The 191,182-nt window shown below is 69.8% G+C and carries 165 protein-coding genes, 1 tRNA gene and 11 pseudogenes (1 of these 177 cut by a window edge); 92 read left to right on the top strand and 85 right to left on the bottom strand.

Translation table 11 applies throughout. From position 1 onward, the window contains the following. Positions 1 to 661 precede the first annotated feature (661 nt). Together CG747_RS14765 and CG747_RS14760 are read right to left on the bottom strand one after the other, a co-directional pair. Positions 662 to 1,315, bottom strand: a complete 654-nt coding sequence (locus tag CG747_RS14765; protein ID WP_219621454.1) for a hypothetical protein — start codon at positions 1,313 to 1,315, stop codon at positions 662 to 664. Between the two features lie 261 nt (positions 1,316 to 1,576). Then, positions 1,577 to 1,804 (bottom strand): annotated as a pseudogene (locus CG747_RS14760) (transposase family protein); the annotation flags it as partial. 548 nt (positions 1,805 to 2,352) lie between these two features. On the opposite strand from CG747_RS14760, the gene CG747_RS14755 reads away from it, so the two are divergent. After that, positions 2,353 to 3,357 carry an NADP-dependent oxidoreductase gene (locus CG747_RS14755; protein WP_100602150.1) on the top strand — a complete coding sequence of 335 codons (1,005 nt, stop codon included), beginning with the start codon at positions 2,353 to 2,355 and terminating at the stop codon, positions 3,355 to 3,357. A 53-nt stretch (positions 3,358 to 3,410) separates the two neighbouring features. On the opposite strand, the gene CG747_RS14750 is transcribed toward CG747_RS14755, so the two are convergent. The 3 genes from CG747_RS14750 to CG747_RS47995 form a co-directional block, all read right to left on the bottom strand. Next, positions 3,411 to 3,836, bottom strand: a complete 426-nt coding sequence (locus CG747_RS14750) for a VOC family protein (protein WP_100602149.1) — start codon at positions 3,834 to 3,836, stop codon at positions 3,411 to 3,413. Between the two features lie 335 nt (positions 3,837 to 4,171). Further along, positions 4,172 to 4,765 carry a YbhB/YbcL family Raf kinase inhibitor-like protein gene (locus CG747_RS14745; protein ID WP_100602148.1) on the bottom strand — a complete coding sequence of 198 codons (594 nt, stop codon included), beginning with the start codon at positions 4,763 to 4,765 and terminating at the stop codon, positions 4,172 to 4,174. Positions 4,766 to 4,850: 85 nt separating this feature from the next. Further along, positions 4,851 to 5,168, bottom strand: coding sequence for a glycoside hydrolase family 15 protein (locus CG747_RS47995; protein ID WP_180985542.1), 318 nt, complete (start codon positions 5,166 to 5,168; stop codon positions 4,851 to 4,853). On the opposite strand from CG747_RS47995, the gene CG747_RS50960 reads away from it, so the two are divergent. Further along, the gene (locus CG747_RS50960) at positions 5,087 to 5,905 is read left to right on the top strand and encodes an FAD-binding oxidoreductase (protein ID WP_146022085.1); all 819 of its coding nucleotides are present in this window, start codon (positions 5,087 to 5,089) and stop codon (positions 5,903 to 5,905) included. The genes CG747_RS47995 and CG747_RS50960 overlap by 82 nt on opposite strands. Here CG747_RS50960 and CG747_RS14730 read toward each other — a convergent pair. After that, positions 5,853 to 6,794: a LysR family transcriptional regulator gene (locus CG747_RS14730; protein ID WP_257980428.1), complete on the bottom strand. Its 942-nt coding sequence runs from the start codon at positions 6,792 to 6,794 to the stop codon at positions 5,853 to 5,855. The genes CG747_RS50960 and CG747_RS14730 overlap by 53 nt on opposite strands. Positions 6,795 to 6,850: 56 nt before the next feature. Here CG747_RS14730 and CG747_RS14725 point away from each other — a divergent pair, with 56 nt between their 5' ends. Both CG747_RS14725 and CG747_RS14720 read left to right on the top strand, forming a co-directional pair. After that, positions 6,851 to 7,849, top strand: coding sequence for an NADP-dependent oxidoreductase (locus tag CG747_RS14725; protein WP_100602147.1), 999 nt, complete (start codon positions 6,851 to 6,853; stop codon positions 7,847 to 7,849). After that, positions 7,846 to 8,247 carry a nuclear transport factor 2 family protein gene (locus CG747_RS14720; RefSeq protein WP_100602146.1) on the top strand — a complete coding sequence of 134 codons (402 nt, stop codon included), beginning with the start codon at positions 7,846 to 7,848 and terminating at the stop codon, positions 8,245 to 8,247. The genes CG747_RS14725 and CG747_RS14720 overlap by 4 nt, the downstream gene beginning before the upstream one ends. A 172-nt stretch (positions 8,248 to 8,419) precedes the next feature. Here the strand turns inward: CG747_RS14720 and CG747_RS14715 are convergent, their stop codons facing one another. Next, on the bottom strand, positions 8,420 to 9,031 hold the full coding sequence (locus tag CG747_RS14715) for an NAD(P)H-dependent oxidoreductase (protein ID WP_100602145.1): 612 nt from the start codon (positions 9,029 to 9,031) through the stop codon (positions 8,420 to 8,422). A gap of 97 nt (positions 9,032 to 9,128) precedes the next feature. Further along, the gene (locus CG747_RS14710; protein WP_180985540.1) at positions 9,129 to 10,253 is read right to left on the bottom strand and encodes a homogentisate 1,2-dioxygenase; all 1,125 of its coding nucleotides are present in this window, start codon (positions 10,251 to 10,253) and stop codon (positions 9,129 to 9,131) included. Positions 10,254 to 10,601: 348 nt separating this feature from the next. Between CG747_RS14710 and CG747_RS14705 the strand changes: the two genes are divergently transcribed. Next, positions 10,602 to 11,573: a LysR family transcriptional regulator gene (locus tag CG747_RS14705; protein WP_100602143.1), complete on the top strand. Its 972-nt coding sequence runs from the start codon at positions 10,602 to 10,604 to the stop codon at positions 11,571 to 11,573. A gap of 5 nt (positions 11,574 to 11,578) precedes the next feature. Here the strand turns inward: CG747_RS14705 and CG747_RS47985 are convergent, their stop codons facing one another. Beyond that, positions 11,579 to 11,725, bottom strand: a complete 147-nt coding sequence (locus CG747_RS47985; protein ID WP_180985539.1) for a hypothetical protein — start codon at positions 11,723 to 11,725, stop codon at positions 11,579 to 11,581. A 31-nt stretch (positions 11,726 to 11,756) separates the two neighbouring features. Here CG747_RS47985 and CG747_RS47190 point away from each other — a divergent pair, with 31 nt between their 5' ends. From CG747_RS47190 to CG747_RS14695, 3 genes and pseudogenes are all read left to right on the top strand, one after another. After that, positions 11,757 to 12,011, top strand: coding sequence for a hypothetical protein (locus tag CG747_RS47190; RefSeq protein ID WP_146022084.1), 255 nt, complete (start codon positions 11,757 to 11,759; stop codon positions 12,009 to 12,011). 80 nt (positions 12,012 to 12,091) lie between these two features. Next, positions 12,092 to 15,688, top strand: coding sequence for a beta-galactosidase (locus CG747_RS14700; protein WP_257980427.1), 3,597 nt, complete (start codon positions 12,092 to 12,094; stop codon positions 15,686 to 15,688). Between the two features lie 106 nt (positions 15,689 to 15,794). Beyond that, a pseudogene (locus tag CG747_RS14695) lies at positions 15,795 to 15,965 on the top strand (IS630 family transposase); the annotation flags it as partial. A gap of 51 nt (positions 15,966 to 16,016) precedes the next feature. Here the strand turns inward: CG747_RS14695 and CG747_RS50695 are convergent. The 3 genes and pseudogenes from CG747_RS50695 to CG747_RS14680 form a co-directional block, all read right to left on the bottom strand. Next, positions 16,017 to 17,149 (bottom strand): annotated as a pseudogene (locus CG747_RS50695) (IS630 family transposase). A gap of 282 nt (positions 17,150 to 17,431) precedes the next feature. Continuing rightward, positions 17,432 to 17,539: pseudogene (locus CG747_RS14685) on the bottom strand (3-oxoadipate enol-lactone hydrolase); the annotation flags it as partial. Between the two features lie 32 nt (positions 17,540 to 17,571). Next, positions 17,572 to 18,582, bottom strand: coding sequence for an IS110 family transposase (locus CG747_RS14680; RefSeq protein ID WP_257980434.1), 1,011 nt, complete (start codon positions 18,580 to 18,582; stop codon positions 17,572 to 17,574). A 385-nt stretch (positions 18,583 to 18,967) separates the two neighbouring features. Here CG747_RS14680 and CG747_RS49425 point away from each other — a divergent pair, with 385 nt between their 5' ends. Further along, on the top strand, positions 18,968 to 19,159 hold the full coding sequence (locus tag CG747_RS49425; RefSeq protein ID WP_257980424.1) for a hypothetical protein: 192 nt from the start codon (positions 18,968 to 18,970) through the stop codon (positions 19,157 to 19,159). A 698-nt stretch (positions 19,160 to 19,857) separates the two neighbouring features. Here CG747_RS49425 and CG747_RS49420 read toward each other — a convergent pair. Together CG747_RS49420 and CG747_RS49415 are read right to left on the bottom strand one after the other, a co-directional pair. Continuing rightward, entirely contained in the window at positions 19,858 to 20,550 is a 693-nt protein-coding gene (locus CG747_RS49420; RefSeq protein ID WP_257980423.1) for a hypothetical protein, read from the bottom strand. 45 nt (positions 20,551 to 20,595) lie between these two features. Next, entirely contained in the window at positions 20,596 to 20,922 is a 327-nt protein-coding gene (locus CG747_RS49415; protein ID WP_257980422.1) for a hypothetical protein, read from the bottom strand. 515 nt (positions 20,923 to 21,437) lie between these two features. Here CG747_RS49415 and CG747_RS49410 point away from each other — a divergent pair. Then, the gene (locus CG747_RS49410) at positions 21,438 to 21,638 is read left to right on the top strand and encodes a hypothetical protein (RefSeq protein WP_257980421.1); all 201 of its coding nucleotides are present in this window, start codon (positions 21,438 to 21,440) and stop codon (positions 21,636 to 21,638) included. A 95-nt stretch (positions 21,639 to 21,733) separates the two neighbouring features. Here the strand turns inward: CG747_RS49410 and CG747_RS50955 are convergent. After that, a pseudogene (locus tag CG747_RS50955) lies at positions 21,734 to 22,555 on the bottom strand (M56 family metallopeptidase); the annotation flags it as partial. Between CG747_RS50955 and CG747_RS49405 the strand changes: the two are divergent. After that, positions 22,554 to 22,748, top strand: a complete 195-nt coding sequence (locus CG747_RS49405; RefSeq protein WP_257980420.1) for a hypothetical protein — start codon at positions 22,554 to 22,556, stop codon at positions 22,746 to 22,748. The pseudogene CG747_RS50955 and the gene CG747_RS49405 sit on opposite strands and share 2 nt — an antisense overlap. Here CG747_RS49405 and CG747_RS49400 read toward each other — a convergent pair. Together CG747_RS49400 and CG747_RS49395 are read right to left on the bottom strand one after the other, a co-directional pair. Beyond that, on the bottom strand, positions 22,745 to 22,945 hold the full coding sequence (locus tag CG747_RS49400; protein WP_257980419.1) for a hypothetical protein: 201 nt from the start codon (positions 22,943 to 22,945) through the stop codon (positions 22,745 to 22,747). The two genes, CG747_RS49405 and CG747_RS49400, sit on opposite strands and share 4 nt — an antisense overlap. An 18-nt stretch (positions 22,946 to 22,963) precedes the next feature. Further along, entirely contained in the window at positions 22,964 to 23,341 is a 378-nt protein-coding gene (locus CG747_RS49395) for a hypothetical protein (RefSeq protein ID WP_257980418.1), read from the bottom strand. A 374-nt stretch (positions 23,342 to 23,715) separates the two neighbouring features. Between CG747_RS49395 and CG747_RS47980 the strand changes: the two genes are divergently transcribed. Both CG747_RS47980 and CG747_RS14655 read left to right on the top strand, forming a co-directional pair. Then, positions 23,716 to 23,874, top strand: coding sequence for a hypothetical protein (locus tag CG747_RS47980; RefSeq protein WP_180985537.1), 159 nt, complete (start codon positions 23,716 to 23,718; stop codon positions 23,872 to 23,874). A 221-nt stretch (positions 23,875 to 24,095) separates the two neighbouring features. Beyond that, positions 24,096 to 25,439 (top strand): endonuclease domain-containing protein, encoded by a 1,344-nt coding sequence (locus CG747_RS14655; protein WP_100602138.1) that lies wholly within the window; start codon positions 24,096 to 24,098, stop codon positions 25,437 to 25,439. A gap of 641 nt (positions 25,440 to 26,080) precedes the next feature. Here the strand turns inward: CG747_RS14655 and CG747_RS14640 are convergent. Together CG747_RS14640 and CG747_RS14635 are read right to left on the bottom strand one after the other, a co-directional pair. Further along, on the bottom strand, positions 26,081 to 26,398 hold the full coding sequence (locus CG747_RS14640; RefSeq protein WP_146022083.1) for a hypothetical protein: 318 nt from the start codon (positions 26,396 to 26,398) through the stop codon (positions 26,081 to 26,083). 392 nt (positions 26,399 to 26,790) lie between these two features. Beyond that, complete coding sequence (locus CG747_RS14635) at positions 26,791 to 28,215, bottom strand: hypothetical protein (protein WP_257980417.1); 1,425 nt, start codon at positions 28,213 to 28,215, stop codon at positions 26,791 to 26,793. A 252-nt stretch (positions 28,216 to 28,467) separates the two neighbouring features. Between CG747_RS14635 and CG747_RS14630 the strand changes: the two genes are divergently transcribed. The 3 genes from CG747_RS14630 to CG747_RS14620 all read left to right on the top strand — a co-directional run bounded on the left by CG747_RS14630 (position 28,468) and on the right by CG747_RS14620 (position 31,223). Continuing rightward, the gene (locus CG747_RS14630; protein WP_100602135.1) at positions 28,468 to 29,604 is read left to right on the top strand and encodes a molybdopterin-dependent oxidoreductase; all 1,137 of its coding nucleotides are present in this window, start codon (positions 28,468 to 28,470) and stop codon (positions 29,602 to 29,604) included. Further along, positions 29,601 to 30,011 carry a hypothetical protein gene (locus CG747_RS14625; protein ID WP_100602134.1) on the top strand — a complete coding sequence of 137 codons (411 nt, stop codon included), beginning with the start codon at positions 29,601 to 29,603 and terminating at the stop codon, positions 30,009 to 30,011. The genes CG747_RS14630 and CG747_RS14625 overlap by 4 nt, the downstream gene beginning before the upstream one ends. 159 nt (positions 30,012 to 30,170) lie before the next feature. Next, positions 30,171 to 31,223 (top strand): NAD-dependent epimerase/dehydratase family protein, encoded by a 1,053-nt coding sequence (locus tag CG747_RS14620; RefSeq protein WP_100602133.1) that lies wholly within the window; start codon positions 30,171 to 30,173, stop codon positions 31,221 to 31,223. Positions 31,224 to 31,314: 91 nt separating this feature from the next. Here the strand turns inward: CG747_RS14620 and CG747_RS14615 are convergent, their stop codons facing one another. Continuing rightward, a complete protein-coding gene (locus CG747_RS14615) occupies positions 31,315 to 32,427 on the bottom strand; it encodes a sensor histidine kinase KdpD (RefSeq protein ID WP_180985536.1) in 1,113 nt (370 codons plus the stop codon). Then, positions 32,417 to 33,139: a response regulator transcription factor gene (locus CG747_RS14610; protein WP_257980416.1), complete on the bottom strand. Its 723-nt coding sequence runs from the start codon at positions 33,137 to 33,139 to the stop codon at positions 32,417 to 32,419. The genes CG747_RS14615 and CG747_RS14610 overlap by 11 nt, the downstream gene beginning before the upstream one ends. A 113-nt stretch (positions 33,140 to 33,252) precedes the next feature. Here CG747_RS14610 and CG747_RS14605 point away from each other — a divergent pair, with 113 nt between their 5' ends. From CG747_RS14605 to CG747_RS49385, 6 genes and pseudogenes are all read left to right on the top strand, one after another. Beyond that, positions 33,253 to 33,981 carry a glycosyltransferase family 2 protein gene (locus CG747_RS14605; protein WP_100602132.1) on the top strand — a complete coding sequence of 243 codons (729 nt, stop codon included), beginning with the start codon at positions 33,253 to 33,255 and terminating at the stop codon, positions 33,979 to 33,981. Then, positions 33,978 to 34,634 carry a DUF2064 domain-containing protein gene (locus CG747_RS14600; protein WP_100602131.1) on the top strand — a complete coding sequence of 219 codons (657 nt, stop codon included), beginning with the start codon at positions 33,978 to 33,980 and terminating at the stop codon, positions 34,632 to 34,634. The genes CG747_RS14605 and CG747_RS14600 overlap by 4 nt, the downstream gene beginning before the upstream one ends. Further along, positions 34,631 to 35,413 (top strand): bifunctional 2-polyprenyl-6-hydroxyphenol methylase/3-demethylubiquinol 3-O-methyltransferase UbiG, encoded by a 783-nt coding sequence (locus CG747_RS14595; RefSeq protein ID WP_100602130.1) that lies wholly within the window; start codon positions 34,631 to 34,633, stop codon positions 35,411 to 35,413. Before CG747_RS14600 ends, CG747_RS14595 begins: the two co-directional genes overlap by 4 nt. Then, positions 35,410 to 36,873, top strand: coding sequence for a glycosyltransferase family 87 protein (locus CG747_RS14590; RefSeq protein WP_100602129.1), 1,464 nt, complete (start codon positions 35,410 to 35,412; stop codon positions 36,871 to 36,873). Before CG747_RS14595 ends, CG747_RS14590 begins: the two co-directional genes overlap by 4 nt. A gap of 43 nt (positions 36,874 to 36,916) precedes the next feature. Beyond that, on the top strand, positions 36,917 to 37,729 hold the full coding sequence (locus CG747_RS14585) for an S-methyl-5'-thioadenosine phosphorylase (protein ID WP_100602128.1): 813 nt from the start codon (positions 36,917 to 36,919) through the stop codon (positions 37,727 to 37,729). A 339-nt stretch (positions 37,730 to 38,068) separates the two neighbouring features. Next, a pseudogene (locus CG747_RS49385) lies at positions 38,069 to 38,224 on the top strand (GNAT family N-acetyltransferase); the annotation flags it as partial. 474 nt (positions 38,225 to 38,698) lie between these two features. Here CG747_RS49385 and CG747_RS14570 read toward each other — a convergent pair. Further along, positions 38,699 to 39,601: a transposase gene (locus tag CG747_RS14570; RefSeq protein WP_308303776.1), complete on the bottom strand. Its 903-nt coding sequence runs from the start codon at positions 39,599 to 39,601 to the stop codon at positions 38,699 to 38,701. A gap of 662 nt (positions 39,602 to 40,263) precedes the next feature. Here CG747_RS14570 and CG747_RS14565 point away from each other — a divergent pair. Further along, entirely contained in the window at positions 40,264 to 41,625 is a 1,362-nt protein-coding gene (locus CG747_RS14565) for a hypothetical protein (protein ID WP_100602127.1), read from the top strand. Here CG747_RS14565 and CG747_RS14560 read toward each other — a convergent pair. The 7 genes from CG747_RS14560 to CG747_RS14530 form a co-directional block, all read right to left on the bottom strand. Then, positions 41,622 to 42,731: a three-Cys-motif partner protein TcmP gene (locus CG747_RS14560; RefSeq protein WP_100602126.1), complete on the bottom strand. Its 1,110-nt coding sequence runs from the start codon at positions 42,729 to 42,731 to the stop codon at positions 41,622 to 41,624. The genes CG747_RS14565 and CG747_RS14560 overlap by 4 nt on opposite strands. Positions 42,732 to 42,831: 100 nt before the next feature. Then, on the bottom strand, positions 42,832 to 43,587 hold the full coding sequence (locus CG747_RS14555) for a DUF5131 family protein (protein WP_100602125.1): 756 nt from the start codon (positions 43,585 to 43,587) through the stop codon (positions 42,832 to 42,834). Between the two features lie 379 nt (positions 43,588 to 43,966). After that, positions 43,967 to 45,163: a Wadjet anti-phage system protein JetD domain-containing protein gene (locus CG747_RS14550; RefSeq protein ID WP_100602124.1), complete on the bottom strand. Its 1,197-nt coding sequence runs from the start codon at positions 45,161 to 45,163 to the stop codon at positions 43,967 to 43,969. A 1-nt stretch (position 45,164) separates the two neighbouring features. Then, positions 45,165 to 48,581: an ATP-binding protein gene (locus tag CG747_RS14545; protein WP_219621451.1), complete on the bottom strand. Its 3,417-nt coding sequence runs from the start codon at positions 48,579 to 48,581 to the stop codon at positions 45,165 to 45,167. After that, positions 48,578 to 49,204, bottom strand: coding sequence for a DUF4194 domain-containing protein (locus tag CG747_RS14540; RefSeq protein WP_100602123.1), 627 nt, complete (start codon positions 49,202 to 49,204; stop codon positions 48,578 to 48,580). Before CG747_RS14540 ends, CG747_RS14545 begins: the two co-directional genes overlap by 4 nt. Further along, positions 49,201 to 50,682 carry a DUF3375 domain-containing protein gene (locus CG747_RS14535; RefSeq protein ID WP_219621450.1) on the bottom strand — a complete coding sequence of 494 codons (1,482 nt, stop codon included), beginning with the start codon at positions 50,680 to 50,682 and terminating at the stop codon, positions 49,201 to 49,203. The genes CG747_RS14540 and CG747_RS14535 overlap by 4 nt, the downstream gene beginning before the upstream one ends. Positions 50,683 to 51,394: 712 nt before the next feature. Then, positions 51,395 to 51,802, bottom strand: coding sequence for a hypothetical protein (locus CG747_RS14530; RefSeq protein WP_146022082.1), 408 nt, complete (start codon positions 51,800 to 51,802; stop codon positions 51,395 to 51,397). Between the two features lie 296 nt (positions 51,803 to 52,098). Here CG747_RS14530 and CG747_RS14525 point away from each other — a divergent pair, with 296 nt between their 5' ends. Continuing rightward, the gene (locus CG747_RS14525; protein WP_374701775.1) at positions 52,099 to 53,439 is read left to right on the top strand and encodes an NAD-dependent succinate-semialdehyde dehydrogenase; all 1,341 of its coding nucleotides are present in this window, start codon (positions 52,099 to 52,101) and stop codon (positions 53,437 to 53,439) included. 238 nt (positions 53,440 to 53,677) lie between these two features. Here CG747_RS14525 and CG747_RS14520 read toward each other — a convergent pair whose 3' ends face one another. After that, complete coding sequence (locus CG747_RS14520; RefSeq protein ID WP_257980415.1) at positions 53,678 to 54,757, bottom strand: AAA family ATPase; 1,080 nt, start codon at positions 54,755 to 54,757, stop codon at positions 53,678 to 53,680. 152 nt (positions 54,758 to 54,909) lie between these two features. Between CG747_RS14520 and CG747_RS14515 the strand changes: the two genes are divergently transcribed. The 3 genes from CG747_RS14515 to CG747_RS14505 are packed head-to-tail and all read left to right on the top strand — an operon-like array spanning position 54,910 to position 57,631. Next, positions 54,910 to 55,563 carry a transcriptional regulator gene (locus CG747_RS14515; protein ID WP_100602182.1) on the top strand — a complete coding sequence of 218 codons (654 nt, stop codon included), beginning with the start codon at positions 54,910 to 54,912 and terminating at the stop codon, positions 55,561 to 55,563. Then, positions 55,560 to 56,693, top strand: a complete 1,134-nt coding sequence (locus CG747_RS14510) for an aminotransferase class I/II-fold pyridoxal phosphate-dependent enzyme (protein ID WP_100602119.1) — start codon at positions 55,560 to 55,562, stop codon at positions 56,691 to 56,693. Before CG747_RS14515 ends, CG747_RS14510 begins: the two co-directional genes overlap by 4 nt. Beyond that, a complete protein-coding gene (locus CG747_RS14505) occupies positions 56,690 to 57,631 on the top strand; it encodes an ornithine cyclodeaminase family protein (protein WP_100602118.1) in 942 nt (313 codons plus the stop codon). The genes CG747_RS14510 and CG747_RS14505 overlap by 4 nt, the downstream gene beginning before the upstream one ends. A gap of 278 nt (positions 57,632 to 57,909) precedes the next feature. Here CG747_RS14505 and CG747_RS14500 read toward each other — a convergent pair whose 3' ends face one another. Then, positions 57,910 to 59,706: an alpha/beta hydrolase gene (locus CG747_RS14500; protein ID WP_257980414.1), complete on the bottom strand. Its 1,797-nt coding sequence runs from the start codon at positions 59,704 to 59,706 to the stop codon at positions 57,910 to 57,912. A gap of 98 nt (positions 59,707 to 59,804) precedes the next feature. Between CG747_RS14500 and CG747_RS14495 the strand changes: the two genes are divergently transcribed. The 7 genes from CG747_RS14495 to CG747_RS14470 all read left to right on the top strand — a co-directional run bounded on the left by CG747_RS14495 (position 59,805) and on the right by CG747_RS14470 (position 66,613). After that, entirely contained in the window at positions 59,805 to 60,479 is a 675-nt protein-coding gene (locus CG747_RS14495; protein ID WP_100602180.1) for a response regulator transcription factor, read from the top strand. Further along, on the top strand, positions 60,476 to 61,783 hold the full coding sequence (locus CG747_RS14490) for a sensor histidine kinase KdpD (protein ID WP_100602117.1): 1,308 nt from the start codon (positions 60,476 to 60,478) through the stop codon (positions 61,781 to 61,783). The genes CG747_RS14495 and CG747_RS14490 overlap by 4 nt, the downstream gene beginning before the upstream one ends. Positions 61,784 to 62,142: 359 nt before the next feature. Beyond that, positions 62,143 to 63,495, top strand: coding sequence for a M60 family metallopeptidase (locus CG747_RS14485; protein ID WP_180985534.1), 1,353 nt, complete (start codon positions 62,143 to 62,145; stop codon positions 63,493 to 63,495). Positions 63,496 to 63,554: 59 nt separating this feature from the next. After that, positions 63,555 to 63,683, top strand: coding sequence for a hypothetical protein (locus CG747_RS49380; RefSeq protein ID WP_257980413.1), 129 nt, complete (start codon positions 63,555 to 63,557; stop codon positions 63,681 to 63,683). A gap of 144 nt (positions 63,684 to 63,827) precedes the next feature. Further along, positions 63,828 to 64,040, top strand: a complete 213-nt coding sequence (locus tag CG747_RS14480) for a ferredoxin (protein ID WP_100602115.1) — start codon at positions 63,828 to 63,830, stop codon at positions 64,038 to 64,040. After that, positions 64,027 to 65,397 carry an NAD(P)/FAD-dependent oxidoreductase gene (locus CG747_RS14475; protein WP_100602114.1) on the top strand — a complete coding sequence of 457 codons (1,371 nt, stop codon included), beginning with the start codon at positions 64,027 to 64,029 and terminating at the stop codon, positions 65,395 to 65,397. The genes CG747_RS14480 and CG747_RS14475 overlap by 14 nt, the downstream gene beginning before the upstream one ends. A gap of 31 nt (positions 65,398 to 65,428) precedes the next feature. Beyond that, positions 65,429 to 66,613: a cytochrome P450 gene (locus tag CG747_RS14470; protein WP_100602113.1), complete on the top strand. Its 1,185-nt coding sequence runs from the start codon at positions 65,429 to 65,431 to the stop codon at positions 66,611 to 66,613. Between the two features lie 219 nt (positions 66,614 to 66,832). Here the strand turns inward: CG747_RS14470 and CG747_RS14465 are convergent, their stop codons facing one another. Both CG747_RS14465 and CG747_RS14460 read right to left on the bottom strand, forming a co-directional pair. Beyond that, positions 66,833 to 68,359 (bottom strand): alpha/beta hydrolase, encoded by a 1,527-nt coding sequence (locus CG747_RS14465; protein WP_180985533.1) that lies wholly within the window; start codon positions 68,357 to 68,359, stop codon positions 66,833 to 66,835. 336 nt (positions 68,360 to 68,695) lie between these two features. After that, positions 68,696 to 69,244: a cell wall metabolism sensor histidine kinase WalK gene (locus tag CG747_RS14460; protein WP_100602111.1), complete on the bottom strand. Its 549-nt coding sequence runs from the start codon at positions 69,242 to 69,244 to the stop codon at positions 68,696 to 68,698. A 472-nt stretch (positions 69,245 to 69,716) separates the two neighbouring features. Between CG747_RS14460 and CG747_RS14455 the strand changes: the two genes are divergently transcribed. Then, on the top strand, positions 69,717 to 70,127 hold the full coding sequence (locus tag CG747_RS14455; protein ID WP_100602110.1) for a YncE family protein: 411 nt from the start codon (positions 69,717 to 69,719) through the stop codon (positions 70,125 to 70,127). Between the two features lie 648 nt (positions 70,128 to 70,775). Here CG747_RS14455 and CG747_RS14445 read toward each other — a convergent pair. From CG747_RS14445 to CG747_RS14435, 3 genes are all read right to left on the bottom strand, one after another. Then, positions 70,776 to 71,201: a DUF4267 domain-containing protein gene (locus tag CG747_RS14445; protein ID WP_100602109.1), complete on the bottom strand. Its 426-nt coding sequence runs from the start codon at positions 71,199 to 71,201 to the stop codon at positions 70,776 to 70,778. Positions 71,202 to 71,578: 377 nt separating this feature from the next. Further along, positions 71,579 to 71,929 carry an antibiotic biosynthesis monooxygenase gene (locus CG747_RS14440; protein ID WP_100602108.1) on the bottom strand — a complete coding sequence of 117 codons (351 nt, stop codon included), beginning with the start codon at positions 71,927 to 71,929 and terminating at the stop codon, positions 71,579 to 71,581. 181 nt (positions 71,930 to 72,110) lie between these two features. Continuing rightward, positions 72,111 to 72,557, bottom strand: coding sequence for a DUF1772 domain-containing protein (locus tag CG747_RS14435; RefSeq protein WP_100602107.1), 447 nt, complete (start codon positions 72,555 to 72,557; stop codon positions 72,111 to 72,113). A gap of 91 nt (positions 72,558 to 72,648) precedes the next feature. Here CG747_RS14435 and CG747_RS14430 point away from each other — a divergent pair, with 91 nt between their 5' ends. Continuing rightward, on the top strand, positions 72,649 to 73,227 hold the full coding sequence (locus CG747_RS14430) for a TetR/AcrR family transcriptional regulator (protein ID WP_100602106.1): 579 nt from the start codon (positions 72,649 to 72,651) through the stop codon (positions 73,225 to 73,227). A gap of 72 nt (positions 73,228 to 73,299) precedes the next feature. On the opposite strand, the gene CG747_RS49375 is transcribed toward CG747_RS14430, so the two are convergent. The 5 genes and pseudogenes from CG747_RS49375 to CG747_RS14405 all read right to left on the bottom strand — a co-directional run bounded on the left by CG747_RS49375 (position 73,300) and on the right by CG747_RS14405 (position 76,730). Continuing rightward, entirely contained in the window at positions 73,300 to 73,473 is a 174-nt protein-coding gene (locus CG747_RS49375) for a hypothetical protein (RefSeq protein ID WP_257980412.1), read from the bottom strand. A 709-nt stretch (positions 73,474 to 74,182) separates the two neighbouring features. Continuing rightward, positions 74,183 to 74,341: pseudogene (locus tag CG747_RS49370) on the bottom strand (transporter); the annotation flags it as partial. Between the two features lie 194 nt (positions 74,342 to 74,535). Beyond that, positions 74,536 to 75,093: a DUF3291 domain-containing protein gene (locus tag CG747_RS14415; protein WP_100602105.1), complete on the bottom strand. Its 558-nt coding sequence runs from the start codon at positions 75,091 to 75,093 to the stop codon at positions 74,536 to 74,538. Positions 75,094 to 75,584: 491 nt separating this feature from the next. Then, a complete protein-coding gene (locus CG747_RS47975) occupies positions 75,585 to 75,737 on the bottom strand; it encodes a hypothetical protein (RefSeq protein ID WP_180985544.1) in 153 nt (50 codons plus the stop codon). A 612-nt stretch (positions 75,738 to 76,349) separates the two neighbouring features. Beyond that, on the bottom strand, positions 76,350 to 76,730 hold the full coding sequence (locus CG747_RS14405; RefSeq protein ID WP_100602104.1) for a helix-turn-helix domain-containing protein: 381 nt from the start codon (positions 76,728 to 76,730) through the stop codon (positions 76,350 to 76,352). A gap of 89 nt (positions 76,731 to 76,819) precedes the next feature. On the opposite strand from CG747_RS14405, the gene CG747_RS14400 reads away from it, so the two are divergent. Together CG747_RS14400 and CG747_RS14395 are read left to right on the top strand one after the other, a co-directional pair. Then, complete coding sequence (locus tag CG747_RS14400; RefSeq protein ID WP_100602103.1) at positions 76,820 to 77,644, top strand: polysaccharide deacetylase family protein; 825 nt, start codon at positions 76,820 to 76,822, stop codon at positions 77,642 to 77,644. Then, positions 77,641 to 78,567, top strand: a complete 927-nt coding sequence (locus CG747_RS14395; protein WP_100602102.1) for an NmrA family NAD(P)-binding protein — start codon at positions 77,641 to 77,643, stop codon at positions 78,565 to 78,567. The genes CG747_RS14400 and CG747_RS14395 overlap by 4 nt, the downstream gene beginning before the upstream one ends. A gap of 281 nt (positions 78,568 to 78,848) precedes the next feature. On the opposite strand, the pseudogene CG747_RS14390 reads toward CG747_RS14395, so the two are convergent. Then, positions 78,849 to 79,247: pseudogene (locus CG747_RS14390) on the bottom strand (VOC family protein). A 275-nt stretch (positions 79,248 to 79,522) separates the two neighbouring features. Next, on the bottom strand, positions 79,523 to 80,029 hold the full coding sequence (locus CG747_RS14385; protein ID WP_100602101.1) for a nuclear transport factor 2 family protein: 507 nt from the start codon (positions 80,027 to 80,029) through the stop codon (positions 79,523 to 79,525). 138 nt (positions 80,030 to 80,167) lie between these two features. Between CG747_RS14385 and CG747_RS14380 the strand changes: the two genes are divergently transcribed. After that, complete coding sequence (locus CG747_RS14380; RefSeq protein ID WP_100602100.1) at positions 80,168 to 80,665, top strand: LysR substrate-binding domain-containing protein; 498 nt, start codon at positions 80,168 to 80,170, stop codon at positions 80,663 to 80,665. Between the two features lie 185 nt (positions 80,666 to 80,850). On the opposite strand, the pseudogene CG747_RS50950 reads toward CG747_RS14380, so the two are convergent. From CG747_RS50950 to CG747_RS14360, 4 genes and pseudogenes are all read right to left on the bottom strand, one after another. Continuing rightward, positions 80,851 to 81,102: pseudogene (locus CG747_RS50950) on the bottom strand (transposase); the annotation flags it as partial. Between the two features lie 334 nt (positions 81,103 to 81,436). Beyond that, complete coding sequence (locus CG747_RS14370; RefSeq protein ID WP_100602099.1) at positions 81,437 to 81,835, bottom strand: nuclear transport factor 2 family protein; 399 nt, start codon at positions 81,833 to 81,835, stop codon at positions 81,437 to 81,439. 325 nt (positions 81,836 to 82,160) lie between these two features. Then, positions 82,161 to 82,334, bottom strand: coding sequence for a hypothetical protein (locus tag CG747_RS47970; protein ID WP_180985532.1), 174 nt, complete (start codon positions 82,332 to 82,334; stop codon positions 82,161 to 82,163). A gap of 228 nt (positions 82,335 to 82,562) precedes the next feature. Then, positions 82,563 to 82,748 carry a hypothetical protein gene (locus CG747_RS14360; RefSeq protein ID WP_100602097.1) on the bottom strand — a complete coding sequence of 62 codons (186 nt, stop codon included), beginning with the start codon at positions 82,746 to 82,748 and terminating at the stop codon, positions 82,563 to 82,565. A 312-nt stretch (positions 82,749 to 83,060) separates the two neighbouring features. Here CG747_RS14360 and CG747_RS14355 point away from each other — a divergent pair, with 312 nt between their 5' ends. From CG747_RS14355 to CG747_RS14340, 3 genes and pseudogenes are all read left to right on the top strand, one after another. Beyond that, a complete protein-coding gene (locus CG747_RS14355; RefSeq protein WP_100602096.1) occupies positions 83,061 to 84,173 on the top strand; it encodes an oxygenase MpaB family protein in 1,113 nt (370 codons plus the stop codon). 783 nt (positions 84,174 to 84,956) lie between these two features. Then, positions 84,957 to 85,790 carry a PIG-L family deacetylase gene (locus tag CG747_RS14350; RefSeq protein WP_100602095.1) on the top strand — a complete coding sequence of 278 codons (834 nt, stop codon included), beginning with the start codon at positions 84,957 to 84,959 and terminating at the stop codon, positions 85,788 to 85,790. A 633-nt stretch (positions 85,791 to 86,423) separates the two neighbouring features. Continuing rightward, a pseudogene (locus CG747_RS14340) lies at positions 86,424 to 86,780 on the top strand (MarR family winged helix-turn-helix transcriptional regulator); the annotation flags it as partial. Positions 86,781 to 86,847: 67 nt separating this feature from the next. Here CG747_RS14340 and CG747_RS14335 read toward each other — a convergent pair. Then, a complete protein-coding gene (locus CG747_RS14335) occupies positions 86,848 to 87,345 on the bottom strand; it encodes a tautomerase family protein (protein ID WP_100602093.1) in 498 nt (165 codons plus the stop codon). A gap of 363 nt (positions 87,346 to 87,708) precedes the next feature. Beyond that, the gene (locus CG747_RS14330) at positions 87,709 to 89,235 is read right to left on the bottom strand and encodes a PucR family transcriptional regulator (RefSeq protein WP_180985531.1); all 1,527 of its coding nucleotides are present in this window, start codon (positions 89,233 to 89,235) and stop codon (positions 87,709 to 87,711) included. A gap of 166 nt (positions 89,236 to 89,401) precedes the next feature. On the opposite strand from CG747_RS14330, the gene CG747_RS14325 reads away from it, so the two are divergent. Continuing rightward, the gene (locus CG747_RS14325; protein WP_180985530.1) at positions 89,402 to 90,808 is read left to right on the top strand and encodes a cytosine permease; all 1,407 of its coding nucleotides are present in this window, start codon (positions 89,402 to 89,404) and stop codon (positions 90,806 to 90,808) included. Then, positions 90,805 to 91,308, top strand: coding sequence for a nucleoside deaminase (locus CG747_RS14320; RefSeq protein ID WP_100602091.1), 504 nt, complete (start codon positions 90,805 to 90,807; stop codon positions 91,306 to 91,308). The genes CG747_RS14325 and CG747_RS14320 overlap by 4 nt, the downstream gene beginning before the upstream one ends. 200 nt (positions 91,309 to 91,508) lie before the next feature. On the opposite strand, the gene CG747_RS14315 is transcribed toward CG747_RS14320, so the two are convergent. After that, positions 91,509 to 91,582, bottom strand: a tRNA-Met gene (locus CG747_RS14315). Between the two features lie 706 nt (positions 91,583 to 92,288). Between CG747_RS14315 and CG747_RS14310 the strand changes: the two genes are divergently transcribed. The 7 genes from CG747_RS14310 to CG747_RS47180 all read left to right on the top strand — a co-directional run bounded on the left by CG747_RS14310 (position 92,289) and on the right by CG747_RS47180 (position 96,918). Continuing rightward, entirely contained in the window at positions 92,289 to 92,654 is a 366-nt protein-coding gene (locus CG747_RS14310; RefSeq protein WP_100602090.1) for a hypothetical protein, read from the top strand. Between the two features lie 539 nt (positions 92,655 to 93,193). Further along, positions 93,194 to 94,210, top strand: coding sequence for a DNA-directed RNA polymerase subunit alpha (locus tag CG747_RS14305; RefSeq protein ID WP_100602089.1), 1,017 nt, complete (start codon positions 93,194 to 93,196; stop codon positions 94,208 to 94,210). 482 nt (positions 94,211 to 94,692) lie between these two features. Beyond that, a complete protein-coding gene (locus CG747_RS14300) occupies positions 94,693 to 95,220 on the top strand; it encodes a transposase (RefSeq protein WP_100602088.1) in 528 nt (175 codons plus the stop codon). Positions 95,221 to 95,290: 70 nt separating this feature from the next. Then, positions 95,291 to 95,470 carry a CopG family transcriptional regulator gene (locus tag CG747_RS14295; RefSeq protein WP_100602087.1) on the top strand — a complete coding sequence of 60 codons (180 nt, stop codon included), beginning with the start codon at positions 95,291 to 95,293 and terminating at the stop codon, positions 95,468 to 95,470. Position 95,471: 1 nt separating this feature from the next. Beyond that, positions 95,472 to 95,816 (top strand): glyoxalase/bleomycin resistance/extradiol dioxygenase family protein, encoded by a 345-nt coding sequence (locus CG747_RS14290; protein ID WP_100602086.1) that lies wholly within the window; start codon positions 95,472 to 95,474, stop codon positions 95,814 to 95,816. 21 nt (positions 95,817 to 95,837) lie between these two features. After that, a complete protein-coding gene (locus CG747_RS14285) occupies positions 95,838 to 96,695 on the top strand; it encodes a class I SAM-dependent methyltransferase (RefSeq protein WP_100602085.1) in 858 nt (285 codons plus the stop codon). Between the two features lie 10 nt (positions 96,696 to 96,705). Continuing rightward, complete coding sequence (locus tag CG747_RS47180) at positions 96,706 to 96,918, top strand: hypothetical protein (protein WP_146022081.1); 213 nt, start codon at positions 96,706 to 96,708, stop codon at positions 96,916 to 96,918. Between the two features lie 29 nt (positions 96,919 to 96,947). Here the strand turns inward: CG747_RS47180 and CG747_RS14280 are convergent, their stop codons facing one another. Further along, entirely contained in the window at positions 96,948 to 97,679 is a 732-nt protein-coding gene (locus tag CG747_RS14280; RefSeq protein ID WP_257980410.1) for a flavodoxin family protein, read from the bottom strand. Between the two features lie 415 nt (positions 97,680 to 98,094). Further along, entirely contained in the window at positions 98,095 to 98,790 is a 696-nt protein-coding gene (locus tag CG747_RS49365) for a hypothetical protein (protein WP_257980409.1), read from the bottom strand. A 76-nt stretch (positions 98,791 to 98,866) separates the two neighbouring features. On the opposite strand from CG747_RS49365, the gene CG747_RS49360 reads away from it, so the two are divergent. Together CG747_RS49360 and CG747_RS14265 are read left to right on the top strand one after the other, a co-directional pair. After that, positions 98,867 to 99,622: a hypothetical protein gene (locus CG747_RS49360; protein WP_100602084.1), complete on the top strand. Its 756-nt coding sequence runs from the start codon at positions 98,867 to 98,869 to the stop codon at positions 99,620 to 99,622. Continuing rightward, positions 99,619 to 100,581 carry a hypothetical protein gene (locus tag CG747_RS14265; protein ID WP_100602083.1) on the top strand — a complete coding sequence of 321 codons (963 nt, stop codon included), beginning with the start codon at positions 99,619 to 99,621 and terminating at the stop codon, positions 100,579 to 100,581. The genes CG747_RS49360 and CG747_RS14265 overlap by 4 nt, the downstream gene beginning before the upstream one ends. 163 nt (positions 100,582 to 100,744) lie before the next feature. Here CG747_RS14265 and CG747_RS14260 read toward each other — a convergent pair whose 3' ends face one another. The 4 genes from CG747_RS14260 to CG747_RS14245 form a co-directional block, all read right to left on the bottom strand. Then, a complete protein-coding gene (locus CG747_RS14260) occupies positions 100,745 to 101,524 on the bottom strand; it encodes an SDR family NAD(P)-dependent oxidoreductase (RefSeq protein WP_100602082.1) in 780 nt (259 codons plus the stop codon). A 623-nt stretch (positions 101,525 to 102,147) separates the two neighbouring features. Continuing rightward, complete coding sequence (locus tag CG747_RS14255) at positions 102,148 to 102,981, bottom strand: SDR family oxidoreductase (protein ID WP_100602176.1); 834 nt, start codon at positions 102,979 to 102,981, stop codon at positions 102,148 to 102,150. A gap of 2 nt (positions 102,982 to 102,983) precedes the next feature. Further along, positions 102,984 to 104,390 carry a hypothetical protein gene (locus CG747_RS14250; RefSeq protein WP_100602081.1) on the bottom strand — a complete coding sequence of 469 codons (1,407 nt, stop codon included), beginning with the start codon at positions 104,388 to 104,390 and terminating at the stop codon, positions 102,984 to 102,986. After that, on the bottom strand, positions 104,387 to 111,790 hold the full coding sequence (locus tag CG747_RS14245; RefSeq protein WP_100602080.1) for a type I polyketide synthase: 7,404 nt from the start codon (positions 111,788 to 111,790) through the stop codon (positions 104,387 to 104,389). The genes CG747_RS14250 and CG747_RS14245 overlap by 4 nt, the downstream gene beginning before the upstream one ends. Positions 111,791 to 112,039: 249 nt before the next feature. Between CG747_RS14245 and CG747_RS14240 the strand changes: the two genes are divergently transcribed. The 4 genes from CG747_RS14240 (at position 112,040) to CG747_RS14230 (ending at position 116,915) form a co-directional block, all read left to right on the top strand. Further along, a complete protein-coding gene (locus CG747_RS14240; protein ID WP_180985529.1) occupies positions 112,040 to 114,232 on the top strand; it encodes an MMPL family transporter in 2,193 nt (730 codons plus the stop codon). 477 nt (positions 114,233 to 114,709) lie between these two features. After that, positions 114,710 to 115,213, top strand: coding sequence for a hypothetical protein (locus CG747_RS14235; protein WP_180985528.1), 504 nt, complete (start codon positions 114,710 to 114,712; stop codon positions 115,211 to 115,213). Between the two features lie 167 nt (positions 115,214 to 115,380). After that, positions 115,381 to 115,518, top strand: coding sequence for a hypothetical protein (locus CG747_RS47965; protein ID WP_180985527.1), 138 nt, complete (start codon positions 115,381 to 115,383; stop codon positions 115,516 to 115,518). 95 nt (positions 115,519 to 115,613) lie between these two features. Further along, positions 115,614 to 116,915: a cytochrome P450 gene (locus tag CG747_RS14230; RefSeq protein ID WP_257980408.1), complete on the top strand. Its 1,302-nt coding sequence runs from the start codon at positions 115,614 to 115,616 to the stop codon at positions 116,913 to 116,915. Positions 116,916 to 117,018: 103 nt separating this feature from the next. Here the strand turns inward: CG747_RS14230 and CG747_RS14225 are convergent, their stop codons facing one another. Both CG747_RS14225 and CG747_RS14220 read right to left on the bottom strand, forming a co-directional pair. Continuing rightward, positions 117,019 to 117,576, bottom strand: a complete 558-nt coding sequence (locus tag CG747_RS14225; protein ID WP_100602174.1) for a GNAT family N-acetyltransferase — start codon at positions 117,574 to 117,576, stop codon at positions 117,019 to 117,021. Between the two features lie 367 nt (positions 117,577 to 117,943). Then, positions 117,944 to 118,126 carry a hypothetical protein gene (locus CG747_RS14220; RefSeq protein ID WP_219621447.1) on the bottom strand — a complete coding sequence of 61 codons (183 nt, stop codon included), beginning with the start codon at positions 118,124 to 118,126 and terminating at the stop codon, positions 117,944 to 117,946. Between the two features lie 154 nt (positions 118,127 to 118,280). On the opposite strand from CG747_RS14220, the pseudogene CG747_RS14215 reads away from it, so the two are divergent. Next, positions 118,281 to 119,630, top strand: a pseudogene (locus CG747_RS14215) (NAD(P)/FAD-dependent oxidoreductase); the annotation flags it as partial. 243 nt (positions 119,631 to 119,873) lie between these two features. Beyond that, on the top strand, positions 119,874 to 120,887 hold the full coding sequence (locus CG747_RS49355; RefSeq protein WP_308303779.1) for a cytochrome P450: 1,014 nt from the start codon (positions 119,874 to 119,876) through the stop codon (positions 120,885 to 120,887). A gap of 100 nt (positions 120,888 to 120,987) precedes the next feature. Here CG747_RS49355 and CG747_RS14205 read toward each other — a convergent pair whose 3' ends face one another. The 9 genes from CG747_RS14205 to CG747_RS14170 all read right to left on the bottom strand — a co-directional run bounded on the left by CG747_RS14205 (position 120,988) and on the right by CG747_RS14170 (position 129,506). Further along, a complete protein-coding gene (locus CG747_RS14205; protein WP_100602078.1) occupies positions 120,988 to 121,416 on the bottom strand; it encodes a VOC family protein in 429 nt (142 codons plus the stop codon). 81 nt (positions 121,417 to 121,497) lie between these two features. Then, a complete protein-coding gene (locus CG747_RS14200; RefSeq protein WP_100602077.1) occupies positions 121,498 to 121,851 on the bottom strand; it encodes a hypothetical protein in 354 nt (117 codons plus the stop codon). 139 nt (positions 121,852 to 121,990) lie between these two features. Beyond that, on the bottom strand, positions 121,991 to 123,055 hold the full coding sequence (locus tag CG747_RS14195; protein ID WP_100602076.1) for an NAD(+)/NADH kinase: 1,065 nt from the start codon (positions 123,053 to 123,055) through the stop codon (positions 121,991 to 121,993). Between the two features lie 250 nt (positions 123,056 to 123,305). Beyond that, a complete protein-coding gene (locus CG747_RS14190; protein ID WP_374701774.1) occupies positions 123,306 to 124,130 on the bottom strand; it encodes a cytochrome P450 in 825 nt (274 codons plus the stop codon). Positions 124,131 to 124,515: 385 nt separating this feature from the next. Continuing rightward, on the bottom strand, positions 124,516 to 125,418 hold the full coding sequence (locus tag CG747_RS14185) for an RNA repair domain-containing protein (RefSeq protein ID WP_100602075.1): 903 nt from the start codon (positions 125,416 to 125,418) through the stop codon (positions 124,516 to 124,518). A gap of 157 nt (positions 125,419 to 125,575) precedes the next feature. Then, complete coding sequence (locus tag CG747_RS14180; RefSeq protein WP_100602074.1) at positions 125,576 to 126,262, bottom strand: hypothetical protein; 687 nt, start codon at positions 126,260 to 126,262, stop codon at positions 125,576 to 125,578. After that, complete coding sequence (locus CG747_RS47960) at positions 126,259 to 126,426, bottom strand: hypothetical protein (RefSeq protein WP_180985526.1); 168 nt, start codon at positions 126,424 to 126,426, stop codon at positions 126,259 to 126,261. Before CG747_RS47960 ends, CG747_RS14180 begins: the two co-directional genes overlap by 4 nt. 124 nt (positions 126,427 to 126,550) lie before the next feature. Next, on the bottom strand, positions 126,551 to 127,969 hold the full coding sequence (gene pntB, locus CG747_RS14175; RefSeq protein ID WP_100602073.1) for a Re/Si-specific NAD(P)(+) transhydrogenase subunit beta: 1,419 nt from the start codon (positions 127,967 to 127,969) through the stop codon (positions 126,551 to 126,553). Between the two features lies 1 nt (position 127,970). Next, positions 127,971 to 129,506: a Re/Si-specific NAD(P)(+) transhydrogenase subunit alpha gene (locus CG747_RS14170; protein WP_100602072.1), complete on the bottom strand. Its 1,536-nt coding sequence runs from the start codon at positions 129,504 to 129,506 to the stop codon at positions 127,971 to 127,973. Between the two features lie 561 nt (positions 129,507 to 130,067). On the opposite strand from CG747_RS14170, the gene CG747_RS14160 reads away from it, so the two are divergent. The 4 genes from CG747_RS14160 to CG747_RS14145 all read left to right on the top strand — a co-directional run bounded on the left by CG747_RS14160 (position 130,068) and on the right by CG747_RS14145 (position 136,792). Further along, positions 130,068 to 131,948: a glycoside hydrolase family 5 protein gene (locus CG747_RS14160; protein ID WP_100602070.1), complete on the top strand. Its 1,881-nt coding sequence runs from the start codon at positions 130,068 to 130,070 to the stop codon at positions 131,946 to 131,948. A gap of 589 nt (positions 131,949 to 132,537) precedes the next feature. Further along, the gene (locus tag CG747_RS14155) at positions 132,538 to 133,962 is read left to right on the top strand and encodes a glycoside hydrolase family 27 protein (RefSeq protein ID WP_100602069.1); all 1,425 of its coding nucleotides are present in this window, start codon (positions 132,538 to 132,540) and stop codon (positions 133,960 to 133,962) included. Between the two features lie 560 nt (positions 133,963 to 134,522). Then, positions 134,523 to 136,208 carry a PHP domain-containing protein gene (locus CG747_RS14150; protein ID WP_219621445.1) on the top strand — a complete coding sequence of 562 codons (1,686 nt, stop codon included), beginning with the start codon at positions 134,523 to 134,525 and terminating at the stop codon, positions 136,206 to 136,208. Further along, positions 136,205 to 136,792 carry a hypothetical protein gene (locus tag CG747_RS14145; RefSeq protein WP_100602068.1) on the top strand — a complete coding sequence of 196 codons (588 nt, stop codon included), beginning with the start codon at positions 136,205 to 136,207 and terminating at the stop codon, positions 136,790 to 136,792. Before CG747_RS14150 ends, CG747_RS14145 begins: the two co-directional genes overlap by 4 nt. Positions 136,793 to 137,117: 325 nt before the next feature. Here CG747_RS14145 and CG747_RS14140 read toward each other — a convergent pair whose 3' ends face one another. The 9 genes from CG747_RS14140 to CG747_RS14100 all read right to left on the bottom strand — a co-directional run bounded on the left by CG747_RS14140 (position 137,118) and on the right by CG747_RS14100 (position 146,221). Beyond that, on the bottom strand, positions 137,118 to 137,960 hold the full coding sequence (locus tag CG747_RS14140) for an amidohydrolase (RefSeq protein WP_100602171.1): 843 nt from the start codon (positions 137,958 to 137,960) through the stop codon (positions 137,118 to 137,120). Positions 137,961 to 137,965: 5 nt separating this feature from the next. Then, a complete protein-coding gene (locus tag CG747_RS14135; protein WP_100602067.1) occupies positions 137,966 to 138,277 on the bottom strand; it encodes an L-rhamnose mutarotase in 312 nt (103 codons plus the stop codon). A 154-nt stretch (positions 138,278 to 138,431) separates the two neighbouring features. Next, entirely contained in the window at positions 138,432 to 139,475 is a 1,044-nt protein-coding gene (locus CG747_RS14130; RefSeq protein ID WP_100602066.1) for an aldo/keto reductase, read from the bottom strand. Continuing rightward, a complete protein-coding gene (locus CG747_RS14125) occupies positions 139,475 to 140,257 on the bottom strand; it encodes an SDR family NAD(P)-dependent oxidoreductase (protein WP_100602065.1) in 783 nt (260 codons plus the stop codon). The genes CG747_RS14130 and CG747_RS14125 overlap by 1 nt, the downstream gene beginning before the upstream one ends. Then, complete coding sequence (locus tag CG747_RS14120) at positions 140,254 to 141,654, bottom strand: enolase C-terminal domain-like protein (RefSeq protein WP_100602064.1); 1,401 nt, start codon at positions 141,652 to 141,654, stop codon at positions 140,254 to 140,256. The genes CG747_RS14125 and CG747_RS14120 overlap by 4 nt, the downstream gene beginning before the upstream one ends. Positions 141,655 to 141,668: 14 nt before the next feature. Further along, positions 141,669 to 142,520, bottom strand: a complete 852-nt coding sequence (locus CG747_RS14115) for a fumarylacetoacetate hydrolase family protein (RefSeq protein WP_100602063.1) — start codon at positions 142,518 to 142,520, stop codon at positions 141,669 to 141,671. A gap of 89 nt (positions 142,521 to 142,609) precedes the next feature. Beyond that, positions 142,610 to 143,647 (bottom strand): ABC transporter permease, encoded by a 1,038-nt coding sequence (locus CG747_RS14110; protein ID WP_100602062.1) that lies wholly within the window; start codon positions 143,645 to 143,647, stop codon positions 142,610 to 142,612. After that, positions 143,640 to 145,142, bottom strand: coding sequence for a sugar ABC transporter ATP-binding protein (locus tag CG747_RS14105; RefSeq protein WP_100602061.1), 1,503 nt, complete (start codon positions 145,140 to 145,142; stop codon positions 143,640 to 143,642). Before CG747_RS14105 ends, CG747_RS14110 begins: the two co-directional genes overlap by 8 nt. Before the next feature lie 14 nt (positions 145,143 to 145,156). Continuing rightward, positions 145,157 to 146,221, bottom strand: coding sequence for a sugar ABC transporter substrate-binding protein (locus tag CG747_RS14100; RefSeq protein ID WP_100602060.1), 1,065 nt, complete (start codon positions 146,219 to 146,221; stop codon positions 145,157 to 145,159). Between the two features lie 259 nt (positions 146,222 to 146,480). On the opposite strand from CG747_RS14100, the gene CG747_RS14095 reads away from it, so the two are divergent. Then, positions 146,481 to 147,155 carry a FadR/GntR family transcriptional regulator gene (locus tag CG747_RS14095; RefSeq protein ID WP_308303775.1) on the top strand — a complete coding sequence of 225 codons (675 nt, stop codon included), beginning with the start codon at positions 146,481 to 146,483 and terminating at the stop codon, positions 147,153 to 147,155. A 45-nt stretch (positions 147,156 to 147,200) separates the two neighbouring features. Here CG747_RS14095 and CG747_RS14090 read toward each other — a convergent pair whose 3' ends face one another. Then, positions 147,201 to 148,247, bottom strand: coding sequence for a sugar ABC transporter substrate-binding protein (locus tag CG747_RS14090; RefSeq protein ID WP_100602059.1), 1,047 nt, complete (start codon positions 148,245 to 148,247; stop codon positions 147,201 to 147,203). A 419-nt stretch (positions 148,248 to 148,666) separates the two neighbouring features. Then, positions 148,667 to 149,386, bottom strand: coding sequence for a FadR/GntR family transcriptional regulator (locus CG747_RS14085; protein ID WP_100602058.1), 720 nt, complete (start codon positions 149,384 to 149,386; stop codon positions 148,667 to 148,669). 217 nt (positions 149,387 to 149,603) lie between these two features. On the opposite strand from CG747_RS14085, the gene CG747_RS14080 reads away from it, so the two are divergent. Beyond that, positions 149,604 to 150,842, top strand: coding sequence for an aminotransferase class V-fold PLP-dependent enzyme (locus tag CG747_RS14080; protein WP_100602057.1), 1,239 nt, complete (start codon positions 149,604 to 149,606; stop codon positions 150,840 to 150,842). Positions 150,843 to 150,917: 75 nt separating this feature from the next. Here the strand turns inward: CG747_RS14080 and CG747_RS14075 are convergent, their stop codons facing one another. The 3 genes from CG747_RS14075 to CG747_RS14065 are packed head-to-tail and all read right to left on the bottom strand — an operon-like array spanning position 150,918 to position 153,560. Then, positions 150,918 to 151,400, bottom strand: a complete 483-nt coding sequence (locus tag CG747_RS14075; RefSeq protein WP_100602056.1) for a GerMN domain-containing protein — start codon at positions 151,398 to 151,400, stop codon at positions 150,918 to 150,920. Positions 151,401 to 151,432: 32 nt separating this feature from the next. Next, positions 151,433 to 152,863: an ATP-binding protein gene (locus tag CG747_RS14070; RefSeq protein ID WP_100602055.1), complete on the bottom strand. Its 1,431-nt coding sequence runs from the start codon at positions 152,861 to 152,863 to the stop codon at positions 151,433 to 151,435. Between the two features lie 7 nt (positions 152,864 to 152,870). After that, positions 152,871 to 153,560: a response regulator transcription factor gene (locus CG747_RS14065; RefSeq protein ID WP_100602054.1), complete on the bottom strand. Its 690-nt coding sequence runs from the start codon at positions 153,558 to 153,560 to the stop codon at positions 152,871 to 152,873. A 134-nt stretch (positions 153,561 to 153,694) separates the two neighbouring features. On the opposite strand from CG747_RS14065, the gene CG747_RS14060 reads away from it, so the two are divergent. The 5 genes from CG747_RS14060 (at position 153,695) to CG747_RS14040 (ending at position 158,379) form a co-directional block, all read left to right on the top strand. Next, positions 153,695 to 154,339 (top strand): hypothetical protein, encoded by a 645-nt coding sequence (locus tag CG747_RS14060; protein ID WP_100602053.1) that lies wholly within the window; start codon positions 153,695 to 153,697, stop codon positions 154,337 to 154,339. Continuing rightward, positions 154,336 to 155,415: a peptidoglycan-binding protein gene (locus CG747_RS14055; RefSeq protein ID WP_100602052.1), complete on the top strand. Its 1,080-nt coding sequence runs from the start codon at positions 154,336 to 154,338 to the stop codon at positions 155,413 to 155,415. Before CG747_RS14060 ends, CG747_RS14055 begins: the two co-directional genes overlap by 4 nt. Next, positions 155,412 to 156,098: an ABC transporter ATP-binding protein gene (locus CG747_RS14050; RefSeq protein ID WP_100602051.1), complete on the top strand. Its 687-nt coding sequence runs from the start codon at positions 155,412 to 155,414 to the stop codon at positions 156,096 to 156,098. The genes CG747_RS14055 and CG747_RS14050 overlap by 4 nt, the downstream gene beginning before the upstream one ends. Beyond that, positions 156,095 to 157,291: an ABC transporter permease gene (locus CG747_RS14045; protein WP_100602050.1), complete on the top strand. Its 1,197-nt coding sequence runs from the start codon at positions 156,095 to 156,097 to the stop codon at positions 157,289 to 157,291. The genes CG747_RS14050 and CG747_RS14045 overlap by 4 nt, the downstream gene beginning before the upstream one ends. Before the next feature lie 335 nt (positions 157,292 to 157,626). Continuing rightward, positions 157,627 to 158,379, top strand: a complete 753-nt coding sequence (locus CG747_RS14040) for an SDR family NAD(P)-dependent oxidoreductase (RefSeq protein WP_100602049.1) — start codon at positions 157,627 to 157,629, stop codon at positions 158,377 to 158,379. Positions 158,380 to 158,576: 197 nt separating this feature from the next. On the opposite strand, the gene CG747_RS14035 is transcribed toward CG747_RS14040, so the two are convergent. Continuing rightward, entirely contained in the window at positions 158,577 to 159,332 is a 756-nt protein-coding gene (locus CG747_RS14035; protein ID WP_100602048.1) for a class I SAM-dependent methyltransferase, read from the bottom strand. 85 nt (positions 159,333 to 159,417) lie between these two features. On the opposite strand from CG747_RS14035, the gene CG747_RS14030 reads away from it, so the two are divergent. Continuing rightward, positions 159,418 to 160,002, top strand: a complete 585-nt coding sequence (locus CG747_RS14030; protein WP_100602047.1) for a TetR/AcrR family transcriptional regulator — start codon at positions 159,418 to 159,420, stop codon at positions 160,000 to 160,002. Between the two features lie 322 nt (positions 160,003 to 160,324). On the opposite strand, the gene CG747_RS14025 is transcribed toward CG747_RS14030, so the two are convergent. After that, the gene (locus tag CG747_RS14025; RefSeq protein ID WP_257980406.1) at positions 160,325 to 160,552 is read right to left on the bottom strand and encodes an isochorismatase family protein; all 228 of its coding nucleotides are present in this window, start codon (positions 160,550 to 160,552) and stop codon (positions 160,325 to 160,327) included. A 1,342-nt stretch (positions 160,553 to 161,894) separates the two neighbouring features. Between CG747_RS14025 and CG747_RS14015 the strand changes: the two genes are divergently transcribed. From CG747_RS14015 to CG747_RS13915, 21 genes are all read left to right on the top strand, one after another. Then, entirely contained in the window at positions 161,895 to 163,373 is a 1,479-nt protein-coding gene (locus CG747_RS14015; RefSeq protein ID WP_100602046.1) for a sugar transferase, read from the top strand. A gap of 79 nt (positions 163,374 to 163,452) precedes the next feature. Continuing rightward, positions 163,453 to 164,787, top strand: coding sequence for a nucleotide sugar dehydrogenase (locus CG747_RS14010; protein WP_100602045.1), 1,335 nt, complete (start codon positions 163,453 to 163,455; stop codon positions 164,785 to 164,787). Positions 164,788 to 164,818: 31 nt separating this feature from the next. Next, entirely contained in the window at positions 164,819 to 166,072 is a 1,254-nt protein-coding gene (locus CG747_RS14005; protein ID WP_100602044.1) for a glycosyltransferase family 4 protein, read from the top strand. Next, positions 166,069 to 167,466: a Wzz/FepE/Etk N-terminal domain-containing protein gene (locus CG747_RS14000; protein WP_100602043.1), complete on the top strand. Its 1,398-nt coding sequence runs from the start codon at positions 166,069 to 166,071 to the stop codon at positions 167,464 to 167,466. Before CG747_RS14005 ends, CG747_RS14000 begins: the two co-directional genes overlap by 4 nt. Further along, the gene (locus CG747_RS13995) at positions 167,463 to 169,082 is read left to right on the top strand and encodes a Wzz/FepE/Etk N-terminal domain-containing protein (protein WP_100602042.1); all 1,620 of its coding nucleotides are present in this window, start codon (positions 167,463 to 167,465) and stop codon (positions 169,080 to 169,082) included. Before CG747_RS14000 ends, CG747_RS13995 begins: the two co-directional genes overlap by 4 nt. A 3-nt stretch (positions 169,083 to 169,085) precedes the next feature. After that, complete coding sequence (asnB, locus tag CG747_RS13990) at positions 169,086 to 171,020, top strand: asparagine synthase (glutamine-hydrolyzing) (RefSeq protein ID WP_100602041.1); 1,935 nt, start codon at positions 169,086 to 169,088, stop codon at positions 171,018 to 171,020. 29 nt (positions 171,021 to 171,049) lie between these two features. After that, positions 171,050 to 173,227, top strand: coding sequence for a bi-domain-containing oxidoreductase (locus CG747_RS13985; RefSeq protein ID WP_100602040.1), 2,178 nt, complete (start codon positions 171,050 to 171,052; stop codon positions 173,225 to 173,227). Further along, complete coding sequence (locus CG747_RS13980) at positions 173,224 to 175,176, top strand: alginate lyase family protein (protein ID WP_100602039.1); 1,953 nt, start codon at positions 173,224 to 173,226, stop codon at positions 175,174 to 175,176. The genes CG747_RS13985 and CG747_RS13980 overlap by 4 nt, the downstream gene beginning before the upstream one ends. Positions 175,177 to 175,184: 8 nt before the next feature. Further along, positions 175,185 to 176,723: a right-handed parallel beta-helix repeat-containing protein gene (locus CG747_RS13975; RefSeq protein ID WP_100602038.1), complete on the top strand. Its 1,539-nt coding sequence runs from the start codon at positions 175,185 to 175,187 to the stop codon at positions 176,721 to 176,723. A gap of 1 nt (position 176,724) precedes the next feature. After that, complete coding sequence (locus CG747_RS13970) at positions 176,725 to 178,029, top strand: hypothetical protein (RefSeq protein WP_100602037.1); 1,305 nt, start codon at positions 176,725 to 176,727, stop codon at positions 178,027 to 178,029. Between the two features lie 2 nt (positions 178,030 to 178,031). Next, on the top strand, positions 178,032 to 179,240 hold the full coding sequence (locus CG747_RS13965) for a glycosyltransferase (protein WP_100602169.1): 1,209 nt from the start codon (positions 178,032 to 178,034) through the stop codon (positions 179,238 to 179,240). Beyond that, entirely contained in the window at positions 179,237 to 180,490 is a 1,254-nt protein-coding gene (locus tag CG747_RS13960; protein WP_100602036.1) for a class I SAM-dependent methyltransferase, read from the top strand. The genes CG747_RS13965 and CG747_RS13960 overlap by 4 nt, the downstream gene beginning before the upstream one ends. Further along, entirely contained in the window at positions 180,487 to 181,314 is an 828-nt protein-coding gene (locus tag CG747_RS13955; RefSeq protein ID WP_100602035.1) for a glucose-1-phosphate cytidylyltransferase, read from the top strand. Before CG747_RS13960 ends, CG747_RS13955 begins: the two co-directional genes overlap by 4 nt. Then, a complete protein-coding gene (locus tag CG747_RS13950) occupies positions 181,311 to 181,958 on the top strand; it encodes a PIG-L deacetylase family protein (RefSeq protein ID WP_100602034.1) in 648 nt (215 codons plus the stop codon). Before CG747_RS13955 ends, CG747_RS13950 begins: the two co-directional genes overlap by 4 nt. Before the next feature lie 3 nt (positions 181,959 to 181,961). Next, positions 181,962 to 182,996: an NAD(P)-dependent oxidoreductase gene (locus tag CG747_RS13945; protein ID WP_100602033.1), complete on the top strand. Its 1,035-nt coding sequence runs from the start codon at positions 181,962 to 181,964 to the stop codon at positions 182,994 to 182,996. After that, positions 182,993 to 184,267: a DUF4910 domain-containing protein gene (locus CG747_RS13940; RefSeq protein WP_100602032.1), complete on the top strand. Its 1,275-nt coding sequence runs from the start codon at positions 182,993 to 182,995 to the stop codon at positions 184,265 to 184,267. Before CG747_RS13945 ends, CG747_RS13940 begins: the two co-directional genes overlap by 4 nt. Beyond that, the gene (locus CG747_RS13935) at positions 184,264 to 185,571 is read left to right on the top strand and encodes a hypothetical protein (RefSeq protein ID WP_374701773.1); all 1,308 of its coding nucleotides are present in this window, start codon (positions 184,264 to 184,266) and stop codon (positions 185,569 to 185,571) included. The genes CG747_RS13940 and CG747_RS13935 overlap by 4 nt, the downstream gene beginning before the upstream one ends. Further along, positions 185,568 to 186,515: a glycosyltransferase family 2 protein gene (locus CG747_RS13930; protein ID WP_100602031.1), complete on the top strand. Its 948-nt coding sequence runs from the start codon at positions 185,568 to 185,570 to the stop codon at positions 186,513 to 186,515. Before CG747_RS13935 ends, CG747_RS13930 begins: the two co-directional genes overlap by 4 nt. Continuing rightward, positions 186,512 to 187,744, top strand: coding sequence for a polysaccharide pyruvyl transferase family protein (locus CG747_RS13925; protein WP_100602030.1), 1,233 nt, complete (start codon positions 186,512 to 186,514; stop codon positions 187,742 to 187,744). Before CG747_RS13930 ends, CG747_RS13925 begins: the two co-directional genes overlap by 4 nt. An 11-nt stretch (positions 187,745 to 187,755) precedes the next feature. Further along, entirely contained in the window at positions 187,756 to 188,307 is a 552-nt protein-coding gene (gene rfbC / locus CG747_RS13920) for a dTDP-4-dehydrorhamnose 3,5-epimerase (RefSeq protein WP_100602029.1), read from the top strand. A gap of 7 nt (positions 188,308 to 188,314) precedes the next feature. After that, positions 188,315 to 189,667 carry a glutamate-1-semialdehyde 2,1-aminomutase gene (locus tag CG747_RS13915; protein ID WP_257980405.1) on the top strand — a complete coding sequence of 451 codons (1,353 nt, stop codon included), beginning with the start codon at positions 188,315 to 188,317 and terminating at the stop codon, positions 189,665 to 189,667. A 21-nt stretch (positions 189,668 to 189,688) separates the two neighbouring features. On the opposite strand, the gene CG747_RS13910 is transcribed toward CG747_RS13915, so the two are convergent. Together CG747_RS13910 and CG747_RS13905 are read right to left on the bottom strand one after the other, a co-directional pair. Continuing rightward, positions 189,689 to 190,369 carry a phosphatase PAP2 family protein gene (locus tag CG747_RS13910; protein WP_100602028.1) on the bottom strand — a complete coding sequence of 227 codons (681 nt, stop codon included), beginning with the start codon at positions 190,367 to 190,369 and terminating at the stop codon, positions 189,689 to 189,691. 307 nt (positions 190,370 to 190,676) lie between these two features. Then, on the bottom strand, positions 190,677 to 191,182 hold the end of the coding sequence (locus CG747_RS13905; RefSeq protein WP_100602027.1) for an alpha/beta hydrolase. It continues 643 nt past the right edge of the window; only the last 506 of its 1,149 coding nucleotides appear in the window; its start codon lies beyond the right edge, outside the window; it ends in the stop codon at positions 190,677 to 190,679.

Below are 191,182 nucleotides of genomic sequence, written 5' to 3'. Positions count from 1 at the left end.
GTTGCAGCTCAGGGGCACTTTCTGCTTTCTCGATCACCTGCCGGACACCACCCCTCGTGAAAGCCCGAGGCTAGGGGTGATGATCTCCATGTCGCACCCCAGCGCGCAGGGAACGGGGCCGGTGTGGTCACGCTGCGGGATCGCATGACCGTCCCGATCCTGAACGCGGCGTGCCGCACCATCCGCCGCGGGCGTGCTTCGTGAAGCGGGGCTGCGCGTGCATCCTGTTCATCCCGGCTGACGAGTGGTGCAAACCGCAGGTCCCAGACCGCCGCCCAGAACGGTTACGCGCTCACCATGGCCGACGCCTTGTGTGCAGCCGCGTCCCGACGCCTGGAGGCCGTGCTGATCGCCGCCGACCTCCTCACCCCCGCTGCCAGACCACGCCCCGAGTGCCGATCGGCCGGACACCAGAGTCGGCCCCCGGCACGCGGCCGTCCTTGTCGCCCTCGCCGCGCCGACTTCATAAGCGAGATGCGGCTGATGGACAAGGAGGCGTACTGGCTCGACACCCGCATCACGCCGGGCAACACCTGCCTGCACGGCAGCGTCACCCCGGTCGTCTGCAAGCTGACCGCCCAGTAGCAGGACTCCGTGGCACAAGACGACTGGCCCCCGGAACGATCGGGGGTGGGGGCCGGCTTCGTCTTGTGCCGGTGTCTCAGACCATGGGGATCAAGACCGCTGGGAGGTCGCCGGCCTCCACTGCGGCCTGGTCGATCGTCAGCCCGCAGTAGGCGCCGACCGCGGTGAACACCGCCGTAGGAAGCAGCTCCCTACGCTCCTCGTACTCCGCCTCCGCCGCGGCGCTGTCCGGCCTGGGCCCGATCAACGCGCCCGCTTCACGCAGCGCCGCATCCAGGGCGGACCCCTCGCCGGTGTCCGCTCCGAACTCGGCACGCAGGACGCGTTCGTCGCCCGGCACGTGGAGGGTCATGCACGGAGGGCTCCACCAGTTCATCGTCACGCAGATGATCTCCTCCCCCGGCCCCGGCCACATCGACTCGACCTCGTGGAAGCCGGTCGACCACGTCGACATCCCCCAGTCCTCCAGCACATACACCCACTCCCCACACGTTCCGTACATCGCGTAGTTGGTGCGGGCCGGACGTCCGCCCATCGGCGCGGCGAGATCCCTGTACGGGGTCCGTTCGGCGAGCTCGTCCAGGTCGGCGCCCAGGTTGATCAGGAATTCGTCCTGATCGATGCCACGGGCGCAGGTCAGCGAGATCCCACCGCGCATCCCCGGCAGGCTGCTGTCCCTGTCCATGGTGCTGTGTGCACCTATCCAGGCGATCCCGGTCTGATCACTCACGAGGGTGTGTCCTTCGGCAGCGGTTACCAGTGTGCTGGATGAACGTACAGCGCCGATGGGGCCCGGCTCCTGCGAAAACGAGGACACCGGCATCCGGAAGAGGGCCAAGACGGGCGGGCCCGGCGGCAGTACTCCGCTACCGCACTGGCGCCAGGCCCATGGCGAATCCCAACCGAATCACCAGTTCGCCCCGCCACCGCCGACACACTGGCCGAACCTGCGCACGGCTGACACCGGTTGGTGGAGTGCTGCGAACGGCGAGTCCGCCGAGAACCGGTAGTTGCGTGAGGACACCCCGGCCTTCCCGTCGCGGACCGGGATCAGGGTGCCGTCCACGATCCACAGTCGCTCGACCGCGTCGGCCGGACGAGCGGCCGGCTCGATCGCAAGCAGCGATCGCAGCCGCTGAATGACTCGGCAGACCGTCGCCGGCGAGCAGCCGAACAACGGCGCGAGCTGCCGCATAGTGAGGTTCGTGCGGATCACCACCTTCTGCAACACGCTTCAGGTTCATCCCGTGACCTCATCCATCCACCCTGAAGACCCAGTTGGCGCGACGCGGCCGCCTCTGGCTACCCGTCCTCTGGTGTTGCGCTTTGTGACGGTCGTCGGCTCGTCAGCGAGCCTCTTGGAACCACCAGCGAGGGCCACCTGCGCCGTTTCCCCGTCGGTGTGAACGGTGCGGTGCCAGTGACGTGGCGCGGGTAGGCGAGGGTGCCCTGCTGGATGAGGACGGCGCGGTGCCCGGACATGTCGGAGAACGGTCCGCTCCCGATGCCCCTTGGCACCGCAGCCCAACCGAGCGTTGACAGGCAACTGTGACAGCGTGGTCCGCCTGCACGCGGGCACTGCCAATGTGGCAAGGCGACGGGGTGGTTGGGGTTCGCGCTCGGGCCGGGCCCACGCCACGACCGTGTCGACGGGCACGGTGAAGCACCAACTGGTCCGTTCCCCTATGCGGCGCGCTGCGACGGGCCGCATGTTGCTCCATGAAGAAGACAGCACCATTTCCCGCACGTACGGAAGGAAGACGGTTGATGACAGGCACTGCGCAGGAATGGCATCTGGTTGCTCGCCCCGTGGGACGGCCTGCCGAACAGGACTTCCGCCTGGTGGAACGGGCGTTGCCGTCGCCCGGCGACAACCAAGCACTGGTCCGCAACACATTCCTCTCGATGGACCCGTATATGCGGGCTCTGATGGGCGCGGGGTCCGGCATCCCGTCCTACCAGCTGGGCCGGCCGATGACGGGTGGGGCCGTCGGCGAAGTTGTCGAGTCGCGGGTGCCCGGCCTGGCCCCGGGTGACCTGGTGCTCAGCGACCTCGGCTGGCGCACCGCCGCGGTCGCCGACGCCAGGTGCTTCACCAGGCTGCAGCGAGTCGAGGGGGTACCGGACTCCGCGTTTCTCGGCGTGCTGGGTATGCCCGGACTGAGCGCCTACGTCGGGCTGGTGGAGATTGCCGGGCTGCGCGAGGGCGAGACCGTGTTCGTCTCCGGAGCAGCCGGCGCAGTGGGCAGCCTGGCCGGGCAGATCGCCCGGCTACGCGGGGCGAAGGCGGTGATCGGCAGCGCCGGCTCCGAAGCGAAGGTGAAGTATCTGACCGGCGAACTCGGCTTCACCACCGCCTTCAACTACAAGAACGGCCGTCTGCACGAGCAACTCGCGCAGGCCGCCCCGGCCGGCATAGAGGTGTACTTCGACAATGTGGGAGGCGACCATCTGGAAGCCGCCATCGACGCACTCAACTCGCACGGCCGGGCTGCACTGTGCGGTGCCATCTCCGGCTACAACCTCACCGACCCGCCGTCCGGTCCACGCAACTTGATCGAACTGGTGAAGAAGCGGCTCACCCTGCGCGGCTTCGAGGTGGGCGATCACGCGGCCCTCCAGTCCCACTTCGTCCACGAGATGAGCAACTGGCTGGTTGATGGCCGGATCATCTTCCGGGAGACCGTCGAGGACGGCATCGGCAGCGCGGTGAACGCCTTCCTCGGCCTGATGGACGGCCGGAACACCGGAAAGATGGTCGTCCGCATCTGACGGGATACCCCCTCACCCTGGCACCCGTCACCAATCAACCCATGAGACCGAACCTAGCCGATCCGTTCAGCCAGAGCGACGATGATCCCCGCGGGGCCGCGGAGGTTGCAGAGTCGGTAGATGTTCTCGTACTGCGCCACCTCGCCGAGGAGTTCGGCACCATGGCGGCGCAGGCGGGTGATCGTGTCGTCGATGTCGTCGACGGCGAACATGACACGGTGCAGGCCCAGAGTGTTGGGTGGCGGGTTGAGCGATCCGGCAGTGATCGCCGCGGGGGCATGGAACTTCGTCAGCTCCAGCTTGCCGTGGCCGTCCGGGGTGCGCATCATCGCGATGGCGCTGCGGACCCCGTCGAGGCCGACCGTCTGGTCTGCCCAGATTCCCTCGATCTGCGCTTCGCCTTCCAGCTCCATGCCGAGCTCGGTGAAGAAGGCGATGGCAGCCTCCAGGTCGTCGACGACGACGCCTACGTTGTCCATCCGTTGAATCGCCACGGGGTGCCCCTGCTTCGTCGCGCAGTCCGTTCCGGCTACTGGTACCCCTGGGACGGAGCCGGTGCCGCATTCTCGACACCCGGAAGCGTCGATGGTCTGGGTTCTGCATCTTGCCGACGACCTACGGATCGCGATCGCCTACCAGGCCGCACTCCGCCTCGCGACCATCCTCGTGCCACACCTCTGGGGCGACCGCCCCGTCGAACAGTGGAATCCAAAGCAAAGGCTGAGGTCCTGAGGTCGCGGAGGCCAGTGTCGTCACCCGCGTCTTCCAGGGCTTCCTACTGCAACGGTTCGGTCGACGGCGATCGGGGCTTGCGTCAGTGGCGTGTGTACGGGGCCACGAGCACCGCCGAGGCGAATGCGCGCCGTTTGATCTCCTGCAGGGTCCGGGCAGGCGGCGTGCTGCCGCCGAAGGCTGTCGGCATCGGCTCGCGGAGCGCGTAAAGCGTCAGCTGGTACCTGTGGGTGCTGCCGCGGGGTGGGCACGGGCCGTCATAGGTGGCTTCTCCGAAGTCGTTGAGTGCCTCACGAGCACCGGGAAGGAGGTGGTGGGCGCTGATGCCGTGGGCACGTGCGGGGATGCCGAGCTGGAGCCAGTGAATCTTGTGGATATCGAGGTCGACCATGGTCAGGGCGAGTTCGGCCGTTCCGGTCGGCACGTTCGCGAAGTTCAGGCCCGGCGAGTAGTCCCTTGGATCGTCGCAGGTCATGAGTGAGGTGAACGCTCCGGAGCGGTCGAAGCCCTGCCCCCGGGTGAGGGCGAACGGGCCGGCAGCCGCAGTGGTGGTGCGCGTGGTGGCCTTGGCGGACGTGTGTGCACCGGAGGCAGGCCCTGAGGTGCCGGAGCAGGCAGCGCACGTCAGCAGTGCCGCCGTGGCCACTGCGATCGCCAGAGGTGGCAGTCCTCGCATGCCGCTCACTGTAGGGAGAGGGGCGCGCAGGATGAGTCATCCACGCTGGTCTCTCCCTGACGGCGTACATGCGGAAGTCGCCGATTCATGCCGGGGACTGGTGCTCGGCTCCTTGCGGTGGGGGCTGCTGCCCGGCATCGCGGATGGCATGGGCGGCGTTGATGAGATCGATGTGGCTGAAGGCTTGCGGGAAGTTGTCGAGAGCCTCTCCCGTGACGGGGTCGGTCTCGTCGGCGAACAGAGCGGCGTCGTTGGCGTGTGAGAGGGCGGCGTCCTCCGCGATACCAACAACATGCCGCCTGAACTGCTGGGCGGCGCGCAGTGCGTCGGGCGGGGCCAATCCGCCGGCGATGGGGTGGTGGTGGAAGACCGCCATCATCACCGAGGTCGGACCGTCGCGCACCGACCAGCGGGAGCCCACGACGTCGGCGGCGCCGCAGGTGTGCCTCGTCAGGCGATGAAGGGAAGCCCACCTGCATTACGAGACAGCCTTTTGTCTCGCGATTCGTCCATCTCCGCCCGACGTCACATCGAAGGATCGAAATCCAGCGCGGGAGCAGGGCTTGGGGCTGTCCGTGCGCTGCGACGGTCGGCACCCGGCCGGTTTCGCCGCCCGCGCACGGCCTCGGCGCCGTCACCGGCATCCTGTCGGGAACCGGGCTGGGCGGCGCCCTGTTGCACGAGGGAATGGGATACCTCTCACCGCTGATGGGCTATGCCTGCGACAGCCTTCTCGCGGCTGAGCTGGTCCTCGCCGACGGAACCATCGTGCGGGCCGACGACCAGACCCATCCAGAGCCCATGTGGGCGTTGCGGGGAGCCGGGTCCAACTTCGGAGTGGTCACCTGGATGAAGCTCCAGCCGGCCCCGGTGCCGAAGGCGATTCCCTCGGTGGAGATCTTCCACCACGGTGACGATGCGGTGGAAGCGGTCAAGGGCTGTCCCATCTGCTTCGGACATCAACCGCCCCTCGGTGTCGCTGACATCCTGAGACACCGCGGTCTGCCCGCCCGCGCAGCTAGGAACACCGCCATCATGGACGCCCCGTTAGACCTACCGCCCATGGCCATCGCCGTCCTGATCCCGGTCAGGATGGCGGGGCGGTCAGGACGGCCTTGGCAGCCAGCCGGAGATTCCTGACCATCGGATTCGGGTCGCCCTTGCGGCTGACCAGGACGACCTGGCTGGGGGGAGCGCCCTCGATCGGGACGGTGACGAGGTCGGGACGCAGTGAGCTACGCCGATCGCCGACCGGTAGCACTGCGATCGCCTCGCCACTCGCGACGAGTTCGAGCTTGTCCTCGTAGCTCTCGATCGGCGGCACGCCGGCCCCGAGGATTCGGTAGGAAGTCCAGTCTGCGGTCTCGAACGCGCACGGCGCCGCCTCTTCGCCGGCCAGTTCTTCCGCGGTCACCGACGCGCGGTCGGCCAAGGGATGGCCGCGCGGGACCACGAGCATCCGGGGCTCCTCGTACAGCGGGGTGGTGAACACGTCGTCGGCGGCGAGCGGCAGTGGGGCTCGCGCGATGAGGGCGTCGACGCGCTTGTCGGACAGCGCCCCGACGTCGCGGCAGCTCAGGTACCGGGTGGCGATCTCGGCGTCCGGGTAACGGCGGCGCAGTTCCCGTACGGCGGGAGTGATCACCAGGTCTTCGACGTAGCCGATGGCGATTCGTTCGGTCTGGGCTTGTTCACGCACGGCCAGCTCGGCCTGGTGGGCGGCCTGCAGCAGGGCTTGGGCCCGGGGAAGGAACGTCTGGCCGGCCGGAGTGAGCCGGGTGCCCTGGGGAATGCGGTCCAGCAGTCGTGTGCCGAGATATTTCTCGAGCCGTTGGATCTGGCGGCTCAGCGCCGGCTGGGCCACGTGCAATTCGGCGGCGGCCCGGCCGAAGTGCTGGTGCGCCGCCACCACGGTGAAGTAGCGCACCAGCCGCAGTTCCAGGTCCTGTCCGGGATCGTTCACCCTTGCAGCGTACGCGTCATGCCGTTTCGGAATGACCAGGTTGCCGAACCGGTCTTGGACGGCCATGCCGTCCTGGGCCTTGACTGAAGGAGCAACGTTTCCCCGAGAAAGCGACAGGCGTGATGAAGGCGATCCAGTTCCACGAAGCGGGCGGGCCGGAAGTTCTGCAGTACGACGAGGTGCCGGTTCCCGAGATCGGCCCGGACGAGGTGCTCGTCCGGGTGCACGCGGTGGGCATCAACCCGCCGGACCGGTACCTGCGTGAGGGGATGAAGGTCATGCCGGCCGAGATGAGGCCGGCCCTGGAGTTCCCCCTGATCCCTGGAACGGACATGCCGGGCGTGGTCCAGGCGGTCGCTCCGGACGTGCTGGGGTTCACCGTTGGTGACGAGGTCTTCGGCATGCTGCGGTTCCCCGGATTCGACGGCCGGACGTACGCCGAGTACGTGGCCGCGCCGGCTTCGGACCTGGCTCACAAGCCGGCCGGTATCGACCACGTACAGGCGGCTGGTGCGCCGATGGCCGTGCTGACGGCCTGGCAGTACCTGGTTGATCTCGGCCACGACGTGCCGTCTCCTTTCACCGGCCAGGTGCACCAGCCGGTGCCGATCACGCCAGGAATGACCGTGCTGGTCAACGGGGCAGCCGGTGGAGTGGGCCACTTCGCGGTGCAGCTGGCGAAATGGAAGGGGGCACACGTCATCGCGGTGGCCTCGGGCCGGCACGAGCAGTTCCTGCGCAAGCTCGGCGCCGATGAATTCATCGACTACACCACGACGCAGGCTGCGGACGTGGTCAGCGGCGTCGACCTGGTGATCGACACCGTCGGTGGCTCGGACAGCTCACGCTTCCTGACTGTGCTCAAACGCGGCGGCACCATGCTTCCGGTGTTCTTCGCCCAGTACGACCCGGAAGAGACGGCGCGTCTGGGCATCACAGTCTCGAACATTCAGGTGCGTTCCAACGGCCCCCAGCTCGCCGAGATCGGGCGCCTGTTCGACGAGGGTCGGCTCCAGGTCGGGGTGGACAGCACCTACTCGCTGCCCGAGGCGGGAAGCGCACACACGCGGGCCGCGCAGGGCCACATCCACGGCAAGATCGTGCTGACGGTGGTCTCGTGATCGCCGAACTCCAGCAGGCGGTGGCGAGCTACGCCCACGCCCTGGACGAGCTGAATGTGCCTGAGCTGGAAGCGGTCCTGACCGAAGACACCACCTGGACCTTCACGATGCCCAGGCAGGGAGTGCTCGGCCCGGTCGCCGGACGCACGGCGGTGCTCGACTTCATCCGTGACGGGCACACGGCCCAGACCGGAAGGGTGCGGCACCACCTGGGCAATGTCGTGGTCACGACGGCGGACGCCGCCACCGCTGAGGTGCGGGCCTATCTGGTGCAGACGAGGAACACCGGCGAGAGCATCCAGACGATCTCGACCGGGGTCTACACGTTCGGCCTGCGCCGGTCCGACGGCGGGTGGCGGATCGCCGAGCTCACCCTGACGCTGGACAACGCCTTGTAGGGCGAGGCCAGGCAGTGCGTCCGGCGATCATGGGATGCCTGCCGGTGGCGCCCGGGTGTCGATTGGGTCGACGACGAACAGCACGGCCCTCTGTAGGGAGATGATCAGCCGGTCGACGCGTTGTTGAACGCCGGCAGCTGCGGCACCAGAGGGCGGCCCGCATCGCGAAGGGTCAGGTGGCTTGCTGGCTCTGCAGGTGGTGCAGGGGCTTGACCAGACGGCGTCCGGCCTGGTGGTCGATGGCTTCTTCCAGGCCGAGCAGTAGTGAGGTGAGCATGGCGCGGGTGATCGGATCGGTCAGGCGCTGCTCAGGCTCGGCGGTGGGGTTGAGGCGGGTGTGGACGGCAGGGATGGCAACCTGGGGGCCGCCGACGACGTAGACGTTGAGCAGAGCGAACATTTCGCGCAGTTGCGCCTGAGCGCGGATACCGCCGAAGAGGCCGGGAGAGGCCGAGAGGACCATGGCGGCATGTCCGGGCAGGACGCTTGTGCCCCTGGGCCTGGAGGCCCAGTCAAGTGCGTTCTTCAGGACGCCGGGGATCGCGCCGTTGTACTCGGGAGTGGCGATGATCAGCCCGTCGGCCTCCGCGATGGCCTGCCACAACTCCCGCACGGGGAGGGGCGGATCCTTCTCCAGGTCCTCGCTGAAGTGCGGCAGATCCCCCAGGCCCGGAAACAGTGCGATGTGCATGCCTTCGGGGGCCAGCGGCTGCAGGCAGCTGAGGAGCTGGGTGTGGTGGGAGGCGGCTCGCAGGGAACCGGAGATGGCCAGAACACGGCTCATGAAGGATGGCGCTCCAAAACTCGGTGGTGGCCGGCCCCCTGCCTGGGCGGAAGGAGCGATGCGGGCGGGGGGCCGGCGGTGGGGGGTACAGCCGGCGTCAGCCGCGGTAGCTCTCTTGGCGGGCGAAGTCAGGGATCTCGACCGCTTCGAAGGCCTCGGTGTAACGCAGGGGGCGGACGGTGTCGACGTTCCACACGTAGAACGGCAGCCGCTCGCGCGGGTTGGCCTGGCGGACCTGGTCGGGGCCGTGATTCATACCGGCCGGGGTGACGCTTGCCAGCCCCGCGGGCGGACCGACCTGGCCGCCGTCGCCGGTTCCGAGGAAGACGAACAGTTCGTCGTAGTCGACGTTGCGATGGGCCGGCTGCGCCTTGTCCGCGTCGTCCGCGCTCTGCATGGGCCGGGGGGCCATGGTGACGAACCAGTTCTGCCCGGCCTGGAAGGTGGCGTGCGCCACCGGCGGCATTTCGAGACGTTCGCAGGTGAGCGGGCGGATGTCCGCCAGGCGCAGCCGGAAGGGGGCCAAGGTCCCGGTCCAGCCTTCCACATCGGCGGGGTCGAAGGCGTAGAAGATCGACGACAGCTCGCCGGCTCGCTTGACGAGCACCTCCCACTCGCCAGCCGCGTTCTGCGCGGACGGGACGCTGATGCCGGCGTCGAGCCTGGGAACGTCGAGGACGCCCTGGTCGAAGGGCAGGAAGTGTCCCAGCAGGCCCCGCTCGGGGAGCGTGACCGGCTCCCGCGTCTCCACTACGTAGGTGATGTGCTGTTCGGTGCCGGGGTCGGGGACGGTGCGGTAGTTGGTGCCCTTGGGGATCACCAGGTACTCCAGCGGCCCGTAGGCAAGGGTGCCGTAGTCGGTGACGAGAGCGCCACTGCCCGACTGGACCAGCAACAGGGTGTCGCCGTCGGTGTTGCGGAAGTAGTACGGCATCGGCGCCATCCGCTTCGACACCGAGACCGTGATGTCCTCGTTGAACATCAGCAACGTCGGGAGGGCCCGCTCGTCGCGCTCGTCGTCGGCGGGAACGTCGGTGAGCCGGATGCCCCGCGGCCGGATCGGGCCCTCCACCCGCAGCCAGTCCGTGGCCGGGTGGGCGTGGTAGAGCTGAGAGACCTCGCCTTCGAATCCCTGACGGCCGTGGTGCTCCTCGAAGGTGCCTTCCGGTACATGGGCGTGGGCCTGGCGGGAGATCCGGCCCTGAGCGTGCTTCGCAAACATGCAGCGACTTTCTCCACAGGCGCCGGCACACAGGCCAAGCGCCCCATCGGGTAAGTGAGTTGGGAATACTCGTGGCGTGGTGGTGCGGCCTGCCAGAGACCTCGCCGCACCCATGCCAGGAGCAGCGGGGCGGCCCGTCCGCTCACAGCACCCCGCGGAACGCCGTAGGTGTCTGCGGCCAACGCCTCGCCACGTCACTGGCCTTCGATGCCGCGATCAAATGCCAGAGCATTCCTTCGGTTCGCGCCTACCTGGCGCCTTCACTCCACTAGTCAACGACCGCAGCGTGCCACCGGTCCAACACTCTTCATCGGACACGAGACAGTCTCAGGCTGTTACGGTCTAGGGGTGGACCTCGACCTGCGTCAGGTGCGCTACGTCGTCACCCTCGCCGACGAACTCCACTTCGGCCGGGCCGCGAGCAGGCTCACCATCGCCCAGCAGACTCTCTCCTCCCAGATCAGGGCCCTGGAGAGGCGTCTCGGCGTCCCGCTGTTCACCCGCGACCGCCGCCACGTCGCCCTCACGCCTGCTGGCGAGACCTTCGCCGAACGCGGCCGACGCCTCCTCATCGACGCCGAGCGCCTGGTCGACGAAGTCACCCAGACACGCGCACCCCTGCGCATCGACGTCGTCACCGAGGGCCTGCCCTCCACACTCCTGATCCACCACCTGCGCACCCAGGCCCCCGACCTGCAGGTCGAGGTGGTCCAGAGCCACGGCCTGGCCGCGGCACTGCCCCGCCTGCTCACCGGCGACCTCGACCTCGCCTTCGGCCGCCCTCACGGCTTCGGCCGCCCCCTCGCGGCAGCCCTCGCCACCATGCCCGTGGGGCTGGAACCCATCGGCATCATCGTCCCCGCCGACCACCCCCTCGCCGACCAGGACGAGGTCCCCCTCACCGCCCTCGCCGATCACCCGCTCCTGGTCCACGCCGCGGACGAGTCCGCCGAATGGCGCGACTGGGTCGACCATGCCGTTGCCACCTTCGGCCTGGACGTGGCGACCCGCCTACGCGGGCACGGCCGCACCTCCGCCCTGACCGCCGTCCAGGCCCTCCGCCACCCGGCCTTCAGCCTCACGACCCCACAACTCCCCGACGGCCTCACCGCCCGGCCCCTGACCAACCCCGTCCCGCTCTACGCCTGGCACGCCGTCTGGAACACCACCACCACCGCGCACCCCGCCCTCAACCGAGCCCTGGAACTCATCCACACCTACGCCCGAACCCACCACTGGCACCAACCCCCGAACGCCGACTGGTGGCTCCCGAACCCCGATCGCGACACACTGCGGACTGAACCTCCCCAGGTTCGGTAGAGAACTCAGTTGATGGCTGTGGCCTGGGGTTTCTTGGTTGCCAGGTAGTAGTTGATCTCGTATTCGACGGGTGGGACGTGGCCCGGAAAGCCGAGACCACCGACAACGGCACCGGCACCGGCACCGGCACCGGCACCGGCACCACGTTCCATCCGGCGATAGTCCCCCCAAGAGCAGATGCGAGTGGCCGAGGTCGACAGCGAGGAGACCGGCGGAGAGGACGGCCGCGCAGCGTATGTCCTGGACGGTGACCCGGCCACCTTCTGGCACACCCGCTGGTACGGAGGAACCGGCCCGCTGCCGCACCACATCGTGCCCCGTGAATCCCGGGGCCCGCCGGACGAAGTCACCAAGACCGGACTGTTTCCAACAGGCTTCAACAGATTTAGGCTGTGCGGCGCAACACTTTCACCCAGCACCTCACTTTTCAGGACGTGATCACTACGTCGATTTCGTTATGTCGACACAAGGGAAGGATTGGCATGCGCACGCCATTACGTGCACGAACGGCGAGACGGGTGGCCCGCGGGGTCACCGTCGCGCTCACCGCGCTCGCGCTGGGCTCCTTCGGACTCACCGCCGCGGAGTCCGCGCAGACCCGACCACACGCGGCGGAGCCCACCCACGCGGTCGGCCACGACAACACGGCCCTGACCATCGACGGCAAGCCCCTCTCCATCTGGTCGGGCGAGTTCCACTACTGGCGGCTGCCCAGCCCTGACGCCTGGCGCGATGTCCTGCAGAAGATGAAGGCGGGCGGCTACAACGCGACATCGATCTACTTCGACTGGGACTTCCACTCCCCCAAGCCGGGCGTGTACGACTTCAAGGGCATCCGCGACGTCGACAAGCTGCTCGACATCGCGAAGGAAGTCGGGATCTACGTCATCGCACGGCCCGGCCCCTACATCAACGCGGAGACCGACGGCGGCGGCTTCCCGGGCTGGCTGGTGACCCAGAAGGGCAAGGCCCGTTCGACCGCGCCCGACTACCTCGCCGCCGCCGACGAGTGGCTGTCGCAGATCAACCCGATCCTGGCCCGGCACCAGCTCACCAACGGCACGGGCACGATCATCGCCTATCAGGTCGAGAACGAGTACTACCAGAACACGGGCGACGGGCACGCGTACATCCAGCACCTGGTCGACAAGGCACGCGCCGACGGCATCACCGTGCCGCTGACGGGCAATCACAACGGCCTGTTCACCAAGGAACTCGACATCGAGGGGTACGACGCGTACCCACAGGGCTTCAACTGCTCCAGCCCGGACAAGTGGCAGGGCCTGCCCGACCTCTCGGGCGAGAAGAAGCCCGGCGAGCCGCTGTTCCTGGCGGAGTTCCAGGGCGGCGCCTTCGACCCGTGGGGCGGCCCCGGCTACGACAAGTGCCGGCAGCTCACCAACGGTGACTTCGAGAAGGCCGCGTACGAGAACAACATCGCGTCCGGTGCCACCATGCAGAACTTCTACATGGCCTACGGCGGTACGTCCTGGGGATGGCTGGCGTCGCCGGAGTCGGTCTACAGCTCGTACGACTACGGCGCGTCGATCCGTGAGGACCGCCAGCTGACCGAGAAGTACCTGGTGAACAAGCGGCTCGGCTACATGGTGCAGTCGGTGGCACCGCTGACGAAGACGGAGCAGGTCAGCGTGGCCGCGCCGCAGAACAGCGCGCTGCAGCGCCGCGATCGGCACAATCCGGACAACGGCACCGGGATCACCGTCGTCCGCCACAAGGACGTCAACAACAAGGCCAAGGACACCACCCACCTCGCCCTCGGCGGCTACCCGTCCGTGCCGCAGGAGCCGGGCACCGCGCTGACGATCGACGGCCGCGACTCGAAGCTGCTCCTGTCCGACTACGCCATGGACCACCAGCAGCTGCGCTACTCGACCTCCGAGCTGATGACCCACGGCACCTTCGGCCCGCGCGACGTGGCCCTGCTGTACGGGCGGCACGGGCAGGACGGCGAGACCGTGCTGCGGTACGCGGACCGGCCCGAGGTCCAGGTCATCAGCGGGCATGTGCAGCAGACCTGGGACCCGGCGAGCGGCGACCTGCGCCTCAACTACAAGCACGACGGCCTGGCCCAGGTCCTCATCACCCCACCCGGCTCCACTCCCCTGCTGCTCCTGCTCGCCGACGACGCGACCGCCGACACCTACTGGCGTCTCGACACCCCGCAGGGGCCGGTGCTGGCAAGCGGCCCCGAGCTGCTGCGCACCAGCGCGTACGACAACGGCGTCCTGAAGCTCTCCGGCGACACCGGCAAGGCGGCGAACCTCCACGTCGTCACGGGAACGCCGGCCACCTCCGTCACCTGGAACGGCCGCCCTGCGAACGGCGCCCTGGACACCGCCGGGACACCCCTCGCCGGGCCGGGGCCCGTCACGCTGCCGACCCTGGGCGGCTGGAAGTACCACGCCGAGACCCCGGAGGCACAGCCCGGTTTCGACGACGCTGCCTGGCGCGCCGCCGACAAGCAGGCCTTGTCGGCGGACAACTACGGCTTCCACGCCGGCTCGATCTGGTACCGGGGGCACTTCACGGCGGCCGGTACGGAGACCGCGGTGAAGGTCGACGCGACCACGGGGCGCGGCGGCAGGTATCTGGCATGGCTGAACGGCACGTATCTGGGCAGCAGCGATGACGCCACGCACCGCTTCGACATCCCCGCCGGGACGCTGAAGCCGGGCAAGGACAACGTGCTGGCCGTCCTCTCCGCCAACACGGCGCACAAGCAGGACTGGTCCGCGGACGACTCCCACAAGGAACCGCGCGGGCTGACGGGCGCAAGCCTGGTGGGCTCGGCCAAGCAGATCGGCTGGCGGCTGCAGGGCGCACTCGGGGGCGAGGACCTCGTCGACCCCGTGCGCGGCCCGCTGAACACCGGCGGTCTGTACGGCGAGCGGCACGGCATGCACCTGCCGGGCTACCCGGACGACGCGTGGCCGTCCGTGTCCCTGCCGGACTCGCGCAAGGGAGCGCCCGGAGTGTCCTGGTACCGGACCACCTTCGACCTGAACCTGCCGAAGGGGCAGGACGTGCCTCTCGGCCTGACGTTCAAGGACGACAAGGCGAAGAACTACCGCGCGCTCGTGTATGTCAACGGCTGGATGGTCGGTCTGTACGTCAACGACCTGGGTCCGCAGACGACGTTCCCCGTACAGCCCGGCATGCTGCGCACCCATGGCCACAACACCGTCGCGATCGCGGTGATCGGCGAGGACGCGAACGTTGACGGCCTCGGCAACGTGAGCCTGGAGGCATACGGGAACCACACGACGCCGCTGCACTACCGGGACATCGCATCGCCCGGCTGGTCGGCCGCCGTGTACCGCGACCCGCAGGCGACAGCCGACGTGCGGATCGACGCGCCGGACACCATCGCGCGGGGCAAGAGCGGCGAGGTGACCGCCTCCTACACGCCCCGTCGGAGCACGGCGCACGACGCGTCGCTCACCCTGCGGCTGCCGGACGGCTGGACGGCGGAACCCGAGGCCGCACAGCGGCTCGGGAACGTACCGGCGGGAAGCACCGTCACCCGCTCCTGGAAGGTGACCTCATCGGGCGGGAGCGGCCCGTGGTCGGCAGTGCTGTCGGCGACCGGGCGCTCCCGGGACGGATCGGCGGACGCCGCGACGAGCGTCGCCTCGCCGCCCGCGGCGCCCGGCGCGGGCACGCACGACCTGGCCGGTCTGGACTTCCTCTCGACCAACGGATGGGGTCCGGTGGAGCGGAACACCTCCAACGGCGAGGACGCGGCCGGGGACGGGCGCCCGATGTCCATCGCCGGCACGGCGTACGCCAAGGGACTCGGGGCGCACGCCGACAGTGACATCACCGTCCACCTGGGCGGGAAGTGCAGTCGCTTCACGGCGTCCGTCGGCGTGGACGACGAGACGGACAGCGCTGGCTCGGTGACCTTCACGGTGCTCGCCGACGGCAAGCAGGTCGCCGCCACTCCGGTGCTGAGGGGCCACCAGGCCGCTGTCACGCTGAATGCCGACGTGTCCGGCGCCCAGGTGCTCGACCTGGTCGTCGGCAACGGCGGCGACGGAAATGCACAGGACCACGCCGACTGGGCGAACGCCACCGTGAGCTGCGCGTCCTAAAAGGCTGATCAAGATCTCGGGTTCTGGCTCTGCCGCGTGAGCGGCGGGGCCGGACTCGTCTTATGGCGATAGGGTCCGGCGGTTGTCGGCCGGGGAGGGGCAGAAACTGCACCGGACCGTGCGCCGCGGCAGCACGAACACGGCCCGCTATCGGCGGGCGATGATCGTGCCGGCTTCGGCCTGCCGAAACGGCGTCCCGGTCATCGCCCGGCTCGTGCAGGCCGCCGAGGACACCGTCCGCGATGTGGTCCACAAGTTCAACAAGACAGGCCTGGCCTGACGTGAAGAAGGCCGCGCGCCACCGAGTGGACGACTAACCAGTGCCGCATCAGGCAACGTTCACCCTGTCGACGACCTCGCGTAGCCGTTCGTCGGTGGCATGCTTGTTCCGCCAGATGATGTAGCGGCGGATCATGCTGCCCTGCTCTTTGTGGCTGGCGTGGTCGGTGCCGTCCAGAGCGAAGTAGCGCAGGGCGGTGAACTGGGCTTCGATGCGGTTCAGCCAGGAGCTGTTGGGCGGCGTGTAGGCGAACTCGACGTTGTTGGCTGTGGCCCAGTCGCCGACGCGGGTGTCCTTCTTCGTGGTCAGGTGCGGGGAGAAGTTGTCGAGCACGATCGCGATACGGGCCTCCAGCGGGTAGAGGCTGCGGAGGTAGCGGCAGAACTGCAGGAACCTCGTACGGTTCTTTTTCGGCTTGATGTGGTCGTAGGGCTTGTCCCGGGCCAGGTCGTAGGCGGCGAACAGGTGCCGGACGCCGTGCGGGCGGGTGTAGGTCACCCGGCGGCGGGGCCTGGGTCGCGGTCGGGATCCTTGTGCTTCCCGCCGCGCTCGGCCCACTGCCGTCCCGGGTGGGGCTGGAGATTTAAGGGCCCGAACTCGTCCAGGCAGAAGACGACTTCGGGCTCACCCTCCTCGGGTATGACCTCGCCGTCGGCGATCGCGTAGAGGTGCTCGATGCGAGCCTTCTTGGCGGCGTAGTCGGGGTCTCGGCAGGTCTTCCAGTTCTTCATGCGTTGAAATGACACGCCCTCCTCGCGGAGCAGGCCCCGAAGGCCCTCGTGGCTGATGTCGTCGACCACCCCCTCAGCGACCAGGAAATCGGCCAGCTTGGCCGGGCTCCAGGTCGAGAACGGCAGGCGGTGTTCGGCCGGCTTGGACTTCGCGATCTTCTTGATCTCCCGCCGCTCGGGCAGGGTGAACGTTCTCGGCCGACCGCCCTTGCACTTCGGACAGAGCGAATCGAAGCTGTCGGCGTTGAAGTTGTGGATCACGTCCCGGACCCGGTCGGAGCTGGTGAATGTCACCTCCGCGATGCTCACCACGGGCATGCCCTGCGCGGACAGCAGCACCATCTGGGCTCGTCGCCAGGTCACCACCGACCCGGTGCCTCTGCGGATGATCCACAGCAGGCGCCGCCCCTCGTCGTCACCGATCTCACGGACGCGTACTCGTTCTGCCACCAGGCAGCCTGAGACCACACCACCTGCGCGGCGGATGCCGCACTATCGGCGTGTCGCGTGCATCTCCTGGAACAACTCGAACTCGCCATCAGGGGCGGCGCTGAAACCCTGCCAGTGAAAAGAGGTCGGCGTGACGTCGGTGAACGTCCACCGCGAGCGCCTGCCCTGGGAGTCGGTGCCCTCCTGAATCATCCCGCCGGCACCGTCGGGCCGACCGACCTGGGAGAAGTACGAGGGGAGCTTCGGTGAGATCCACGTGATCTGCCACAGCCCGGTCGTGACGTCGTACATGTGCCATGTTGTACCCAGGGCGGCGCCCAGAACCAGGACCGGGGCGTCTTCTGGCCCGTCAGAGCGGTGCTGGAGGGTGCGCGTCGGTGTCTCACTCACGCCCTGAACGGTCTCACATCTCACAACAGCCCCTATGACCAGGGCCGAGACTCTACGGGTCTGACCAGGTGGAAGACCTCCCGGGCGGCGTAGCGTTTGAGGCATCGGACGATTTCGCGGCGAGTCTTGCCCTCCTTGATGCGACGTTCGCAGTACTCCTGAGTCCGCGGGTCGCAACGCAGACGGGTCTGCACGATCCGGTGCAGAGCAGCGTTGGCCTGACGGTCGCCGCCGCGGTTGAGGCGACGGTACTGCCGCGCGCCCGAGGAGCGCTCGACGGGGCTGACCACGCACAGCGCGGCAAACGATGCCTCGCTACCCAGCCGCTCCGGGTTGTCCCCCATCGTGATCAACAGAGTCACGGCCGTGTCCGGGCCGATACCCACCACAGCCAGCAGCTGAGGGATGTGGCGTTCCGCGAGCAGGGCCAAGCGGCGCTCCAAGTCCTTGATCTGCTCGGTGAGCTGTACGATCCGGTGGGCCAGCAGGCACAGGGTGGCGCGGGTGGCCTGCAGCACCGTCTCCTCCTCACCCTCGTCGTCCTTGCTGTCGTCGGCGAACCGCGCACAGGTACGCAAGAGGTCCGGGGTGTTCAGCTGGGCCAACTCCTCACGCAGGTCCGGGTGGGCGGTAATGAGAACGGCCTTGACCTGGTTGATCGCCTGGGTACGGGCTTTGACCGCCGACCCCTTGGCGAGCTTGTACATCCGGGCGATCTGTACGGGTCCGTCGCCCGTTTTGGCCCGGGCGCGGGCCCGCCCGCTCAGCACCGCCCGGGCGGCGTTCTGGGCATCGAGGGGGTCCGACTTGCCACGTAAGCGGCGGTCGGTCCGGTCGGGCCGGTTCACCTCGAACACTTCCACGCCCTGGGACAGCAGGTAGCGGGAGAGGGCTGCTCCGAAGGAGCCGGTCCCCTCCACTCCAGCCCGCCGCACCGTGCCCAAGTCGCCGGCCCACCTGAGTAGTCCGTGGTATCCGGCCGCGGTGGCCGGGAACTCTTCGGTGCCCAACACTGCCCCGAGCGGGGAGAGGACGGCAGCCACATGAGCGTCCCGGTGCGTGTCCACCCCGAGAACCACCTCTCCCGTGGGCCGACGTCGGCGGGCACACGGGGCAGGGGGCGTGCTGGAGGTGCTCTTTCTGGGCATACCCTTTCGCCTTCCGGTCCGATGACACATCGCGTTGCCGACACCGGGCCGCGGCGGGCGGTCAGAATTGTGATGACGCCTGATTGATCGGCAAGCCCCTATCGAGACACACCCCGTCAGCCCGGTACCGACAACGCACCATCCCCGACCAAGGGCCGACGCTGTGTGAGAAAGACACCACGGTCAAACATCTCATGAGTCAGACCCCGGGACCCGGGACAGCACCCACCAAGTCTCCCGCCCAACACGAGGCACCAAGCGCTGTGTTCGAACCCGACTGGTGACGGCGACCATTCGCCAACTGACGCCCGCTGACGACAGCAAATGCACGCAACAGCGATTAAATGCTGCCCATCAGTGCTCAGGGGACCTCGTCACCGCACGCGGCATGGAGATATACGCCCACATGCACAGCGCCATCGGCCTCGCCCTCGGCCTGGGCAACCACTTCGGCGTCAAGGTCATCCGGTAGCCCGTCGCAGGGCAGTAGGGCAGCTCATCCGAGCGCGCAGCGGCGGACCCAATCGGCAGGTCCTCGACCTGTTCCCCGCCATCGGCCGGCACGGTGGTGCTGATGGCTGGTGCCGGCATGCTCGGCTCCGGCCTCGCCCTGCCCTATCCGTGGATCATGCGCAACAGCATCACCCTCCGCGGCCAGTAGATGTACCCGCGAGGCGGGCGCCCGGCTCATCCGACTGATCCGCTCCGCCGACGCCCAGTAGCCCGCCGCACGCAGAAGCCCCGCCGGAAGCATGGGGCATTCCGGCGGGGCTTCTCGTCGTACGCGCTCTCACACAGATATCACCAACTGGGTGAACGCCCCCGGACACAGGGCCCTGACCTGGCCTTAAGCACCCGCCCTGGACCTGCTGGACGCTCCTGGACGGGGGTTACAACCTGCAGCGGCTCCACAGCAGCCTCGGCTACCGCACACCCGCCGACTACGAGACCGCCCTCGCGGCCTGACCACCACACCAACGGTGTCTGTCAAAGCGGAACAAGCTCAACACAGGCCCCTATAACGGGAGCCAGGACTATACGGGCCTGACCAGATGGAAGACCTCCCGGGCAGCGTAGCGTTCGAGGCATCGGACGGTACATCGTGGAGCAGGAGGTGCCACCGCCGAGACAGCCGGGAGGTACCACCCATCTCGCTGATCGGAGCGGGTGTCACCGGTCCTTGTTCGCTGCGGACTTGCCGCTGGCGCGCCGCACCTCGGAGATACGGCCTTGCGCCGATCTGAGGGCGATGTCAGCGTTGTGGAACTCCTTGAGCGACGTCATGAAACGGTTGCTGTCACCCTGGTCGAAAGAGAGTGCGCAGTCCCGGCTACCTGCCCGCACCTGACTGCTGAACGTCTGCCACAGTGACGCGGCCTGCGGGTCGGGGATCGGGAAGTAGTTAACGGCATCCTGCACGACCCGACCGAGCTTCGCGCACACCGGCTTGAAGACGGACGACTCGATGTGGCCGTGCGCGTCCGCGGCCTGGTTCAGGGCCACGCCAAGAGCCGCGTCGGCAGCGGCATAGCGCAGGATCAGCTCCCGCCCACCGAACTGGAGCCAGGCGACCACTTGCAGTGCCTTGATCTGTGCGGGTGCGGACACGAGCGCCGGAAGCGCTGGGCGATACCTCCCGGACGCCTGCGAAACCCCTTTCTGTGACTGCGACACAGCCACGGTCGTGGCCCCCACCGCCACGGCGCACAAGGCACTGACAACGACTCGACGGGCGATCCGCCTCCGCGCGGTCCCGAGCGGTGGCACCGGGACCGCGCATGGCACCCCGGCCCCCCGCATCCGCTGAATCGCCGACACCGCGGTGATGACAAGGACGGTGACGATCGCGGTGGACACGAGCACGGGCCCCAGCAGATCCCGGTCCAGCGGCCATGCCCCGGAGGGAAGCTAGTAACAGCGCGACGCGAGAGTCCGCAGTGGCGGAACGCAGCCGTCGGTGGAGAGGAGTACGAAGTGCCCGGCCAGACCGACCAGGGCCATGGTTTCGGCGGTGATCAGCGCGAGGAGCAGCTGGTAGCAGCGGGCCCAGGCGCTGGCGACCGTGGCGGTCACCGTCGACACCACCACCAAGGCGATGATCGTCCATGCCTGGGAGAGGAAGGTGTAGAGACCGCCCCGCTGTCCGAGGGGTGGTTGCTGGGTGTGCAGGTAGACCTTGGTGGCCGCGACCGCAAGCCAGCAGACCACCCCGCCCAGCGCCGCGAAGAGCAGCACGCGTCGTAGCGGGCGGCATCGGCGTCAACGGTGGCCCCGGCTCGACGGCATCGCCCGAAGCACCGCTCGGCCGCCGGCGTACCGCGGTCACCGAGCCGGCCGTCCAGGCCAGCAGCGGCACGACCCACATGGCCCCGACCGCCGTCAGGACGAGCGGGCGCTGGAGGCCGGCCAGCACGGGGAACACCACGGCGCTCACGGAGAGCACGGTGGGATGGGCGGCGATCGGCCCGGGGAACGTCCGCTCCAGTGCTTGGCGTTCCGCTTCCGGGCTGAGCCATCCGCTCGCCAGGTCCGTGCCACCACTCTGCCACCAGGCGAACCAGGCAGTGAGCAGGAGGCATGCGGCGGCCATGACCAGCAGCATGGCCGGGCGCTGGGAACGCCCTGTCCACGCCTGGAACCAGAGGAGCGCGCACTGTGTAGTCCACCAGGCGAACACCATTCCCGCCAACACGACCAGCACCAGGACCTCCGGCTGATCGGGCAGCCACTGCGCGACCGCGAGTTGGTGCATGTCCAGCACCCCGGCCACCATCCCGGCTCCCAGCCACAGTCCCGCCCGTATGCCGGAAGGCACCCGCCGCTCGGTCAGTACGGCGTGGGCCACGGCCCTCCAGAGCGCGACCCCGGCGCCCCCGGTCGCCACCACCGCAGCGACCAGTGAGGTCACCGGCTGCGTCCAGGGGCTGACCCGGGATCCCGACGCCAGGTAGTGGGCCGCCTGAGCACTGATCATCGCCGCGGCCGCCCCGGTCAGGAACATCGGTAGCGCCCGCACACCGAAGAGTGCCGCCGGGTCAGTCAGCGCGTCCCGGCGCAGATCCCACCGCGGATGGGTACGCCACAGTTCGCTGAAGGAGGCGAACATCCGCCTGGCCCTGCCCCCGGGCGGCTCCGGTGCGACGACAGCCCAGCCGCGCGGATCGGCACCCCAGCGCACCGCGGCGAGGTCGGCATAGACCTCGCGGCTGCACAGGACATCCGACCGCGCGAGATAGACCAGCACGATCATGAAAAACGGGAGCACGACCGCCCTCACCGCGTATGGCTCTTCGGTCGACCAGAAGGTCGCGCCGAGCGAGCCGGAAATCGCGACCGCGTACCACACCAGGTAGGGCAGGAGCACGCAGACCACGAAGACCCGCCAGACGGCGACTGTGGCATAAGTCAACGTGACGTCGCCGTTGCCGATGTGGGCGAACTCGTGCAGCAGCACCGCCCGGAAGCCCCCCGGATCACGGGACCTCCGGGCCAGCAGACCGGCGTGCAGGCAGACGGTCGGACGGCGAGTGCGGCCGAACACCACCGCGCCGGTCGACGCCGCGGTCGGGTCGATGACGATACGGGGTACCTGGGCCAGCCCGGCAGCCGCTGCCACGTCCGCCACCACGCGCCGGATCTCACCGTCGTGATCGACCGCTTCCAGGGCGACGACCCGACCGCGCCGCGCCTTCCACACCGGCAGCACCCAGAACAGTACGCCGGCCGCGATCACCACGAGGCTCGGCCATACCAGGTTCGACCACCAGGGCGGCGTCGGGTCGTAGCGATCGATGCACGCCTGAAGGGCGTCGCTGTGGGCGATGGGGCCGACATAGCCGGCCGGGCCGTCGCCCTGGGTGGGGTCCATGCCGGCGGCGAGCTGGCAGCCGAAGCCGCCGGAACCGTTCGGGTCGCCGGCCACACCTCCGACGGCCGACATCATCGAGCCGCTGCTCACCAGCAGCAGGACCACCAGCAGTACGAAGCGCATCGTCGTGCCCGCACTGATCGCCCGTTCGTCGATACGCGGCCGCGGCTCCGTCATGGCCATCGCACCCTAGCCCTGGGTCGGGGTGTCGTCGGCGGCAGGCGGGACCTCATCGGCCGGGGCGTCGCCGTCGGCCAGGTCGTCCGAGCCAGCGGGGTGCTGTGTGTCCGGATCTGGTGCGGCGAGCGCCAACCGGGCCACCACCGCGTCGGCGATCGCCGTCGCCCGTTGGGCGCTCAGGCCGCGCTGAGCGGCCGTCTCCAGCACCAACTGCCATACCTCACCGAGCTATTGTCGTGTCAGGGCGGGTATGACGGTCGGCGCGGAGCGCCTGCGGAGGATCCTGCGCGCCACACTGCGCACGCCCTTGGCGGCACCCTCCCCGGCGGCGTCGCCGAGCCGGCGTACCGCCCCATCCAGAGCCACCCACACAACCGGCGCCACCAGCGCCGCGACCTCGCCCAGACCGAAGCCCAGCGGATCCTCCCGGCGGCCGCCGCGCCACAGTCGTCGCAAGGCCACGTCCTCGTCGAGTCCGGCCAGTGCCGCCACGATCGGCAATTCCTCCGGCGCGAGCTGAGCCACCACGTCACGCACCACGTCGCGGATCCTGATCCCGTCGGCGCCGACCGCATGTCCGCCCGGTGGTACCGCTCCAGTGCTCATACCACCCCCGTACATCGCAGCCAGAGTCAAGCACCGTACCGTGAATTCCCGCACATCGTAGGCGGGTTCAGGACGATGTGACCGGTGTGGCGGGTGCGAACGAAAGCGTCTGTCAACGGCCTTGGGCGGTGTGTCGGCCGCCGTCAAGCGTCTGCGAGAAAGTGCGCCCCCAGACGTCGTTGTCGATCGCGAGGCCCTTCACAGGAGGTTGAGGCGCCCTGCGCAGCGAGAGGCACGGGCGGGAGTCATGGAGGCAGTCCTGACCCACGTCGGCCAAGGAAGTTCGGCCTGCCGGTCCGCCGGTTCCAGATCACCCCGCACATCGCCCGGCGCGGCACCGGGCACGGCTCCGGCCCGGGCGGGTACCGCTGGTCGTGGAAGGAGCGATCGCACTGCCGCACTGGTTCCGCCGCGTGCGCTCCCGCTGGGAGATCCGCGACGATATCCACCACGCGTTCGTCACCCTCGGCTGCGCCGTCATCTGCTGGCGACAACTCCGCACCGCGTTGTGTTGGGAGTTGTGTTGGGAGTAAGGACTCTGTTGCTCAATTCGTCTGGGCTCGGGGACCACTGATGCGCGAGGGCGCCTTTCTTCGATTTTGACGTTCTTGAGGTGAGGCTGCGGGCACGGGACTGACGAACCAGATGCTCAGGAACAAGGAGTTGCGGGCGGCGGATGCCGGGTGAGCGGCGGCCCAGCTGGTCGAGGCGCTTGGAGGCCCGTTGACGCGTTGCGGGCCGTTAGCCTGTCGGTATGTCAGAGCGTGTCATGCCCGGTCGCGCGGACGGCCTGATCACCCTGGATGCCGCGGACGCTCTGTGGGTCGATTTGACGGCCGACGGTGCTGTGCCGACGGCTTCTGGGGCACTCACCTGCTCTCCTGCCCATGCCCGGGTGGGGTACGTCCTGCTCGGCGGCCATGTGGTGGCGACGGTGAGAGCGAGCGGCGGTCAGTGGAGTGTTCCGGAGGCTGAGGTGCGCCGGGCGGCCGCGGAACTGAACGCGGTGGGGATGGATCGGCGGGACCTGGTCCGCATCGGTCCGTTTCGTGGGGCGCCGAGGCAGGAGTGCAACGAGGAATCGCCGCTGCGTTGGCGCCAGCGCATCACGGGGGAACTGCAGGAGCTGGGCGGCCCCGAGCGGGCAGCACGACGTGAAGTCGGCCGGCCGTACCACCTGGCGGGGATCGACTGGCGGCGGATACTCGTGGCGCAGACCCGCGACGGGACGCAGCGGACGTGGTGGCTGCCGCGCGCCGTGGTCAGGCTGCTGGACGCGGCCGAGCACGCCGAAACGCAGTGGGTGCAAGCCGCGCGGACCCACCGGGCAAGCGCAGCCGTCACCGAGCCGCCCTCCCGCCCCCGGCAGGCCCGAGACGCCGACGATCGGCAGACGACGAGCCCGCAGGGCCCCACCGCCCCACCGCGCCCGTACAACGGAGAGCTGCAAGGCCAGCTGTACTCGGTGCTCAGCAGGAAGCCCAGTACCTCCCGCAGGGTGGCCGGGTGGGCGTGCGCCGTCTGCCGCACTGCGCCCGCCACCGTCCTCGACCACTGCCACGAACACGACTACGCCCGCGCCCCCCTCTGCCAGTCCTGCAACACACGGGAACGCCCCGACCACCTGTACAGCAACGACATCCGCGTGGCGAACCGCTACACACGCCTCTTCCACACCGACACCGACGACTGGCTCCACCACTGGCACCGCTGCCCCGGCTGCCGCACACGCACCACCCTGCCCCTGCCCCACCTCGCCGCATGGACCGCCCACACAGCCTGCCGATCGCTGCGCCCCACCCACCGCGCCCCCCGCGGGCGCCAGCCCTGCGGTGTCCTGCGCGTGTCCTGGACGGGCAGTCAGCAGGCGCCCCGTTCCTGCCTGCTCACTGTCGCCGTCGACTTCTGCCCCTCCGGCGAGCACCGTGTCCTGGCCCGAGTCCCCTACCGCGAAGCCGCCGAGCGGTTTCGCGTCTGGTTGGCCGAGACGGCCCCTGCCGTGGCCGCCGCGGCCGGCCCTGACCGCTTGGACGGCCTCCCTGCCCAGTCCCGGCCAGTCATCGCGGACACCAACGGCGAGGGCCTGGCACTGTTCTGAGCGAGCACCGGGAGACCCGACACCCCGACGTCACCTCGCAGCAGCCGGCCCCCGACACGGTCACCCCGCACGCTCCAGCGAAATGCGCCGGCGCGCAGGGCGTACTTGGCCTGCGCGCCGGCGTTGGGGGGACCATCAACCAGGCTCTCGACATCACCGGCCTGTGCCGGGCCCGCTACCGAGGACTACCGAAGGTCACCCTCCAGCACACCTTCTCCGCCGCCGCGATCAACATCATCCGGCTCGACGCCCACTGGGCCGGCCAGCAGTCCCAACGACCGGGACGGACCCGCACAAGCCGCCTGTCAGAACCCGCCTACCGACTCGCCGCATAACCCCGACCGAAATGCGCAACGGAGTCATCGTGATCAGCAAAGTGACGGCCGTGTCCGGACCGATGCCCACCACAGTGAGCAGTTGCGGGGCGTGGCGTTCCACGAGCCGTGCCAGGCGGCCTTCCAAGTCCTGAATCTGGTCGGTGAGCTGCTGGATTCGGTGGGCCAGCAGGCGCAGGGTGATGCGGGTGGCAGTACCGCCTCTTCGTTGCCGGGCCGGACGGGGCCCGCTGACGACCTCCGTCAGCGGGCCGAGCGCTCTGCCGGGCTCACGTGCCCGCCTGGTCGGCGGGCGAAGCACAGCTGTCAGCAGTTCTGCCGGAGGACGTGGATTCCGGAGACCAGGGTGCCTTCGAGCCGGTAACAGTGGTTCTCGTCAGGCTCGTTGATGTACAGGGGCTGGGAGCCTCCCGTCCAGTAGACGGTGGCGGTGACCCCGGTGGCTCCCGCGGGGAAGTACGCCTTCCAGCTGGTCCCGATCGGGCGGTCATGCTGGCAGTGGTTCTTCTTCTCTATGCCCTCCGGTCCCTGCCACTGGTAGCACGTGTCGATGAGCGACCCTGCCTTGTGCTCGAACTGGATGTAGTTGTCCGTGGCGGCGGTCGCCGAAGGTGCCGTCAGCACCACTGGGGATCCCCGGCCGCCCTTATCTGGCCGTGGCAATGGCCGATGCGAGCGGTGTGAGCACGGAGCGTGGATCGGCCACCTCCTCCTGAACTCGGCGACGTTCGCCTGAATTACGGCGCTGCCGCCGGGCCGGGAACGGAACCCGCCGCCGCTCGGTCCATGCCGCCCGGTCGACCCCGGAAGCCGCTCATCCACCTTGGACGAGGGGCTTCCGGCACGCCTGCGGGCTTGTCGACCTGGTCCCGTGGTTCGTGGTGCTGTGGGCGCGGTGGTCGCGTTCCCGGGCCGTGGATTCTCCCGGATCTCCTCGTGGTTACCCCGAGAGCTGTTCGTTCCCTCGCGGGGCCGTACGGCCGCAGACTGATGCGGTGCACGGGGCCGTACGCGCGTCACCAGTCGGTCAGCAGCAGGTGGTTGACCAGCAGGGCGGTGGCCGCCTGAGCGGCCAGCCAGCCGCGGCGGTCGCGGGCCGGCAGGCACGCGGCGGTCGCCGGCAGCCACAACGTGAAGGGCAGCCAGATGCGTTCGGTCTCCGCCTTGCTCATGCCAGACAAGTCGGCGGCCAGCATGGCGAGCAGGAAGGCGCAGGGCAGCACGACGGCCGCCACCGCCTGCGGGTCGGCGTGCCGCCGCCACCGCCGGACGGCGGCGGGTGCGGCCGCCAGCACCCGGCGCAGCCCCGCCGCGGAGGCCACGCCCGCGGCCGCCACCACCGCGCCCAGGTTCCCCCACACCCAGTACGCGTACGGGCGCACGCCGCCGTACCCCTGGTAGTAGCGGGTCCTGAGCAGGCCGTACGCCTGCCACCAGTTGAAGCCCAGGAGGGTGAAGACGAGGACGACGGCGGCGCAGGCGGGCAGGACGTAGAGCAGCGGCCGGGCTCTGCGGGTGCAGAGCAGTACGGCGAGGACCGGGATCGCCAGCAGGGTCAGCCCGTACGACAGGTAGACCGCCGCGCCGAGCAGCAGGCCGCTTGCCCAGGCGGCAACTGCCGTCTGCCACCCGCGAGTCCGGGTGGCCGCGAGGGCGAGCAGGGCCAGAGCCCAGGCGGCGACCGCCGCGAAGTAGCCGTCGGCGGACACCCCGACCCAGACCGCCCCCGGGGCAAGTGCGAGGAAGGGCGCGGCCGCCCGCGCGCGGTCCTCACCGGCCAGCAGGCGCAGGGTCACCAGCGCGGCGGCCGCTGCCGAACTGCCCGCGGTGATACAGAAGGCCGCGGCCCAGGCGCCGCCGCCCAGGCCGATCCGGTCGAGCCCCACGAAGGTCAGCACGGCCCCGACCGGGTGACCTGCGATGTGAGTCCCCCAGTTCGAGGGCGAGTTGATGAGGATGTGGCCGGTGAAGTCGTGCACGGTGCTGCTGAAGTGCTGGAACCGGTCGATCCCGCGGAGGTACTCACCGTGCCGGGTCAACCGGCCCGCGACGCCGCGCTGCCAGCCGTCGACCAGGGCCAGCGACCACGTCCACGCCATGGCGACCGCCCAGGCGGCCCACGGCAGCGCCCGCCACGGCAGCCGGTCGGCGAGCCGGGGGCCGTAGCCGACGGCCAGGGCGGCCACGGCCACCGCGGCCGGGGTGCCGGGGCCCAGGTGCGGACCCCAGTCGGCCATCAGCGGCGGCCAGCCCACGTGCAGGGACGGGCTGCGGCTCAGCAGGTACGCGCCGACGCTCGCGACCACCGCCAAGAGCGCGAGGGCGGCGCCGCCGGCGGCGAGGTCGAGGCGGCGGCCGCTGCCGGACTCCGGAGGGCCGGTGTCCGGGGCGGCGGGCTCGTACGGGGAGGGCCGGGGGTGCGTGGGCGGCGTGAAGGGCACGCCCTTCACCGTAGGCTCCACACGGGCCGCGGTCCCGGATCGGCCCGCGACGTCAGACTCTCGTCATGAGTCGGTGCCGCTGAAAGCACTTTCGGAACCGGCAGGTGTCGGCGGCGCGCCCGTGATCTCGGGCAGGTAGCGGTGGCCAGGCGTCGGCGGCCGCCACAGCAGGTCGCCCGGGACTCGGATGTCCTTGTTCCGTAAGGGGTTCGGGTGTTCCGCAGCGGTGTTGCGGCGGCTGTGATGGGAGGCATGAGATCGCGATTGTTTCCGCCGGTGTTCAAGGGCAGGTTGCATGATGCCCGCACGGCGACCTCGATCGGGCGGTGGCTCGGCCTCGCCTTCGTGGTGTGCTTCGTCACCGGTCTGATCAGCCATGTGTTGCAGCATCCGCCCGGGTGGCTGGCCGATGACCTGCCGAGCCGCCCGGTGTGGGGCTATCGGTTGACGCAGGGGCTGCACGTCGCCTCGGGTATCGCGGCGATTCCGCTGCTGCTGGCGAAGTTGTGGACGGTGTACCCGCGGCTGTTCGCCTGGCCGCCGGTGCGATCGGTGCGGCACGTCCTGGAGCGGTTGTCGGTGGCCGTGCTGGTGGCGGCGGCCGTCTTCGAAGTGGCCACGGGCCTGCTGAACACCGCGCAGTGGTATCCGTGGCCGTTCTCCTTCGTGCCGGTGCACTACGCCGTGGCCTGGCTGGTGGCCGGATCGCTCGTGCTGCACATCGCGGTCAAGGCCCCCGAAATCCGGGCCCACTGGAGTCGGCGGTCGCCGGGCACCCTGGCCCTGCCCGAGGAGGACGGACCCGACCGGCGCTCGCTGCTGGCCGCGATGGCAGCGGCGGTCGGTGCGGTCACCGTGACCACCGTGGGCCAGTCCTTCACCCCCCTGAAGGACCTCACCCTGCTCGCACCCCGCCATCCGGACCACGGCCCGCAGGATCTGCCGGTCAACCGCACCGCTTCCGCGGCCGGAGTCGGGCTGGTTCCGGCCGAGGGCTACCGCCTGACGGTCGCCGGGCCGCGGCGCTACACGCTGACGCTGGATGAGCTGCGGGGCCTGCCGCAGCACGAGGTGGAGCTGCCGATCGCCTGCGTGGAGGGGTGGAGCAAGTCGGCGCACTGGACGGGCGTGCGGGTCATGGACCTCCTGGAACGTGCGGGCGCTCCGCCGCACGCCCGCGTGCGGGTGGTCTCGCTGCAGACGCGGGGCGGCTATCGGGTCTCCGAGATGGGGCATGAGCACACCCACGATCCGCTGACCCTGCTCGCTCTGCGCCTCAACGGCGAGGAGCTTTCCCCCGACCACGGCTACCCGGTGCGTCTGATCGCCCCGAACCGGCCCGGCGTGCTGCAGACCAAGTGGGTCGGCCGACTGGAGGTGCTGTCATGAGGGTGGGCGTGACGCGGATGCTCACGGGGGTGGCCGGTCTGGCGTTGATGGGCGTCGGTGCCTCCCTGCTGCTGGACGTGCGCGACCTGACGGATGTCCTGGTCTGGCTCGGCGGGGCGGTGGTGCTGCACGACGCGCTGATCGCGCCGCTGGTGCTGCTCGTCGGGCTGGTGCTGGTCCGCGGCCGTGCGCGCGGGCCGGTCCGGGGGGCACTGCTGGTGGCGGGCGCCCTGACGGCGGTCGCCCTGCCGGTGCTGCTGCGCCCGGGGAAGCCGGCCAACTCCTCGGTTCTGCCGCTGGACTACCCGCGCAACTGGCTGCTCACGCTGGTGGCGGTGGCGACGGTCACGGCCCTCGTGTCGGCCGCGCGGGGGATCCGCCGCAGCCGTCGGCGGCCACCTTCGTAGGTGCGTTCGCGCTCCTGCCTGTCCGGCCGTCATACGGGGTCCCACGGTGGCGGCCACACAGCCCGGCGGCGCTCGGCATGCGGCGGGGAGGCTTACGAACCCCTGACGCTCCGGCGTCGTACGGTCGCCGGGCGGGCCCATGGCCGTACGGTCGGTGGCATGTTGATCCTGGTCACCGGAGGTGCGGGCTTCATCGGCTCGCACGTCGTCACCGCCCTCACCGGCGCCGGGCACGGTGTGCGCGTGCTCGACGCGCTGTTGCCCGCCGCGCACCGTACGACCCCGCCGATCCCCGACGGGGCGGACTTCAGGCATGCGGACGTCCGCGACGCGGAGGCCATGGCCGAGGCCCTGCGGGGTGTGGACGCCGTCTGCCATCAGGCGGCGATGGTCGGGCTCGGCAAGGACTTCGCCGACGCCCCCGCCTACGTGGGCTGCAACGACCTGGGCACCGCGGTACTGCTGGCCGGCATGGCCGAGGCGGGGGTGCGGCGTCTGGTGCTGGCGAGTTCGATGGTGGTCTACGGAGAAGGACGCTACGAGTGCCCGTCGCACGGTGCCGTACGGCCGGGGCCGCGCAGGGTGGCCGACTTGGAGGCGGGACGCTTCGAACCGCCCTGCCCGAGGTGCGGTGAGCCGCTCGCCCCCGGCCTGGTGGCCGAGGACGCCCCGCTCGATCCGCGCAACGTCTACGCCGCCACCAAGCTCGCGCAGGAGCACCTGGCCTTCGCGTGGGCGCGCGCCGTCGGCGGGCGGGTGGCCTCGTTGCGCTACCACAACGTGTACGGGCCCGGGATGCCGCGTGACACCCCGTACGCCGGTGTCGCCTCGCTGTTCCGGTCCGCGCTGGAGCGCGGAGAGGCACCGCGGGTGTTCGAGGACGGTGGCCAGCGGCGGGACTTCGTCCATGTACGGGACGTGTCCGGGGCCAATCTCGCGGCTCTGGACGGTCTGCCCGGTCTGCCGGAGGGGACCACGCGGGCGTACAACGTCGGCAGCGGCGAGCCGCACACGGTGGGCGAGATGGCCGCCGCCCTGGCCGAGGCGCACGGCGGGCGGACGCCGGTCGTCACGGGGGAGTACCGGCTCGGCGACGTCCGCCACATCACCGCCTCCTCGCGCAGGCTGCACGACGAACTGGGCTGGAAGCCGCAGGTCGCGTTCGGGGAGGGAATGGCGGAGTTCGCGACGGCCTCGCTGCGAGCCGGCTGACGTTTCCCCTGCGGCCGGAATGCCGGCCTCGACGAACGCGAAGGGCCGGCCCTGTCTTCCCCGCCGGGCCGGCCCTTCTCCGGTGGGCCTCTCAGACAGCGGCGGGCAGGCGGACCTCGAAACGGCAGCCGCCGGGGACGTTGCACACCGCCGCGCGCCCCTGGTGGGCCTCCACGATTCCGCGCACGATCGCCAGGCCCAGCCCTGCCCCGGCCGGTGGGGTCCGTGCGTCGGTGCCGCGCCAGCCGGTGTCGAAGACGCGGGGCAGGTCCTCCGGGGGAATGCCACCGCAGCCGTCGGTCACCGACACGACGACGCTGTCCGCCTCCCGGCGGGCGGAGACCGCGACCGTGCCGTCGCTGGGCGTCCGGTGGATCGCGTTGACGAGCAGGTTGGCCAGGACGCGGGACATCTCGCGGCCGTCGACCTCGACCGGGACGGGCTCGACCCCGTCGCCGATGATCCGTACGCCGTGCTCCCTGGCCAGGGCGTCGGCGCCCACGAGCGCGTCGCCGACCAGGTCGTAGACCGACATCCGGGAGGTGTTCAGGGCAAGGACGCCGGCCTGGATGCGGGACAGTTCGAAGAGGTCGCCGACCATACCGCTCAGGCGCTCGACCTCCGCGCGCATACGGGCGTGGTAGACGTTCGGGTCGTCGACCACGCCGTCCTCCAGGGCCTCTGCCATGGCCTGCAGTCCGGCGAGCGGGGTGCGCAGGTCGTGGGAGATCCAGGCGACCAATTCGCGTCGGGAGTCCTCCAGGGCCCTCTCCCGCTCCCGGGATGCGGCGAGCTTCGCGCTGGTGGCGGCGAATTCGCGGCCCAGTTCGGCGAGTTCGGCGGTGGGTGCGGCAGCGGGCGGGGTGAAACTACCCTCGTCGCCGAGGGCGCGGGTGGCCTCGGCCAGGGCTCGGCTGCCGCGGACGACGCCGCGGCCGAGCGCGAGCGCCACCCCGAGCGAGACGACCGCCGCGAGGGAGCAGACCATCGTCACGACCCACAGGTCGTGGTCGGACAGGAGCATGGCCCAGGACACCAGCATGGTTCCGGCGAGCATCGCTGCGACCGCGACGGCGGCGACCACGGTCAGCGACAGCGCCACCGAACGGTTGCGCAGCAGTCGCAGGACGCCCATGCCGAGCAGGCCGGCTCCGGCCGCGCCGAGGGCTGCGTAGGCCGCGATGAGGAGAGTGTCACTCAGCATGATCGGCTCCGTCCTCTGCCGGGGGAGGATCGAAGCGGTAGCCCACGCCCCACACGGTGCTGATCAGGCGGGGGCGTGCCGGGTCGCCCTCGATCTTCTCGCGCAGCCGCCGCACGTGGACGGTGACGGTGGACAGGTCGCCGAACTCCCAGCCCCACACCCGGCGCATCAGCTCCTCGCGGCTCGTCGCCTGGCCCGGGTGTCGCAGAAAGTACTCCAGAAGGTCGAACTCCCGGATGGTCAGGGCGATTTCGGTGCCGTGACGGATGGCGCGGCGAGCCTGGGGCTCCAGGGCGAGGGGTCCGGCGCGCAGCCGGGACTCGGCCGGTGCGTTCCGGGCGGCGGTCAGTGCTCCGGCGCGGCGCAGCACCGACTGCACCCTGAGCACGAGTTCGCGGGGGCTGAAGGGTTTGGTGACGTAGTCGTCCGCCCCGACCTCCAGGCCCAGGATGCGGTCCTCCTCGTCGCCGCGCGCCGTCAGCATGATCACCGGGATCGGGCCGTTCTCGCGGATGCGGCGACAGACCTCCAGCCCGTCCATGCCGGGCAGCATCAGGTCCAGCACCACCAGGTCGGGCGGCTGGGCGGCGGCGCGGGCCGCGGCGGCGGGGCCGTCGGCGGCAACGTCGACGGCGAAGCCCGCCCGGTCCAGGTAGCCGGTGACGACCTCGGAGACGGTGGGGTCGTCGTCCACGACGAGTATGCGTTTCACGCCACCGAGTCTCACACCGGCGTGCGGCCGTCGGCGGGAGCGGCGACGGACGTCAGCGATCCGTAAGGCCATCAAGTACCTTTCGTCCGATTTGCGCCCGTAGGGTGAGTGGAGTGATCGAAACTTCCCCCTCTTCGCCTGCTTCTGTGGACGTGGTGCTGCCCTGCCTCGACGAGGCCGAGGCTCTGCCGTGGGTGCTGGACCGCATCCCCTCGGGCTGGCGCGCGATCGTCGTCGACAACGGCTCCACCGACGGCTCCGCGGACATCGCTCGCGCCCTCGGGGCGCATGTCGTCCACGAGCCGCGGCGCGGCTTCGGCGCCGCCTGCCACGCGGGCCTGACCGCCGCCACGGCCGACGTCGTCTGCTTCTGCGACTGCGACGCCTCCCTCGACCCCGCGCTCTTGCCCGCTGTCGCCGGGCCCGTCCTCGACGGCTCCGCCGACCTCGTACTGGGCCGCCGCAGGCCCGTCACACGCCGCGCCTGGCCACTGCACGCCCGCCTGGCCAACCTGGAGCTGGCCCGTCTGATCCGCCGACGCACCGGCCTGCGGTTGCACGACCTCGGCCCGATGCGCGCCGCCCGCCGCGAGTCCCTGCGCGCCCTGGACCTGACCGACCGGCGCTCCGGCTACCCGCTGCAGATGGTGGTCCGCGCCGCCGACGCAGGCTGGCGGGTGGCGGAGACAGAGGTGCCCTACCGCCCGCGCACGGGCCGCTCGAAGGTCACCGGCACCTGGCGCGGCACCTGGCACGCAGTACGGGACATGCGCGCCGTCCTCGCCGAGCGGCCCGCCGCCGACCTGGTGTCCGCGGCGACCGCCCCGGGAACCGGACGATGAGCGCCCGGCCCCCGGCCACCGGGCCAGCCACGCTGCTGGTCATCGCCAAGGAACCCGTCCCGGGGCGGGTCAAGACGCGACTCACCCCGCCCTACACCCCCCAGGAGGCGGCCGCTCTGGCCGAGGCCGCCCTCGCCGACACCCTGCACACGGCGCTCAAGGCCCCCGCCCGTCGCCGAGTCCTCGTTCTCGACGGTGCTCCCGGCCCCTGGCTGCCGCCCGGCTTCGACATCGTGTCCCAGGGCGCCGGCGGCCTGGACGAGCGGATCGCGGCCGCCTTCGACCACTGCGACCGCGGACCGGCCCTCCTGGTCGGCATGGACACCCCCCAACTGACCACGGACCTTCTTGCGGGTGTCGGACACGACGGCCACGACGCCTGGTTCGGGCCGGCCGCGGACGGCGGATTCTGGGCACTGGGTCTCGCCGACCCGACGCGCGCCGCGGCCCTCGTGAAGGGCGTGCCGATGTCCACCGACCGCACCGGGGCGTTGCAGCGGTGCCGACTCGTCGAGGCGGGGCTGAGCGTGAGCGACCTGCCGGTGCTGCGCGATGTGGACACCGCCGCCGACGCCGCCGCGGTCGCCGCCTGCTGCCCGCCCGGCTCGCGCTTCGCCGCCACCCTGAACTCGCTCGCGGAGGAAGGGCGGTGAGCGGCACGGCAAACGGTACGGACCTTGCCCTCGCCGAGTGGACGACGGCCGATCCGGGCGAGCCGTGGACGGACGACCCCTACGCCCACGCCCTGCGCACCGGCCGCGGCCCGCTCTTCTTGCGCCGCCTGTCACGACCGGCCCATCCGGACGGAGTCGGAGGCGAAGGGGACCTGCTGCCGCTGGACGTCGAGCGCTGGTGCGCCGCTCCCGACGCCGCCGACACCAGCGTTCTGCACCGCTGCACCGGCCCCGTTCTCGACGTCGGCTGCGGCCCGGGACGTCTGGTGGCGTGCCTGGCCGCCCGGGGCATACGGGCGCTCGGCGTGGACGTCAGCCCGGCCGCAGTGACCCGGACCCGACGGCACGGGGGTGCTGCCGTACGCCGGTCCGTCTTCGACCGCCTGCCGGGGGAAGGCCGCTGGGGCACCGCCTTGTTGATGGACGGCAACGTCGGCATCGGTGGCGACCCGGTCGCTCTCCTCGTCCGCCTCCACGCCGTGGTCGCACCCGGCGGGCGCCTGCTGGCGGAGGCCGCCCCGCACGACGTGGACGAACAGCTCACCGTCCGCGTCGAGGACGCCCACGGCCGGCACGGTCGCCCCTTCCCCTGGGCCCGCCTCGGCACCACCGCCCTGCTGTATGCCGCCGAGGCCGCGGGGTGGATCCTGACCGGCCGGTGGACGGCCGAGGGCCGCCCGTTCGTGGAACTGCACCGCCCGCAGACCGGGCATCACGACGAGCACCCCACGGCCCCCGGAAGGCCCGAACACCCATGAGCGACACCGCCGTCCCACACCAACAATCCCCCCAGCGGCTGTCCAGTCCGGCCGCCGCACCCATGAACCGCACCACGGCCCGTATCAGCACCCTCGTCACCGCGATCCTCCTTGCCGCACTCACCGCCGTCGTCTTCGACACCGTTCGCGCCGGCGACAACCAGAGCAACCCCGGGCGCCTGCTGGCCGGCTACGCCGTCGCCTGGACGCTGTTCGCCGCCGCGACATGGGCCGTACGCAAGGTCCCGGCACGCGCCGCGACCGCACTGGTCCTGGCCGGAGCGGCCGCCATGGCACTGGCCGCGCTCGCCGCACCACCCCGCACCAGCAACGACATGTACCGCTACGCCTGGGACGGCCGCGTCCAGGCAGCCGGGATCTCCCCGTACGCCCATCCGCCCGCCGCACCCGAACTCGCCAAGCTGCGCGACGACTGGCTCTTCCCCACCAAAGGGTCCTGCCAGGGCTGGGGACTGACCCACACGGACAGCGGCCGGTGCGTCCGCATCAACCGCCCCACCGTCCCCACCATCTACCCGCCCGTCGCCGAAAGCTGGTTCTTCACCGTCCACCTCCTCTCCCCACCGGACAGCCGCCACAAGCCGCTCCAAGTCGGCGGCGCCGTCCTGGCGTTCGGCACCACCCTCGCCCTGCTCACCGTGCTGCGCCGACGCGGCGACCCACGCCGGGCCCCGGCCCGCGCCGCCCTGTGGGGGTGGTGCCCGGCCGTCGCCTTCGAAGCGGTCAACAACGCCCACGTCGACACCCTCGGCGTCCTGCTCACCGTGCTCGCCCTCGGCACCGCCACCGCTGGGGCCCGTCGCGGCGCACTCCTCGGCGCCGCGATCGCCGTGAAACTGCTGCCCGTTCTGGCACTACCGGGCGCCCTGTCCGGGCAGCGGAGCCCGGCCCGCGTCCTGCGCACGGTATCGGCGGCGGTCGCCATGGTCGCGCTCGCCTACCTGCCGTACCTCGCCGCGTCCGGCACGGACGTCCTGGGCTACCTGCCCGGCTACCTCCAGGAGGAGGGCTACGAACCCGGTGACGTGCGCCGCTTCGCCCTGCTCCGGCTGCTGCTGCCGGACGCCGCCGCAGAAGTGACCGCCGTCGTACTGCTCGCGCTGACCGCCCTCTACGTGTGGTGGCGCGGCGACCCGGCCCGCCCCTGGCGCGGTGCCCTCCTGCTGACCGGCACCGCCCTGCTGCTGGTCTCACCGAGCTACCCCTGGTACTCGCTGCTCGTCGTCGGCCTCGTCGCGCTCGACGGCCGCTGGGAGTGGCTGACCGTCAGCCTCGCCGGCACCGTCCTCTACCTCGGCGGCCGACTGCTGCCCGGCTTCCCCCTTCAGGCGTGGGCGTACGGCACGGCCGCCGTGTGCGTGGCACTTGGGGCCTGCCTGCGCGCCGCCCCGGCACGGCGACTTCTGGACCGGCGCCCAGGCGGGAGCCGGCCCGCGTGACGCAACAGCAACTGAGCAATCTGATGAAGGGAACAGAAGAAGCGTGACCCAAGCAGAGAACCGCGCGGAGATCGGCGTCATCGGAGGGAGCGGCTTCTACGAGCTGCTCAGCGGTGCGGAGCAGCTGACGGTCGAGACGCCCTATGGGCATCCCTCCGACACCATCTCCGTCGGAACCGTCGGGAGCAGGCGCGTGGCCTTCCTGCCTCGCCACGGCCGTCATCACACGTACGCGCCGCACACGATCAACCATCGGGCGAATCTGTGGGCGCTGCGCTCGCTGGGCGTGCGCCGGATACTGGCGCCCTGCGCGGTGGGATCCCTGCGCCGGGACCTGGGTCCGGGCACCCTGGTGATACCCGACCAGTTGGTCGACCGGACCAGCGGCCGGGTTCAGACCTTCTACGACGAGGGCGCTGTCCATGTGTCCTTCGCGGACCCCTACTGCGGCCATGGGCGCACCGCCGTCCTGAAGGCCGCGGCGGACGCGGGCAGCGAGGCCCACGACGGCGGCACGATGGTGGTGGTCGAAGGACCTCGCTTCTCCACTCGCGCCGAATCCCAATGGTTCGCCGCAGCAGGCTGGACCCTGGTGAACATGACCGGCCACCCGGAAGCCCTGCTTGCCCGGGAACTGGAGCTCTGCTACACCTCCATCGCCCTGGTCACAGACCTCGATGCGGGAATCGACGCGGACGACAGCGTCTCCCAGGAGGATGTCTTCAAGGTCTTCGCCGAGAACACCGAGCGCCTGCGCGGGGTGATTCTCGAAGCGGTGAAGCTCCTTCCCAAGGAGCGGGAGTGCCCCTGTGCACACGCACTGGACGGACTCCGCCTTCCGATCGACCTGCCCTGACGCCGACGTGCGTGTCCGGCACTCATTGAGGACGTCACACATGGAGCGTCGCCGCCGCTCAACGGTCTTCGTCTGTCCGAATTCGGCACGACGATCTTCGCCGAGATGTCCGCCCTGGCCGTGTGGTCCGGCCCGATCAACCTCGACCAGGGGTTTCCCGACACCGACAGCCCGGAGGAGGTCAAGGGGGTACCGCTCGATCGCTCCATAGACAAAGGCCCAGCTCAGGGATTCAATTCCCAAGCTGGGCCGCTGTGCTGTCCGGACCGATTCAGGCGCTGCGCACCATCTCCGCACCACCTCCCCCGCATTCGACTGGAGGGAGAGCGGCCGCAACGTGACGCCGTCTTCACGGCCCTGGCCCGGTTCGTACTCGGACACGACCTGGTCACTCAGGTCGTGTCCGAGCACCTCCCGCCCGAGCACCCGCTGCGCTGGCAGTTCGCGGACTTCCGCGCCGGCCAGGTGAGCAGCGAGACCGACTGGCTACAAGTGGTCTTCAGCGGTGCTTGCTTCCTGCGCGGTGGATGCCCAGCCATAGTCACCCGTCGGGGCGGATGCTCCCGACGTGCGAAGGGGCGGGTGGGCGTGGCCAGGAACGGCGGGCAGCGACGGCGGCCGGGCCCCCTCCGCGCCGACGCATTGCCGAACACGCGCTCGCGCGCCGCCTGGCATACGCCTGCAGGCTCACGGCCCCTTGCCCCCGGGGCACCGCGACCGCGCAAGGAATTGAGGTCCAAGAACGCACAACCAGAACAATGCGACGGAGCACGCTCCCTGGCCTCGGGTACTTCCACGCCCGTGAAGGCCACGGCCCTCGTCTGCCGCGTAACGCCCCCGCCCTCCACTGCACTTCGGTCACCGCACCCGCATCGTCACCGCTGCCCAGGGCCGTCCCCGAACGCAGAAGCCCCGCCGGAGCCCACTCCGGCAGGGTTTCGTCGTCCCACCGCTCTCACAAAACAGCCCCTATGACGGGGGCGGTGAGGACATGGGCTGGATCAGGTGAAAGACCTCTCGAGCGACATAGCGTTTAAGGCTTCGCACGATTTCGCGTCGGGTCTTGCCGTCCTTGATGCGGCGTTCGTAGTAGTCCTGGGTGCGTGGGTCCACACGCAGGCGGGTGAACACGATGCGGTGGAGCGCGGCGTTGGCCTGCCGGTCGCCTCCACGGTTGAGGCGACGGTAGTTCCGGCGGCCCGAGGACCGCTCGACGGGGCTGACCCCGCACAGCGCGGCGAAGGACGCCTCACTGCCCATCCGTTCCGGGTTGTCCCCGACCGTGACCAGCAAAGTGACTGCCGTATCCGGACCGATCCCCACCACCGCGAGCAGCTGCGGGGCATGGCATTCCACGAGCCGGGCCAGGCGATTGTCCAAGTCCCGGATCTGCTCGGTGAGCTGCCCGATCCGGCGGGCCAGCAGACTCAGCGTGATGCGGGTGGCCTGTAGCACCGTCTCTGTGTCGTCCTCGTCATTCTTGCTGTCGTCGGCAAGCCGGGCGCAGGTACGGAAGAGATCCGCATTGTTCAGCCTGGCCAGCTCATCCCGCAGGCCGGGGTCGGCAGTAATGAGGACGGCCTTGAGCTGGTTGATGGCCTGCGTGCGGGCCTTGACTGCCGAGCCCTTGGTCAGTTTGTACATCCGGGCGATCTGCACTGGTCCGTCGCCCGACTTGGCTCGAGCACGCGCCCGCCCGCTCAACACCGCCCGCGCCGCGTTCTCGGCATCGAGCGGATCCGATTTGCCGCGTCGACGGCGATCGGTCCGGTCGGGCCGGTTTACGTCGAACACCTCCACGCCCTGGGCCAGCAGAAAGCGGGACAGGGCCGCACCGAAGGAACCGGTTCCCTCAACCCCGGCTCTTCCCACCGCGCCCAGCTTCCTGGCCCACGCAGGGCACGGTATCCAGCCGCGGTGGCCGGGAACTCATCGGTTCCGATCACCGCCCCCACCGGCGAAAGCACCGCAGCCACATGAGCATCCCGGTGTGTGTCCACTCCCAGCACCACCTCCCCCGCAAGGCGGCGACGGCGGGGCTGCGGGGAAGGCAACGTACTGGACATGTTCGTTGTGGACATGCCCCTTCTCCTTCCAGTCCGATCGGCGTATCGCGTTGCCGGCACCGGGCCGCGTCGGGCGGTCAGAATTGTGATGACGCCTCATTGATCGGCAAGCCCCTATCGAGACACACCCCGTCAGCCCGGTACCGACAGCGCACCATCCCCGACCAACGGTCGACACTGTGTGATCAAGACACTCCGGTCAAACGTCTCATGAGTCAGACCCCGGACCCGGGACAGCACCCCCTCATCCTCCTACCCCTAAAGATCCGTGGACCTCCTGTGTTCGAACCTGACCGACAGTCGGGACTCTTCGACAGTTGACGCCCACTGACGACAGCAAGTGCACGGAACAAGGGGACAAGGCGATGCGAGCTGCGGCGGGCCTGCTCACCGATGCAGCCACCGTCATCGACCAGCCCCGATACATCAGCCAACTCCATTGTCAGAGGCAGGACTTACTCTGAAAACATGACCCACAACGTGCTGCATCGCGGTTACGGGATCACTATCGACTTGAGTGCATCAGACCTGGGCCACCCGGACCGCCCTGGACTCCTTCAGGAAATTCACCGCAACTACAAGCCCGACCTTCTCTACTGCCTCGGAGCCCACGAATACGGCACCGTCTGCCCGGGGTTCATGACGATCGTCGAGAAGAACGGCCGCTACCACGCCCGGCACGTGACCAGGGGCGAGGTCGCCGAAACAGCGGGCGAGAGCGAGCTGCACAAGGCGCTCAAGAACCACACCGCCGAGACAGCAGGCCGTGAGGGCTTCGGTGTCACCGTCGAAGACCGAGCCGTACATGGTCGGCGGCGTACGGATGTGACGGTCGCCGGGGCCAGCGGAAAGAAGATCGGCTACGAGATCCAGATCTCACCGATCGCGAGCGGTTCCGTGGACACGAGGAAGCGCACTGCGGTGGACGACGGCCTGACACCGCTGTGGCTTGTGACGAACGAGAACTCCCTTGCCATTGATCGGGCGCCCTGGGCCAGGCTGAACGTCCAGCGATGGCAGGACGTCGGCGGCCGGGACGCCTTGCGCGTCCGAGGAGGGGTGAAGGCGTTGCGCATGGTCCGCTGCGACTGGGCCACGCAACGCGCATGCCCCAAGACGGGTACGCGCTGCGGTGGCTGGCATGCCACCTGGGAATCGACGCAGGCGCACTACGACGACATGGTGCGCATGACGGCCGCGGGCGAGCTCGTGACGCTGTTCATGCGAGCACGCACCGGACGGCGGCGTGGCTGGCACATGTGGGTGAAGCCGTCGGACAAGGAGGAGTTCCTGCAGGGCCGCCCGGAACCGGATCCCTATCTGCCGGCGTCGGCTACCGACTCGGCCGCCACGATTCTCCCCGCCGAGCCGCTCCCGCCCGACCCGCACTGCCACTATGGCGAGGACACCGGGATTCGCGCGGAGCTCGGGCGCCCCCGTGATAACGGTGACCCCATCGACGCCTCCGACTGGCTGTCGAAAGAACCGCCGCCGGAGTACAGGTCCGTGTGGACGGTGCACGGCTGGGAGGTTCCCGGCGATGTGGTGGCGGCGAGACTGGCGTTGGACTCCGCACTTCAGCGCCTTGCGGTACTCGCCGACGCTCTCCCGACGGGAGCGGACATCGCGGCGGGACGGGCCGATTTCACGCCTGCAGAACGGGAGAGGTGGCTCGCAGCCCAGGAAGAGTGCAGGCGACTGGCCGCTGCTCTGGCCACCCACCCATGGCTGCGCTCAGCCCACGACTCGTTCAGTGCCCGCAGGGCTGTTTTCGCCGCCGCGCGCAAGGCTCAGGCTGTGGACCGCACCAACGCGGCGTATCAGCCCTAAAAGAGCTCGCATTGTCCAGGTTTCTTGGCGTACGGGAACACCTGGGTCTTCTTGGTGATACGACGCGGCTCTGTGGCGACGGCCTCGTCGTCTCGCATCTTCTCGATGAGCGAGACGACCTGGGCGGGACGGTAGACGGTCTCAAGTAGCGTGTACTGCTGGAGGTCCTCAACCGCCCGCCCAGCGGGACTCTCGGCGATGAACTCCAAGAGCATGCGGCGCAGTGGGTCCGTGTTGGGTTCGAACTGCAGGTCCAGGGCTTGCTGTTGCACGTCCTTGGGATCCCGGTACTGGATGCCGTAGGCGGGATCGACACTCCACATGGCGTCCTTCATCTTCTCTACGCCCAACTCGTGTCGGGTCCCGTAGAGGAGGTAGAGCGGGTGCCCGCCTTCATCCACCATCTCGAAGTGGAGGGTGTAGGTGAATCCGGCACGTTTGATCGACTCGCGATACCGATCACGCAGGTATGCGAACTTGCGTCCCGCGGGTTGCGTGAACACGCCATGCCATTCGGTGCCGCCGAACGCGGCGTCGCCGGCGCCCCGGTGGCCGTCGTTCTTCGCGGCGAAGCGGGTGAGGAAGTTGGGGACGAAGGTCAGCATGACCTCGGTTCGCTTGTACTGAGCCAGCTGCTGCAACAGAGAGAATGGGATGTCTGGGCCGCCGTAGCTGTCCAGCAGCACGAAGAGCGGCTTGCCGAGGTGCCCACCCGCGCGAAGCCTGTCGAGCAATATGGGGTGGCAGGTTCCGGTGTGGAGCTCACTCTGCATGCGGGCGCTGATCTCATCGGGAGTGTGCTGGCGCGCGAGTGTCAACTGACGCTGCAGCTTCTCCACCCGACGGGCGTCCTCTTCGACGAGGACCAGGCGGACCCTCTTGGGGCGTTGCTGCAGGGCCTCCGCGAAGACCTGGTGGGCGACGACAGGCGACCCAGGTTCGCCACCTTCGTAGACGCCGGGGCCGGCGAAGCCCTCCGCGTAGGTGACGCTGTCGTGGTGGGTCAACAGAATGGGCGCCCAGGGCTGCAGGTACTTCTTGAGCAGGTCGTGCTTGGCTGCCGTATGCGGGTCTCGTGGCCACACGACAGCTTTCGGTACAGCCATGTTCCCTCCCCGTTGCGGAGACTGCTCTCCGCCACCGAGGGTCACACAGCGTTTTCAACCGGCACCAGACCGCGTACAGCCATTGGCTGGGACCTTTCGCTCACACCATCGAGGGCTGAAGCCCGACAGGCATCTCCGACCAGGTCTCGCCAGCTAGCTCTCGACCGCCGGCCTTCGGCGTACGGCCTCCCCACTGCTTGAAGAAGAACGGCACATCGGCTTCGCGGCAGATGTCGCGGACCTCTGTAACCCATTCCTCCTTCAGCGGCCGATGGTTGGGGCCGGATTCGCCGCCGGCAATCACCCAGCCGATGCCCTGGAGGTCGAGGTCAGAGAGGGGCCCCAGGAGCGGCTCGCAGGAGAGGAAGCGAACAGCGGCGGGGACTTGACGGAGATCGTCGATGCGGTCGAGCTGGTCTTCCGATTCGACGGATACCCCCATCCAGAGATTGGGCGGCCAATCGAGACGCCCAGCAAGGCGACGCAGGCGCCTGGCACGCTTGGTGAGGAGCTGGTACGTGTGCTGTGGTGTCTCCGCGATGACCTGAAATACCTGTTCCACAAAGGCCATGGGAACCTTCGCGTGGAAGAGATCGCTCATCGAGTTCACGAAGACCATGCGGGGCGCCTTCCAGCTGAAGGGAACCCCGAGCACTCCCGGGTGCAGCGTGAGTCCGAAGCCAGGGCCTGAGGTTCGAGTGTCACCATCGTTCTGATACTTGGCCGTCCCCATCGCCTTGAGGCGTCTAGCCAGGACTAAGGCGTAGCAGTTGTCGCACCCTGGTGTGATGCGATCGCAGCCTGTCGTGGGGTTCCAGGTGGCTTCGGTCCACTCGATCGCGCTTCGATCGCCCATCGCTGTCTCTCCTGCCGTGAGCCCCGAAGCGCCTTGCGTGCCAGGCGCTTCTGGTGCGCTGCCTAACGAGCGGCGTACCGAACTGGCACGCGACCAGCCCATCATTCACTTCGAACGCCTGCCCCGAAAAGAGGGGACACCTCAACTCCTCTAGCAGCAAGGCTGGTTGCCGCGTAGCCCTTGAGACGTCAGCCGATCGAACCGTGCGGCGCCGGCGCCGTGTCTGCGCCGCAGGAAGTGGCCTGATCTGGAGACAGCGCTCGCCGCGACCGCGAACGCCTCCACCACAAGACAGTCCGGTCAGCGTCAGTGGGCGCGACAGAACGGTGGCGACGCCCCAGTTACTGGGCTCCGGCTACTGGCCAGGTACGGGGGTTGGTCACTTCGGCTCTTGGCGTAGGTCTTTGAGGGCCTTCTCGAGCAGGTGGTAGCGCACGCGTTCCTGTTCCAGTCGCGCATTATGGCCGAACTCGCCCTCCACGAGGCTTTCGTGGAGATCGGCTTCTTCTGGTGTGAGCGTGGTGAGGTGCTCGTGGGTGGGGGTTTCTTCCTTCACCCATTGGCTGCGGTGCTCCAGCAGCACGTTCCTGTCCATCAGGATGGACCGGGCGTGCGGGAAGGCTCGGCGTAGCCGGTCGAGGATGGTGAGGCCGTGAGTGTCTAGGTCACCCCAGTAGATCAGGCGGACATCCTGCAGCCAGGGCAGGGCGGAGAGTTGAGTGACGGCATAGCCGCCACCGTGGATGACGATGCTGTGGGGCTGGCTAGGGAAGGCCAGATAGGTGGTTTCGTTCTCGACGACATACACGGTCGTGACGCCGGGTGGCCTTGCGGTGAATTCGTCAACACGGACCGTGAGCTCGTTGAAGCCCGCCAGGGACGCGCCGCCGAGCAGGCGGAAACGCAGGTAGGCGGGTTTACGCAGGAAGTGAAAGCGAGCGGCGAAGTCGGTACGGGCAGCCTCGGTATCGATGCGGTCGTCAGGGAGGCAGTGCTCGAGCAGGGTGGTGAGGATGGCGCGGTGGTGCTCGATGAACTTGGTGTCCACGCCGGGTACGTCGAGCTGGCGCAGGTAGACGGCAGGGCCGCGGTAGTCGGTGATCCACCCGATGGTGGCTTGGAGCCGTGGCCAGTCGGCTTCCCGTTGGACGACCTTCATCGGGTGCACGGCCATCCATGCGGCCAGCGGGGGCAGCATTTCGCGGGCAGCGGCCAGGAGGGATGCGTAGCGGTTGACCGTGCTGGTAACGCCCAGGAGGGTCCACAGGTCTTCGCGGCGTTCGATCCAGACCCGGGCGGGGACCCTGTTCACGCCGGCTAGGCGTCCGCCGAGCTGCCGGTACTCAATGCGCATGCGCCGGTTGGCTCCGGGAGCCCACGACGTGGCCCAGGCAAGGACTTGGTCGTAGTGCTGGGTGATGTCGCCGGCCTTCGGGCCCCGCAGGGGGACGTCGAGTGGTTCCCATGCGGCGCCGTCGGCGAGCTGGGTGAGGTAGTCGCCGCGGTCCCAGCGTTTGCGCAGGCGGGCGACGACGTCACGGGGTGTGGGCCAGTTCTGGGTGTGAGTGGCGGCCATGTCAGCTGTCCTGTCCGGTTGCGGGCTGTAGGGCGGCCAGGGTGTGGGCGAGGCGTTCTTGGCGGTACTGGGCGATGGTCAGGGTGCGCAGGCGGGAGTGGTGTCCGGTCGGGTTGTCGACGAAGCCGACGGCGGACACATAAGGCTCGATGACGTGGATCTTTTGCAGCGGGGTGACGATGAGGAGTTGCAGGCCCAGGCGCTTGAAGAGGTCCAGGGCGAAGCGGGCCGATTCCTCCGAGCCGCGGCCGAAGGCTTCGTCGATGACAACGAAGCGGAAGGTACGGCTCCTGCTGCTGGTCGCGTCCAGCTTGAACTGGTAAGCGAGGGAGGCGGCCAGGATGGTGTACGCGAGCTTCTCCTTCTGGCCGCCGGACTTGCCGCCGGAGTCGGAGTACACCTCGTACTCGGAGTCGTCCTCGCGGCGTCGTTCACTGGCGCTGAAGACGAACCAGTACCGCACGTCGGTGACACGCTTGGTCCAGCCGCGGTCGCTTTCCGTGGAGCCTTCGCGGCCCTTGAAGCGTTCGATCAGGCGCTGGACCTGGTGGAACTTCTGCTCGGAGTACAGGTCGGAGTCGTCGCCGGACAGGACGTCGTCGGTGCAGGCGCGCAGTTCCGCAGTGAACTCGCGGATCTCGGTGTTGGGGGTCTGCTCGGGCTTGAGCATGATGTAGCGGCCCGGGTTGTAGTCGATGTCGGCCAGCGACTCGTTGATGGTGTTGATGCGGTCGCCGATCTCGTCGGCCCAGATGTTCAACTGCGCGTGAAATCCGGCGATTTCGCGGATCACGTTGGTCTTCAGGTAGGTGCGGAACTGGTCCTGGAAGCGCGGCAGGTCGTCGGCAACGAGCTGCTGGTGCACAGCGCGGTATCCGGGGGCGGAGGCGACAGAGGCGTCGAGCTCGCTGGTCTCAACCTGATAGGTGTTGCGGAAGGCGCTCATCTGGGCGGCGATCGTCTGGGCGAGGCGAGTCTGCTCCTTGGCCCAGCGGTGCTTGTGCGCCGTCATCTCCTCGCGCAGCCGGGTTTCGGTCTGCGCGCACTCCTGCGCGGTCCGGCACGCCAACCGGGCTGTGGCCAGGCGCTGCTCGAGGGCCGGGAAGTGGGCCTGTGCATCGCCAGCGTGCGGTTCGTCGAGTACGGCGCGGGCCTCGTCGCGAGCGCGTTCAGCGGCGTCGCGTTCGCCACAGACCCGGCCCCAGCTCTGGCTGGCCTTCTCGTGGGCGGCTTCCTGTTCGGTGATTTCGCCGGCGATCTCCGTAAGGCGCCGGGTGAGTTCGTCCAGATCCTTGGAGTCGGCCTGCAGACGCTGCTTCTCGCCGGTCAGCTCGGTGATGCGCCGTACCGCGGACGGCCAGTCGATCTCGCTGTAGTCCTGCATCGCCGCCAGCCGGTCGAGGACCTTGTCACGGCTGATGGCGTCCTCGTAGGCGGCTCCCAGCCCGCGCCTCTCCTTCTCCATCTCGCGCTGGTCGCCATGGACCCGCCCCGCCTGGTCCAGGAGGGCATCGATCTTCGCCTGGTTCGTCCAGCCAAGCACATAAGTGCTGCGGTCGTCGATGCGGGTGGTGTCGTTCTTCTCGTGGCGGCCCCTCGCACCTTTGATCAATCCCTGTGCGGTGATGGCCAGTTCGGCGTGCCGGAAGTCCCCCATGGTGGACACGCAGGCGTGGGAGGCGCGGCGTTCGAGCTCGCCGGCCAGCCACGGGGCGAACGGCGAGTCGTCTCGCACTTCGAGCTTGGTGAACAGCGCCATGGACGCGCCTGTGGGCAGGCGTCGCGGCGGGAGCTTGTCCGGGACGCGGAAGTAGACCAGCTTCGTCCCCAGGTGGTGGTCATTGATCCAGTCGGAGACACGGGCGTACTGGTCGCCGGGGACCAGGAGGGACACGGCGAAGCCACGCAGCAGCCGCTCGGCGGCTCCGGCCCACTCCTGTTCCTCGTCGCGGACCTGAATGAGTTCGCCAGCGAACGGCAGGACACTCTCCTCGATGCCGAGTTCGCGGCTCAGGCGGGTGCGTACCTCCAACTGCTTTCGGGGGATGTTGCTGCGGCGCGAGCGCAGACTGATCAGATCTTCGTTGAGGTCCTCGGCCTGCTGCTTCAGCCGTGCGGCTTCGACCGCGAGCGTCTCCAGCGCCGTGCGTGTCTCCTGTGTCATCGCGGCGACGTCATGCTGGGCCCGGGCGATCTCCTCAATCCGGTCGGTGAACTGGGCCTGATCGGTGACCGGAGCCAGCTCGGCCTGCTCCAGCAGAGCGGCGTGCTGGCGAGCGCGCTTCTCCTGTGCGGCGCGCCGCCGCTCCGTCTCCTCGATCTGGCGCTCCAGTTCACCCAGGCGCCCGCCACCCAGGCCCTCACGCTGCAGTTCCCACAGGCGCTCCTGGCCCCGCAGCCGCTCCAGCTCGTCCTTAGCGGTCTTCTTCTCGCTGTCCAGGCGGGTGAGCATCCTTTCCAGCTCGGCGCTCTGGGCTTCGTGCAGAACCGACGTGCGCTCGGCGATGAAGTACCGTAGGGCGGCCTGCTGGGCGTCGGCCTCGTCGATGCGTGCGGCCAGGCCCTCGTAGGCGTCGCAGTCCTCAAGCAGCGGGGTGAGGGCCTCGATCTGGGCGCGGGCCCGCTGAACCGAGTTGTAGGTGGTGGTCAGCGCGTCGAAGTGACTCACGATGTTGTCGGTCATGGCCGCCGCATCGAACGGTTCGAGCATGTGACTGCGCACGAAGTCGTCCAGGCTGCCCACCGACTTCATCGACACCGTCTGGTGGAAGAGTTCCAGCGCCTGCTCGGACTCGATGCCCATACGGCGCCGGAAGTCCTTGCTGTAGGGCGGGAACGTCTTGTGGACGCGGACATCGCCAGCTTCGAGGCGCTTCTTCAGCGTCCGCACCTCGGTGCCGAAGTCGGCGAAGTCTCCGGCGACGGACAGCGCCCTGTCGGCGACGAGGAACAGCCGCTCGGGGCTGGTGGCGTTCGGATCGGCCAGCCAGAACACCTGCCCCAGCGTGACGGTCGCCGCCAGCGCCGGGTTATGGAACACGCCCAGGATGACGGAGTAGCTGCCCGGCTTGCGCAGCGCCACCGGCTTGGTCGTCCCGGTGGTCTCGTTGCGTTCGGACTTGTAGTGGCCCAGGACGTAGGAGCGCAGGCTGCGCTCGCGGTTCTCCGCGCCGGCAGCCTTGTTGTAGGCAATCTTGTGGGCGGGCATGAACAGGGTCGTGATCGCATCCACCAGGGTGGACTTGCCGGAGCCGATGTCCCCGGTCAACAGCGCGTTGGCGCCGCCGAGGCCGAAGGACCACACGTGCTTGTCGAACGTGCCCCAGTTGTAGACCTCCAGACGCTCCAGCCGGAATCCGGCCGCGGCAACGTCGGTGGAGGGGGCCGTGTCGGCGGGGCCGGGCTGGGCGGGGATCACCGCTGCTTCTCCTGGGGGGTGTGGGTGGCCGCGTACTGGGCCAGGTTCGTTTCAAAGTCGGCGAGCCACTGCCCGTCGACGAAGGCTTTGATGATCCGTTGCACCTCGAACAGCTGCTCCTGACCGCGGGCCCGGCGCAGGAACTGCAGGTCCACCACCTTGTTGATGTGACCGTCGATCTGGTCGACCAGACGTGCCTCATTGCTGCCAGCCGGCAGGTACGTTCGGATCAGCTCGACGATCTCGTCCCGGGTGATCATCAGGCGGGTGCCGTCCGCGCCTGCGTCGAATTCCGCGAGCCGCTTGCGCAGCAGCACGATCAGCAGACTGACGGGGTAGGACAGCGACCGGCGGGGCATCAGCCGCGGCGGCGCCATGCGGGGGTCTCGGACGTCGTCTTCGTCATCCGGCTTCGACTGGAGGAAGGCGTAGCCCTCCATCTCGTCAATCACCACGCGCAGCCCCATGACGTCGACGTAGTCCTTCACACCGGCACTGTGGTGCAGCAGGGCGTCCCAGGCGCGCTCGTGCTGGTCGCGGAATACCGGTCCCTTGAGCAGCTGGTTGACCGGAAGCGAGAGGGTGTAAGGCTGTTGCGGGGTGGGGGTGGCAGGCTTGGTCATCGCCCCTCCTTCATGCTGGACGCCCAGGCGATGCCGGGGCTGGTGCGGGCAAAGGTGACCACAGGCACCGTGGCGACCTGCTGGACGTCGTCCTCGCCGATCCAAGCGATCTCTTCTTGACGGTGGTCGTCGAACACGGTGGTGAACCCGTCGTCCGGCAACGCGAAGTAGGCGACCAGTTCGGCAAGTCCCTGCTCCAGGGGGTGTTCGCGCAGCGTCTCGGCCAAGGACACCTGTGTGCGGGAGCCAAGGACGTGGTGCACCGCAGTCGTGAGCCGGGCCGGATCCACATACACCGCCTCGAACAAAGCGTCGGCGGCGAACTCCTCGTCCCCTGCTTGGATCCCGGTACTGTCGATCGGTGTCTTGACCACCGGCGCATACAAAGGCCGCTCCATCGGCAGCGCGATGGCCGGAGCTGCCGCATCGATCTCGGCGACCAGTCCCACGCCGGGCACATCGCGCAGGGCCAGGGCCTGAGACTCGATCCCACGGACCAGCTCCAGGACACGGCGATCCTCTGAGCGCACCTGATCGTCCAGGAACCGGCGCAGTTGATCCGACAGCTGCCTCACTGTGGTCTGGGTGCGTTCGGCGGCCTCCAGCCAGTCCCTGGGCATGCGCCGCATCCTCGGGTCGGGCTCTCCGATGGCTTCCATCGCCTCTACCTCGGCCAACAACACCTTGAGCTCGTCCTGACGGCTCGGAGCGAGCAGGAAGTCGTAGAACGCCTGGAAGGTCCGGCCCTGGTCCGACGCCGCGATGCTCTCGCGGCTGTCCAGCACCTCATCCAGGAGTTCGCCCTTAGCCCCGTCCCACGCGGCGATCTTGCTCCGCAGGTCGCGGTCCAGACCCCGGAAGTTCGCCTCAACCTCGCGGAAGTCGGCCAGTAGCCCATAGGCCGTCGCAGTCACCTGCTGGTAGCGGTCCCGCAGCGCCGCACTGTCCAGGACGTCCACCTCGCCGGCCTCAACCCGCGCGATCTCCTGGTCGATCTCATGCCGACGCCGCGTGAGTTCCGCCAGCCGCGCCTCGGGGTCGGTTTCGGTCCCGAACGTCATCTGCCGCAACAGATCGAAGATCGTATTCAGGCGCGACTCCGTGCCGACGAACGTACGCTCTTCAAGCGACCGGACCCACGCGATGGCCTTCTCGACCGCAGCCGTGGCGTCATAGTGCGGCTCATCCGAATCCGGCGGGTAATACTTGCGCAGCCAGCCGTTCTCCGGCGCCGACCAGTCATCCAGATACGCCTTGGCAGACTTGGGAAACGCGCCTTGTCCCAGCCGCTCATTGAGCGCGAACAGCTCGTCATCCAAGCGTTCGACCAGCTCCGTACCGGCAATGGAGCGAGCCCCCTGCTCGACAAACACCTTGTTGAAAAAGCTCAGCATCAGCGCCGCGTTGCCGGCCGTCAGCAGCCGCCACGCGGCGCTCTGCTTGCGCAACGCGACGAGACGGTCGTAGTCCAACTCCATGCGCCCTACCCCTAACTACCCCAGCGGGTGCGACGGCCCTTATCGCCAACGGCGAAAAGGGCGTCCCACACGGCCAGCGCCCATATCCCTACGGCCACGCACAGGAATCCCATGTCAGCCACAAATGAACCGTAGAGGCCACCACTGACAACGGGGATCGATAGAGCGGGCCACCGGAGTACCGAAGGCAGCTCCGAAGAAGGAATTCAGCAGGTGAGGCCGTAGATGCATCCTGATTCTGCGACGCCGCCAACCCCTACCCGGCAGCCCTTTCCGAACAAAGTTCCGGACCCGATCCGGAGCCATGGACATGATCATTGATCTTCCACGGCTGCGACACCGCATGACTGTTATCCGGTCACGTCATTCGACGTCGGCGTTTATGCCGAGCTCGGCCATTCGCCCGAGCACCCAAGCAGTACGGCATTCCCCAGAGCCCTCGTCTGCCGCGCAACGTCCCCGCCCTCTGCTGCACCCCGGCCACCGCACCCGCATCGTCACCGCTGCCCTCCTGCGCCCGTCGAGCACAGCGAGCCGGAGCACAGCAAGACTGCGTAGAACACCACGCACAGGCCCATCCCCGAACGCAGAAACCCCCGCCGGATCCAGCCGACGGGGGGTTCCTCATCTCTCACTTGCTATCACATGCCTATCACCAACAGCGTCGACGCACCTGGACCACAAGGACCCGACCTGCGAAAACGCTCCTGATCTAGACCACGTGGACGCCAGAAGACGCTTCCGACAACCTGCGGATGGTGGTGCCGGGATACCGGTCGTGGAACTCCGGGCAGAAGAGCACATCCTGCACCACCCGCCCACCCAGGGCCCAGCCGAAACGCCACTCGCCCGCTGCTGTACGCCACTGACCGTCGCCAAACCGGTACCGGTTGCTGATGTTCCACGTTCCGACCAGCCGACCGTAGAGCATCATCGCCTCCGCGTGGTCCGGATCTGGACCGGCCGCCGACAACAGCTCCAGCATCGAGTCACGAGGCGACACGGTCATCAGGGCCTGCAACCTCCTGCTCATGGAAAACGGTTGATCGGCCCGAGGATAGCCGTCCCCACTGACAGGGCGAACGTTGCCTGATGCGGCACTACTGTCCTGGATCTCCATGGCCCGATGGCCTGTCACACGGCGCTATCGCGCAGAGTAGTTACCGGACATACACTCGCCCGAGGGACTCGGTTTTCCCCTGGGCCCGATGCCGATGTCCACCTCGGCCCAGGCCTTGGGCGCTTTCCCTCCGTGCAAGTGGCGCCGCCCGATTTGCGGCGCGCGCTGTCACGGAGCTCCCGGGGGTCAAGTCCTGCGACGCGTTGAACCGGGCGGCCACATGGCAGTCATGCCGGATCCCCCGAACCTCCGACCGAACGATGATCAGACGCACGCCCTGGAAGGAAGACAGACACGTGACCCAGTATGCCGTGACCGACCCGAGCACCGGGAAACTGGTGCAGACCTACCCGACCGCGACCGACGCCGAGATCGCCGCCGCGGTCGACGCCGCCGCGGCGGCGTACGACACCTGGGGGCGGATCTCGACCGTCGCAGACCGAACCGCGCTGCTGCGTCGGGTCGCCGAACTGCACCGCGAGCGCAGCGCCGAGCTCGCGGCGGCCATGGTCGAGGAGATGGGCAAGCCGCTGTCGGACGCTGAAGGAGAGGTCGGCTTCTCCGCCGCCATCTACGACTACTACGCCGACAACGCCGCGAAGTTCCTCGCCGACGAGCCGATCCAGCTCGGCGAGGGCCAAGGCACGGCGGTGATCCGGCGGATGCCGGTCGGCGTGCTGCTCGGGATCATGCCGTGGAACTTCCCGGCCTACCAGGTAGCCCGGTTCGCAGCCCCCAACCTCGCGACCGGCAACACGGTTGTGCTCAAGCACGCGCCGCAGTGTCCCCGCTCGGCCGCCCTGCTGCAGCAGATCTTCCTTGATGCGGGCTTTCCTGAGGGCGCCTACGTCAACGTCTATGCCACCAACGACCAGGTCGCGGCGATCATCGCCGACCCGCGCGTCCAGGGCGTCTCCCTCACCGGTTCCGAGCGCGCCGGCGCGGCCGTCGCGGAGATCGCCGGCCGGCACCTGAAGAAGGTCGTCCTCGAGCTCGGCGGCTCCGATCCGTTCGTCGTGCTCGGCTCCGACGACCTCGACGCCACCGTCCAGGCGGCGGTCGCGGCGCGGCTGGACAACACCGGCCAGGCATGCAATGCGGCGAAGCGGATCATCGTCCACCAGGACCTGTACGACGACTTCGTCTCCAGGTTCACCGACGAGATGCTGGCCGCGCGCTCGGCGCCGCTGTCGTCGGTGGCCGCCGCGGAGCGGCTGGAGCAGCAGGTCGCGCGTGCGCTCTCGGAGGGCGCGAGCCTGGCGAGCGCCGGCGAACGCGACGGCGCGCACTACCCGGCCGGCGTACTGACCGGAGTGGAGCGGAGCAGCATGGCGTACCGGGAGGAGCTGTTCGGCCCCGTCGCGATGGTGTTCAAGGTACGCGACGAGGACGAGGCGGTCGAGGTCGCCAACGACACCCCGTACGGCCTGGGCTCCTACGTTTTCAGCAACGATGCCGCGCAGGCCGCGCGTGTCGCCGACCGGCTCGACGCGGGCATGGTCTTCGTCAACGGCGTGGGGGCCGAGGGCGTCGAGCTGCCGTTCGGCGGGGTGAAGCGCTCAGGTTTCGGGCGCGAGCTCGGTCGCTTCGGTATCGAGGAGTTCGTCAACAAGAAGCTGATCCGCACGGTCCGCTGAGGCAGAACAACCGTGCGAAAGTGCGGCGTCCGCCCTGCCCGAGTCCGTCGATGACGGGGAACTCGCACGGAGCGGACGCCGTTTCGTATGCCTTCTGTCTGGCTGGTCGGGGCCGTGCCTCCCATGCGGTTTCCGGAGGCAGCAGGGACATGAAGACCAAAGCCGTGGTCGGAGCTCAAGCAAGGGCGGTCCCGGGCCTGTCGTCCCGGGACCGCTTCGGCGGGTTCGGCCGGCGTGCTTACTCCTCGGGCCCGCCGGTGATTGCGCCCGCGGTCGTCTTGCCGGTGTCGGGCAGTGCGATCGCCCGGCTTGTGTCCCAGGTGGCCAGCACCAGTACCGGGTCCCTGGCGGTCGGAAGCGTGCCTGCCGACCGTGTTCCTCCCGGATCAGGATGGACTTGTCGACCAGACACGCGATCGTGTCGAGAACCGCCGACTGCGGCAACGGCGTCGTCGGTACAGATCGCCTCGACGGCTTCGGCGGTGAACCCACCGGCGAACACCGGCGACCGCGCCCACAGCACCTGCTCGATCGGGGTGCACAGGTCGTAGCTCCAGTCGACCAGCGCCTGCAGCGTCCGATGCCGCTCGGGCAGGTTCCGACTGCCGTCGCGCAGCAGCTGGAACCGGTCGTCGAGCTCGTCGACGATCAGCGCACGCAGGCGGGCCGACGCGAGCTCGATGGCGAGCGGAATACCCTCGAGCCGGTGGCACGGCCGCACCACGGCGGCCTCGTTCTCGGGAGTGATCGTGAAGCCGGGGACGACCGCGGCCGACCGGTCGACGAACAGCGCCACCGACGGGTAGCGACTCGCCGCGCCCGGCTCCAGCAAGTCATTGGGGTCCGGCGCCAACAGGGGCGGGACGGGGTAGATGTGCTCCCCCGCGATGCGCAGTACCTCCCTGCTCGTCGCCAGGACCCGCACCTCGGGCGCCGTACGGAGCACGTGGTCGACCAGCTCCGCGGTCGCCTCGACCAGGTGATCGCAGTTGTCCAGGATCAGCAGCAGGCGTCGTTCCCGCAGGAACTCGTCAAGTACGGCCACCGCGTCCATCGAAGGCTGCTCGCGGATGCCGAGCGCGTCGATCAGCGTCTGCGTCAGCAGGTCCGGATCCCGCAGCGACGCCAGGTCGACGAAATAGACCCCGTCCGGAAACGCCCGGCGTATCTCGCCCGCGACCCTCAGTGCCAGGCGCGTCTTGCCCACGCCGCCGATGCCGGTGAGCGAACTCGCTGGTGAGGCTGGGCAGCGGAAGCGAGGGGCTGCATCGGATTGCTCGGGGGCGGTGTTCTTGCAGGAAAACGATTCCCAGGACACGGGCTCGGCGCCAACCGAGTGAGAACGGGTTCTGCGAACCGATCGACCCTCCGAACCGATCTCCGCGTCCCTTCTCGATCTTCCTCCCGGAAAGGGCCGTTCATGAGACCAGCGCTGGACACTTAGTCCAATATGGACGTATGGTCCAGAGCGTGGAGACTGGCGAAGAGAACACAGATCATCGAGTCCGGATGTGGGCGCCCGTGGGCCAGGCCGTCGCGCTGCTGCTCGGCCCGTATGCCGAGGTGGTGCTGCACGACCCGGACACCGACCGGATCCTGGCGATCTGGAATCCGATGGGTTCCCGCGGCCCGGGGGACCCTTCGCTGCTGGGTGAGCTGGATGCGTTGGACCCGTCGGCGCGGGACGTGTTCGGTCCGTACGAGAAGCTGCTCGCGGACGGTCGGCGGCTGTCGTCGGTCAGCGCCGTCCTGCGCGAGCCGGACGGGAAGGCCGCCGCGGTGCTGTGCGTCAATCTCGACCGCACGCCACTGGAGCAGGCCGCAGCCGTACTGTCCGCCTTCGGCGCCCCGACGACGCCCCGGCCGGAGCCACTGTTCGAGCAGGACTGGAACGAGCGCGTCCAGCACATCGTCGGCGCGTACGTGCGCGAATGCGGCCGCCCCGTCGAGCGGCTGACCCGCGCCGACCGCCTGGCTGTCCTCGCCCGGCTGGACGAGGCCAAGGTCTTTGCCATGCGCCGCGCCACCCCCGTCGTCGCCGCCGCCCTGCGCGTCTCCCGATCCACCCTCTACGGCCTGCTGGCCGAATTCCGAGCACCCAGCACGAAGGACCACACGCCATGACCCGGCTGCCCGACTTCCGCCTGGAAACCTACTTCTCCCGGTGGGAGTTCACCGCGCGGTATCACCTGACCGCCTCCGACGTGCAGACCATGACCCTGGGCGAGTTGCTCGCCCTGGCCGATGACCAGGACCGCGCCGCGTTCGAGAACCTGTCGCTGGGCTACACCGAGACCTACGGCGACCCGGCCCTGCGCGAGACGATCGCCGGGATGTACGAGCGGGCGGACGCGGCCGACGTGATCTGCTTCGCCGGCGCCGAGGAGGCCCTCTACCTGGCGATGAACGTCCTGCTGGGCGCGGGCGACCACGCGGTGGTGGTGACCCCCAGCTACCAGGCGGCCGAGACCGTGCCGCTCGCCCTGTGCGAGGTCACCGGCGTCGCCCTCGACCCCAACCGGGACTGGGCCCTGGACCTCGATGCGGTGAAGGCGGCGATCCGCCCGAACACCCGGGTCGTCTCGGTGAACTTCCCGAACAACCCCACCGGCAAGGTCATCAGCGCAGCCGACTTCACCGAGCTGGCGCGGCTGTGCGACGAGCGCGGCATCCACCTGTTCAGCGACGAGGTCTACCGCGGCCTGGAACGCGATGCGGCCCGCACCCTGCCGCAGGCCGCCGACCTGTCCGAGCGTGCCCTGTCGCTGAACGTCACTTCCAAGTCGCTGGGCCTGCCGGGCCTGCGGATCGGCTGGATCGCCTGCCGCGACCGCAAGTTGCTGTCCCGCCTGGAGCGGGCCAAGCACTACACCACCATCTGCAACTCCGCACCCAGCGAGGTCCTGGCCCGCATCGCGCTCAAGACCCGCGCCACGATCCTGGATCGCAACCGGGCACTCATCGCCCGCAACCTGCCACTCTTCGACGCCTTCTTCGCCGAGCACCCCGACCTCTTCGAGTGGCGGGCCCCGGACGGCGGCTGCGTCGCCTACCCCCGCTACCTCGGCCCGGACGGAGTGGAGGAGTTCTGCACCCGCCTGGTCGAGGAAGCCGGCGTCCTGCTGCTGCCCGCCGGCATCTACCGTTCCGAGCTCACCCCCACCCCCACCGACCGCTTCCGCATCGGCGTCGGTCGCGCCAACCCCGAACAGGGCCTGACCGCCTTCGCCCAGTGGCTGCGAGCAGGCCGATGACCCCACTCGTCCTCGACACCACCGCGATCAAGCGCGCCACCACCCCGGAGCTGGTCCTCACCGCCGTCCGCGACGCGATGATCGCCCACGCCCACGGCCGCACCACCGTGCCGGCACCGCTGCACCTGCAGTTCCCCGACGCCGACGGCGACTGCCACGTCAAGGCCGGCTGGGTCACCGACGCGCCCGACTTCACCGTCAAGATCGCCACCGGCTTCTACCGCAACCCCGCCGCCGGCCTGCCCACCAATCACGGCCTGGTCTGCGTCGTCAGCGCCCGCACCGGCCAGATCCGCGCCATCCTCGACGACCAGGGCCTGCTCACCTCCTGGCGCACCGCCGCCGCCGGCGCCCTGGTCACCCACGCCATGGCCCGGCCCGACGCCGCCACCCTGGCCGTGTTCGGCACCGGAGAACAGGCCCGCCTCCAGGTCCAATGGCTGGCCCGGCTCCGCCGGATCGACACGGTGCTCGTCCACGGCCGCAGCCAGGACAAGTCCAGGTCGCTGTGCGGGGAGTTCAACACCCTCGGGCTGCACGCCCGGCCCGCCTTCGCCGACGAGGCGGCCGCAGCCGACATGGTCATCACCACCACACCGGCCACGGCTCCGGTCCTGCAGGCCGGTGACGTCCGCGCGGGCACGCACGTCACCGGCATCGGCACCGACATGCCCCACAAGAACGAACTGCCGCCGGCACTCTTCGCCCGCGCGACACTGATCGCCACCGACGACCACCAGCAGTGCCTGGACCACGGCGACTTCGGCCACGCCGTGCGCGCCGGGGCCACGACCGACACGAGCGACACGCCCGTGGGCCTCCTGCTCGAAAGGCCCGTCGAGCGGCCGGACGGTGCGATCACGATCGCCGACCTCACCGGAGTCGGTGCACTCGACGCGGCACTCGCCTCTGCCGTCCTGCGCGAGCTGGCCCCGTAGGCGCCCGTGACCGCCGGGCCGGCGAGGCGGCGGACAAGCAGCGCGGCTTCTTCTCCACCCCGCACCGCTGTCCTAGCACCGCCCAGCGGTTCCCCCGGCGGCTGACGACGTTGTCTCGTCCGCCCGCTGGCTGGGGCTCGGCGGCCGACGCGGTCGGGGCGGGGCCGGGCCGGGCCGGGCCGTCGGACGTGAGCAGGACGGACGTCGCAGCGGCGAGCGGCGCGATGGTGCGCACGGACAACCGGAAGTCCCCGTTCGACGTGCGGTGGAACGTCCGGTCAGCAGGTCGCCCCTGGCCGTACCGGCTTGAGGTCGACGAGGTAGCCGTCCACCGCGTCGGTGACGCAGCTATTGCCGCGTCCGTAGGCGGTGTGGCCCAGGCCCTTGTGGGTGAGCAGCATGCCGCCCGGGAGCTGTGCGGCGAGGCTCCGGGCGTTTTCGTACGGGGTCGCAGGGTCACCGGTGGTGCCCACCACCAGGACGGGCGGTAGGTCGTCGGCCTCTACCCGGTGTGGCTTGAGCGGGCCGGATGGCCAGTTCCGGCAGGTGAGTTCGGTGAGTACGTTGGAGGCGCCGTACACGCCCGACTCCCGGTGGGCACGGTCGAGTACGTCCCAGTACGCCTGGGGGTCCTTGGGGTGTGGTGTGTCGATGCAGTTGACGGCGGCCAGGATGTCGCTGCTGTTGTCACGTGGGGAAGTGGCCGCTGGGCTGTGGTCGGCCGGGGCGTCGGAGGCGGCTGCACCACTCGGTGCGTCCGTGGCACCCGAGGTGCCCCCGTCGTCCTGGTGGTCGGCGCCGGGGTTCGCGATCGCGGCCAGTTTGGTGCCGTCGCCCTCGCGGGCCGCGCTCAGGGCCTCGGAGAGGTCCTGCCACTGGGATTCCGGTGTATACATCGATGTGGTGATGGCGGATTGCAGTGTGGTCTGGTCGACCCGGTCGGTGCTGTCCTTGATGGGCAGAGGGGTGCGGGCAGTTTTCGCGAACAGGTCGGCGATGAGCGTGCGGATCCCGTCCGGTGTGTCTGCGGGGCAGGAATCCCCCGCCACCTGGGCGCAGTTGTCGGCGTAGTCGTCGACGGCCTTGCGGAAGGCCCTGCCGCTGCTCAGGGCCTGCTGGGCCCAGTCATGCGAGGGGTCAAGGGCGCCGTCGAGGACCAGTGCGCGCACTCGCTGGGGGAACTGCTCGGCGTAGATGGTCCCCAGGTAGGTGCCGTAGGACCAGCCGAGGTAGGTGAGTTCGTCGTCGCCGAGCGCGGCGCGCAGTACGTCCATGTCGCTGGCGGCGTCGAGGGTGTTTATGTGGGGCAGGATCTCGCCGCTGCGCGCCCGGCACCGTGCTGCGGTGCGGTCGGCGTCCGCGAGCGCGGCCTGACGTTCGGCGTCGGTGCGCGGATACAGGGGTTGCGGCGCGTCGGTGCTGTTCTCGTTCTGCCCGGCCTGATCTGCTGTGTCGGCCTGGTCGGCCGTGTCGTCCCGGGCGGTGCAGTCCAGCGCGGGTTTGCTGCCGGCGACGCCGCGCGGGTCGAATCCGACGATGTCGAAGCGTGCCCTGGCCTGCTTGCCGAAGGAGGCCGCGCCGTCCGACTTCAGTGTAGCCACGCCGGAGCCGCCCGGGCCGCCCGGATTGAAGACCAGCGAGCCGATCCGTCGGTCCGGGTCGGTGGCGACGGACTTGGTCACGGGAAGGGTGAAGGTCTTTCCGTTGTGGGGGTGTGCGTAGTCCATGGGGACGGTCAGCGTGGCGCACTGCAGCTCGCCGCAGCGGGTCCAGGCGAGTTTCTGCTGGTAGAAGGTGCGCAGTGGCGTCTGGTGGGCAGGCTCGGTGGCGGTCTGTGATGCCCGCGTGCTTGACGAGTCCGGGGAGCAGCCGACGAGTTGGGCGGCGCCAAGCACGGTCAGGGCCAACGCGAGGGCACCGTGCCGCCGGGGTATTCGGCGCGGTGCCCGGGCACCTGGGGTATCGGGGGTGCGGCCGACGGACCGCGAGGCGGGGGCGGTCGTGGGGCGGTCCGCCGGTTCGGCCTCGGCCTCCTGCTTGTCCGAGTTCCTGCTGCTCCAGGGAAAACGCTGCACTTTTCCGGTCCGTTTCTCGCTGGCTACCTGGTACGTCGCAGGAGCATCGCGGAGGCAGCATGAGGATTTGATGAGGAAAGCGGATACCCTTGGCCTCCGTGCGCGTACTGGTGATCGAGGACAACGACGACCTGCGGTTCACGGTGGCCGCGGCCCTGCGCGTTGACGGTCTTGCCGTCGACGAGGTGGCGGACCTGCCCGCCGCGGACGAGGCGCTGTTCATCACCGAGTACGACTGCGCCGTCTTCGACCGGATGCTCCCCTCCGGCGATGCCCTCGACTACGTACAGAACCTGCGCCGGACCGGACGCACCGTGCCGGTGCTGTTCCTCACGGCCCGAGACCGCGTCGCCGACCGGGTCGAGGGATTTGCCGCGGGCGGCGACGACTACCTGGTCAAGCCGTTCGCCGCACCCGAGTTGGTCGCCCGGGTGCGCAGCCTGTGCCGCCGGGCCGGGAGCGCCCGACCGCCCATCCACCGCGTCGCGGACCTGGAGATCGACACCGCCCGTCGACAGGTGCGCCGGGACGGCGTGCTGCTCTGGCTGACCAGCAAGGAGTTCGCGCTGTTGGAAGTGCTGGCGACCCGCGCGGACCAGGCGGTGCCCCGCGCCGAACTCATCGAGAAGTGCTGGGACGAGATGGCCGAACCCAGCTCCAACGTCGTCGACGTCCTCGTTTCACAGCTGCGCCGCAAGCTCGGTGACCCACCGCTGCTCCACACCGTCCGCGGCGTCGGCTACCGGCTGGCCCGTGCCGAGATAGGGCGATGAAAGCCGTTCCGGGTCCGGCTCGGCCGACTTCCCGCCGGGCCGCAACCACGCCCGCGGCGCGGCGGGCCCGCAGACTGCGCTGGCGACTGACCGCGCTGTTCGCCCTCACCAGCGCGGTCGGGCTGATCGGCCTCGCGGCCTTCGCACTCCACAGCGACGACGTCGCCACCCGCCACCAGACCGACAACAACCTGAAGTTGCAGGCCACCGAGGCCATGACCGAGCTCGACTACGACGAGGACGGCCACCTCGACGTCCGCGGCCTGCTCGACTTCATGGAGACCGACTGCCCGCCGCTGACCGTGTTCTCCGCGAACGCGGGCGAGCTCAAGGCCGTCCGCACACCGCGCCGGCCCTGCGTCCGGGCCCGGTTGACCGATGTCCGCGCGATAGCCTCCACCGCGGTACGGCGAGGCGACACGACCATGTCGGACGCACACGCCGAGAACGGCCACCCGCTCCGGCTCCTGGCCACACCCTTCACCGGGCCCGACGGCGACACCATGGGCGGCGCGATCGTCACGGCCGCCGACACCGCCGACGACCAGAAGTCCCACCGCGAGCTGACGCTCCTGCTCGCGACCGGCTGCGCGGTGCTGCTCTCGCTGTCCGCCGTCGCGGGCCACCTGATCTCCGGCCGGGCCATCCGCCCCGCCCTCAATGCGCTGCAGCAGCAGGAAGCCTTCCTCGCCGACGCCGCCCACGACCTGCGCACCCCCGCCGCCTCACTGCGCCTGCTCGCCGAAACCGCCATGGGCGACAGCACCTCACGCACCGACGCGCTGGAACGCACCGTGCGTCTGGCCACCCGCATGGGCGACCTCATCGACGGCCTGCTCACCCGCGCCCGCCTCACCGCCGGCGTCGCCACCCTCGCCCGCGAACCACTGCGCCTCGACCAACTCGTCGAAGCCGTCGTCGACGAAACCCCCACCGACGGACACCGGATCACCGTCGACGCCGAGCCGGTCGTCGTCAACGCCGACCCGGACCTGCTGCGCCGAGCCGTCACCAACCTGTTCACCAACGCGCTGACGCACGGGCACGCGGCGGGCCGACCTGCCGAGATCGAACTCAGTGTCACCCCCGACGGCGTCCTCACCATCGACGACGCGGGCCCCGGAGTATCGCCCGACCTGGCCCACTCGCTCTTCGACCGCTTCCACAGCGGCTCCGGCTCCACCGGCCTCGGCCTGTCCATCGCCTCCTGGGTCGCCCAAGCCCACGGCGGCACGCTCATCGCGACCGGCAGCCCCCTCGGCGGCGCCCGCTTCACCCTCCGGCTGCCCACGCACGACAGGTAGAGCCTCCCCCGCGGCTGTCGTCGCCCGCTGTCGACATGACCTCGCAGGCACTCGCACAAGCCGGACGGGGCATGGGACACGCTGGCCATGGTGTCGTCGAAGTGCAGCGTCGTTCCAACGCTGCCCCACGCCTTCGACCTGAGGACGAGGCTCCTCATCAAATCCTCAGGTCGGGCCGACGAGACTGTTCGAGTTGGCGATGGCCCTCCCCGTTCCCCGCTCGGGAGCGCCTCGTCGACCGACCGTACGACGGTTCGCGAGGGCCGGCCGAAGAGGCGCTTCGGAACCGCTCCCATCGGCGGCCGAGCCAGGTGTGGCGCGCACGCCCCACATTGCCGAAACCAGGAGAACGCTCACCCGTGATCACACGTACTACCAGCCTCCGTACCGTTGGCGTGTTCCCCGCCGTCGGCCTGCTGGCTGCCGGACTACTGGCCTCGGGGTGCAGTGCCGAGCGGATTCCTCAGCAGGTACCGTCGCCGTCCCAGTCGTCAGCGCGCGTGATCACGCTGGCGGCTACGCCCTCGTCGGCAGCCGAGCAGAAGAGGCTGGCCACTGAGTTCCATCCGGACGACGCCCAGCCGACCGGGCTGTACCTGCCACCGCACACGCTCCTCACCGTCACATCCGACCGCCCCGGCAACGCGCCGATCCCCGAGCTGCTGGTGGGAACGTACGGGCTGGACGGCACCGACAGCGGCACCGAGGCGGAACCTCGTACCCACAAGCTGCAGGACGCCACCACGGAGGTGACCGACGGGACCGGCGGGATGCTGTACGTCCGGTACACGAAGGACGGCGGGGACCCCGCGCCCGAGATCACGCTGCACTTCGGCGCTTCGGCACACTCCGTGCCGTACCACGTCCTGGGCAGGACCCCCGCCGCGCAGTGGAAGTCGCAGCTCGACCAGGCGGCGAAGGACGTGCCGGTGGCCCAGCTCGTCGCCGACCATGTCGTGCTCACCGTCCACCTGGACTCGGCCCGCCGCAACCGAACCCAGAACCCCGACGACCTGCTACGCAGGTACGAGCACATCCTCGCAACGGAGGACGCGATCAGCGGACTGGACGGCAGGGACCCGCGCGACCGACGAAGCCCTCTGCGGTACTTCGTCTCCGAAGGCAAGGCGGGCATCAATCCCAACGCGTACTACGACCGGGTCTGCTACCCGTCCGACCTCATCGACGAGGCACTGAACGTCGATGCCCTGAACGAGAGTTGGGGTATGTGGCACGAACTCGGGCACATGCACCAGCAGTCGTCATGGATGTGGGACGCCGTGACCGAGGTGACCGTCAACGTCTACAGCCTCGCCGTGCAGCGCGACGCCGGACAGCCGACCCGGCTCGGCAAGGACGGCACACCCGATGCGGTCCGCACGTACCTCGACGGGTCGGCCACCAGGCCGGCGTACGACGCGAAGGACGGAGACCCGTTCGTCCGGCTGGCCATGTTCGAGCAGCTGCGACTCGCGTTCGGCGACGGCTTCTACCCCGAACTGCACAAGCTGACCCGGCGGGCGGAGACTGCCACCGACCCCGAGCAGTACCTCGTCCTCAACGCCTCACGCGTGTCCGGACACGACCTGATCAGCTTCTTCAGCGCCTGGGGAGTGCCGGTCACCGCCCAGACCCGGGCCGAGGTAGCCGCGCTCGGCCTCCACGCACCGGACGAGGACCCGTCCGCTCTCGACGTCGGAAAGACCTCATAGTTCCGGCGGCCGGTCGGCTTCGGCGTCAGTATCCTGACCACCTGAGTGGATCGGCACCGGTGTCAGACGACGCCCGCTCGTCCTTCGACAAGATGCTCACCTGCGCCGGCCAACTCGGCTTGCATGCAGAGGAGACCGGCCACACCACACGGCAACTGGGCATGCGTCCCGGGCGTTCACGCATCTGAGCCTCATCAGCGCCGGCTTCAGCCTCGGCCGCACCCCGGACCAGCAGCTGACCGGAATTGCCCCGCGAGCGGTCACCGTGCGAGCCCGCGATGCCCGACTCATGCTGGAAGCGAGGGGGCGCGGCGACAGAGGGAGTGGTGGGGATGCGAATCGTTGTGGATCTCACGCGCTGCCAGGGCTATGCACAATGCGTGTTCCTTGCACCCAAGATCTTCCAGCTGCACGGCGAGGAAGGATTGCTGTACTCCACGGCTGTCCCCGACGACCAGGCCGAGCGCGTGCGCCAGGCTGCGGCGGCCTGCCCGGTCCAGGCCATCCTCGTCGGCGAGGAGGTGCACCCCGATGGCCGGCGGTGATGTTCGGGACGGCCCCATCGTCATCGTAGGTGCGTCGCTGGCCGGGCTGAGGGCCGCGGAGACGCTGCGTGAGGAGGGCTTCACCGGCTCCCTCACGGTGGTCGGGGACGAGCCCCATCCGCCCTACGACCGGCCGCCGCTCTCGAAGCAGGTGCTGCTCGGCCAGGCGACGCCGGACACCACCGAGCTGCCGATGCGCCGGGACCCGGACGCCGAGTGGCGACTGGGAGTGGCCGCCACCGGTCTGGACCCTTTGGAGAAGCGGGTACTGCTGGCCGACGGGAAGGCGCTGCCGTACGACCGGCTGCTGATCGCCACCGGGACCCGGGCGCGGCCCTGGCCCGACCCGGCAGAGGGCGCACTGGACGGGGTGTTCACCCTGCGCACACGTGAGGACGCCGCAGAACTGGCCGAGCGGCTGGCCGCCGGGCCGAGGCGGGTGCTGGTGATCGGCGCCGGCTTCACCGGCTCGGAGATCGCCTCGGCCTGCCGCGAACGCGGACTGGACGTCACGGTCGCCGAACGCGGCCCCGCCCCCCTCGTAGGCGCACTCGGTGGCACCCTGTCGAAACTCGCGGCCGTCATGCAGCGCAACCACGGCGTGGACCTGCGCACCGGCGTGACGGTCACCGCCCTGCGCGGGAACGGCAGCTTCACCGGCGCGGACCTGTCCGACGGCACGCGTGTCGACGCGGATGTGTGCGTCGTGGCACTGGGGGCGATCCGCAACGTCGAGTGGTTGGCCGACTCCGGACTGGCGGCGGGTCCGCGCGGGATCGCCTGCGACGCCGGATGCCGCGCCTTCAACATGTACGGCATCGTCACCGACGACGTCTTCGTGGCCGGCGACGTCTCCCGCTTCCCCCACCCGCTCTTCGGCTACCAGATGCTCTCCCTGGAGCACTGGGGCAATGCGGTCGAGCAAGCCGAGGTGGCGGCCCACAACATGATCAACCCGGGGCCGATGCAGCGTCCGCACCTGACCATCCCGACCTTCTGGTCGACCCAGTTCGGGCTCAACATCAAGTCCGTGGGCGTGCCTACCTATTCCGACTACGTGGTCATCGCCCAAGGCTCCCTGGAGGCGCGCCGTCTGGCGATGGTCTACGGCTACCAAGGACGGGTCACGGCCGCGGTCACCGTCGACATGGCCAAGTCACTCGACTACTACCGGCACCTGATCGAGACGGCCGCTCCGTTCCCACCCCCGCCCGGTGCGGCGGATCGTGCGATCGCGGCCGATGTCCCGATCCCGTCCGACGTACCGGATCCGAAGGGGCTGTCCCACGGCCCCACCGTGGCGCTCACCGGATACCTGCCCGACCGCCGGCTGACCGTGGTGCAGCCCAAGCGCTGACCCACGTCCCGTCCAACGACGAGGAGCCACCATGGACGCCGAGACCCTGCTGGCACGGATCACCGATTACGCCAGCCGCCCCAACCCCTACCCGCTGTACACGGAACTCCGCGCGGCCGGCCCCGTGGTACGGCAGGCAGACGACAGCTACCTGATCGGCACCTATCACGAGGTCGCCGCACTGCTCCACGACCCACGGATGAGCGTCGACCCCCGCACCCGTGGCGACGTGGCCCACAATCCCCCGTTCCTCCGGCTCGACGACCCGGAACACCACAGGCTGCGCACCCTGGCCATGCGGCCCTTCGGACCGCCGCACAGCCCTGACCGGGTCGACGCCATGCGCGGCGAGATCGACCAGATCATCAAGGAACTGCTGGCATCCTTCGAGACCGGTCGCCAGATCGACATCGTCGACGATTTCGCCTACCCGCTCCCCGTCACGGTGATCTGCCGCCTGCTCGGCGTCCCCCGCGAGGGCGAGCCGTTGTTCGCGGCCTGGTCCGACGCTCTGATCACGGCCGCCGACGTCCGGCCTGATCAGGACACCACCGAGGTTGACGAAGCCGGCAACCAGGCACGGATCGAGATGGGCGGATACCTGGTCGACCTCGCCGAACAGCGTCGTGGCCGGCCGACCGACGACATGCTCTCCGCCTTCGTCAACGAGGCGGACCCGGCCCTGCGGCTCACCCAGGAGGAACTCGCGACAACCGCCGTACTGCTCTTTATCGCGGGCCACGAGACCACCGTCAACCTGATCACCAACGGGGTGCTCACCCTGCTGCGCCAGCCCGAGCACCTGGACCAGCTGCGCAGCGACCCCGACCTGCTGCCGCGAGCGGTGGAGGAACTCCTGCGCTACGAACCCCCCCTCCAGATGCGCGAGCGCTTCCCCCACGCCGACATCGACGTCGCAGGCACCACGATCCCCGAAGGTGCATCCGTCGTCCTTGCGCTGGCCTCGGGCAACCGCGACCCCATGCGCTTCCACGAACCCGACCGCTTCGACCCCACTCGCACGGACAACCAGCACCTCGGCTTCGGCAGCGGTATTCACCTGTGCTACGGCGGCCCCCTGGCCCGGCTGGAGGCCCAGGCCGCGCTCGGTGCGCTGATCCCCCACCTGGGCACGGCGCGCTTGGTCGAGGACCCGCCTCCCTACCGGCAGAGCGCCATGCTTCGCGGTCCCCGCCATCTGCCCATCCAGCTGTGAATTGGCAAGGACCGGGCCCAAGATGTGATCGAGCACGAGGCGGTCGAGCGGTGGTCGTCACGGTGCGCCGATGGGCGCAACCAGGCGGGTTGACCGTGCAGCGGCAGACAACTCGCCGGCGTCAGCGCCAAGCCGAGTGGGACTCTGTTCGCGGTGCTGGAACGGGGGGCCGGTCGCACCCCTCGATGACCAGGCGACCGAGGTGCCGGCCCCCACGGGTCAGCTCGGGCAGTTGGCGACCTTGTCGGGGAGCTTTCCCTCGACCAGATACGTGTCGACGGCACGGTCGGTGCACGTGGACGGTTTCTCCGAGGCGTATGCCCCGTGCCCCCGGCCCTTGCGTATGAGCAGCGAACTGTTGTCCAACTGCCGGTGCACCGCCTGCGCGTTCGTGAGCGGAGTTCGCGGATCGTCGGTGTACGAGACCAGCAGCACCGGTGCGGCCCCGGATCCCTTGATCGGCCCGACCACACCGGTGGGGGCGAGCGGCCACGTCGCGCAGTCGATCATCTGCCAGGCAAAGGAGCGGCCGAAGAGCGGCGATTTTTCGGCGAACGCGTCGGCGGTGCGGAGCATCTCCTTCGGGGTCTTCGGCGCCGACGGGGAGTCCAGGCACAGCACCGCCGGCATGCTCAAAGCCGTGTTCTTCGCGGCCTGTTCCTCCTGGGGTGTCGGCCTCTCGCCGCCAGTACCGGATGCAAAATGCTCGAAGGCGCTCACGTCCCCGTCCAGGGCGGCCACCAGCGCGTTGGTCAGTCGCTTCCAGCCCTCTTCGTCATTCAGGACCGTTCTCAGATACCTGGACAAGGTGGCGTCGGTGAATTCCCTACCGTCGACCGCTCGCAGCGGCTTTCGCTCCAGCTCCTTGGCGAACTGGGTGAGCCTCCGCACGACCTCCCCGGCCGTGTCTCCCAGCCGGTCATCGCCGCGTGCGACGAGGTTTCGGGCGTATCGACGCAACGCGTCTTCGGAAGTCTTGACGTCGATCAGGGTGACCTGCTGCATATCGGCGGCAGGATTGACCACGCCGTCCAGCACCATCCGGCCCACCTTCTCGGGAAACAGCTTCATGTACTGCTGGCCGAGGAAGGTGCCGTAGGAAACGCCGGTGTAGTTCAACTTGGCGTCGCCGAGGACCGTACGCAGCACGTCCAGGTCGCGCGCAACGCTCACGCTGTCCATGTGCGCGAAAACGGCGCCGCTCGCCCGTTGGCAAGCTCGGGCCTGCTGGGTCGCGTCGGCGAATGTCTTCTCGGCATCCGCTTCGGTACGCGGCGAATTCTCGGGCTCTCCCGGCGCACCGTCGGGGCACCTGACCTGCCCGGAACCGGCTATGCCTCGCGGATCGAAGCCGACCAGGTCGTAGCGGGCCCGAGCCTTTTCACCGGCATGCCAGCTTCCATCGGCCACGAAGCCCGCACCGCCCTCGCCGGGGCCACCGGGGTTGAAGATCAGCGACCCCAGCCGACGGCTGGGGTCTTTGGCCCGCACCCGCGACACCCGCAGTTTGATGGTCTTCCCGTCCGGGTCTGCGTAGTCGACCGGCACCTTCACCCAGCCGCACTCCGCACCGGGCACGGCCTTCGGGGTGACGTCCACGCCACAGGACGTCCACCGAACCTTCTGCTCCGCGAAGTGCGCGGGCAGCGCCGGGACGGAAGTGTTCCTGCCCTCGGCGTCGTCGGGCTGGGACGCTGCGGCGCCACCGACACCGCACACTGTCACCGCAAAGGTGGTGACGGCCAATGCACCGGCTGTCAAGGATTTGGACTGGCGGGGAATGAAAATCACCCTTCTCGCTCTCTCGCTGCACCTCGGGGAAGCATGCTCACAGTCGCGGCAATTGCGCTGTTTCCTCCGTCACAGTCGGATATGAGACCTACGCAGCGTCGACGGGCGAACACGCGGCGCCATCGTCTGGGAGGTGACGCAGTCGGCGAAGAGCCAGACCGCTCCGCGCCGTGACCGACTGTGGTCACGGACCGGCATGACGTGGGCGAGCAGCAACACGAGGCGACGAGCAGGCCCGCCCCCTGGCTTGGCACACCCCGTCGGGGCAATGTCGTGTGAGTGCGGTCCTGGTCAGTGTGCGGCGGGCAGGGTGATGGTGAAGGTGCTGCCGTGGCCGGGTGTGGTGTGGACGGTGATGGTGCCGCCGTGGGCTTGTGTGATGGCTTTGACGATGCTGAGGCCGAGGCCGGTGCCGCCGCTGGTGGGGGTGCGGGCTTCGTCGGCGCGGTAGAAGCGTTCGAAGATGCGGCTGGCGGTGTCGGGGGTCATGCCGGGGCCTTGGTCGTTGACGGTCAGTTCGGCTGTGTTGCCGGGTAGTGGGCGGGCCGTCACGGAGACCGGTGTTCCCGGTGGGGTGTGGTGCAGCGCGTTGTTGAGCAGGTTGCTCAGGACTTGGCGCAGGCGGTCTTCGTCGCCGAGTGCGAACACCTGGTCCTGCACGTGCACGGTGATCGGCCGGTGGGGGTCGAGGAGGCGGGCGGCGGTGGCGGCGTCTTCGGCGAGGTGGCCGAGGTCGACGGGTTCGGTGGCCAGCGGGCGGCCTTGGTCGAGGCGGGCGAGGAGGAACAGGTCCTCGACCATGGTGTGCATCCGGGCGGCTTCGCCCTCGATGCGCTGCATGGCGCGTCGGAGGAGTTCGGGGTCGTGAGTCAGGCCATGGAGGTGGAGCGATCGTGGTGGACGCCGCCAGGGCTGCGGCCGGAGCACCGGGGGCCGTACTGGGTACGCTCACTGGCACGACCGGGACCAGCGCCATCGAGGTGACCGTCTCCCCCGATGACCGCTATGCCTTCGTCAGCCAAGAGTACGGAGATGCCGACACCGGCCACCGCGGCGACATCGAGGTCTTCGACCTACGCCAGGCACTTCGCAGTGGATTCGACACCAGCGACGTCATCGGCAGTCTGACACTGGGCCAAGCCGTGGTCGGCAGTGCCCTCTCCCCCAACGGACGCTGGCTCTACGCGACCAGTGAGATCGCCCCGGGCCGGATCCGGACAGCGGGAGCCAAGCACGGTGAGCTCAGCGTCATCGACCTCGCCACCTTGGAATCCACTCCGGCAAAGGCCCTACGCGGCAGCGTTCCGGCCGGATGCGACCCGGTGCGGGTAGCCCCCCACCGGACGGGAAGACGGTATGGGTCACCGCGCGAGCGAGCAACGCCCTGCTCGCCTTCGGCGCCGCAGAACTCACCACCGACCCCCGGCCCGCCCCGCTGACCACCGTCCAGGTCGGCACCGCCCCGGTCGGCCTGATCTTCGTACGAGGCGGCAGCCGCATCATCACCGCCGACTCCAACCGATTCCACACCCCAGGCGCCACCACCGGACTGACCGTGGTGGACACCCGCACCGCCCTCGCCGGCAAACCGGCCGACCTAGGACGCATCCAAACCGGCGCCTTCCCCCGAGAGTTCACCCTCAGCCCCGACGGAAAGACCCTGCTCGTCTCGGACCACGACTCACACCAGATCCAAGCGATCGACACTGCCACGCTGCCATGAGGAGGACGGTGCAGGGAGGCGCATAACGCGCCGTCGGCAGCCGGGTTCCGGTTCGGTGAGGGTGCCGCGACCGACCAGGCGCTTGAGTGACGGAACGGGACTTGGCGCGCGGGACCGATCACGTTCAGGAACCCGGAGACCGGTGTCTCCTTGATGACAGGCGCTGGGAGGACAGCGGCAAGGCGCCCGAAGTGCGGCTCCTCAATGAGAACCGTCCAACTCGGAGAACCACGCACGCAGGCCGAAGCCAACGCAGCCACCACGCCCCCCCCGCATGGACACCCCACGCATGGACGGAGTCACCAAGATTCGGGTCGGCGCTGACGAGGACAGTCTTGAGTTGGTTGATCGCCTGGGTACGGGCCTTGGCTGCCGAGCTCTTGGCGAGCTTGAACATCCGGGCGATCTGCACCGGCCCATCGCCCGAGTTGGCCTGGGCGCGGGCCCTGCCGCTGGGCACCGCCCGGGCCGCGTTCTGCGCATCGACCGGGTCCGGCTTACCGCGGTGGCGACGATCAGTCCGCTCGGGCCGGTTCACGTCGAACACCTCCATCCCCTGGGCCAGGAGGTAGCGGGCCAAGGCCGCCCCGAAGGAGCCCATCTCCTCCACCCCGGCCCGCCGCACGATGCCCCTGCGCCAAGGCGGCGTTAGGCCGGCTGCGGAGCGGGCGTTGCCGGAGCGGCCGCGACCTTGCGGGTCTCGCGCATTATCAGCAGGCCATTGACCACCATCAGTGTCGCGGTCAGGCCGTGGACGCCGAGCGCGGTGGCCACGGAGCCGCGGTGGGCCAGTACGGTGGCCATGTCGCCGTACGCGGCGAGGGCCTCCACCAGCAGCACCCAGCCCAGCGCCCGGCGGTGGCCCGTCACCAGCAGGATGCCCAGGACCAGGGCCAAGACGACGTCGCGGATTCCCTTGATGACCAGGAAGCCGCCGCCGTCGCCGGACGGCCAGCTCGGCAGGCCGAAGCCCAGCGCCGTCGTCTCCGGGCTCAGGATGAACTCCAACCCGAACCAGACGATGAAGAGAATGAAGGCGGCGGCCAGGACGGTGTTGATCTTCTTCAGCGACATTGTTCTTCTCCTTGAGAGTCTTCGTCAGCTTGGTGAGCTTCGTGGAGCTTGCTGAGTCGTATAGGGCCTGATCAGGCCGCGCGAACGCGGCTGATCGGGGGGCGGGATTTCGGTGGCCAGCTGCCCCCGGGGAGTGGGGATTGTGCGCCACCGGCGCGGGGGCAGCCCGCGGGGTCAGAAATCCGAAGCCCTGTCGGGCTCACCCCGACGGGGCGAAAGCTGTCGACATACAGGGGTGAACCAGTGCATGTCGGGGCGGCTTTGATATCAGGCGAGGGGCGACCGGCTGGACGAAGGCGGCATGGTGCGTGGATGTGTGACTGCCCGGCGGAGGGCAGGGCTTCTCCGGCTGCCCTCCCCCGGCTACAGCTGCCGTGTCATACGTCGATCTGCTCGAAGATGTGCGGGTACGACACGACGTCGTCGGGGGACTCGGCCACCATGCGCTGGAACTCCGGGCTGCCGAACGCCGTGGCGAGCGCCTCGGTCGACTCCCAGACCGCGACGTTCATAAGAAGCTGACTGTCCGCCGTTCCCTTGTGCATCTGCAGGGAGACGAATCCCGGCTGAGCCTTCATGAACTCGGCCTGCCTCCGAAAGAGGGCCAGGAACGATTCGGTCCTCTCCTTCGGGACGATGAACGTGTTGGCCAGGACGATGGGCCCGGTCTTCTCCTTGAACTGCGCGAACATCGGCGTATTCGGGTCCAGGTTCTGCAGCTTGGCCATCTTCGGTACCTCCTCTCACTGTCGGTCAGTGGGCGTCGCTGGCGCCCGCATCCTGGGGATACCAGCGGAGTTCGAGGGTGTTGGCGTCCGGGTCCTGGAGGTAGATGGAGGTGGCGGTGCCGCACTTCGGGCGCACGGCCGAGTGGTTGCAGCTGACGACCGGGTGGGTGAGCCCGCGGGCTCAGGTGAGAGCGGCGACCAGAACGGCGAAGGCGGCGATGAGGACGGCGACGCGGACGTAGTGGAAGCGGTCCCAGCGGTTCATCTGCTCCTTCCAGTCCTCGGGCCGGTTCTCGGGGGTCCAGGTCTTGCCCCGGTTGTTGATCGGGACGAGCAGCAGGATCGACATGATCACGCTGAGGATCAGCAGTGCGCCGGCGGTGACGACGAGGCCGGTGCCGTGCTGGTGCCATCCGGCGATGGCCCAGACCGCGACGAGGACGAGCGAGCCGATGTACCAGACCGGCATCACGGCGCCGAGCATCCGGCCCCCGTGGGCGCGGCCGAGTTGACCACTGTCCTCCGGGAGTGCGTCGAGGATCCGGTTGATGACGAAGGCGACGGAGAACTCCACCCCCACCATCACGCCGACGACCACGGTGGTGAACACCTCAAGTGCGTTGAGCATGACGACCCTTCCTCGAATCTAGTGTTGCTAGCTGTTGAGGCAACGCTAGTACTGCTGCCGCTTGATTGTCTAGCGGTGCTAGGATCGAATCATGTCGGTACAGGAACGCAAGCAGCGCGAACGGGCGGAGCGCGAACGCCTCATCGTGGCGACGGCCCGCGAACTCGCCGAGCAGCAGGGCTGGGACGCGGTCACCACCCGCCGCCTCGCCGAGCGCATCGAATACAGCCAGCCCGTCCTCTACAGCCACTTCCGCGGCAAGCGCGAGATCATCGGCGCCGTCGCCCTCGAAGGCGCCACCGAGATGGCCGCGGCGGTGCGGGCCGCGACCTCCGCCGCGAACGGTCCGCGCGAGCGGGTTGCCGCCCTCGCCCACGCCTACCTCGACTTCGCCGCACGCAACCCGGCCGTCTACGACGCGATGTTCCAGCTCGACGGCGGCCTGGCGTTCGCGCAGGAGGACACCCCGGAGCCGCTGAAGGACGCCTTCGCCGCCCTGCTGGAAAGCCTCGGCGAGGTCGCCGGAGACGGCGTCCACCCGGGACTGTTCACCGAGACGTTCTGGGCAGCCCTGCACGGCCTGGCCACCCTGACCCGAGCGGGACGACTCCCGCCGGAGGACGCCGAGCCCAGGGTGGAGCTGCTGGTGAACCGGCTCGCCATCATCTGACGCACCGTCCCGACGGGCACGCAGCCGGGGCCCTCGGGCCCCGCCGCTGCCCGCCTGCGGCATCGCCTCCGGTCACTCGAACAGGTCCAGGGCGTCGTCGATCGCCGCCGCCTCCAGCGACCGGACCACCGCGGTGACCATCGCCGTGCGCTTCGGCTCCGGGGTGCGGGCCAGGTTCGGGGCCTTCGAGCCCAGCCCGTTCTTCGCCGGCGCTGCCAGCCGGTTCGTCGGCATCTGCTCGGCCATCACCTTCCCCAGGCGGAAAGCCGCGAGGACCCCGCACGACCGCCTGCAGTTTGATCGGCCCGGTCCCCCTCGCTCGGGCGGCGACCGGCTCGAGGGAAGCGGTCTTGCCGATGCCAGCCTCTCCGCGCAGCAGCGCGGCGCCACTCTCGCCGCGCTGGGGGTCGGCGAGCATCAGTTGGATTCCCCGCAGCTCCTCGTCGCGGCCCGACAGTCGTGCGCCCGGAGTCGGCAACCCGGCACTTGTCGTGACTCACTGACCGTAGCTGCACGCCGATCGGGTGTTCGCGGCATCGGTGCTCGCGCTCGCCTTGTGAGAGTGCGTCGGCGTAAGTCGGCCCCGGAGGAGCCGTCAGCAACGTCCGCCCGGCACGAGGTGACGGCGACCACGCGGGCGACTAGAGGGTGTCTGAGAAGCTGGTCAGCCGGGCGCAGGGCTCGTAGCGGGGCCGTGGCGCTTCTCAGGGGCCGAATCGCCCGCATCCCTCATGCGGGTACGTGTCAGGCGAGCGGCAGCCGTAGGGAAGCAACGTGCCCGGCGACACGTCTGCGCCTTCGAGTGCCTCGGCGAGAGCGTCGCCCGCGTGCCTGAGGTATACGGCGATCTTGCGTCAGGAGGAGAACTCCGTACTGTCGCCTCCGGACTCCGGCTGCGGGAATCCGTCGGTTCCCCGCTGGCTCTTGGCGAGTTCGACAAGCTCGTGATGGCTGCGATCAGCCGCGGCGCGCTCCAGAGGATCAGGGACGCGACCGTCGCCCCCAGTCGATCGCGGACCAGGGCGCGGAAGGCGTCCCTGTGCGCAACGAGCCAAGACATTTAGTACAAGCCCTGGTTGATCACTCCGGAGGCAGTGTCCCGCTTGTACGCGACTTCACCGACCGCAGGAGTTCGTGAACCGGCTCTGAACTGCGACGACTCGTAGGCGACAGATCCGTGATGGGGAGTCGGAGCCGTTTGGCTTTGTTCACGAGAACCGGGTTCTCGTGAACAAAGCCAGGCCGTTGCTGTTCGCCGTCATTCCATCGAGGCGTTTGACAGCGAATCCAGTCGTTCAGGCTTCCTTGTCAGCGAACCTGGTCGCTCTTCGGCCCAATGTCTTTGATCCTGGTCGGAGTTCCGTCCGGGGTGAACGAGTGGTGGAAGGTGAAGGCGTGCGGCGCGGGGTCGTGGTCGTGGAGGTGCTCCAGCCTGGAAACCCCGTCCTGCCAGGTGGGTATCACGTCGTCGGAGACCCACCAGAACACGTAATTCGGGTGTTCTGTCCTCTCGAACCAGTCGTAACGCCTGTTCAGCGCCTCACGGTGCAGGCCGGTGTAGATGGCGTCGAAGGCGGGGCGCAGGTCGGTCCAGAGTGAGAGGGTCGCGGCCAGGGCGGTGGTTTCCACCGTACGGCCCTTGCCGTACCAGGTCGGTACGACGAACTCTCCCCATGCACCCCAGTCCAAGTCGAAGTGTGAGCCCCGGTTGCCGTCTGCCGCTTCAGCATGCGCGAGGTATCCGGGGTGCTGACTGATCTTCCGGTAGACGGCCTCACCAATGTCGTAGAACTCGCGCGTGAGAGGTGCCGGATCGGCGAGAGGTGACTTCAGGACGCCGAACGTGTACAGAGCAAGATGAGGCATGCGTCTCTCCCTGGTTGGGGCTGCCTGGCGTGGACCTGGTTCGGTGGCTTACGCATAGGGGCGAGGGTTCGTGGGGCATGACCGACTCATCCCGTCGCGGGTGGCTCAGCCTGAAGGAACCCCTGTGCGACCGTGGGCGACCACCGAAGACCAGATGAAGGTAGCTGCCTCTGCGAGCCCTGTCGAAGTTGCAATTTCCCTGGCCAAGTGGCCTCTTGCACAGGTCCTTGCGGGAAATGGGGCGGTGGCGCTGCCTGCCTCCGTGGAAGTCCTCATCGGCCCATCAAATGCCGGGAAGCAGCATCGACAACGCCGCTCAAGCCGGTGTGCCGGGGCGGCGCCAGCGGCGTTGTCGGCGTCGATTGGGTTGGATGAAGGAGCGACTGGGTTCGCTGTCAAAGGACAGTTGCTGTGACTCGCCTGGGAGGTCTCATGGGAGGGCCCGTCCACCGCGACGGTGGACGGGCCGCGGAGTGGTTGCGCGGGAGGGATCAGGACTTCGGTGCCGGTTCGGCGATACGGGCTTCGAGGTCGGCGACGCGCCGGTCCTGGAAGCGCAGGTTCGAGCGGGCGGCCTTGATCAAGGGCGGCTTCGGTCTTGCGGCGGCGTGCGGCCAGGGCCGCCGCGGCGGCTGTCGCGTCATCCGGGGCGCCTTCGGCCAGCAGCCGACACTGCTCGCGCTTGCGACGCCAGTAGAGCAGGTCAGCGCCCGAGAGGACGAACCTGTCGCAGTTGTGGCAGTCGAGGTTCCAGGGGCAGGCGCCGCCGTTCACGACAGGCTGGAAGGTGCAGAACCCGCCCTCGGCGGGAGTACTGCGGCGAGAGAGGTCGATGGCCAGGGCCGGGCCTGCTCGCGGGTGAGCGGGGTGGCGGGGTGGTGTCGCTGGTGAGGATTTCTCCGGGATTCGTGGTGCCGGGTCCGGCGACCCACACGTGCTGCAGGACGTTCTCCAGGTCCGACGGGGTCAGGTGAACGTAGTGCTCGGCCATACGGTCGGAGACCTGGCCGAGGTAGCGGCGGATGTACGTCCGAGTGGCGCCGTGCCGCAGCAGCCAGGTGGCCAGCGTGTGCCGGGCCTAGAGGGCGACGTGTGTGAGGCAACGTAGGACTTCGGCAACAGCTGAGCCGTACCGCTACCCGGGCGCCCGTTCGGCTGGGGCAGGCGGGCGCAACTGCCGAGACGGTGCCGCCGCAGGTGTTGTTCGGATCGGCGCAAGCATCCCCTCAGCCTCAACGCTGAACAGGACGAACACGTCATCCACCGCTTCGCCGCCGGGGTGATACGCCGCCCGTTGCGGACTCTTGGAACTCCATCACGGCCCCGCCGTGCTCGTGGGCCCACTCGGTCAGCACGGCGATCGGCTGCACCAGCGTCCGGCCCAAGTCCGTCAGCACGTACTCGACCTTCCCGGCCTCGGCATGGCGGTCGACGAGGCCGTACCCCTGCAACCGCCGCAGCGTCTGAGTCAGCACTTTCCGGGAGATGCCGCCGATCAGGTCGACCAACTCGCCGTGCCGGCACGGTTGCCGACTCAATGCGAACAACACGACCACCGCCCACTTGTCGGCGATGATCTCGATCGCCAACCGAGCCGGGCAGTCGGCGAGGAAGACACTGCCGGAGTACTCACGCACGCCCCGATGCTAGCCCGCTGCCAGGTACCTGCAGGTACCTACCGCCTCATTAGCGTCCACGGCGGAAGCCACCGAAACAGGGGACACACATGAGTAAAGAGATCGACTGGCCGGGCGGGAAGAAGGTCGCCGCGCTGATCACAGTCGCGTTGGAGCTGTGGTCACCAGGGCACGGTCCCGCCTACGCGCCGATGGCCGCGGCGTGGCCGCTGTCCGGCGTCGACGACACGCACAGCGCCTCCTGGGTGGACTACGGCGTCACCACCGGCATCTGGCGGCTGCTCAACATCCTCGGTGACCTGCCCGCCACCGTCGGCATCAACGGCCTCGTCGCCGAGCGGTACCCCGACACGGTGGCGGCCGTGCACCAGGCAGGGCACGAGATCGCCGGGCACTCCTGGACTCAGGACGTCGTCCCCGCACTGCTCGACGTGGACACCGAGCGGGACAACATCCGCCGCTGCACCGACGTTCTCCAGACAGTCACCGGCGTTCGCCCCACCGGGTGGATGAGCCCGCGCGCCACCGGCTCGAAGCGCACCTGCGATCTCCTCACCGAGGCCGGCTACCGCTGGACCGGCGACCACAACGACCACGACCTCCCGCAGGTCCTGCCCACCGCTCACGGCCCCCTGGTCTCCCTCATGCACAGCGACCACTCCGACGTCCGCAGCGCCGCGGCAGGCCCGTACGCCTACCGCGACCTGCACCATGCGCTACTGGGCCAACTGCGCGCCGCCCCCGGCCCAGGCGTCTTCCACCTCACCGTCCACGCCCACGTCGGAGGCCGACCGCTCCTCGCGGGCATGGTCACCCAGATCCTCGACCACCTCCGTGCGTCCGACGACATCTGGGTCGCCACCCACGCCCAGGTGGCCGAACACGTCCTTACACACCAGGGAGTTACGCCATGACCCACGCCCTCGTCGTCGGCGGCACCGGAGCCATGGGCAGCCACGTGATCCAACACCTGCTCGCCACCACCGACGCCACCATCACCATCCCCACCCGCAACCCGGAGTCCACCCACGCCATCGAACTCGCCGCCACCGCACCCCACCGCCTGCAACTGGTCCGCTCCGACCCAGCGGCCCTCGACGCCCTCATGGGGCAGGCCGACCGCGTGTTCGCCAACACCGACTTCTTCGCGACGGGCAGCGCCGTGGGCGAGTACCGGCAGGGCCTGGACCTGCTGGCCGCCGCGGAGCGGGCCGGCGTGGAGCGTTTCATCTGGTCCTCGTTGGACAGCGCGGTGTCACTGACCGGCCGCCCCGTCCCGCACTTCGACAGCAAAGCCGCCGTCACCGCCCACATCGACCTGCTGCGGTCGGAGGAAATGCTCCGCAAGGAGACCGACGGCTGGTACACGAACCACGTCTCGGTACTGACCACGGCGCCGTACTTCGAGAACCTGCGCGACCGACTCACCCCGCGACCGGACGGCCGGGGCGGCTTGGTCTTCAGGCTCCCCCTCGGCGCCGCCCACTACCCGCTTGTCGCCCTCGACGACATCGCCTGGTTCGCCTGCCACATGTTCGACAACTGGCAGTCCTGGGGCGCCCGCGACCTCGCGGTGATCGGCGACAGCCTCACCGGCGACGAGATCGCCGCCACCTTCACTCACGTCACGGGCACCCCCAGCACCTACCTCCCGATGCCGCACGACGAACTGCACGCCACCGTCCCCGACTTCAGCCACGACTACGCGGCGATGTTCCGGTTCTTCGCCGACCGCGATCTCTACCACCGAGACCGGGACATCTCCCTCCTGCGCCGCCTGCACCCCGACTTGATGACCTTCGGGGACTGGCTGCACCACACCGGATGGACGGGATGACCACCCACCACGTCAAGTCCGAACGCGGGCACGCACGACAGGGCTCGTCGCTCCGGACCGGGGCCTACGCCGGCCTGAGATCTGGCAAACCCGGCGTGGCACACGCCAAGGGCCAGGCGAGGAAGATGCCACGAGTTTGAGACCGGTCATGACGGCATCGCTGTGCGACAACGAAGAAAAGCCCGGGTCGCTGGGTGGAGTGGTGGCGCCGTCACCGTCACCGTCGCCGTCACCGCGATCCGGCTCCGGCCGCGTGCAGTTCATGACTCGCCCGACGCTGCTCAGACCCAGGTGCGGGAGCACAGCACCAGGCGGTAGCCGTCCGGGTCGGCGATCGTCACACCGTGCTCGTCCCAGTACGGGTTGGGTGCCGGAACGCGGGTACCGCCGGCCGCGACCAGGCGGTCGATCAGGGACTCGTCCGCCGGCTTGCCGAGGTAGACCACGAACAGGTCGTCCACCGTCGGGGTCGGCGCCAGCGGCCGCTCCGGGTCGTGCGTCAGCTCGAAATGCCAGGCGGCGCCGGGCGGGCCGACCATCAGCAGGTCGTGCTCGCCCGGAACGCGCTCGGTCGTGCGTCACAGGACGGCCAGGCCGAGGCCGTCCACGGAGAAACGTTCGGCGGCCGCGAGGCTCCGCGAGGGCCGGGCCACCCGGACTGGGACGGTGGAGTCGATCACGCCGAGACCTCCAGGGCAGCCCGCCAGGCGGGGCTGCCGAAGGTAGCTGGTGAAGCCGTCGGCGGTGCTGTCCGAGTCGGCGAGCAGCGTCATCGAACTGCTGGGGTCGGCGCAGGTCTCGGCCTCGGCGTGACGGGTCCGTACCGGCCGTCCGCCGGTCACTGCGATCTTCATGTCGTGCCCTTTCCACGGGATCGGGGAATTGTGCAGGGAGTCGAGAGGGCCATGAGCTCTCCGGGTCAGGGAGGCCCTTGTGCGGTTCTGCGGGGCGGGCGTCAGCCGAAGATCGCGGTGGGTTCGCCGGTGTACCAGGTGTTGTCGATGCGAAGCCGACGGATGACCCAGCGGTCGCCGTCGCGGACCAGGTCGACGTCGTAGGGATTCTTCAGCAGCGCGTGTGTGGCGGAGTCGGCGATGAGCAGGTGCTGGGCTTCCACCAGGGCGGTGAGCCGGGCGGTGTCGCCATCGATCGTGATCCGCGTGTTGGTGACCTGGTGTGTGGTGTCCACCCGGCCGGTGAACATGGCCAGAATGGTGGCGACGATGGTGTCGCGCCCGGACATCAGCGGCGGCTCGGCCCCCCACTTGGAGGCGGCCGGGCGGAAGTCCAGCTCGGCGTCGGCGGCGAAGGCCGAGGCGAACAGCTCCTTGTCCTTGAGGTCCTGGCCCAGGCCGAAGCGGTAGAGCGCGTCGGCGATCTCCGCCCGGTCCCTGAGTTCCGCGACGGCCGCGGCGGTGTCGTGAGCGGGGGTGGTCAGGGCGCGGTCGCGGACGACGTACATGATGTTCTCCTGTGCAGGTGAGTCGGCCTTTGCGTCGGCTTTTCAACGCCTCTGATCCTGCTGCGGTCCGGATAGGGCATCAATGCGCACCTGCGCAACGATCGTGAAGCCTCGATTAACGATGGGAAGGGTGCGGGGATGCTGGAGCGGCACGAACTGGAAGCGTTGACCTGCCATCCGATGCACAAGGAGGGCATCGTCATGGGGCCGGTCCTGGTGCGGGAGGCACGCATGCTCGCCGTGCCGACAGGGCATCCGTTCGCCCGCCGCGCAACCGTCTCCGTCGAGGATCTGGCTCGCGTGACCGTGCTGCAGATGCCCGAGACGCTGCCGGAATCCCTGCGCGAGGACCGCGCGCCGCGCCGGACCCCCATGGGGAGGCCCATCGCACTCGGCCCCTCGGCCATGACGTTCAACGAGACGTTGACGCTCGTGGGCGCCGGGGAGGGGGTCTTCGCCGTCGGCGCCCACACCAGGCGCTACTTCGCTCGACCCGACGTCGTCTACGTCCCCTTCGAGGACGCCGCGCCAGTGGACTGGGGCTTGGTATGGCCCGCCGGCGGTGCGACAGCCCGCGTTCGCGCCTTCAGCGAGACAGCACTCAACCTGGTGCAGGAACCTGCCCCGAACCCCTGACCGTCGCCGACGGCCCGGACGTCATCCCGGCTGACGGTTCCGGTCGTGCGGTCGGTGCGGTGGCGCAGGATGCGTACAGCCTGGGCGGCGTGGGGGAAGTCGAGGCCGAGGTCGGTCACGGTGAGGGCCCTGGTCACTCGGGTCTCCCGGCGGCCGTGGCCGATCTCCCGGTCGTAGCGGCGGGCGGTGACGTCCTTCCACGGCAGTGATCGCAGCCTGCGGTGCAGTTCGGGCTGGTTGGCCTTGGCCACCAAGAGGTAGTGCGCCTTCTTCTCGTCCACCAGGAAGCGCGCATGCGCGCACTGGGTGTGCAGGGCGTCGGCCGTGACGGTGACCCCGGTCAGGTCGAAGGGCGCCAGTAGCGCGGCGAAGCAGGTGATTTCGTTGGTCTTGTCGGGGACCCGCAGCTGGGTGACGGTTCGGCCGTCGCCGGTCATCGCGGCCGGCAGCTGGGCGGCGGGCGTCTGGCCGTGTAACGAGCGTGCGCCGGAGACAACCGCGGAGGCGGCAACCAGCAGCACCGCCACGCACGGGTGACCCACCCCTCGACGTCGACGCGGATCCGGCAACAGCCGCAACCGCTCCACCAGCGACAACCCGCAGTGTCCGCCAGAGCGGGCGACTTGATCAGGCAGACGGTGGCAGACTGACGACACATCGAAGCTCCGGTGGTGCGAGGCGACTTGGGAAGGTCACCCCGTTCAACCGGAGCTTCGCTGCGTGCGTGACGGCCCAGCCCGCGCTCCTTGGACCGCCGCGACCTGCGGACTCTCAGGGCTGGTCGTACCAGGAGAACGCCGCGATCCGCCAGCCCTCCGGGGTGCGGACGAACTGGATGGTCTTGGTCCCGCCGCCCTCGAACGGCTCGCCGTCCAGGATGCCGGCCTTCCGGTACTCGCCGAAACGCGACGCGATGTCGCCCGCGATCTCGGTTCGCTCGGAGGTCTCCCACTCCGAGAACTCGACCAACCGGCCGTCGGCGAGCAGGCGTTCGCGCGGCTCGATGAACTCGTCCACGGTGTAGACCGTGTACTTCGGCCCGGTCGACACGATCACACCACCCGGAATGACCAGCCGGCGGATCCGGGCCACGTCCGCGGCCTTGCCGCCGCGGTTGTCGAAGGCTCCGAAGAACTCGGCGGCTATCGCGTCAATCTCGATCTTGGACATGGCGCGACAGTAACACCGCTAGGGGGCAACGGACATGGCGTCGAGGCAACTTCGACCCAGGGCACCCACGAGATCATGCAACTTTGCAACAGCCCTGCGCTTCATGCTCACAGAGATGAGTAGTTCTGAGAGACCACGGACCCCTGCCGAACCATGTCCGCTTTATCCCTGATCTTCTTTCTCACAACGTCTCGCAAAACGGCTTTCGCGCAAGACCCCTCGCGATAGCTGCTGCGACATGCTCGGGTGCGCGGGCGACCGATTTTTGCTGACATGAAGTAGTCCCCGCCCCAAGAAGCAGGGCGGGGACTACAGGGGAGGCCGCTCAGCGCAGTTGACGCCCCATTTTTGCGATTCGCCTGTTCCGCCCCTTGGTGTCCCACCACTCTTCCAACGAGGCGCGAACCAAGTGCACGAGTTGTTGGAGGCGATGAGGGTCGGGGTGGGAGGAGGTGAGGACGTCCACGAAGGACTTGTCGTCCCAGGGCAGAGTGAACATCCAGTGTTCCTCCTGGCGGCCTTGACGCACTACGGCGATCTCGTACGTCAAGGTCGCGCTGCGGTCAGCATGATGCCGGACCGACAGGCTGGAGACGTCGAATCTGACCTGTCCGTCACCAGTGGTGTATGAGCAGGCCAGGGCTCGCTCTGCTGGCGTCTGATCCACCATGCGAACCATCCGCCCTTCGCTTTCGTCAGTGATGGACGGCTTCCCTCCGCGCCGGAGTCAGCACGTGCCGCCGCTGGCCAGGTTTGTGAAATTGTACGCGGTGAGAACGTCATTCAGTCCGGCAGGAGTGCCGATGATAGTGCGAAACCTTTCGACCGGCGGGCACTGATTCGTGTAGATCGAGAAGCCGCCTCGGCCGATTGGGACTCCGTTGGCAATTGCTTTTTTTATCTTGCCGTCCATGCCACTGTTCCAGCCGTGGCGCAGCTTAGTGTATTTCCATCCCCACGTCGTTGTTCCGCAGCGCGGCGTGTGCCTTTGGACCCCGCGGAAGTACTGCCACACGATGTAGTTGCGGCCGTTGTGTTTGCATGTGGCGTCGACGCTGTTGATGGCGATGCTTAGGTTACGAACCCCGTTGAGGCGTGCGAATCACTTACCTATCTGGTTCGCGGTCCGCCACCGCCCTCTCCTCATACGGGTGATGTTCCCGCTGAAGAACCCTGTGGGCTGGTAGAGGTGGGCGTCGCTCGTGACTACTTCGAGGAGGCAGGAATGCCCGCCAGTGCGTGGACGGACGAGGTGTTGGACTGGATGCGGGGCACCGGTGATGTGGCCGGCGACGCCGCGATCACCGAGACCTACGAGTTGGGTCGGCAGGAAGAGGTGCGGCAGGCGCTGCGCGGGCTCGGCAAGAACAGCGAGGCGCTGCCCACCGATCTGCCGCCCCAGCTCCGGCGATACTTCGAGCTGAGCTCGGTACTGCCCGATTGGGCCGATCCGGAGCTGATCGAGCGCGGTCGCAGCCTGCTGGGCCGCTATGAGGCGTTGGTCGTCTCGACGCTGCTGTGCGGCTCCCTTCCCCTGTGCTACGGCTGCGGTAACGGGGCCGAGGTACTCGCACGTTCGCAGCGGCTGACCTCGGGGGTGTACCGGCGGCTGATGGAGACCTCGCAGTTCGTGGTCGACGTCCTCGACGACGGGGGGCTGGGGCCCCGGGGACGCGGGCTGCGCTCGGCGCAGAAGATCCGCCTGCTGCACGCCACCATGCGGTACCACGTCGGCCGTCAGGACGACTGGGACGGGGACTGGGGGCTGCCGGTCAACCAGGAGGACCTGGCCGGGACACTGATGAGTTTCTCGGTCGTCATCCCCCGGGGTCTGGGACGGCTGGGCGTCGACCTGCCGCGCGAGGACCGCGATGCCTTCTTCCATGTCTGGCGGGTCGTCGGGCACGTCCTGGGCGTCGACAACCGGCTCAACCCGGCCACCTTCGAAGACGGCGCGGAACTCTGCGACACCATCCTCCGGCGCCAGCAGAGGTCCTCGGAGGCCGGCATCACCCTGACCAAGGCGATCCTCGACTTCATCCGTGAGGTGTTGCCCGGACCGGCCTTCACCGGTGCCGGGCCGACCCTGATCCGGCACCTGATCGGAGACCCGGCCGCCGACCTGGTCAAGGTCCCGGCGGCGGACTTCACCAAGACCGCGCTCCAGGCCGGGTCTGTGATGAACTTCGGCTACGGGAAGACCGGTGACGCCGTCCCCCTCGTCGCGAAGGCGGCAAGCGAGCTGGGGCTGGCTGTGTTCAAGAACGGCCTGCGGCTGACCAACAAGGGCCGTCGCTACGAGTGGCAGGTTCCCACCGGACTGACCGGGACGACCTGACCCGAAGCGGGCTTCCTCACGTCAGTGGGGTTCGGGCTCTCTGCCGGCGGCGCCGCGCGCCTCCGTACACGGCCCGATCCAGCCCGTCGAAGCGGTGGTCCTCCTGCGGGTCTGGGGCGACGGCGGCACCCCGGCGACGCCGCCGGCGCCAGGCCTTCGAGCACCTCCCACCGTCTCAGCGGCCGGTGGGAGGATCCCTTCGTGGTTGCCGGCGATGCCTGGCCCTTGGCCCGGCTCAAGACCGCCTGCGCGCAAGGCTCGGGCGCACATCATCGCGGCGTCGTTCATGGTGACGTCGTCGACCGCGCGGGTCTGGTCGTGGGTGGTGCGCCGCAGCATCACCGCGCACACCGTCTGCTCGTGCAGCCGGCGCGGCCACGGCGTCTCGTGGGGTCGTTGTCGGATGGCGTGCCGGCGGTGGATGACCCGAGCCTGCTCAACCGCCCGCGGTCACGAGGCGCGGCCATAGCGTGCGTTCGTCCGGGCCTGCCACCGCGCCCCATCCCGTTGCCCATACCGTCGTGCTACCGACGAGCGCGGGATCGGTGAGAAGTGGCCCCGGCCCTCTCCAGGTGCTGGGAGTTGTGAGCCTGCTCGTTGCCCGCCACTGAGGCCGGCGGGGTGTGCCACGGTGCGGACCCACACGGCCAAGGTCAGGGGAGTTTCTGTGCACGGCGGGAACACCGGTCCGGCCAGCACAGTTACACCGGGTATTGAGGGGCGCCTGCCCATACGCCCACTGCGGACTCATGCCTATGCCTTTTCACCCAGGAGGACTGTTTCATGAATGACTGGCCCTTGACGCTCATGGCGGTGCACGCCCACCCCGACGATGAGGCCACTAGCACGGGAGGTGTCCTCGCGCGGTACGCGGCGGAGGGCATCCGCACCGTCCTGGTGACGTGTACCGACGGTGGTTGCGGTGACGGACCGGGCGGCGTCAAGCCGGGTGACCCCGGACACGATCCGGCGGCCGTCGCCTTGATGCGGCGTCAAGAACTCAAGGCGAGCTGCGACATCCTCAAGGTCAGTCATCTGGAGATGCTGGACTATGCCGACTCCGGGATGATGGGCTGGCCGACGAACAACGCCCCTGGATCTTTCTGGCAGACACCTGTGGAGGAGGGCGCTGACCGGCTCGCTGAACTCATGCGACGCTACCGCCCCGATGTGGTCGTCACCTACGACGAGAACGGCTTCTACGGCCACCCCGACCACATCCAGGCCAACCGCATCACGATGGCGGCGCTGGCGAAGGCCGCGCTGACACCTAAGGCGTACTGGACGACAGCGCCCCGCTCGATGATGCAGCGGTTCGGGGAGGCCATGCGCGAGTTCGGTGCGGACGGCCACGAGCCGGATCCCGCCGAGGCCGCCGCGCTGGCCGAGATCGGGCTCCCCGACGAGGAGATCACCACCTGGGTGGACACCGCCGACTTCGGCGGTCAGAAGTTCGATGCACTGGCCGCGCACGCCAGCCAAGGGGAGAACATCTTCTTCCTCGGGATGGGCCGGGAGAAGTTCACCGAGTTGATGGGCCTCGAGACCTTCGTACGCGTCCAAGACACCACCGGCGCGGCCGTGCCCGAGAACGACCTTTTCGCCGGACTGCGCTGATCCGCACGCCCACCGCCGTTCTTCCACAGCGCGGGTGTGCTCTCCCGCACCGGCAGAACCTGTAGTGCCATGTGCATTCCTTCCGGATCGGACGACGGACGAGCCTCGTTCCTCGTGTCGGCTTGCCCGGGCCGTCAGAGTGCAGGTGGTGGGCTTGCGCCTCGGGCGGGCTCGGCGGGGTGCGGGTACCTCGGCCGGGCCCGCCGTGTGCGTAGGCGCCGCTGACAGGTGAGCTGGTCGCGCTCCTGGTCGCACGTCAGGTCGCGCCTCTGGTCGCAGCCCGACCAGGAGGTCAGGGGGCGCCCGGCGAGCACGCGGAACGCCGACAACTTCCCTGGGAGCCTCGTGCCTTGCAAGGTGCGGCTCCGCCGCTTGGCGGTGTGGCGCAGGTGGAGGGCCATGGGCACCATGGATCACTCGTCGATGGCGCCCGCGCCGCTAATTTCTTGCTTTGCCGCGCTTGGGGGCGGGCTCGTGGCCTCAAGGGTGCGGTCGCGGTTGCACTCGCGCTCCGTCCCGGACGCGGCCGCGGGCACGGTGAACGCGATGCCGGACGGGTCTGCGAGCCCTTCAGGTCCCTAACGGCAGTCCGCCACGCCGTCCCCCGACCCGAAAGCAAGCTCCGCCAAACACGGCTTGGACGTTGGCGAGTTCGACATCCTCAGCACGCTGCAGCGCTCCGGGCCGCCCTACGCCCTCCCCGCCGGGACCTTCCTCAAGGCATCCATGGTGGCCTCCGGCACGATCACCAATCGCGCCGACAAGATGGAGGCCAAGGGCCTGGTGGAACGAGTGCGCGACGGAGAGGACCGGCGCACTGTCAAGATGCACCTCACCGAGCGCGGACACGAGGTCATCGGTGCCGCCTTCACCGACCATCTGGCGAACTACGCGCGACTGCTCGCCGATGTGGACCGTGAGCTGGTCGAGAAGGCCGCCGAGGGCCTCCGGCCGGTACTGGAGGCCCTCGGCGACACCACCATCAAGTGACGGCCGTCCAGCGCACCGAGAGGGCCCAGTCGCCTTCTATCGGCGGCCAGTTCGCGTTCGCCGCTCATCAGGGCAGTCGGGCGTGTTCGGCTCGGCTGGCAGCGATCCGCTCACGCGCGAGCGTACGGGCCCGCTTGGTGTCGCCGCCGCTGAGCCGGGCGAGGATCGTCGCGAGCGGCCTGATCTGGCCCCGGCCGCCCCAGTGGCCCTCGGGGATCTCGGTGGGGAACACCCAGATCCGGCGGGCGTCACGCGGCCAGGCGCCGTTCTCGGCGTCGAGGATTGCCTCGGTGACCTCGGCGATGACGCTCTCACGCTTCTGCTCGTCGAGCTGGCCCTCGGGGACGGACGGGACGACCTTGTAGCGAGGTGCGTCCGCGGGTTCTCCGCCGACGTAGACGCCGGCCGGTCGGTGCAGCCAGAGCCAGGAGACGGAACGGCTCACCGGGTCGGCGGGGTCGAATCCCTCGTTGCGGATGAGGATCTCGGTGATGCGGTTCAGCAGCGCCGCCTCGGCGTCCGGCTGGAGCGCGCCGTCGGGAATGTACACGTCAAATATGGGCATGGCCGATCCCCTTCGCCGACCCGCAGGGTCCGTCGGTCATCGTCCGGCACCGGCCCGTCGACGATGCGAGCTCCTGCGATGAGCCGGTCAAGGTCGTCCTCGAGTGCGCCGCGGGGCACAGCCACCTAGGCTCGGAAGACGTTTGCCGCACGCCCGGGCCGGGCGCGCGCTTGGTGGATGGCTCCTGAGATCCCAGGTCGCGGCCTACTCTGCGGCTGGTGTCCGAGCTCGCGGCGGGCCTTGCGCTGCGCCGGGACCCGGCGATCCCAGGCCCCGCACTATCCGTCAGGCGCCGTAGCGGGGCCGGCAGCTGGCGAGGAAGTCACAGTGGACTGGATCACGGGCGTGGCGGCCATGCACGCTTCAGTGGTCGCTGATCGTGCAGGCGAGGTAGAGGTCGACGCGGTCGCGGGCGGTGGACAGGTCGCGGCCGGTGAGTTGCTCGATGCGGCCGATGCGGTAGTGGAGCGTGCTGACGTGGATGTGGAGTTCCGTGGCCGCGGTACGCCAGGCCCCGTTGGCCTCCAGGAACACGGTGAGGGTGTGCACCAGGTCGGTGCCGTGTTCGGTGTCGTAGGCGTGGAGTGGGCCGAGGAGGCTGTGCCGGTAGGAGCCACGGATCTCGGCGGGGACGCCGGCCAGGAGCAGGAGGTGGGAGTCGAGTTCGCCGGCGGTGACGAGGGCGAGGCAGTGGGGGCGCAGGGCGGCGAGGCGGGCCGCGTGGCGGGATTCCTCCAGGGCGCGGGACAGGCCCGCAGGGTCGGGGCTGGCGCTGAGCCCGAAGGCGATGCGGCCGCCGTCGGCGGCGGGTTCGAACTGGGTCAGGCGGTCGCGCAGCAGGCGGGCCAGGTGAGTGTCGTCGAGGTGGGTGCCCAGTGAGGCGAGGATCGTCAGGCCGCTCTCACTGCCGGCGATGACGGTGCGGATGTCAGGGTCTTCGTCCAGGGCGCTTTCGGCGAGGTCGGCGGCCAGGTCCCAGGAGCGCAGGGCGCCGCGGGTCAGGGCGGTCAGGACGAGCAGGGGCCGGTCGGTGGCCAGTCCTGTGGTCCGCAGGCGGGCGGTCACGGCGGCGGCCGGTGCCTGCTGGTCGAGGAGTTCGACGAGCTGGGCGTGGAACTGCTGCTCGGTGCGGCGGCGTTCGTCGCGGCGGGCACCGCCCAGAGCGAGGAGTTCGGCGGTCTGTTCGGCGGTGGTGGTGTCATCCGGGGTGCCGTGGACGACGAGGAGTCCGCCTCCGGCGCTGCGGCGGCCGATGGGCAGCAGGGTCCGGCCGTCGATGGTGGCCGGCAGACGTTCGGCGTGCAGGGCGTGGGCGGCGAGGCGGGTGCGGGTGACGGCCGGAAGCGCGTGGGCGGGCCCGGCGAGCAGGCGGCCCGCAGGGGACAACGCCCAGCAGGGGGTGTCGAGTTCGGTGGCGAGCATGGCGACCAGGCCGCCGAGGTCGGCGCCTTCCACCAGCGCGGTGACCAGGCGGCGGTGGCGGCCGAGCACGTCGGCGAGTTCGCGGCCGCGCTCGTGGTTGATGCGGTCGATGACGGTGCGCGACAGGGTGCTGTAGCTGATGTCGGCGGGCGCGGCCAGCACGGGGATGCGGTGCCGGCTGCAGGCGGCGACCAGGGCGGGCGGGACCTCGCCGAGCAGGATGTCACCGGCGACCAGGGCGGCGGCCCCGCCCTGGGCCAGCGAGGCAGCGAAGGTCTCGCAGTCGGCTTCGGTGCGGTACCAGCCCTCGCTGGTCAGTACCAGTTCGCCGCCGGAGAGGAAGGCTGCGGGCTCCAGCAGGTCGGTGGTGTAGACCCAGCGCACCTCGCGATCCAGGCCGCCGGGGCCGCCGTCGGCAAGCAGAGCCAGCCGGAGCTCCGGCATGGCGGGCAGATCCGCTACGCGCATCCCGTCCCCTTCCTTCGTCTCCGACGATCGTACGAAGGGGCGATGGTTCCGGGCCAGAGTTTGCGCTCTACCGAGGATGCCGGCCCGTGGTGCATCAGGTGTGTACTGCGGTTGCTGCAGCGCACGGCTTTCCCTGATTCCTACGAATGACGGAAGGAGGCTCGGCATGGCTCAGCACAGCACCACACTCGCGCAGAAGATCAAAGGGTCCCTGCGCGCCGCGACAGCGGTCGAGACCTCCGGTGTCGAACCGATACCGGAAGACGGGCGCAGCGGCGGACCAGGCTCCTCGTTCACGCTCTGGTTCAGCTCCAACGTCCAGTTCTCCAGCCTCTCCAGCGGCATGCTCGCCACCGCCGCCTTCGGGCTCGGCTGGGTCCAGGCACTGCTCGCCATCGTCCTGGGCAGCGCCGTCGGCGCCACCGCGATCGGCGTCATGTCCACCTTCGGGCCGCGCGCCGGGGTCGGGCTGCTGGTGCAGACCCGCGTCCCGCTGGGCCGCTACGGCGCGGCAGTCCCCGCGGTACTGGTCTTCTTCAAGGCGTGCGCATGGTTCGCGGTCAACTCCGTGCTCGGCGCGTTCGCCGTCCAAACCCTCATGGGCGGCGGTTTCGCCCCGGCGTTCGCGCTGGTCACCTTGGCGCAGGTCGCCATCGCGCTGGTCGGCTACGGGTTCATCCACCTCGTACAGAAGGCGATGGCCGTCGTCCTGCCGCTGCTGTTCATCGGCGTCTCGGTCTACGGGTACGCCAAGAGCGACCTCGGCTCCCACTTCGCTCCCGACAAGGCGGGAGCGCTCGGCTTCACCGGCGCATTCGCGCTGACCATCGCTGTCCAGGCGGCCCGCGCGCTCAGCTTCTCCTCGTACGCAGCGGACTACACCCGCTACATGCCCGCCGGCACCCCGCCCCGTCGGCTCTTCGCCTGCGCCTTCACCGGCACCTGGCTGGGCTCGGTGTGGATTGCCAGCCTCGGCGCCGCCATCGGGACCATCGCCTTCATCGGCACCCCCACCGACCTCGTCGGCCAAGTGCTGCCCGGTGCGCTCGCCACCGTCACCATGCTGGCGCTGGGCCTGTCCACCATCACCTCCAGCTGTCTGGACTGCTACTCCGGCGCCCTGGCCTGGCTGATCGCCGGCGTGAAGATGGCCCGCTGGCAGGCCGTCCTCGTCGTCGGCGTGATCGGCGGCGCCATCGGCTGGACCACCGGGCAGGGCGACTACTGGAAGTCCTTCGAGAACTTCCTCATCCTCCTGGGCAACTGGATCGCACCCTGGCTCGCCGTGATGCTCGTCCACCGCTTCCGAGCCCGCGCGCAGTCCCCCACTCCACGCTTCGGTACCGGCTTCGCCTCCTGGCTACTCGGACTGGCCGCCGCCGTCCCCTTCATGAGCCAGCCCGGTGTCTACGTCGGACCGATCGCCAAGGACCACCCGGCCCTCGGCTCCTGCGCAGCCGCCGTCGCCTTCCTGACGGCCGGCCTCGCCCACTACGCGCTCACCCGCGTACACCGCCGCCCGACGGCACCCCACACCCACACCGCACACACCAACAAGGAGATCCCGGCATGACCGCCGTCCCCACCACCGCTCCCACCGCCACCGACGCCGACATCGAGCTGCTCCACGCCGCCGTCGCCGTCGCCCGCCGCTCCCGTTCCGCCGGCAACCACCCCTTCGGCGCCCTGCTCACCGGCCCCGACGGCGAGATCCTCCTGGAGGCCGAGAACACCGTCACCACCAACCGCGACGCCACCGGCCACGCCGAGACCAACCTCGTCCGCCTGGCCACCGCCACATACGACGCCGCGTTCCTGCGCACCTGCACCCTCTACACCAGCACCGAACCGTGCGCGATGTGCTCCGGAGCCATCTACTGGGGCAACATCGGCCGCGTCGTCTACGCCCTCGGCGAGGACGAACTCCTCGCCCTGACCGGCGCCAACGAGGAGAACCCCACCATGGCCCTGCCGTGCCGCAACGTCTTCACCGCGGGGCAGCGCGACCTCCCCGTCATCGGCCCGGTCGAGCTGGCCGACGCCCGCGAAGTCCACCACGGCTTCTGGAACTGACCAGCCCCGCCGCTCGCCCACTACAGGGCGCTCAACGACGCGGTCCCTCCCCGCCAACCTCACCGTGAGATCAGGTCTGGACCGCCAGGGCGCCATCATCACCGAGAGGGTATGGGCACCTCGTCGGCATGATCGATGACCTCGATCGAGCACGCGAACAGTGAAGGCCCGGTGGAATCCACCGGGCCTTCACTTTTGAGTAGCGGGGACAGGATTTGAACCTGCGACCTCTGGGTTATGAGCCCAGCGAGCTACCGAGCTGCTCCACCCCGCGACGGCACGCTGCATCCTACGGCACCGACCTGAATCGGCCGAATCGACGTCCGCCCCAGGGGCGTGGATGGCTCAGGACATGTATCGGGATGAGGTGAAGCTCCAGTCGAGGTGGCCACGGTTCTGGCACCATGCTGGTACGGACCGGCGTGAGCCGTATGCCAACGACCTCGACGCCGAACCCAGCCTCGGAGCCGTCAGCTCGGGTCCCCACCGCACCAAAGGCGACAAGGACCCTGCCGAGTGGATGCCACCGGCCAAGGGCGCCACCTGCACCCACACCGCTGACTGGGTCTCAACGAAGCTCCGTTGGGCCCTCACCGCCGACCGTATCGAGAAGGGTGCCCTGGCCGAGCCGGCGGCCGGGTGCGCGGACTCGACGGTCAGCCACTCCCCCGCACCGTGGCCACCCCAGCCAGTGGCGAGGTGGACGGATCGGCCTCGCTGATCCGATATGATCATGGTGCAGCTTCGCTCCGCGGACACCGGGAGGAAGTCGCGCGTCTGTGGTCCAAGGAAAGACGTCCACCAACCGGTGGGAGATGCAGGTGCAAGGCCGGCCGGGCGCTCCACAGAAGGTCCCCTCCTCGGAGGGGACCTTCGTCGTTGGCGGCCACGGCCGTACCCCTCGACGCCTGGGCGCTTTTTGACGGACCCCCGGACCTCTCCGCCCGCACCGACGACCTGTTCCGGGAGGACCTCGACCGGTGACCGCGCCCTCACCGCACTCCCCCGCCGTCGTCGACACCTGCGTGTGGCTGGCCGCCTACAACCACCGCGACATCTCTGTTCAACCTCTGGTCACCCCCAGGATCCTGGTCGTCTCCCCGCTTGGCCTCGACTGGCTCGACCACCTCCTCACCAATCGGGCCGGCGAGCACATTGCCATCGAGGCCGTCACCCGTATCGGCGCGCTCGCACGAACCGGGGCCCTGCAGATCGCGGTCGTCGACGGCAAGCTCCTCGACGAGGCCGAGGACCTGATGCGCACCTATAAGGGGCACCGGCTCGGCCTGACCGACTGCGTCAACGCAGCCCTGGCCTGGCGCCTGCGCTGCCCAGCGATTTCGTAGATCGATCACCACTACGCCAACGTTTTCGCGCCCCGAACTCGGTCCGAGCCGGGCTGGAGTTCATCCCGGGGCCCACCCGGAAACTCAACCGCCGCGCGGTCCCACACCGCGGTCCCGCTTCGGCGGTTCACCCGAGGTCCGGGCGCAGCCGCCGAACCCTGACGTGCGGGTGCCGGGTCGTGCCGACGTCAACCTCCACTGACATCCCCTGCCGCAGCACCACCTGGAGATCCTCCGCAGCAAGGAGGACGGCTGGGAAACCTGGTCGTGCGGCCTTAAGCGCGGGCACCATGCACCGCACCACAAGGTGCAGATGCGGTACCCCTGGGTGGACGACGCCGCGCCGGAGCTCCACGGGGCCTGAGCCGCGGGCGCGCCGGGTGATCCGCTCGGCGCCTGCTCCCTGCTCGCAGGCCACCCGCCGTGCGCGGGGAATACGGACGATGGCCGACATCGCCCCTACTCTTGGTCTATCGCCGTCGGACTGTCGTCCGGTGGCCGGCATCTCATCGCGGGTGCCGAAGACTGGAGGCCAGCTCATGCTGATTGCTCAGCGTCCCTCGTTGACCGAAGAGATCGTGGAGGACTGTCGTTCCCGGTTCGTGATCGAGCCGTTGGAGCCGGGCTTCGGTTACACCCTCGGCAACTCCCTGCGCCGGACCCTGCTCTCCTCGATCCCGGGTGCGGCGGTCACGTCCATCCGTATCGACGGTGTGCTGCACGAGTTCACCACCGTGCCCGGCGTCAAGGAAGACGTCACCGACCTGATCCTCAACATCAAGCAGCTGGTCGTCTCCTCGGAGCACGACGAGCCGGTCGTGATGTACCTGCGCAAGCAGGGTCCGGGTCTGGTCACCGCCGCCGACATCGCGCCGCCGGCCGGTGTCGAGGTGCACAACCCCGACCTGGTCCTGGCCACGGTCAACGGCAAGGGCAAGCTGGAGATGGAGCTGACCGTCGAGCGCGGTCGCGGCTACGTCTCCGCCGTGCAGAACAAGCAGGTCGGCCAGGAGATCGGCCGGATCCCGGTCGACTCCATCTACAGCCCCGTGCTGAAGGTCACCTACAAGGTCGAGGCGACCCGTGTCGAGCAGCGCACCGACTTCGACAAGCTGATCGTCGACATCGAGACCAAGCAGGCGATGCGTCCCCGTGACGCCATGGCCTCGGCCGGCAAGACCCTGGTGGAGCTGTTCGGTCTCGCCCGCGAGCTGAACATCGACGCCGAGGGCATCGACATGGGCCCGTCCCCGACGGACGCCGCACTCGCCGCCGACCTGGCGGTGCCCGTCGAGGAGTTGGAGCTCACGGTCCGCTCCTACAACTGCCTCAAGCGCGAGGGCATCCACTCCGTGGGTGAGCTCGTGGCGCGCTCCGAGGCCGACCTCCTCGACGTCCGCAACTTCGGTGCGAAGTCGATCGACGAGGTCAAGGCGAAGCTGGCCGGCATGGGCCTCACCCTCAGGGACAGCCCGCCCGGATTCGACCCGACCACTGCCGCCGGCGCCTTCGACACAGGCGACGACACCGGCTTCGCCCAACCCGAGCAGCACTAAGCCCGCCCCCGGTGGGCGCTGGCTCAGTAGGTGCATTTCTTCTCTGGCCGTGAGGTGCGTACGGCTGGATGATTTGGTGCGTGGGGGTTGGCGGGACGACCCGGTGGTACTGCCGGGAGTGCGGTGACCCGCTGCCGCCGAAGATGGCAGCGGCAGCGGAGTTCTGCTCGGGGCGGTGCAGGTCGCGGCGGTGGCGGAGGCGTCGGCAGACCCGGCAGCGGGTTATCGCAATGCAGCAGGCGAGCAGGCGGAGTGCCCGGTGTGCGATCGGTCGTGGACGGTGGGGGTCGACGTCAGCGGTGTACTGCTCCAACCGTTGGCAGGTGCGGGCCTGTCGGCAACGGCAGGCGTCACGGAAAGGCGTTGCTGAAACGCCGTAGCGCAACGCCTTGCGCGCATCACCGACACCCCCTGTTCTGCACGGGAGCTAGCGGCGATCCGCGGGCGCTTACGGGTCTTTCTGGAGGTGGAACCGGGCCGGGGTGATCACCTACATCCGCGACCAGCTCCGCCGCCGGATCCGTACCGGCAAGGGCCGCTGCCCCCACCCGGTGACGCTGATCGTCGACTCCCAGTCGGTCAAGGCCGCCTCCACAGTCGGCAAGGACAGCCGCGACTACGACGCCGGGAAGAAGATCAATGGCCGCAAACGGCATCTCACGGTCGACACGCTTGGCCTGCAAGTGATGATCACGGTGACGCCCACTGACCTCCAGGACCGCGATGCGGCCCGCGACGTGTTCCGGCGGCTCCGTCTCACACAGCCGCAGATCACACAGGCCTGGGCAGACCGCGGCTACGCCGGCGACCTCGTGGGCTGGGCCCGCGAACGCCTCTGGCTCAGCCTGCGCATCGTCTCCAGGCCGAAGGGCACCAAGGGCTTCGTCGTGCTGCCCCAGCACTCCGAAGCCCACCTGAACTGGGCACTCATCACCATGATGACCCGGCGCCTGCCCCGCAGGAGCCCCCGCACGGACAGTTGGGCCAAGAAGTCGACACCGATGCCCTGAAGCGGCTCGGGTTGGTTTGCCGTATCGGTGCACATTACGATCTAGCTTGCTAGGATGCTAGCATTCACTTGTGAGTGATGAGGAAGTCAAGCAGTTCAACGTGTACCTGCCGATCGGACTGATCAAGCAGGTCAAGTACCGCGCCATCGAGTCGGGCATGTCGTTGTCGGCGCTCGTTGCTGACGCGCTGCGCACTTACCTCGACGACGCCCATGGGGACAAACAGCAATCGCCCGAGAAGGAGACCTGACATGACGACCGAGGGAATCGAGGCCGTGTTCCTGACGACGCACAACTGGGGCAAGGCGGCGAAGTTCTTCCAGGAGCTGGGGTACAAGCTGGAGTTCGCGACGGATCACAACTCCGGCCAGCTCCGCAACGGCGACGGTCCCTACGTGTTCATCGCCGAGGTTCCCGAGGACCAAGAGCCCCAGACGCGGATCGCGCTGAAGGTGCCGGACGCAGACGCGTTCCGTCCCGATCCCGCCGTCGAGGTGGTCACGCCGTTCGAGGACACCCATTACGGGACCAAGGAGATGACCGTCCGCGACCCCGACGGGCGCCTGTGGAGCCTCCAGGCTCCCGCCAAAAACTGACTGCGACGAAGGGGGAACACCATGGCGCACGAGCAGATACAGGCACCGGACAACACCGCAGTGCGGACGGCCCTCTGGCGGGCGATGCACCTTCAGGTCGACCCGCCCCCGCATGTGATCGAGGACCAGATCGGCCTGCAACTGGTGGCCCCCGGCGATGACTGGCGCGCCCGCCCGGACATGGACCAGCAGGCCACCAGCGGGTTCCGGGCAGCCATCGTTGCCCGCGCCCGTTTCATCGAGGACCTGATCGCTGAGCAGGCCGACCGGGGCGTGACCCAGTACGTCATCCTGGGGGCCGGTCTGGACACCTTCGCCCAGCGCAAGCCGGAGCTCGCCTCCCGCCTGCGGATCTTTGAGGTCGACCAGCCCGGCACCCAGGCATGGAAGCGCCACCGCCTGGTCGAACTCGGCTACGGCATCCCTGACTGGCTGCACCTGGTGCCGGTCGACTTCGAGGCGAGCGAAGACTGGCTGAAGAAGCTGGCCACGGCTGGCTTCGATCCCGGTCGGCCAGCGGTCATCGTCTCCACCGGCGTCACCATGTACCTCACCAAAGACGCCACCGCGGCTACCCTGCGCCAGATTGCCGGGCTTGCACCCAGCTCAACGCTCGCCATGACCTTCCTGCTGCCGACCGAACTCGTCGACGACGCAGACCGCAGCGGCCTCCGGGCGAGCGAGGAAGGCGCGCGAGCATCTGAAACGCCGTTCATCAGCTTCTACACCCCGCAGGAGATGCTGGCACTGGCACGCGAATCCGGCTTCAAAGACGCCCGACACGTACCGGGGACTTCGCTCGCCGAGCGCTACTTCGCCGACCGGACTGACGGCCTTCGCCCGTCAAGCGGAGAGAACCTCCTGCTGGCCACCACCTGATACCTCGTCAATGCCGTCTGACCTCCGAGCCCTGTGGTTCAAAAGCACCTGCTCAGACCACACGCGGCTGCTCGCACAGGTGCCGCTGACCGTACCGCGCTCGATCATGGCCACGCGCTTGCCCCTTGGTCCGGGCGGCAATGGTGGCAATGGCAGCAATGGCGGCCGCGAACGCGGCAGAGCCGGAACCGACGGCGGCGAGATCGAGGTCGGACCGCACTGATCTCGTGATGCTCCCCTGGTGTGGAGCGGTCAGCGGTAGTCGGGGTTGGGGAAGTCGAAGCGGCAGCCCGCCTCCCACTCGGAGCGTTGGTTGCCGTGGGCCGGGATGCCGCCCGCATCCTTCAGCAACCGGGCCAGGTGGAGCAGGTTCCACGTCATGAAGGTGGTGTTGCGCTTGGTGAAGTCGTTCTCCGGGCCGCCGGAGCCGGGATCGAGGTAGGACGGCCCCGGGCCGGCTTCGCCCACCCAGCCCGCGTCCGCCTGTGGCGGGATGGTGTAGCCCAGGTGCTGGAGGGAGTAGAGGACGTTCATTGCGCAGTGTTTGGCGCCGTCCTCGTTCCCGGTGATCAGACAGCCGCCGACACGCCCGTAATACGCGTACTGGCCTTGGTCGTTGAGGATGCTGGAGCAGGCGTAGAGCCGCTCGATGACCCGCTTCATCACGGAGCTGTTGTCACCCAGCCAGATGGGCCCGGCCAGCACCAGGATGTCGGCGTCCATCACGCGCGAGTAGAGCACCGGCCACGCGTCGCTGTGCGCCCCGTAATCCGTCATGTCCGGGTAGACGCCGGGTGCGAGATCATGGTCGACACCGCGGAACTCGTCGACGCGCACGCCCTGTTGCTCCATGATACGGCGGCTGACGTCGACCAGCCCCTCGGTGTTGCTGGTCTCCGGCGTGAGTTTGAGGGTGCAGTTGATGAACAGCGCGCGCAGGTCGTCGTAGCGACGTTCGACCGAGGCGGGGTTGGGGATCGTCACAGCTGCTCCATTGGTTGTGGTTGGGCGAACTGTTCTGCGGAACGCGGACGAGCAGGGTGAGCACGTAGGTCACCGGAGCGGACATCGAGCAGTTCGCCGGGCACACGGCCGTTGTAGGCCCCGTCCCGATCACACCCCGCGCCTCTCCTCGTCTCCGACCTCTGTGTCCTCTTCATATGACGCAATGAACCCCCGCGTCCGGAGCGATCGCCCCCGAAACGCCGCGGAATCCCCCGATCGCCCGCAGCGCACGTCGGCCCGCAGCGCACATCGGTCGGTGCGCGTACCGGGCACACGCCCGGGCGGCCAGCCTGGTCCTGTGAACTGGCGCCGGTGGCAGGCCACACGCCGCCGGGAGGAACAGTCAGGGCCGGTCGACTCACCGGGACCGCCGCCAGAAGGGCGGGCCTGCGTGTCACTCCCCGGGAACAGCCCCTTGGGCCCCACCGCCATCCCGTCCGTCCGGATCGTGCAGCAGGGACTGGCTGAAGCTCCGCAACCGTGTCACTGCCGTGGCGTCCAACTTCTCCCGCCGCGCCAGGGAGTTCTTGATCTCCCGGTACGTGGCCGCCTCCAGCCCCCAGCGGCGGCAGTCCTCCAGGTGCACCGCCACCCGGCGGGCGGTGACCTCGTCGGTCTCGACGTCCAGGTAGGGCTGCAGGACACGAGCCACCTGCACGTCCGCGAGGGTGGCCCGCCGGACGCCACCCACACCCGCGGCGAGGCAGAGCCCGAGCCGCACCCTGACGACCTCAACGCGGTGGTCGTCGCGAACCGGTTCCCTGCCGTGGACGGCGGCATGCACGTCGTCCACCTGGTGGCTCTCGACGGCTTCGAGCGCTATCTCGACGGCGCCACCGCCCCGCCCGGCGAGGGACTGCGCATGGTGTCGCTGTGGTCGTGGACCTTCGAGTCCGTCTACGACACCGGTATCGGCTTCGGGGACCTGGCCCACAACCTCGCCACCGGCCCGGACTCCCGCCCCGATCTGCTCCTGCGCCGCCGCGTCACCGGCTCCGGGCAGCCGGATGCCGTGCAGCGCGAGATGCTGGCCCGGTTGAACGCGGGAGCAGCGGCTCGCCTGGGCCCCGCTACCGGGCTCCCTGATCACCGAACTCGACCAGCTCGAAGCCGTTTCCCCGCACGCACACGCCTTCCTCGACGCGATCCGAAGCCGAGGCCCGGCCGTGCTCCACGCCGTCCGCGCCACCCTGGACGACGCGCTGACCACCATCGACCCCGACGGCCCCCAGGACCCCGGCCTCGGCTTCCTCCTCGGCCGCCCGCTCGCCCTCGTCCGCACCCGCATCGACCTCGAACTGTGCGGACCGGCCCGCACCACCGTCGCCTGGAGCCAGGTCGCCGCCCCGCCACCACCGGACCTCACCGACTACCCCTGGTTCGTGCGACTCGGCGACCCCCACCGCACCGACGACGGCCTCATCGGCATGATCATCGACGACAACTACGACCACCTCGACACCGTCGTGGACCCCGTCGACGAACACGACGGCTTCCTCCGCCCCATCCCCACCGACGGCGAACCACCCTTCACCGTCTCCGTCGCCGGCGAGCCCCTCAACACCACGCTCCTGGTGGACCCACGGGTACCCGTGCACGCCACCACCGACGTCCTGCCCACCGGCACCGTCCACATCCCCCAGGAATTCACCGCCCGCGCCCTGGCCCGCATGGCCGTCGCCTTCCGCGCCGGGCCACTCCAGACCGACGAAGCCCACGGCACCGCCCTCATCCCCACCCCAGCCACCGCGGCCGGCACCTGGTCCTGGGCGGAACCCGCCACCGATGGCTGGCGCACCCTGCCCCTCACCTCGCCCGACCCCACCGCAACCCCCTTCAGCCACCCCGACCTGCGATCCGGCTACCTCCTGCTCGGCGACGCCGTCACCAGCACCGACCACACCACCGGAGAACACGCATGAGCCTGACCGTCTCCCAGACAGTCGCCGCCCCCGACGGAGCCGCACCCGCCTCCGCCGACCAATCCGGGCTGGTCTACGAACTGACCACCCAACCCGACCCGCTGCGGGTCTCCCCGGCTCAAGGCGCCCTCGAACACGGCGACATCGTCATCGTCGGCAGCGCACTGAACTTCAACACCATCGAGATCCAGCGCATCACCGTCGGATTTCCGGTCGGCGACCTCGCCCACTCACTGACCGAGCACTTTCGTGACATCGAAGCCACCGTCAACCACGACGGCGCCAGTTGGCCCCCCGCCCACAACGAGGCCGAACAGGAGATCGTCTTCAACCCTCCTGGTGGAGCGGCCACCGTCGAGCCCGGCCAGGGCGTGACCATCCAGCTCCGCAACATCCCCGTCAACCGCCAGGTCGGAACCGTCCCCCTCACCGTCATCGTCAGCTGGCGACGGGAAGGAACCGCCAGCTGGCGCGACGACATCGACACCCTCACGGTCGGCAAGTTCCCCCCGGACTTCACCCTCGCCAACCTCAAGGCCGACCCCATCGCCCTCGAACACAGCGGCAGCACCACACTGACCTGGCAAGCCTCCGACAACGCCACCTACAAACTCCTCTACGGCACTGCCGAGATCGACGTCACCAACGTCCGTACCTACACCGTCCCCAACCTCAAACAGACCACCCCCTTCTACCTGCGCGGCATCGCACAGTCCGGCAACACCTCCGTCGAACGCACCCTCACCAGCCTCGTCACCGTCAACGTCCCCGACCTCGAAGTCACCAACCTCTTCGTCCGAGGCACCCTCAGCACCCGCCTGGTCTCCAACCTCATGCGGATCAGCTTCACCACGAAGGACGGCTGGGGCGCCCCGGTCGCCGTCAACCTCCACTCCGGCGCCAACCCGCCGCCATGGCCATCTACAACAACCGCCTCTACTGCGTCCACCGCGCCCTGATCGGCGACAACCTGCAGTGGTCCGCCTCCATCGACCGCCTACCTGCTGCCGATGATGCTCGACCGCTCCTACGACAACTCCGTGGCCACCATTGCGGGTTCTGCCGCTGCTGCGCGAACCGCTGTGGTTGCCTACGCAGCGTCATCTTCTCTTGTTCGGCCGGCTATTCGGGGAACGGGCCGCGGACGGAGACTCCCCCGTCCAGGACGATCTGCTGGCCGGTGACATAGCGTGCCTCGTCCGAGGCCAGGTAGACGGTCGCAGCGGCCATCTCCTCCGACGTGCCGTAGCGGCCTGCTGGAATCTCCGGGACCCAGTCGCCGGCGGGGTTGGCGTTGTTGACTCCGGTGCTGATCGCTCCACCTGCGACAACGTTCATCCGGATGCCGTCGGCTGCGTACTCGGCCGCAACGGTGCGCGCCAGGCTGTTGAGGCCGGCCTTCGCCGCGCCGTATCCGGCCTGCTTCGGTGCGGCCATGAATCCGGTGACCGAGCCGATGCTGACGATGTTCCCGCCCGTTCCTTGTTCCAGGAACAGGCCAAGTACGCGCCGTACGGCGCGAGCCACGTAGCGCAGGTTCAGGTCGTAGACGGTCTCCCAGTCCTCGTCGCTCATCTCGTGGAGCTTGACCGCGGGCACGAACGCCACCTGCCCGCCGACCACCGTGACCAGGGTGTCCAGACCGCCGAGTCGTTCCGCCGCGCCGACGATCATGTCGTCGAGCTGTTCACGTGAGCGGACGTCGCCGCTGATCGCATGGGCGGTGTATCCGGCCGTCCGCAACTCGTCTGCCGCCTCGGTTGCCCGTGCGGCGTCCACGTCGGCCACCACCACTCCCGCCCCGGCGGCGGCGTAGGCACGGATGACGGCGCGACCGATCCCCGTCCCGCCACCACCGATCACCAGAGCCCTCTTGCCGTCGAGTCTGCCCGCCCCGGTCATGAACCCTCCATCCTCGTCGAGTTGCCCAAGGCTAGTAGGTCCTGTCCCGCCGATCGCATAACGTCCCTGCGGGATCTGTCTTGAGCCTGGTGCGTGAAGCCGTCACAGCCATGGAGCCGGCGGCCCGCCGCAGGTATGTGGAGAGTCTGCTTGCGCCGCTGGTGGGCGACCCCGCCCTACTGGCGGAGCTGATGGGGTGAGCAGGTCTCGCGTTGGGCTGCCGACGGCGCCGCGGTGAAGCTGACCATCGAGTCCGGGAACTCACTCGTCGAGGGCGCCGCACGGTCGGCCTGGACGGCTGGCGGGCCCTGGCCGACCGTGCCGGAGGTGCTTGTCCGGATCGTGAGAGCCGCATCACGCCTGTGGCGGTCGCAGGCTGTTGAGGGCGTCCTGGAGCCGCTGTGCGGCCTGGGCGTCGAGGATCCAGTGCGCTGCGGCGTCGGTCAGTTCGCTCGCCAGGGCGGTGGACATGTCCTGCGGGGATCCCCTTGGCGGCACCATCGACCATAAAGAAGTGAGGCGGAAGCTGGAACCAGACAGCTTCCGCCCCCTTCTACCGGGTGCTGGAACCCAGACGGTGGCTCACTTCCCGGCAAACGCCCAAGGCGGCGTGGGGCCGCGTGTCAGGGATGGTCCTGGGTCCGTGTGCCGTGTCGGTGGCGACGAGGGTCGCGCCAGAGCGCGCTCGGGTTGGTGAAATCCCAGGTGAAAGGCCGGATGAGGGGGTGTGGCAGGTGGCGCAGGGCCCAGCTTGCGCACTTGTAGCGGCGACTGGGGATGCTGACGTAACGGCCACGGGCAAGGTCGCTCAGGGCGGTGGCGACCACGTGTCCGGGGCTCAGCCAGGCCCAGGAAGGAAGATTGAGCGTGCCGAGCTGGTTGCGGTCGAAGAAGTCGGTGGCGGTGAAGCCGGGGAGGAGCGTCATCATGCGGACGCCGCTGGTGACGACCTCCCTGGAGCGGGCGACGGCCTCGGTGAAGGCGAGTACCCATGCCTTGCTGGCGGGATAGGTGGTGGCCAGACCGCCGATGCCCAGTGCGGTGAAGGAGGAGACGTTCACCACCTGGCCGGACCGGCGCTCGATCATGCGGGGCAGAGCGGCATGGGTCAACCGCATGACGGCGCGGATGTTGAGGTCGAGCAGAGTCGCTTCGTCGGCTACGTCGTTGGCCTGGAACGGCCGACTCAGTACGGTCCCGGCGCTGTTGACGAGGAAGTCGACGGCTTCCCCGGCAGTGAGCCGACGCTCCACAGTCGCACAACCGCCGGCGGTGGCGAGGTCGACGGCCATGGTCTCGACGTGCACTCCGGCCGAGGTGCGAACGGTCCGGGCAAGGTCGTCCAGGGCGCTGCGGGTGCGCGCCACGGCGATGAGGTCGTAGCCGCGTCGGGCCAGTTGTTCCGCGAAGGCCCGGCCGATGCCGGAGGACGCTCCGGTGATCAGTGCGGTGGGCACGGTCACACCGGCTGTTCGATGTGGTCGGTGCGGAAGCCGACCGATGTGGCGAAGACGTCGAGCAGTCCGCTCAGTGGTTCGGCGGGCAGTGCGGGCTTCCACAGCTCCACGGCCATCTCACCGTGGTAGAGCATCGGCCAGCGCACGTAGTGCCTCGGGTCGTCGGGGTCGTGGACGGCGCGCGAGCGCCGGACGGTGTCGGCGGCGACGTCGGCTGTCAGATCGCTGCCGCAGCCGAAACCGTAGGGGTAGCTCTCCCGGTTCGGCGGAACGGTCTCGATGTGCGCGTGGTCGGTGCGTTCCACGCCGACGTGGGCGTGGATTCCGGCCCGGATGAGCGGGACTTCGCGTTCGCCGTCCGGGTGCGGCGCCCAGGCACCGGACGTCGTGCGGGTGACCCGGACCTTCGGGGCGGCATGGAGGAAGGCCCGTACCTCCCATGCCTCCACCGATGGCCCGAGCGGGCGCCGGCCTTCGGGCGCGAGGACGCGCAGCGGGCTGTGCGGTGGGTCGAGCGCGACGATGGTGACGTCGTCGGGGTTGAGGTTCCGCTTGTCGACGTCCCAGCTACCGGAGGCGCTCACCACCAGGGCGTCGAGGTCGGGGTCGACGAGGAAGAGCATGCCTTCGCTCAGCCGTTTCCAGCCCATGTACTGCTCGTACAGACGGGCCAGTTCGGCCGATACGTAGCGGCTGATGTCGGTGGGCGGCGGCAGCAGTCCCAGTTCGCCCATCGTGCGGCCGGCGCGTGCGAGCTGCGCGGGGGCGGGGCTGGCGTCCCACACCCGAGCCGGTACGGCGTTGGGCACCGTCTGGTAGCTGTCGGAGATGTTGCGGGCGCAGGCGGCGGCCACCAGGCGGTCGCGCATGCGGTCCGCGGCTTGCGGCGCCGTCTCGGTGGGGTGCCCGCCTTCCATGGTGCAGAAGGTGACCTCCTCGACCTGGCCGGGGCACTCGCCTCTGGTGACGAACAGGACCTTGGGAGCCGCTGCGCGGGCCATGGCGGTGCGGGCGGTCTCCACCACCTCCGCGTGCGGCAGCGGGCTCAGCCGCTCGGGGATCTCGGCGAGGAGCACGACCTGGCGCGAGCCCACCCGCAGGCCGTGTTCCTGGCAGGCTGTGACGGCGAGTGGCGGCATCTGTTCGGGCAGCCGGTCGCGCAGTGGTTCCGGGCCGTCGGGGATGCGGGTGGCGACCAGGAGCAGGTCGATGTCGCCGTGCGAGTGCTGCACCACGGTGTGTCCCTGCTCCTCGAAGGCCGTCAGGAGCTGCCGGCCGAAGGCGGCCAGGGTGGGGTCGGCTTCCTCGTCCAGGCCCACCGCCTGGACGAGGAGGGGCCGCCACCAGGGCAGTGCGGACAGGTCGTGCAGCGGCGCCGAGGCCGCGGAGCTGGGGCTGGTGTCGGTCACTGGTCTCTCCGGATCAGCGGTAGGACGCGGCAGGCGAGGTCGTTGAGGCAACTGACCGAGGTGAGTTCGAGTACGGAGAGGTCGCAGCCGAGCCGATGGCGGACCAGGGCGGACAGCTCGACGAGCATGAGGGAGTCCATTCCCAGGTGGTCCAGTCGGCGGGTCCGGTCGACGCGCTCGGTCGAGGTCTGCAGGACCCTGGCGATCAGCTCGGCCATGATGTCGGCGAGGGCCTCCGTGGCGTCCTCGGGCGGCAGGGCCTCCAGTCGGGCCCGTACGTCCTGCGGGCTCTCGGCGGCGTCCTCGGGGCCGGTGTCGTCGATACCGTGGAGCAGCCGGGCGTGGAGCGCTGGGAAGAGCTGCCCGAGTCGGTGCCAGTCGAAGCGCCCGACGAGCGCCGTCTCCGCCTCACTGCCGACGAGTTCCCTCAGGGCGGACCACGCATCGTGCGGATCGAGTCCCTCCAGACCGCTTCGCGCGAGGGCATCCACCATGCCGGCCCGCTCTGCGTAGCCCGTGCCGCGAATGGCGCCCCACGCCACGGCCAGTCCCGGGAACCCCGCCCGGCGCCGCTCTCGTACCAGAGCCTCACCGAAGGCGTTGGCAGCGCCGTACGGGCCCTGGTGGCGGTTGCCGATCGTGGCGCTGACGGAGGAGCAGACCACGAAGAAGTCCACGTCCTGTGTGCGGGTGGCACGGTCCAGGACGAGGGTGCCCGTCACCTTCGGATGCAGGACCGCGGTGAAGCGTTCCGGCGTCAGTGCGCCGAGCGGGGCATCGTCGATGTGCATGGCCGCGTGGATGACGCCCTTCACCGGGTGGCCGCCGTCCGCCGCGTCGGCGAGGATGCGGGCGACAGCGTCGGGATCGGCGATGTCGGCCGCGTGGACGCGTACGTCGACTCCCTGTGCCGGGAGCCGGTCGAGCAGGGCGCCTCCTTCGGGTGTGCCGGCACCGCGGCGGCCCACGAGGACCAGGTGGCGGGCACCCTCCTCGGCCAGGTGCACCGCGAAGGCGGCACCCAGCCCTGAGAGGCCCCCTGTGACCAGATAACTGGCGGTGGGATCCACGGGCAGACCGTCGGCGGGGCGCTCGACGAGTGGAGCCTGGGCGAGATCGATGACGACCTTGCCGATGTGCTGGGAGTGCAGCAGGGTCTGGAACGCCTCGGTGATCCGGTCGGCTGCGTGGACCTGGTGCGGCAGTGGCCGGTATCGCTGGTCGGTGACGCGCCGGGTCAGCTCGGAGAACTGTGCGAGGGCCGTCTCGGGAGCCTGTACCGCCAGACTGCCGACGTCCACGCCGAAGTAGGAGATGTTGTTGCGGAACGGGCCGAGCAGCAGCGGTGTGTTGGCGTACAGGTCGCGCTTGCCGAGTTCGACGAAGCGGCCGCCGGGGCGCAGGCTCTCCAGGCTGCGCGCGATGGCTTCCCCGGCAAGGGAGTTGAGGACGACGTCCACGCCGCGGCCCGCGGTGGCGGTGCGCACGTCCTCCGCGAAGGACAGGTCGCGGGAGTCGAAGACGTGGCGAACGCCCAGCGCGCGCAGCAGCTCCCGTTTGGCCGGGGTGCCGGCGGTGGCGATGACATCGGCGCCGACGGCGTGGGCGTATTGGACGGCGGCCAGGCCGATGCCGCCCGCGCCGCCGTGGACAAGCACGGTTTCCCCGGAGCGCAGGCGGGCCTTCTCCTCCAGCGCGTACTGCACCGTGAGGAACACGGCGGGCAGGGTGGCCGCCTCACTGAAGCGCATGCCGTCGGGCATGCGGCCGCTCTGGTCGGCCCGCACCGTGACGTGGGAGGCCAGACAGCCGTAGCCGGACGCGTAGACCCGGTCGCCGGGAGCGAAGGCCGTGACGCCGGGCCCGGTCGCGGACACGACTCCGGCGCACTCCAGGCCGAGGCGGGGGCCGCCCTCGCCGGGCGCGTTCTCGTCCGGCACGAGGCCGGTGGCGACCATCACGTCCTTGTAGTTGAGGGCGGCGGCCTTCACGTCGATCAGGAGCTCTCCGACACCCGGCTCTCGTGTGGGCTCGGGGCACCAGCTGAGCTGGTGCCGGAGGCCGGGTTCGCGGAGCCGCAGCCGGTAGTGGTCGCCCGGGGCCGGGCGCCTGGACGGAGCGGCGGAGGTGACCAGGCGAGGCCGGAAGCGTCCGTCCGGTGTCAGAACAGTCTCCGAGGCGTCGTCCTCACCGAGCAGGTCGCCGACCAGGCGCTCGGCATCGCGCCCGGGGTCACCGCCGGACTCCAGCGAGACGCAGCGAACGTGTACCCCCGGATACTCCGTGGCCAGGACCCGGCCCAGGCCCCACATCGGCGCATCTGCCAGGCTGAGCGGGCGCTCCGGAGCGGGAAAGAGGCCCGTGGGCGGAGTAACGAGACACAAGTGGCCCCGAACGAGGGCCAGTTGCTCGGCCAGATCCCGCAGTGCGCCGGCACGGCAGGCCGTCAGGTCCTCGACATCGTCGGCTGCGGTCGCGCCCGCGTTCAGGATCACCACCACGCAGGGCGGAGCGTCGGGGGCTGCCGCGGCGAGCACAGACAGCGGGGCGGTGTCCCCCAGGCCGGTCAGCGGAACCGCCAGCCGCGTGGCCACCGCCTCGCCCAGTTCCGCTGCGGCGGGTTCGGCGACAACCGCCCAGCAACCGGCGACCGGGTACGGAGAGGGGAGAGCCGATACGGTTCTTCTTCCGGCGCGGCGGGCCAGGAACACGGTGGTGTCCTGGCGCGGGACATCGGGTGCGACGCCCGTGTGCTGCACATCGTCGAAGCCTGCGCCGGCGAAGCACCGCGTCCACGCCTCGCGTGACAGCAGGGGTGGCCCACCGCGCCGGTCGTCCATGCAGTCCCCGTACTCGTCGAGCAGGCCGAACAACGAGCCGACGAGATCGGCGTCCAGGCCCTCCAGGCCGAGGAGGAGCCCCCCATCGGCGAGCAGACCGGCGACTCGACCGGCGGCGCGGTGCACGTCGGCGGCAACGTGCACCGCGTTGGCGGCGAGGATCAGGTCGAAGCTCGCCTCGGCGAAGCCCTGGCCCGCGGGATCCTGGTCGAGATCGAGGGTGCGGTATTCGATGATGTCGTGGTCACGGAAACGGGCCTCGGCGCGGACGAAGAACGCGGCGCTGACATCGGTGAAGGTGTAGCGCGTGCGGTCGGCCGGCAGCTCGGGCAGGACGGCGGCGGTCAGACTGCCCGTGCCGGCGCCGATTTCGAGCACGCGCAGCGGTCGGCCCTCGGGCCAGTGGCGGACGATCTCGCGGATCAGGGCGCGAGCGTGGAGGTTGTGCAGCCTCTGGTGCGGCGCGTCGCTGTACAGCTGGGACATCAGGTGCCGGTCGACGTCGGCGTAGAGCATCTCGCGCGGGGCTGCCGCGCCGCGCAGCAGCTCGGACAGGTGTGGGCGGCACCGGTTGAACATGGCGCTGGTGGCCCCCCAGTCCGGCAGTTCCCGCAGTTGGGCGCGGACCTGGGCTTCCGGGTCGGGTGGGGTGTCGGCGAATCGCCAGCGGGCGGGGCCGGTCCCGGACGTCTCCCGCGTGGCGAGCAGGCCGCTGTCACAGGCAGCCCGGGCCATCAGCTGCACCAGCGGGCTGTACTGGGGGCGCACCCCGGCGTCTTCGAGGTCGCCGATCCCGAACTCCTGTGCGTTGGGGAGGAGTTCACGGAAGGCACGGCCGGCATAGTGGCCCAGCACCCGCCAGTTCAGCTCCGCGAACCTCGGGTAGCGGTCGTCCGCGGTCGCGGTGAGCCGGCGGCGTTCCTCACGGGTGGCCTCCAGCAGCTGCGCGGGGGCCGGCAACGCAGGGCATGGCGCGGGCCCGCCGGACACGGGTAGCGCGCGTAGCGCGACCTCATGGCGGGCCGGGCGCCGGGCACCCTCGTGATCGAAGCGGCGCAGCCGGCAACCGGTCAGCTCCAGGCTCACCCGGCCGTCCGGGTCCAGCACCTGCAGGTCCCACACCGCCTCCCGGTCACCGACCGCCACGGCCCGGACGTGGACGAAGCCACGGTCGGCGGGCTCACGCCACAGGCGGGCCCCTTCGATACCTACGGGCAGGAACAGCCGCACCTCACCCGGCCCGGCGAGCAGTCGGCAACCGGTCTGCAACGCCCCGTCCACCAAGGCAGGATGGGCGAGGTAGCCGGTGGTGTCTGCTCGGAGCTGGTAGGCGGACAGGACCTCGCCGTCCCCTCTGCGCAGATCGGTCAGCACCTGGAAGGCGGGGCCGTGCCGCACCCCGGCCCGGCGCAGTGCCGCGTAGTGGTCGGTCACCGCTTCCGGCAGTTCCAGCCGGGCCGTGAGCGCGGCGAGGTCGACCCGCTCCGGCGCGGCCCGGTGCAGCCGCCGCACCCGCCCCCGGGCGTGCTGCTGCCAGCTGCCTGTCCCGCCGGTGCGGCTCGCGACGCCGACCGTTCCTGTCTGCGGCTCGAAGGAGGTCTGCAGCAGCACCTCATCCGTACTGTTCTCGCCGGGCAGGACACAGGCCGCGGTGATCAGCAGGTCCGTCACTTCCAGCGCTGCCGTGTCGAGGGCTTCACGGCCTGCTTCGAACGCGGCCTCCAGATAGGCGGTGCCCGGCAGCACGCAGGCGGTGCCCACGTGGTGGTCGTCCAGCCATGGGGCACGTGCCGCCGACAGGGGGCCGTGCCAGGTGGGGTGGGCCACCGCAGCCCTCTGCCCGAGCAGCGGCCGCTCCACGGCGCCGTCGCTGGTGACCCTGCCCCACCAGTTCGGTGCGCCGTTCCAGTGCCGTTCACGCTGCCACGGATAGGCGGGCAGAGCCACGACGCGCCCCGGGCGCGGGAAGTGCGCGTGGACGTCGTAGCGTGCGCCCGCCGCCACCGCGTGCGCCACGGCCGAACGGACGGCGCCCGGGCCGTCGCCACGCCGGGTGCAGGTGCGGACCACGGCCACGGTGCGGTCGCGGCGCCGCTGGGCGAGGCGCCGGAGGTAGGGGCTGAGGACCGCGTGCGGGCCCACGTCGACCAGGACGTTGGTCCCCAGGTCCAGCATGGCGTCCACTGCGGCGCCGAACAGCACGGGGCGCCGCACGTTGTGCCACCAGTACGCCGCGTCGAGGCGCTGCTCCTCGGCCAGCAGGGCGCCGGTGACCGTGGAGACGAACGGCAGGCTCGGCCGCCGGGAGCGCAACGGGGCCAGTGATGCGCGCAACGGCTCTTCGATCGGCTCCATGGCGCTGCTGTGGAAGGCGTGGTCGAGGTCGAGGGGGCGGAAGAAGACGCCGTGGGCGGTGAGTTCCTCGCCCAATGCGGTCAGCGCGGCGGTGTCCCCGGCGACGGTGGTGTCCGTGTGGCTGTTGATCCCGGCGATTTCCAGTCGGTTTCCGTACGGGGTCAGTGCCTTGAGGGTGTCCTCCTCTGACAGACCGACCGCGGCCATGCTTCCCTCCCCCGCGGTGAGCGCCTGAGCCCGGCTGCGGCAGGCGACGACCAGCGCGGCCGCGTCGAGGTCGAGTGCTCCGGCGGTGTACGCGGCGGCGATCTCCCCGACGCTGTGCCCGGTGACCACCGCCGGGCGCAGGCCGCGGGCCGCGAGCAGTTCCACCAGCCCGACCTGGAAGGCGAACAGCAGCGGCTGGGCCACCTCGGTGGCCTGGATCCGGGAGCCTTCCGCCCCCACGTACATCTCCTCGACGACAGACCAGTCCAGGTGACGGCTGAGCGCCGCGTCCACCTCCTCGACCGCCTCACGGAACACCGGCTCAGCGGCGAGCAGGTCCGCGCCCATGCCCGCCCACTGCGAGCCGTTGCCGGCGAACGCGAAGGCCGTCGTGCCGTCCTCGACCGCCGACGCGGAGGCCAGTCCGGGCGCCGGACGCTCGCCCTGGGCCGCGCCACGCAGCGCCCGCGCCGCCTCGTCGGGGGCGGAAGCCAGGACCACGGTTCGGTGGTCGTACAGGGTGCGGCGCTGCGCGGAGGTGAAGGCAAGGTCGTAGAACTCCTCCTCGCCACACGTCTCAAGCCGCGCAGCCATGCGTCCACACGCTTCACCGAGCGCCTCCGGGGACCGGGCGGACACCACCACCGGCAGCGGGCCGCCGGTACCGGTCCGGTGGCTCCGGTCCTGCTGCGGGGCAGGGCCGACGACCACATGCGCGTTTGCGCCACCGAACCCGAAGGAGTTCACCCCGACCACGGACTCCGGCCCCACTTCCACGGGCTCGGAGCCGGTGACGGGCCGGAGCCGGAGACCGGCGAAGTCGATCTCCGGGTTCAACGGTTCGGCATGAAGGGTGGCCGGCACGGTCCGGTCGCGCAGTGTCACCACGGCCTTGAGCAGGCCCGCAACGCCGGAACCGGCTTCCATATGACCGATGTTGGACTTCACCGAACCGATCGGCAGAGGGCCCGTCGTCCGGCGTTGTGCCAGGGCCTCGCCGATCGCGGTGCACTCGATGGGGTCCCCCACCGCCGTCCCGGTTCCGTGCGCCTCCAGGTACACGAGCCGGTCCGCCTCGATCCCGGCGTCGCCGTACACGTTTCGCAGCAGGGCGCTCTGGGCCTCGCCGTTGGGTAGCGCGAGGCCCGGCGTCCAGCCGTCGTTGTTCGTGCCGCTGGCCACGATCACCGCGTGTACCCGGTCGCGGTCGGCAAGTGCCGCCGACAGCGGCTTGAGCAGTAGCAGCCCGCCGCCCTCGGCTCGCACATAGCCGTCGGCACCGGCGGAGAACGCCCGGCAGCGTCCGGACGGCGACAGCATGGAGGCGCCGGAGAAGCCGCTGTAGCCGTACGGGTCGAGCAGGATGTTGATGCCGCCGGCCAGGGCCATTCCCGACCGTCGGGTACGCAGGTGCTCGCACGCCTGGTGGACCGCGGTCAGCGCCGAGGAGCAGGCCGTGTCGACCGTGACGCTCTGACCGTGCCAGTCCAGCAGGTGCGAGATCCGGTTCGCGGTGTTGCCGCCGGCCATGCCGGAGACGGTGTAGGCGTCCCCGCTCTCGGGCCGCATCCCCTGAAGCGTCCCGTAGTCCTTGCTGGAGCACCCGATGAACACGGCGCCGTCCGTGCCGGCAAGCCGTCCGGCGTCCATGCCGCCGTCGTCCAGGGCCTCGGCCGCCAGCTCCAGAAGCAGCCGCTGCTGCGGGTCCATACGGGACGCCTCCCGCGGCGAGATCCACGAGAAGTACGCGCAGTCGAACCCCGCGATGTCGTCCAGGAACCCGCCCGCCACGGTGTAGGTCCGCCCGGGGCGCCGCCGGCCGCCGTCCAGGAACGACGCGGCGTCGAAACGGTCGGGCGGCACGTCGGTGACGGCGTCCTGGCCGGCGAGCAGGAGCGCCGCCAGGTCGTCGAGCGACTCGACGCTCCCCGGCAGCCGGCACCCCACGCCCACGACGGCGATGCACGAACCCGAGGGAGGGTTCTGGTCCGTATCCACACGAAGCTCCCTACGCCGAATCACCGACACCGACGCCGCAGCACAATCGCTGCGATTTCACGTATAGACGATGAAGAGGATTCATCATGACTTGCGCAAATATGCCCCATTAACCCCTATTGGCCACATTCGGCGTGTCGTACGGCATCTGCGGGGATAGTCATCCGGGCCACTCGCAATCGCTCTTGCCCGTCAGCTCGGCACCCCTTGACGCTGTCGGCCGATATGAGGGAGCCCATGGGACGCGGCATGAGGCAGTCCATCACGCAGGGAGCGGCTCTGGCCGTCGTCCTCCTGGCGGCGTTCGCCTGCCTACCACTGACGGCGGCCACCGGCGCCCGGACGAGCAGCACGGGCTACGCGGACGAAAGCAGCGAGTCATACCGCGCGGACCGGTCGCTGGAGGAACGCTTCGGCTGGGGCTCCCCGCAGGTACAGATGGAGCTGCGGCCATCCGTACCGGTCGACAGTGCCGAGGCAGCGGCCGCGGGCCGAAGGCTGACGGACCAGGTCGCACACTCCCCAGGAGTGGTCGGCGCCGTTTCCTGGTGGACCGTCAAGGACGAAACCCTGCGTTCCCGCGACGACCATGCCGTGCTCCTGCTGGCACGACTGACCGGCGACAACGCGCAGACGGAGGCCACCGCCGCCCGGCTGGCGGACCGGTTCGGCGGCCGGCACTCTCCCCTCGACATCACGGTCACGGGCCGCGCACCGGTCAATCGCGACCTGGCCGAACGCAGTCGGCAGGAACTCCTCCACGCCGAGCAGATCAGCGTGCCGTTGGTCGCCCTGGTACTGCTGCTCGCCTTCCGGACCCTCGTCGCCGCCGTCGTTCCGCTGGCCGTCGGGGTCGCGTGTATCGCCGGCGCGCAGATCGTGCTGTACGGCCTCACCAAGGTCATGGAGGTGTCCGTCTTCGCCCCCAACCTCGCGGTCGCCCTGGCCCTTGGGCTCTCGGTCGACTACAGCATGATGCTGGTCAGCCGGTTCCGCGAGGAACGGGCAGCCGGGCTCGGCGTACGGCCGTCCGTCAGGGCCACCATGCGTACGGCGGGCCGGACCGTACTGTGCTCCGCCGCCGTGGTAAGCCTCTCGCTGTCCGTACTGCTCCTCTTCCCGATCCCCTTCCTGCGATCCCTGGGCGCGGCCACCGTGTCCGTCGCGGTGCTGGCCGCGATCACCGCCCTCGTTCTCGTGCCTCTCATGCTGACCGCCGTGGGCGAACACCTGGAGCGTGGGCCGGTTCCGAGGCTGAAGCGGCGCACCGGGCGGGAGTCCACGCAACGTGCCCTCCCCTGGGCGGAGTTCACCCAGTGGGTACCGCGCCACCCCGCAGTGGCGCTGACCGTCGCCACCGGCGTCCTGGTGCTGCTGGCACTCCCCTTCGCCCGGGCCGAGTGGGGCTTCATCGATGAACGCTGGCTTCCTTCAGGAAGTCCCCAGCGGGTAGCGGCAGAACGCGTCCGGGCGGAGTTCCCTGTCGCGGCAGGCGTCATGCCGTTGGTGCTGCTGGACCAGGCTCCGGTCGGATCCGCCACAGCGGCACACTTCGCGACGGCGCTCTCGCAAGACCCCCGGGTAGTGTCCATCTCCGGCCCCACAGGGGTCTTCACGAACGGTCGGCGCCTGTCCGGCACCGCCCCCGGATCCTCCGGCACCCAGGCGCCCAAGAAAGCGTCTCAGCCGGTCGGCACCTGGTTCCAGGTCACCACCCGGCTGGCCGACCCCGCGAGCGGGCAGGCCAAGGACCTCATCCGCGACCTGCGCAACCGCCAGGTACCCGGTGGAGCCGTAGTGGCGGGTGAGACCGCCCTGCTCGTGGACACCGAACACCTGCTGGGCAAGGTGACCTTCCGTGCCGCGGCAACGATCGCCGCGGTGACCGGGCTCATGTTGTTCGTGTACCTGCGCAGCGTCTTCATCCCGGCCAAGGCACTGGCCACCAACCTGCTCAGCATGACCGCCGGTTTCGGCGCCATGGTCTTCCTCTTCCAGGAGGGTCACCTGGCCCAGTGGCTGGGCGGAACCGCCACCGCGTTCACCGACCCCCTGCTGCCGCCGCTGATGTTCTGCATCGTCTTCGGCCTCAGCATGGACTACGAGGTCTTCATAGTCGCCCGCATCCGCGAGGAGTACCTGCGCACCGGCGACAACCGCACCGCCGTCACCACCGGCCTGCACCGCACCGGCCGCCTGATCACCGCATCGTGCCTCGCCCTCATCGCCGCCATCGCACCGCTCGCCGTATCCACCCTGGCCGTCATGCAACTCGTCGGCACCGTACTGATCGTGAGCGTCATCGTGGACGCCACCATCGTCCGCTGCCTGCTCGTACCCGCTGCCATGACCCTCGCCGGCCGCTGGAACTGGTGGTCCCCCCTGGACCGCGACGGCTCCCCCACAGCCAGCCGTCAGGCCTCACCGAATCTCCAGGACTGAGGAGGGCCCCACAGAGTTCCCCTCCCGCCCAGGAGAGCCACCAAAGTGCGGGCGTTGGATGCTCCAACGACCTTCGAGAGACTCGTCATCGACCGACAGCGAACGGAGGCCGGTCGCGTCCTGGGTGACCACGACCCGCTTCCGCAGGGCCCGCAGCGGTCCGACCGCCTCACCCGGCGGCCGTCCGTGCCGAGGCCGCCCTGGGACGTCGCCGGGGTGGCCCGGACGGGTGATGGCCCGCACGCGGAGAGTGTCGGCGTTGGTGCGGCCGGGAACGTGGGCCAGTCTCGTCGCGGAAGGGAGGCCCCCAGACATGGCCCTGCACTGCTTCGGATCTCCGCGCCCCACCCGCGACGGAGTCAAGTTCCTGGCGTTCATCGCGCCGACCGCTGTCACGGACTGCTCCAGCGGTTCGACCCCGGCCTCGATCGGGAGCGCGAGCGCGAAGCCGGCCGCGACCGCGACCGGGCGGTAGCGATGACTACCGGCCCCGACGGCCACTCCCACCGCACCGCCATCGGTCGGCGCAAGGTCGCGCGCATCCTGCTCCAAGTGGTGACCGCAGCCGCACTGGCCGTGAACGCCTACGTGCACGCCAGCCTCGCCGCCGCCTACGACCCGGTCGGGCAGCACATCAGCCAGGGCATGCTGTTCCGCATCGAAGCCGCCGTGGCGTCCCTGGCCGCCCTGCTGATCCTGGTCCTCGGCCACCGGCGGCTGGTGTGGGCGTTCGCCTTCCTGGTGTCCGTCTCCGCCCTGGGCGCCGTGCTGCTCTATCGGTACGTGAACGTGGGCGCTCTCGGTCCGCTGCCGAACATGTACGAGCCGGCCTGGTGGCCGCAGAAGGCCTCCAGCGCGATCGCCGAGGCCGTCGGCGCCGTCACCGCGCTCGTCGGCTTTCTGATCACCGGCCCGCCGCTCGCCCTGTTCACTCGGACCGGCGCTCCTCGGGGCGACAAGGCCGACGGCGAGGGCAGCTGATCACACGCCACGCCGCGCCCCGCGCACCGAATCCCGGCGGGGGGCGGCACCGGCCGCCGGCACCGGGGCGACGTCGGCCGGTTGCGAGCCCGACCCGCAAGCACCCGCCTTATATCCACATGTGCGGCTGATGCCCCAAACGCGGCAAGTGTGAAAAACTTGTCCATATGGCACATGGTGCTGAGGACAAGCGAGAGGAGTGCATCATGATCGTCAAGCTGCTCGCCAAGTTGTCCTTCACCCGCAACTACGGTGCGTACGGGGCGCACGACTGGGGCACGCACACCGACGACGACAGGATGTGACCACACGGTCGGCGGGCGCCCCGGGCTCCCGCCGACTTCCGGTCACGCCGCCGACGACATCGACCTGACAGCCACGAGAAGTCAGGGGCGATCCCATGGGCCCAGCAAACGAGCCGCCGCGGTTGCCCGAAGGCAGCTTCGCGGCCTGGAGCCGCGACCGACTGGCACTGGCGCGCCGTGGCGCCGACGAGTGCGGGGACGTCTGGCAGTTGGAGCCCGGTGTCTACGTAGCCGCTACGGCCGGCCCGTGCGAAGCAGTCCTGCACCGCACGCAGGACTTCCCCAAGCCAGCCTCGCCTCTCTTCCCGCCGCTGAGGCGGTCCGGCGGAGCGCCGACGCCCGAGGAGCGTACGCACGCCCGCGCCGCCCGTATGCGCGGACTGCGCCCGCAGGCCGTCGCAGCCCGGATCGGTGAGATCGCGCCCGGAACCGCTCGATTTGCCGACCAGTGGCCCACAGGCCGGGACGTAGAGATTCTGCCCCTGGTCCGGCCCGTCCTGGCAGAGATCGGCGTGCGCTACCTCTTCTCCGAAGACGCTCCCATCCTGCTGCCCTTCGCCTGGCAGCTCTTCGTGGCCCGGGAGGTGCTCGTACGCCCCTCGCGCTGGGTATGGCCGCGCTGGGTCCCCACACCGGCACGACGGTTCCGCACACGGCAGCAGGTCGCCTTCACCAACGCTTTGCGGCCCATCGTCCGCCGGCGCCGTTCATCGGGCCGGCTCGGTGACGACGTGCTGGGACAGCTGCTCCGGCCCTCCCCCCGCTACGGCCCGCTGTCGGAAGAGACCGTCCTCGACACTCTCCCCGGAATCACCGTCGCCACCTTCGAGACGCCTTCCCGGGCGGCCGGATGGATCCTGCTCCACCTGGCCCGATACCCCCGGGCAGCGGACCGCATCGCGGCCGAAGCGGCCCTGCTGCCCGCGGACCCGGCCGCGACGACCAGCACCCACCTGGAGCGCCTGCAATACACCCAGGCTCTGGTACGCGAGGTACTCCGACTGCACCCACCGAGCTGGCTGCTCACCCGACGCGCCCCGCGACAGACTCAGCTCGCCGACTACACCATCGACGCCGGATCCACCGTTCTGGTCTGCCCCTACACCGCCCACCGCGACGCGCGGGAACACCCCGAGCCGGACCGGTTCCGGCCCGAACGCTGGCTCGACGATGCGGGCTCGCCGACGAAACCCGGGGTCTTCCTCGGCTTCGGTACCGGGCCGCACGGCTGCGAGGGAGCCGCTCTGGCCATGGCGATGCTCACGCTCATGACCGCGCAGACCGCCCGCCGCTACCACGTGAGCGAGCCACCCGGTCCGGAACCCGGCTATCGGGTCACCACCTTCGAAGGCCTCGCAACCGCCGGCCTGCACCTGCGCGCGACCGTGCGCGACTGAGGGCAGTCCCGTCTTCGGCGACAGACCGCCTCCACCCGCGAACGGCGAATGGCGAATGGCGATCAAGTCCGAGTGCCGTTCCGCACATGCTTGGAATACCGGCTCACGGTCCGCTGATCGCGTGTCGCCGGTCGAACTCGTCGACGAGCATGCCCATCATGACGAGGTCGTGATGCCGGCCGGCGAAGAAAACGTGTTCCCGCAAGCGCCCCTCCTCGGTGAAGCCGAGCCGACGAAAAAGTGCCAGCGATGCCTCGTTGTGGGCCAAGACCGCCGCCAGGCACTTGTGATAGCGCCGCTCGGCGAACATGAAGCGCAGCAACAGCACCAGGGCTTCCGTCGCATATCCCTTGCGCCGGTGCTCAGCGCCGATCATGACATCGAACTCGAACCAGCCCGAACAACGGCCGGTGCGATGTGAGCCGACCGTGCCGACCAGCTCTCCGGTGTCCGTCGTTTCGACCGCCAACCGGAAGCGGTCGTCATCGCACTCGGCAACGGCCTGCTCCTTCGCCCAGGCACGGTGGCTCTCGGCGGACCGCGGTAGCTCCAGCCGGCCCCCACGCCGCCCGTCACCGTCCGCGAAGCGCGCGAACGCTGTCCAGTCGTCGGGCTCGATAGCGCGTAGGCGTACCCGATTGCCGGTCCAGGACGATGCCATGCCCAATTTGATCACGCTGCAGTGCACGCGAGGCCGACAGGCACGCCGGGGCCGGCGTTGTCCGCCGTGCTCCGTCTCACCGCTGTCGTCGTCCTCGTCCGGAGCAGCGGGGTCGCGCAGCGGGCGCAAGTGGCGTCTCGCTGCCGTGCCGCGTACGCCGGTTCTCCATCAAGGTACGCCGCTGTCCAGCGTCGTTGATGTCAACGTCCGATCTCAGGCGTTCGCCTCCCGGGACATCGGACTCGCCGGTATCGGTGCCGCTGTTACGCTGATTCTGTGACGGTATTCCGACGCACCATGTCACACGGATTTCATCGAAACGGCAATCCAAAAGGGCGCCGCGTACGTAACCAAAACGCAGCCGCAATCAAGGACACATCCCCGGCGTCTCGTGATCCTCATTGCGTTGCTTCGACTTGTTATTGACGAGTCTTTTCACTCTGGTCCGGACGAGTTGGACCTTGGCGAGGATCTCGTCGGCGGTGGCGGTCCAGGTGAAGGGCTTGGCGTTGTCGTTCCAGGAGTTGATGTAATCGCGGACCTGTTTCACCAGGACGTGGACGCTGGAGAACGTGCCCCGGCGGCCACGAGGACCCGACGGGGGTGAAATGGAAGCGGACGTGCGGGATTTCGCCAGCAGACCCGACGAGCGCGGTGCCCCCCTCGCACTTCGCAGGGGCGGGCAGCGGCCGGATCCTCCCTCATTGCAAGCGTTCAAGCGCGAGGGCCGCATCGTGGTCGTCGGAGCGTCACTGGCGGGGCTGCGGGCCGCGGAGACGCTGCGCGACGAGGGTTTCACCGGATCGTTGACCATGATCGGTGACGAGTTGGGCGAGCCCTACGACCGGCCTCCGCTGTCCAAGCAAGTACTGACCGGGTGGGTTCCCGCCGGGGGCACCACTTTGCCCCGCCGTCGTGGCATCGATGCGGAGTGGCTGCTGGGCGTGCCCGCCAGCGGGCTGGACCTCGCGACGAACCACGTGCGTCTCGCCGACGGACGCGAGGTTCCCTTCGACCGGGTGCTGATCTCCACCGGGGTACGGGCCCGGCCGTGGTTCGTCGAGTCCGAGGCGGCCCTGGACGGGGTGTTCGTCCTACGTACACGCGAGCATGCCGAGAGCCTCCAGCGGGCCCTCGCCGCCGGGCCCTCCCGGGTGCTGGTCATCGGTGCGGGATTCACCGGCTCCGAGATCGCCTCCATCTGCCGCGAGCGGGACATCCCGGTGACCGTCGCCGAACTCGCGCCCGCGCCGCTGGTAGGGGCACTCGGCGCCATGATCGGCGAGGTTGCGGCCGACATCCAGCGCGCTCACGGGGTCGACCTGCGCTGCGGTGTCAAGGTCGCCCGGCTGGAGGGCGACGCGCGAGGACGGTTTCGCCGTGCTCACTTCGACGACGGCAGTACGGTCGACGCCGATGTGGCGGTGGTGGCACTCGGGAGCATCCGCAACACCGAGTGGCTGCGGGACTCGGGACTGGCAGCGGGCGTGTGGGGAATCACCTGTGACACGAGCTGCCGCGCCCTCGACATCCATGGCCGCGTCACCGACGACGTCTTCGCCGCGGGAGACGTGGCACGTTGCCCGAACCCCACCTACGAATACCGGCTCATCTCGCTGGAGCACTGGGCCAACGCCGTGGAACAGGCCGAGGTCGCTGCGCACAACATGGTCAGTGCCCAGGCGGACCGCCAGCCTCACGTGTCCATCCCGCTGTTCTGGTCGATCCAGTTCGGCGTCAACATCAAGTCCGTCGGCGTGCCGACCTTCGCCGACGAGGTGGTGGTCACCCAGGGATCGCTGGACGACCACCGCTTCGTCACCGCATACGGCTATCGGGGCCGCGTCACGGCTGCCGTGAGCTTCGACAACGGTAAGCGGCTGCACCACTACCGACGGTTGATCGAGACGGCCGCGCCCTTCCCGCCCCCCTGCCCCACGCCGGACCAGCCGGCCGACATGAAACCGGTGCCCGTCGACCTGCCCGGCCCCGAACTGCTCGCGCAGGGCGCCACGGCGGTCGTCACAGGCGATGACCCCGGTGAGCGCCTCGTCACGGCCGTGCACCGGCATCGGCAGGAGGAAGACCGGACGACCACGACCGGGACGCCCGGCACGCTGCAACGGATCTTCGACTACTCCGCTCGGGCCGACCCGTACCCGCTCTATGCCGAGTTGCGCAAGACGCCGGTGGCCCGGCAGGAGGACGGCAGCTACGTCATCAGCACCTACCGCGAGATCACGGACGTACTGAATGACCCGCATCTGAGTTCCGACGTGCGCAATCTGGCGCATCCCATGCCCCCAGCCGAGGGAGGGGCCACGTCGTCGTTCATCCACATGGACTCGCCCGAGCACGAACGCCTGCGGCGTATGGCGACGCGTCACTTCGGCCCCCCGCACACCCCTGGGCTGGTGACCGGACTTGACGGCTTCCTGACCGCCACCGTCGGCAGCCTGATCGATGATGTGGCGGGCAAGGAGCGGATCGACGTCGTCGACGATTTCGCCTTCCCGTTCCCCGTAACCGTGACCTGTCACTTGCTCGGTGTGCCACGTGAGGACGAGCCGAGGTTCCACCTCTGGGTGAACGACCTCATGAACTCGATCGACTACAACCCCGAGACCGACCCGAAGGAGAAACTGGACAAGGGCGTACAGGCACGCAAGGACTTGCGCCAGTGCCTCGGCGAGCTGGTGGAACAGTGCCACGGCCGGCCAGGAGACGGCCTGCTGTCACGGCTGGCCAACGACGACGGGCCCGACGGGCGGATGACCGACGCCGAAATCGTCGCCACCGCCAGACTGCTCCTCATCGCCGGCCATGAGACCATCGTCAACCTCATCACCAACGGCATGCTGACGCTGCTGCGCCACCCGCCGGTGCTGCAACGCCTGTGCGACGAACCGGACTTGATCGTGCCGCTGGTCGAGGAACTGCTGCGCTACGAGCCCCCCGTGCACATCATTCCCTGGCGGGTGGCATACAGCGACCTCACCGTCGCCGACACCTTGATCCCCCAGGGCTCGCAGATCATGTTGATGTTGGCCTCGGGCAGCCGCGACCCGAACCGCTTCCACGATCCCGACCGCTTCGACCCCGATCGGCATGACAATCAGCACCTGGGGTTCGGCAGCGGCATCCACCTGTGTTTCGCCGGCCCGCTGGCCCGCCGGGAAGCCCAGATCGCGCTGGGTGAGTTGGTACGCCGGCTCGACCGGCCCAGACTGGTCGCCGACCCGCCGCCGTACCGGCGCAGCCCCGTACTCCGCGGGCCGATCCATCTGGACATCCAGCAGGGTGGCGGTTGACGCGGCAGCCGAGGGCAGTTGCAAGGGCTCACCACGGCGGTTGCGCTCTCCGGGGAGGGCGACACCCTCGCCCTCACGGGATGACGCCCGCCCCGTGTGCTCAGTCGATACAGAACTCGTTGCCCTCGATGTCCAGCATCGGGATGCACGAATCATTGCCGTCGTACAGCGTTTGCACGTGTACTGCGCCGAGCGGGACCAGTCGTGCGCATTCGGCCTCAAGCGCGGCGAGGCGTTCTTCACCGACGAGTCCGGTGCCGACCCGCACATCAAGATGCACCCGGTTCTTGGCGGCCTTCCCTTCGGGGACGCGCTGGAAGTACAGTCGCGGGCCCACACCTGAGGGATCCATGCAGGCGAACCATGAGTCCCTCTGCTCAGGTGGCTGCGAACGCTGGAAGTCATCCCAAGTGCCGAATCCCTCTGGTGGCGGCGGTACGACGTACCCCAACACCTCGCACCAGAAACGAGCGAGACGCTCAGGTTCCGCGCAGTCAAAGGTGACTTGGAACTTCTTGATCGCTGACATCGGTGCACCGTACCAAGGGGACTTGGGACTCCGCCGCTCTTTTCTCCCGAGGGATGGCTTCGCCGAGAACCGTGGACCAGCTCAGGCGCACCATGGAACGCGGCAAGTGTGGGGCGCCTGTCCTTCCGGACACAACGTCTTGATCACTGCCTTGCGGATCTCTCGCCAGGTCCGCAGGGAACACGCCAGGTGGACACGCAGCTCAACCGCTTCCCGCTCGCCACGGTTCTGACCAGGATGTTCAAAGACCCACTGTTCCGCCAGGAAGTCATACATTTCAGCGGTCGTCAGGTCGCTATCGGGATAGGTGCGGGCAACATCCGCCTTGACGATCCGGGCACTCCGGGAACCCACGGTCCGGTCGACCAGCTCCCTGACCCAGGCCAGCCCCTGCTCGTCCGCATACAAGCCGAATCTCAGAATTCGCGTCCTCATGATGGCGCAACCTACTGATCATCAGCCTTCAGCGGCAACGCTTTAACCTTCGATGGCACAGGGGACCAGGCAGGCATTCCGAGAGTTCCCCTACCCGAGTGCACGATTGTGAATCGACCTTTGCCCGGCGAGGAAGGGGTCAGCGGGCTGCGGTGGGAGGGGGCAGGCGCAGGCCCGCCAGGTCCGGGGGGACGCAGGAGTCGGGGCGGAAGAACGGGGCGGACTCTCCGTCGGTCGCGGTGGCGGGCGCGTCGGTGAGCCGGAAGCGGTCCCGCAGCCGTCCGTAGAAGTCGGTGGGCTGGAGGCGGACGAGCCGCACGCGTTGCGGGGCGCGGTAGACGCCGATCCAGTCGCCCGGGTCGAGGACGCCCCGGAGTTGGCCGTCGATGCTGACCGCGGCGCGGCCGGAGTGCGGCAGGATGCGCAGCGCGATCGGTTCGTCGGGGGCTGCGACGACGGTGCGGTTGAAGGTCATGTGGGCGGCGATCGGGGTGAAGACGACGGCGTCCATATGCGGGGAGAGCACGGGGCCGCCGGCGGCGAAGCTGTAGGCGGTCGAGCCGGTGGGCGTGGCGACCACGAGGCCGTCGGCGGAGTAGGCGGCCAGCAGCCTGCCGGAGATGTAGACGCCGACGCCGACCTGGTGGTCCCGGGCGAGCTTCTCCACCACCACGTCGTTCAGGGCGTTGACGTCCAGCGGCAGACCCCAGCCGTCGCCCGCGGTGCTCTCCGGTCGCGTCTGCGGTGGCGGCAGGGCCGGGCCGCGTCCGTAGCAGAGGAAGGCCTCCATTTCGGCGGGCACCTCCGGGAGTCGGGAGGCGCGCACGGTCAGCGTCATGCGCTCCTCGACCGGGGCGTGGCCGGCATGGACGGCGTCGAGGGCGGTGGTGATGTCGCAGGACGGCACTTCGGTGAGGAAGCCGACCTTGCCCAGGTCGACGCCGAGCACGGTGGCACCGGTCTTCACGGCGATCCGGGCGCCGCGCAGGAAAGTCCCGTCCCCGCCCAGGGTGACGACCAGGTCGGGGTTGCCGGCCGCACGGGCCTCCTCGCGTGCGGAGCGGCGGTGTTGATCCGCCGACCAGACGTCGATCTCGGTGCAGGGGACCTCGTGCTCCTCGCACCAGGCATGCACGATGTTCGCCGCATCCCGGGCGGCGTCCCGGCCCTGGTGGACGACCAGTCCGACGCGGTGTACGGGCATGGCGGACCTCGTCTGGTGTGCTCGTTCCACGGCTCTGCCCGCGGGGGTGTGGGGACTGCCTGTTCTCACCTGGTCAATCCTGGGGCCTCGGCGTGCGATCGGCCCACCGACATGCCGCTCGCCCCGGCCGAGCCCGTGGGCGGTCGGTCGTTTCAATGAAATCGACCAGTTCAGGCAACGATTTCTCGCTGGAGTACCAGCTTGCCGTGCCAGCCGTTCGTAGCCCGGTCCCGCTTCTTCGTCGGCCGGGTCAAGGGGCGGTGTCGACTTCCACGATGCAGTGGCGCAGTTCGTAGCTTCCGATGCCGTCGATGAAGCCGATGGTGGGTGGCGTTGCCATCCGCAATCCCGGCAGGGCGAACAGGCCGCTGAGGAAGATGTCCGTCTCCAGGAGCGCGACGTGTGTCCCGGGGCACTTGTGCGGGCCGTCGCCGAAGGACAGACCGGGAGAACCGGCGCCCTCGCCCATGGCGCGCCCGGGGCGGATGCGTCGCGGTCGTGGTCCCACGGTCCGTTCGTCGAGGTTGGTGTGGTCGAGGAGGATGTCGACGCGTTCTCCGGCCGGCACCGTCAGGGCCTGGTCGCCGTTGCCGGACAAGTCGAGAGGCCCGGTGGTGCGGCGGCTGAGGCGGCCGATCACCGGGTCGAGACGGAGGATCTCGTTGAGGACCGCGTTCCTTCCGGGTTCGTCCGCTGCCTGGTAGTGCGTCAACAGCTCAGCATCGGAGAACAGGTGCCAGGCGGCCGCGCTGATGAACTCACGGGTGGTCACCATGCCCGCCGCGGCGAAGGTGAGGCATTCGCCGAGGATCTCGCTGGTCGAGCAGCCCTCGTCGAGCAGGTGGGAGATGAGATCGTCGCGGCGACTGCGGCGGCGGGCTCGCACGGCGGGTCGTACGTCGCCCAGGTAGATGCGCAGCCAGTTGGTGATCTGCCGCACCATCCAGTAGATGCCGTGCAGGCTCCTCAACCCAGGCGCCCCGAACTTCTCGGGGAAGAAGCGTTCCAGCCGCTGCTTGATGCCGGGCCGGCTCTCGGTCAGGCCGATCACCGCGCAGGCCACTTCGATCGACAACTTCCGTCACCCGCACGGGACACGGGGCAACCCGTTGCCGGCGTCTCCCGCTCGATCCTGCGGCGACCGTAATCCCTGTCCTCGCCCGCCACGAGCGGCACCCCCGATTCCCGAAGACGATGCTGAGCGCGCCGCTACCGCTATGCGGCTCCGTCCTTGTCCCTACCGCCTGCCCTGTCTGTCCCGCGCCTCGGCACGAGCCCGATGCGCTGGATGCCGGGGCCGTGCATACGGCTCGGTGGATCCTTCCCACCGAGGGCCCTCCCGTACCCTCATCGGCACCCAGTGGGGCGTGACCGCCCTTCGCGACCAGGTGGCCTCCGTGCAGGACGCCGTGGTGGACGCGGCGTCGACCACCCCCGCAGAAACTGCACTGGCTATCGCCTCACCTGTCGGTGATCGCGGAGAGCCATGCGGTGTCCTCCGGGCCCGGCGCTTCGGGGTCGAGCGCGGGCAGCCAGCGGACGTCGCCCGAGCGCAGGGCGACCGTGGCCCGTGGTCTCATCGGCCCGTCGCCCCTGCGTGAGAGCACGACGAGTTCCCAGACCGTCGCCGTCATGGCGTCGAGCCGGGTGGCGCAGTCGGCGGTGACCCGCCGCGGATCCCGGGTCTGCCCCAGGGACAGATGTGGGGTGAAGTCCTTGGCGTGCGCACGGCAGCGCGGGAACCGCTGCTGCAGTACGTGGTGCAGATCTGCCCACGGTGCCTTGCCGGTGGCCGCAGGGTCGAGCCACACGGTGACGTACGCCCTCTGCTGGAAGGTGCGCACCCCGTCCAGCCGGGCGGTGAAGACCGGCGTCTCGGCCGTCGCCGCGGCGAGCAACGGGGCCGCCCGCTCGAAGTCGGACTCCGGTACGAAGCCGAAGAGCACATTGACATGCGGCGGCCAGCGGTGGATCTGGGGATCGTAATCCCAGCGGATGTCCTGGATCGGCGGCCACAGCTCCGCGGGCGGGATCCAGGCCAGCGCCGTGCGGGCCGTCGGGGACACATCGAGTGCGCCGGCAGACTCGACCCTGACGAAACTCAGGTGCGCTTGCGGGGCCCGCACCCGGCCGGCCCCCGACGCGTCGATGCGGTCCACACCTGTGGTCCGGTCCCAGACCACCTCGCCGTCCGCCTCGATGAACATCACCCTGTGCCACGGGATGTCGCCCCCGGGAACAAAGGAGGGCAGCGGGATGCGTTTGACGGCATCCCTGCGCTGGCTGATCCCCAGCACGAACCGGGCCGGGTCGAGCCGCGGGTCCCAGCGGACCTGGTGATAGATCTCGTCGCTGGTTCGCATCACGCCCCCTCTCCCGCATTCCCCCTTCTCTTCTCCCAGGATGCCGCCGACCCTGTCCTTGACGGTTGTTCCGCTCCGTAGGGCGACGCGTCAGGTGCGGTGCGTGAGGGCGTCGTGATTCCGTCAGCAACCCGCGCAGGTCCGAGCCGCGGCAGCGTCACGACGGTCTGAAGAGATCCCCGGTCGGCGTCTTGCGCAGCCAGCCCCGCTCGGCGAGGAGGTTCAACTTCGAGAGCATCGCTTCCACCGCGGCCGGTGCGGTGTCGAGGCCCAGCTCCCCGCAGACCTCCTCGGCCGTGATCGCGCCGGGGACGCGCCGGACCGTCTCCATGATCTGCTGGTAGTCCCGGGGCAGCATGCCGGGGTCGAGGTCGCTGTCGTACGGGGGGATCGGCAGCGCCGCGCCGCCCGCGACCGGCTCGGCGGCCCGAGGCGGCCTTGGTTCGCGGGTCAGCGGGTACGGATCCTCCCACTGATCGAAGTAGAACATGTTATTGGCGTCGACGTAGGGGCTGCGTTGCGGTGCGCCGCGGAAGTAGGCGACGGCCATGTTGGTGAGGCGGACCTTGTCACGTCCGACGCGCGTGATGCCCTTCGGCAGGTCGAGCAAGCCCAACCATTGGGCTCGTTCCTCGTGGATCGTGGCCGTGTAGGTTTCGTATCTGCCGGTTGCGCGTTCGCGGGTTGCCAGCACGTCCCCGAACGCGGCCATGGAGAGCACGAGTTCCAGTGCTCGGTCGATCAACTCCTCGCCTGCCCACTCGGTCCCTTCGGAGTACGGGGCATCGATGAGGCCGTCCCAGTAGCCGGGCTTGTCAGCGGCCTGTCTCCAGTGCGCTGTCATACGTGGGACCGCCTGCGGTAGGGGTCGCGGTGCTGCTCCACCCACCCGATGAGGAACCCGTCGGCACTGCCGTCCGTCACGCGAATCAGCACGGCCGTGGATCCCTGGACCGGTTGGAGGAACGCGTTCCGCCGGCCCAACTTGGCCTGCACAGCCGCGCTCACGCGATTCCTGTCCATGAAGCGACATTGTCGAACCGACCGCTCGGCCGTGGCAACACCGTGGTGGGAGCGTGCTCGGGCGGACCGGCCCCCGCCCGTCTGCCCGAGCTCCGCCACCGGCTTCCCTTCAGAGCGCGCCGACGATGTCCTCGATCCGGTCCTTCGCGTCGCCGAAGAGCATGGAGGTGTTCTCGCGGAAGAAGAGCGGGTTCTGTACGCCCGCGTACCCGGAGGCCATCGAGCGCTTGAACACGATGACCTTGCCGGCTTCCCAGACGGTGAGCACCGGCATGCCGGCGATCGGGCTGCTGGGGTCCTCGGCCCCGGCCGGGTTGACCGTGTCGTTGGCGCCGATCACGAGGACGACGTCGGTCTCGGCGAAGTCGTCGTTGATCTCGTCCATCTCAAGCACTATGTCGTACGGCACCTTGGCCTCGGCCAGCAGCACGTTCATGTGGCCGGGCAGCCGGCCGGCGACCGGGTGGATGCCGAACCGGACGTCGACGCCCTTCGCGCGCAACTTCGAGGTGAGCTCCGCGACCGGGTACTGCGCCTGCGCCACGGCCATGCCGTACCCGGGCGTGATCACCACGGACCGGGCCGACGCGAGGAGTTCGGCGGCGCCCTCGGCGGTGATCTCCGTGTGCTCGCCGTAGTCGACGTCCGAGCCCGACGCCGACTCGATGCCGAAGCCGCCGGCGATGACCGAGAAGAAGGAGCGATTCATGGCCTTGCACATGATGTAGCTCAGGTAGGCACCGGACGAGCCGACCAGCGCACCGGTCACGATCAGCAGGTCGTTGCCGAGCAGGAAGCCCGATGCCGCGGCGGCCCAGCCGGAGTAGCTGTTGAGCATCGAGACCACGACCGGCATGTCACCGCCGCCGATCGAGGCCACCAGGTGCCAGCCCAGCGCCAGTGCCAGAGCCGTCACCGTGATCAGCAGCCACAGTTCCGGCGAGATCACGAACCACACGGTCAGGGCGGCGAAGAGGCCCAGCGCGCCGAGGTTCAGGGCGTTCTTGCCCGGCAGCACCAGCGGCTTGGAGTTGATCTTCGCCGCGAGCTTCAGGTTCGCCACGATCGAGCCGGTGAACGTCACCGCGCCGATGAACACGCCGATGAACACCTCGGCATGGTGGATGCCCAGCGTGCCGAGCGCCTCCAGAGCGGCGGTCTCGTGTCCCCGCGGGTGGTTCTCGACGTCCAGGAAGCCGTTCCAGCTGACCAGCACGGCCGCCAGACCGACGAAGGAGTGCAGCAGCGCGATCAGCTCGGGCATGCCGGTCATCTCGACGCCACGGGCACGCTGCAGGCCGATCAGCGCGCCGATCGACATCGCCAGGACCATCAGACCGAGGGCGGCGGCGCCGATGTCGTCGGCGGCCGCGAGCACGATCGTCGCGACGAGCGCGACGCCCATGCCGAGCATGCCGAACGCGTTGCCGAGCCGCGCCGACTCGTGCTTGGAGAGTCCTGCCAGCGCCAGAATGAACAGCAACGCGGCAACAAGGTAGGCCGCTTGCGCGGCGAGGGTCGCAGACATGTCAGCTCCTGTTGAACATGGCAAGCATGCGACGCGTCACCGCGAAGCCGCCGAAGACGTTGATACTGGCCAGCAGGATCGCCACGAACGACAGCGCCGTGACCGCCGTGCTCGAATTCCCGATCTGCAGCAGCGCGCCGACGACGACGATCCCCGAGATCGCGTTCGTCACCGACATCAGCGGCGTGTGCAGGGCGTGGTGCACGTGACCGATCACGTAGTAACCGATCACGATCGCCAGCACGAAGACCGTCACATGGGGCAGCAGAGCCGCCGGCGCGAACCCCGCGATGAGGAACAGCGCCAGCGCGCTCAGCGCCACGGCACCGAACCGCCGCGCCGCCGTCATCGGTGCCTTCTTCGGCTTCGCCGACTCCGTCGCCGCCGCCGCAGCCGCAGCCGCAGGGGAGGGGACCGCCGAGACCTGGACCGGCGGGGGCGGCCACGCCAACTCGCCCTCGCGGACGACGGTGATCGAGCGCTGCACCGGATCGTCCCAGTCCAGCACCAGCGACGCGTCCTTGCCCGGCGTCATCAGCTTCAGCAGGTTCACCAGGTTCGTGCCGTACAACTGCGAGGCCTGTGCCGGCAGCCGGCCTGCCAGATCGGTGTAGCCGATGATCGTCACGCCGTTCTCCGTGACGACCTTCTCCCCCGCCACCGTGCCCACCACGTTGCCACCGTTGGCGGCCGCCATGTCCACGATCACCGATCCCGGCTTCATACCGGCCACCGTCTCCGCGGTGATCAGCGTCGGAGCGGGGCGCCCGGGGATCAGCGCGGTGGTGATGACGATGTCGGCCTCACCGCACTGCGCGCTGTAGAGCTCGGCCTCGCGCGCCTTGTAGTCGTCGCCCATCTCCTTGGCGTAGCCCGTCTTCGAGACCTCGGCCTCCGGGGACTCGATCGAGAGGTACTCCCCGCCCAGCGACCGGACTTGGTCGGCCACCTCGGGCCGCGGGTCGGTCGCCCGCACGATCGCACCGAGCGCCCCCGACGCACCGATCGCCGCCAGACCCGCGACGCCGGCGCCCGCGACGAGCACCTTCGCCGGCGGCACCTTGCCGGCCGCCGTCACCTGGCCGGTGAAGAACCGCCCGAACTCGTGCGCCGCCTCGACCACGGCCCGGTAGCCGGCGATGTTCGCCATCGACGACAGCACGTCCATCGACTGCGCCCGGCTGATGCGCGGCACGGCGTCCATCGACAGCACCGTGAACGGCCGGCGGCCCAGATCCTCGACCATCGCGGGGTCGAACGCCGGCGCGAACAGGGCGATCACCGTCGCCTCCGGCCGTACCCGGTCCAGTTGCTGCGGACTCGGGGCGTTGACCCCCAGCACCACGTCCGCGGCCGTCGCGTCGCCGATGCGCGCGCCGGCGGCCTGGTAGGCGCTGTCGGTGAAGCCGGCTGCGACGCCCGCGCCGGAGTCGACGATCACGTCGTACCCGAGCTTGCGGATCGACTCGATCGTGGCCGGCGTGGCCGAGACTCGATTCTCACCCGCCCGCGCTTCCTTGAGGACTCCGACAGTCACGAGTGTTCTCCGTTCGCTGCTGTTGCGGTCAACGGACTACTAACTGCCTCGACATGGAATCGAGTTTTAACCCAGATCAGCATCGGGCCGTTCCCCCCTCCATCGGAAGTGCGCCAGGGGTGAATGCGATCACGTTCGTGCGCCTCGCCCGGGGCGGGCGAACCATCCTGCGGGACCACGTGGACATTCCCGGGGCCCTCGCGCTCATCGAGGGCGAGCGGGTGACGCACTTCTTCGGGGGCGGTGGCATCCACGACGACATTCACCCCGCTGAATCACTCTGTGCGGCGGCTGATCTGCGCCCCTCAACGGCCGGCGGACTTCACGCGGGGTGGTGCGGAAATCGTTGGCGGATATCTCACGTCCAGAGCTGATCCGTGCTATTCAGTCCCGGGGCCGCACCACCCCGGCGCTTTCCCGAGCCGGGGCGGCACCAACGCTCCACCACGCGCCACCCGTTCACGTACTGCCCATCGGTCCGCGGCGTTCGACGAGTCCGTGCCCGCGCTCCGGACCACGAACCTCGGAGGGACCCCTGTGAGAAGACCCCTGCTGTCGGCGATGTTCGTCGGGGCGCTGTTGCTCGGAGCGCTCGGCGCGCCCGGGGCAGCCGCTTCGACGGCCCCGCACCCCGCTCCCCCGGCGGTCGGCGAGCCGAAAGCCCTCATCGATTCGTGGCGTCCGCCGCTCAGCACCCGGGGCCGCTACATCGTCGACGCCGACGGCAATCGCTTCAAGCTCAAATCGGCCAACTGGCATGGTGCCCAAGGGTCCTGGAACGGATCCGGAGACATCGCCGACCCGGCGAACCACCACGACGGCGAGAAGTCCGACCAGATGCCGCTCGGCCTGGACCGCGCGCCGATACCGAAGATCCTCGCCGGATTTCACGAACTCGGCATCAACAGCATCCGGCTGCCGTTCTCGAACGAGATGCTGCACGACAAGCGCCCCGTCCCGGACTCGTCAGTCGCCGCCAACCCGCAACTGCGCGGCAAGACCCCGCTCCAGGTCTTCGACGCGGTGATCGCCGCCACCACCGCGGAAGGCTTCGCGGTGGTGCTCAACAACCACACCAACACGTCGCGTTTCTGCTGCGGCCTGGACGGCAACGAACGCTGGAACACCAGTCAGTCCACCGCTCAGTGGGAGGACGACTGGCTCTCGCTCGCCCGCCGCTACAAGGACAACAAACGCGTCGTCGGAGCCGACCTCTACAATGAGGTCCGCCGGACCGTCACCGACGACGCCAACTGGAACTGGGGCGACAGCCACGACTGGTGGGCCGCCTCCCAGCACCTAGGCGACCGTCTGCTCACGGAGGCCAACCCCGATCTGCTGGTGGTCGTCGAGGGCATCAACTGGCAGGGGATCCCGGCCGACGGGCTGTTCCACTGGCGGCCGACGCTCGAACCGGTGCGCACCCTGTCGCACACCCTCGTCGCCTCGAACAAGCTGGTGTACTCGGCGCATTTCTACGGCTACACCGGACCGAACCACACCGGCGCGACGGGAATGGGCGAGACCCATGACCCGCGCTACCAGGAACTCTCCCGCGAGGATCTGTTCGCGACCCTGCAACGACAGGCGTTCTACGTCACCGAAGCCGGACGCCACTACACCGCGCCTCTGTGGATCAGCGAGTTCGGCGTCGGCAGTGACGAGACGAACCCGCAGGCGCGAGCCTGGTTCGGCAATTTCGTGGACTACCTGATCGACCAGGACACCGACTTCGCCTTCTGGCCCCTGGTCGGATGGGCCGGCCACGGAACCTGGTCGTTGATCGACTTCGACACCGCCGGACGGCGTTCCGGCATCCTGGACGGCGGTGACTGGCGCGCGGCCGACTGGCGGCGTCTGGTGACCGCGCCGCAGAAGACGGGCCGGATCGCCGTCTCCGACACCTGGGACATGCTGAACCTCGACCACGCCGACGCGGTCCAGTCGGCGCGGGTACGGACGCAAGGTGACTGGGACCCGGGAGCGCGCAAGGGGGTCTGCCCCGACGGGCAGCGCCTCATCGGCCTGGCACATCGCGACGGGCGCGGCCTGTGCACCGACGCCGGAGCCGCCGGGCTCGCCGGGACCGACCCGGCGCTGAGCGTCGTGCACGACGAACACAATGTCCAGCAGGGCGACTGGGCGGGTGGCTACACCAAGTACCAGTGCGGGCTCGGCCAGTTCATGATCGGCTACAGCGTGCGCGGCCAGGCGGTCTCGGGCGTGCTGTGCGCCAAGGCGAGCAGCGCACTCGGCACGGACGGCCGTACGGTGTGGTTCGACCGCGGCGACGATCGCCCGGCCGGGGACCCGGGCGGAGAGTTCGCGCAGGGCAATTACAAGGGCCAGTGCCGAACCGACGAGTTCGCGGCCGGAATCGCCTTCACCAACGCGTGGGCCAAGGGCGGGATGCCGGACGCCCTGCTGTGCCGCAAGCTCTGACGGACGCCGCCCGGCGGTGATCCGGGCACCTCGGACCCGCTTCACCCGGAAGACGGCGGAGCGCCTGCGCTCCGGTCACCGGCGTGAGGCGGGTCGAGGACCTTGTGGGCTTCATAGGCCCGGGCGTCTCGTGGTGACGTTCGGTGCGCTCGCCTTCGGCACGGTGCGACTGAACCCGTAGCCGCAGCACAGATGTTGATATCTGTTCCATCGTGTGCGACTTGGCTGAATCAATGCCCTGAATTACCCACAAGCATTGACTGTTTATGTTGCTTTTGGTTCGCTTGCCCGCGCACCGCGTCAGATATCGGACCCGCCGCACCCACTACCCCACCGACGAACCCGCCCGGGCCGAGGTGGACACGGCCACCCCGCCGAAGGTGACGGCCACTCAGGACATGAGCGTGTTCCTCAGCCCGCACAGCACGGGCACCCATGGTGAAGCCAACCGCGTCGGCTTCCCACAGAGCCGAGGTCCGCAGCGGAGCGGTCCTCCTTGCCGTGCTGCTCCCCCCCGCTCGAACGCACCCGGGTCCCCGGCCCACCGGCCGGAATCCACCCGGACCCCGACCCCCCACTGGAGGCCCCCATGCGTGCGCTCCCCCGTCTGCTGTTCGCCGTATCGCTGATGCTGTCCCTGCTCGGCGTCCCCCTGCTCACCGCAGCCCCCGCCCAGGCCCTGGACGACCAGCTGGCGCTGACTCCACCGATGGGCTGGAACAGCTGGAACACCTTCGGCTGCAACGCGACCGAGCAGATCGTCAAGGACACGGCCGACTTCATGTCCTCCAGCGGCATGCGCGACGCCGGCTACCAGTACCTCACCATCGACGACTGCTGGATGGAACGGAACCGCGACTCCGGAGGCCACCTCGTCCCCGATACGCAGAAGTACCCCCACGGCCTGGCGGAACTCGCCGCCTACGTGCATGGCAAGGGCCTGAAGTTCGGCGTCTACGAGAGCCCGACCTACCACACGTGTCAGGGCTTCCCCGGAAGTCTTGGCCATGAGCAGCAGGACGCGGACACCTTCGCCTCGTGGGGCGTGGACTTCCTCAAGTACGACAACTGCACGGCCAGCGACCCCGCCCAGCGGCCCGGCGACGAAAGGCTGCCGCTGCAGACCCGGGACGCCACCATGCGCGACGCCCTCAAGCGAACCGGCAGGCCGATCGTCTTCAGCCTCTCACTGCAACCCGCGGCCCAGGGCGAGTCTCCCTGGGAGTGGGGCAAGGGCGTGGCCAACATGTGGCGCATCGACGGGGATCGGGACGCCTCCTTCGACGGCCTCAAACGACTCATCCACACCGATTTGGACAAGGCGAAGTGGGCCGGTCCCGGCGCATGGAACGACATCGACATGCTGGGGACCGGCAACTACGCCTATGCGTCGGGTTCCCACGACCCCAACAAGCGCCTGACGTATGACCAGGAGAAGTCCGAGCTGTCGGTCGCCGCAGTGCTCGCGGCCCCGCTGATCTCGGGCGCCGACCTGCGTACCCCCGCGGCCGCCGGCAGTTCCGGCTTCCCCATCAGCGACCAGGACCTGAGCGTCTACCTCAACAAGGACGTCATCGCCGTCAACCAGGACAGCCGCGGCGAACAAGGCACGGCGGTCACCACCGAGCACGGCCTGGACGTGCTGCGTCGCCCCCTGGCCAACGGCGACGTCGCGGTGGCCCTGTTCAACGAAACGTCCTCCCAGGCCGTCATCTCCACCACCGCGGCGGCCGCCGGTCTCCCGGCCAGCGGCGCCGGGTACAACCTCAACGATCTGTGGGCGCACACCAGCCAAGTCAGCACCGACGGCACCATCAGCGCCACCGTTCCGGCCGGCGGCACCGTGCTCTACCGGGTGAGCCCGCGGCCCCCCGCCACGGGGCCGGCGCACGAGCTCGTCTCCCTGCCGTCCGGTCGCTGCCTGGACGCCTGGAACAATCAGACCTCCCCCGGCACCAGGATCGAGATCTGGTCCTGCAACGGCAGTGCGAACCAACGCTGGACCACGCGGTGATTCCCTCGGCAGCGGCGGACCCGCGCAGTGGAGGCGACTTCGTTCTCCCGCTCGATCGCCTTGAGGCGCAGGGTCCGTGACCCCACCTCGTGCAGCGTTGAATCCCCGGTTGGCGAAACCGGGGATTCAACGCCTGGCGCGGCGTCCGACGTGTCCGTCTTGCCTGGTGTCCATCGTTGTCCTGGCCCCGGCATGCCGGGGCCGCAAGGGTTGGTGTCTCCCCCGCGGCCCCGCACGGTTGTCGGATACGACGGGGACCGTGGCCGTGCGCAGCAGTCCACCGGGGACAAGACCGCGAGCACGGCGGCCGGTGCCTGGTCCGGATCGGGACCTGAGGGCTCTTCGCCCCACGTCGCGAGGTGTTCCGAAGCGAACACCTCAGGCACGAACGCAGTCAACTCTCCGCGCAGTCCCCCCAAGTCCACCGGACCACCAAGCCCGGGCCCGGGCCCGGCAGCGCACGATCACATCAACTTCAGGAAGAAGATGTCACCTGCCGTACTCTCCGCGGTTGCCGCGGCGACCTACCGTGCTCGCCACGTACCAAACGAGGAGTCCAGGTGGGCAGAGCACATCACCACGAGCACCATCACCACGCCGCAGACCGGTCGCGCGACCTGCTGCCGTACGCCGACTCGTCGGTTGCGGACGGCGACTTGCGCCCGGTGGACCTGCGCCGCCGCCAGTTCCTGCGCCGACTGGGACTGGTGGGTGCCGCAGCCGCGGGCGCTGGTGTCTTCGGCGGCCCTCTGGCAGGTCCCGCGATGGCCGCGTCGCAGCATTCGCGGCCGGGTATCGACCCCCGGCGGTATCAGTGGCTGGCCGGCGACCACCATGTCCACACCCAGTACAGCTATGACGGGATGCACACCGTCATGCAGCAGGTGGAGGAAGGGTCGAAGCACAGGCTCGACTGGATGGTCATCACCGATCACGGCCATACCGCCCACGAGAAGTACGCGGTCGACCAGACCTACGCCGATGTGCTCGCCGCGCGCGACAAGCACCGCGACATGCTGTTGTGGCAGGGTCTGGAGTGGAACGTCCCCGGCGGCGAGCACGCCACCGTCTTCTTCGAGACGTCCAAGGACGAGCTCACCGCCCTGCGCGCCTTCGAGAAGCTCTTCGACGGCAACATCAACGGCACCAACCCCTCGTCCGACGCGCACGAGGCCCTCGCGCTGGACGGTCTGCGGTGGATGTCGGCCCAGGTCGACAAGGGAGCCATCGACTCCGCACTGATGATCGCCAACCACCCGTCGCGCAACGGCCGTTACTCCCCCCATGAGATGCGCGCCTACCGCGACACGGCCCCGCACATCGCGGTGGGCATGGAGGGTGCTCCCGGCGCACAGAACGACGGCATGCCGGTGCCGGGGAGAGACGGCGGGTCCCGCGGCGGTTACGGCAACAGCCCCGGCACGGACTCCTGGCCGGGCTTTCCGATGGAGGCGTACCGCACCTGGGGCGGCTTCGACTGGATGACCGCCAAGCTCGGCGGCATGTGGGACTCGATGCTCGCTGAAGGCAAGGGCTGGTGGATCACCACCAATTCCGACATCCACCGTGCCAACGGCTCCCCCCTGGACCGTCCTCCGGTCGCCGACGACTGGTACGCCGACCACGGCGGTTACCCCGACCCGGTGGACACCGGCGCGCCGCATTTCTACGCGGACTTCTGGCCCGGCCAGTTCAGCCGGACCGTGGTCGGCACGGCACGCCGCAACTTCCGCGGCGTCATGGACGGAATCCGCAGCGGCCGGGTGTGGGTGGGCATGGGCGGCCTGATCGACGGGCTGGACCTGCGGGTGAGTGGCGACGGCCACGACTACCCGGCAACCCTCGGCGGCCGGGTGTCGGTACGTCGCGGCAGCGACGTCAAGGTCCGCATCGCGATCCGACCGGCCACCCGGCCGGGGGGACACGGCGAGATCCCCCGGCTCGCCCGGGTGGACCTCATACGCGGCGCGGTCACCGGTGCGGTGGCCGACCGCGACACCTTCACGGCGCCCGACGTGTCCGTGGCGGAGTCCTTCGAGCCGGGCCGGCGCGCACAGGATGACCAGGTGGTCTTCACGCACACCTTCCGCAATGTGCGGGAGCCGTTCTACATCCGGCTGCGCGGCACCGACGGCAAGCGCCATGTGAGCGGCGGCATCGAACCGCTGATGGACGTGAACGGTGACGCCGATCCCTGGGCCGACCTGTGGTTCTACGCCAACCCGGTCTTCGTGGACGTCCGGTGACACCCCCCGCACGCGGCCCGGTCCTCGGCATCGACGGCGGTCACCGCGACCGGACGGCGCTGGAGCGGTTGGTGCTGGAGGCCGTGCAGGACACCGGCTGCCCTCGGGCGGTCCTGCTGTGCACGCATCCGATTCGCACCGGCCAGGCACACCATGCCGCGTCGGTCGAGCTCCCGGCGACCACCGGACCGACTGCGCTCGCCGCCCTGGCGGCGCGACTGATGGAACCGGGCGCCGCCGTGGCGGGCCCGGACGACGGTCCGGCCCGCGGAGCGCAGGAGTACCACCCCGGTGCGCTTCAGGCCCGCCAGGCACTGCTGACCAGGCAGTCGGGCCGCGCCGTCCGGTTCCCCGGCCAGGAATCACTGCGCGGGCGGTTGACGATCGCGCGGGCGCTGGCGACGGGCGCGGTGGACCGGGTCGATGCGCTGGGGGCCGAGGTGGATCCCGACACTGTGGTGGACACCCGGGACTTCGTCCGCCCGGTCTTCCATGACGGCGTCCTGGTACTGGAGGTCACCCCGGCGGCCGGCGGTACGGTAATCCCGCTGGAACTGCGGGACCAGCACATCTGCGGGCACTGACCGGTACCCCGGGGCCCGCGACCGTCCGCGCGGGCCCCGGGGGCCTTGCCCACGCGGCCCCCAGGTGATCAACGACGGCCACCCTGCCGCGGGCGGACTGTTTCCGCATGCCGAACTGCGGCGGGCCGGGTCGTTTCCCGGTGCGGGCGTGGCCGTGGGGGCAGTCATCGCAGGTCCGGCCTTCCGCCGGCAGATCATCGATCGGCGCGCTCTGCCCGTGGCCCAACCCGGTGCGGGCCTTGTCCTGCTCGGCCCGGGTGTAGTGACGCAGGATGTCATCCAACCGGCGATGCCGGACGCGGTGCCTCGGCCGCCCGCCCGGCCATCAGAGCCCGTACACGCGCCCCGCGGTGCCCGTCCACACCGCGGTCTTCTCGTCAGGGCTCAGACCCGCGAGGAGCACACCGGTGGCCTCCACCACCTCGGCGTAGCTTGCGGCGAGCCCGCACACCGGCCAGTCGGATCCGAACATCAACCGCTGCGGACCGAAGGCGTCGAGCACGGTGTCCGCGTAAGGGCGCAGGACGTCGACCGTCCACTCGTGCCAGTCGGCCTCGGTGACCATGCCGGACAGCTTGCAGACGGTGTTCGGCTGCGACGCGAGCTCTCGGACGGCCGCCGCCCAAGGCTCCAACTGACCGGACCTGATGGGTGGTTTTCCCAGGTGGTCCAGTACGAAGGTGAGTTCGGGCAGGTGCCGGGCGGCGGAGACCGCTGCGGGCAACTGGTGCGGCAGGACGACCACGTCGTACACCAGCCCGGCGTCGGCGACCGTCCGCAGTCCGCGCAGTACTTCGGGGCGGGTGAGCCACCAGGGGTCCGGCTCGCCCTGCACCTGGTGGCGGATGCCCCGCAGCCACTCCCCGCCGGGCAGGGCACGCAACCGGGCCAGTTCCCCGGCCACGTCGGACGCGGTGAGATCGGTCCAGCCGACCACTCCCGCCACCGCGTCGCTCCCGGCCGCGAGCGCCAGGAGCTCCGGGGTCTCCTCCGCCACCGTAACCGTCTGGACGAGGACGGTGCGGTCGACGCCTGCGGCGCGGGCCTGCGGCTCCAGGTCACAGAGGTGGAAGTCGCGCCGCAGCGGGGCGAGTTCGGGCCCCGCGATCCACCCCTGGTCGCGCACGGAGAGGTCCCAAACGTGGTGGTGCGCATCGATGATGCCCATCAAGCTCACAGCTCCCATACGACGGGCAGGCCGGCGGTGGCTCCGTCCTCCGAGTAGTCGTGGATGACGTCGAGGAGTTCGGCCATGCGGGCCTGCCAGGCGATGTTCACCGGCAGCTGCTCCAGTTCGGCGAGGAGGGCGGCGTAGTCCTCGCATTCCAGGACGTGGAAGAGGTCCGTACCGCTGCGCCAGATGGTCCACGAGGTGGTCCCGGCGGCGCGGATGGCGGCCGTCAGCTCCTGCGGCACTTCGCGATGAGCCGCCTCGTACTCCGCGATGCGGTCCGCACGGACCTTGGTGTGCAGGGCGATGCGCATGGGCGGAAACTCCTCAGCTGTCGAAGATGGCCAGGGCACAGGTGGTGGTCGGGCGGCAGGGTGGGTGCAGGTCCGGTCGGCGTCCGGCCGCCGGCCGGACGGGAACCCCTGGGGGACGACGAGGGCGCCGGAAGCCTGCCGGTGACGCGCATGGCTATCGGGCCTCCGGTACGGGGACGTGGCACGGTAGCAGGGCCTCTGTGCGCAACCGGTCCCAGACGTCGGCCGGGACCGGTGCATTCAGGAGTGTCGCCGCGTCCAGAACCTCCGCCGCCGACCGCGCTCCGGTCAGCACACTCGCCACGGCCGGGTGGCCGAAGGGGAAGTGGAGAGCGGCGGCGCGCAGCGGTACACCGTACGCCTCGGTGATCTCCCGCATCCGTATCGCCCGCTCCAGCAACTCACCGGAGGCCGCACCGTAGTTGTACGTGGCTCCTGGAGTGGGGTTCGCGAGGAGACCGGAGTTGAAGACACCGCCGATGATGACGCTCTTGCCGCGGTTCGCGGCGGCGGGCAGCAGCTCGTCGAGCGCGGGCTGTTCGAGAAGGGTGTAGCGGCCCGCGCACAGTACCGCGTCGACGTCCGAGTCGATGAGGAACCGGGCGAGCATCGCGGTCTGGTTCATGCCCGCGCCGATGGCTCCCACCATGCCTTCGGAGCGGAGTCGTTCCAGCTCCGGGTATGCCTCGTGGAACGCCTGCTCGCCGTGGTCGTCGGGGTCGTGGATCAGGGCCAGGTCGACGCGGTCGAGGCCGAGGCGGGTCAGGCTCTCCTCCAGGGAGCGTCGCACCCCGTCGGCGCTGAAGTCCCACACACGGCGGTGGGTGGCGGGGACGGCGAAGCCGTTCGCCATGTCGGAGCCGCCCCCCTCGTTCGGTTCGAGGAGGCGGCCCACCTTGGTGGAGATGACGTACTCCGTACGGGGCTTGGTGCGCAGCACCGCGCCCAGGCGTCGCTCGGATGCACCCAGGCCGTAGTGCGGCGCGGTGTCGAAGTAGCGGATGCCGGTGTCCCAGGCCGCCTGGACGGTGGCGGCGGCGCTTTCCTCGTCGACCGGGGCGTAGAGCCCGGCCAGCGCAGCGCCGCCGAGGCCGAGCGTGGTGATCTCGACGCCGCTGCGGCCGAGGCCGCGTCGCGGCACCGCGTCGGCGGGCGGGTGGGCCGCGCGTTCGGTGTGGTCGCTCGCCGCGGCTGCCATCACTGCCCGACCGGGCGCAGTCGCAGGCCCTGCATGCCGCCGTCCACGGCCAGGGCGGTTCCGGTCACCGAGGCCGCGCCGGGCCCGGCCAGATAGGTGATGGCCGCAGCCACCTCGTCGGCGGTGACCAGACGGCCCATCGGCTGGCGTGCTTCGAGCGCGGCGCGCTCGGCGGCGGGATCGTCGGCCTGCTCCAGCAACCGCCCCACCCAAGGGGTGTCCACGGTGCCTGGGTTGACGCAGTTGACGCGGATCCCGTCGCGGACATGGTCGGCTGCCATCGCCAGGGTCAGTGACAGGACCGCGCCCTTGCTCGCGCTGTAGAGCGCCCGCTGCGGCAGCCCGGCCGTGGCGGCGATGGAACAGGTGTTGATGATCGACGCGTGCGCCGATTCCCGAAGGTGGGGCAGGGCGGCGCGGGTGGTGCGCACCACGCCGAGGACGTTGATGCCCAGCACCCGCTCCCACTCCGCGTCGCCGTTGTCCTCGACCGTCCCGATAGCGCCGATCCCGGCGTTGTTCACCAGGATGTCGATGCCGCCCAGGTCGGCGGCCGCGTCGGCCACCGCCGTGCTGACGGAGGCGTCGTCCGCCACATCCGCGGTGTAGCCGCGCAGTGGCGCCGTCGCGGCATCGGGTGTCAGGTCGAGGACCGCCACGGCGGCGCCGCGTGCGGCGAGGAGCCGGGCCGTGGTCAGACCGATGCCGGAGCCGCCGCCGGTGACGAGGGCCTTCAGGCCGTGCAGTTCTCCGTCGTGCCCGGTCACGGTGTGTGTGCTCATGCCTGCTCCTCCTTGCCTGCGGCGTCGGCCGCCCAGAACGTGCCGTCGGGGTAGCGGTAGGTGTCGATGGACTCCTGCCTCATCTGTGCCGAGAATCCGGGGGCGGTCGGGGTGGCGTAGTGCCCGTTCTCGATCCGGACCGGGTCGATGAAGTGCTGGTGCAGATGGTCGACGTACTCGATGACGCGGTCCTCGGTCGTCCCCGACAGCGCGACGTAGTCGAACATCGAGAGGTGCTGGACGAGTTCGCACAGTCCGACTCCGCCGGCGTGCGGGCAGACCGGTACCCCGTACTTGGCGGCGAGCAGCAGGATGGCGAGGTTCTCGTTCACTCCGCCGACGCGGGCGGCGTCGAGCTGGAGCACATCGATCGCGCCGGCCTGAAGCAGCTGCTTGAAGATGATGCGGTTCTGCACATGCTCGCCCGTGGCGACCTTCACCGGGGTCACGGCCTTGCGGATCGCCGCGTGGCCGAGGACATCGTCCGGGCTGGTGGGTTCCTCGATCCAGTACGGGTCGAACTCGGCCAGGGCCCGGGTCCATTCGACGGCCTCGTCGACGTTCCAGCGCTGATTGGCGTCGATCGCGATGCGGATGTCGGGGCCGACGGCTGCGCGGGCGGCGCGGCAGCGGCGTATGTCGTCGTCCAGGTCGGCGCCGACCTTCAGCTTGATCTGCCGAAAACCGTCCGAGACGGCCTGGCCGGCGAGGCGGGTGAGTTTCTCGTCCGAGTAGCCGAGCCAGCCGGGGGAGGTGGTGTAGCCGGGGTAGCCGGTCGCACGCAGGCGCTCCGCGCGCTGCGGGACGCCTTCGCGGCCGCGTTCGAGGAGTGCGAGGGCTTCGTCAGGGGTCAGCGCGTCGGTGATGTAGCGGTAGTCGACCTGGCCGGCCAGCCACTCGGGCTCGGCGTCGGCGAGCAGTTGCCACAGGGGCTTGCGGGCCCGCTTGGCGGCGAGGTCCCATGCGGCGTTGACCACCGCACCGATCGCCATGTGCATGACGCCTTTTTCCGGTCCCAGCCAGCGCAGTTGGCTGTCGCCGGTCAGGTCACGGCTGACCGAGCCGGGGTCCGCGCACAGCGCGTCGACCGGCCGGCCGACCAGGTACGGTCGCAGCGCCTCGATGGCGGCGACCTGGATGTCGTTGCCGCGCCCGATGGTGAAGGTGAAGCCGTGCCCTTCGGCGCCGTCCGGGGCGTCGGTGCGCAGGACCACGTAGGCGGCGGAGTAGTCGGGGTCGGGGTTCATCGCGTCGGAGCCGTCGAGCTCGCGCGAAGTGGGGAAGCGGATGTCGTAGGTGTCGACGGCGGTGATCCGCGGGGAGCCGGGGGGCACCGCCGCGGGAGAGCCGGCGGTCCCGGGTAGGGGGTCCTTGTTCACTGGTCCGACCGCTTTCATGGGTTTCACGGGCGTCACGCTGCGACGAAGGTCTGGCGCTGGCTGCCGAGACCGTCGATGGACAGGTCCACGGTGTCGCCGGGACGCAGATAGGGCTGTCCGGGCAGGCCGAGGGCGACGCCCGCCGGGGTGCCGGTGTTGATCACGTCGCCGGGTTCGAGGACCATGTACTGGCTCAGGTAGTGGATGAGATAACCGACCGGGAAGATCATGTCCTTGGTGTGGCCGTCCTGCCTGATCTCGCCGTTCACGGCGAGCCGCAGGCCGAGCGACTGCGGCCGGCCCACCTCGTCGGGGGTGACGAGCCAGGGCCCGAACGGGTTGAAGGTCTCGCAGGACTTGCCCAGATCCCACTGCGGGGAGAAGTCGAGCTGGAACTCCCGCTCGGACACGTCGTGGCTGACCGCGTACCCGGCCACGCAGTCCAGCGCCTCCTCCGCACCGTCCAGGTAGCGGGCGCGGGCGCCGATGACGACGGCCAGCTCGACCTCCCAGTCGGTCCGGGTGGACCCGCGCGGGATGAGCACCTCGTCGTACGGGCCGACGACCGTGCCCGGGTCCTTCATGAAGATCACGGGCCGCTCGGGGATGGCCGCCCCCGTCTCTGTCGCGTGGTCGCGGTAGTTGAGGCCGACACAGACGACCTTGCCGGGACGGGCGACGGGAGCGCCGGTGCGCAGTCCGGCCGGGTCCAGCTCCGGCAGCTCGCCGGCTTCGGCAGCGGCCCGGACCCGTTGCGGTCCGCCGGAGGCGAAGAAGGCACCGTCGATGTCGGCGGCGAGGCCGGACAGGTCCAGGAACCGGCCGTCATCGGCGAGGAGGGCAGGGCGCTCCCGTCCGGGGTCGCCCAGGCGCAGCAGTTTCACGGGGTTCTCCTTGCTGGGTGCGCGGGTGGTGCGCGGGCATGGGGGCTTGGGCCGACGCGGCCCCTTCGGGCCCGCGAGTGCGGTCGGGTTCAGTCCTGTGCGCGGCCGGTGGTGACCCGGGCGATCATGAGGGCGATGAGGATGATGCCGCCGTAGATCGCCTGGATCCAGAAGGACGGCACCTGCGCGAGCGTCAGCAGATTCTGTACGACCCCGAGCAGCAGGACGCCGGTGAGGGCGCCGAACATGGTGCCTTTGCCGCCGTCGAGGCTGATGCCGCCGATGACCGCGGCCGCGAACACCGTGAAGATCATGTTCTGGCCCTGGTTGGCGTTGATGGCGCCGACGTAGCCGGTCTGCATCAGACCACCGACCGCCGCGAGAACACCGGCGACGACGAAGACTCCCAGCATCACGCGGTCGACGCGGATGCCGGCGGCGCGGGCCGCGTCCGGGTTGCCGCCGATCGCGTACAACGCCCGTCCCCAGCGGTGGTACTTGAGCACCAGACCGGCGAGCCCGAAAGCGGCCACCGCCACCCATACCGACATCGGAACCGAGAGGAAGGTGGTGGTCGCGAGGGTGAAGAAGGCGTCCTGCATGCCGAAGAGCGTCTTGCCCTCGGTCGCGCCGACCAGCAGGCCGCGCAGGATGATCAGCATCGCGAGCGTGACGATGAACGCGTTGAGCTTGAGCTTCACCACCAGGACCCCGTTGACGGCGCCGACCAGCGCACCGGCCACCATGATCGCCAGCAGCCCCGTGGCGACCGGCCATTCGGTGCCGAATCCGGCACTGGCGGCGGGCAGTACGAGCAACGCGCCGAGCGCGGGCGCGATGCCGACGACCGATTCGAGGGACAGGTCGAACTTCCCGGTGATCAGCACCAGGGACTCGGCGAGCACGACCATGGCGAGCGCGGCCGAGGCACCCAGGATGGAGATGAGGTTGCGTTCGGTGAGGAAGGAGTCGTTGACCACCGCGCCGAGGACCAGCAGGGCGAGGAGCGCGGGCACGAGGGCCAACTCGCGTGCCCTGCGCAGCAGTACGTTCTTGGTTGTGCCCGGCGGGGTGGCCGCGGGCGGGGCGGTGGTGGCCCGCAGGTTCGGGGCCTGGGTGTCAGCCACGGTCAACTCCTTCGATCGAGGCGATCAGCTCGTGGTCGTTCCAGCCGGCCGGGTACTCGGCGACGACGCGGCCGTGGAACAGCACCAGGACGCGGTCGCAGCGCCGCAGGTCGTCGACCTCGTCCGAGACGACGAGCACCGCCGTGCCGTCGTCGCGGGCGCTGTCCACCCGGGCGAGCAGTGACTCCTTGGACTTCACGTCCACGCCGGCGGTCGGATTGATGAGGACGAGGAGGCGGGGGTCGCCGGCCAGGGCGCGGGCCATGACGACCTTCTGGGCGTTGCCTCCGGACAGGTCGGAAACCGGCTGCTCGGGGCCCTCGGCGTGGATGTCGAGACGCTGGATGAGGTCCCTGGCGAAGGAGCGCTTGGCCGCGGTGCCCACCAGGCCGTATCGGCCGAGCCGATCGAGGACGCTCATGGTGGCGTTGTCGCCGATGGTCATCCCGGACACGAGACCTTGCTCGTGCCGGTCCCTGGGTACGCAGCCCACACCGGCCTGCAAGGCGGCAAAGACGTCACCGAACGGCAGCCTCGCGCCGTCCAGTTCTGCCTGTCCCCCGGTCGGGGTGTGCAGTCCGGCGAGGCTCTCGGCCAGCTCGATCTTGCCGCTTCCGCTGGATCCCGCGAGGCCGACCACCTCACCGCGGCGGATGGTCAGGTCCACGTCCACGAACACCTCACCGGCGCCGGTGAGGCCGCGTACGTCGAGACGGATGGGCGCGTCGGCGGGCGGGGCCGGGCGGGCGACGGCACCGCTGTCCACCACCGCCTCACCAGCCATGGCCTCGACGAGGGCGGCGCGCGGCAGGTCCGCCACCGGCGCGGTGGTGATCCACCGGGCGTCGCGCAGCACGGTCACCGTCTGGCAGACCTCGTACACCTCCTGCAGATGGTGTGAGATGAAAAGGAAGGTCACCCCGGACTCCTGCAGACCGCGCATCCGGTCGAAGAGCCGCTCGATCTCCCTGTTGTCCAGCTGCGCTGTGGGCTCGTCGAGGACGATGAAGCGCGCACCGAAGCTCAACGCCCGTGCAATCTCCACGAGTTGGCGGTCTTCGACCTTCAGCTCCGCGGTGACGGCGTCGGGTGCGACGCGTACGTCCCAGGTGTCGAGGAGTTCGACGGCCCGGGCCTGCATGCGGCGCCAGCTGATGAAGCCTCCCCTGCCGGTTGGCTGCCGGTTGATGAAGAGGTTCTCGGCGACCGTGAGGCCGGGGACGACGGTGGGCTTCTGGTAGACACAGGCGACCTTGCGGCGCCAGGCATCGCGGTCGGAGAGCGGCGGTGCCGCTTCCCCGTCGAAGCTCACCGTGCCCGCGTCGGGGGCCTGCAGTCCGGTGAGGATCGAAACCAGAGTGGATTTGCCGGCGCCGTTGCGGCCGACCAGGGCGTGGGACTCACCGGGCACGACGGTCAGCCGGCCGTCGCCCAGCGCCACGGTGGGGCCGTAGCGCTTGACGATGCCCTCGGCGGCGACCAGCGGGCGGGTCATGGTTTCAACGGAGCTCACTTGACCGTGTTTCCCCACAGCTTGGGGTCACCGACGTTGGCCTTGGTGACCAGGGGCGCCGCCAGTTGGTCTTCGAGCACGCCGTTGGGCAGCTTGACGATGGTCGAGTCGTGGTCCGTCGGTCCGGGCTTGAACGTCTCTCCCTTCATGGCGGCTTTGATGTAGAACATGGCGTACTTGGCGTACGCGTCCGCCGGCTGGGAGACGGTGGCGTCGATCTGGCCCTGGCGGATGGCTTCGAACTCCTGCGGGATGCCGTCGTTCGAGACGATCGCGATGTGCCCCTGCTCGCCCGCCTTCTTCAGCATCCCCTTGGACTTGAGGGTCTGCAGGGTCGGTGCCAGGTAGACGCCGCCGGCCTGGAGGTAGATGCCCTTGATGTCGGGGTCGGCGTTCAGGAGCGTGTCCAGCTTGGCGGCGGCCGTGTCGGACTCCCACTTCGCGGGAATCTCCAGGACCTTCAGGTCGGGGTAGTTCTTCTGGACGCAGGCCCGGAACGCCTCGGAGCGTTCACGCCCGTTGACCGAGGCGAGATCACCCATGATCTGCACGACTTTGCCGGACTTGGCCGTCTTGCCCAGGTACTCGCAGGCCTTCTCGCCGTACGCCTTGTTGTTCGCCCGTACGACCATGGCGACCTTGCCCTTGTCCGGGGCGACGTCCACGGCGACCACCGGGACGCCCTTGCGCTCGGCCTGGTCCAGGCCCGCGGAGACCGCGGCACTGTCCAGCGGGGCCACCACAAGACCCTTGACACCCTGGTTGAGCTGGTTGTTGATGTCGGTGATCTGCTGGGCCGGGTCGCTGTTGGAGTTCACCGTCTTCAGCGCGTCCACACCCTGCGACGTCGCCATCTTCGGCACGTAATCGTTGTACGCCTGCCAGAACGGCGACGTGAGCAGCGGCAGCACTACGCCGACCTTGCCCTCCCCGCCTCCTGCGCCGCCGGACGAGGCGGCGTCTTTCGTGCTTCCGCACGCCGTGAGAGCGAGAGCGGCACAGGCGGCCGTGGCCGCCGCTCGGGCTGCCCGCGAAGGGATTCTCAGAGTCTTGCCGGCCATAGCTGCGGCTCCTCACCGATGGCACTGCGCTGAGTCATGGGGATTTGCAGGATGCAAAGGAGATGAACGGCCGGGTCGCTTCACCGGCAGTGCACGACTATTCATCGGACCATTCAGCGCTGTCAATAGGATCTTGACGGTTTTTCAGCCAGAAGAAGCCGTAGTGGTCCGACCACTCGTGGAGCTAGACTCCGCGCAGCGAACCAGGGAGGCGTAAGTGGAGACAGATGCGAAGCGGACGGATGCACCGAAGGAAACGGTGACGCAGCGCGCCATCGACCAGATCAAATCAATGATCGGGGAGGGGCTCCTGGAGCCGGGGCAACGCCTCCCCACGGAACGCGAGTTCGCGGCTCAACTGGGGATCTCCCGCAGCTCGATGCGCGAGGCGGTCCGCGCCCTGACCGCCATGGGCGTACTGGAGGCCCGACACGGCTCGGGTATCTATGTCACCCAGCTTGAGGCGGGCAACCTCCTGGAGACCTTCGGTGCCGTCGCGGTCCTCTCGCCGGGCCCACGGCTGCTCGAACTCCTGGAAGTGCGCCGGGTACTGGAGTCCAGCGTGACATCCCTCGCCGCCGCGCGCATCGACGCGGAGCACCTTGCCGAGGTGGAGCAGCACCTTGAGGCGATGCGGGTGAGCACCGACCCGGAGGAGATCCTCGCGCACGACGTCGCCTTCCACCGAGTGATCGCGAGGGCCGCGGGCAACGAGTCGATGGCGGCGATCCTCGAAGGGCTCTCCTCGCAGACGCTCCGCACGCGGGTGTGGCGCGGCTACGAGGAGGAGGGCGCCTTCGAACGGACCCACATCGAACACACACGGATCTACGAAGCCCTGGTCGACCGCGATCCCGAAGCGGCGGGCGTCGCGGCTTCCGTGCACGTGGCAGGGGTCGAACGGTGGCTGAAAAGCCAACTGGCCGGCGGGTAGTCGCGCACGCCGACCAGGATCGGCCTCGCTCCCCCGGTCGCGGTCCTAGCCGACGTTGTTGCCCCACAGCGACTTGTCGTTCACATTCGACTTGGTCACCAGCTGGGCGGGCAGTTGGTCCTCCAGCCCGTTGGGGAGCTTGGTGATCGTGGAGTCGTGGTCGGTCGCCCCCGGCTTGAACTCCTTGCCCGCGGCTGCTGCTTCGGCGTAATAGAGCGCGTACTTGGCGTAGAGGTCGGCGGGCTGAGAGACGGTTGCGTCGATGTTCCCCGTGTGGATCGCGGCCAACTCCTGCGGGGTGCCGTCGTTGGAGACGATGGAGATGTGCCCGTCCTTGCCGGCCGGCTTGAGCAGCCCCTTCTCCTGGAGCAGTGCCAGCGTCGGCTGGAGGAACACGCCGCCGGCCTGCATGTAGATGCCGTCCAGGTCAGGGTTCTCCGTGAGCAGCGTCCGCAGTTTGGCGGCGGCGACGTCGCCCTTCCAGTCCGTGGCGAGCTCGAAGATCTGGATTTTCGGGAACTTCGTCTTCATACACTCCGCGAACGCCTCGGAGCGATCACGGCCGTTGATCGAGTCCAGCGCGCCCTGCAACTCGGCGACCTTCCCCTTGCCGCCCAGCTGCTTGCCCAAGAACTCACAGGCCTTGGTGCCGTAGGCCCGGTTGTCGGCGCGGACCACCATGTAGACCTGGCCCTTGTCCGGCCGGGTGTCGACGCTGACCACCGGGATTTTTTTCGCCGCCAGCCTTTCGAGGATCGAGGCGATGGCGGTGTCCTGTGGGGCCATGACGATGGCCTTCGCCCCAAGGTTCTCGAACGCCCGGACGTCGGCGGCCAGGTTGGCCGCGTCGTACTGCGAGTTGCTCAGCGACAGGGCGTTGACGCCATTGGAGCCGATGTCGTTCCTGAGGTACTGCGCGTAGGCATACCAGAAGTCGGAATCGGAACGCGGCAGGTCGATGCCTATGGCCGGCTTCTTGTCGACGCCTGAGCCGGTTGCGTTATCGCTGGCGCCGCCGCAGGCAGTGGCGGACGCTGCCAGGACGAGCACGGCGGCGACAGCGTGGGTGGGGCGACGACGGGTGATCTGCATTGCGTGTTCTCTCCTGGTCCGGAGTCAACTGCGGAGGCTTGTCTCAGGCCCGGCGGGACCGCATCGGATTTCGGGGCCGGGCCATTCTGAACGTTCGGTTGTGGGTTGCGGGTCTCACGTCACATGTGCCGAGAGGAGACAACCAGCAAGGTCACTCAGAATGCACCGGCAATTAAAGCGAGGTTCTCTCGGCGTCGAGGGCGATTCTGCTGCATTGCCTCTGGCGACAGGCCCCCACCGCAGATGTGCGCGATGGGACCACAAAAGGTGGCCGATTGGGCCCTTTCGCTCGCCTGGGAACTATGGCACAGATCTTGCATGGCCATGCGTGTCATCGCACCTGAGGGGGTCTCCTGGCGGTGACCTCCGATGCATCGCCTGCCGCCGACGGCTCCTCGCCTACGACGACCGGCCCGAGCTCACGCACGACCCTCCGTGCGGTCAGTTAGGGTGTCCTCCTCTGCAGGAGGCATGAAGGCACGCAGCCACCGCTCCGTCTGGGCGATGTGGGCCTGTGCGACGCCGGCTGCGGCGACGGGGTCGCGATCGGCGATGGCGGTGGCCAGAATGCGGTGGTCCTCGTCGCTCTTGCGGCGCAGCTCGGGCCCCTCGGGGAGGGTGAAGACCTGGTATTTGCGGGAGCGGGCGCGGAAGACCGACAGCAGGGAGTCCAGGGTGGGGTTGCCGCCTGCCAGGGCGATCTCCGCGTGGAAGCGGTGGTCGAGTTCGGTGGCCTCGGCGGGGTCGTCGATTGCCTCCATGGCCTCGATGAGCGAGAACAGCGTCCGCACCGTCTCCGGCGTACAGCGTGCCGCGGCCTGCGCCGCGACGTGGGCTTCGAGGACGCGCCTGATCTCATAGACCTCCAACAGGCCGGTCAGCGGGAGAAGTTCGAAGGTCAGCGACAAGCTGCCGATGATGTCTTCGGGCCTGAGCTGGGAGACATATGTGCCGGAGCCCTGCCGCGGCTCTACGACGCCCAGGGCGGCGAGCATCCGCACGGCTTCGCGCAACGACCCCCGCGAGACGCCCAGTTCTTCGCAGAGTTCACCCTCCGAGGGGATGCGCTCGCCAGCGCCGAGGCGGCCCGTCGCGATCATGTGCCGTAGGCCCTGGAACGCCTTGTCGACTGCGGACATCCGACTCCTCCCCTGACAGGGCGGCGATGCCACCGACCCTCGATCACCTTAGCGAGTCATCAGATACTTAAAGGCGAAAGCTGAAATTCATCCGATAAATCTGCCCACATGTCTCTTGTTCGCCCCACAGACACGTGCCAGGATGACGATTCGTCATATGTCTCTTGGCGCCTGTCTGATGTCCCCAGGCGCTCAGGTCCGGCAGATGTGGGGTCGTATGAACGAGACCGAGGTCGCCACCGCTCCGCGCCCCCTGCTGCTGGCCGACGGCCGGCCCGCGGCCGCGGCGTGGTCGCTGGACCCCTCCCTGAGACACCTGAACCACGGTTCGTTCGGGGCGGTTCCCCTGGTGGCGCAGAAGCTGCAGGACCAGCTGCGCGCGGAGATGGAAAGCGCCCCGGTCGTATGGTTCCCGGCGCTGCCGCGGCGGATCTCCGCCGCCCGGGTCGAGCTCGCGGACTTCCTCAAGGTCGCCCCCGACGACCTGGCCCTGGTGCCGAATGCGAGCGCCGGCATCAGCGTCGTGTACGCCTGCCTCACCCCCCGCCGCGGCGGGGAGATCATCGTCACGGACCACGGCTACGGGGCCGTAACCATGGGCGCCGAGCGGCTGGCGAGGCGCTGGGGCAGCCGGGTCCGCACTGCCCGGGTGCCGCTGGAGGCAACCGAGGAGCAGGCGTACGAGGCCGTGGCCGCCGAGTTCAGCGAGGCCACCGACCTCATCGTGCTCGACCACATCACCTCGGCGACCGCTCGCCGGATGCCGGTGGAGCGGATCGGCGTGGAGGCGCGGCGGCTCGGCATCCCGCTGCTCGTGGACGGCGCGCACGCCCCCGGCCTGCTCGCCGCCCCGCTCGCCGGCGTGACGTGCGACTTCTGGGTCGGCAACCTGCACAAGTGGGGCTGCACGCCACGCGGCAGCGCGGCGCTGGTCGCCCGCGGCCCACTGCGTGAACGGCTCTATCCCTTGATCGACTCGTGGGGCGCGGCCGATCCGTACCCCGACCGCTTCGACCAGCAGGGCACGGTGGACGGCACCAGCTATCTGGCGGCGGGGAAGGCGCTCGACTTCATCGAGCGCGCCTGGGGCTGGCAGACCGCCCGCCGCTACATGGACGACCTGGCCGGCTACGCCGAGCACGTCGTCGGCGGGGCCTTGGCCGAACTGACCGGCGTCAGCAGCAGGGTGGACGTCGGCATGCCGGTCCCCGGCATGCGGCTGGTGCGGCTGCCTACGGGCCTGGTCACCAGCCGCGTCGAGGCCGACGCGCTGCGCGACCGGACTGCCCGGGAGCTGGGCGCGGAGGTGGCTTGCACCAGCTTCGGCGGCACCGGCTATCTGCGGCTGTCCGCACACGTCTACAACACCGCCGCCGACTACGAGCACTTCGCCGAGGTCTGCGTCCCGGTCCTCGGCGAGTGGGCCCGCGCAGCCCGCGAGCAGCGCACGCCGTAGCGGCACGGCGCGCCATGACGGTGCAGCCGCACGCCCCTGAAGGGCCTCAAGGGCTGGCGCGGACCCGGAACTGCCTCAACTGCTCAGAAAGTAGGAGCACTGGTACGGGCCGAGTGGCTCGTCTTTGGGGCGGAGGGTGACCTGGATGTCGTCCGGACGGAGTGTGGGGTGGAGGACCGCCTGGGCGCGGGCCAGGCTGCACACCAGTTGCCCGTTGCGGAGGCGGTCGTCGGCGGAGAGGTAGGTGTCCGGTGCGTCAAGGGTGACGCGGTTGCCGTTTGCAGAGGCATGATATGAGCCGTCGAGCAGCACGAGGTTGGTGAGTCCGCTCTTCTGCTCCGACTCGTTCGGGCCGGTGAGGAGGAGTTTGAGGACGGAGTCGAGTTGGCGCACCTGCAAGCCGGGCCGCGAGACGCCGCGCAGGCCCGTGTCCGAGGCGAAGTAGATCCGCATTCCCTTGCTGAGACCCGTTATGGGTTCACCGGCGTCGATCACTCCTGTGGGCCGGATTCCGCAGCCGGCAACGGCCGGCAGGAGCAGGGCCACGACGGCGCACATGCGCGGAGTCTTTCTTGCACGTCCTGGAGTCTTCACTGCGCGTCCTTCGGGCGGTTGCGGGGAAACCGGAGGGTGAAGACCGCGCCGCCCTCGGCGCGGTTGGCGGCTTCGACGGTGCCGCCGTGCAACTGGGCGTTCTCCAGGGCGATTGCGGTGCCGAGGCCACTGCCCTCGGACCGTCTGCGGGCGGTGTCAGCCTTGTAGAAGCGGTCGAAGACATGCGGCAGGACCTCGGGGGGCAGGCCGGGGCCGCGGTCCTTGACCTCGATGGTGATCTCGTCGTCCGTGGCGCGGAGCACCACGCTCACGGGCTGGGCCCCGTGTTGCAGCGCATTGCCGACGAGGTTTGCCACCACGATGTCGATCCGGCGCCGGTCGACCACCGCTCGCGCCCCGTCGGCGAGATCGGTGCGTACCTGGGAGGTCCAGCCTCGCCGGGTGAGCGTCGTGCGGACCAGCTCCGCCAGGTCGGTCTCCATGGCGTCGAGCGACACGGTTCCGGCGTCGAAGCGCGAGATCTCGATGAGGTCCTGGACGAGTCGGGTGAGCTGGGCGATTTCCGCACTGACGGTGCGGGCGGCCATCGCGGAGTCCGGCGGCAGCTGGTCGACGTCCTCGTCCAGCACGGTGGACACCACGGTCATCGCGGCGAGCGGGGTGCGCAGTTCGTGTGAGACGTCGGCGACGAACCGGCGTGCACGCGCCTCCTGTTCACGCAGCTCGGCGACGGAGGTCTGCAGGCTCGCGGCGGTGTCGTTGAACGTTGCGGCCAGCTGGGCGAGTTCGTCGCGCCCCCTCACCGTGACACGGGTGGAGAGTTCACCGGCGGCGAGCATCCGAGTGGCCCGGCCGAGGTCCCGTACGGGGCGGAGCACCGTACGCGCGGCGAGCAGGGCGAGTGCCGCGGCCAGCAGCACGACCGGGACGGTTCCGGCACGGACCGTGGCCAGCAGTACGGCGATGTCCTCCTCCTCGGCCCTGAGCGGGGCGATGGTGAAGACGTCGAGGTCGGAGGTGCGCCCGGTGTCGAAGGCCACGGACGCGCCGACCACCAGGAACGGTTTGCCGTGCCACTCGACGCGCTGGAACCGCATACGGCCGGTGGTCCTGACCGCGGTCCGCAGTTCGGGAGTGATCCGCGTCTGGTCCGCCAGTGAGTCCGAGGTGGCCGTGAGGTCGTGGTACCGGGCGACCACGATGTCATCGCCGAGCCCGCGCGAGACGCTCACGGCGAAGCGGGTGAGCGTGCTCTGATCGACGGGTATGTCGAGGTCGGCCGCCACATCGCCCACCCGGTTGCGGAAATCGGTCTGCAGCGCGTTCTGGGCCCGCTCCAGCACGGCGACGCGGGATTCTCGGTAGGCGAGCGTGGTCGAGGTCACCGCGCTGATCAGGGTGACGAGGACGAACGTGACCACAAGGCGGATTCGCAGCCCGCCCAGACGGGCCCGGAGGCGGCTCATCAGTCGCTCACAGGGGGCCGAAGCGGTAGCCGAAGCCCCGGACGGTCTGGATGTACCGGGGCTTGCCGGGAAGGTCCTCGATCTTGGTGCGCAGCCTGCGCACGGCGGCGTCCACGAGCCGCGAGTCGCCCAGATAGTCGAGATCCCAGACCGACGCCAGCAGTTGCTCCCGGCTGAACACCCGGCCCGGAGCGGCCGACAGCTCCAGCAGCAGCCGCAGCTCCATCGGCGGCAGCGGGACGGGCGTACCCAGCTTGGTCACGGTCAGGCCGGCCCGGTCGACGACCAGCCCGGCGTGCTGCTCTCCCGGCGCGGAGCCGGGCGCCGGCTCGGCCCGGCGCAGTGCCGCCCGGATACGAGCCTCAAGTACGCGGGCCGTGGCCGGTTTGACCACATAGTCGTCGGCGCCCGCTTCGAGGCCGGTGACGATGTCCTGGTCGTCGCCACGTGCCGTGAGCATGATCACCGGGATGGTGCTGCGGGCCCGGATGGCGCGGCAGACTTCGAAGCCGTCCATACCGGGCAGCATCAGGTCGAGGACCACGAGCTCGACGGGCTTGCCCGGAAGGCCGTCCAGCATGGGTAGAGCCTCCTCTCCGGCGCCGGCCACGGATACGTCGTAGTCGTGTCGGCGCAGTACGAGTTCCATCCCGTCGCGCACGGAGGTGTCGTCCTCGATGAGCAGCACATGCGGCATGGTCCTGATTATGCGGGAGCGTTTGCCCATGTCAGACCGGGTGGGCCAGGAGAATCGCACAGCGCGACCGATTGTTACGTCCCCATCATCCGGGCATCCACCGCCCATCATGTGAGGGGCTGAGCGTTGACGGCATGGACATACGAACCCCATCCCGCGCCGCGGGCCGTCTTCGTCTGGCGGCACTCGTCGCGCTTCCCGTACTGGTCCTCTCAGCCGCCTGCGGCAGCGGGCGCGACGCCCTCGACACGGGCAAGGACATCGCCTCCGTTCCCGGGGACACCGCCGACGACGGCAAGAGCACCGGGAGTTCCGGCAAGCAGGGCGGCTCGGGCGACAAGGGCGCTTTCTACGACGCGCAGATGAAGTACGTGCAGTGCATGCGGGGGAAGGCCGGCATCACAGAATTTCCCGACCCGAAGCTGAGCGGCTATCTCGACTGGACGAAGATCGAAGAAATCGCCCACAAGCCCGGGAACGAGGAGGTGTCCAAGGGCGGCAAGAACGCCGTGTGCTTCAAGGAAATGTCCGCTGCCATGGAGCTGGAGCCGAAGCGCGATGTGCAGAAGGAGTACGAGTCGATGCTGGCGCACGCCACGTGCATGCGCAAGCACGGCGTCTCGAAATTCACCAACCCCACGCTGTCGGGCGGCAACGTGATGCCCGGCGGTGATCCCAACCCGGCGGCGCCGCAGCTCGACCCCGGCTCCCCCGCATACAAGCAGGCCCGCCAGGCGTGCAAGGACAAGTTGCTCGACGGTCTGGACGGCATGCAGTGACCCGACGCAAAGCACTGGTCGCGGCTGGTGCGGTGACCGCAGTTGCCGCGCTCGGAGCCGGAGCCCTTGCCATCGGGGGCGGCAACCAGGACACCCGGGCCGAGAAGCAGGGCGACCTTCCGCCCGCCACGGCCGAGATCACCCGCACCGACCTCGTGCAGAGCAAGACCGTCGACGGGCACCTCGACTACGCACAGCGTCGCACCGTCAAGTCTCCGGTCGCGGGGACGGTCACCAAGGCCGCCCAGGAGGGCAGGACGGTCACGGCCGGGCAGCGGCTGTACGAGCGGGACGCGCGGCCGGTGATCCTGATGTACGGGCCGACGCCGATGTTCCGGGCGATGAAGGTCGGCGACCGGGGGCCCGACGTCCTCCAGTTGGAGCGCAACCTCCGCGACCTTGGATTCGGCGCGAGCCTCTACGTCGACACCCGCTACGACAAGGGCACCGAAGCCGCGGTCAAGAGCTGGCAGAAGTCGGTCGGCATCGAGAGCGCGGACGGCAAGGTCGGCAGGGGAGACGTCGTCTTCCAGCCCCGCGCGGTGCGGGTGGTGGCGGCCGACGCCGCACTCGCCGACCAGGTCGGCCCGGAGAAGACCGTGCTGACCGTCGCCTCGACCACACCGGTCGTGCGGGCCCGACTCGACCAGAACGACGCGGCCCTGACCTCCCGGGGCACCAAGGTCGAGGTCACCCTGCCCAGCGGCAAGACCGTCGGCGGCAAGGTGGCGGGAACCGTCAGGCCCGAGGCGCCGGAGGGGTCCGCCGGGCCGAGCCAGGAAGGCATCACGGTCGAGGTCACCTTGGACGGCCCCCGGTCCACCCTTGCCGCAGAGGACTCCAAGGCCACCACCAGCGTCAAGTTCGTCAGCGAGAGTCGCCGCAACGTGCTGGCCGTGCCCGTCGAAGCGGTCGTCGCCCTGCGCGGCGAGAACGGCGGCTACGGCCTCCAGATCGTCCAGGGCCGTACCACCAGAATGGTCCGGGTCACCACCGGCATGACCGCCGACGGGCGTATCGAGGTCAGCGGCGGCGGCATCTCCGCAGGCATGAAGGTCGGAGTGGCCAAGCAATGACCGTCATCGAACTGCGGGCCGCCGGCAAGTCCTACCCCGGCGGTGTGCACGCTCTGCGCAACGTGGACCTGCGCGTCGGCCGCGGCGAACTCGTCGCGATCGTCGGCCCGTCCGGGTCGGGCAAGTCCACGTTGCTCAATCTGATCGGCACCCTCGACCGGCCCACGTCGGGCACGGTCCGGGTGGCCGGCCACGACGTGGGTGCGCTCAGCGACAACCGGCTGTCCGCGCTGCGGGCTCGGCACATCGGCTTCGTCTTCCAGCACTTCCACCTGTCCCCCGGCCGGGACGCGGTCGACAACGTCGCGGACGGTCTGCTCTACGCGGGCGTGCCGCTGAAGGAGCGGCGGTCACGGGCCCGTGCCGCGCTGGAGCGGGTCCGCCTCGGTCACCGGCTCTCGCACCGGCCCAGCGAGCTCTCCGGCGGTGAGAAGCAACGCGTCGCCATCGCCCGCGCCCTGGTCGGCGAACCGGACCTGCTGCTCGCCGACGAACCGACGGGCGCACTGGACACCGCGTCCGGCGAGATCGTGATGCAACTCGTCCACGAACTCCATGCGATGGGCACCACGATCTGCGTGATCACCCATGACCAAGAGATCGCCGCCTCCCTGCCACGCCGCATCCGGTTCAGGGACGGGGCCGTGGTCTCCGACTCCGGTTCCGACGAGGCGGCCTCATGACCGGCCCCGCGCTGAAACCCGCCCGCCTCGCCGCGGCCGACGTCCTGCGGGTCGGCGCCGTCGGGCTGCGCGCCCGCCGTGCCCGTGTGGTGCTCTCCGCCCTCGGCATCGCGATCGGCATCGCCACCATGGTCGCGGTCGTCGGCCTCTCCACCTCCAGCCGGGCCGACCTGATGTCCCAACTCGACCGCCTCGGGACGAATCTGCTCACCGCCGAGGCCGGCAAGGACGCCCTGGGCCAGGATGTGAAGCTGCCGAAGAACGCGGTGGCCATGGTCGAGCGCATCGGCCCGGTGCAACAGGCCACGGCCACCGCACAGGTGGACGCCCGGATCCGCCGCAGCGACGTGGTTCCCGAGGAGCAGCCGGCCGGAGTCACCGCACAGGCAGCCCGAGCGGACCTGCTGAACGCGCTGAACGCCAGGATCGCCAAGGGCCGTTGGCTGGACGGTGCCGGCGAGCGGCTCCCGGTCACCGTCCTCGGCGCCGTCGCGGCCGAGCGGATGGGCATCACCGAGCCCGGCGAGAAGATCATGATGAACAACCGGTACGTCGTGGTCGTCGGCATCCTCAGCCCCGTCGAGCTCGTCCCCAACCTCGACCGCGTGGCCCTGGTCGGTTTCCCGGCCGCCGAGAAGTACCTGGGATTCGACGGCCACCCCACGACCGTCTTCGAGAGGTCTCCGGACGCCTCGGTCGACGATGTCCGGGCGGTGCTGGCGCGGACGGTGATGCCCGGTAACGAGGGTTCCGTGAAGGTGTCCCGGCCCTCCGACGCACTGGCGGCGAAGGTCGCCGCCGACAAGGGACTCACCGGCCTGATGCTCGGCCTCGGCGCGGTCGCCCTCCTGGTGGGCGGCGTCGGTGTCGCCAACACCATGGTCATCTCGGTACTGGAGCGCCGCCAGGAGATCGGTCTGCGTCGGGCGATCGGTGCCACCAGGGGCGCGATCCGGCTCCAGTTCCTCACCGAGTCGCTGCTGCTGTCGGCACTGGGTGGGGTGGCGGGGGCGGCGCTCGGCGCGGCGGCCACGTTCGCCTTCGCCACGGCGCAGGGCTGGGCCGTCGTCGTGCCGCTCTGGTCGCTCGGCGGCGGCCTGGGCGCAACGCTCGGCATCGGTGTCCTGGCCGGTCTGTACCCGGCGATCCGGGCTTCCCGTCTCGACCCCACGGTCGCGCTCCACGCGGCCTGACAACCTGGCACATCACGGAAACGGACCGAGGGGCCTTCGTTCTCCTGACGAACCCGGCGCACAGCGGGCACGGACAGTGGGGTGTGTGCGGCAGTCACATCCGCCCACCCTTCCGCGCGGCCCCCCGCGCGGCGGAGGCCGCGAAGCCCGCCGGTCGCGCAACAATCCTCGAACCGACCGCGGCTCCCGGCATCACGTACGACGAAGACGGAACGGAATCCACCACACGGAACTTCGCTTTTCGATGCTGTCGGCTCACGAACGGGGTGCGGGAGAAGCGGCCACGGCACAGCCGCGTTCCGCGGCTCTCTCCCCTCCGACACGAAGGACGACTCATGGGTTCTTTTGATCTGGCCGGGCGCGTGGCCCTGGTGACCGGAGCGACCAGCGGCATCGGCGCCGCGACGGCAGCACTGCTCGCCGAGCGTGGTGCGCAGGTGGTGGTTGCGGGCCGGGACCACGCCCGCGGCGAGGCCGTGGTCGGCGCCATCCAGGACCGCGGCGGCAAGGCCGGGTTCGCCCCCGCGGACCTCCACGGGACAGAGTCAGTGCGGCAGCTGGCGCGGAAGGCCGCAGCCCTGGGCGGGGGCCGGGTCGACATCCTGGTCAACAACGCGGGCAGTTACCCGTTCGGCCCCACCGAACAGGCGCAGGAGCACGACATCGACGCCGTCTACGCCCTGAACGTCAAGGCTCCGTTCCATCTGGTCGCGGCGCTCGCCCCTGCCATGGCCGAGCGAGGCAGCGGCGCGATCGTCAACCTCAGCACGATCGCCGCCGAGACCGGTATCGCGGGGATGGCGCTGTACGGGTCGAGCAAAGCGGCCGTGGAACTGCTGACCAGGGCATGGGCCGCCGAGTACGGCCCGCGCGGGGTACGGGTCAACGCCGTCCGGCCCGGCCCCGTGCGGACGGAGGGCACCGCCGGCATGGGCGAGGAACTCGACGCTCTGGCAGCCCAGGCCCCGGCAGGCCGCCCGGCTGCACCGCAGGAGATCGCCGAAGCGATCGCCTACCTTGCCAGCGACGCCGCGAGTTTCGTCCACGGCGCGGTACTGCCCGTCGATGGCGGGCGCAGCGCAGTCTGAGAACGACGTCGGCCCGCCTGATGTCGTAGGCCGCAGAGCCAGGCACGAGGACACCAGGCGGCTTCCTCGTCAACCGAGACCGCCTGGTGCATCAGTGGTGCGTCGGCCATCACGAGCTGCACGACACGTTCGCGTACCGAAATCACGGTGGCTTCCCCCGGAATACCGGGAAAGGCCCGCCGCTCGACTCCAGCCAGTCAGGCCAGTTCAGCGGTGATCTGCCAGAACGGCAGCAGAACTCTGCCGTGTTGGTCGACGGTCACCGTGTCGTCCGACTCCGGGACGCCTGGCACCGCGGGCGTCAGCTTCTGCCATTCCTGCCGGGTCAGGCCGGTGGTGTAGTGGCGCGGCGCCATGCGCCGAATCGTCCATTCGTCAGGGAAGGCCTCGCGCAGGCTGCGTTCGTCCATGTCGGCCGGCATCACCAGGCGAGCGGCCAACTCGCCGCGGAAGCACAGGACATGCAGTTTCGCGCCGGGTGCGCACACCCGACGCAGTCCAGCAAGGTACGTCCGCCGCTGGTCGGCGTCCAGGCAGTGCAGCATGGCACTGTCGACGACCGTTCGGAAGCCTCCCGGGACAGCGATACCGCGCAGTTCCGTCGCGTCGGCGACCGTGAAGGTCACCGGGGTTCCGGCAGCGGCGGCCTTGGCCCGGCTGCGCTCGATCGCGGATGGTGCGGCGTCGAAGGCTGTCACCTCATGGCCGCGCCCCGCCAGGAACAAGGCGTTGTCCCCGAGCCCACAGCCGCATTCCAGGACCGGGCCGGCGATTTCACCCGCCGCCTCCAACTCGACGACCAACGGCTGAGGGGCGTCCAGTCGCCACGGGATCAGGTCCGACCTGCGGTCGTCCGCTCCGTAGGCGATCTGGCGCCCCTGGTATACCGCCTCGAAGTCCATCGCCGGCTCCCAGCCGCCCGACTGGTCACGCGCAGGATGCAGATCGGCCATCCAACTCTCACCTCTTCTAGTAGACGAGATCGTTCCCTAAATGGAGTGTAGGCACGAAGGAACGCCAGCGTCTACTGTTGGGCCCATGGCAGAGAGTGCGACACCCGGCCGCCGCCGAGGGGCGGAACTGGAGCACGCGATCTACGTCGCGACGCTCGACGAACTGAGCGCGAACGGCTACGGCCGACTCACCATGGAGGGCGTCGCCGCGCGTGCCGGCACCGGCAAGGCCGCGCTCTACCGGCGATGGCCCGGCAAGCAGCCCCTGGTTCTGGACGCCCTGCGCTACGCCCTGCCCCCACTGCCCGACCCGGACCCGGAGCGGTCGCAGCGGGAAAACCTCGCCGACTCCCTCACCGCGTTCAGCGATGTACTGGCGGGCAAAACCCTCGTGCCGGGCATCGAGTTCATCGTCGGCGTGCTGCACGAGCCGGACATGCGCACCCTGTTCGCCGAGAAGATCATCGCGCCGCGCCTTCAGCGCATCGAAGCCATCCTGCACCAGGGCGCGCCCGGCAGCGAGAACGGCCACGAGGCCGCGCACCCGTTGGCGGCTCGCACCGGCCCCGCCCTGATACTGCAGACCTTCCTGCTCACCGGCGAGCCACCGAGCCCGCAGGAGATCGACCTCATCATCGACACCGTGCTCCAGCGGACGGCCACGTCCTAGGAGCAGCGGCGAGACGGATGCAGGGGCACTCGCGACGCCAAAGGGCACCGCGTGCGCCCCACCTCTTCCCAGGGGCAGGGCGTCGACCGGCCGCGCTCACGGGTCCGGATTCCGTGCCCGCCCGGTCGCCTCATCGCCCCTCCGACTCGGGCGGCGGGACGATCTCCAGTTTGAGGATCTTTCCGGCAAGGGCCGTGAGAGCGGCCGCAGCCCTGCGAACGAATCAGGATGGAGCGCCAGGACAGGCTGTTCGTGCGCGAGGCGAGCGGTGGCGGTCGCCTGTTCCGCGTGAACCCCGACGGCTCCGACAAGACGTTCCTCGTCACCGGGTGCCCGATCCCCGACGGAGTGGCCGTCGACGCGGCGGCCGGGCACATCTCCTGGACGAACATTCGAGTGACGCCCCGGCGAAGATCAGCTTCCGCCGGCCGGTGGCCTCGATGGCCTCGCGGACCCGGTCGTCGTGCCAGGCATTGACCGTGCTGCGGTCGATGATCTTGTGTCCGGCCGGCAGTGCCTCGACCAGCTCGGGGGTGGTCGGCCCCCACATGCTGTCCGCCGCGGTGGTGGTAACCCCAAGGACTTGTCCGGGCGATCGTGTGCGGAGCCAGATGATCACGTCTGCCGCGGTGGTGACGCCGAGGAAGACTTACCGTCACATGGCCCGCATGATGTGCGTGATTCCCGTGATGTACGTGATACGCATGATGTACGTGATACGCGTGATGGCGCTCAAGTCATCCGAGGGCACCGCGCGCCGCGCTTCCCACCAGCACCTCTCCGTGGCTCAAAACGGTCAGGTCCGTCACCCGTATCTTTCAGGACTTCCTCGCCGACGAATCCGCGTACGGCGTTGCCGAGTCGTTCAACTCCGAGGGGAGGCTCGGAGGCTGTCCTGTGCGGTGGCGGTCGGGGCCCAAGGAGACCACCCACCCCGGCGGCACGGTGCCTCACCTGCCGGAGTACGGCGACCCGGGAGGCCGCCCAGCCTGCCGCGCTGTCGCGTCCGGCACCGAGCCCGACACCGACACCGACACCGCCCGAACTCCGCACCATCGACGCAGAGTTCGGCGAGATCGCCCGGCGCGATAGCAGCGTCGGGCACGACCACCGGGAGCTGGAACGCGGCCTGGGCCTGGGCCACTTCGAGGGCCGAAGCCGACATGGCTGGCACCACCAGTCACTCTCGTCACTTCCGTCCATGCCTGTCCCACCATTCACAGGCTTGGCCTGAATGCCCGCACGCCGTCCTGACTCTCTGCCGGGTCCTCGATAGCGTGCAGGGCCTGCCGCGGTGCCGGGCCCGCGCCTGCACGGCCGGTGGCCGGAACCTCACCGAGCCGGATCCTGGCGAAGTACCAGTAGGCGCAGGCTAGTTGGCAGTGCCGGAACGTCTCGGGATTGCCAGTGCCGGCGCTCGGAGAACTCCTGTCATCACAGGTCACGAGGCACGTCCCCGCCGTCAAGACACCGCAGGTGGTGACCGTTTGGTGGATTCAGCTCCAAAGTTTGAGCACAAGTTGCACACATTCCCCTCTCCAGGTGACCCCCGATGGTCTACATTGACCCTGCTTCACATGACACGAGGCGACAAATCGTGATCTTTAGGTCCGGCGCTACGGGCAGCCAGCAGTCGTGTTCCCGGCGCCAGACGTGGGGGTGATCAATTCTTGGAACCCGAGACGGGGCCTTGGGTGCGGGGAGCCCGAGGTTCGACGGGTTTCCGCGCACCTCGAAAGCCTGGCAAGACATGCAAGTCCGGTGCCGCCTGGGTGGGGTGTCCAAGTAGCGCCGCAACAGCCGGGATGTCATGCGCGGGGGGCGGGGGCCTCCCGGGGGGAGGAACCGTGTGGAGCGAATACGTCGAGCCCACTGACGACCTGGGGGGGTCTGTGCAGCAGGGGGAACTGGTCAGCCCGTTGCTGTCGGAGCGCGGGCGTCCGGCGAGCGGGGAAATCAGCCAGTCCGCGACTGACTGGGAGCAGCGGTACCGCCGTACCGTGATCACCAGCGATACCGTGGCCACCGCCTTCGTGGTGGCGGCGATCGGCGAGTTCTTCGGGGCCCGGGACGCGGCCAACTGGCACGAGAAGTGGGGAATTCTCGCGTTCTGCACCGAGCTGCTGGTGCTGGGGGCGCTCGCGGTGAGCCGGTCGTGGACTCCGGCCGTGCTCGGCCAGGGCGCCGAGGAGTTCCGGCGGCTCGGCCGCTCACTGTTCACGGCGACCGTCGTGCTGGCGCTCGGCGGGATCGCCCTCGCCTCGCGCAACATCAAGCTCTGGATCTTCGTCGCGATCCCCGCGATCGCGCTCGTCACCATGACAGCGCGGTATCTGCTGCGCCTCTGGCTGCACAGACAGCGGAAGGAAGGGCGGTGCCTGCGACCGGTGCTCGCTGCCGGGAGCCTGGCCACCGTGCACGACCTGATCACCCGGACCCGCAAGTTCCCGCACCTCGGCTGGCGGGTGGAGGCGGTGTGCACGACGGACGGTCTCGGGCTCGACGGTGATCAACTGGACGGAGTGCCGGTCGTCGGCCGGCTGGCGGACGTCGCGGGCCACGTCCACCGCGACGGCTACCGTGTCGTCGCGGTCACGCCGGACCCGTACTGGTCACCGGACCGGCTGCAGCGGCTGGCCTGGAACCTCGAAGGCAGCGATGCCGAGATGGTCGTGGCCCCCGTGCTGATGGAGGTGGCCGGCCCGAGGCTGCACGTCGACGCGGTGCTCGGGATACCCCTGCTGCGGGTCAGCATGCCGACCTTCACCGGGGGCCGCCGGGCGGTCAAAGAGGTCGTCGATCGGATGGGCGCGGCGATCCTGCTGATGCTGTTCGCGCCGCTGATGGTGCTCGTCGGGCTGCTCGTGCTGGTGGACAGTAGGGGCGGGGCGTTCTATCGGCAGCGCAGGGTCGGCAAGGACGGCCGCGAGTTCACCATTCTCAAGTTCCGGACCATGGTCGCGGGGGCGCACGGGGCACGTGCGGAGCTGGCCGCCCTCAACCAGGGCGCCGGCCTGCTGTTCAAGGTCCGCCGGGATCCGCGGGTGACCCGGGTGGGAACGGTGCTGCGCCGGTACTCGATCGACGAACTCCCGCAACTCTTCAACGTGTTGACCGGATCGATGTCGCTCGTCGGTCCGCGGCCTCCGTTACCGGAGGAGTCCGCCGCGTACGGGCCGGACATCCGGCGGCGGCTGCTGGTCAAGCCCGGACTCACCGGTCTGTGGCAGATCAGCGGACGCAGCGACCTGCCGTGGGAGGAGGCCGTCCGCCTGGACCTGCGGTACGTGGAGGACTGGTCGCTCGCCCTGGACACAGTGATCTTGTGGAAGACGCTGCGTGCGGTGCTCCAAGGGCAGGGGGCCTACTGATGCGGGGGGGGCGGCGCCGTCGTACGGCGGGCGCATGGACCGCAGGCCGCAGGGGCCTGCCTGGGGGGAGGAACGAGTCATGCGAATAAGCGTCCTGGGGCTCGGCTACGTGGGCTGCGTGTCGGCCGCGTGCCTGGCCAGCATGGGGCACGAGGTCATCGGGGTGGACGTGAACCAGGTGAAGGTCGACCTGGTCAACGACGGCAAGGCCCCGGTGGTCGAGGAGCGGATCGGCGAGCTCATCGCCGAGGTCGTGCGGACCGGAGCACTGCGCGCCACCCGCGACGTCCGCGAGGCGATCATGGGCAGCGAGGTGTCGCTGGTCTGCGTGGGCACGCCGTCGGAGCCCAACGGCAGCCTGTGCACCACGTACTTGGAGCGGGTCACCGAGCAGATCGGCGCGGCGCTGGCGGCTCGCGGTGAGCGCGGTGGGCGCGGCGGGCGGCACACCGTGGTGTTCCGCAGCACCATGCTTCCGGGCACCTGCCTGAACCTGCTGGTACCGATCCTGGAGAAGTCCGTCGGCGGCACGGCCGGGGTGGACATCGGGGTCGCGGTCAACCCGGAGTTCCTGCGCGAGGGCACGAGCGTGCGGGACTTCTTCGACCCGCCCAAGACCGTCATCGGCGAGCTCGACCCGGCAAGCGGCGATGCGGTGGCGGCGCTGTACGACGGCTTGCCCGGCGAGGTGTTCCGGGTGCCGATCCCGACGGCCGAGGCGATCAAATACGCGGACAACGCGTTCCACGGCCTCAAGATCGGCTTCGCGAACGAGCTGGGCGCGGTGTGCCAGGCACTCGGGGTGGACTCGCACCAGGTGATGGACGTGTTCCTGGCCGACCGCAAGCTGAACATCAGCCCCGCCTACCTGCGGCCCGGCTTCGCCTTCGGTGGCTCCTGCCTGCCCAAGGACCTGCGCAGCCTGGTCCACGCGGCGCAGCGGGCCGACGTCTCGGTGCCCATCCTCGCCCATGTGCTGCCCTCCAACTCCGACCATCTGCAGCGCGCGGTGGACCTGGTCGAGCGCACCGGCAAGCGCCGGGTGGGCCTGTTCGGACTGTCCTTCAAACCCGGCACCGACGACCTGCGCGAGAGCCCGCTCGTCCAACTGGCGGAGGTGCTCTTCGGCAAGGGTTACGACCTGCGGATCCACGACGCCAACGTGAGCCTTTCCCGGCTGCTCGGCGCGAACCGCGAGTACATCGAGACCCGGCTGCCGCACCTCGCGCAGCTGCTCGCGGACTCCGTGGACGAGGTGCTCGAACACGCCGAGGTGTGCCTGGTCGGGACCAGGGATCCGGCCGTGGTGTCGGCGCTGCCGCATGGCGACGGCCCGGTGATCGTCGACCTCATCCGCCTTCCCGACGCCGAAGCGCGCCGGGCCGAACCGGGGTACCTGGGCCTTGCTTGGTGACGCGTCGTTTGGTGACACATCGTTCGGTGACATGGCCGGCGGCGACGGGGCGGCCCGACGCGCGCTGATCCTGGTGGAGAACCTGTCGGTGCCGTTCGACCGGCGGGTGTGGCAGGAGTGCACGACGCTGCGCGACGCGGGCTGGGAGGTGCACGTCATCTGCCCCCGCGGGGAGAAGCGGGACACGGAGCCGGAGGCGGAGATCGACGGGGTGCGGATCCACCGCTACCCGTTGCGCGCGGCCACCGGAGGACCGGCCGGCTACCTGCGGGAGTACGGATCGGCGTTGTGGCATACGGCCAGGCTGGCCCGCAAGGTCGGCCCGGTCGACGTGGTCCACGCCTGCAACCCGCCCGACCTGCTGTTCCTGCCGGCACTGTGGCTGAAGCGGCGCGGCGCGCGGTTCGTCTTCGACCAGCACGACCTGGTGCCCGAGCTGTACCTCTCCCGGTTCGACCGCGGCGAGGACCTGCTCTACCGCGCCGTGTGCGCACTGGAACGGCGGACCTACCGGGCCTCGGACATCGTGCTCGCCACGAACGAGAGCTACCGGGACGTCGCGGTGCGCCGTGGCGGAAAGCGGCCGGAGGACGTCTTCGTGGTGCGCAGTGCGCCCGCCGTCGAGCGGTTCCAACCGGTGCCGCCTGAGCCGGAGTTGAAGCGCGGCAAGCCTCATCTGCTGTGCTACCTCGGCGTCATGGGCCCGCAGGACGGCGTCGACTACGCCTTGCGGGCCCTCGCGAAGCTGCGCGACGAGCTCGGACGGACCGACTGGCATGCGGTGTTCGTCGGCGGCGGCGACGCCTTCGACGCGATGGTGGAACTGTCCCGGCGGCTCGGGCTCGCCGAGCAGGTGGAGTTCACCGGGCGCATTCCGGACGCCGACCTGGTGCGCCAGCTGTCCACCGCGGACGTGTGCCTCTCCCCCGACCCGCGCAATCCGCTCAACGACGTGTCGACCATGAACAAGGTCCTGGAGTACATGGCGATGCGCCGGCCCATCGTCTCCTTCGACCTCCGGGAGGCGCGGGTCTCCGCCGGTGACGCCGCCGTCTACGCGCCGGCCAACGACGAGGCCGCGTTCGCCGAGCTGATCGCGGTGCTGCTGGACGATCCGGAGAAGCGGGCCCGGATGGGCGAGATCGGCCAGGAGCGGGTCACCGGGCGGCTCTCCTGGCGGAACTCGCAGGCGTCGCTGCTCGCCGCGTACGCCGCTGCCTGCCGTGACCGCACTCCGGTGGCGGCGGGCGACCCGTACCGGGCAGGGAAGAGGCCCGGCCGTTGAGCGATGACACGATACGCCTGGTCACGATCGGGCGGATCATCAGTCGGCGCCGGCGGCTTCTCGCCGTCCTCGCCGTGGTGGGTGCGCTCGTCGGCTACGGCGCCTCGCTGCTGTTTCCGCCGAGTTACACGGCGTCGGCATCGGTGCTGCTGCCGGGGCAGTGGGAGGAGCGCGAGCTGCTCACCCAGGTGGATATCGCGACCAGTTCGACGGTGGTCGACCGTGCGGCCGCCACGCTCGGCTGGACCGGGGTCAGCGGCCGCGACCTGCGGGATCGGGTGAGCGCCAAGGCCGCCGACGGGAACATCATCATGATCTCGGGCACGGCCGACACCCCGGAGCGCGCACAGCAGCTCTCCGACCAGATGGTCCAGCAGTTCGTCGCGTTCGCCGCACGGCTCGTGGGCGACAACACCGACCCCGAAGCGGCGGCCCGGCCCGAGGCACTGCGGCAGATGGTGGTGCAGACCAGCCGCCGCATCACCGAGCTGGCCGATGCGGCCGGTCCGGGGCGGACCGTGGAGAGCGTGCAGACCCGCACCGAACTCGCGAAGTTGCGCACCGCGCTGCAGGAGGCCGTCAAGAAGCTGGACCAGGCCGCCCCGGCTCCCAACAAGGCCAACATGGTCGTCATGGGGCCGGCGGCCCGGCCGGTCGGCGAGGCACCGCCGACCAGAACGCAGCTCGTCGTCGCCGGGGCGCTGCTGTTCTTCCTGCTCGCGGTCATCGGCCATCTCACCGCCGCACGGATGAGTCGCCGGCTGCGCGCCGAACCGGAGATCGCCGCGGCGCTGGGCTCGGCGCTGCTGGGTACCGTCGACGTACCCGAGGAACGGCCCGCGCACCGGCCGGAAGGCCATGGCCCGCGGGCCCGGATCCGCCGGCTGCTGGGCCTCGACGTCCGGTGGGACGTCCCCACCCCGCGCATGTCCGGCGACGAGACCGGCAGGCAGATCCGCTACCGGCGGGTGTGCGCCCGCCTCCGGGACCAGTTGCCGGGCGCCCGGCGGCTGCTGGTCGTCGTCCCGGACGGCGACGAGACCGCCCGCCGGGCCGCCGGGCAGCTCGTCACCGAGGCCGGGAGCGATCCTTCCCCGGCCTCTTCGAGCAGGGGATTCCCCGTGCTGCGAGTGGTGGGGGTTTCGGTGGACCGTCCGATGGTGCCGGACCGCGACGACGAGTCCGGTGCCCTGGTCGTGCTCAGCGCGGGCAGCTGGACCGCAGGGGAGCTCACCGGCCTCGCCGAGGCGTGTGCGGACGCCAGGCATGAGGTCGTCGGCATCGTCCTCGCCGGCACGATCCGGGCCCGTCCGACGCGGGCTGCCGACCGTCCCCGGGATGCCGCCACGCCGGCGCTCGCGGTGGGCGACGACGCGACGGGGGGTTCCGGGTGACGACGAGTACGACGTCGGAGTCGTCGGCCGCCGCTCCGCTGCTGGACCTGCAGGCGCTGGTGGCGGCGGTGCGGAGGCGGCGCCGCCTCTGGTGCTCGATGGCGCTGCTGGGGCTGCTCGTCGGCGCGGTGGTGGCGGTCCTGCTGCCGACGCCGCCGAGCGCGGTGACCCAGGTGCTGGTCGCGCACCAGGAGGACCAGCCGAACGACCCCGGGACGCTGATCCGCACCGACGTCGCGCTGCTGGGGACCACCCAGATCGCAGACAAGGCCCTGCAGTCCCTGAAGTCCCCGGAAAAGCCGGCGGACTTCATGCAGGACTACCGCGGCACCGGCTTGACCAACAACCTGCTGCAGATCGATGTGACAGGTGGCAGCGACGCGGAAGCGGTGGCCCGCGCCAAGGCGCTGGCCGACGCGTTCGTCGCGGACCATGTGCGGCGGATGTGGGATGCCGCGAAGGCCGAGGCCAAGGCCCTGGACGACCAGCGTGACCGCATGCGCGACGAACTCGCCCAGATCAACAAGGCAATAGGGGACCGAGCATCGAACAGCGACCCGAAGGATTCGGCGAGCGTCGAGTCGCGCTTCGCCCGCCGGGCCGAGCTCAACTCGCGGATCGCCGACTTCGACCAGCGCGCCGAGGAGGCGCGCACCGGCACGCCCCGGGTCATCGCCGGCACGCAGATCGTGGACGCCCCGCACGCGGTGCGGCACTCCCTGCCCAAGGCCGCTGCCACCGACGCCGCGATCGGGCTCGCCCTCGGACTCGTCCTGGGGCTCGCGCTGGCCGCGGTCGGCGCGGTGGTGGCGGACCGCCCCGTGTTGCGCCGGGACATCGCGGCGAACCTGGGCGCCTCGGTCATCGCGGAGCTGCCCCGCCGGTCGGGCCGGCCGTGGCGCCGCCGGCGGATCCGGGCGGCACGCGAACGGCTCGTCGGGTCCCTGGCCCGCACCGTGCGCGGCTCCGCGGAACCGGTGTTGCTGCTGGAACTGGGCTGTGCGCGCAGCACGAGCGAGATCGCCCTGGACCTCGCCGGGTCCCTGGCACCGGACGGGCCGGTGGTGATCGTCGATGGTCTGCCCGGCTCGCAGCTCGCGGGCCGCCGCCAGAAGCCGGGAGGCCCGAGCGTGGTCGGCGGCGAGCGGGCCGCGGCCCTGACGCATGACGAGCGCCGGTTCGGCGTCGGCTCGGTCGCGCCCGGCACCGCGTGGACCGACCTCCAGTACCTCGGCACCCGGACCGTGCTCGTCGTGCGTGCCGGGCACGGCAGCGCCGCATGGCTGCACACCGTGGCGCGGCAACTCGCGGACCAGCGCATTCCGGTGATCGGTGTGGTGCTGATCGACCCCGATCCGCGGGACCGGACCGACGGCACGCTGTGGGACGGGCTGCAGACCGCGCTGCGCGGCCGGAACGAGCGGCCGGCGCGGCAGAACGATGGGGGTACCTCCCCCGCCGTCAAGGCAGTGGGGGAGGGCCGGCGGCGGGCCGAGCGGCAGCCGCTGTGGGCCAGTGGGGCCTCCCCTGCTCTGGGGGCACCTCCCGGCCGAAGGCTGGGGGAGGAGTTGAGAGCTCGGGGACGGGTAGCGGACAACGACCAGGAGGCTCGGTAGGACATGTGTGGCATCGCAGGGACTTACCGATGGCCGGACGGGAAGGTCGTGACCGACCGGCTCACCGACACCCTCGCCCACCGCGGTCCGGACGGGGCGGGCCGGTACAGCCACCCCGTCGGTGACGGCGAAGTGCACCTCGGGCACCGCCGGCTGGCCATCATCGACCTGTCCGGGACCGGCGCCCAGCCGATGGTCTCGGGCGGCCTGGTCCTGACGTACAACGGTGAGCTGTACAACGCGCCCGAGCTGCGTGCCGAGCTGGTAGCGGCCGGGGTGCGCTTCCGCGGTACCTCCGACACCGAGGTGGTGCTGGAGGCGTGGCGGCGCTGGGGCACGGACTGCCTGCCCCGGCTGCGCGGCATGTTCGCGTTCGGGATCTTCGACGAGCGCAGCGGTGAACTGACCCTCGTCCGCGACCAGTTGGGCATCAAGCCGCTGTTCCTGCTCCGGCGCGGTGCGGGCCTGGCGTTCGCCTCCGAGCTCAAGGCACTCGCCGCCGCGGCCGGCGGGTCGCTGCGGGTGGACCATGCGGCGCTGGTGGCCTCGCTGCTCTACTACTGGGTGCCGGACTCGCGGTGCGCGTTCCGCGAAGTGGAGAAGCTGCCGCCGGGGAGCTGGCTGAGGTGCCGGCCCGACGGCCGGGTGGAACGCGGCAGGTTCTGGCACCTTCGGGACGTCGCCGCCGAGGGCCGGGAGCGGGCCCGGGCCGGCGAGCGGCCGGATGTCGCTGCCGTCGTCGAGGAGTCGACCCGGCGCCATCTGCGCTCCGACGTACCCGTGGCGACGTTCCTCTCCGGCGGTCTGGACTCCAGCTACCTGACCGCGCTGGCGGCCCGCGACCGACCCGGGATCTCCGCCTACACGATCGGGTTCCGCGCCGAGGACGCCAGGTTCGAGGCGATGCCGGACGACCTGCGCTACGCCCGGCAGGTGGCCCGGCGGTTCGGCGTCGACCTGCACGAGATCGAGATCGCTCCGAACGTGCTCGACCTGCTGCCGCAGATGACGTACCACCTGGACGAGCCGATCGGCGACCCCGCCGCGATCAACACGTTCCTGATCTGCTCGGCCGCCCGGGAGGCCGGGGTCAAGGTGATGCTCTCGGGGATGGGCGCCGACGAGCTGTTCGCCGGGTACCGCAAGCACCTGGCCAACCTGATCGCACTGCGCTACCAGCGGGTCCCGCGACCCCTGCGGCGCGGCCTGTCCCGGGCCGTGGACCGGCTGCCGGTCGCCACGGCCCGCCGGGGGTACCGGTCGGTGCGCTTCGCGAAGCGGTTCCTCTCCTTCGCCGATCTGCCGGAGGAGACCGCGTTCCGGCGCAGCTACACCATGTACGACCAGGACGAGTTGCTCGCCCTGCTCGATCCGGACCTGGCCGGGACGGTCGACGACGTGCTGACCGAGCACGCGGACATCTATCAGGACAACGACCTCGACGACTTCGTCAACCGCATGTGCCTGGGCGACGCCCGGATGTTCCTGCCGGGCCTGAACCTCGCGTACACGGACCGGTCGAGCATGGCCGCGTCGATGGAGGTGCGGGTGCCGTACGTGGACGTCGAGGTGGTCGAGGCGGCGTTCGCCGTGCCCGGCGACCGCAAGATCGTCGGACGGCAGGGCAAGGCCGTCCTCAAGGAGGCGGCCACCTCGATCCTGCCCCGGGAGATCGTCTACCGGCCCAAGGGCCTGTTCAGCGCCCCGCTGCGCGCCTGGATGAGCCGGGACCTGGCACCGCTGGTGCGCGAGGTGGTGCACGACGGCGTGCTCGTCACCTCCGGGCTGCTGCGCCGCGACGCCCTGGCGCGCATGGTCGCCGAGGACGCCGCCGGGCAGCGGGACTACTCCAAGCATCTGTGGCATGTGCTGACCCTCGAGTACTGGTATCGCGGCGCGACCTCCGGGTCCGGGCCGAACGCTCGCTTGTCGGCGTAGAAGACGGCTGAGAAACAAGGGGACTTCGGGTGAAACAGGTTGTGCAGAACTACAAGAGCGGCGAGCTGGCGGTGCTCGACGTGCCGGTGCCGGGGTGCAAGCCGGGCGGTGTGCTGGTCCGCAGCGCCTACTCGCTGATATCCACCGGGACCGAGCTCATGAAGGTGTCCGAGGCCGGCATGTCGATGCTGGGCAAGGCCCGCTCGCGGCCGGACCAGGTGGCGAAGGTCATGCAGAGCGTGGCCACCAACGGGGTGCCCGCCACCTACCGCAAGGTGATGGGAAAGCTGGACTCCTACACGCCGCTGGGGTACTCGCTGTGCGGGGTGGTCGAGCAGGTCGGCCCCGGGATCGACGAGGTGAAGGTCGGCGACCTCGTGGCCTGCGCCGGCAACGAGCACGCGCTGCACGCCGAGCTGAACTGGGTGCCGAAGAACCTCTACGCCCGGGTGCCGGACGGCCTCGCACCGCGGCACGCGGCCTTCGGCACCGTCGGGTCGATCGCGCTGCAGGCCGTCCGCCGCGGCGAGCCACAGCTCGGCGACGCGGCGCTGGTCATCGGCCTCGGGCTGATCGGGCAGCTGGTGGTGCAGCTCCTCGCCGCCTCGGGAGTCCGCGTCGTCGGCGTCGACCCCGACCCGGTGCGCTGCGACCTCGCGGAACGCCTGGGCGCCGCGGCCTGCGGCGATCCCGCGTCCGCGGCGGTGGAGGCCGTCGTCGCCGAGCTCACCGACGGCCATGGCGTGGACCAGGTGTACCTGGCAGCCGGCGGCGGCAGCAACCAACCCGTCGAGCTGGCCGCCCGGCTGTGCCGGGACCGCGGCCGGGTCGTCGACATCGGCAAGTGCCGCCTGGACCTGCCGTGGAACGCGTACTACGAGAAGGAGCTCGACGTCCGGTTCTCCCGCAGTTACGGCCCCGGGCGCTACGACCCGGAGTACGAGCTGGAGGGGCGGGACTATCCGATCGGCTACGTGCGCTGGACCGAGCGCCGCAACCTGGCGTGCTTCCTCGATCTCGTCGCCCGCGGCAGCGTCGACGTGGAGCCCCTGGTCTCCCACGTCGCCGCCTTCGACGACGCCGTCGAGACGTACCAGCGGCTGAAGGACGGCGACCTGAAGGCCGTGGCCGTGCTGTTCCGGTACCCCGAACCCGCGGGGGCCGGAGAGGCGGAGGCCCCGGCGGTGGCCGTGCCCGCGGTGAACGTGCGGCGGAGTCCGGTCCGGGCTGCCAGGACACCGGTGCGCCTGGCGTTCGTCGGCGCGGGGAACTACGCGACGTCGATGCTGCTGCCGCACCTGGCGCAGCGCGACGGCGTCGAGTTGTCGACGGTCGTCACCACGACGGCGCTGTCCGCGGCCAACGCCCAGCGGAAGTTCGGCTTCGCCGAGGCGACCACCGACCTCGACGCCGTGCTCGGCGACAAGTCGGTCGACGCGGTGTTCGTGGTCACCCGCCACAGGTCGCACGCCGAGCTGACCCGCAAGGCACTCCTCGCCGGCAAGGCGGTGTTCGTCGAGAAGCCCCTGGCGCTCACCGAGGACGAGCTGGCCGGTGTGCTCGCGGCGGTGGAGGAGTCCGGCAACGACCGGCTGCAGGTGGGCTTCAACCGCCGGTTCGCGCCGCTGCTGAACGAGGCCAGGCAGCGGTTCGGCACCCGTTCCGGTCCGGCGAGCCTGCGCTACCTGGTCAATGCGGGACGCCTCCAGCACGGCAGCTGGTACCTCCAACAGGGCGCCGAGGGCTCGCGGTTCGCCGGCGAGGGCGGGCACTTCATCGACACGGCGAGCTGGCTGCTCGGGGCCGACCCGGTCTCGGTGTACGCGGTCGCCACGTCCGGCAACGAGGACCTGCAGATCGTGCTGCGCTACCCGGACGGGTCCACCGCCACCATCAGCTACGTCACCACCGGCTCGCCCGGCTTCCCCAAGGAGACGCTGGACCTGGTCGCGGACGGCAAGGTGCTGCGGCTCGACGACTTCGTCCGTGCCTCGGTGTACAGCCGCAAGCGGTGGGTCAGTTCGCGGCTGCCCAAGGCCCGGGACAAGGGCCAGTCCGCCGAACTGGCCGCGTTCGTCAAGGCCGTGCGGACCGGCGGGCCGATGCCGGTGCCGCTGGAGTCGCTGGTCGCCACCACGGCGGCCACCCTCGCCGTGCAGGCCGGTCTGGCCGGCGGCGCGCCGGTGACGTTGGCGAGGGCGCGATGACGGTGAGCTCGGGGAGTGCGGGCTGGTACCTGCGGCGGCTGTCCCGGATGGGACCGGCGGAGGTCGGCGGCCGGGTGGGAGACGCGGTGCGCAGGCGGCGGTGGCGGTCGGCGCGGCCGCACTGCCCGAGCGTGACCGGCGCCCGGTTCACCGCGGTACTGCCCGCCGGGACGATCGCCGGCATACCTCCGGACGCCGCGAAACGGCTCCTCGCCGAAGCGGACCGGCTGATGTACGGGCACGCCGAGTACTTCGGGGTGGTCCGCGACGACCTGGCCGACCCGGACTGGTGGTACGACCCGAAGACCGGCCGCCGGGCTCCGTACGGCTACGCCTTCGACGTGCCGTACCGGAACGAGGACGCGGTCGGCGACATCAAGCAGATCTGGGAACCGTCCCGGCACCAGTACCTCACCGTGCTCGCCGCCGCCTACGCGATCACCGGGCAGGAGCGGTACGCCGAGCGGGTGGCCGAGCACCTGCGGTCGTGGTGGGCGGCCAACCCACCGCTGCGCGGCGTGCACTGGATCAGCGGCATCGAGCTAAGCATCCGGCTGCTCTCCTGGGTGTGGATCCGCCGGCTGCTCGACGACTGGCCGGGCGCGGCCGGGCTGTTCGAGGGCAACCCGGTGGCGCTGAACCAGATCTGGCACCACCAGCGCTGGCTGGCCGCCTTCCCCAGTCGGGGGTCTTCGGCGAACAACCACGTCATCGCCGAGGCCGCCGGGCAGTTCGCCGCGGCCTGCGCGTTCGGGTGGTTCCCCTCCTCGGCGCGTTGGCGGGCGGGCGCGCTGCGGTCGCTGGAGCGGCACCTGCGCGGCAACACCTTCGCCTCCGGCCTCAACCGCGAACTGGCCACCGAGTACCACGGACTCGTACTGGAGCTCGGCCTGGCCGCAGTTGCCGAGGCGGACGCCGCCGACGTGCCGGTCCCCTCGACCGTCCGGCTGGTGCTGCTGCGGATGACCGACGCGCTCGCGGCCGTCGTGGACGGCCGGTTGCGGCCGCCGCGCCAGGGGGACGCGGACGACGGGCACGGCCTGGTCGTGGACGGCGCGGGCACCGACCGCTGGGCCTCGCTGCTGACCACCGGGGACGCCGTGTTCGGCCGACTGGCCTGGTGGCCGACGGTGACCGGCACCGATGTGCGCACCCCGCTGCTGGCCGCGCTGATCAGACCCGGCGTAAGGGGCGTGACCCGCCCGGCGCGCCGACCTGACCATTTCGCCGACGCGGGCATGACCATCCTGCGCGGGCCGGCGGAGATCTGGTGCCGCTGCGACGGCGGTCCGCACGGCTTCCTGTCCATCGCCGCGCACGCCCACGCGGACGCGCTGTCCGTGGAGGTCCGGCACGACGGGGTCGACGTGCTCGCCGACCCGGGGACGTTCTGCTACCACGGGCAGCCCGAGTGGCGGCAGTACTTCCGGTCGACGCTCGGCCACAACACCCTGCGGCTGGACGGCGGTGACCAGTCGGTCTCCGGCGGCCCGTTCCTGTGGACCCGGCATGCCCGCACCCGCGTCCTGGTCGCGGACACTCCGGACGACGGTGTGGCCCGCTGGTGTGCCGAGCACGACGGCTACCAGCAGTCCGTGCACCGCCGCCGGGTGGAACTGACGCCTGCAAGCCAGGAGTTGAGGGTGGTCGACGAGGTGCGCGGCCCACGCCGGGACGTACACCTGGCGTTCCACCTCGGCCCGGCGATCACCGCGGACCTGGCGGACAACCAGGCGGTGCTCACCTGGACCCGCGACGGCGAGGACCGCTCCGCGGTGCTCGACCTGCCCGGGCAGCTGAGCTGGCGAGCGCACCGCGGCGAGACCGATCCGCCGCTGGGCTGGTACTCCGCGGGCTTCGGGCGCAAGGAACCCACCACCACTCTGGTCGGCACCGGCTTCGCCGACGGCGCGGAGGGCTTCACCACCGTGCTCAGGTTCCACGGCTAGGGGGGCGGGTGGGGATCAAGAGGCGGCACTGGGCGTGGGCGGCGGCACCGCTGGCGCTGGCCCTGCTGGCGACGACCGGCTGTGCGGGCACGCAAGGCGCCCAGGCAAGGCCGACCACCGCGCCGACCACGTCCGGGGCGCTGTCCACGTCCGTGGCCCGGGTGTGCGCCAAGCCCGCGGCCGGGCCGGCGAAGGCACCGGCGGGCGCGGTGACGGTCGACCCCGCGGTGGTCGGTGACCTGGCAGCGCAGACCAAGAGCAACCCCCCGAACACGACGTTCTGGCTTCGACCGGGCGACCACAGGCTCGACCCGGACCGCTACGCCCAGGTCATCCCCAAGGAAGGGGACCGCTACCTCGGTGCGCCGGGCGCGGTGCTCGACGGCCGGCAGAAGAACCAGTACGCCTTCGGCGGTACCGCCCGCAACGTCACCATCCGCTACCTGACCGTGCAGGGTTTCGTCGCGCCGCAGAACGAGGGAGTGGTCAACCATGACTCGGCCGACGGGTGGGTGGTCGAGCACGCGACGATCCGGAACAACTCCGGGGCCGGGCTGATGGCCGGTGCCCACCAGCGGGTCCGCGCCAACTGCCTGCGCGACAACGGACAGTACGGCATGAACGCCTACACGACCGGCGGCCGGGTCGGCGACCTGGTGGTCGAGGGCAACGAGATCGTCGGCAACAACACCGGCGACTGGGAACGGCGGCAGCCGGGCTGCGGCTGCACCGGAGGCGTGAAGTTCTGGGCCGTCAACGGCGCCGACATACGCGGCAACTGGGTGCACGACAACCGCGGAACGGGGCTGTGGGCGGACACCAACAACAACGACTTCCGCATCGAGAACAACGTGATCGAGGCCAACGACGGCGCCGCCCTGATCTACGAGACCAGCTACAACGCGGTCATCCGGAACAACACGATCCGGCGGAACAACTGGGTCGAGGGCCGCAAGGCGGCCGACCGCGGCGACAACTTCCCGTTCGCGACCGTCTACCTGTCCGAGTCCGGTGGCGAACCACGGATCCGAGCCCGCACCGACAAGATCGAGATCTACCGGAACGTGCTGGAGAACAACTGGTCCGGCATCACCCTGTGGGAAAACGCCGACCGGTTCTGCAACAGCCCGGCCAACACCTCGTCCGGTGTCTGCACCCTGCTGGTGCGGGACACCGACCGCTGCGCGGAGCCGGCGATCGCCGGCGCACCGCTCTACGCCGACTGCCGCTGGAAGACCCAGCGGGTGGACATCCACGGCAACCGCTTCGTGCTGGACAAGTCCGTCGTCACCTGCGCGGCGAAGTGCGACCGCATGGCGGTGCTGGCCAACTACGGCACCTATCCGGACTGGTCGCCGTACAAGGGCGACCGGGTGGCCGAGGCGATCACCAGCAAGCAGCACAACCGCTGGCACGACAACGTCTACATCGGGCCGTGGAAATTCGTCGCCCACGATCCCAGCCAGGTACTCGACTCCGGGCAGTGGCAGGGCACGCCGTACCGGCAGGACGCGGGCAGCACCCTCGACCCACGGGCCGGTGGTTGAGATGGTCGGGGATCTGACGCGCGGTGGGCTGCCGGGCGGACCGGACACGGCGGGACCGCGGCCCGGCGCGGCACCGCGCCCGGCCGGCACACCGAGGACGGTCGGGATCGTCTGGGGGCTGCTGGTCCTCAACACGCTCGGCTCCGCCGGGGCGAAGACCATCATTCCGCTGCCCCGCTCACTCATCCAGCTGGTCACCATGGGCGCGCTGGTCGCCGCGTTCGCGCTGGCGCTCGCGCTCAATGTCCGGCTGCGCATCCGACCCAGCGCCTTCCTGTTCCTGCTCACCCTGCTGCTGGTGGCGAGCGTGATCTCCAGTGCGCACCTGGAGTCCGGGCTCGGCGCGCTGTTCCGCTGCGCCCGGCTGGCTCTCTTCGTCGGCACGCTGTGGCTGCTCAGCCGCTGGTGGGACGGCGGCCCGACGTTCGTCCGGCACCACATCCGGATGTACTTCGCGGTCCTCGGGTCGGTGGCCGCCGGCCTGGTGGTCTCGCCGGGTGCGGCCATGCCCGACCTGTACGGCGGGCGTCTTGTCGGCGCGCTGTGGCCGCTCACCCCGCCGCAGATCGGACAGTACGCGGCGGTGATCATCGGGCTCACCGTGCTGCTCGTACTGGGCCGCCGGACCGACCGGGCCGGCGCGGCGGTCGTCATCGTGCCGTCGCTCGTCCTGCTCGCGTTGACCCATACCCGGACGGCCACGCTCGGCCTGTTCATCGGGCTGGCGTTGGCGATCGGCTCGCTCATGCTGACCAGCGCCGCCGCCCGCCGGTTCTTCACCTGGGCGGTGCTGTGCGCCGCGGTGGCCGCGGTGGCGTTCAGCTCCGCGCTGCAGACGTGGTTCCTGCGCGGGCAGAGCCAGGAGAACTTCTCCAATCTCACCGGTCGGGCCAAGGTCTGGGACGCCCTGCTGGCAGCGCCCCGGACGACCACGGAGCAGATGTTCGGCGTGGGCCTGGGCGACAAGTCGTTCGGCGGGCTGCCGATCGACAACAGCTGGCTGGCCGTCTACAACGAGCAGGGTCTGATCGGTATCGCCCTCGTGGCGGCGATCATCCTCGTGCTGGGCGGCGTCGCGTTGCTGCGGCCACCGTCGCTGCCGAGGGCCTGCGCGATCTTCCTGATCAGCTACTGCGCGATCGCGTCGTACACCGAGGCCGGGCTGGGCGACGCCTCGCCGTATCTGCTGCATCTGACGGTCGCCGCCTCGCTGCTGACGGTGCCCGCCGCGGCCACGCCCGTCCCGACGCCCGAAGTTCCTCGACGGCACATCCCGCGATGGGCCCGCAGATCGGAGGTGACCTGACCATGCACGTCCTCGTGGTGCACAACCGCTACGCCTCGGCGCAGCCGAGCGGGGAGAACAAGGTCGTCGACCAGGAGGCGGCGCTGCTGCGCGCGGCCGGCCACCGGGTCGAGGTGTTCGAGCGGCGCAGCGACGACATCGCCGCCCGGTCCCTGCTCGGCAAGGCCGCGCTGCCGCTGCTGGTGCCGTGGAACCCGGCGGTCCGCGCGGAACTCGCCGCCCGACTCCGTGCCGACCGGCCGGACGTGGTGCACGTCCACAACGTCTTCCCGCTCCTGTCCCCCGCGGTGCTGGCCGCCTGCGCCGACGCCGGCGTGCCCGCCGTCGCCACGCTGCACAACTACACCCAGGTCTGCCCGCCCGGGACGCTGCAGCGGGACGGCCGGCCGTGCACCGAGTGCGTCGGGTCGACGCCGCTGCCCGCCGTCCGGCACGGCTGCTACCGCGGCTCCCGGCTGGCGACGGTGCCGCTCGCGGTCAGCCTGTCGGTCAACCGGCGGCGGTGGTGGTCCGGCGTGGAGCGGTTCTTCTGCATCTCCGCGGCACAGCGCGACGTCCTGGTGCGGGCCGGCATGCCGGCCGAACGACTGGCGGTGAAGCACAACTTCGTGCCCGAACCGGACGTCCGCCGAGCGGGTGCCGGCGAGCATCTGCTCTATCTCGGCCGGCTCGCGGAGGCCAAGGGCGTGCGGCTGCTCATGGCCGCGTGGGACGAGATCGCCGGGAGCGGCGGGTTGGGCGTACCACTCGTGATCGCCGGCACGGGGCCGCTGGAGCGGGAGGTGACCGCCTGGGCGGCGGACCGGGACGACGTGCGGTACGTCGGCCTGTACGACACGGCCCGGTGCCGGCAGGCCATCGCGCGGTCGGTCGCCGTGGTGGCTCCCTCGACGTGGCTGGAGGCGTTCGGCCTGGTGGTCGTCGAGGCGATGGCGGCGGGGGTGCCGACCGTCGCCGCCGGTCACGGCGCCTTCGTCGAACTCGTCGAGGACGGGGTGACCGGCCTGCTGCACCGGCCGGGCGAGGCCGCCTCGCTCGCGTCCTGCATACGCCGGATCGCGGCCGAACCGGGCCGCAACCGGGAGATGGGCCAGGCGGCCCGGCGCCGTTACGAGCGGGGTTTCAGCCCGGCCGTCGGCCTTGAGCGCCTGGTGGATGCGTACCGCACCGCGATCGCGGGTCGGACGGAATCAATGGGGGGAAGTAGATGACACGATGCCGACTCTGCGGCTCGGAAGCGATGGCGAGCGTCGTCGACCTTGGGGCGACGCCACCATGTGAAAGCTTTCTCGCCGCGGACCAACTGGACACGGCGGAGCCGGCGTACCCGCTGCACCTGCGGGTCTGTACCGACTGCTGGCTGGCGCAGATCCCACCGCTGATCACGCCGGAGGAGACGTTCACCCAGTACGCGTACTTCTCCTCCTACTCGACGTCCTGGGTGGAGCACGCGCGTACGTTCGTCGCCGACGCCGTGCGGCGCCTTGCGCTCGGCCCCGACGCCTTCGTGGTCGAGGTCGCGAGCAACGACGGATACCTGCTGCGGCACATGGTGGACCGGGGGATCCGCTGCCTGGGCATCGAGCCGTCGGTGAACGTCGGCGCCGCGGCGCGGGAGAAGGGTGTGCCCACACTCACGGAGTTCCTGGACCCGGACACCGGCTCGGCCGTCCGCGCCGAGCACGGCCCGGCGGACCTGGTCGTGGCCAACAACGTGTACGCGCACATCCCCGACGTGGTCGGGTTCACCCAGGGGCTGCGCGCGCTGGTCGCCGACGACGGCTGGGTCTCCATCGAGGTGCAGCACCTGCTGACCCTGATCGAGGAGAACCAGTACGACACGATCTACCACGAGCACTTCCAGTACTACACGGTCGCGTCCGCGATCCGGGCGCTGGAGAGCGGCGGACTCGCCCTCGTGGACGTCGAGTTGCTGCCCACGCACGGCGGCTCCATCCGGCTGTGGGCCCGTCCGGCCGAGGTGGCCGGCGAGCCGACACAGCGGGTGGCCGACGTGCTGGCCCGGGAGAAGGCCGCCGGGCTGCAGGAGCTGTCCGGGTACACCGAGTTCTCCGGACGCGTGGCCAAGGTCCGCCGGGACCTCCTGAAGTTCCTCATCGAGGCGGCCGAGCGCGGCGAGACGGTCGTCGGCTACGGCGCCCCGGGCAAGGGCAACACCCTGCTCAACCACTGCGGCATCCGGCCCGACCTGCTCCCGTACACCGTCGACCGCAACCCCTACAAACACGGCAGGTTCACCCCGGGCGCCCGCATCCCGATCCTGCCGCCCGAGCAGATAGCCGCCGACCGACCGGACTACGTCCTAGTCCTGCCGTGGAACCTGCGGGCCGAACTGGTCGAGCAGCTGTCCTTCGTGCACGCCTGGGGCGGCCGGCTGGTCTTTCCCATCCCTGAACTGAGCATTGTCGAGGTCACGTCTTTGAAAGAGGACACAGCATGAAGGTCGTTCTGTTCTGCGGCGGTTACGGGCTGCGGATGCGCAGCGGAGCCGCGGACGACATGCCCAAGCCGATGGCCATGGTCGGCCCGCGGCCGCTGATCTGGCACGTCATGCGCTACTACGCGTACTTCGGGCACACGGAGTTCATCCTGTGCCTCGGGTACGGGGCGCACCACATCAAGAACTTCTTCCTCAACTACGAGGAGACGACGTCCAACGACTTCGTGCTGCGGGGCGGGCGGACCGAGCTGCTGTCCACCGACATCGCCTCCTGGACGATCACGTTCGCGCAGACCGGCGTCGAGTCGCCGATCGGGGAGCGGCTGCGCCGGGTGCGACACCACCTGGACGGCGACGAGATGTTCCTCGCCAACTACGCCGACGTGCTCACCGACGCTCCCCTGCCGGAGATGATCGACTCCTTCGCCCGGCGCGACGCCGGCGCGTCGATGATGGTGGTGCCGCCGCAGTCCTCGTTCCACTGCGTGGACCTGGGCGAGGACGGTCTGGTGGGGGGCATCACCGCGGTGAGCGAACTGCCGCTGTGGGAGAACGGCGGCTACTTCGTGCTCCGCCAGGAGGTCTTCGACCACATACCGGAGAACGGGGACCTGGTCGCCGACGGATGCGCCCAACTCGCCAAGCGCGGACGGCTGGTGGCGCACCAGCACCGCGGCTTCTGGAAGCCGACCGACACCGTGAAGGAGCGGGCCGCGCTCGACGCCGCCTACGCCCGGGGCGACCGCCCGTGGGCCGTGTGGGAACGGGACGGCGCGGGGGCGGGCGCGACCGGCGGCAGGGACTGCGCCGGAGCGCGGGCGTGATCCGGCTCGGGGCCGGGCGCCCGGACCGGATCGTCGCGGTGGGCGCGCACTGCGACGACATCGCCATCGGCGCCGGCGGCACGCTGCTGACGATGTGCCGCACACGGCCGGGTATCCGCATCGATGCGCTGGTGCTCTCCGGCGGTGGCAGCGAGCGGGAGCAGGAGGAGCAGGCCGCGCTCGCCGCCTTCTGCCCGGGCGCCGAACTGCACCTGACCGTGGACAAGTTGCCGGACGGCCGACTGCCCGCGCACTGGGACCAGGCCAAGGCCGCGGTCGAGGAGCTGCGCGCGGGGACCGAGCCGGGTCTCGTGCTGGCCCCGCGCGCCGATGACGCGCACCAGGACCACCGCGGCCTGGCGCAGCTGATCCCCACCGCGTTCCGCGACCACCTCGTGCTCGGCTACGAGATCGTCAAGTGGGACGGCGATCTCGGCCGTCCGACGGCGTACCAGCCGCTGTCGCCCGAGATCGCCGAAGAGAAGGTGCGGCTGCTGCAGGAGCACTACCCCTCGCAGCGGCACCGCCCCTGGTACGACCGGGAGGCCTTCCTCGGTCTCGCCCGCATCCGCGGCATCGAATGCCACGCGCGCTACGCCGAGGCGTTCGCCGTCACCAAACTCACTCTCGACCTGGGGGAATGAACCTTGCGCGTACTGCTGACCGGACACCTGGGCTACCTGGGCACCGTGATGGCCCCGGTCCTCACGGCCGCCGGGCACGAGGTCGTCGGCCTCGACGCCGGCCTGTTCGCCGACTGCGTCCTCGGCCCGACGCCCGCGGACCCGCCGGGGCACCAGGTGGACCTGCGCGACGCCACGGCCGAACACGTGGCCGGGGTGGACGCCGTGATCCACCTGGCCGCGCTGTCCAACGACCCGCTGGGATCACTGGCGCCGGAGCTCACCTACGACATCAACCACCACGCGTCCGTCCGCCTGGCCCGACTGGCCCGCGACGCCGGGGTGCGGCGCTTCCTGTACGCGTCGACGTGTTCGGTCTACGGCGCCGCCGGCGACCCCGACTTGTCGAACCTGGTGTCCGAGGACGCCCCGCTGCGCCCGGTGACGCCGTACGCGGAGTCCAAGGTGCGGGTGGAGGACGACCTGCACGCGCTGTCCGACGGCGACTTCAGCCCGGTGTACATGCGCAACGCCACCGCCTTCGGCTACTCACCCCGGCTGCGCGCCGACATCGTGCTGAACAACCTCGTGGGCCATGCGCTGCTGTCCGGCGAGGTGCTGGTGCTCTCCGACGGCACGCCCTGGCGCCCGCTGGTGCACGCCGCCGATATCGCCCGGGCCTTCGCGGCCGCGCTGGTCGCGCCGCGGGAAGCGGTGCACGACCGGGCGTTCAACATCGGCAGCGAGACCAACAACGTCACGGTGGCCGAGATCGCCGAGCAGGTCGCCGAGGCGGTGTCCGGCGCGCGGGTGAGGATCACCGGGGAGAACGGCGCGGATCCGCGCTCGTACCGGGTGGACTTCTCCCGGTTCCGCGCGGCCGTCCCCGGCTTCGACTGCGAGTGGACCGTGAAGCAGGGCGCGCTGGAACTCGCCGACGCCTACCGGAAGTTCGGACTCACCAAGGAGGACTTCGAGCGGCGCTTCACCCGCCTGGCCGTGCTGCGCGCGGCGTCCGACGCCGGCGCCGTCGACGGCACCCTGCGGCGGCGCCGATGACCGAGCTCGGCGAACAGATGCACGCGCTGGTGGAGCGGCTGTACCCGCTGTGCCGGAGCATCACCGGCGACGGGGTGCGCGACACCCTGGACATCGTCGGCGAGTACGTCCCGCTCACGGTGCACGAGGTGCCGACCGGGACGCAGGTGCTCGACTGGACGGTGCCGCAGGAGTGGAACATCCGGGACGCGTACATCGCCGACGCCACCGGCCACCGGGTCGTCGACTTCGCCGCGTCCAGTCTGCACGTGCTCGGCTACAGCGTGCCGGTGTCGGCGACCATGCCGCTGTCCGAGCTGCGCGCGCACCTGCACACCCTGCCGGACCACCCGGCCTGGGTGCCGTACCGCACCAGCTACTACAAGCCGGACTGGGGGTTCTGCCTGGCCCAGGAGACCTTGGACGCGCTGCCGGACGGCGAGTACGAGGTCCGCATCGACTCGACCCTCGCGGACGGCCACCTCACCTACGCCGAGCACGTGGTCCGCGGCCAGGTCCCCGACGAGGTGATCGTCTCCTGCCATGTCTGCCACCCGTCGCTGGCCAACGACAACCTGGCCGGTATCGCGGTGGCGACGTTCCTGGCGCGGGCGCTGGCGGAGCTGACGCCCTACTATACGTACCGGTTCATCTTCGCGCCCGGCACCATCGGGGCGATCACCTGGCTGGCCCGCAACGCGGAGCGGATCCACAGGGTCAAGCACGGCCTGGTGCTGGCCTGCGCCGGCGACCCGGGCCGGCTGACGTACAAGCAGAGCAGGCGCGGCGACGCGGAGATCGACCGGGTGCTGCGGCACGTGCTGACCGCCTCCAAACGCCCGCACCACATCGCCGAGTTCACTCCGTACGGCTACGACGAGCGACAGTTCTGCTCACCCGGGTTCGATCTCGGCGTGGGCTCGCTCAGCCGGACCCCGTACGCCGGCTACCCCGAGTACCACACCTCGGCGGACAACCCGGACTTCGTCTCCGCCGAGGCGATGGCGGACACGCTCGCCGTCTGCCGCGAGGCCTTCGCCGTGCTGGACCGCAACCGGCGGTACCTCAACCTCAGCCCCTACGGCGAACCGCAGTTGGGCCGGCGCGGGCTGTACGACGCGCTCGGCGGCCGCAGCGACACCAAGCAGGCCCAGATGGCCATGCTCTGGGTGCTCAGCCTCTCCGACGGCGAGCACAGTCTGCTGGACGTCGCCGAGCGGTCCGCGCTGCCGTTCGACACCGTCGCCGCCGCGGCCGACGCCCTGTGCGGCGCCGGGCTGATCAAGGCATGACGCCGATGGCCATCGAGGGCGGGAATCCGCAGACCATGGCGACACCCGCCCGGTCCGCCCGGCGGGCCGTAGCGGGCCGGCTGTCCTGGGGACTGGCCGACCAGGCGGCCTCCAGCCTGTCCAACTTCGTGGTGGGGGTCTACGTGGCCCGCTCGCTGGGGGTGGCCGCGTTCGGCGTCTTCAGCCTGGCCTGGGTGACCTACGGCGTGGTGCTCAACGTCTCCCGCGGCCTTGCCACCGACCCGCTCGTGGTGCGCTTCAGCGGCGTGCCGACCGCGTCCTGGCGCGCGGCGGTGGCCCGGTCGTCGGGTACCGCGCTCGGCCTCGGTTCCGCCCTCGGCGCGGCGTGCCTGTTGGTCGGGCTTGCTCTCGGCGGCCCCGTGGGGCCCGCGTTCGCCTGCCTCGGCGTCGTGCTGCCGGGACTGCTGCTGCAGGACGCCTGGCGGTACGCGTTCTTCGCCGCCGGCACCGGGCGGAAGGCGTTCGTCAACGACCTGGTGTGGGGCGTCGCACTCGTCCCGGCCATGGTGCTGGCGGCCCGGGTGGGCAGCGTGGCCGCTTTCGTACTCGCCTGGGGCGGGTCCGCCGCGGTCGCCGCCGGGTTCGGCTGCCTCCAGTCAGGCATCCGGCCCCGGGTGTCGCAAGCGCGCGGCTGGCTGCGCAAGCAGCGCGACCTCGGCTACCGGTACCTGGTCGAGAACGTCGCCCTCAGCGGCGCGAGCCAGCTCCGGGCCTACGGGCTCGGCGCGATGGTCGGGGTCGGCGCGGTGGGTGCGGTCCGGGGCGCCGAGCTCCTGCTCGGCCCGTTCCTCGCGGTGCTGATGGGCCTTTCACTGGTCACCGTCCCGGAGGCGGCCCGGGTACTGCGCCGGGCCCCGAACCGCCTCGGCGCGTTCTGCCTGCTGCTGGGCGGCGGGCAGGCAGCCGCCGCGCTGCTCTGGGGCGGGGCGCTGCTGCTGATGCCGGACCGGCTCGGCGAGCTGGTGCTCGGCGGCGTCTGGCCCGCCGCCTCGCAGCTCATCGTGCCGATCACGCTCGGCGTCGCGGGCGCCGGCCTCGGCACCGGCGCGGCGGCCGGGCTGCGCGCACTCGCCGCCGCCCGGCGCAGCCTGCGCTGCCAGCTGTTCGCCTCGGCCTGTTACGTCGGCGGCGGACTCGGCGGGGCGGCCGTCGCCGGCACCGTCGGCTCGGCCTGGGGCGTCGCCGCCGCGACCGTCAGCGGCTCGGCCGTGTGGTGGCTGCAACTGCGGTCCGCCCTGGACGAGCACCACCGCAACCCCACCCCCGAAGTGAGGACTCCATGACCGCCCAACCCAGGCTGAGCATCGGCCTGCCCGTCTACAACGGCGAGGAGTACCTGGCCGAGTCGCTCGACGCCCTGCTCGGCCAGACCTACGAGGACTTCGAGCTGGTCGTCTCCGACAACGCCTCGACCGACGGGACCCAGGACATCTGCCGCAAGTACGCCGCGCGGGACTCGCGCATCCGCTATCTCCGGCTGCCCCGGAACATCGGTGCCACGCCGAACCACAACCGGGTCTTCGACGAGTGCCGCGGCGAGCTGTTCAAGTGGGCCTCGCACGACGACCTCTACGCCCGCGACCTGCTGCGACGCTGTGTGGAGGCGCTGGACGAGCGGCCGGATGTGATCCTCGCGCACACCGGCCAGGCGGTCGTCGACGGCGACGGCGAGGTGAAAGTCCCGTACGAGTACGGGCTCGCCACCGACTCCCCGCACGCGCCGGAGCGCTTCCGCAGTCTGCTGTTCGAGCCGGGCGGCGACGACTTCTACGGGGTGCTGCGGGCCGACGTGCTGCGCCGGGTGAAGCCGCTCGACAGCTACCACCACGCGGACCGCGCGTTCGTCGCCGAGATCACCCTGCACGGGCCCTTCCACCAGGTGCCGGAGCTGATGTACTTCCGCCGCGACCACCCCACCCGCGCCGAGCGGGCGAACCCGGGCAAGCGCGCCCGGTGCGTCAACCTCGACCCGCGCCGGGCGGGCCCGCTGCACCCGACGCCCCGGCTGCTCGCCGAGTACGTCTGGGGCTTCGCCTCGGCGATCCGGCGGGCGCCGTTGTCCCAGGCCGACCGGCGCGCGTGCTTCCGCCACCTGGCCGCGTGGATGACCAGCCGGGTCCGGCCGGGCGCCGGCGAGCGGGTCGAGGACCGCGCCCCGGTCGACCCGGCGCTGCTCACCGTCTCCGTCGACGCCCTCGTCGCCGGCCGTGAGGGGAGGCAGGCATGACGTCCGCGGACGAAACCCCTTTGCGCGTCGGGGTGTTCGGCCTGCTCGGTTCCGGCAACCTCGGCAACGACGGGTCGCTGGAGGCCGTGCTCGGGTACCTCCGCGCCGAGCACCCGGAGGCGGCCGTGGACGCGTTGTGCGGCGGACCCGAAGTCGTCTCGGCGCGGTTCGGGATTCCCGCGACGCGGCTGCACTGGTACCGCGGGGAGTACCGGACCGCGTCACGTGCGGGCGCGGTCGCGGGGAAGGGTCTGGGCAAACTCGTCGACGTCTTCCGCACCGCCGCCTGGGTGCGCCGGCACGATGTGGTGATCGTGCCGGGCATGGGCGTCCTGGAGGCCACGCTGCCGCTGCGGCCGTGGGGTTTCCCGTACTCGCTGTTCCTGCTCTGTGCGAGCGGCCGACTGTTCGGCACCCCGGTCGCGCTGGTCGGCGTCGGCGCCGCCGCGATCGGCAACCGGCCGACCCGGGCCCTGGTGCGCTGGTCGGCGCGGCTGGCCGCGTACCGCTCGTACCGGGACGCCCAGTCGCGCGAGGCGATACGGGCGATGGGCGTGGACACCGCGGGCGACGCGGTCCACCCGGACCTGGCATTCGCCCTGCCGACGCCGGAGGCGAGCGCCGCCTCGGACGCGCCGGGCCCGGTCTGCGTCGGCGTCATGGACTTCCACGGCGGCAACGACGACCGGGCCCGCGCCGAGGAGATCCACCGCCGCTACCTGGACGGGACAACGCTCTTCGTCCGCGCGCTGGTCGAGGACGGCAGGCCGGTCCGGCTGCTGACGGGCGACGGGTGCGATGCGCCGGTGGTCGCCGCGATCCTCGACGCGGTGGACTCGCCGCTGGTCACCGCCGCAGACACCGCCTCACTGGCCGACCTGATGAAGGAGACGGCGGCCGCCGACACCGTGGTGGCGATCCGCTACCACAACCTGATCTGCGCGCTGCGGACCGGCACACCGACGCTCGCCCTCAGCTACGCGGCGAAGAGCGACGCGCTCATGGACCGGATGGGCCTCGGCGCGTACTGCCACCCGGCCCGCGAGGTCGACACCGACCGGCTGCTCGAACAGTTCCGGGCGCTGGAGAAGCGCTCGGCCGAACTGCGGCAGACCCTCGCCGAGAGGAACGCGGACGCCACCCGACAACTCGACCACCAGTTCACCGCCTTGACCAGGGCCGTGTTCCCGACGAACGACCACCCCCACGCCTTGCGGGAGGCTCCATGAATGCGCCCGGAATGAAAGCGACCGAAGTCCCGGCGATAGCCGGCGCCTACCTCTTCGAACCGACGCCGTACGCCGACGAGCGCGGCTTCTTCTGCCGCACCTTCGACGCCGACGTGGTCCGCTCGGTGGGCCTCGACCCGGACGCCTTCGTCCAGGACAGCGTGTCCCGCTCGGTCCGGGGCGTGCTGCGCGGCCTGCACCTGCGCTCCGGCGCCGGCGAGGCGAAGCTGGTGCGGTGCTCGTACGGGAGGATCTTCGACGTCGTCGTGGACCTGCGGACGGACTCGCCGACCTACCGCAACGTGGCCTCCTTCGAGCTGTCCGGCGAGACGCAGACGACCCTGTACATCCCGGCGGGGTGCGCGCACGGCTTCCAGGCACTGACCGAGACCGCCGACACCTCGTACCGGATCGACCGCCCGCACGATCCGGCCGAGGACGTGACGATCGCCTTCGACGACCCGGAGCTCGCCATCCCCTGGCCGCTGCCGGCCGCATCGATGTCCCAGCGGGACCGGCAGGCGCCGAGTCTCGCCAAGGTCCTTCAGCAAAGGGAGAGTTGAGGCAGGCGTGGCCACTGAAGAGACCGAAGAAATCGAAGACACCGAAGAGTTCCGCCTGACCCGGTCGCGGCAGGCGAACGAGCGGCTGCACGCCATGATCCCCGGGGGCGCGCACACCTACGCCAAGGGCGACGACCAGTACCCCGAGGGCCTGACCCCGGTCATCAGCCACGGCCGCGGCGCCCACGTATGGGACATCGACGGCAACCGCTACATCGAGTACGGCTCCGGTCTGCGGTCGGTCAGCCTCGGGCACGCCCATCCACGCGTGATCGAGGCGGTGCGGCGGGAACTCGACCGCGGCAGCAACTTCGTCCGGCCGTCCCTCGTGGAGGTCGAGGCCGCGGAACGCTTCCTGGCCACGGTGCCCACCGCCGACATGGTGAAGTTCGCGAAGAACGGCTCCGACGCCACCACCGCCGCGGTGCGCCTCGCCCGCGCCGCCACCGGGCGCCCGCGGGTGGCCGTCTGCGGCGACCATCCGTTCTTCTCCGTCGACGACTGGTTCATCGGCACCACGCCGATGTCCGCCGGCATTCCGTCGGCGACCATCGAACTCACCGTGGCGTTCCCCTACGGGGACCTGGCCGCAACGGAGGAGTTGCTGACCCGTCATCAGGGCGAGATCGCCTGCCTGATCCTCGAACCCGCAGGCCAGACCGAGCCACCGCCGGGCTACCTCGCCGGCCTGCGCCAACTAGCGGACCGACACGGCTGCGTACTGATCTTCGACGAGATGATCACCGGCCTCCGCTGGTCCGAGGCGGGCGCCCAGGGCCTGTACGGCGTCGTCCCCGACCTCTCCACGTTCGGCAAGGCGCTGGGCAACGGGTTCGCCGTCTCCGCACTGGCCGGGCGCCGCGACCTGATGGAGCGGGGCGGGCTGCGCCACTCCGGCGACCGGGTGTTCCTACTGTCCACCACGCACGGCGCGGAAACCCACTCCCTGGCAGCCGCGATGGCCGTACAGACCACCTACACGGAGGAGGGCATCACCGCGCGGCTGCACGCCCTCGGCGAGCGGTTGGCCGCCGGTGTCCGCGACGCCGCGGCGAGCATGGGCGTCGGCGACCACGTCGTCGTCCGGGGCCGGGCCAGCAACCTGGTCTTCGCCACCCTCGACGAGAACCGGCAGCCGTCGCAGCAGTACCGCACCCTGTTCCTGCGCCGGCTCCTCGCGGGCGGAGTGCTGGCCCCGTCGTTCGTGGTGAGCAGCGCGCTCGACGACGCCGACATCGACCGCACCGTCGAGGTGGTGGCCCAGGCATGCGCGGTGTACCGGAAGGCACTGGACGCCGCCGACCCCACCCCCTGGCTGGCCGGACGCCCCGTGAAGCCCGTGTTCCGCCGCACGGCGTGACCGACGTGACCTGACGCAACGTCAGCAACACTGTCGCCGACCGGCGTCGGCCATCCGATCGGCCAGCCGGTCGGCCACCCGGTCGACCAGCCACGCGGTCGCCGATGTCACCGCCAGCGCGGTGCACCAGCCGCCGAGGACGTCGGTCGGGTAATGCGCGCCCAGAACGACCTGCGCCCATCCCATAGCCGCACCCGCAACCAGCGCCGCGGCAAGCACGACCAGCGTGCCGGCCGCCCTGCCCAGGCCGAGGCGGCCGGTCGCGAGCAGCGCCACCACGAGGGAGAGCGCGGTGAAGAAGGCGGTGTGCCCGCTCGGGTAGGACAGGTTGTCGCCGTGGATGGTGCGTCCCACCAGGGGCTTGATCAGCGTCGCCGTCCCCACGGACATGCCGGCCCCGGCAACCACGAACACCGCCGCGCGAGGACGCCGAAGCAGCAGGCAGCCCGCCACGGCGGCCACGACCAGCGTCGCCGATCCGGCGGGCTCCCCCAAGAAGTCCATGGCCAGTGCGACATACCGCCACGGCGGCCCCACACCGTCCACCGCCGCCCGGATCCGCCCATCCACCATGCCGGCCTTGTGGTCGTCGGCATACAGGACCCCGAGCACGACGACCACCAGTGCGGCGAGGGCCGCAATCAGCCCGAGCCGCCCGCGCAGCGACGAGGGCAGCACCGCGGGCGCATGCCGGCCGGTCACCCGCCCACCGCGTCCGGTCGACCCGAGGTACCTGCGCCCGTAAGTCCGGGCACGCCACGGCCTATATGTCCCGTCATACCTCGGCTCCCGCGGGCAGCTCGAAAACGGCATCGTCACGGCCACCACACTCTGCGCAGTCCCCAACTCGCCCACCTGGCCGTCGTCTTGGCCGACTGCACAGGTATCGGCCTCTGGTTGTCACCCTAGCGGCCGATCCGGTTCGCCACCGCCTTCCTCGGAACCTCGCAGGCTGGGACTCGTCCGGGCAATCCTGTGACAGACCCGGCCGTACGCAGCGCCGTGAGAGCTACGCCCGGAGGTGCCGGGCGAAGAACGAGCGCACGTAGCCGCGCACCAGCGGCACCGACTTCTCCGGGGTGATCGCCCCGATCAGCTCCTTGCGGTTGTCGGCCGTCACGAGCCCGGCCGACTGCAACTGGGGCACCATTGACGCATAGTCCGTGAAAACCCCATGCGCGGCATCATCGAGCTGCCGCCGGTGGACATGCCGCATGAGCGACCAGGAACGCTCCAGCTCCTCCTTCTGCGAGAAGCCGTCGGTGCCCAGGAGGAGCAGCGGCCGGTCCGCCCCGTGCTCGGCAATCGGGAACAACTTCCCGTCCGGGTAGTCCAGGAAGCCCTCCAGGTTGATCGCCGCTTTGATGCGGCGGTCCTCGTGCATCGCCTCGGCCGCCGTCGTTCCACCCGCCGAGTGGCCGTAGATGCCCACCCGCCTCAGATCCAACGCACGGCCGAGGCCGTCTCGCCCGGCCGCCAGGGCTTCCAGCCGGTCCAGTACGAATCCGGTGTCCG

Source organism: Streptomyces sp. CB02959 (assembly GCF_002803155.1).
GTDB lineage: Bacteria > Actinomycetota > Actinomycetes > Streptomycetales > Streptomycetaceae > Streptomyces.
Note: the sequence above shows the minus strand (reverse complement) of the source record. Positions and strands in the feature narration are given on the sequence as shown.

Excerpts from the sequence above, each read along its gene's own strand:
- CG747_RS14600 (WP_100602131.1), top strand. The coding sequence starts at position 33,978 with ATGAGCGCCCGGCCCCCGGCCACCGGGCCAGCCACGCTGCTGGTCATC.
- CG747_RS14400 (WP_100602103.1), top strand. The coding sequence starts at position 76,820 with ATGAGTAAAGAGATCGACTGGCCGGGCGGGAAGAAGGTCGCCGCGCTG.
- CG747_RS13980 (WP_100602039.1), top strand. The coding sequence starts at position 173,224 with ATGACGGTGAGCTCGGGGAGTGCGGGCTGGTACCTGCGGCGGCTGTCC.
- CG747_RS14290 (WP_100602086.1), top strand. The coding sequence starts at position 95,472 with ATGACGACCGAGGGAATCGAGGCCGTGTTCCTGACGACGCACAACTGG.
- CG747_RS14745 (WP_100602148.1), bottom strand. The coding sequence starts at position 4,765 with ATGCGAGGACTGCCACCTCTGGCGATCGCAGTGGCCACGGCGGCACTG.
- CG747_RS14010 (WP_100602045.1), top strand. The coding sequence starts at position 163,453 with ATGCGAATAAGCGTCCTGGGGCTCGGCTACGTGGGCTGCGTGTCGGCC.
- CG747_RS14235 (WP_180985528.1), top strand. The coding sequence starts at position 114,710 with ATGACTACCGGCCCCGACGGCCACTCCCACCGCACCGCCATCGGTCGG.
- CG747_RS14085 (WP_100602058.1), bottom strand. The coding sequence starts at position 149,386 with ATGTCCGCAGTCGACAAGGCGTTCCAGGGCCTACGGCACATGATCGCG.
- CG747_RS14540 (WP_100602123.1), bottom strand. The coding sequence starts at position 49,204 with ATGACCAAGCCTGCCACCCCCACCCCGCAACAGCCTTACACCCTCTCG.
- CG747_RS14305 (WP_100602089.1), top strand. The coding sequence starts at position 93,194 with ATGCTGATTGCTCAGCGTCCCTCGTTGACCGAAGAGATCGTGGAGGAC.
- CG747_RS14710 (WP_180985540.1), bottom strand. The coding sequence starts at position 10,253 with ATGTTTGCGAAGCACGCTCAGGGCCGGATCTCCCGCCAGGCCCACGCC.
- CG747_RS49405 (WP_257980420.1), top strand. The coding sequence starts at position 22,554 with ATGCCGGCGGCGAGCTGGCAGCCGAAGCCGCCGGAACCGTTCGGGTCG.
- CG747_RS14030 (WP_100602047.1), top strand. The coding sequence starts at position 159,418 with ATGGCAGAGAGTGCGACACCCGGCCGCCGCCGAGGGGCGGAACTGGAG.
- pntB (WP_100602073.1), bottom strand. The coding sequence starts at position 127,969 with ATGTCTGCGACCCTCGCCGCGCAAGCGGCCTACCTTGTTGCCGCGTTG.
- CG747_RS14510 (WP_100602119.1), top strand. The coding sequence starts at position 55,560 with ATGACCCGGCTGCCCGACTTCCGCCTGGAAACCTACTTCTCCCGGTGG.
- CG747_RS14180 (WP_100602074.1), bottom strand. The coding sequence starts at position 126,262 with ATGACAGCGCACTGGAGACAGGCCGCTGACAAGCCCGGCTACTGGGAC.
- CG747_RS13935 (WP_374701773.1), top strand. The coding sequence starts at position 184,264 with ATGACGCCGATGGCCATCGAGGGCGGGAATCCGCAGACCATGGCGACA.
- CG747_RS14005 (WP_100602044.1), top strand. The coding sequence starts at position 164,819 with ATGGCCGGCGGCGACGGGGCGGCCCGACGCGCGCTGATCCTGGTGGAG.
- CG747_RS14335 (WP_100602093.1), bottom strand. The coding sequence starts at position 87,345 with ATGCCCATATTTGACGTGTACATTCCCGACGGCGCGCTCCAGCCGGAC.
- CG747_RS14370 (WP_100602099.1), bottom strand. The coding sequence starts at position 81,835 with ATGTCCAAGATCGAGATTGACGCGATAGCCGCCGAGTTCTTCGGAGCC.
- CG747_RS14455 (WP_100602110.1), top strand. The coding sequence starts at position 69,717 with ATGCGACCCGGTGCGGGTAGCCCCCCACCGGACGGGAAGACGGTATGG.
- CG747_RS47970 (WP_180985532.1), bottom strand. The coding sequence starts at position 82,334 with ATGTTCACTCTGCCCTGGGACGACAAGTCCTTCGTGGACGTCCTCACC.
- CG747_RS14105 (WP_100602061.1), bottom strand. The coding sequence starts at position 145,142 with ATGACCCGCCCGCTGGTCGCCGCCGAGGGCATCGTCAAGCGCTACGGC.
- CG747_RS14360 (WP_100602097.1), bottom strand. The coding sequence starts at position 82,748 with ATGGACGGCAAGATAAAAAAAGCAATTGCCAACGGAGTCCCAATCGGC.
- CG747_RS14475 (WP_100602114.1), top strand. The coding sequence starts at position 64,027 with ATGGCCGGCGGTGATGTTCGGGACGGCCCCATCGTCATCGTAGGTGCG.
- CG747_RS14445 (WP_100602109.1), bottom strand. The coding sequence starts at position 71,201 with ATGTCGCTGAAGAAGATCAACACCGTCCTGGCCGCCGCCTTCATTCTC.
- CG747_RS14065 (WP_100602054.1), bottom strand. The coding sequence starts at position 153,560 with ATGCCGCATGTGCTGCTCATCGAGGACGACACCTCCGTGCGCGACGGG.
- CG747_RS14355 (WP_100602096.1), top strand. The coding sequence starts at position 83,061 with ATGCCCGCCAGTGCGTGGACGGACGAGGTGTTGGACTGGATGCGGGGC.
- CG747_RS14755 (WP_100602150.1), top strand. The coding sequence starts at position 2,353 with ATGACAGGCACTGCGCAGGAATGGCATCTGGTTGCTCGCCCCGTGGGA.
- CG747_RS14320 (WP_100602091.1), top strand. The coding sequence starts at position 90,805 with ATGACCGCCGTCCCCACCACCGCTCCCACCGCCACCGACGCCGACATC.
- CG747_RS14430 (WP_100602106.1), top strand. The coding sequence starts at position 72,649 with ATGTCGGTACAGGAACGCAAGCAGCGCGAACGGGCGGAGCGCGAACGC.
- CG747_RS47180 (WP_146022081.1), top strand. The coding sequence starts at position 96,706 with ATGCCGTCTGACCTCCGAGCCCTGTGGTTCAAAAGCACCTGCTCAGAC.
- CG747_RS14415 (WP_100602105.1), bottom strand. The coding sequence starts at position 75,093 with ATGCCTCATCTTGCTCTGTACACGTTCGGCGTCCTGAAGTCACCTCTC.
- CG747_RS14655 (WP_100602138.1), top strand. The coding sequence starts at position 24,096 with ATGTCAGAGCGTGTCATGCCCGGTCGCGCGGACGGCCTGATCACCCTG.
- CG747_RS14560 (WP_100602126.1), bottom strand. The coding sequence starts at position 42,731 with ATGGCTGTACCGAAAGCTGTCGTGTGGCCACGAGACCCGCATACGGCA.
- CG747_RS14490 (WP_100602117.1), top strand. The coding sequence starts at position 60,476 with ATGAAAGCCGTTCCGGGTCCGGCTCGGCCGACTTCCCGCCGGGCCGCA.
- CG747_RS14070 (WP_100602055.1), bottom strand. The coding sequence starts at position 152,863 with ATGAGCCGCCTCCGGGCCCGTCTGGGCGGGCTGCGAATCCGCCTTGTG.
- CG747_RS14100 (WP_100602060.1), bottom strand. The coding sequence starts at position 146,221 with ATGGCCGGCAAGACTCTGAGAATCCCTTCGCGGGCAGCCCGAGCGGCG.
- CG747_RS14205 (WP_100602078.1), bottom strand. The coding sequence starts at position 121,416 with ATGTCAGCGATCAAGAAGTTCCAAGTCACCTTTGACTGCGCGGAACCT.
- CG747_RS14505 (WP_100602118.1), top strand. The coding sequence starts at position 56,690 with ATGACCCCACTCGTCCTCGACACCACCGCGATCAAGCGCGCCACCACC.
- CG747_RS14380 (WP_100602100.1), top strand. The coding sequence starts at position 80,168 with ATGCTGGAGCGGCACGAACTGGAAGCGTTGACCTGCCATCCGATGCAC.
- CG747_RS13925 (WP_100602030.1), top strand. The coding sequence starts at position 186,512 with ATGACGTCCGCGGACGAAACCCCTTTGCGCGTCGGGGTGTTCGGCCTG.
- CG747_RS47965 (WP_180985527.1), top strand. The coding sequence starts at position 115,381 with ATGGCACATGGTGCTGAGGACAAGCGAGAGGAGTGCATCATGATCGTC.
- CG747_RS14550 (WP_100602124.1), bottom strand. The coding sequence starts at position 45,163 with ATGGCCGCCACTCACACCCAGAACTGGCCCACACCCCGTGACGTCGTC.
- CG747_RS14230 (WP_257980408.1), top strand. The coding sequence starts at position 115,614 with ATGGGCCCAGCAAACGAGCCGCCGCGGTTGCCCGAAGGCAGCTTCGCG.
- CG747_RS14080 (WP_100602057.1), top strand. The coding sequence starts at position 149,604 with ATGAACGAGACCGAGGTCGCCACCGCTCCGCGCCCCCTGCTGCTGGCC.
- CG747_RS14750 (WP_100602149.1), bottom strand. The coding sequence starts at position 3,836 with ATGGACAACGTAGGCGTCGTCGTCGACGACCTGGAGGCTGCCATCGCC.
- CG747_RS14125 (WP_100602065.1), bottom strand. The coding sequence starts at position 140,257 with ATGAGCACACACACCGTGACCGGGCACGACGGAGAACTGCACGGCCTG.
- CG747_RS14385 (WP_100602101.1), bottom strand. The coding sequence starts at position 80,029 with ATGTACGTCGTCCGCGACCGCGCCCTGACCACCCCCGCTCACGACACC.
- CG747_RS14725 (WP_100602147.1), top strand. The coding sequence starts at position 6,851 with ATGAAGGCGATCCAGTTCCACGAAGCGGGCGGGCCGGAAGTTCTGCAG.
- rfbC (WP_100602029.1), top strand. The coding sequence starts at position 187,756 with ATGAAAGCGACCGAAGTCCCGGCGATAGCCGGCGCCTACCTCTTCGAA.
- CG747_RS14625 (WP_100602134.1), top strand. The coding sequence starts at position 29,601 with ATGAGGGTGGGCGTGACGCGGATGCTCACGGGGGTGGCCGGTCTGGCG.
- CG747_RS14195 (WP_100602076.1), bottom strand. The coding sequence starts at position 123,055 with ATGCCCGTACACCGCGTCGGACTGGTCGTCCACCAGGGCCGGGACGCC.
- CG747_RS14130 (WP_100602066.1), bottom strand. The coding sequence starts at position 139,475 with ATGGCAGCCGCGGCGAGCGACCACACCGAACGCGCGGCCCACCCGCCC.
- CG747_RS14240 (WP_180985529.1), top strand. The coding sequence starts at position 112,040 with ATGAGGCAGTCCATCACGCAGGGAGCGGCTCTGGCCGTCGTCCTCCTG.
- CG747_RS14225 (WP_100602174.1), bottom strand. The coding sequence starts at position 117,576 with ATGGCATCGTCCTGGACCGGCAATCGGGTACGCCTACGCGCTATCGAG.
- CG747_RS14025 (WP_257980406.1), bottom strand. The coding sequence starts at position 160,552 with ATGTGGGGGCCGACCACCCCCGAGCTGGTCGAGGCACTGCCGGCCGGA.
- CG747_RS13960 (WP_100602036.1), top strand. The coding sequence starts at position 179,237 with ATGACACGATGCCGACTCTGCGGCTCGGAAGCGATGGCGAGCGTCGTC.
- CG747_RS13940 (WP_100602032.1), top strand. The coding sequence starts at position 182,993 with ATGACCGAGCTCGGCGAACAGATGCACGCGCTGGTGGAGCGGCTGTAC.
- CG747_RS14730 (WP_257980428.1), bottom strand. The coding sequence starts at position 6,794 with ATGGCCGTCCAAGACCGGTTCGGCAACCTGGTCATTCCGAAACGGCAT.
- CG747_RS14035 (WP_100602048.1), bottom strand. The coding sequence starts at position 159,332 with ATGGCCGATCTGCATCCTGCGCGTGACCAGTCGGGCGGCTGGGAGCCG.
- CG747_RS14120 (WP_100602064.1), bottom strand. The coding sequence starts at position 141,654 with ATGAAAGCGGTCGGACCAGTGAACAAGGACCCCCTACCCGGGACCGCC.
- CG747_RS14135 (WP_100602067.1), bottom strand. The coding sequence starts at position 138,277 with ATGCGCATCGCCCTGCACACCAAGGTCCGTGCGGACCGCATCGCGGAG.
- CG747_RS14265 (WP_100602083.1), top strand. The coding sequence starts at position 99,619 with ATGAGCCTGACCGTCTCCCAGACAGTCGCCGCCCCCGACGGAGCCGCA.
- CG747_RS14060 (WP_100602053.1), top strand. The coding sequence starts at position 153,695 with ATGGACATACGAACCCCATCCCGCGCCGCGGGCCGTCTTCGTCTGGCG.
- CG747_RS14185 (WP_100602075.1), bottom strand. The coding sequence starts at position 125,418 with ATGCGAACCAGCGACGAGATCTATCACCAGGTCCGCTGGGACCCGCGG.
- CG747_RS14480 (WP_100602115.1), top strand. The coding sequence starts at position 63,828 with ATGCGAATCGTTGTGGATCTCACGCGCTGCCAGGGCTATGCACAATGC.
- CG747_RS14715 (WP_100602145.1), bottom strand. The coding sequence starts at position 9,031 with ATGAGCCGTGTTCTGGCCATCTCCGGTTCCCTGCGAGCCGCCTCCCAC.
- CG747_RS14615 (WP_180985536.1), bottom strand. The coding sequence starts at position 32,427 with ATGCTGAGTGACACTCTCCTCATCGCGGCCTACGCAGCCCTCGGCGCG.
- CG747_RS14555 (WP_100602125.1), bottom strand. The coding sequence starts at position 43,587 with ATGGGCGATCGAAGCGCGATCGAGTGGACCGAAGCCACCTGGAACCCC.
- CG747_RS14530 (WP_146022082.1), bottom strand. The coding sequence starts at position 51,802 with ATGGAGATCCAGGACAGTAGTGCCGCATCAGGCAACGTTCGCCCTGTC.
- CG747_RS13970 (WP_100602037.1), top strand. The coding sequence starts at position 176,725 with ATGGTCGGGGATCTGACGCGCGGTGGGCTGCCGGGCGGACCGGACACG.
- asnB (WP_100602041.1), top strand. The coding sequence starts at position 169,086 with ATGTGTGGCATCGCAGGGACTTACCGATGGCCGGACGGGAAGGTCGTG.
- CG747_RS14140 (WP_100602171.1), bottom strand. The coding sequence starts at position 137,960 with ATGGGCATCATCGATGCGCACCACCACGTTTGGGACCTCTCCGTGCGC.
- CG747_RS14435 (WP_100602107.1), bottom strand. The coding sequence starts at position 72,557 with ATGCTCAACGCACTTGAGGTGTTCACCACCGTGGTCGTCGGCGTGATG.
- CG747_RS14160 (WP_100602070.1), top strand. The coding sequence starts at position 130,068 with ATGTTCGTCGGGGCGCTGTTGCTCGGAGCGCTCGGCGCGCCCGGGGCA.
- CG747_RS13965 (WP_100602169.1), top strand. The coding sequence starts at position 178,032 with ATGCACGTCCTCGTGGTGCACAACCGCTACGCCTCGGCGCAGCCGAGC.
- CG747_RS14440 (WP_100602108.1), bottom strand. The coding sequence starts at position 71,929 with ATGGCCAAGCTGCAGAACCTGGACCCGAATACGCCGATGTTCGCGCAG.
- CG747_RS14590 (WP_100602129.1), top strand. The coding sequence starts at position 35,410 with ATGAGCGACACCGCCGTCCCACACCAACAATCCCCCCAGCGGCTGTCC.
- CG747_RS14470 (WP_100602113.1), top strand. The coding sequence starts at position 65,429 with ATGGACGCCGAGACCCTGCTGGCACGGATCACCGATTACGCCAGCCGC.
- CG747_RS14045 (WP_100602050.1), top strand. The coding sequence starts at position 156,095 with ATGACCGGCCCCGCGCTGAAACCCGCCCGCCTCGCCGCGGCCGACGTC.
- CG747_RS47975 (WP_180985544.1), bottom strand. The coding sequence starts at position 75,737 with ATGACGCGACAGCCGCCGCGGCGGCCCTGGCCGCACGCCGCCGCAAGA.
- CG747_RS13955 (WP_100602035.1), top strand. The coding sequence starts at position 180,487 with ATGAAGGTCGTTCTGTTCTGCGGCGGTTACGGGCTGCGGATGCGCAGC.
- CG747_RS14260 (WP_100602082.1), bottom strand. The coding sequence starts at position 101,524 with ATGACCGGGGCGGGCAGACTCGACGGCAAGAGGGCTCTGGTGATCGGT.
- CG747_RS14565 (WP_100602127.1), top strand. The coding sequence starts at position 40,264 with ATGACCCACAACGTGCTGCATCGCGGTTACGGGATCACTATCGACTTG.
- CG747_RS14350 (WP_100602095.1), top strand. The coding sequence starts at position 84,957 with ATGAATGACTGGCCCTTGACGCTCATGGCGGTGCACGCCCACCCCGAC.
- CG747_RS14090 (WP_100602059.1), bottom strand. The coding sequence starts at position 148,247 with ATGCAGATCACCCGTCGTCGCCCCACCCACGCTGTCGCCGCCGTGCTC.
- CG747_RS14630 (WP_100602135.1), top strand. The coding sequence starts at position 28,468 with ATGAGATCGCGATTGTTTCCGCCGGTGTTCAAGGGCAGGTTGCATGAT.
- CG747_RS14200 (WP_100602077.1), bottom strand. The coding sequence starts at position 121,851 with ATGAGGACGCGAATTCTGAGATTCGGCTTGTATGCGGACGAGCAGGGG.
- CG747_RS49375 (WP_257980412.1), bottom strand. The coding sequence starts at position 73,473 with ATGGCCGAGCAGATGCCGACGAACCGGCTGGCAGCGCCGGCGAAGAAC.
- CG747_RS13930 (WP_100602031.1), top strand. The coding sequence starts at position 185,568 with ATGACCGCCCAACCCAGGCTGAGCATCGGCCTGCCCGTCTACAACGGC.
- CG747_RS47985 (WP_180985539.1), bottom strand. The coding sequence starts at position 11,725 with ATGGAACGTGGTGCCGGTGCCGGTGCCGGTGCCGGTGCCGGTGCCGTT.
- CG747_RS14325 (WP_180985530.1), top strand. The coding sequence starts at position 89,402 with ATGGCTCAGCACAGCACCACACTCGCGCAGAAGATCAAAGGGTCCCTG.
- CG747_RS14330 (WP_180985531.1), bottom strand. The coding sequence starts at position 89,235 with ATGCGCGTAGCGGATCTGCCCGCCATGCCGGAGCTCCGGCTGGCTCTG.
- CG747_RS14620 (WP_100602133.1), top strand. The coding sequence starts at position 30,171 with ATGTTGATCCTGGTCACCGGAGGTGCGGGCTTCATCGGCTCGCACGTC.
- CG747_RS14460 (WP_100602111.1), bottom strand. The coding sequence starts at position 69,244 with ATGCAGCGCATCGAGGGCGAAGCCGCCCGGATGCACACCATGGTCGAG.
- CG747_RS14050 (WP_100602051.1), top strand. The coding sequence starts at position 155,412 with ATGACCGTCATCGAACTGCGGGCCGCCGGCAAGTCCTACCCCGGCGGT.
- CG747_RS14075 (WP_100602056.1), bottom strand. The coding sequence starts at position 151,400 with ATGTGCGCCGTCGTGGCCCTGCTCCTGCCGGCCGTTGCCGGCTGCGGA.
- CG747_RS14535 (WP_219621450.1), bottom strand. The coding sequence starts at position 50,682 with ATGGAGTTGGACTACGACCGTCTCGTCGCGTTGCGCAAGCAGAGCGCC.
- CG747_RS49410 (WP_257980421.1), top strand. The coding sequence starts at position 21,438 with ATGTCCAGCACCCCGGCCACCATCCCGGCTCCCAGCCACAGTCCCGCC.
- CG747_RS14285 (WP_100602085.1), top strand. The coding sequence starts at position 95,838 with ATGGCGCACGAGCAGATACAGGCACCGGACAACACCGCAGTGCGGACG.
- CG747_RS14155 (WP_100602069.1), top strand. The coding sequence starts at position 132,538 with ATGCGTGCGCTCCCCCGTCTGCTGTTCGCCGTATCGCTGATGCTGTCC.
- CG747_RS49355 (WP_308303779.1), top strand. The coding sequence starts at position 119,874 with ATGCCCCCAGCCGAGGGAGGGGCCACGTCGTCGTTCATCCACATGGAC.
- CG747_RS14395 (WP_100602102.1), top strand. The coding sequence starts at position 77,641 with ATGACCCACGCCCTCGTCGTCGGCGGCACCGGAGCCATGGGCAGCCAC.
- CG747_RS49395 (WP_257980418.1), bottom strand. The coding sequence starts at position 23,341 with ATGAGCACTGGAGCGGTACCACCGGGCGGACATGCGGTCGGCGCCGAC.
- CG747_RS14040 (WP_100602049.1), top strand. The coding sequence starts at position 157,627 with ATGGGTTCTTTTGATCTGGCCGGGCGCGTGGCCCTGGTGACCGGAGCG.